The organism is Marinobacter sp. SS8-8 (genome assembly GCF_030540945.1).
Lineage (GTDB): Bacteria > Pseudomonadota > Gammaproteobacteria > Pseudomonadales > Oleiphilaceae > Marinobacter.
Window position 1 is genome coordinate 1 of sequence record NZ_JASSVN010000003.1, and the last position, 230186, is coordinate 230186.

At 59.1% G+C, this 230186-nt stretch carries 210 protein-coding genes, 1 tRNA gene, 2 other RNA genes, 3 pseudogenes and 2 riboswitches (1 of these 218 running past the window's edge); of the genes and pseudogenes, 102 read left to right on the top strand and 114 right to left on the bottom strand.

Features of this window, described 5'->3' with window-relative positions:
- Window positions 1-394 precede the first annotated feature (394 nt).
- The 3 genes from QPL96_RS03845 (at window position 395) to QPL96_RS03855 (ending at window position 3708) form a co-directional block, all read left to right on the top strand.
- Window positions 395-859: a DUF3015 domain-containing protein gene (locus QPL96_RS03845; RefSeq protein WP_303285691.1), complete on the top strand. Its 465-nt coding sequence runs from the start codon at window positions 395-397 to the stop codon at window positions 857-859.
- Between the two features lie 90 nt (window positions 860-949).
- Window positions 950-2815, top strand: a complete 1866-nt coding sequence (locus QPL96_RS03850; RefSeq protein WP_303285692.1) for a DUF4105 domain-containing protein — start codon at window positions 950-952, stop codon at window positions 2813-2815.
- Window positions 2785-3708: an alpha/beta hydrolase gene (locus QPL96_RS03855; RefSeq protein ID WP_303285693.1), complete on the top strand. Its 924-nt coding sequence runs from the start codon at window positions 2785-2787 to the stop codon at window positions 3706-3708. The genes QPL96_RS03850 and QPL96_RS03855 overlap by 31 nt, the downstream gene beginning before the upstream one ends.
- 31 nt (window positions 3709-3739) lie before the next feature.
- Here the strand turns inward: QPL96_RS03855 and pnp are convergent, their stop codons facing one another.
- From pnp to ftsH, 13 genes are all read right to left on the bottom strand, one after another.
- Window positions 3740-5875 carry a polyribonucleotide nucleotidyltransferase gene (pnp, locus tag QPL96_RS03860; RefSeq protein ID WP_303285695.1) on the bottom strand — a complete coding sequence of 712 codons (2136 nt, stop codon included), beginning with the start codon at window positions 5873-5875 and terminating at the stop codon, window positions 3740-3742.
- Window positions 5876-6273: 398 nt separating this feature from the next.
- Window positions 6274-6543: a 30S ribosomal protein S15 gene (gene rpsO, locus QPL96_RS03865; protein WP_303285696.1), complete on the bottom strand. Its 270-nt coding sequence runs from the start codon at window positions 6541-6543 to the stop codon at window positions 6274-6276.
- Window positions 6544-6620: 77 nt separating this feature from the next.
- Entirely contained in the window at window positions 6621-7562 is a 942-nt protein-coding gene (gene truB, locus QPL96_RS03870) for a tRNA pseudouridine(55) synthase TruB (RefSeq protein ID WP_303285697.1), read from the bottom strand.
- Window positions 7559-7984 carry a 30S ribosome-binding factor RbfA gene (gene rbfA, locus QPL96_RS03875; RefSeq protein ID WP_303285698.1) on the bottom strand — a complete coding sequence of 142 codons (426 nt, stop codon included), beginning with the start codon at window positions 7982-7984 and terminating at the stop codon, window positions 7559-7561. Before rbfA ends, truB begins: the two co-directional genes overlap by 4 nt.
- Before the next feature lie 25 nt (window positions 7985-8009).
- A complete protein-coding gene (gene infB, locus QPL96_RS03880) occupies window positions 8010-10556 on the bottom strand; it encodes a translation initiation factor IF-2 (RefSeq protein WP_303285700.1) in 2547 nt (848 codons plus the stop codon).
- 18 nt (window positions 10557-10574) lie between these two features.
- A complete protein-coding gene (gene nusA, locus QPL96_RS03885; protein ID WP_303285702.1) occupies window positions 10575-12068 on the bottom strand; it encodes a transcription termination factor NusA in 1494 nt (497 codons plus the stop codon).
- Between the two features lie 54 nt (window positions 12069-12122).
- On the bottom strand, window positions 12123-12584 hold the full coding sequence (gene rimP / locus QPL96_RS03890) for a ribosome maturation factor RimP (protein ID WP_303285703.1): 462 nt from the start codon (window positions 12582-12584) through the stop codon (window positions 12123-12125).
- Window positions 12585-12904: 320 nt separating this feature from the next.
- A tRNA-Leu gene (locus tag QPL96_RS03895) sits at window positions 12905-12989 on the bottom strand.
- Between the two features lie 7 nt (window positions 12990-12996).
- Window positions 12997-13377, bottom strand: a complete 381-nt coding sequence (gene secG, locus QPL96_RS03900) for a preprotein translocase subunit SecG (protein WP_117618408.1) — start codon at window positions 13375-13377, stop codon at window positions 12997-12999.
- 24 nt (window positions 13378-13401) lie between these two features.
- Complete coding sequence (gene tpiA / locus QPL96_RS03905) at window positions 13402-14160, bottom strand: triose-phosphate isomerase (protein ID WP_303285705.1); 759 nt, start codon at window positions 14158-14160, stop codon at window positions 13402-13404.
- A gap of 75 nt (window positions 14161-14235) precedes the next feature.
- The gene (gene glmM, locus QPL96_RS03910) at window positions 14236-15579 is read right to left on the bottom strand and encodes a phosphoglucosamine mutase (protein ID WP_303285706.1); all 1344 of its coding nucleotides are present in this window, start codon (window positions 15577-15579) and stop codon (window positions 14236-14238) included.
- A complete protein-coding gene (gene folP, locus QPL96_RS03915; RefSeq protein WP_303285707.1) occupies window positions 15579-16409 on the bottom strand; it encodes a dihydropteroate synthase in 831 nt (276 codons plus the stop codon). The genes glmM and folP overlap by 1 nt, the downstream gene beginning before the upstream one ends.
- 93 nt (window positions 16410-16502) lie before the next feature.
- Window positions 16503-18446: an ATP-dependent zinc metalloprotease FtsH gene (ftsH, locus tag QPL96_RS03920; protein WP_303285708.1), complete on the bottom strand. Its 1944-nt coding sequence runs from the start codon at window positions 18444-18446 to the stop codon at window positions 16503-16505.
- A gap of 382 nt (window positions 18447-18828) precedes the next feature.
- Between ftsH and yhbY the strand changes: the two genes are divergently transcribed.
- Window positions 18829-19140, top strand: coding sequence for a ribosome assembly RNA-binding protein YhbY (yhbY, locus tag QPL96_RS03925; protein WP_303285709.1), 312 nt, complete (start codon window positions 18829-18831; stop codon window positions 19138-19140).
- A gap of 130 nt (window positions 19141-19270) precedes the next feature.
- Here the strand turns inward: yhbY and greA are convergent, their stop codons facing one another.
- From greA to grpE, 7 genes are all read right to left on the bottom strand, one after another.
- Window positions 19271-19750, bottom strand: a complete 480-nt coding sequence (gene greA / locus QPL96_RS03930) for a transcription elongation factor GreA (RefSeq protein WP_303285711.1) — start codon at window positions 19748-19750, stop codon at window positions 19271-19273.
- 4 nt (window positions 19751-19754) lie between these two features.
- On the bottom strand, window positions 19755-22973 hold the full coding sequence (carB, locus tag QPL96_RS03935) for a carbamoyl-phosphate synthase large subunit (protein ID WP_303285712.1): 3219 nt from the start codon (window positions 22971-22973) through the stop codon (window positions 19755-19757).
- An 80-nt stretch (window positions 22974-23053) separates the two neighbouring features.
- A complete protein-coding gene (gene carA / locus QPL96_RS03940) occupies window positions 23054-24184 on the bottom strand; it encodes a glutamine-hydrolyzing carbamoyl-phosphate synthase small subunit (protein WP_303285713.1) in 1131 nt (376 codons plus the stop codon).
- Window positions 24185-24516: 332 nt separating this feature from the next.
- On the bottom strand, window positions 24517-25317 hold the full coding sequence (gene dapB / locus QPL96_RS03945; RefSeq protein WP_303285714.1) for a 4-hydroxy-tetrahydrodipicolinate reductase: 801 nt from the start codon (window positions 25315-25317) through the stop codon (window positions 24517-24519).
- 25 nt (window positions 25318-25342) lie between these two features.
- The gene (gene dnaJ / locus QPL96_RS03950) at window positions 25343-26467 is read right to left on the bottom strand and encodes a molecular chaperone DnaJ (protein ID WP_303285715.1); all 1125 of its coding nucleotides are present in this window, start codon (window positions 26465-26467) and stop codon (window positions 25343-25345) included.
- A 78-nt stretch (window positions 26468-26545) separates the two neighbouring features.
- Window positions 26546-28471, bottom strand: coding sequence for a molecular chaperone DnaK (gene dnaK, locus QPL96_RS03955; protein WP_303285716.1), 1926 nt, complete (start codon window positions 28469-28471; stop codon window positions 26546-26548).
- A gap of 90 nt (window positions 28472-28561) precedes the next feature.
- Window positions 28562-29161: a nucleotide exchange factor GrpE gene (gene grpE, locus QPL96_RS03960; RefSeq protein ID WP_303285718.1), complete on the bottom strand. Its 600-nt coding sequence runs from the start codon at window positions 29159-29161 to the stop codon at window positions 28562-28564.
- Window positions 29162-29416: 255 nt separating this feature from the next.
- Here grpE and recN point away from each other — a divergent pair, with 255 nt between their 5' ends.
- Complete coding sequence (gene recN / locus QPL96_RS03965) at window positions 29417-31096, top strand: DNA repair protein RecN (protein WP_303285719.1); 1680 nt, start codon at window positions 29417-29419, stop codon at window positions 31094-31096.
- A gap of 133 nt (window positions 31097-31229) precedes the next feature.
- Here the strand turns inward: recN and fur are convergent, their stop codons facing one another.
- The gene (fur, locus tag QPL96_RS03970) at window positions 31230-31640 is read right to left on the bottom strand and encodes a ferric iron uptake transcriptional regulator (RefSeq protein WP_303285720.1); all 411 of its coding nucleotides are present in this window, start codon (window positions 31638-31640) and stop codon (window positions 31230-31232) included.
- A gap of 122 nt (window positions 31641-31762) precedes the next feature.
- Between fur and QPL96_RS03975 the strand changes: the two genes are divergently transcribed.
- Window positions 31763-32089, top strand: coding sequence for an outer membrane protein assembly factor BamE (locus tag QPL96_RS03975; RefSeq protein ID WP_303285721.1), 327 nt, complete (start codon window positions 31763-31765; stop codon window positions 32087-32089).
- A 2-nt stretch (window positions 32090-32091) separates the two neighbouring features.
- On the opposite strand, the gene QPL96_RS03980 is transcribed toward QPL96_RS03975, so the two are convergent.
- From QPL96_RS03980 to QPL96_RS03990, 3 genes are all read right to left on the bottom strand, one after another.
- The gene (locus QPL96_RS03980; RefSeq protein WP_303285722.1) at window positions 32092-32373 is read right to left on the bottom strand and encodes an RnfH family protein; all 282 of its coding nucleotides are present in this window, start codon (window positions 32371-32373) and stop codon (window positions 32092-32094) included.
- Complete coding sequence (locus tag QPL96_RS03985) at window positions 32370-32816, bottom strand: type II toxin-antitoxin system RatA family toxin (protein ID WP_303285723.1); 447 nt, start codon at window positions 32814-32816, stop codon at window positions 32370-32372. The genes QPL96_RS03980 and QPL96_RS03985 overlap by 4 nt, the downstream gene beginning before the upstream one ends.
- A 72-nt stretch (window positions 32817-32888) precedes the next feature.
- Window positions 32889-34514: a sodium-dependent transporter gene (locus QPL96_RS03990; RefSeq protein ID WP_303285724.1), complete on the bottom strand. Its 1626-nt coding sequence runs from the start codon at window positions 34512-34514 to the stop codon at window positions 32889-32891.
- Between the two features lie 188 nt (window positions 34515-34702).
- On the opposite strand from QPL96_RS03990, the gene smpB reads away from it, so the two are divergent.
- The 3 genes from smpB (at window position 34703) to ssrA (ending at window position 37195) form a co-directional block, all read left to right on the top strand.
- Entirely contained in the window at window positions 34703-35182 is a 480-nt protein-coding gene (gene smpB, locus QPL96_RS03995; protein WP_303285725.1) for an SsrA-binding protein SmpB, read from the top strand.
- 140 nt (window positions 35183-35322) lie between these two features.
- Window positions 35323-36741, top strand: coding sequence for a wax ester/triacylglycerol synthase family O-acyltransferase (locus QPL96_RS04000; RefSeq protein ID WP_303285726.1), 1419 nt, complete (start codon window positions 35323-35325; stop codon window positions 36739-36741).
- Window positions 36742-36830: 89 nt separating this feature from the next.
- Window positions 36831-37195, top strand: a transfer-messenger RNA (tmRNA) gene (gene ssrA / locus QPL96_RS04005).
- Between the two features lie 165 nt (window positions 37196-37360).
- Here the strand turns inward: ssrA and QPL96_RS04010 are convergent.
- From QPL96_RS04010 to QPL96_RS04045, 8 genes and pseudogenes are all read right to left on the bottom strand, one after another.
- Window positions 37361-37972: pseudogene (locus QPL96_RS04010) on the bottom strand (IS256 family transposase); the annotation flags it as partial.
- Window positions 37971-38303 (bottom strand): hypothetical protein, encoded by a 333-nt coding sequence (locus tag QPL96_RS04015; protein ID WP_303285728.1) that lies wholly within the window; start codon window positions 38301-38303, stop codon window positions 37971-37973. The pseudogene QPL96_RS04010 and the gene QPL96_RS04015, both read right to left, overlap by 2 nt.
- A gap of 59 nt (window positions 38304-38362) precedes the next feature.
- Window positions 38363-38644 carry an ADP-ribosyl-(dinitrogen reductase) hydrolase gene (locus QPL96_RS04020; RefSeq protein WP_303285729.1) on the bottom strand — a complete coding sequence of 94 codons (282 nt, stop codon included), beginning with the start codon at window positions 38642-38644 and terminating at the stop codon, window positions 38363-38365.
- A 561-nt stretch (window positions 38645-39205) separates the two neighbouring features.
- Window positions 39206-39496 carry a type II toxin-antitoxin system RelE/ParE family toxin gene (locus QPL96_RS04025; RefSeq protein ID WP_303285730.1) on the bottom strand — a complete coding sequence of 97 codons (291 nt, stop codon included), beginning with the start codon at window positions 39494-39496 and terminating at the stop codon, window positions 39206-39208.
- Window positions 39484-39756 (bottom strand): CopG family ribbon-helix-helix protein, encoded by a 273-nt coding sequence (locus QPL96_RS04030; protein WP_303285732.1) that lies wholly within the window; start codon window positions 39754-39756, stop codon window positions 39484-39486. Before QPL96_RS04030 ends, QPL96_RS04025 begins: the two co-directional genes overlap by 13 nt.
- Window positions 39757-39990: 234 nt before the next feature.
- Window positions 39991-41262, bottom strand: coding sequence for a type II toxin-antitoxin system HipA family toxin (locus QPL96_RS04035; protein ID WP_303285733.1), 1272 nt, complete (start codon window positions 41260-41262; stop codon window positions 39991-39993).
- Window positions 41262-41651 (bottom strand): helix-turn-helix transcriptional regulator, encoded by a 390-nt coding sequence (locus QPL96_RS04040; RefSeq protein WP_303285734.1) that lies wholly within the window; start codon window positions 41649-41651, stop codon window positions 41262-41264. The genes QPL96_RS04035 and QPL96_RS04040 overlap by 1 nt, the downstream gene beginning before the upstream one ends.
- A gap of 423 nt (window positions 41652-42074) precedes the next feature.
- Entirely contained in the window at window positions 42075-43421 is a 1347-nt protein-coding gene (locus QPL96_RS04045) for a S41 family peptidase (RefSeq protein ID WP_303285736.1), read from the bottom strand.
- A 552-nt stretch (window positions 43422-43973) separates the two neighbouring features.
- On the opposite strand from QPL96_RS04045, the gene QPL96_RS04050 reads away from it, so the two are divergent.
- The gene (locus tag QPL96_RS04050; protein WP_303285738.1) at window positions 43974-44861 is read left to right on the top strand and encodes a chemotaxis protein; all 888 of its coding nucleotides are present in this window, start codon (window positions 43974-43976) and stop codon (window positions 44859-44861) included.
- Window positions 44862-44891: 30 nt separating this feature from the next.
- Here QPL96_RS04050 and QPL96_RS04055 read toward each other — a convergent pair whose 3' ends face one another.
- The 4 genes from QPL96_RS04055 to mqo form a co-directional block, all read right to left on the bottom strand.
- Window positions 44892-46562, bottom strand: a complete 1671-nt coding sequence (locus tag QPL96_RS04055) for an acetolactate synthase large subunit (protein ID WP_303286126.1) — start codon at window positions 46560-46562, stop codon at window positions 44892-44894.
- 47 nt (window positions 46563-46609) lie between these two features.
- Window positions 46610-48640 (bottom strand): hypothetical protein, encoded by a 2031-nt coding sequence (locus QPL96_RS04060; RefSeq protein WP_303285740.1) that lies wholly within the window; start codon window positions 48638-48640, stop codon window positions 46610-46612.
- Between the two features lie 52 nt (window positions 48641-48692).
- Window positions 48693-49925: an acetyl-CoA carboxylase biotin carboxylase subunit family protein gene (locus QPL96_RS04065; RefSeq protein ID WP_303285741.1), complete on the bottom strand. Its 1233-nt coding sequence runs from the start codon at window positions 49923-49925 to the stop codon at window positions 48693-48695.
- Window positions 49926-50082: 157 nt separating this feature from the next.
- Entirely contained in the window at window positions 50083-51564 is a 1482-nt protein-coding gene (gene mqo / locus QPL96_RS04070; protein WP_303285743.1) for a malate dehydrogenase (quinone), read from the bottom strand.
- 320 nt (window positions 51565-51884) lie between these two features.
- On the opposite strand from mqo, the gene nhaD reads away from it, so the two are divergent.
- Both nhaD and QPL96_RS04080 read left to right on the top strand, forming a co-directional pair.
- Entirely contained in the window at window positions 51885-53135 is a 1251-nt protein-coding gene (gene nhaD / locus QPL96_RS04075) for a sodium:proton antiporter NhaD (RefSeq protein ID WP_303285744.1), read from the top strand.
- A 9-nt stretch (window positions 53136-53144) separates the two neighbouring features.
- Entirely contained in the window at window positions 53145-54128 is a 984-nt protein-coding gene (locus tag QPL96_RS04080; RefSeq protein ID WP_303285745.1) for a calcium/sodium antiporter, read from the top strand.
- Window positions 54129-54206: 78 nt separating this feature from the next.
- On the opposite strand, the gene msrB is transcribed toward QPL96_RS04080, so the two are convergent.
- Window positions 54207-54632 (bottom strand): peptide-methionine (R)-S-oxide reductase MsrB, encoded by a 426-nt coding sequence (gene msrB, locus QPL96_RS04085; RefSeq protein WP_303285746.1) that lies wholly within the window; start codon window positions 54630-54632, stop codon window positions 54207-54209.
- A 10-nt stretch (window positions 54633-54642) separates the two neighbouring features.
- Window positions 54643-55296, bottom strand: a complete 654-nt coding sequence (gene msrA, locus QPL96_RS04090) for a peptide-methionine (S)-S-oxide reductase MsrA (protein WP_303285747.1) — start codon at window positions 55294-55296, stop codon at window positions 54643-54645.
- Between the two features lie 139 nt (window positions 55297-55435).
- Here msrA and QPL96_RS04095 point away from each other — a divergent pair, with 139 nt between their 5' ends.
- Entirely contained in the window at window positions 55436-56470 is a 1035-nt protein-coding gene (locus QPL96_RS04095) for a metallophosphoesterase (protein ID WP_303285748.1), read from the top strand.
- Here the strand turns inward: QPL96_RS04095 and QPL96_RS04100 are convergent.
- From QPL96_RS04100 to QPL96_RS04155, 12 genes are all read right to left on the bottom strand, one after another.
- The gene (locus QPL96_RS04100; RefSeq protein ID WP_303285749.1) at window positions 56426-56908 is read right to left on the bottom strand and encodes a CDP-archaeol synthase; all 483 of its coding nucleotides are present in this window, start codon (window positions 56906-56908) and stop codon (window positions 56426-56428) included. The genes QPL96_RS04095 and QPL96_RS04100 overlap by 45 nt on opposite strands.
- Window positions 56909-56948: 40 nt before the next feature.
- Complete coding sequence (locus QPL96_RS04105) at window positions 56949-58325, bottom strand: lyase family protein (RefSeq protein ID WP_303285750.1); 1377 nt, start codon at window positions 58323-58325, stop codon at window positions 56949-56951.
- Window positions 58326-58392: 67 nt separating this feature from the next.
- A complete protein-coding gene (locus QPL96_RS04110) occupies window positions 58393-58677 on the bottom strand; it encodes a hypothetical protein (protein WP_303285751.1) in 285 nt (94 codons plus the stop codon).
- A gap of 111 nt (window positions 58678-58788) precedes the next feature.
- Entirely contained in the window at window positions 58789-60549 is a 1761-nt protein-coding gene (locus tag QPL96_RS04115; protein ID WP_303285754.1) for a NahK/ErcS family hybrid sensor histidine kinase/response regulator, read from the bottom strand.
- Window positions 60533-61696 (bottom strand): alcohol dehydrogenase-like regulatory protein ErcA, encoded by a 1164-nt coding sequence (ercA, locus tag QPL96_RS04120; RefSeq protein WP_303285755.1) that lies wholly within the window; start codon window positions 61694-61696, stop codon window positions 60533-60535. The genes QPL96_RS04115 and ercA overlap by 17 nt, the downstream gene beginning before the upstream one ends.
- 44 nt (window positions 61697-61740) lie before the next feature.
- A complete protein-coding gene (locus tag QPL96_RS04125; RefSeq protein WP_303285756.1) occupies window positions 61741-63579 on the bottom strand; it encodes a prolyl oligopeptidase family serine peptidase in 1839 nt (612 codons plus the stop codon).
- Between the two features lie 52 nt (window positions 63580-63631).
- The gene (gene pqqE / locus QPL96_RS04130) at window positions 63632-64786 is read right to left on the bottom strand and encodes a pyrroloquinoline quinone biosynthesis protein PqqE (RefSeq protein WP_303285757.1); all 1155 of its coding nucleotides are present in this window, start codon (window positions 64784-64786) and stop codon (window positions 63632-63634) included.
- Window positions 64783-65058: a pyrroloquinoline quinone biosynthesis peptide chaperone PqqD gene (gene pqqD, locus QPL96_RS04135; protein ID WP_303285759.1), complete on the bottom strand. Its 276-nt coding sequence runs from the start codon at window positions 65056-65058 to the stop codon at window positions 64783-64785. Before pqqD ends, pqqE begins: the two co-directional genes overlap by 4 nt.
- Entirely contained in the window at window positions 65058-65813 is a 756-nt protein-coding gene (gene pqqC / locus QPL96_RS04140; protein ID WP_303285760.1) for a pyrroloquinoline-quinone synthase PqqC, read from the bottom strand. Before pqqC ends, pqqD begins: the two co-directional genes overlap by 1 nt.
- A complete protein-coding gene (pqqB, locus tag QPL96_RS04145; RefSeq protein ID WP_303285761.1) occupies window positions 65810-66739 on the bottom strand; it encodes a pyrroloquinoline quinone biosynthesis protein PqqB in 930 nt (309 codons plus the stop codon). Before pqqB ends, pqqC begins: the two co-directional genes overlap by 4 nt.
- Window positions 66740-66794: 55 nt before the next feature.
- Window positions 66795-66866 carry a pyrroloquinoline quinone precursor peptide PqqA gene (gene pqqA, locus QPL96_RS04150; RefSeq protein WP_007153157.1) on the bottom strand — a complete coding sequence of 24 codons (72 nt, stop codon included), beginning with the start codon at window positions 66864-66866 and terminating at the stop codon, window positions 66795-66797.
- A 268-nt stretch (window positions 66867-67134) separates the two neighbouring features.
- Window positions 67135-68655 carry an aldehyde dehydrogenase family protein gene (locus tag QPL96_RS04155; RefSeq protein ID WP_303285762.1) on the bottom strand — a complete coding sequence of 507 codons (1521 nt, stop codon included), beginning with the start codon at window positions 68653-68655 and terminating at the stop codon, window positions 67135-67137.
- A 373-nt stretch (window positions 68656-69028) separates the two neighbouring features.
- A riboswitch (guanidine-I (ykkC/yxkD leader) is annotated at window positions 69029-69135 on the top strand.
- Window positions 69136-69191: 56 nt separating this feature from the next.
- Between QPL96_RS04155 and QPL96_RS04160 the strand changes: the two genes are divergently transcribed.
- The 4 genes from QPL96_RS04160 to QPL96_RS04175 all read left to right on the top strand — a co-directional run bounded on the left by QPL96_RS04160 (window position 69192) and on the right by QPL96_RS04175 (window position 75331).
- Complete coding sequence (locus QPL96_RS04160) at window positions 69192-69917, top strand: urea amidolyase associated protein UAAP1 (protein WP_303285763.1); 726 nt, start codon at window positions 69192-69194, stop codon at window positions 69915-69917.
- A 12-nt stretch (window positions 69918-69929) separates the two neighbouring features.
- Window positions 69930-70568 (top strand): urea amidolyase associated protein UAAP2, encoded by a 639-nt coding sequence (locus QPL96_RS04165; RefSeq protein WP_303285765.1) that lies wholly within the window; start codon window positions 69930-69932, stop codon window positions 70566-70568.
- Window positions 70559-74194, top strand: a complete 3636-nt coding sequence (uca, locus tag QPL96_RS04170) for an urea carboxylase (RefSeq protein WP_303285766.1) — start codon at window positions 70559-70561, stop codon at window positions 74192-74194. The genes QPL96_RS04165 and uca overlap by 10 nt, the downstream gene beginning before the upstream one ends.
- 69 nt (window positions 74195-74263) lie before the next feature.
- On the top strand, window positions 74264-75331 hold the full coding sequence (locus tag QPL96_RS04175; RefSeq protein WP_303285767.1) for a putative urea ABC transporter substrate-binding protein: 1068 nt from the start codon (window positions 74264-74266) through the stop codon (window positions 75329-75331).
- A gap of 264 nt (window positions 75332-75595) precedes the next feature.
- Here QPL96_RS04175 and QPL96_RS04180 read toward each other — a convergent pair whose 3' ends face one another.
- On the bottom strand, window positions 75596-76495 hold the full coding sequence (locus QPL96_RS04180; protein WP_303285769.1) for a bifunctional transcriptional activator/DNA repair enzyme AdaA: 900 nt from the start codon (window positions 76493-76495) through the stop codon (window positions 75596-75598).
- 384 nt (window positions 76496-76879) lie between these two features.
- A riboswitch (guanidine-I (ykkC/yxkD leader) is annotated at window positions 76880-76993 on the top strand.
- Window positions 76994-77059: 66 nt separating this feature from the next.
- On the opposite strand from QPL96_RS04180, the gene QPL96_RS04185 reads away from it, so the two are divergent.
- Window positions 77060-77875 (top strand): ABC transporter permease, encoded by an 816-nt coding sequence (locus QPL96_RS04185; protein ID WP_303285771.1) that lies wholly within the window; start codon window positions 77060-77062, stop codon window positions 77873-77875.
- Window positions 77875-78660 carry an ABC transporter ATP-binding protein gene (locus tag QPL96_RS04190; protein WP_303285772.1) on the top strand — a complete coding sequence of 262 codons (786 nt, stop codon included), beginning with the start codon at window positions 77875-77877 and terminating at the stop codon, window positions 78658-78660. The genes QPL96_RS04185 and QPL96_RS04190 overlap by 1 nt, the downstream gene beginning before the upstream one ends.
- A gap of 72 nt (window positions 78661-78732) precedes the next feature.
- On the opposite strand, the gene QPL96_RS04195 is transcribed toward QPL96_RS04190, so the two are convergent.
- The 3 genes from QPL96_RS04195 to pedF all read right to left on the bottom strand — a co-directional run bounded on the left by QPL96_RS04195 (window position 78733) and on the right by pedF (window position 82169).
- Window positions 78733-80508, bottom strand: coding sequence for a PQQ-dependent methanol/ethanol family dehydrogenase (locus tag QPL96_RS04195; RefSeq protein WP_303285774.1), 1776 nt, complete (start codon window positions 80506-80508; stop codon window positions 78733-78735).
- A 200-nt stretch (window positions 80509-80708) separates the two neighbouring features.
- Window positions 80709-81665, bottom strand: coding sequence for an ABC transporter substrate-binding protein (locus QPL96_RS04200; RefSeq protein ID WP_303285775.1), 957 nt, complete (start codon window positions 81663-81665; stop codon window positions 80709-80711).
- Between the two features lie 75 nt (window positions 81666-81740).
- Window positions 81741-82169, bottom strand: coding sequence for a cytochrome c-550 PedF (gene pedF / locus QPL96_RS04205; protein WP_303285777.1), 429 nt, complete (start codon window positions 82167-82169; stop codon window positions 81741-81743).
- A gap of 265 nt (window positions 82170-82434) precedes the next feature.
- Between pedF and QPL96_RS04210 the strand changes: the two genes are divergently transcribed.
- From QPL96_RS04210 to QPL96_RS04225, 4 genes are all read left to right on the top strand, one after another.
- On the top strand, window positions 82435-83610 hold the full coding sequence (locus tag QPL96_RS04210; protein ID WP_303285778.1) for an ABC transporter substrate-binding protein: 1176 nt from the start codon (window positions 82435-82437) through the stop codon (window positions 83608-83610).
- A gap of 76 nt (window positions 83611-83686) precedes the next feature.
- Window positions 83687-84628, top strand: coding sequence for a YVTN family beta-propeller repeat protein (locus QPL96_RS04215; RefSeq protein WP_303286129.1), 942 nt, complete (start codon window positions 83687-83689; stop codon window positions 84626-84628).
- A 7-nt stretch (window positions 84629-84635) separates the two neighbouring features.
- Complete coding sequence (locus tag QPL96_RS04220) at window positions 84636-85358, top strand: ABC transporter ATP-binding protein (RefSeq protein ID WP_303285779.1); 723 nt, start codon at window positions 84636-84638, stop codon at window positions 85356-85358.
- Between the two features lie 2 nt (window positions 85359-85360).
- Window positions 85361-86164, top strand: coding sequence for an ABC transporter permease (locus QPL96_RS04225; RefSeq protein WP_303285780.1), 804 nt, complete (start codon window positions 85361-85363; stop codon window positions 86162-86164).
- 133 nt (window positions 86165-86297) lie between these two features.
- On the opposite strand, the gene QPL96_RS04230 is transcribed toward QPL96_RS04225, so the two are convergent.
- From QPL96_RS04230 to QPL96_RS04240, 3 genes are read right to left on the bottom strand one after another with little or no spacing between them, the layout of a single operon-like run.
- Window positions 86298-86969: an ATP-binding cassette domain-containing protein gene (locus QPL96_RS04230; RefSeq protein ID WP_303285781.1), complete on the bottom strand. Its 672-nt coding sequence runs from the start codon at window positions 86967-86969 to the stop codon at window positions 86298-86300.
- Window positions 86962-87738 (bottom strand): ABC transporter permease, encoded by a 777-nt coding sequence (locus QPL96_RS04235; RefSeq protein WP_303285782.1) that lies wholly within the window; start codon window positions 87736-87738, stop codon window positions 86962-86964. The genes QPL96_RS04230 and QPL96_RS04235 overlap by 8 nt, the downstream gene beginning before the upstream one ends.
- A complete protein-coding gene (locus QPL96_RS04240) occupies window positions 87735-88658 on the bottom strand; it encodes an ABC transporter substrate-binding protein (protein ID WP_303286131.1) in 924 nt (307 codons plus the stop codon). The genes QPL96_RS04235 and QPL96_RS04240 overlap by 4 nt, the downstream gene beginning before the upstream one ends.
- A gap of 367 nt (window positions 88659-89025) precedes the next feature.
- Here QPL96_RS04240 and QPL96_RS04245 point away from each other — a divergent pair, with 367 nt between their 5' ends.
- Complete coding sequence (locus QPL96_RS04245) at window positions 89026-89703, top strand: response regulator transcription factor (protein ID WP_303286133.1); 678 nt, start codon at window positions 89026-89028, stop codon at window positions 89701-89703.
- Window positions 89704-89752: 49 nt separating this feature from the next.
- Here the strand turns inward: QPL96_RS04245 and otnI are convergent, their stop codons facing one another.
- The 5 genes from otnI to QPL96_RS04270 form a co-directional block, all read right to left on the bottom strand.
- Entirely contained in the window at window positions 89753-90547 is a 795-nt protein-coding gene (otnI, locus tag QPL96_RS04250; RefSeq protein WP_303285783.1) for a 2-oxo-tetronate isomerase, read from the bottom strand.
- Window positions 90548-90688: 141 nt separating this feature from the next.
- Window positions 90689-92950, bottom strand: a complete 2262-nt coding sequence (locus tag QPL96_RS04255; RefSeq protein WP_303286135.1) for a PAS domain-containing hybrid sensor histidine kinase/response regulator — start codon at window positions 92948-92950, stop codon at window positions 90689-90691.
- Window positions 92928-94208, bottom strand: coding sequence for a nitric oxide-sensing protein NosP (nosP, locus tag QPL96_RS04260; protein WP_303285784.1), 1281 nt, complete (start codon window positions 94206-94208; stop codon window positions 92928-92930). The genes QPL96_RS04255 and nosP overlap by 23 nt, the downstream gene beginning before the upstream one ends.
- Before the next feature lie 127 nt (window positions 94209-94335).
- Window positions 94336-95448 carry a porin gene (locus tag QPL96_RS04265; protein ID WP_303285786.1) on the bottom strand — a complete coding sequence of 371 codons (1113 nt, stop codon included), beginning with the start codon at window positions 95446-95448 and terminating at the stop codon, window positions 94336-94338.
- A gap of 171 nt (window positions 95449-95619) precedes the next feature.
- Complete coding sequence (locus tag QPL96_RS04270) at window positions 95620-97065, bottom strand: WS/DGAT domain-containing protein (protein WP_303285787.1); 1446 nt, start codon at window positions 97063-97065, stop codon at window positions 95620-95622.
- A 363-nt stretch (window positions 97066-97428) separates the two neighbouring features.
- Here QPL96_RS04270 and QPL96_RS04275 point away from each other — a divergent pair, with 363 nt between their 5' ends.
- The gene (locus QPL96_RS04275) at window positions 97429-98352 is read left to right on the top strand and encodes an alpha/beta fold hydrolase (RefSeq protein ID WP_303285789.1); all 924 of its coding nucleotides are present in this window, start codon (window positions 97429-97431) and stop codon (window positions 98350-98352) included.
- Window positions 98353-98443: 91 nt separating this feature from the next.
- On the top strand, window positions 98444-99193 hold the full coding sequence (locus tag QPL96_RS04280) for a hypothetical protein (RefSeq protein ID WP_303285790.1): 750 nt from the start codon (window positions 98444-98446) through the stop codon (window positions 99191-99193).
- A gap of 21 nt (window positions 99194-99214) precedes the next feature.
- On the opposite strand, the gene QPL96_RS04285 is transcribed toward QPL96_RS04280, so the two are convergent.
- Window positions 99215-99493 carry a polyhydroxyalkanoic acid system family protein gene (locus QPL96_RS04285; protein WP_303285791.1) on the bottom strand — a complete coding sequence of 93 codons (279 nt, stop codon included), beginning with the start codon at window positions 99491-99493 and terminating at the stop codon, window positions 99215-99217.
- Between the two features lie 123 nt (window positions 99494-99616).
- Here QPL96_RS04285 and ubiE point away from each other — a divergent pair, with 123 nt between their 5' ends.
- From ubiE to QPL96_RS04330, 9 genes are all read left to right on the top strand, one after another.
- Complete coding sequence (gene ubiE, locus QPL96_RS04290; RefSeq protein WP_303285792.1) at window positions 99617-100408, top strand: bifunctional demethylmenaquinone methyltransferase/2-methoxy-6-polyprenyl-1,4-benzoquinol methylase UbiE; 792 nt, start codon at window positions 99617-99619, stop codon at window positions 100406-100408.
- A complete protein-coding gene (locus QPL96_RS04295; RefSeq protein WP_303285793.1) occupies window positions 100408-101049 on the top strand; it encodes an SCP2 domain-containing protein in 642 nt (213 codons plus the stop codon). The genes ubiE and QPL96_RS04295 overlap by 1 nt, the downstream gene beginning before the upstream one ends.
- Window positions 101046-102689 (top strand): ubiquinone biosynthesis regulatory protein kinase UbiB, encoded by a 1644-nt coding sequence (gene ubiB / locus QPL96_RS04300; RefSeq protein ID WP_303285795.1) that lies wholly within the window; start codon window positions 101046-101048, stop codon window positions 102687-102689. The genes QPL96_RS04295 and ubiB overlap by 4 nt, the downstream gene beginning before the upstream one ends.
- A gap of 27 nt (window positions 102690-102716) precedes the next feature.
- The gene (gene hisI / locus QPL96_RS04305; RefSeq protein ID WP_303285796.1) at window positions 102717-103133 is read left to right on the top strand and encodes a phosphoribosyl-AMP cyclohydrolase; all 417 of its coding nucleotides are present in this window, start codon (window positions 102717-102719) and stop codon (window positions 103131-103133) included.
- Window positions 103134-103145: 12 nt separating this feature from the next.
- Complete coding sequence (locus tag QPL96_RS04310) at window positions 103146-103475, top strand: phosphoribosyl-ATP diphosphatase (RefSeq protein ID WP_303285798.1); 330 nt, start codon at window positions 103146-103148, stop codon at window positions 103473-103475.
- Between the two features lie 89 nt (window positions 103476-103564).
- Window positions 103565-103798, top strand: a complete 234-nt coding sequence (gene tatA / locus QPL96_RS04315; protein ID WP_117618526.1) for a twin-arginine translocase TatA/TatE family subunit — start codon at window positions 103565-103567, stop codon at window positions 103796-103798.
- Window positions 103799-103809: 11 nt separating this feature from the next.
- Window positions 103810-104214, top strand: a complete 405-nt coding sequence (gene tatB / locus QPL96_RS04320) for a Sec-independent protein translocase protein TatB (RefSeq protein ID WP_303285800.1) — start codon at window positions 103810-103812, stop codon at window positions 104212-104214.
- Window positions 104211-104996, top strand: coding sequence for a twin-arginine translocase subunit TatC (tatC, locus tag QPL96_RS04325; protein WP_303285801.1), 786 nt, complete (start codon window positions 104211-104213; stop codon window positions 104994-104996). The genes tatB and tatC overlap by 4 nt, the downstream gene beginning before the upstream one ends.
- Window positions 104993-105712 carry a 16S rRNA (uracil(1498)-N(3))-methyltransferase gene (locus tag QPL96_RS04330; protein WP_303285803.1) on the top strand — a complete coding sequence of 240 codons (720 nt, stop codon included), beginning with the start codon at window positions 104993-104995 and terminating at the stop codon, window positions 105710-105712. The genes tatC and QPL96_RS04330 overlap by 4 nt, the downstream gene beginning before the upstream one ends.
- Before the next feature lie 6 nt (window positions 105713-105718).
- Here QPL96_RS04330 and QPL96_RS04335 read toward each other — a convergent pair whose 3' ends face one another.
- The 5 genes from QPL96_RS04335 to QPL96_RS04355 are packed head-to-tail and all read right to left on the bottom strand — an operon-like array spanning window position 105719 to window position 111112.
- Window positions 105719-106633 (bottom strand): DUF808 domain-containing protein, encoded by a 915-nt coding sequence (locus QPL96_RS04335; protein WP_303285804.1) that lies wholly within the window; start codon window positions 106631-106633, stop codon window positions 105719-105721.
- A 24-nt stretch (window positions 106634-106657) separates the two neighbouring features.
- The gene (locus QPL96_RS04340; protein WP_303285806.1) at window positions 106658-107881 is read right to left on the bottom strand and encodes a UbiH/UbiF/VisC/COQ6 family ubiquinone biosynthesis hydroxylase; all 1224 of its coding nucleotides are present in this window, start codon (window positions 107879-107881) and stop codon (window positions 106658-106660) included.
- Window positions 107874-109157, bottom strand: coding sequence for a 2-octaprenyl-6-methoxyphenyl hydroxylase (gene ubiH / locus QPL96_RS04345; RefSeq protein WP_303285808.1), 1284 nt, complete (start codon window positions 109155-109157; stop codon window positions 107874-107876). The genes QPL96_RS04340 and ubiH overlap by 8 nt, the downstream gene beginning before the upstream one ends.
- A 7-nt stretch (window positions 109158-109164) precedes the next feature.
- The gene (pepP, locus tag QPL96_RS04350; protein WP_303285809.1) at window positions 109165-110484 is read right to left on the bottom strand and encodes a Xaa-Pro aminopeptidase; all 1320 of its coding nucleotides are present in this window, start codon (window positions 110482-110484) and stop codon (window positions 109165-109167) included.
- A 28-nt stretch (window positions 110485-110512) separates the two neighbouring features.
- On the bottom strand, window positions 110513-111112 hold the full coding sequence (locus QPL96_RS04355) for a UPF0149 family protein (protein WP_303285811.1): 600 nt from the start codon (window positions 111110-111112) through the stop codon (window positions 110513-110515).
- A 348-nt stretch (window positions 111113-111460) separates the two neighbouring features.
- Between QPL96_RS04355 and QPL96_RS04360 the strand changes: the two genes are divergently transcribed.
- The 4 genes from QPL96_RS04360 to QPL96_RS04375 all read left to right on the top strand — a co-directional run bounded on the left by QPL96_RS04360 (window position 111461) and on the right by QPL96_RS04375 (window position 112848).
- Complete coding sequence (locus tag QPL96_RS04360) at window positions 111461-111667, top strand: TIGR02449 family protein (protein WP_303285812.1); 207 nt, start codon at window positions 111461-111463, stop codon at window positions 111665-111667.
- Window positions 111667-111963, top strand: a complete 297-nt coding sequence (locus QPL96_RS04365; RefSeq protein ID WP_303285813.1) for a cell division protein ZapA — start codon at window positions 111667-111669, stop codon at window positions 111961-111963. The genes QPL96_RS04360 and QPL96_RS04365 overlap by 1 nt, the downstream gene beginning before the upstream one ends.
- 63 nt (window positions 111964-112026) lie before the next feature.
- Window positions 112027-112208: non-coding RNA, 6S RNA (ssrS, locus tag QPL96_RS04370), on the top strand.
- A 4-nt stretch (window positions 112209-112212) separates the two neighbouring features.
- Complete coding sequence (locus tag QPL96_RS04375; protein ID WP_303285815.1) at window positions 112213-112848, top strand: 5-formyltetrahydrofolate cyclo-ligase; 636 nt, start codon at window positions 112213-112215, stop codon at window positions 112846-112848.
- On the opposite strand, the gene QPL96_RS04380 is transcribed toward QPL96_RS04375, so the two are convergent.
- Together QPL96_RS04380 and ilvA are read right to left on the bottom strand one after the other, a co-directional pair.
- On the bottom strand, window positions 112830-112991 hold the full coding sequence (locus QPL96_RS04380; protein WP_303285816.1) for a hypothetical protein: 162 nt from the start codon (window positions 112989-112991) through the stop codon (window positions 112830-112832). The two genes, QPL96_RS04375 and QPL96_RS04380, sit on opposite strands and share 19 nt — an antisense overlap.
- 267 nt (window positions 112992-113258) lie before the next feature.
- Window positions 113259-114794 carry a threonine ammonia-lyase, biosynthetic gene (ilvA, locus tag QPL96_RS04385; protein ID WP_303285818.1) on the bottom strand — a complete coding sequence of 512 codons (1536 nt, stop codon included), beginning with the start codon at window positions 114792-114794 and terminating at the stop codon, window positions 113259-113261.
- Between the two features lie 151 nt (window positions 114795-114945).
- Between ilvA and rpiA the strand changes: the two genes are divergently transcribed.
- Both rpiA and QPL96_RS04395 read left to right on the top strand, forming a co-directional pair.
- A complete protein-coding gene (rpiA, locus tag QPL96_RS04390; protein ID WP_303285819.1) occupies window positions 114946-115626 on the top strand; it encodes a ribose-5-phosphate isomerase RpiA in 681 nt (226 codons plus the stop codon).
- A 138-nt stretch (window positions 115627-115764) separates the two neighbouring features.
- Window positions 115765-116904, top strand: a complete 1140-nt coding sequence (locus QPL96_RS04395) for an acyl-CoA dehydrogenase family protein (protein ID WP_303285820.1) — start codon at window positions 115765-115767, stop codon at window positions 116902-116904.
- Window positions 116905-117026: 122 nt separating this feature from the next.
- On the opposite strand, the gene QPL96_RS04400 is transcribed toward QPL96_RS04395, so the two are convergent.
- Complete coding sequence (locus QPL96_RS04400; RefSeq protein WP_303285821.1) at window positions 117027-118082, bottom strand: hypothetical protein; 1056 nt, start codon at window positions 118080-118082, stop codon at window positions 117027-117029.
- Between the two features lie 87 nt (window positions 118083-118169).
- Window positions 118170-119579 (bottom strand): annotated as a pseudogene (gene tssI, locus QPL96_RS04405) (type VI secretion system tip protein TssI/VgrG); the annotation flags it as partial.
- A gap of 538 nt (window positions 119580-120117) precedes the next feature.
- On the opposite strand from tssI, the gene ppa reads away from it, so the two are divergent.
- Complete coding sequence (gene ppa / locus QPL96_RS04410) at window positions 120118-120645, top strand: inorganic diphosphatase (protein WP_303285822.1); 528 nt, start codon at window positions 120118-120120, stop codon at window positions 120643-120645.
- Between the two features lie 78 nt (window positions 120646-120723).
- Here ppa and QPL96_RS04415 read toward each other — a convergent pair whose 3' ends face one another.
- A complete protein-coding gene (locus tag QPL96_RS04415) occupies window positions 120724-121776 on the bottom strand; it encodes a DUF2333 family protein (RefSeq protein ID WP_303285823.1) in 1053 nt (350 codons plus the stop codon).
- Window positions 121777-122091: 315 nt separating this feature from the next.
- Between QPL96_RS04415 and QPL96_RS04420 the strand changes: the two genes are divergently transcribed.
- The 13 genes from QPL96_RS04420 (at window position 122092) to QPL96_RS04480 (ending at window position 138211) form a co-directional block, all read left to right on the top strand.
- Window positions 122092-123702, top strand: coding sequence for a diguanylate cyclase (locus QPL96_RS04420; RefSeq protein WP_303285825.1), 1611 nt, complete (start codon window positions 122092-122094; stop codon window positions 123700-123702).
- Between the two features lie 273 nt (window positions 123703-123975).
- Window positions 123976-124416 carry a type II 3-dehydroquinate dehydratase gene (gene aroQ / locus QPL96_RS04425; protein WP_303285826.1) on the top strand — a complete coding sequence of 147 codons (441 nt, stop codon included), beginning with the start codon at window positions 123976-123978 and terminating at the stop codon, window positions 124414-124416.
- A 27-nt stretch (window positions 124417-124443) separates the two neighbouring features.
- Window positions 124444-124905, top strand: a complete 462-nt coding sequence (gene accB / locus QPL96_RS04430) for an acetyl-CoA carboxylase biotin carboxyl carrier protein (RefSeq protein ID WP_303285828.1) — start codon at window positions 124444-124446, stop codon at window positions 124903-124905.
- A gap of 18 nt (window positions 124906-124923) precedes the next feature.
- A complete protein-coding gene (gene accC, locus QPL96_RS04435) occupies window positions 124924-126270 on the top strand; it encodes an acetyl-CoA carboxylase biotin carboxylase subunit (RefSeq protein WP_303285830.1) in 1347 nt (448 codons plus the stop codon).
- Between the two features lie 2 nt (window positions 126271-126272).
- A complete protein-coding gene (prmA, locus tag QPL96_RS04440; protein ID WP_303285831.1) occupies window positions 126273-127169 on the top strand; it encodes a 50S ribosomal protein L11 methyltransferase in 897 nt (298 codons plus the stop codon).
- 61 nt (window positions 127170-127230) lie between these two features.
- Window positions 127231-128466, top strand: coding sequence for a DUF3426 domain-containing protein (locus tag QPL96_RS04445; RefSeq protein ID WP_303285833.1), 1236 nt, complete (start codon window positions 127231-127233; stop codon window positions 128464-128466).
- A gap of 227 nt (window positions 128467-128693) precedes the next feature.
- The gene (dusB, locus tag QPL96_RS04450) at window positions 128694-129689 is read left to right on the top strand and encodes a tRNA dihydrouridine synthase DusB (RefSeq protein WP_303286136.1); all 996 of its coding nucleotides are present in this window, start codon (window positions 128694-128696) and stop codon (window positions 129687-129689) included.
- Window positions 129686-130003, top strand: coding sequence for a DNA-binding transcriptional regulator Fis (fis, locus tag QPL96_RS04455; RefSeq protein ID WP_303285834.1), 318 nt, complete (start codon window positions 129686-129688; stop codon window positions 130001-130003). The genes dusB and fis overlap by 4 nt, the downstream gene beginning before the upstream one ends.
- A gap of 84 nt (window positions 130004-130087) precedes the next feature.
- Entirely contained in the window at window positions 130088-131668 is a 1581-nt protein-coding gene (gene purH / locus QPL96_RS04460) for a bifunctional phosphoribosylaminoimidazolecarboxamide formyltransferase/IMP cyclohydrolase (protein WP_303285836.1), read from the top strand.
- 122 nt (window positions 131669-131790) lie between these two features.
- Entirely contained in the window at window positions 131791-133077 is a 1287-nt protein-coding gene (gene purD, locus QPL96_RS04465) for a phosphoribosylamine--glycine ligase (protein ID WP_303285838.1), read from the top strand.
- Window positions 133078-133262: 185 nt separating this feature from the next.
- On the top strand, window positions 133263-135404 hold the full coding sequence (locus tag QPL96_RS04470) for a TonB-dependent receptor (RefSeq protein WP_303285839.1): 2142 nt from the start codon (window positions 133263-133265) through the stop codon (window positions 135402-135404).
- Window positions 135405-135588: 184 nt separating this feature from the next.
- On the top strand, window positions 135589-136527 hold the full coding sequence (locus QPL96_RS04475; RefSeq protein ID WP_303285840.1) for an alpha/beta fold hydrolase: 939 nt from the start codon (window positions 135589-135591) through the stop codon (window positions 136525-136527).
- 109 nt (window positions 136528-136636) lie between these two features.
- Window positions 136637-138211: a cation:proton antiporter family protein gene (locus tag QPL96_RS04480; RefSeq protein ID WP_303285842.1), complete on the top strand. Its 1575-nt coding sequence runs from the start codon at window positions 136637-136639 to the stop codon at window positions 138209-138211.
- Between the two features lie 2 nt (window positions 138212-138213).
- Here QPL96_RS04480 and senA read toward each other — a convergent pair whose 3' ends face one another.
- Window positions 138214-139605: a selenoneine synthase SenA gene (gene senA / locus QPL96_RS04485; protein WP_303285844.1), complete on the bottom strand. Its 1392-nt coding sequence runs from the start codon at window positions 139603-139605 to the stop codon at window positions 138214-138216.
- 381 nt (window positions 139606-139986) lie between these two features.
- Here senA and QPL96_RS04490 point away from each other — a divergent pair, with 381 nt between their 5' ends.
- Both QPL96_RS04490 and QPL96_RS04495 read left to right on the top strand, forming a co-directional pair.
- Entirely contained in the window at window positions 139987-141363 is a 1377-nt protein-coding gene (locus tag QPL96_RS04490) for a sigma-54 dependent transcriptional regulator (RefSeq protein ID WP_303285845.1), read from the top strand.
- 12 nt (window positions 141364-141375) lie between these two features.
- Complete coding sequence (locus QPL96_RS04495) at window positions 141376-142449, top strand: transporter (protein ID WP_303285846.1); 1074 nt, start codon at window positions 141376-141378, stop codon at window positions 142447-142449.
- A gap of 21 nt (window positions 142450-142470) precedes the next feature.
- Here the strand turns inward: QPL96_RS04495 and QPL96_RS04500 are convergent, their stop codons facing one another.
- The 5 genes from QPL96_RS04500 to QPL96_RS04520 form a co-directional block, all read right to left on the bottom strand.
- Window positions 142471-142968 carry a hypothetical protein gene (locus tag QPL96_RS04500; protein WP_303285847.1) on the bottom strand — a complete coding sequence of 166 codons (498 nt, stop codon included), beginning with the start codon at window positions 142966-142968 and terminating at the stop codon, window positions 142471-142473.
- Window positions 142968-143660 (bottom strand): C39 family peptidase, encoded by a 693-nt coding sequence (locus QPL96_RS04505; RefSeq protein WP_303285848.1) that lies wholly within the window; start codon window positions 143658-143660, stop codon window positions 142968-142970. Before QPL96_RS04505 ends, QPL96_RS04500 begins: the two co-directional genes overlap by 1 nt.
- Before the next feature lie 12 nt (window positions 143661-143672).
- Window positions 143673-144023 (bottom strand): hypothetical protein, encoded by a 351-nt coding sequence (locus QPL96_RS04510; RefSeq protein ID WP_303285850.1) that lies wholly within the window; start codon window positions 144021-144023, stop codon window positions 143673-143675.
- Between the two features lie 59 nt (window positions 144024-144082).
- The gene (locus QPL96_RS04515; protein WP_303285852.1) at window positions 144083-145045 is read right to left on the bottom strand and encodes a hypothetical protein; all 963 of its coding nucleotides are present in this window, start codon (window positions 145043-145045) and stop codon (window positions 144083-144085) included.
- A gap of 375 nt (window positions 145046-145420) precedes the next feature.
- Complete coding sequence (locus QPL96_RS04520) at window positions 145421-147013, bottom strand: isocitrate lyase (protein ID WP_303285853.1); 1593 nt, start codon at window positions 147011-147013, stop codon at window positions 145421-145423.
- Window positions 147014-147293: 280 nt separating this feature from the next.
- On the opposite strand from QPL96_RS04520, the gene QPL96_RS04525 reads away from it, so the two are divergent.
- The 3 genes from QPL96_RS04525 to QPL96_RS04535 are packed head-to-tail and all read left to right on the top strand — an operon-like array spanning window position 147294 to window position 149537.
- Complete coding sequence (locus QPL96_RS04525) at window positions 147294-148787, top strand: DUF1538 domain-containing protein (protein WP_303285854.1); 1494 nt, start codon at window positions 147294-147296, stop codon at window positions 148785-148787.
- Complete coding sequence (locus QPL96_RS04530; RefSeq protein WP_303285855.1) at window positions 148784-149161, top strand: transcriptional regulator; 378 nt, start codon at window positions 148784-148786, stop codon at window positions 149159-149161. Before QPL96_RS04525 ends, QPL96_RS04530 begins: the two co-directional genes overlap by 4 nt.
- Entirely contained in the window at window positions 149148-149537 is a 390-nt protein-coding gene (locus tag QPL96_RS04535) for a CBS domain-containing protein (RefSeq protein ID WP_303285856.1), read from the top strand. The genes QPL96_RS04530 and QPL96_RS04535 overlap by 14 nt, the downstream gene beginning before the upstream one ends.
- A 7-nt stretch (window positions 149538-149544) precedes the next feature.
- Here QPL96_RS04535 and QPL96_RS04540 read toward each other — a convergent pair whose 3' ends face one another.
- Window positions 149545-151491: an ion channel DMI1 gene (locus tag QPL96_RS04540; protein ID WP_303285857.1), complete on the bottom strand. Its 1947-nt coding sequence runs from the start codon at window positions 151489-151491 to the stop codon at window positions 149545-149547.
- A 71-nt stretch (window positions 151492-151562) separates the two neighbouring features.
- Window positions 151563-153314, bottom strand: coding sequence for a C4-dicarboxylic acid transporter DauA (dauA, locus tag QPL96_RS04545; protein ID WP_303285859.1), 1752 nt, complete (start codon window positions 153312-153314; stop codon window positions 151563-151565).
- Between the two features lie 112 nt (window positions 153315-153426).
- On the opposite strand from dauA, the gene QPL96_RS04550 reads away from it, so the two are divergent.
- Both QPL96_RS04550 and QPL96_RS04555 read left to right on the top strand, forming a co-directional pair.
- The gene (locus QPL96_RS04550) at window positions 153427-153606 is read left to right on the top strand and encodes a CopG family transcriptional regulator (RefSeq protein WP_303285861.1); all 180 of its coding nucleotides are present in this window, start codon (window positions 153427-153429) and stop codon (window positions 153604-153606) included.
- A gap of 25 nt (window positions 153607-153631) precedes the next feature.
- Window positions 153632-154636, top strand: coding sequence for a ChaN family lipoprotein (locus tag QPL96_RS04555; protein WP_303285863.1), 1005 nt, complete (start codon window positions 153632-153634; stop codon window positions 154634-154636).
- Window positions 154637-154650: 14 nt separating this feature from the next.
- Here QPL96_RS04555 and QPL96_RS04560 read toward each other — a convergent pair whose 3' ends face one another.
- Together QPL96_RS04560 and QPL96_RS04565 are read right to left on the bottom strand one after the other, a co-directional pair.
- On the bottom strand, window positions 154651-154788 hold the full coding sequence (locus QPL96_RS04560) for a hypothetical protein (RefSeq protein ID WP_303285865.1): 138 nt from the start codon (window positions 154786-154788) through the stop codon (window positions 154651-154653).
- 56 nt (window positions 154789-154844) lie between these two features.
- Entirely contained in the window at window positions 154845-155912 is a 1068-nt protein-coding gene (locus tag QPL96_RS04565) for a beta-N-acetylglucosaminidase domain-containing protein (RefSeq protein WP_303285866.1), read from the bottom strand.
- Window positions 155913-156036: 124 nt separating this feature from the next.
- On the opposite strand from QPL96_RS04565, the gene QPL96_RS04570 reads away from it, so the two are divergent.
- The 6 genes from QPL96_RS04570 to QPL96_RS04595 all read left to right on the top strand — a co-directional run bounded on the left by QPL96_RS04570 (window position 156037) and on the right by QPL96_RS04595 (window position 162333).
- Complete coding sequence (locus tag QPL96_RS04570) at window positions 156037-156495, top strand: ATPase (protein WP_303285867.1); 459 nt, start codon at window positions 156037-156039, stop codon at window positions 156493-156495.
- A gap of 148 nt (window positions 156496-156643) precedes the next feature.
- On the top strand, window positions 156644-157720 hold the full coding sequence (locus tag QPL96_RS04575; RefSeq protein WP_303285868.1) for a TRAP transporter substrate-binding protein: 1077 nt from the start codon (window positions 156644-156646) through the stop codon (window positions 157718-157720).
- Window positions 157721-157813: 93 nt separating this feature from the next.
- Window positions 157814-158359: a TRAP transporter small permease subunit gene (locus tag QPL96_RS04580; RefSeq protein WP_303285869.1), complete on the top strand. Its 546-nt coding sequence runs from the start codon at window positions 157814-157816 to the stop codon at window positions 158357-158359.
- A complete protein-coding gene (locus tag QPL96_RS04585; protein WP_303285871.1) occupies window positions 158356-159651 on the top strand; it encodes a TRAP transporter large permease subunit in 1296 nt (431 codons plus the stop codon). The genes QPL96_RS04580 and QPL96_RS04585 overlap by 4 nt, the downstream gene beginning before the upstream one ends.
- Window positions 159652-159895: 244 nt before the next feature.
- The gene (locus tag QPL96_RS04590; RefSeq protein ID WP_303285872.1) at window positions 159896-161209 is read left to right on the top strand and encodes a cyclopropane-fatty-acyl-phospholipid synthase family protein; all 1314 of its coding nucleotides are present in this window, start codon (window positions 159896-159898) and stop codon (window positions 161207-161209) included.
- Window positions 161209-162333, top strand: a complete 1125-nt coding sequence (locus QPL96_RS04595) for an NAD(P)/FAD-dependent oxidoreductase (protein WP_303285873.1) — start codon at window positions 161209-161211, stop codon at window positions 162331-162333. Before QPL96_RS04590 ends, QPL96_RS04595 begins: the two co-directional genes overlap by 1 nt.
- Before the next feature lie 93 nt (window positions 162334-162426).
- On the opposite strand, the gene QPL96_RS04600 is transcribed toward QPL96_RS04595, so the two are convergent.
- From QPL96_RS04600 to QPL96_RS04610, 3 genes are all read right to left on the bottom strand, one after another.
- Window positions 162427-162900 (bottom strand): Dps family protein, encoded by a 474-nt coding sequence (locus tag QPL96_RS04600; RefSeq protein WP_303285874.1) that lies wholly within the window; start codon window positions 162898-162900, stop codon window positions 162427-162429.
- Window positions 162901-163023: 123 nt separating this feature from the next.
- On the bottom strand, window positions 163024-163239 hold the full coding sequence (locus QPL96_RS04605; protein WP_303285875.1) for a hypothetical protein: 216 nt from the start codon (window positions 163237-163239) through the stop codon (window positions 163024-163026).
- Window positions 163230-163391: a hypothetical protein gene (locus QPL96_RS04610; RefSeq protein WP_303285876.1), complete on the bottom strand. Its 162-nt coding sequence runs from the start codon at window positions 163389-163391 to the stop codon at window positions 163230-163232. Before QPL96_RS04610 ends, QPL96_RS04605 begins: the two co-directional genes overlap by 10 nt.
- A 56-nt stretch (window positions 163392-163447) precedes the next feature.
- On the opposite strand from QPL96_RS04610, the pseudogene QPL96_RS04615 reads away from it, so the two are divergent.
- Window positions 163448-163666 (top strand): annotated as a pseudogene (locus QPL96_RS04615) (lysine transporter LysE); the annotation flags it as partial.
- Here the strand turns inward: QPL96_RS04615 and QPL96_RS04620 are convergent.
- Complete coding sequence (locus QPL96_RS04620; protein WP_303285877.1) at window positions 163611-163775, bottom strand: hypothetical protein; 165 nt, start codon at window positions 163773-163775, stop codon at window positions 163611-163613. The pseudogene QPL96_RS04615 and the gene QPL96_RS04620 sit on opposite strands and share 56 nt — an antisense overlap.
- A 442-nt stretch (window positions 163776-164217) precedes the next feature.
- Here QPL96_RS04620 and QPL96_RS04625 point away from each other — a divergent pair, with 442 nt between their 5' ends.
- Window positions 164218-165006, top strand: a complete 789-nt coding sequence (locus QPL96_RS04625) for a secretin N-terminal domain-containing protein (protein WP_303285878.1) — start codon at window positions 164218-164220, stop codon at window positions 165004-165006.
- A 2-nt stretch (window positions 165007-165008) separates the two neighbouring features.
- Here the strand turns inward: QPL96_RS04625 and QPL96_RS04630 are convergent, their stop codons facing one another.
- Window positions 165009-165515 carry a DnaJ domain-containing protein gene (locus QPL96_RS04630; RefSeq protein ID WP_303285879.1) on the bottom strand — a complete coding sequence of 169 codons (507 nt, stop codon included), beginning with the start codon at window positions 165513-165515 and terminating at the stop codon, window positions 165009-165011.
- Window positions 165516-165997: 482 nt separating this feature from the next.
- On the opposite strand from QPL96_RS04630, the gene QPL96_RS04635 reads away from it, so the two are divergent.
- The 4 genes from QPL96_RS04635 to QPL96_RS04650 all read left to right on the top strand — a co-directional run bounded on the left by QPL96_RS04635 (window position 165998) and on the right by QPL96_RS04650 (window position 170538).
- Window positions 165998-168529, top strand: coding sequence for a mechanosensitive ion channel domain-containing protein (locus QPL96_RS04635; RefSeq protein ID WP_303285881.1), 2532 nt, complete (start codon window positions 165998-166000; stop codon window positions 168527-168529).
- Between the two features lie 224 nt (window positions 168530-168753).
- Window positions 168754-169503 carry a hypothetical protein gene (locus QPL96_RS04640; protein ID WP_303285882.1) on the top strand — a complete coding sequence of 250 codons (750 nt, stop codon included), beginning with the start codon at window positions 168754-168756 and terminating at the stop codon, window positions 169501-169503.
- A gap of 17 nt (window positions 169504-169520) precedes the next feature.
- The gene (locus QPL96_RS04645; RefSeq protein ID WP_303285883.1) at window positions 169521-170006 is read left to right on the top strand and encodes a hypothetical protein; all 486 of its coding nucleotides are present in this window, start codon (window positions 169521-169523) and stop codon (window positions 170004-170006) included.
- A gap of 250 nt (window positions 170007-170256) precedes the next feature.
- Window positions 170257-170538, top strand: a complete 282-nt coding sequence (locus QPL96_RS04650) for a hypothetical protein (protein WP_303286149.1) — start codon at window positions 170257-170259, stop codon at window positions 170536-170538.
- Here QPL96_RS04650 and QPL96_RS04655 read toward each other — a convergent pair.
- Window positions 170535-170759, bottom strand: a complete 225-nt coding sequence (locus QPL96_RS04655) for a hypothetical protein (RefSeq protein ID WP_303285884.1) — start codon at window positions 170757-170759, stop codon at window positions 170535-170537. The two genes, QPL96_RS04650 and QPL96_RS04655, sit on opposite strands and share 4 nt — an antisense overlap.
- Window positions 170760-171053: 294 nt before the next feature.
- On the opposite strand from QPL96_RS04655, the gene QPL96_RS04660 reads away from it, so the two are divergent.
- From QPL96_RS04660 to QPL96_RS04675, 4 genes are all read left to right on the top strand, one after another.
- On the top strand, window positions 171054-171470 hold the full coding sequence (locus QPL96_RS04660) for a hypothetical protein (RefSeq protein ID WP_303285886.1): 417 nt from the start codon (window positions 171054-171056) through the stop codon (window positions 171468-171470).
- A gap of 239 nt (window positions 171471-171709) precedes the next feature.
- Window positions 171710-172690: a malate dehydrogenase gene (locus tag QPL96_RS04665; RefSeq protein ID WP_303285888.1), complete on the top strand. Its 981-nt coding sequence runs from the start codon at window positions 171710-171712 to the stop codon at window positions 172688-172690.
- Window positions 172691-173097: 407 nt separating this feature from the next.
- Window positions 173098-174195, top strand: coding sequence for an efflux RND transporter periplasmic adaptor subunit (locus QPL96_RS04670; protein ID WP_303285889.1), 1098 nt, complete (start codon window positions 173098-173100; stop codon window positions 174193-174195).
- Window positions 174195-177290, top strand: coding sequence for an efflux RND transporter permease subunit (locus QPL96_RS04675; RefSeq protein WP_303285891.1), 3096 nt, complete (start codon window positions 174195-174197; stop codon window positions 177288-177290). The genes QPL96_RS04670 and QPL96_RS04675 overlap by 1 nt, the downstream gene beginning before the upstream one ends.
- A gap of 49 nt (window positions 177291-177339) precedes the next feature.
- Here QPL96_RS04675 and QPL96_RS04680 read toward each other — a convergent pair whose 3' ends face one another.
- The 9 genes from QPL96_RS04680 to QPL96_RS04720 form a co-directional block, all read right to left on the bottom strand.
- Window positions 177340-178344: a helix-turn-helix domain-containing protein gene (locus tag QPL96_RS04680; RefSeq protein ID WP_303285893.1), complete on the bottom strand. Its 1005-nt coding sequence runs from the start codon at window positions 178342-178344 to the stop codon at window positions 177340-177342.
- A gap of 113 nt (window positions 178345-178457) precedes the next feature.
- On the bottom strand, window positions 178458-180125 hold the full coding sequence (locus QPL96_RS04685) for a bifunctional diguanylate cyclase/phosphodiesterase (protein ID WP_303285894.1): 1668 nt from the start codon (window positions 180123-180125) through the stop codon (window positions 178458-178460).
- Between the two features lie 258 nt (window positions 180126-180383).
- The gene (locus QPL96_RS04690) at window positions 180384-182714 is read right to left on the bottom strand and encodes a cation-translocating P-type ATPase (protein WP_303285896.1); all 2331 of its coding nucleotides are present in this window, start codon (window positions 182712-182714) and stop codon (window positions 180384-180386) included.
- A 76-nt stretch (window positions 182715-182790) separates the two neighbouring features.
- Window positions 182791-183414 (bottom strand): hypothetical protein, encoded by a 624-nt coding sequence (locus QPL96_RS04695; RefSeq protein WP_303285899.1) that lies wholly within the window; start codon window positions 183412-183414, stop codon window positions 182791-182793.
- A gap of 122 nt (window positions 183415-183536) precedes the next feature.
- Window positions 183537-183947, bottom strand: a complete 411-nt coding sequence (locus QPL96_RS04700) for a diacylglycerol kinase (protein WP_303285901.1) — start codon at window positions 183945-183947, stop codon at window positions 183537-183539.
- 111 nt (window positions 183948-184058) lie between these two features.
- Window positions 184059-184409, bottom strand: coding sequence for a P-II family nitrogen regulator (locus QPL96_RS04705; protein WP_303285903.1), 351 nt, complete (start codon window positions 184407-184409; stop codon window positions 184059-184061).
- Window positions 184376-187468 (bottom strand): efflux RND transporter permease subunit, encoded by a 3093-nt coding sequence (locus tag QPL96_RS04710; RefSeq protein ID WP_303285904.1) that lies wholly within the window; start codon window positions 187466-187468, stop codon window positions 184376-184378. Before QPL96_RS04710 ends, QPL96_RS04705 begins: the two co-directional genes overlap by 34 nt.
- Before the next feature lie 12 nt (window positions 187469-187480).
- Window positions 187481-188617 (bottom strand): efflux RND transporter periplasmic adaptor subunit, encoded by a 1137-nt coding sequence (locus QPL96_RS04715; RefSeq protein ID WP_303285905.1) that lies wholly within the window; start codon window positions 188615-188617, stop codon window positions 187481-187483.
- 32 nt (window positions 188618-188649) lie between these two features.
- Window positions 188650-189942, bottom strand: a complete 1293-nt coding sequence (locus QPL96_RS04720; RefSeq protein WP_303285906.1) for a TolC family protein — start codon at window positions 189940-189942, stop codon at window positions 188650-188652.
- Window positions 189943-190335: 393 nt separating this feature from the next.
- Here QPL96_RS04720 and QPL96_RS04725 point away from each other — a divergent pair, with 393 nt between their 5' ends.
- The 4 genes from QPL96_RS04725 (at window position 190336) to QPL96_RS04740 (ending at window position 194292) form a co-directional block, all read left to right on the top strand.
- The gene (locus tag QPL96_RS04725) at window positions 190336-190650 is read left to right on the top strand and encodes a DUF3301 domain-containing protein (protein WP_303285908.1); all 315 of its coding nucleotides are present in this window, start codon (window positions 190336-190338) and stop codon (window positions 190648-190650) included.
- 139 nt (window positions 190651-190789) lie between these two features.
- Window positions 190790-191716 carry a triacylglycerol lipase gene (locus QPL96_RS04730; RefSeq protein WP_303285909.1) on the top strand — a complete coding sequence of 309 codons (927 nt, stop codon included), beginning with the start codon at window positions 190790-190792 and terminating at the stop codon, window positions 191714-191716.
- Window positions 191717-191723: 7 nt separating this feature from the next.
- Window positions 191724-192818 (top strand): lipase secretion chaperone, encoded by a 1095-nt coding sequence (locus QPL96_RS04735; protein WP_303285911.1) that lies wholly within the window; start codon window positions 191724-191726, stop codon window positions 192816-192818.
- Between the two features lie 79 nt (window positions 192819-192897).
- A complete protein-coding gene (locus QPL96_RS04740; protein ID WP_303285912.1) occupies window positions 192898-194292 on the top strand; it encodes a sensor histidine kinase KdpD in 1395 nt (464 codons plus the stop codon).
- Here QPL96_RS04740 and QPL96_RS04745 read toward each other — a convergent pair.
- Window positions 194225-194884: a response regulator transcription factor gene (locus tag QPL96_RS04745; RefSeq protein ID WP_303285913.1), complete on the bottom strand. Its 660-nt coding sequence runs from the start codon at window positions 194882-194884 to the stop codon at window positions 194225-194227. The two genes, QPL96_RS04740 and QPL96_RS04745, sit on opposite strands and share 68 nt — an antisense overlap.
- Window positions 194885-195093: 209 nt before the next feature.
- Here QPL96_RS04745 and QPL96_RS04750 point away from each other — a divergent pair, with 209 nt between their 5' ends.
- The 3 genes from QPL96_RS04750 (at window position 195094) to QPL96_RS04760 (ending at window position 198718) form a co-directional block, all read left to right on the top strand.
- Window positions 195094-196416 (top strand): substrate-binding domain-containing protein, encoded by a 1323-nt coding sequence (locus QPL96_RS04750; RefSeq protein ID WP_303285915.1) that lies wholly within the window; start codon window positions 195094-195096, stop codon window positions 196414-196416.
- 125 nt (window positions 196417-196541) lie between these two features.
- Entirely contained in the window at window positions 196542-197837 is a 1296-nt protein-coding gene (locus QPL96_RS04755) for a pyridoxal phosphate-dependent aminotransferase (RefSeq protein ID WP_303285916.1), read from the top strand.
- Window positions 197838-197893: 56 nt separating this feature from the next.
- The gene (locus QPL96_RS04760) at window positions 197894-198718 is read left to right on the top strand and encodes an inositol monophosphatase family protein (protein ID WP_303285919.1); all 825 of its coding nucleotides are present in this window, start codon (window positions 197894-197896) and stop codon (window positions 198716-198718) included.
- 203 nt (window positions 198719-198921) lie between these two features.
- Here the strand turns inward: QPL96_RS04760 and slmA are convergent, their stop codons facing one another.
- The 9 genes from slmA to lptD form a co-directional block, all read right to left on the bottom strand.
- Complete coding sequence (slmA, locus tag QPL96_RS04765; protein ID WP_303285921.1) at window positions 198922-199509, bottom strand: nucleoid occlusion factor SlmA; 588 nt, start codon at window positions 199507-199509, stop codon at window positions 198922-198924.
- A gap of 72 nt (window positions 199510-199581) precedes the next feature.
- The gene (locus QPL96_RS04770; protein ID WP_303285922.1) at window positions 199582-200391 is read right to left on the bottom strand and encodes a thiazole synthase; all 810 of its coding nucleotides are present in this window, start codon (window positions 200389-200391) and stop codon (window positions 199582-199584) included.
- 79 nt (window positions 200392-200470) lie between these two features.
- Entirely contained in the window at window positions 200471-200671 is a 201-nt protein-coding gene (gene thiS, locus QPL96_RS04775; protein ID WP_303285923.1) for a sulfur carrier protein ThiS, read from the bottom strand.
- Between the two features lie 24 nt (window positions 200672-200695).
- A complete protein-coding gene (locus tag QPL96_RS04780) occupies window positions 200696-201055 on the bottom strand; it encodes a DUF423 domain-containing protein (RefSeq protein ID WP_303286137.1) in 360 nt (119 codons plus the stop codon).
- Between the two features lie 43 nt (window positions 201056-201098).
- Entirely contained in the window at window positions 201099-201899 is an 801-nt protein-coding gene (locus QPL96_RS04785; RefSeq protein ID WP_303285924.1) for a symmetrical bis(5'-nucleosyl)-tetraphosphatase, read from the bottom strand.
- Window positions 201892-202722 (bottom strand): 16S rRNA (adenine(1518)-N(6)/adenine(1519)-N(6))-dimethyltransferase RsmA, encoded by an 831-nt coding sequence (rsmA, locus tag QPL96_RS04790; protein ID WP_303285925.1) that lies wholly within the window; start codon window positions 202720-202722, stop codon window positions 201892-201894. Before rsmA ends, QPL96_RS04785 begins: the two co-directional genes overlap by 8 nt.
- Window positions 202719-203729 (bottom strand): 4-hydroxythreonine-4-phosphate dehydrogenase PdxA, encoded by a 1011-nt coding sequence (gene pdxA / locus QPL96_RS04795; RefSeq protein ID WP_303285927.1) that lies wholly within the window; start codon window positions 203727-203729, stop codon window positions 202719-202721. The genes rsmA and pdxA overlap by 4 nt, the downstream gene beginning before the upstream one ends.
- Window positions 203729-205069, bottom strand: coding sequence for a peptidylprolyl isomerase (locus QPL96_RS04800; protein ID WP_303285929.1), 1341 nt, complete (start codon window positions 205067-205069; stop codon window positions 203729-203731). Before QPL96_RS04800 ends, pdxA begins: the two co-directional genes overlap by 1 nt.
- 76 nt (window positions 205070-205145) lie before the next feature.
- Window positions 205146-207467, bottom strand: coding sequence for an LPS-assembly protein LptD (lptD, locus tag QPL96_RS04805; RefSeq protein ID WP_303286139.1), 2322 nt, complete (start codon window positions 207465-207467; stop codon window positions 205146-205148).
- A gap of 246 nt (window positions 207468-207713) precedes the next feature.
- Here lptD and QPL96_RS04810 point away from each other — a divergent pair, with 246 nt between their 5' ends.
- The 9 genes from QPL96_RS04810 (at window position 207714) to trpC (ending at window position 216111) form a co-directional block, all read left to right on the top strand.
- The gene (locus QPL96_RS04810; RefSeq protein WP_303285931.1) at window positions 207714-208754 is read left to right on the top strand and encodes an aminoglycoside phosphotransferase family protein; all 1041 of its coding nucleotides are present in this window, start codon (window positions 207714-207716) and stop codon (window positions 208752-208754) included.
- Window positions 208751-209449 carry an N-acetylmuramate alpha-1-phosphate uridylyltransferase MurU gene (gene murU, locus QPL96_RS04815; RefSeq protein WP_303285933.1) on the top strand — a complete coding sequence of 233 codons (699 nt, stop codon included), beginning with the start codon at window positions 208751-208753 and terminating at the stop codon, window positions 209447-209449. Before QPL96_RS04810 ends, murU begins: the two co-directional genes overlap by 4 nt.
- Window positions 209436-210194, top strand: coding sequence for a DnaJ domain-containing protein (locus QPL96_RS04820; protein ID WP_303285935.1), 759 nt, complete (start codon window positions 209436-209438; stop codon window positions 210192-210194). Before murU ends, QPL96_RS04820 begins: the two co-directional genes overlap by 14 nt.
- Before the next feature lie 197 nt (window positions 210195-210391).
- The gene (gene rpe, locus QPL96_RS04825) at window positions 210392-211078 is read left to right on the top strand and encodes a ribulose-phosphate 3-epimerase (RefSeq protein ID WP_303285936.1); all 687 of its coding nucleotides are present in this window, start codon (window positions 210392-210394) and stop codon (window positions 211076-211078) included.
- On the top strand, window positions 211075-211764 hold the full coding sequence (locus QPL96_RS04830; protein WP_303285937.1) for a phosphoglycolate phosphatase: 690 nt from the start codon (window positions 211075-211077) through the stop codon (window positions 211762-211764). The genes rpe and QPL96_RS04830 overlap by 4 nt, the downstream gene beginning before the upstream one ends.
- 233 nt (window positions 211765-211997) lie before the next feature.
- Window positions 211998-213485 (top strand): anthranilate synthase component I, encoded by a 1488-nt coding sequence (gene trpE, locus QPL96_RS04835; RefSeq protein WP_303285939.1) that lies wholly within the window; start codon window positions 211998-212000, stop codon window positions 213483-213485.
- A 16-nt stretch (window positions 213486-213501) separates the two neighbouring features.
- Window positions 213502-214083: an aminodeoxychorismate/anthranilate synthase component II gene (locus tag QPL96_RS04840; protein ID WP_303285941.1), complete on the top strand. Its 582-nt coding sequence runs from the start codon at window positions 213502-213504 to the stop codon at window positions 214081-214083.
- A gap of 11 nt (window positions 214084-214094) precedes the next feature.
- Complete coding sequence (trpD, locus tag QPL96_RS04845) at window positions 214095-215123, top strand: anthranilate phosphoribosyltransferase (RefSeq protein ID WP_303285942.1); 1029 nt, start codon at window positions 214095-214097, stop codon at window positions 215121-215123.
- Window positions 215124-215289: 166 nt separating this feature from the next.
- Window positions 215290-216111 carry an indole-3-glycerol phosphate synthase TrpC gene (gene trpC / locus QPL96_RS04850; RefSeq protein WP_303285944.1) on the top strand — a complete coding sequence of 274 codons (822 nt, stop codon included), beginning with the start codon at window positions 215290-215292 and terminating at the stop codon, window positions 216109-216111.
- Between the two features lie 148 nt (window positions 216112-216259).
- Here the strand turns inward: trpC and QPL96_RS04855 are convergent, their stop codons facing one another.
- From QPL96_RS04855 to QPL96_RS04865, 3 genes are all read right to left on the bottom strand, one after another.
- The gene (locus tag QPL96_RS04855; protein ID WP_303285946.1) at window positions 216260-216877 is read right to left on the bottom strand and encodes a DUF4202 domain-containing protein; all 618 of its coding nucleotides are present in this window, start codon (window positions 216875-216877) and stop codon (window positions 216260-216262) included.
- Between the two features lie 36 nt (window positions 216878-216913).
- Window positions 216914-217531 (bottom strand): glutathione S-transferase family protein, encoded by a 618-nt coding sequence (locus QPL96_RS04860; protein WP_303285947.1) that lies wholly within the window; start codon window positions 217529-217531, stop codon window positions 216914-216916.
- A gap of 279 nt (window positions 217532-217810) precedes the next feature.
- The gene (locus tag QPL96_RS04865) at window positions 217811-218785 is read right to left on the bottom strand and encodes an META domain-containing protein (RefSeq protein WP_303285949.1); all 975 of its coding nucleotides are present in this window, start codon (window positions 218783-218785) and stop codon (window positions 217811-217813) included.
- Window positions 218786-218923: 138 nt separating this feature from the next.
- On the opposite strand from QPL96_RS04865, the gene QPL96_RS04870 reads away from it, so the two are divergent.
- The 5 genes from QPL96_RS04870 (at window position 218924) to modC (ending at window position 223434) form a co-directional block, all read left to right on the top strand.
- On the top strand, window positions 218924-219670 hold the full coding sequence (locus tag QPL96_RS04870; protein WP_303285950.1) for a glutathione S-transferase family protein: 747 nt from the start codon (window positions 218924-218926) through the stop codon (window positions 219668-219670).
- A gap of 242 nt (window positions 219671-219912) precedes the next feature.
- On the top strand, window positions 219913-220854 hold the full coding sequence (locus tag QPL96_RS04875) for an alpha/beta fold hydrolase (RefSeq protein ID WP_303285951.1): 942 nt from the start codon (window positions 219913-219915) through the stop codon (window positions 220852-220854).
- A 62-nt stretch (window positions 220855-220916) separates the two neighbouring features.
- Window positions 220917-221675 (top strand): molybdate ABC transporter substrate-binding protein, encoded by a 759-nt coding sequence (gene modA / locus QPL96_RS04880; RefSeq protein WP_303286141.1) that lies wholly within the window; start codon window positions 220917-220919, stop codon window positions 221673-221675.
- On the top strand, window positions 221675-222355 hold the full coding sequence (gene modB / locus QPL96_RS04885) for a molybdate ABC transporter permease subunit (RefSeq protein WP_303285952.1): 681 nt from the start codon (window positions 221675-221677) through the stop codon (window positions 222353-222355). Before modA ends, modB begins: the two co-directional genes overlap by 1 nt.
- Complete coding sequence (modC, locus tag QPL96_RS04890; protein ID WP_303285953.1) at window positions 222352-223434, top strand: molybdenum ABC transporter ATP-binding protein; 1083 nt, start codon at window positions 222352-222354, stop codon at window positions 223432-223434. Before modB ends, modC begins: the two co-directional genes overlap by 4 nt.
- A 60-nt stretch (window positions 223435-223494) precedes the next feature.
- On the opposite strand, the gene crp is transcribed toward modC, so the two are convergent.
- Window positions 223495-224136, bottom strand: a complete 642-nt coding sequence (gene crp / locus QPL96_RS04895; RefSeq protein ID WP_007153756.1) for a cAMP-activated global transcriptional regulator CRP — start codon at window positions 224134-224136, stop codon at window positions 223495-223497.
- Window positions 224137-224400: 264 nt separating this feature from the next.
- Between crp and QPL96_RS04900 the strand changes: the two genes are divergently transcribed.
- From QPL96_RS04900 to QPL96_RS04910, 3 genes are all read left to right on the top strand, one after another.
- A complete protein-coding gene (locus QPL96_RS04900) occupies window positions 224401-224823 on the top strand; it encodes an OsmC family protein (protein WP_303285955.1) in 423 nt (140 codons plus the stop codon).
- A 264-nt stretch (window positions 224824-225087) separates the two neighbouring features.
- Entirely contained in the window at window positions 225088-225882 is a 795-nt protein-coding gene (gene speD / locus QPL96_RS04905) for an adenosylmethionine decarboxylase (protein WP_303285956.1), read from the top strand.
- A gap of 135 nt (window positions 225883-226017) precedes the next feature.
- Window positions 226018-226863: a pirin family protein gene (locus QPL96_RS04910; RefSeq protein WP_303285957.1), complete on the top strand. Its 846-nt coding sequence runs from the start codon at window positions 226018-226020 to the stop codon at window positions 226861-226863.
- 13 nt (window positions 226864-226876) lie between these two features.
- Here QPL96_RS04910 and QPL96_RS04915 read toward each other — a convergent pair whose 3' ends face one another.
- Both QPL96_RS04915 and QPL96_RS04920 read right to left on the bottom strand, forming a co-directional pair.
- Window positions 226877-227743: a phosphoribulokinase gene (locus QPL96_RS04915; RefSeq protein WP_303285959.1), complete on the bottom strand. Its 867-nt coding sequence runs from the start codon at window positions 227741-227743 to the stop codon at window positions 226877-226879.
- A gap of 18 nt (window positions 227744-227761) precedes the next feature.
- On the bottom strand, window positions 227762-230186 hold the 3' portion of the coding sequence (locus QPL96_RS04920; RefSeq protein ID WP_303285960.1) for a DUF1631 family protein. 1340 nt of this gene lie beyond the right edge of the window; 2425 of the gene's 3765 nt are visible here — the last part of the coding sequence; its start codon lies beyond the right edge, outside the window; it ends in the stop codon at window positions 227762-227764.

The window sequence follows — 230186 nt, forward strand, 5'->3', positions numbered from 1 at the left end:
CCACTTGCCTGGGGCATATCTTCAATCCCTGAAGGTATGGTGATGTCCTGTTTCCGGCAACCTTGTGCCAACCACATCCCTGGTTGAGCTACCGATTAACAACTGCGGGAAAAGTACCAGCGCTGGCTCAGAAAATCCAGTCCTAGGGGCGTTAAATGACCCAGACAAGCCAAAAAGTAAACATGAACGTGTGATCACTTTTCTCCTGTTTTTCAGGCCAAATCAGATACTCACCAATCTTTAAACTTGCACGGGCTGGATATCAACTATACTCAAACCAACGGTCAACCTGTCTCCACAAGACCAGCCAGGGCCGTTTTCGCAATGCTGCCCTGCGTCAGAGGCAGCATTGTGTATTGCGACGACAGCTATAAACCACACAAAGGAGTGGATAATGAAAAAACTGATCGCAGGTGCAATTCTTCTGGGTGCCTCCTCCGTGGCCTTTGCCCAACCGGGCTGCGGTGTCGGTGCCATGATCTGGAAAGGACAGTCCGGCATTGCCCCCCATGTACTGGCCGCAACCACCAACGCAACCTTTGGTAACCAGACCTTTGGCATGACCACAGGCACACTCGGCTGTCAGACCAACCAGGCTGTCCAGTCCATGGCCATGTACATGGACAGCAACATCGACAAGGTCGCCCGGGACATGTCTCGCGGTGGTGGCGAAAACCTGGATACCCTGGCCGTCCTGCTGGGCGTAGACGAGGTTGACCGTGACACCTTCCGGAAGGTGCTGCAGGACAACTTCGCCACCATTTTCCCGAGCTCTGACACCACCTCCGGCGAAGCTGTCGATGCCATCGTCGCCCTGCTGGAAAAGAGTGAGTCGCTCAGCAAGTACGTGACGGCCTGATCCGGATCTATTAAAAGGATGTTCGTGCGCCAGGGACGGCGCATCGCTCCACCCTCTACGACCGTTCAACCCCGGATACAGCACACACCCATGGGCAACATGCTTCGCATTGGGCCAGCTCTGATCTGGCTCGCAGTCAGCCTGCCAATCCAGGCGAAAACACCTGAAAGCAAACCCGACCTTCATCTTGACCCGGCCTGGCTGACGCTTGTTCACTATCAGCCCGACGCTTTTGGCGACGGCTACACCAGCCAGGCAGACGATCCGGCATTCTTTCTGAGCGATGGCGGCAAGTACTCACCAAAGGCGGAGCTGAAGGCAACCCTTGAAGCCATCCAGAGGCCCGGTGAAGGCGATGAGCACGCCCGCTGCCAGTTCCCTGCACGGGAAACCTGGCTCCGGGAAAAACTGGACCTGTCGTTACCGGATATTGATTGCCCGGGTTATCAGGAATGGTCGGAAACCCTGAACACAGAGACGGTCACCCTGGTGTTCGCCGCCTCTTACCTGAACAGCCCCTCTTCCATGTTCGGTCACACCTTCCTGCGCCTGGACCCACCCCAGGACGACGACGAAACCAACCTGCTGTTGGCCAACACGATTTCTTATGCCGCTGACGCTGCCGCTCACGACAGCGAACTCCTGTTTGCCTACAAGGGTATTTTTGGTGGCTACCCCGGCATTACTACGATCCAGCCCTACTACGAAAAAATCCGCTTGTATTCCGACATCGAACACCGGGACCTGTGGGAATACAAACTGAACCTCACCCAGGACGAAGTGGACATGATGGTCGCCCACGCCTGGGAGATTCGGAACCGGAATTTCGATTACTACTTCTTTGACGAAAATTGCGCCTATCGCCTGCTGGCTCTGATTGATATCGCCCGACCGGGCACAGACCTTCTGGGCGAAGTGAACACGCACGCAATCCCCTCGGACACGGTGCGCTGGGTGGTGGACAAAAACCTGGTCAGCGACGTGTATTACCGGCCTTCGGCCGCCACGTCGGTGGCTTATAGCCTCGCCACCCTGCCCAATGACCATCAGACACTCGCGGCGGCTATCGCCAATGGCTATGTTGACGCAAATGCCGAAGAAGTAGCCTCCCTGCCGCCGGAGCAGCGGGCCCATGTCCTGGATGCCACCTACGATTATGTTCGCTACAAGAGTGAAGCCGACAGCTGGCCCCGCGAAATCGCCGCACCCCTGTCTCACGACTTGTTGCGAGAGCGCAGCCGTATCCGCGATGTGCCGCCCCCACCGGAGCCTGTTGAGCCCCTGGTAAGGGATGACCAGGGCCACGACACCTTCCGCCTGAGTGTTGGCACCGGCCAGCAGGCACACCGGGAGTTCACTCAGCTCACGTTAAGGCCCGCCTATCATGATCTGCTGGACCCGCCCGCCGGCTACCGCACCGGAGCCCAGCTGCAATTCCTGAGACTGGACGCCCGACTTTATACCGACAACAATGAGCTCCAGCTGGAACAGCTCACCGGCGTGGAAATCCGCTCGCTGAGCCCCCGAAACGCCTTCTTTTCGCCGCTTTCCTGGCAGGTGGGTTTTGGTGCCCGGCGTACCGACACAGGCAACAACCGGGTATTGACCCCATACCTTGAGGGCGGCGCCGGCGGAAGCTGGCGCCTCGGCCACCAGACCCAGGCCTTTGCCATCGCCACCGCCGACCTGGAAATCGACGACGACCTGCGCCGTGGTTACGATGCCGCCCCGGGCGCCGATGTCGGGCTGCTGCACCAGAACAACCGCTTCAGCGTGCTTGCCGGTGCCAAAACCAAGGCCTGGATCCTCAGCAGCCAGCATCGCCAGGACCAGCTGTACGCCAAAGCCAACTGGCACTTCGGCCATGAATTCAGCCTGTTTGCCGAGTTCAGCCGTGAAGACCACTTCGACAGGTACCAAAGCACATGGCAAACCGGACTCCACGCTTACTTCTGACCGCCAGCACGGCCCGGTTTATCGGGCTTTGGGTGGCAATTCTTATGTTGTCGGGTTGCAGCAGCCTCTTCTTTTATCCGGACCGGGCCACCTACATCACCCCGGACCGTCTGAACCTCAGCTACCAGGACATCTATCTCGACACCGCCGACGGCGAAACCCTGCACGGCTGGTGGCTGCCCGCGGAAGCGCCCGAGAACGATGCCAAGGGAACCGTCTACTTCCTCCATGGCAACGCCCAGAACATTAGCAGCCACATCCTCAACGTGGCCTGGCTGCCCCAGGAAGGCTACAACGTCTTCACCATCGACTACCGGGGCTATGGCAAATCCACCGGCGACCCGGACATCGAAGGCGCCCTCCACGACGCCGAAACCGGCCTGCGCTGGCTGACTAAAAGACCTGACGTGGGCGACCGACCAGTTTACATCCTCGGCCAAAGCCTTGGCGGCGCACTGGGCATAGCCCTCGCCGGCGAATGGACCCGGCGCGAGGAGCAACCCCGGCTGAACGGCGTGATCCTCGACGGCACGTTTTCAGGGTTCCGCAAAATCGCCCGGGAAAAACTCGACGCCTTCTGGCTCACCTGGCCGTTCCAGATTCCGCTGAGCTGGACCATTCCTGCCGACTACGAAGGCATTGACCGGATGGCGAGCATCAGCCCGGTTCCGGTCATGATCATCCACAGCGTTCGGGATGGAGTCATTCCTTTTCGCCACGGTGAAGCGCTTTATGAGGCTGCAGAGGAACCGAAAGAGTTTTTGCAGACGGATACGCCTCATGGGGCGACGTTTGTGATTCCGGCTTACAGGAAGGCGGTGCTTGTGAATATGGGGTCAGATGAAAGCGTTCATCTGACCCCGACGGGGCAACATAAAAAAGGGGTCAGATGAACGCTTTCATCTGACCCCGTCTTCATGGTGATCAGGCAGAGAAATCGGTCGGCTGGTCGCCTTCCTTGATTTCCTTCATGGACAGCTTGACCCGACCACGATTGTCGACATCCAGCACCTTCACCAGAACTTCCTGACCTTCGCTCAGCTCGTCAGTCACATTCTCGATGCGGCGATCAGAAATCTGGGAAATGTGCACCAGACCATCCTTGCCAGGCAGGATATTGACGAAGGCACCGAAGTCCACAATGCGCTCAACACGGCCCTTGTAGATTGCGCCAACCTCGATCTCCGCAGTGATTTCCTTCACCCGGTTCACCGCCGCCTGGGCTGCTTCCTGGTTATCCGCGTAGATCTTCACGTTACCGTCGTCATCCAGATCAATGGAAGCACCGGTTTCGTCACAGATGGAGCGAATCATGGAACCGCCCTTACCGATAACGTCACGGATCTTCTCCGGATTGATCTTGATGGTGGTGATGCTCGGCGCACGGGAAGACAGCTCGGCGCGGGGAGCGGAGATAACCTTGTTCATCTCGCCCAGAATGTGCAGGCGCGCTGCAAGCGCCTGCTCAAGAGCAAGCTCCATGATTTCGTCGGTGATGCCGTTGATCTTGATATCCATCTGCAAGGCAGTCACGCCGTCCTGAGTACCAGCAACCTTGAAGTCCATGTCGCCCAGGTGATCTTCGTCACCCAGGATGTCGGTCAGAATCGCAAACTTGTCGCCTTCCTTGACCAGACCCATGGCAATACCGGCAACCGGTGCCTTGATCGGCACACCCGCATCCATCAGCGCCAGGCTGGAACCACAGACCGAAGCCATGGAGCTGGAACCGTTGGATTCAGTGATCTCGGAAACCGCACGGATTGCATACGGGAACTCTTCCAGAGTTGGCATAACCGCCAAAACACCACGCTTGGCCAGGCGACCATGACCAACCTCACGACGGCCCGGGGTGCCAACACGGCCTGCTTCACCAACCGAATAGGGAGGAAAGTTGTAGTGGAACAGGAACGGGTCTTTACGCTCGCCTTCCAGGGCATCAATGATCTGCACATCGCGGGACGTACCCAGCGTAGTGGTCACGATGGCCTGGGTCTCGCCACGGGTAAACAGGGCGGAACCGTGAACGCTGGGCAGAACACCCACTTCGATTTCGATCGGACGGACGGTTTTGTTGTCACGGCCATCGATGCGGGGCTTGCCCTCGAGAACCTGATGACGAACGATGGCTTTCTCCACCTTGCCAAAATACTTTTTAACTTCATCCGCGGAAGGCTGACCTTCCTCGTCGCCAGCCAGTTTTTCGACCAGTGCCGTCTTGATTTCGCCCAGACGCGCGTAGCGCTCCATCTTGTCGCGAATACCGTAAGCTTCCTCGATGGCTGCGGAGGCCTCGGCCTTGATGGCATTCAGCAGCTCCGTGTTCTCGGCCGCTGGCTGCCAGTCCCAGCGCGGCTTGCCGATTTCAGCGGCAAATTCCTTGATTGCGGCTACGGCCACCTGCATTTCCTGATGGGCGTACAGAACACCACCCAACATCTGGTCTTCAGTCAGGCCTTTGGCTTCAGACTCAACCATCAGAACCGCGTCTTCAGTACCGGCCACCACCATGTCCAGCAGGGAAGTTTGCAACTCTTCGAACGTCGGGTTCAGGAAGTAGCCACGCTCGTTGGTGTAACCAACGCGGGACGCGCCGATTGGGCCATCGAACGGGATGCCGGAGATAGACAGCGCCGCCGAGGCGGCCAGCATCGCGGCAATATCCGGGTCCTGGTTCTTGCTAGAGGACATAACCGTGGTAATCACCTGAACTTCGTTCATGAAGCCGTTCGGGAACAGCGGACGAATCGGGCGGTCGATCAGGCGGGACGTCAGGGTTTCCTTCTCGGAAGGACGACCTTCGCGCTTGAAGAACCCACCGGGGATTTTGCCCACGGCGTAGGTCTTCTCGAAGTAGTTCACAGTCAGCGGGAAAAACGGCTGGCCAGGCTTGGCTTCTTTGGCGCCGACAACAGTACCGAGCACTGAAATATCATCAACGGTTACCAGTACCGAACCGGTGGCCTGGCGGGCAATACGGCCGGTTTCCAGAGTGACGGTCTTGCCGCCAAGCTCAAACGATTTCTTGAAAGGTTTCAGATCCACAAAAAACTCCTGCATTAATTCTTCATATAGATTGGATAGATCGCGAAGACGGGGTCGAAAGCTTCGAATAAGGGGTCAGATGAAAGCTTTCATCTGACCCCGGGTTCATACCCCGAATTCACGCTGTTCTGCAGATGATGTGATGTGATCCGAAGGGCAACCCGTCTGAAAGCTAACAGGCTGTTGCAAAACCCCGGTCTGTCGGGCGGCAATTCCATAGGCCGCCGGGCCCGGGTTTTTTCAACAACCTGCTATCAATTTCGGCTTTCCATTACGACAAGGAATCCTTCGGTGCCACGGACAATACAACTGCAGTGCGAGACAAGCACAACCAGCAAGCCCCGCAAAGGACCTGCTGGTTGAAGACTGCCACCGGCGTTACCGGCCCAGCCCTCAGGTCGTAAAGACCCGGATCAGCGACGCAGACCCAGACGCTGGATAAGCTCCAGGTAACGGTCAGCGTTCTTGCGCTTGAGGTAGTCCAGCAGCTTACGGCGCTGGTTCACCATCCGGATCAGGCCACGGCGGGAATGGTGATCCTGCTTGTTGGCCTTGAAGTGATCCTGCAGCTTGTTGATGTTGGCGCTCAGCAGTGCAACCTGAACTTCAGGGGAACCGGTATCGCCATCACCTTGCTGAAAATCATTAACGATCTGTGCTTTCTCATTGGCAGAAAGTGCCATAACTCACCTCATTGTTGCGATGCTTTCAGATCCGGCCGAACCGCGCATCTCTACAGCCCGGCTAAACAGCGTTGCGCCTACGGCTTGCCGCTGCTCTTCACCAGTCGGCGGGGGACCAGACTGGTCTCCTCACCTTCCGGGAATGCTTCCGCCAGCCCGACAAAACCCTCATTGCGGCACTCTCTTGCATAGAGGCGCACGAAGCCTTCATGGGCGTGACCCGGTATTCTAACCGGTTGTCCGTTCAATATCGATACCAGCGCCGGCCCCGCCAGATGGTGCTCCGGGAACATGGACAACGCGGCATCCGGAGCGACCAGAAGGCCGTCCAGGCTTTCACCACGCTCTCGCATGGCCTCCAGGTCTTTGGCCACATGGGCATTGGCCAGGGTGAACCCCGAAGCCATGGTACGGCGCAGGGCCGATACATGGGCGCCACAACCGAGGGCTTCGCCAATATCCTCAACCAGTGAGCGAATGTACGTACCCTTGGTGCAACTGACGGCGATGTCCAGCTCATTCTCACGAATGTCCAGAAGTGTCAGTTCGTAGAGGGTGACTGGCCGCGCCGGTCGCTCCACTTCAATGCCTTCCCGGGCGTATTCGTAGAGCGGGCGCCCCTTGTGTTTAAGCGCCGAATACATGGAGGGGACCTGCAGGATGTCGCCCCGGAACCTGTCCAGAACCGGCTCCAGCGCCTCAGGGGAAAGACCTGCCGGCACCGGCTTCTCGGCAACGATGGTCCCTTCACTGTCGCCGGTTTCGGTGCTGATCCCGAGCCGTGCGGTGGCAACGTAGGCTTTGTCGCTGTCCAGCATCATCTGGGAGAACTTGGTAGCCTCACCGAAACACAGCGGCAACACGCCGGTGGCCAGCGGGTCCAGCGCACCGGTGTGGCCCGCCTTGGCCGCACCGAACAGGCGTTTGACCTGCTGCAGAATGCCATTGGAGGTGACACCCTGCGGCTTGTCGATCACCAAAATACCGTTGACGTCACGGCCCTTGCGTCTGCGACTCAAGCGTTAGACTCCGCATCGTCCTTGCCTTCACCTTCATCACGGTCCACGGCGGGCTTGTCACCAACCGCTTCGCGAATGAGGTTGTCCATCTTGCGGCTATAGCCCTGCAAAGCATCAAAATGGAACCGGAGCTGCGGTACGACCCGCAGCTTCATGGCACGCCCCACTTGTCCGCGAAGAAAGCCCGACGCCTTGTTGAGAACAGCGATAGACTCTTTTACTTCCGGAGAGGCCTCCGTCAGCTCTTCGGTGGAAAGCAGGGATACATAGATATCGGCGTAGCCAAGGTCACGGCTGACCTTGACTGCATTTACCGTAACCATGCCCACCCGCGGGTCTTTGACTTCCCGCTGGATGAGCTGGGCCAGTTCCCGTTGCATCTGATCACCAATGCGATCAATCCGGCTGAACTCTCTCGGCATCAGGCTCCCCTTAACCTCAGGCGCATCATGCGCCGGTGGACTCAAGCTTGCGCTCGACCCGGACGCGATCAAATACTTCGATCTGGTCACCGACTTTCACGTCGTAACCCTTAACGCCGATACCACACTCCAAGCCATTACGGACTTCAGGAACGTCGTCCTTGAAGCGGCGCAGGGATTCCAGTTCACCCTCGAAGATAACCACGTTGTCCCGAAGAACCCGGATCGGCTTGTTACGGTAGACCGTACCTTCGGTCACCATGCAGCCGGCCACCTGGCCAAACTTCGGCGAGCGGAAGACGTCGCGAACATCGGCAATGCCGACAATGTCTTCACGGAATTCCGGTGCCAGCATGCCCGTCAGGGCGGCCTTCACATCATCAATCAGGTTGTAGATGATGCTGTAGTAGCGCAGATCCAGACCTTCCTGCTCAACCAGGCGTTTGGCCGCTGTGTCGGCACGAACGTTGAAGCCAAAGATAACGGCGCTGGTTGCCATGGCCAGGCTGACGTCGGTCTCGGCAATACCACCTACGCCGGAGGACACAATCTTGACCTGGACCTCATCGTTACCAAGGTCCTGCAAGGCCTTGGTAATGGCTTCCAGAGATCCACGAACATCGGTCTTGAGCACCACATTGAGGGTCTTGACCTCGTCCTTGCCCATATTCTCGAACAGGTTTTCGAGCTTCGCCGCCTGCTGGCGCTGGAGACGCTGCTCCCGCTCGCGGGTCTGGCGGAACTCGGCCAGCTCCCTGGCCTTCTTCTCGTCGGCAACTGCGAAGAATTCGTCACCGGCATCTGGTGTTCCGTTCAGACCGAGGATTTCGACCGGGATGGAGGGGCCAGCTTCCCTGACCTGCTTGCCGGCTTCATCGGTCATGGCCCGGACCTTACCAAAGTAGCCACCGGCCACAACCATGTCACCCTGGCGCAGGGTACCGTTCTGAACCAGCACGGTTGCAACGGAGCCGCGTCCACGCTCAAGACTGGACTCGACCACAACCCCTTTGGCCGGGGCGTCCGTTACCGCCTGCAGCTCCAGAACTTCGGCCTGCAGCAGCAGAGCTTCCAACAGATCGTCGATGCCCGCACCGGTATGAGCGGAGACCGGTACAAACTGGACATCACCGCCCCAGTCTTCCGGAATCACTTCCATACCGGCCAACTCGGTTTTGATGCGATCCGGATCGGCTTCTTCCTTATCCATCTTGTTCATCGCGACCACGAGGGGCACACCGGCTGAACGGGCATGCTGGACGGCTTCCCTGGTCTGGGGCATCACACCGTCATCGGCTGCAACCACCAGGACCACGATATCGGTGCACTGGGCACCACGGGCACGCATCGCCGTAAATGCAGCGTGGCCCGGCGTATCCAGGAAGGACACCATGCCGTGATCCGTTTCGACGTGGTAAGCACCAATGTGCTGGGTAATACCACCGGATTCGCCGGAGGCCACCTTGGTACGACGGATGTAGTCCAGCAGTGACGTTTTGCCATGGTCAACGTGACCCATCACACTCACAACCGGAGCGCGCTTGCTCTTCTCGCCGCCCTCAAAGGAGAATTCGCTCAGAACCTCCTCTTCAAACGCGTCATCGCTGACTGTCCTGGGTGTGTGTCCCAGTTCTTCAGTCACCAGAACGGCCGTTTCCTGGTCCAGTGCCTGATTGATGGTGGCCATAACGCCCATACCCATCAGGGTCTTGATGACATCAGCCGACTTGACCGCCATGCGTTGGGCAAGGTCGCCTACGCTGATCGTTTCCGGAATCTCTACTTCTCTGACCATTGGTTTGGTCGGCCTCTCGAAGCCATGACGCTTCTCTTTGGGTTTCTTTTTCGCACGCAGCGGCTTACGCAATGTGGTATCTTCCTCGTCTTCGGAGATAACCAGTGGCTCTTCCACCGGGCGAGCACGAGGACCGCGATGGCCAGCCTGCTTTTTCTTGGGCTTGCCTTCTTCGATCTCGTCGCTGCGTTCGCGAACCTTTTCTTTCTTTTTCTTTGGCTTGCGATCCTTGCCCTCGCCCTCAGGCGGTGGCAAGGGAATATCGTCCGGAGCGGGAACCGGCGCCGGCTCTGCTGCTTTCTTCGGCTCTGCCTTCTCGGCCGGTTCCTGCTGCGCAGTCCCTTCCGGTGTCGCTGCCTCAGCCGGGGGCGACTTCTCAGCCTCCGCCGGTGGCACCTGCTCGGCAGTTGCCTTTGGCGCGTCTTCCACCGGCGGCTGCTCTGCCATCAGCTCTTCGGGTTTAGGTGCCTCAGCTTCAGGCTGCAGCTCAGCCCGCTTGATGTACGTGCGGCGCTTGCGAACCTCAACATTGACGGTTTTTGCCTTGCCCGCCTTGAGCGTCGTGGTGGTCTTGCGCTTCAGGGTAATCTTGCGCGGCTCGGCACCGGCCTCACCGTGGGTCTTCCTCAAATAGGTCAGCAACTGCTGCTTCTCATCGCTGGAGACAGAATCACTTTCGGAGCGGGCCTTCAGGCCAGCCTCCACAATCTGCTTCAGCAAACGATCCACGGGAGCGCCTACATCTTCGGCCAGTTGTTTTACCGTTACTTCAGCCATACTGGTCCTCCTCCCGAATTAAGCCTGGTCTTCAAACCAGGGGGCACGTGCGGTCATGATAAGCTGACCCGCACGCTCTTCATCCATACCTTCAATCTCGAGCAGGTCGTCTACCGACTGCTCTGCCAGATCTTCCATGGTGCGCACACCCATGCCAGCCAGCCTGAACGCCAGGCTGCGGTCCATGCCGTCCATACCAAGAAGATCCTCCGCCGGCTCGGCACCCTCAAGCGCCTCCTCGCTTGCCAGGGCCTGGTTCAGCAGGACGTCCTTGGCACGGCGGCGCAGCTCGGCGACAGTCTCTTCATCAAAACCTTCAATCGACAGCATCTCTTCCATTGGCACATAGGCCACCTCTTCGATCGAGGTAAAGCCTTCCTCAATCAGCACACCGGCGAACTCTTCATCAATATCCAGGTTGCCAGTGAAATGCTCTACAAGTCGATTGTACTCCTGCTCCTGACGCTCACCGGCTTCCTCTTCGGTCATCACGTTCAGGGTCCAGCCTGTCAGTTCGGTCGCCAGGCGAACATTCTGGCCGTTCCGGCCAATCGCCTGGGCCAGATTGTCTTCCGCCACCGCCACTTCCATGGTGTGCCGGTCCTCGTCCATTACGATGGACGCAACCTCCGCCGGGGCCATGGCATTAATCACCAGCTGGGCCGGGTTATCGTCCCAGAGTACGATGTCGACACGCTCACCACCGAGCTCGTTGGAAACGGCCTGAACGCGGGAACCGCGCATACCAACACAGGCGCCAACCGGATCAATGCGGCGATCATTGGTTTTTACTGCGATCTTGGCCCGGGAGCCAGGGTCCCGGGCGGCACCACGGATCTCGATCAGCTCTTCCGCGATTTCCGGAACCTCAATGCGGAACAACTCGATCAGCATCTGCGCTGCGGTACGGCTCAGGATCAGTTGGGGGCCGCGATGGTCGGTACGGATCTCCAGAAGCAGGGAGCGCACCCTGTCGCCCATACGGAAGGTTTCCCGGGGGATCAGGTGCTCCCGGGGCAACAGCGCCTCGGCGTTGCTGCCCAGATCGACAATTACATTGTCACGAGTCACTTTTTTGACCGTACCAGACACCAGCTCACCAACACGGTCACGGTAGCTGTCGACAATTTTCATGCGCTCAGCTTCACGGACCTTCTGGAAGATAATCTGCTTGGCAGCCTGGGCGCCGATCCGACCAAACGCCTCGGACTCAATTTTCTCTTCATGAATATCGCCCGGCTTCAGCGCCTTGTCGATTTCCTCGGCTTCCTGCAACGTGAGTTCTGTACCCAGTGCAGGAACCGCATCGTTGTCCACAACCAGCCAACGACGGAAGGTTTCATATTCTCCGGTTTTCCGGTCGATCGAAACCCGGATATCCGCCTCTTCGTCATCAAAGCGTTTTTTCGCCGCGGTGGCCAGTGCCAGCTCGATCGCTTCGAAAATCACATCCTTCTCGACACCTTTCTCGTTCGAGACGGATTCAACCACCAGCAAGATCTCTTTACTCATTGGATTGCCCTGCCCTCAACATAAACTGTGCGTCCACTGACTTTTTAATATCGTTCATTCGAATACCGGTACGATGTGGGCCTTTTCGATGCCGTCAAAAGGCAACAGATATTCGTGGTCATCAACAACAACCACCACATCATCCCCTTCGATGCCCTTGATCAGCCCCTGGAACTTCCGGCGCCCTTCAAATGCCATCCGGAGACGAATCTGAACCTGGTGGCCGGCAAAGGCTTCGTATTGCTCCAGACGAAACAGCGGGCGATCCATCCCCGGGGATGAAACCTCCAGTGTGTATTCGGTCTGGATGGGATCCTCCACATCCATCACACCGCTGATCTGGCGACTGACTTTTTCACAGTCCCCGATTCCGATACCGTTCGCGGCATCGTCAATAAATACTCTCAGCAGGGATTGATGACCCTGTGAGCGGAATTCAATGCCCCAGAACTCATACCCCAGACCCTCAATGACAGGCCGAAGAATGTCTTCCAGTTGTTTAAGCTTGGCTGACAAGTTACGCCTTCTCCGTTATCAGATTTTACCGGCCCCGGAAACAAAAAAAGGGCTGTTTTATCAGCCCTTTTTATGCACCAGGGCCCTTTGCGCCAGGCCCCTTAATCAAAAAGCCCCGAATAATGGGGCCTTTTGTTGCAAGAACTCGCAGGAAGCAAACCGATGTACCGCTTCCTGCTGACAGACACCTGGCCTGCCAGAAACCCGCCAGCACCACGCGGCAGGTCCCAATCTCCGCCGGAGTATAGAGACGCCAGGCAGAGTGGTCAAGGACTGACCAAAAAAACGGCCTGGAGAGTCCAAGCCGCTTTTCTTCTATATGGTGCCCGGGGCCGGACTCGAACCGGCACAGCTTTCGCCACTACCCCCTCAAGATAGCGTGTCTACCAGTTTCACCACCCGGGCAACATTCTTACTCGAGCTCAGGGAGACCAGACTCCCCGCCCCCGGTTTCGCTGGAGGAAGCCTTACCATTTCCAGCGGCACTGTCAGCCGGTGCGGTGGCAGCGGATTCCTCGACTACAGGAATACCTGCTTCCCCGGCCAACTCGGCGCGCTGCTTGGCAAAGACCGCCAGCGAGAAACTTGTTACAAAAAATACGATAGCGAGCAGGGTCGTAAAGCGGGTCAGAAAACTGCCACTACCCTGGCTGCCGAACACTGTCTGAGAGGCGCCCCCACCAAAGGCAGCCCCTGCGTCAGCCCCCTTGCCCTGCTGGATCAGCACCAGACCCACCAGCGCCACCGCGATCACCACGTGCACAACAACAACCAGTGTCTCTAACCAATCCATAACGACTCTCGCGAACCTTTAACTTTAGGCACCTGCCGGAACCGCCCGGCAAATACTTACAAATTCTTCTGCTACCAGAGACGCTCCGCCGATCAAACCACCGTCAATGTCCGGCCCGGCAAAAAGCGCGGCTGCATTATCCGCTTTTACGCTGCCTCCGTAAAGCAGCGATATCTCTTCCGCCGGGGCACCCATCCCTGCCAGCACTTTCCGGATCGACGCATGCATGGCCTGGGCATCCTGCGCGCTGGCTGTTTTGCCGGTACCAATAGCCCATACGGGCTCGTAAGCAACGATAACACGCGACCACTGATCCGGTGTCACTGCCGCCAGCCCTTTCCGGACCTGACCTGCAACAACCGACTCCGCCTCGCCAGCCTCCCGCTGTTCAAGGGTTTCACCGACACAGACGATGGCGTCAAGATCATTGCCAATGAGGCGCTCAACTTTTGCGGCCACCATGTCGTCGGTTTCAGCGAAGATCTGTCGACGCTCAGAGTGGCCCACCAGACCGTAACGGCAACCCTGATCTTTTGCCATCCCAGCGGAAATCTCACCGGTATAGGCTCCGGATTCCCACTGCCCAACGCTCTGAATACCCAATGCCAATGCATCACCGGCCAGGCAGGCCGCATCTCCGATATAAATTGCGGGAGGAATGATAACAACCTCAACACCATTATCAATAGACTCGACCTGGGATCGCACATAGCCTACCAGCGCTTGGGCCAGGTCTCTTGACCCGTTCATTTTCCAGTTTCCGGCTACGATCTTACGGCGCATAACAGTTCCCGGACGTGAGGGAGGGCGAACTATACAGCACTCCCTCCCGGCAGACAACCGCCTGAAAACACAAAATTAAGCGGCAGAATTCTCCACCACTCTCGCCAGTTCCTCAACAACCCGCAGGATATCCTCTGCGTCCTGCCCTTCGGCCATAACCCGGATCAACGGCTCAGTTCCAGAGGCCCTGAGCAGGATTCGCCCGGAGCGGCCCAGATCAGATTCGGCCTTTTGCACCGCAGCAACAATGTCGTCCCGGCTGAACGGATCGAAACGCTGGCTGACACGCACGTTAATCATCTTCTGAGGCAGCTTGCTCATGCCCAGACGGATGTCGGAAAGCGTCTTCCCCGACTTTCTGACCGCCAGCAGAGTCTGCAACGCCGAGACAATCCCATCTCCGGTACTCGTGCAGTCACGAATAACCATATGACCCGAGCCTTCACCGCCGAGTACCCAGTTGTTGGCCACCAGACGCTCCATTACGTAGCGATCACCGACATTGGCGCGCTCGAATTCGATGCCAATCTCATTCAGTGCCAGCTCGACACCAAGATTAGTCATCAGGGTGCCGACAACCCCGCCTTTCAGGCAGCCCTCCGCAAAGCGCTGGGAGGCAATCACGTAGAGAAGTTCATCGCCATCCACTTCGGAGCCGTCGCGGTCCACCATCAGCACCCGGTCACCGTCGCCGTCAAAAGCGATGCCAAGATCCGCCCCCTTTTCAACAACAGCTGCCTTCAGCGCTTCCAGATGGGTAGAGCCGACGTTCAGATTGATATTCAGGCCATCGGGGTCGGCGCCAATCACTGACACCCTGGCGCCAAGCTCACTGAATACCTTAGGGGCAACGTGATACGTGGCACCGTGGGCGCAGTCCAGCACGATTTTCATGCCATCCAGGGTGAATTCGTTCGGCACGGTACTTTTGCAGAATTCCACATACCGGCCCGGGGCATCGTCCACCCGGAAGGCCTTGCCAAGTTCCGCCGGCTCACACACCTGAATCGGCATGTCCAGCCAACGCTCGATTTCCGCTTCCAGGGCGTCATCGAGCTTGGTGCCGTCAGCCGAGAAAAACTTGATGCCATTGTCGTGATGGGGGTTATGGGATGCACTGATCACGATACCGGCCGAGGCCCGGAATGTACGGGTGAGATAGGCGATGGCCGGTGTCGGCATCGGGCCAAGCAGTTTTACATCAACACCGGCGGCTGAAAGCCCGGCCTCCAGGGCGGATTCAAACATGTAGCCGGAGAGGCGGGTGTCCTTGCCAATCAAGACACTGTTGCGATGACCATCGCGCTTGAACGCCTGACCTGCGGCCCAGCCCAACTTGAGCATGAACTCCGGGGTAATCGGAAACTCACCGACACGGCCGCGGATGCCGTCGGTGCCAAAATATTTTCTTTCGGACATTAACCTGCCTCCTTCACTGCCGTCACCACACGGACGGCGTCCACAGTTTCCCTGACATCGTGCACGCGAATTATGCTGGCACCTTTCATGGCGGATATTGTCGCGGCCGCGAGACTCGCGGGCAACCTTTCATTCACATCCCGTCCGGTGATATGGCCGAGCATGGACTTCCGGGAAACCCCAATCAGCAGCGGGTGCCCGAGGATATGCATCTGCTCAAGGGAAGCCAGCAGTTGCAGGTTGTGCTCGAGACTCTTGCCAAAGCCGAAGCCCGGGTCGAGCAGAATATTCTCCGGACGAACGCCGGCCATTTCGGCTACACGCACTCGCGCCGAGAGAAACGAACTCACCTCCCGGCGGACATTCCGGTACTCCGGACAATCCTGCATGGTGTCCGGCTCGCCCTGAATATGCATGATACACACGGGTATGGCAGCCCGGGCGACCACCTCCGCCGCGCCTTCCCGCTGAAGTCCACGCACATCGTTAATCAGGCCTGCCCCGAGTTTCGCTGCTTCCGCCATTACCTCCGGCGCACTGGTGTCCACCGAGACTACGGCATCCAGCTCGCGGGCAACCGCTTCAACCACCGGGCAGACCCGATCCAGCTCTTCCTGCACCGACACTGGCGCCGCCCCCGGACGGGTCGACTCACCACCGATATCGATAAATGTCGCACCATCGGCCAGCATTTGCCTGGCCCGCCGGAGAGCCACGCCAGGCCGGTTGAACCTCCCTCCATCGGAGAAGGAATCCGGCGTTACGTTTAAAATCCCCATTACGTGACAGCGGGACATATCCAGCTCCCGCCCGGCAAAATACATTTTCATGGCAAACCTTTTTCAGACCGGCAAAACAAACGCCGCCCGGATTCCGGGCGGCGTAGGGAGTTACAGCGTTTCCTGGCCGGCAGGCCGGAAGAGTCAGTGCTCTCCGGCAGGCCGGCCGACACCCGGATGACGACTGTCGCCGGATACTTTAGGCTCAGGCGCCACTTCAGGCTCATCGGCTTTCACGCCACCGGCAGGACCACTGTCTCCCCAACCTTTCGGCGGACGAGGCGTTCGGCCTTCCATAATGTCGTCGATCTGGTGACGATCAATGGTTTCGTACTTGATCAGCGCATCGGCCATCATGTCCAGCTTGTCACGGTTATCGATCAGGATCTTCCTGGCCTTCTCGTAGCAGGTGTCGATGATATTCCGGACTTCTTCGTCAATCCGCTGGGCGGTTTCCGGCGAGTACACTGTCTGGGCCTGGCCGGCAGAGCGGCCAAGGAACGGCTCTTCACTGTCGGTATCGTACTGAAGCGGCCCAAGCTTTTCGGACAGCCCCCAGCGGGTCACCATGTTGCGGGCCAGGCTGGTCGCCCGCTCGATGTCATTGGACGCACCGGTGGTAACGCCATCAAACCCAAGGGTCAGCTCTTCGGCAACACGGCCACCGAAAAGACTGCAGATCGAGCTGATCAGGAAACGCTTGCTGTGGCTGTACTTATCCTCTTCAGGGAGGAACATGGTCACACCCAGCGCACGGCCGCGAGGAATAATGCTGACCTTGTAAACCGGGTCATGTTCCGGCATCAGCCGGCCGACAATGGCATGGCCAGACTCATGGTAAGCCGTGTTCCGCTTTTCCTTCTCGCTCATGACCATGGACTTACGCTCGGCGCCCATCATGATCTTGTCCTTGGCCAGCTCGAACTCTTCCATGGACACCAGGCGCTGGTTACGACGCGCCGCAAACAGGGCGGCTTCGTTCACCAGGTTGGCCAGGTCAGCACCGGAGAATCCGGGTGTGCCACGGGCGATCAGAGCCGGCTCTACACCATCCGCCAGGGGCACCTTCTTCATGTGCACCTTGAGGATCTGCTCGCGGCCGATGATGTCCGGCAGGCCAACGACCACCTGACGGTCGAAACGGCCCGGGCGCAACAGCGCAGGGTCCAGAACGTCGGGGCGGTTGGTGGCGGCGATGACAATAACGCCTTCGTTGCCTTCAAAGCCATCCATCTCAACCAGCAACTGGTTCAGGGTCTGCTCGCGCTCATCATGACCACCCCCCATACCGGCGCCACGATGGCGGCCGACGGCGTCGATCTCGTCGATAAAGATGATGCACGGGCTCTGCTTCTTGGCCTGCTCAAACATGTCGCGAACCCGGGATGCACCCACGCCCACAAACATTTCCACGAAGTCGGAACCGGAGATGGAAAAGAACGGCACCTTGGCTTCACCAGCAATGGCTTTGGCGAGCAGGGTCTTACCGGTACCCGGCTGACCCACCATCAGAACACCTTTGGGAATGCTGCCGCCAAGACGCTGGAATTTGCTGGGATCCCGCAGGAAGTCCACCAGTTCTTTGACGTCTTCCTTGGCCTCATCAACACCGGCCACGTCACCGAAGGTCGTCTTGATCTGATCTTCACTCATCAGACGGGCCTTGCTCTTGCCGAAGGACATGGGGCCTTTGCCGCCGCCACCTCCCTGCATCTGCCGCATGAAAAAGACAAACAGCGCGATGATGATCAGTATCGGGAACGCGGCCACCAGCAACTGTGTCCACAGGCTCTGGCGCTCAGGCTGTTTACCAATAACCTCAACGTTGTTCGCGAGAAGATCGTCCATCAGCTTGTTATCAGACACCTGGGGACGGATTGTCTGGAACTGGGAGCCGTCGCCACGGGTACCCTGAACCTCCAGCCCATCGATTGTGACCTGACTGACCTGCCCTTGCTGGACCATCTCCACAAACTGGGAATAATTGACTTGTTGGCCGGTGGTGGTGGGAGAAAAATTCTGAAACACCATCAGCAGCACGGCGGCTATAATTAGCCAGAGAACCAGATTTTTTGCCATATCGTTCAAGGATCATCACCTGTGAATTGAAGGGTTGGCCTTTCGAAAGCACCCTTTTCAGACACCTTACACCAATTGTACGCCCGTCCACCAGAAACGGCCCATCCGTATCGGCCGCAGACGTACAGATCTTCGTACCAGCGGTAGCCTTACCCTAATAGTGGGCGCCAACTCTGAAATTACAACAGCAACACCCGCCCGCAACCCGACTTCCCGGCGCTTTTGACCCGGTAGCCACCCGATTGTTCCTTATCCTACCCACGACCGCTTCGCCACATGTTAACGACCGTTTTTACGACCGGACGATCTGATACAATCCCCCGAGTATACGTTCAAGTTGGCGCCTCTGCTGCTGACCTTTTGTTAATTACACCGATAAAGAGATTACATCATGAGTCTTTCACCGGAACAGCGCCGGGAATACCGGGCCATAGCCCACAACCTGAAACCTGTCATTATTGTTGGTGACAAAGGCCTGTCCGGGGGACTCCAGGAAGAACTGGAGCGCGCCTTGAACGATCACGAGCTGATCAAGATCAAGGTGGCAAACCAGGATCGCGAAGCAAGGCAGGAAGCCGTCGCGGCACTTTGCGAGAGTTCCGGCGCCGAGCTGGTCCAGACCATCGGCAAAATCGCCGTGATCCTGCGCCGCGCGAAGAAACCCAACCCCAAGCTGTCCAACCTGCTGCGTCACAAGCACTGATCCGGCGCCAGGGAAAGCAGAAACAAAAAGTCGGCCGGGAAAATCCGAGCCGGCTTTTTCGGGCGTAAGCGTGAACATGGGGTCAGATGAAAGCTTTCATCTGACCCCGACTCCACACCGCATCGGTTGATCAGACGTACTCAACTTCCTCGATCTCGTATTCCACGGTACCAGACGGCACGCGAATCGCGACCACATCCCCCTCACTCTTGCCAACAAGGGCCCGGGCGATGGGTGAGGAAATCGACAACTTCCCTGCCTTGATGTCGGCTTCGTCGTCACCAACGATCTTGTAGATGACCTGCTCATCCGTGTCCATGTTGAGCAGATGGACAGTGGTGCCAAAAATCACCTTTCCGGTGTTCTCTATGGTGGTGATATCAATTACCTGAGCGCCCGACAGCTTGCCCTCGATTTCCTGGATACGGCCCTCGATAAAGCTTTGCTGCTCCCGGGCGGCATGGTATTCCGCGTTTTCTTTCAGGTCGCCGTGCTCCCGGGCGTCGGCAATGGCCGCAATCACCCGGGGACGATCTTCGGACTTCAGCTTCTGAAGTTCCTGGCGGAGGCGACTCTCCCCCTCCTTTGTCATCGGTACTCTGTCAGCCATAGTCTCATTTTCCTGCATGAAGATCCTGGAGGCGGCGTACAGTGCGCTCCGGGCCAAACTTGATGGCCCGGCAAAAGGCTTCGCCCCCCGCCAGTGTCGTTGTATAGGTTACCTTGGCCTGCAACGCCGACTGGCGGATCTGGGCCGAGTCGGAAATCGCCTTGCGACCTTCGGTGGTATTGATGATCAGTTGAACCTGGCCGTTCTTGATGGCATCCACAATGTGCGGACGACCTTCACGGACCTTGTTCACCCGATCAACCTCGATTCCGGCCTCTTTCAGGGCTTTGGCGGTACCGGTAGTAGCAATCACCTTGAAACCGGCCTCAACCAGGTCACGGGCAACTTTCGCGGCACCGGGCTTGTCCACGTCGCGCACCGACATGAACGCAGTTCCCTTGGCCGGCAAGCGCTCACCGATTGCGAGGGCGGCCTTGGCAAAGGCCTCATCAAAGCTGTCACCCAGGCCCATGACCTCACCGGTGGACTTCATTTCCGGCCCGAGGATCGGGTCCACCGCCGGAAACTTGTTGAAGGGGAACACAGACTCTTTCACCGCGTAGTAACGCGGAATGATTTCCTGGGTGAACTCCAGTTCTTTAAGGGTCTTGCCAGCCATCACCCGGGCCGCCACCTTGGCCAGGGACACACCGATGGCCTTTGACACGAACGGCACGGTCCGGGACGCGCGCGGGTTCACCTCGATCACGTAGATCTCACCGTCCTGCCAGGCCAGCTGCACGTTCATCAGCCCCACCACATCCAGCTCAATGGCCATTTTCCTGACCGCATCGCGCATCTCGTCCTGAACCTGCTGGGACAGGGTGTACGGCGGCAGCGAACAGGCGGAATCGCCGGAGTGAACGCCAGCCTGCTCGATGTGCTGCATGATGCCGCCGATGACCACGTCCTTGCCGTCGGAGATGGCGTCGATGTCCACCTCGATGGCGGCATTCAGAAAGTGGTCCAGCAGCACCGGGCTGTCGTTGGAGACCAGCACGGCGTTGCGCATGTAGCGCACCAGCTCTTCCTCATCGTAGACGATCTCCATGGCCCGGCCGCCCAGAACATAGGACGGACGCACCACCAGCGGGTAGCCGATTTCCCGCGCCGCCAGGATGCCTTCCTCGTGGCTGCGCACGGTGGCGTTTTCCGGCTGCTTCAGGCCCAGGCGGGTGATCATCTGCTGGAATCGCTCCCGGTCTTCGGCGCGGTCGATGGCATCCGGGCTGGTACCGATGATGGGCACGCCGGCCGCCTCCAGGCCACGGGCCAGCTTCAGCGGAGTCTGGCCGCCGTACTGGACGATCACGCCCCTGGGCTTTTCAACGTGGATGATTTCCAGCACGTCTTCCAGGGTGATCGGCTCGAAGTACAACCGGTCGGAGGTGTCGTAATCGGTGGACACGGTCTCCGGGTTGCAGTTGATCATGATGGTTTCATAGCCGTCTTCACGCATGGCCAGGGCCGCGTGCACACAGCAGTAGTCGAACTCGATGCCCTGACCGATCCGGTTGGGGCCGCCACCGATCACCACGATCTTTTCGCGATCACTGGCGTCCGCCTCACACTCTTCCTCATAGGTGGAATACATGTAGGCGGTGTCGGAGGCGAACTCGGCGGCGCAGGTGTCCACCCGCTTGTACACCGGGCGGATGTCCAGCTCGTGGCGCAGCTTGCGCAGGCTCACCTCGGAGATACCCAGCAGCTTGGCCAGGCGAGCATCGGAGAAGCCCTTGCGCTTGAGGCGGAACAGGGTGGCCTGGTCGATGTCGGCCTTGCCGGCACTCTTCAGCGCCTGCTCTTCCAGGATCAGGTCTTCAATCTGCACCAGGTACCAGGGGTCGACATGGGTGTGGGCAAAGACATCGTCCACGCTCATGCCGGCCCGGAAGGCGTCGCCGATGTACCAGACCCGCTCTGCGCCGGGAACGTTCAGTTCACGGGTCAGCGTTTCGCGGGCGTTTTCTGATTCCAGCTCCTCCAGCTTCTCGTCAAACCCATCGGCACCCACTTCCAGACCGCGCAGGGCTTTCTGAAGAGACTCCTGGAAGGTGCGGCCGATGGCCATGACCTCCCCCACGGATTTCATCTGGGTGGTCAGGCGGGCGTCGGCCTGGGGAAACTTCTCGAAGGTGAACCGGGGAATCTTGGTGACCACGTAGTCGATGGACGGCTCAAACGAGGCCGGGGTGACGCCGCCGGTGATTTCGTTGCGCAGCTCGTCCAGGGTATAGCCCACCGCCAGCTTGGCGGCGACCTTGGCAATCGGGAAGCCGGTAGCCTTGGAGGCCAGGGCGGAGGATCGCGACACCCGGGGGTTCATCTCGATCACCACCATGCGTCCGGTGTCCGGGTTGATACCGAACTGGACGTTGGAGCCGCCGGTTTCCACACCGATCTCACGCAGCACCGCCAGGGAGGCGTTACGCATGATCTGGTATTCCTTGTCGGTGAGGGTCTGGGCCGGGGCCACGGTGATGGAGTCGCCGGTGTGGACACCCATGGCGTCGAAGTTCTCGATGGCGCAGACAATGATGCAGTTGTCGTTCCTGTCACGGACAACTTCCATCTCGTACTCTTTCCAGCCGATCAGGGATTCGTCGATCAGCAGTTCGTTGGTCGGCGACAGGTCCAGGCCCCGGGTACAGATTTCCTCGAATTCGTCACGGTTGTAGGCAATGCCGCCGCCGGAGCCGCCCATGGTGAAGGACGGGCGAATGATGCACGGGAAGCCAATGTCATCGGCCACTTTCCAGGCTTCGTCCATGGAATGGGCGATGGTGGCCCGGGGGCACTCCAGGCCGATCTTCTTCATGGCCTTGTCGAAGCGGTCGCGGTCTTCGGCTTTATCAATGGTGTCGGCGTTGGCGCCGATCATTTCCACGCCGTGCTTTTCCAGGATGCCATGGCGTTCCAGATCCAGCGCGCAGTTCAGTGCGGTCTGGCCACCCATGGTGGGCAGCAGGGCGTCCGGCTGCTCTTTCTCGATGATCTTTTCAACGGTCTTCCAGGTGATCGGCTCGATGTAGGTGGCATCGGCCATCACCGGGTCGGTCATGATGGTGGCCGGGTTGGAGTTGACCAGGATAACCCGGTAACCCTCTTCGCGCAGCGCCTTGCAGGCCTGGGCTCCGGAGTAGTCAAACTCGCAGGCCTGCCCGATCACAATGGGGCCCGCGCCCAGGATCAGGATGCTTTGGATGTCGGTACGTTTTGGCATGTCTTGGTAAACCTGTCAGCAACTTTTGAATTCTGGCAGCGCAACACGCGGCGCCCGTGAGTTTTCCGGGGCAATCAGCCTCAGGCTGATCGCCCCTCCATCAGGCGGATAAACTCGTCAAACAGCGGCGCCACGTCATGGGGACCGGGGCTGGCTTCCGGGTGACCCTGGAAGCTGTAGGCCGGCTTGTCGGTCCGGCGGATGCCCTGCAAGGTGCCGTCAAACAGGGACTTGTGAGTCGCCTCGACATTGGCCGGCAGTGTTGCCTCATCCACGGCAAACCCGTGGTTCTGGCTGGTAATCATCACTGTACCTTTGGCAATATCCTGCACCGGATGGTTGGCGCCGTGGTGGCCGTGGCCCATTTTCATGGTTTTGGCACCACTGGCCAGGGCCAGCAGTTGATGACCCAGGCAGATACCGAAGACCGGGATCTCGGTTTCCAGCACTTCCTTGATGGCGGTGATGGCGTAATCGCAGGGCTCCGGGTCACCGGGGCCGTTGGACAGGAACACTCCGTCCGGATCCATCGCCAGCACTTCGGACGCCGGAGTCTGGGCCGGCACCACGGTGATGTCGCAACCACGGGACGCGAGCATGCGCAGGATGTTCAGCTTCACACCGTAATCCCAGGCAACCACCTTGAACCGGGACTCTTTCCGCTCACCGTAACCCTCGCCCAGGGTCCACTCGGTCTCGTTCCAGGACCAGATCTTGTCGGAGGTAACTTCTTTGGCCAGATCCATGCCCTTGAGGCCGGGGAAGGCCTTGGCCAGCTCCAGCGCTCGCTCGGCACTGGCGTTTTTGCCCGCAACGATGGCGCCGTTCTGGGAGCCTTTGTCCCGGAGGATACGGGTCAGACGGCGGGTATCAATGTCGGCGATTCCAACAATGTTGTTGCTTCGCAGGTAGTCGTCCAGGGTCCCCTTGCTGCGCCAGCTGCTGGCCAGCAGAGGCAGATCGCGGATGATCAGGCCGGCGGCCTGGATGCGGCCTGACTCAACGTCTTCTTCGTTCACACCGGTGTTGCCGATATGCGGGTAAGTCAGGGTAACGATCTGGCGGGAGTAGGACGGATCGGTCAGGATTTCCTGGTAGCCGGTCATGGCGGTGTTGAACACCACTTCACCGCTGGTTTCTCCGTCGGCGCCAATGGCGCTGCCGTAGAACAGGCTTCCGTCTGCGAGTGCAAGGATTGCTGGTGTGCTCAAGGCTTGTATCCTCATCGAGTGGCGTATCGGTTCGTCACGAACAGGAACGCAAGCGCAAATTCAGGTTGCAAAAAAGCGAGACGGAGTCTTAACTCGGTCCCGCTTTTTCAGAAACTTTGTGCAAAGGTACGCTTGGTGCAGTCAAACCGCGTTATTGTAAAAAATATGGCGGTTTGTGTCCATCTGAAATCCTTCCCCCGAATCACCGGCAGAGGACCAGTTATCTTTTCCGGGAAACGCTACGAGCACATCCATGTGCGCTTGGCGCAGGCTATCCATGGCCTCAGACATTCCCGAAAAAGATAACTGGCCGGCTGCCTCGGAGTTAGCTGTTATTTCAGCGCCAGCACATCCTGCATGTCATAAAGCCCTGCAGGCTTATCCTTCAGCCACAACGCCGCCCGCATCGCCCCTTTGGCAAAGGTCATCCGGCTACTGGCCTTGTGGGTCACCTCAATACGCTCACCCTCAGTGGCGAACAAAACGGTGTGATCACCGACTACATCACCGGCGCGAATGGTCTCAAAACCAATTTCCTTGCGGGTGCGCTCACCAGTGAAACCCTCGCGACCGTAGACGGCGCATTCTTTAAGGTCGCGTCCGAGCGCATCAGCGACGACTTCGCCCATGCGCAGGGCGGTGCCGGAGGGCGCGTCTTTCTTGTGGCGGTGATGAGCCTCGATGATTTCGACGTCATAGTCGTCACCCAGGGTCGCAGCGGCGGTGCGCAGCAGGTTTAGGACGACATTAACGCCGACACTCATATTGGGCGCGAACACCACCGGCGTGGATTCGGCGGCCAGGGCCAGTTGTCGCTTTTCGGCATCAGACAGGCCGGTGGTGCCGATTACGAGCCTCTTGCCGTTGTCCCTGCAGAACTCGGCGTTTTCCAGGGTCAGGTCCGGGAAGGTGAAGTCGATGAGCACATCGAAATCGTTCTTCACATCGATCAGGCTGCCAGCCATTTTCACGCCGGTTTTACCGATGCCGGTCATTTCTCCGGCATCGGCGCCGATCAGGCTGCTGCCCGGCTCGACGACGGCGGCACCCAGCTCAAGGCCTTCAATGCCGTCAACGGCTTCGATCAGGACTTTTCCCATGCGCCCGGCGGCGCCGATGATCGCTACCCTCATGCTCGCGTTCCTTTTTTGTCAGCCGTCAGAATTTCATTTCGTCGAAGAAGCTTTTCACACCCTCAAACCAGGACGTTTTCTTCGGGCCATGCTCCGTGCCATTGCCACTATCCAGGGTTGCCTGGAATTCTTCCAGCAGTTCTTTCTGGCGCCTGGTCAGGTTCACCGGCGTTTCCACAATCACCCGGCACAGCAAGTCGCCTGCAGGGCCACCACGGACCGGGCTAACACCCTTGTTGCGCAAGCGGAAAAGTTTGCCGGTCTGGGTTTCGGGCGGAATCTTGAGCTTTACGCGGCCATCCAGGGTCGGCACTTCCAGCTCGCCGCCGAGGGCCGCATCCACGATGCTGATGGGAACTTCACAGTAAAGGTTACGACCATCACGGGTGAACAGGGAGTGCTCGCGCACGGCGACCTGTACGTACAGGTCGCCGGGAGGTCCGCCATCAACCCCCATTTCGCCTTCACCGGAAAGGCGGATACGGTCGCCGGTATCCACGCCCGGCGGCACTTTAACAGAGAGAGTCTTTTCTTCCTGAACCCTGCCCTGGCCACGGCAGGCCTGGCAGGGGTTCTTGATAACCTGGCCAGAACCACGGCAGGTGGGGCACGCCTGCTGCACGGTAAAGAACCCCTGCTGCATACGCACCTGCCCCATACCTTTACAGGTACCGCAGGTTTCCGGGCGGGAGCCTTTTTCGGCGCCACTGCCGTCACACACGTCACACTCGCGATGCCCCGGAATCTTGATCTGGACGGTTTTGCCTTTGACGGCTTCTTCCAGGTCCAGCTCCAGGGTGTAACGCAGATCGGCACCACGGGTGTTACGGCTACGGCCACCACCACCAAAGATATCGCCGAATACGTCACCAAAGATGTCGGAGAAGCTGGCTCCGCCACCTCCGAATCCACCGCCTGCCTGACCGTCCACACCGGCGTGACCGAACTGGTCGTACGCCGCTCGCCTGGACTGGTCCGCCAGTATTTCGTAGGCTTCGCTGGCCTCCTTGAACTTGTTCTCGGCTTCGCTGTCGCCCGGGTTACGGTCGGGGTGGTACTTCATGGCGAGCTTTCGGTAGGCTCGCTTGACTTCCTTCTCGTCCGCATCCCGGGAAATCCCGAGAATTTCGTAATAATCGCGCTTGGCCATGCTTTTAAAACCCTGTTTTTAAACGCGGAAAACGCGGGGGCGCCCCCGCGTTTTCCAACTACCTGATGTACTTCAGATTTATCGTTTGTCGTCGTCTTTCACTTCTTCAAACTCAGCGTCCACAGCGTCATCAGCCTGCTTTGCCTGGGCATCTTCCTGCCCGCCAGCCTGCTGTGCCTGCTCGGCCTGATCTGCGTACATCTTCTGGGCCAGCTCGGAAGAAACTTCAGTCAGCTTCTGGGTCTTGGCCTCGATGTCTTCCTTGCTGGAACCCTCCAGAGCTTCTTCCAGCTCTTTGATGGAAGCCTCGATTGACTCTTTCTCGCTGTCGCTGACTTTGTCACCCGCATCTTTCAGGGTCTTGCGAACGGCATGCACCATGGCGTCACCCTGATTGCGAACCCGGACCAGCTCTTCGAACTTACGATCTTCCTCGGCGTTGGCCTCGGCGTCACGCACCATCTTCTCGATTTCATCATCGTTCAGGCCGGAAGAGGCCTTGATCACGATGGACTGCTCCTTGCCGGTCGCCTTGTCCTTCGCGGACACGTTCAGGATACCGTTGGCATCAATATCAAAGGTGACTTCGATCTGCGGCACACCACGCGGTGCCGGCGGAATGTCGGCCAGGTCGAAACGGCCCAGGGATTTGTTCTGGGCAGCCTGCTTGCGCTCGCCCTGAACCACGTGGATGGTCACCGCAGTCTGGTTATCATCCGCGGTGGAGAAAGTCTGCGACTTCTTGGTCGGAATCGTCGTGTTCTTCTCGATCAGCGGAGTCGCCACGCCACCCATGGTTTCGATGCCCAGGGTCAGCGGGGTTACGTCCAGCAGCAGAACGTCTTTCACGTCACCGGACAGTACGGCTGCCTGAATGGCAGCACCCATGGCCACGGCCTCGTCCGGATTGACGTCCTTGCGAGCCTCTTTGCCGAAGAACTCTTTTACCTTCTCCTGCACCAGCGGCATACGGGTCTGACCACCGACCAGGATAACCTCGTCGATCTCGGCGGCCTTCATGCCGGCATCCTGCAGAGCCACTTTACAGGGCTCAAGGCTGCGCTGAACCAGATCTTCCACCAGGGATTCCAGCTTGGCGCGGGTCAGTTTCACGTTCATGTGCTTGGGACCAGACGCATCTGCGGTGATGTACGGCAGGTTTACGTCTGTCTGCTGGCTGCTGGAAAGCTCAATCTTCGCCTTCTCCCCAGCTTCCTTCAGGCGCTGCATCGCCAGGGAGTCACCACGCAGGTCGATGCCACTGTCTTTCTTGAACTGATCTGCCAGGAATTCGATGATTTTCAGGTCGAAGTCCTCACCACCGAGGAAGGTGTCCCCGTTGGTGGCCAGTACTTCGAACTGGTGCTCGCCGTCCACGTCCGCGATCTCGATGATGGACAGATCAAAGGTACCACCGCCCAGGTCGTAAACTGCGACGGTACGATCACCGCTCTTCCTGTCCAGGCCATAAGCCAGGGCAGCTGCGGTCGGCTCGTTGATAATGCGCTTTACTTCCAGACCGGCAATCTTGCCCGCGTCTTTGGTGGCCTGGCGCTGGCTGTCGTTGAAGTAAGCCGGAACGGTAATCACCGCCTCGGTGACTTTCTCGCCCAGGTAGTCTTCCGCCGTCTTCTTCATCTTCTTCAGAACTTCCGCAGACACCTGCGGCGGCGCCATTTTCTGGCCTTTCACTTCAACCCAGGCGTCGCCATTGTCCGCCTTGGTAATCTTGTAGGGCACCATCTTGATGTCTTTCTGAACCACATCGTCTTCAAAACGACGACCGATCAGGCGCTTGATGGCGTAAAGGGTGTTGTTCGGATTGGTAACCGCCTGGCGCTTGGCTGACTGGCCAACCAGGGTCTCTCCATCGTCCGTGTAGGCAATGATGGACGGGGTGGTGCGATCACCCTCGGCGTTTTCAATAACCTTGACCTTGTTACCATCCATGATGGCCACACAGGAGTTGGTCGTTCCCAGATCGATACCGATAATCTTGCTCATTGAGTCGCTCCAATTCTTCTGAAGGCTTTCCCGGAGGCCCGGCCTCCGGTGTCGCTATTTAATGGCTATATTGGCGCTTTGATCGGCTTTTCAAGCCTGCTCATCAATTTTTGGTGCATCTTCTGCTTTGGCAACGACCACCATGGCTGGACGTACCACACGACCATTCAACAGATACCCTTTCTGCACCACGGCCACCACACTGTTGGGCTCGGCGTCCGGGGCCGGCACCATGGACATGGCCTCATGTTGCCGGGGGTCGAACGGCTCACCCACCGGGTTAACCTGTTCAACGTTGAATTTTTTCAGGCTGGCCATGAACAGGCTCAGCGTCATTTCCACGCCCTCCCGAATGGAAGCCACCAGCTTGCCGGACTCTTCCTGGCCTTCGGTGCTCTCAAGCGCCTTTTCCAGGCTGTCTGCAACCGGCAACAGCTCCTTGACGAATTTCTCCAGGGCAAACTTGTGGGCTTTCTCCACATCGATCTCGGCACGACGACGCACGTTCTGCATCTCGGCCTGGGAACGCAGCATCTGCTCCTGGAACTGCTGAACCTGAGCCTTCAGTGCATCCACCTCGGACGTTTCGCCTCCGGTGGCATCCCCTTCGGTCGTCTGGGCTTCCTCTTTGGCAGCCTCGAGGGCTTCGTTCAGTTCCTCGTGCTCGTTGCGGTTCTCGTCAGTGCTCATGGCTACTCCTGCTTGGTCTCCAGCGGCCCCCTTTCGGTGGCCGGTTGAACATGGGCTCCGGCCGCAGTGCGCCGGGAAAATGTCGTTGCGAACGGATATGGGGCCCCACTTCCAGGTTTCAACCACCGGCGCCAGGATTCCTGAAGAAAATGCCGTCGCAGGTTTGCAAATTACATAAATCCTGTATATATTCCCAGTTACTGTATGCATCAACAGTGTTTAGCCGGTTTTCAGAAAGTCGCGGAGGTTATCTGCATGCTTACCCAGCTCACGGTTTCCAACTACGCCATCGCCGAACGGGTGGAACTCCAGTTCAGTAAAGGCATGACTGCACTTACCGGCGAGACCGGTGCCGGCAAATCCATCGTGCTGGACGCCCTGGGCCTGGCCATGGGCGGCCGTGCCGATGCCGGCGCAGTCCGTCACGGGGCCAAGCGCGCAGACATCACAGCCACATTTGATGTATCCGCCATCCCCGAGGCAACCGAGTGGCTCGCAGAGCATGAGCTGGATGATGAAAATGACTGCATACTTCGCCGCGTTATCAGCAAAGACGGCCGTTCCCGCGCCTACATCAACGGCCAGCCCTGCCCCCTGAATCACCTCAAGGACCTTGGCGGCGTACTGATGGACATCCACAGCCAGCACCAGCACCAGTCTCTGCTGCGCAAGGAAACACACCGCAAACTGGTGGATGAGTTCGCCGGCGCCGAGGCCCTGGCCACGGATACCCGGGAGGCATGGAGAACCTGGAACCAGACCCGCCAGCGTCTGAGCGAACGGCGGCAGAACGCTGACGAGGCGGAGGCGAAACTGCAACTGCTGCGTTACCAGGTGGAAGAACTGGGCCGCCTGGCCCTTGAAACTGGCGAACAGGAACGCCTGGAACAGGAACAGGCACAACTGAGCCAGGCCGATACGGTTCTGCACAACAGCCACCAGGCGGCCCTGCTGTGCACAGAAGATGAAACCAGCGCTGCCAGCCTGGTCCGCCAGGCCCTGCAGCAGCTGGAACAGCTTCCGGTAGACGTACCAGCACTGGCCGACACCATCCAGATGCTGAACGAGGCCCAGATCCAGATCGGCGAAGCCGGCGACAACCTGCGCCACTTTGTCGAGGATTACGAGGCTGATCCTGCCAGACTGGCGGAAGTGGAGGAACGGCTAAGCGCCATCTACCAGATGGCACGGAAGCACCGGATTACCCCGGAAGCGTTGCCGGAGCTGCACCAGCGCCTAAGTGCCGAATTGGCCGAACTGGAAGGGGGGGAGGGCAGACTGGAACAGCTGGAAGCGGAATTGGCCAGCCAGCGCAGCCGGTTCGACGAGCTGGCCGGCCAACTGTCGGAGGCACGCGCCAAAGCCAGCGCCGAGCTTGACCAGCGCGTAGCCGCAGAGCTCGGCCAGCTGAGCATGCCCAACATGCAGTTCATCACCCACCTGAACCGCAACACCGACGCAGAACCTGCGGCCCACGGGCTGGAAGACGTTGAATTTGTGGTCAGCGCGAACCCCGGCCAGCCTGCCCGGCCTCTGGCCAAGGTTGCCTCCGGTGGCGAGCTGTCGCGGATCAGTCTCGCGATTCAGGTGGTGGTTGCCCAGACCTCAACCACACCCACCCTGGTCTTTGACGAAGTGGATGTCGGTATCGGCGGCGGCACCGCCGAAGTGGTTGGCCGACTGCTTCGCACCCTGGGAGGAAACGGCCAGGTGCTTTGTGTCACTCATCTGCCACAAGTGGCGGCCCAGTGCCACCAGCACCTGTTCGTCAGTAAATTTACCGAACAGGACGCCACCTTCTCGAAAATCGAGACGCTGGACGATCAGGGCAGAATCGGCGAAGTGGCGAGAATGCTGGGTGGCGTGGACATGACCGACCATACAATCGCTCATGCCAGGGAAATGTTTTCAAAGGGGCAGGCAACTCACCACTGAGCCAAAGAACCGAACCTCTACCCCTCTCGATCCTGAGAGCTGTTGGGGCGGGCTTAAGCACCGCCCCTTTTTTCTACCTGGCGCTTCCTTCTACCTGGCGCTTCCTTCTACCTGGCGCTTCCGCGGGCCGGAATCAGGATTTGATCGGCTTGACGTAAAGGATCAGGCTATGGTCCACGATTTCATAGCCACGCTCTTTCGCGATTGTCTTCTGGCGCTCCTCAATCACTTCATCGAAGAACTCGATAACCTCACCGGTCTGAGTACAGACCATATGATCGTGGTGATCATCACCGGCCATTTCAAAAACGGCATGGCCGCCTTCAAAGTTGTGGCGCAGCACCAGGCCGGCCGCCTCAAACTGCGTCAGCACCCGGTAGACCGTTGCCAGCCCCACATCATCCCCCTGCTCCAGAAGCTTCTTGTAGACATCCTCGGCACTGAGATGATGCTCTTCGGCCGTCTCCAGTATGTTGAAGATTTTCACTCTCGGCAGAGTCACTTTCAGACCGACTTTTCGTAGTTCGGCGTTTTCAGATGACATGTTACTATTCACTCTTTGGTGTGCCTCACGGCTTCCGGTATGATGAAGCCGCCATTAAACGGTTTACCCGTGTCACACCTGCCTCGGGCAGGCGATTTCAAGATAGAGGATTTCCCCCGGCGATGCAAAAGCTCACAGCTCTCATTCTCACTCTCTTTCTATCCGGTTGTGCTTTCCCGGGCGTTTACAAGATCAACGTCCAACAGGGAAACATCGTAACCGATGATGAGCTTTCGCAACTGGCTGAGGGCATGTCCCGCAGCCAGGTGCATGCAGTTATGGGGACACCACTCATGCTGAACCCGGTTGATCTCTCCCGGGAATACTATGTGTATACGTTTCAGCGGGAAGGTGGCGATATCACAGAGCAGCGAATCATCGTTTATTACGAAGGCGATCAATACGCCCATTACGAAGCACAATTGCTCGAAGAAACGCCGGCTTACTGAGGTCAGGCTTTCTTCTTCGCCCGATTCAGGCGCGCCTGTTTCGGGTCGATCCTGAGCGGTCGGTAGAGCTCCACCCGATCTCCCTCACGGAGTTCATGGGCCGACGGGTTCTTGATGACCTTTCCGAACACACCCATGTCAGTGGCATCCACATCAATTTCCGGGAAAATATCAGCAATACCTGAGAGTTTCGCCGCCTCCAGCGCGGTCGCCCCCTCAGGAACCGTCACTGGAATAATTTCCTGTTTGTCCGGGCGGGCATAGGCCACTTCCACCTGAATCATGCACCTTCCTTTCGATAGAGATCATCCGCACGGCGGCAGAACGCATCCACCATGGTGTTGGCGGCCTGACTGAACACCGGCCCGAAGGTGATTCGGGACAGGGAACCGGAAAATTCAAACTCCAGGGAAAGAATCACCTTGCAGGCGTTGTTGTTCAGCGATTTGAAGCGCCAGCGACCGGTCAGATTCCGAAACGGACCCTCCACCAGGTTCATCTCTATTGCGTCAGGCAGTAACAACTGATTCCGGGTGGTCAAGGTATGCCGTATGCCCCCCCTGGCAATTTCCAGGGACGCGGTAATCTGCTCCGGATTCTGCTCATGAATCTCGGCGCCCGCGCACCAGGGAAGGAATTCAGGGTAACGGACAACGTCGTTTACCAGGTGGAACATGCGCTCGGCCGAGTGCATTACCAAAGCTGTTTTGTCGATCAGATGGGGCATTGGAACCGATTGTCCTGCTTGTAAACATGCTGTGAAATGATGGCGGACTTCTGAGAAGGAAGAGAGTCTCAATCACACGCTATGATAAAGGATATCGTCCTCTTTTGGGGTTTTTTCCCCCGACTTTCCTTTCTTGTCATTTTCCGCCGGCGGCGACTGTTCAACTGTGGGCACGGTTTCATTGCCTACGGCTCCGCCCCCGGACGACTCCGCGGGCCCCCGGGCTTGCGCAGGCGCCTCCAAGGGCAATGCCCGGTCACGGGACAGCAGCGTAACAGGCGACTCACACCACACAGCGGTGCTGCCGTTGTCACAGAGATTCGACAGCGAAAACGCCGTGTACTGAACGCCAATCCAGGCAACCACCAGTGGCGACACCAACCGCATCACCCATAACCAGATACCGGCGAACAACGTCGGAGTCGAGCCCAGCATCGTGATGGACAGATGCCGGGTCAGGCCCCAGCCGGCAAACAGCGCAATCAGAATGGCGGCCAGAGGAATCAACAAGCCACCGGTCACCAGCTCCAGCCATCGGAAAATGATGGCGCCGCCAACACGCTCCTGCGCCCACACATTAAACGACAACAGCGATGCCAGCCCCGCCAGCCATACCGCCAGGCCGATCAGCACCAAAGACAACCCCCGCGGTGCCCCCGTCCATTCACGGAACCAGCCAACGATGGGTTCAAGCAGGTTCAGCGATGTGGCCCAGACAATCAGCACCACCACAAGAAACACCGTGGCAATCACGAACTGGCTTGCCGGCAGCTGGGCCAGTGTCACGGGCATGGAAACGAATAACAGGCTGAACCCACGTTCGCCATCAAAACGGTTGCCGTCTGTAGCCATGGCAAAGATCATCAGGCCGGCAATGATCGCCACCAGGGTATCCATCAGAACAGCGGCAAGAACCGAACGCTTGAGGCGGGTATGGGGCGTAGTGTAGGAACCAAGAATTGCCCATACCCCCATACCCAGCCCCAGCGTAAAGAACGCATGAAACAAAGCCGCTTTCAGACTTCCCCAACTGAGGTCTTCCGGGTGCATGGCCAGAATCTGGCCGACGGCACCATCAAGCCGTCCGTACCAGACCGCCAGAGCGAATAACACCAGCATCAGCACCAGAGTTCCCGGCACCACCACACGCAGCGTCCGTTCAAGGCCTTTGACAACCCCCTGCGCCGATACCCAGATCACCAGCAGCAGGAAAAAGATATGCCAGCCCATGAACATCCGGTACTCGTGGGGGTCGGAAACCAGCCCGGCCAGGATCGCCGCTGCCTCAGCGTCACCCGCCCCGGAGAACCGCCCCAGCGCGCCAAAGAAGACATAAGCCAGAGCGATGGAACCGAATACTGCTGTAAACGACAACACCAGGAAGGCCGCAAGAATGCTGAGCCGGCCCACCGCCATCCAGGCGCGGGAACGTTTGACACTGCGAATCAGGCCGTCCATCGCCAGCACAATACCGTGGCGGGCATAACGACCAATGGCGGCCTCCGTGACCATCAGCGGCAGGGTAACCAATAGCAGGCAGGCCAGGTAGAGCAGGATGAACAGGCCGCCACCGTGCATACTGGCCAGGTAGGGAAACTGCCACAGATTGGCCAGACCAACGGTTGAACCCACCGCAGCCCAGAAAAAAGTTGATTTTCGGGTAAAGGACCCGACATGTGTCTGATACGGCGTAGGCATCCGCGCCCCTGTGACCCCTAAATAAGTCTGGGACAGTATTGTAGCCGAAGGATCCGGCCGCGCACGAACGGGTAAACGCGGTGTCGCCGATTTCGTGACCGGTCCGGCACTCGTGGGCTACAATGCGCCTTTTTCCGGCTGCACTAACGCCGGCCCGTTCATTTCTCCGCCCCCGGATTCATTGATTCATGAGCAAGAAAAAACCCGGAACGCCGAGCAGTACCATTGCGCTGAACAAGAAGGCGAAGCATGAGTACCACATCGAGGACCGCTTCGAGGCAGGTCTCGCCCTGCTGGGCTGGGAAGTGAAATCCCTGCGCGCCGGCAAGGCCCAGTTGGTGGACGCCTATGTACTCCTCAAGGACGGCGAAGCCTGGTTGCTCGGCTCTCACATTACGCCGCTGATTGCAGCGTCTACTCACGTTATTGCAGACCCGACCCGCACCCGCAAACTCCTGCTGCACGCCAAGGAAATTGCCAAGATCGTCGGCAAGGTAAACCAGGCCGGTTACACCTGTATTCCGCTGGCACTCTACTGGAAAAACAACCGGGTAAAGTGCGAGATTGCCCTGGTAAAAGGCAAGAAACAGTTCGACAAGCGCGCCACCGAGAAAGAGCGGGACTGGAACCGCCAGAAACAGCGCATCCTGCGCGATACCAAGCTCTGATTACCGCCCCGCACAGAATACCAAATAGCTGACACCGGTCACGGCCTGCACTGGCCGGTGTGTCGCATACTCACCCTCTTTGCTCAGGTTGCCAACAGGCCTATACTCGGGAGTCCCGGTGCATGGCAAAGGGAGAGCTTATGTCACCTAAACAACTGCCCATGTCCGCCGTTGATCGCGCGTGGCTGCGCATGGATACTCCGGAAAACCCCATGATGATCTGCGGGGTTCTGGCCCTGGACCGCCCGGTCTCCGTCAACCGCCTGAAACGAATGCTCGAAGAGCGCTTCCTGTGCTTCGAGCGATTCCGCCAACGAGTGCTGGACCACAGCGACCGGGCCTATTGGCAGGATGATCCACTGTTTCACCTCGACAACCACCTGCATCAGATTGCCCTGCCGGGCAAGGCCGACAAGGCCGAGCTCCAGAAACTGGCCAGCGATCTGAACAGCACGTCCCTGGATTTCCGCCGCCCGCTCTGGCAGATGCACTACATCGACAACTACGAGGGCGGCAGTGCCCTGATAATCCGAATTCACCACTGCATTGCTGACGGCATCTCCCTGGTGCGGGTGATGCTTTCACTCACCGACAAAACACCGGAGCCAAAACTCAAGCGGGTTGCCAGCAAACCAGAGGCCAGACACAAACCAGTCTCCACCGCTCAGCACACCCTGCACAGACTGGTGGACAGCGCCCAAGCGGCAACGGACCAGGCCAGGCTGTTCATTCAATCCGTACGCGCAGAACCCAACTACCCGATCAAACTGGCCGCCACCGCCGGCGGGGTTGCCATGGACCTGCTCAAACTTGGCCTGGCACCCTTCGAGCCCAAAACCGGCCTGAAAAGCCCGCTTTCCGGCCGCAAGCATGTCTCCTGGGGCGAGCCCCTGGATCTTGCAGAAGTGAAGGCTTGCGCCAAAGCCCTCGGCGGCACCATCAACGACGCCCTGCTCTGCGCCACCACGGGCGCACTGCAACGACATTTTGCCGCCCACAAAGAAACCATTCCGGAGTGTGGCATCCGGGTAGCCGTGCCTTTCAACCTGCGGCCTCTCGACCAGCCTATAGGGACCCTCGGCAACCAGTTCGGAATGGTGCTGGTAACACTGCCTGTGGAGGTGCAGGATCCGATCATGTGTTTCCGGCAGGTGCAGGAGAACATGAACCGGCTAAAGCGCTCCTACCAGGCTCAGGTGACCTACAGCCTCCTTGATTTGTTCGGCCGTGGCCCCGATATTCTGGAACGCCGGGCCCTGGACCTACTCAGCAACAAGGCCTCTGCGGTACTCACCAATGTGCCGGGGCCCAAGGATGCCCTGTACCTGGCCGGCAGCAAGTTGACCCAGCCCATGTTCTGGGTCCCCCAGACCGGCAGCATCGGCATTGGCATAAGTATTTTCAGCTATGCCGGCACCGTACAGTTCGGCATTACCGTGGACAAGGCGATCCACGCTGACCCGCAGGCGGTGATGGACTACTTCCGCGAAAGCTTCGAGGCCCTGAGCCATGCGGCCCTGGCCGGCAGACGCGGTGGCCAGGAACGCTGGGTCAGCTAGGCCGGTAGGTACATCTACCGGCCCGGCGGCCAAAACTGCAACAAACAACCCTTGAAGTCCGGCGAACCGGACATATATAGTAGGCATAAGGGGACGACATGGCTTCGACGCTGGTGGCGATCCCTTGAGTGCATGTCGAGATGGCAGCGAATCTCGTTAATCCAAAGCTGCAACGCAATAGTCGCAAACGACGAAAACTACGCACTAGCAGCGTAAGCTGCTAGTCGTCCTGACCGGGTCGCCCGTAGCCCGGAAGCAACATCTCAGGACGTCATCGCTTACGGGATGCTCCGCTATCCAGAGTTCACTGGCTAGCGGCTAAGATTTAAAGAACTCGGTTCCTGCACCCTGGCTCTCGGGTCGCTTGAACTTAAATCAATAGAGAGACGCTAAACATGTAGACCTCAAGGCTGAGTGCTGGCGGACGCGGGTTCAATTCCCGCCGTCTCCACCAATCAAGAGGTTCAGGAGATCCAGCAAAATCTCTCGAACCACCTCTAAGCCCCGGAAACGGGGCTTTTTTGTGTCCACTAGATCCAAAATCACCCCCTGGCATCCACCTCCACTTGCGGGCAACATTGCGGGTAACGAGTTATTGTCAAATCTGGTGTATGAGGCTTCAGGCAGCGTTCCTGTCAGATTGATCATCCACCCGTTCTCCATCCCGAAACTGTACATTGTTCACGACCAGCCTCAATCGGTCGAACCCCTTGATCCGCTTCCAGCGTTTCTGGGCGGATTGGAGCAGTTTGAACACCATCGATAACGTGGTGTCGCGGTTGCCGCAGGACCGGCTTCGCTTGGTTCTCAGCCGTACTGTGGCGAAGGTGGATTCGATCAGGTTGGTGGTCCGCAAGTGAATCCAGTGAATCGCCGGAAAATCGTAGAAGGCCAGCAACTCGTCACGGTCCTTCTCCAGGTTTTCCATGGCTTTTGGGTATTTGTCCCGGAACCGCCGCAGGGTACTGTCAAAAGCCTTGTGAGCGCTGTCACGGGTCTCTGCTAAATAGATCTCATGCAGTGCTGACTTCAACTTCGGCTGTACCGATTTGGGCAATTTATCCAGCACGTTAGCCGTCTTGTGGACCCAGCACCGTTGGTGGCGGGTGTCCGGAAACACCTTGCTCAGGGCGTTCCAGGAGCCCAAAGCACCGTCACCGACGGCCAGCTTGGGGGCGTGTTCCAGGCCCCTTTCTCGCAAGCCAGTAAGCAGCTCTCGCCAACTGGCTTCAAGCAACTTTGCCATTGGACTCATCAGGATCATCACCAAGTTCACGGAATTCGGCTGCTCTCTCCCGCAGAATTCGCTTTTTCTCTGCATCGGCAAACCGCTTTAACACCTGGCGAATCAGGGGCTGATATCCAATGCCATTGATCTCCGCGATCATCTTGAAGTCTTCAATCAGGGGTTTCTGGAGCCGGATAGAGATAGGCTGCAGCCCAGCCGCCTCGTTCAAGGCTGCGTCGTCCACGTTCTTGGCTACGCGGACATACTCTTCATCCCGGCCCAGTCTTCCGTCTTCCCAGGCTTCTGGTGTGCTTTCAATCTTCTTCTTGCTCATGCTCTTCCTCCCGTCGCGTTCATTCTTCTGTTTTCTGTCACTACGACTGTTGCGATGGGTTACCCGAATTTCCGGTAAATTCCATCTTCTGTCTGGTTCGGTTCGTACGATGTCTTAATAATGATGTCATCACCCTTAAGCATAAACGCCACCTTCAGGCGCCGCCCGTAGTCTGTCTCAGCAATAAACCACTGGGTTGGTGGGTCGGTCTTGTGCTCTTCCCTGATGTCCTCCAACAGGTTACCTTCCCGGTTGGCGAAACATTGCTGGACCTCCTCAAGGCTGACACCGTGCTTCTGTGCCAGCTTCTGCTTCACTGCAGATGAACATTTCAGCGCCATCGTATCCCTCACTGAATTTGTATATACAAAGTATATACTGAAGATTGACCAAAACCAACCGGGCCAGGTGTCAACAAAGTGTCCACGGTATTGTGTTTTTGTGTGGTTTCCTGTGGGGCTTGGTTTTCGGAACTGTTGTAAGCGGCTGCCAGAACCTGCGCATATTCGGTGAATAACGCATCATAGTGCCAACGAGCCAGTGAAGGATTCCGTTTGATTGCGTGCTGAGAGGGGGCGTCGGGTCAGAGCGATCAGAGGTCGCTTTTCAGCGTTCGATCAGATACAAAATGGGGGCCGTTGAGAGAAGCGCAAACCTATGTCTGCTGCCTGGGTGATGTGGTGGTCGGCTTCTACAGCCTCGCCGTTGGCAGTGTCGATCCGGAAGCCGCACCGTCGAGAGTAATGAAGGGGCTGGCACGTCATCCGGTGCCGGTCATGATCCCGGCCCGCGTCGTGTTGCCCCGCACCCGGCCGTTGGTATCGAGGATCGCGTGGACGCTGTCCCACAGTTCGCGGGGTCGCTGCTCAACTTCAACCAGGAAGCCTTCGTGCTTTCTAGTCTTAGTATCCGGCTTCTTTTTGATGTCGCACGGCAAGAAGGGTTGCCGTTTCGCCATCAAAGCGATACAAAGCGATATAGCCGCTACTTCCGACATCAATCAACCACTCCCGAAACACTGAGCCCATATCTTCAACAGGACGTCCTGCCTCCGGCTGGTGTGCGAGTATTTTTACGCCCGCCCGTATTGTTTTGATGGCACGTCGGGCCGCATCTCCATCTTTCATGGCAAGGAAGCGATAGAGTCGCTGTACGTCAGCGATAGCTGGCGGTGACCAAATCAAACGTGGCACCTAGGAAGCTCCGCATCTTCACCCGCTTCAAGCTTCTCCAGCCAAGCGTCAGCTTCTTCAAGCGTCAGGTGCAGCCCGTTTTCCTGGTACGCTTCCCAAGCTCGTAGTGCATCCTGTTTGAAAGATTCCCGCTTTTCTTCACGCTCAACATAATCACGGATCGCTTCGCGCATAATCCAGTGCGATGAACGATGTCGCACTTCAGCCAAGTGCTGGATACGGTTTTTCAGATCGTCGTCAAGTTTTACTGATGTTGCCATTTTGCCACCTCAGTATTAAAAGGTACTACCTTTTAATACTGTACCATAAAATCTCTTACTGACCACCGAGTAAAGAAAACCCTCGATTGTATGATGTCAGGAGGTTCGAACAATGCCCGGAATCTTATCCGTGGTCATTCGAACCTGTCCGGCGCCTGTTAGCGCCCACTGGTACAGCTTGCGCATCCCCACCACCAGGCTACCCGCCGAAGTTATTTAGGCTTGGGGAATCACTTACTTATTTATTCGAAAGTCCTCTTGTAAATTACCCCAATGATCCTTTAGCTTCAGCTTATGCGCTTCATTCATTGGAAGGTCTTTGATTGCGTCTGGCCAAAGGTTTCTAGCCCTCTCAATTACATCATCCAGGTGAGGTTTAATTGCTCTCCATGGGATCTCGGCACGACCAGCCCAAGACTGGAAGTTTGCCAGGGAAACATCGTGCCACTCTTTGGTCTTGCCTAAATTTAGTGCGAAATGCCTTTCATCATCGATATATACGCTAGTTGTAACAATATCGTATGCAAGTGAAAGCCTTGGAGTGATTTGATCGGAATAAATCAAACTCCAATTCTTGAGGTGCGCATCGCCATTAGCGAGAAGAATGTTAACCAGCAATCGCCTGGCAAACTGTTGCGCATCAGCCAAACCATCACCAGAAAACCCGTAGATAATTCGGGCGATTTGCTCGTAGTTTGCCGAGTTGTATTTTTCATGTGGATATTTAACCAGCACCTGAGCAAAGTCTTCCATGTGGATACGCACATCACCGTCGCGATCAAAGCGTTTAATTGCGAAGGCCAGCTTTTCATTGGGCAAATTTATTTGCGGAAGATTATCCAGTTTATTCAATTCAACCAGCTTGATTTCGGGAATGTCTATCCCAACCAGTGCCGCAAGCTTCATTGCGGTATATTCGTTCAACGGCACATCTTTATGCTTGGTGGAAGGTGTTTTTATAATCCAATCGCCCAAGACATCGCCTTTGGAAAGGTTGTAGCGTCCGTCCTTTTCCTTCATGGAAAATTTCATCTGAACCCCGGCCAACGAAAATTTGTTTTCCGGTGATACTTTATCAAATTTTATTGCTCGAGCTTTTCCGTGAGCGTTAAGAACAGTTTCTGGCACATCTTCTGGCTCCATTGGTTCAGCCACCAAGGCACCAGGCAGATCCGCTCCTAAATATGAGAGAATATGGAATTCGTTGTCGATATGAACTTTAAGCCCTTGTGTTATCAACTCCCTCAGCGATCCCTCCGGAAGCAAATTGGACAATGTGGGATGTAGCCTTTGGTTTCTCGCCCATGGTTCCGCCATTAATTTTCCAGCACGAGGAAACGCTGGGTGAGTAATCAAACTAAAGGTAGGGCGGTTTATATCGCTCTTAAATTCTTCGGCAAAGCTCAGTACATTTCTGCCGCCTTGAAAGCCAGCCAAATAGCCAACCAGCCTGCCGTGCAAACTCAACCTGAGCACATTTATCTCATCTGCACGGCTATCGCTCATTAATCACCCCCCAGTAAGCCCTGCCATGGATCGTCCGAAAGACTTTTTTTTATGTCTTCTTTTGCCGATCTTGACGATTTTTCCACCAGGGCCACATGCTCTTTATTTGGCTCTAAACTCTCCTGTTCTAGCACCGCCATAACAGCCCTGAGCTTTTCCCTGGGGATGAGCATGAGCTCGCTATTCAAGCCCTTCGCTAACAACTCCAAGGTATCGAGCCTAGGGTTTCCTTTGGATTCCAGACGCTGATACTGCTGGCGAGACACGCCTATACGCAACATCATGTCGTTCTGCTTGAGGCCAAGCGCCAGTCGCCGTCGTTTTATCTGTTGAAGTATGGAGCTCATATTGGTAATCACATATGTTGCTTTTACAGTAACATGCAACATATTAGTTTCTTTTTTGCTCGAAGGCAACTCATGCATTGCTTTTAGACGGTTTGATAAAGCCTGAATGAAAAAGCAACATGAATATTGCTTTTTGGTTGTTGTGCTCTCGTTATTGACCCATCAGGCACCCAGCCAACGACTTGTGGCCTGCCTCCACTGGGCACCTACACGGAAGACACAGAACGAATCTGCTGTTTACCCTTCCGGCTGCTGGTGGGTAGCCAATGCCGTTGATACTGAAGATTGACCAATACCAACCGGGTCAGGTGGCAACAAAGTGTCCACTGCATTGTGTTTTTGTCTGGTTTCCTGTGGGGCGGGGTTTCCGGAAACTCCTGTTTTTCCGGGAATTGTGGTTTTCTGTATTGCTTTGAGAGGGTGCGGCATCGGGTTCAATTCCCGCCCGCAAACAAAGCACCTCCATCACGCCCCGACCAGTTTGAGCACCCGCTCCAGCATCGGATCTTTACCTTCCTCGCGGCCTTTTCGTCCAAGGTAATGCAGACGGATATGGGGCGGGATGCCGACACCCTCATAGAGCTGGCCATCGTAAGCCAGGTAGATTTCGTTGGATAAGGTCAGGTGCCAGCCATTTGGCAGGTGACGCTCGAGGGTGTCGGAGAGAATGCCCTGGGTGGGCTCACCAATCAGCGTGAGCCGGGGGTGCTGCAGTAGCGAGAGCAGGAAAATTTCTGCGGCACTGGCGGTCAGTTCGCTGGTCAGCACAAACAGGTTGCCACGGTAGGTCTGGCTGGCAGGGACCACGTAAACAGGCTGCTTGCCGGTGAACCCATTGCCGTGGCGGGCGGACTTTGTAAATGCCAGCCGCTTGCGATCCGTTAAGTAGGCGGCAAGCCGCAGCGCCACGCCATCATAGCCCCCACCGTTACTGCGGAGATCCACGACCAGGTTAGGGAGCTCGCCAACATCGGCCAGTACCTTCTGCATCACGCCGTCAACGGCCTTCAGGTCAGCCGCTGGCTCGCCGGTCTTGCCGCCCTGGCCGGCCATAGCCCGGATATTCAGGTAGCCGATGGCATCATTCAGGCGCCCCCACTCCACCAGCCGGTTGCCGCCATGGCTAACATCATTGGCGAGATAGTCCTGATGGATGACGTCGTGCAGCCATTCCTTCAGATCGCCCAGATAGCTGGCGAGTTCCCGGTCATCGCTGGCGTCTTCCAGTTCCCGTGTCAGCCGCTGGTAGAGAGCGGGGTGAGCACCGGCATTGTAGTGACCCCAGGGTGTGTGCAGACGAATATGGCCGTCCTTCAGAGGCCGCAGCATGGCTGCCATGGTCGCAAACAGGGTTTCCCGTGAGCTGTCCGCGTTAATCTGCGGACGATAAGTGTGGTAAGCCTGGTCCCAGGCCACGCCTTTGAGTTCAAACGAGGCATACTGTTCGTGAAAGGTTCGCCAAAAGATTTCGAAGTTGTATTCCGGATCCTTTGCGTCATGCTTGCGGGTTGCAGCGGCATTCGCAGGCAATGCTTTCAGTCGACGAAAGCGGATGCGTGCCACACCGCTGACGCGATGGGCACTGAACGCCTGTCCGCCAGGGGATATCTGCAAGTCTTCGTAATAGTGATTAAGTTCCTCGAGGGTGCCCGAGTAAAGCTTCCGGCAACTGATGGCGGTTTCTTCAAAAAGGGTGTACCCATCGCTTTCTATCCGCAATATCTTGCCGTAACCCTGGGAACGCCAGACACCCTGAAGGTTTTCGAAAACAGGGACGGAAAGGGAATGGCTGCGCCGCTGGCCAGGTTTCATAGAGCACTCCAGGTCCGTTTGTGCGACGCCTGGCGGCATGGGCCATGCGTCCTATGGATCCTTATACATACAGAGTAGCCAGTTCAGGGCCAAATGGTAAGTGAGCATCAACACAACGAGGCCGGCGGGCTTCCACTCCAAAACAGATTGTATATTCTGTAAATACCTTGATGATAATGAGCGTGGTGGGCACTTGAGGCATACCCACACAAGCTGAGCAGTTCATGACCATGAACGTAGTGCAATTCCAGCCGGGGCTGTCGATACCCGAGTTTCACAAACTCCAGGAAACCGGGACAGCGTGTCGGCGGGTACGTTACCGGGGGAACTGCCTGGTTCCTACTGGCCAACCTGCCCCGGTGAGCTGGTGCGCAGGGATTCTGTCACCATTTGAAACAAACCTCCTGAATCCCGTTTCAGCCTAAAGCTGCTACTATTGCTACAGACTTCTAGTCTCTGGGCTGCGCAGCCTTCGGCAAGCGCCACACTGAACCACCTCCCTGAAAAAGCTCCTGCCGCCGGGGGCTTTTGTATTTGAAAGGATCCGGCTTTATGTCCAGCAAAGCGAAACAGCCCCAGAAACTTCTGCTGTTCCGGCTTTCCGGCGAACGTCTGTTTGGAATCGGAACCCTGAAGATCCGCGAAATTCTGCCTTTCATGCGGCTGACCAAACTGCCTCACAGCCATCATGCGGTGATCGGCACTGCCACCTTCCGGGGTTCCGCCGTTCCAGTGATTGATATGGCAGCCGCGGTGGGCTATCCGCCGCTGAACCGGGAGGAGCAGCAAAAGGCCTCCATTATTGTCACGGATATCCAGCGCCAGGAGATCGGTTTCCTGGTGCGCAGCGTTCAGCAGATTATCGAAACCAACTGGAAATCGGTGATGCCGCCGCCCAGGGCCCTGGGCAGCAAGGCCTTTATCACCGGCCTGCTGGACCTGGACGGCGACATCATTCAACTGCTGGACGTGGAATTGCTGCTGGCGAAGGTGTATCCGGAATCACTGGACACCCAGGATGTGATGCTGACGGATGTTCAGAGCGAGACTCTCAAATCCCTGAACATCCTCATGGTGGACGATTCCCAGGTGGCCCGTAAGCAGCTCTCGGATGTGCTGGACAGCAAGGACATCCCCTATCAGGTGACGTCCAATGGCGATGATGCCCTGCAGATCCTGCTGCGGGACCACGAACTGGGACGGCCCACGGACATTCTGGTGAGCGATATCGAGATGCCGGGGCTGGATGGTTATGAGCTGGCGTTCAATGTCCGGGACAATTCAGCCCTGAAGCAACCCTATATCATCCTGCACACGTCATTGAACAGTGAGATGAGCCTGAGTTATGCCAATCAGGTTGGCGCCAACGAGGCGCTGACCAAGTTCGATGCAGAGGAGCTGCTTCAGGCGATGTTGCGGGGAGCGGAGCGGGCCCGGTGAGCCCTGAACTCCGCAATAAAACTCAACCACTTACAGCCTGCAGGTCATCTCCGCCAACTCCTCGTCAAAGACCCGGCGGTTTTCGCTGTAATCCACCGGTACTTCCACCAGGTGAACGCCGCCTGCCGCAAGGGCGCCTTCCAGCGTGGGCCGCAGCGCTTCTGTCCGGGTTATGCGATGCCCTTCAGCACCGTAGGATTGGGCGTAGGTGACAAAGTCCGGATTTCCGTAGTCCAGACCAAACCCGGTGAAGCCTTCCTGCTCCTGCTTCCATTTGATCATGCCGTAGGCGCCGTCATTGATGATCAGCACCACCAGATTGAGCTTGAGGCGCACGGCGGTTTCCAGCTCCTGGCTGTTCATCATGAATCCGCCATCTCCGCAAATGGCCATTACCTTGAGGTCCGGATACAGCATGGAGGCCATCATGCCGCTGGGCAGGCCGGCGCCCATGGAGGCCAGGGCGTTATCGAGCAAAACGGTGTTGTTGTCGTAGGCGGGATAATTGCGGGCAAACCAGAGTTTGTACATGCCATTGTCCAGCGCAATGATGCCATTGTCAGGCATTACCTGCCGCACATCATGCACAATCCTCTGGGGAATCACCGGGAAGCGACCGTCCTCGGCCCGCGCCTGCACGTGGGCATCCACCGCCCGCTTTATTTCCATCAGGGAGGTGAAATCGTGATTGGCACACTGGCCACAATTCCCGGCCATGTATTCCACGCTGTTGGCGATATCGCCCACCACCTCATGATGAGGGAAATAGACAGGGTCCACATCGGCGCCGCTGAAATTCACATGAATCACTTTTTTGCCACCAGGGGTCATGAAAAACGGCGGTTTTTCCACCACATCATGGCCCACATTGATCACCAGATCGGCGCGGTCGATGGCGCAATGCACAAAATCGCCGGCAGAGAGCGCGGCATTGCCGAGATAACGGGGATGCCGCTCATCAATCACACCTTTACCCATTTGCGTGGTAAAGAACGGGATGCGGGTTGCATTCACCAGGTGAAGCAGTGCCTCGGACACTCGCTTCCGGTTGGCACCGGCGCCGATCATGATCACCGGGTGCCGGGCCTCGCGCAGCATGTCGCAGGCCATCTCCAGGCTCTTCTTGCTGGCGGAGGGCCGGCGGGCATCGCTGGGCAGGAAAATGTGGGTATCGGGTGCCGGCTTCTCGGCGGCGATATCTTCCGGCAACTCAAGATGCACGGCTCCCGGGCGCTCTTCCGAGGCCAGCCGAAAGGCCTCCCGCACCTTGGCGGGTATGGTATTGGCGTTGCTGATCTGCCGGGTATATTTGGTCAGCGGCCGCATCAGGTCCACCACATCCAGAATCTGGAACAGGCCCTGCTTCGACGACTTGATCGGCTTCTGGCCGGAGATCATCATCATCGGCATGGCGCCCAACTGCGCGTAGGCCGCGGCGGTAACGAGATTGGTGGCACCCGGCCCAAGCGTAGAGAGGCAGACACCGACCCGGCCCGTCAGCCGCCCGTAGGTGGCCGCCATAAAACCGGCCGCCTGTTCATGGCGATTGAGCACCAGTTGGATACTGGAGGTCCTCAGGGCTTCGAGGAACGCAAGGTTTTCCTCACCAGGCACCGCGAAAATGTATTTGACGCCTTCATTTTCCAGCGCCCGGATAAACAGCTCGGCTCCGTTACGGGCCGGATGTTGCTCGTTGACCATGCACTTCCTCTCGATCATAAGTTCCAGGCGATCAGCAGATTTCGGGATCATTCGGTTCTGGGTGGCTCCGCCTGGAGGGCATGGGCATCCGCGGGCACCCGGTCTGCACCCCAACTGCGATACACGCCCTCTATTACGCGGCGAAGCTCATCATCGCTCACTCCTGCCGGCTCACCCCGTTCCAGGGGATCGTAGTGAAAGATGTAAAGCCGTGAAGTGAACATTTCAAAGGGCAGTGACGATTCACCGAAGCGCTCGCCGCAACCGGAGGTACTCACCTGCACTCCGTCGCCCCAGTTCTGACCGCTGTCGTTGTTGGGGTTGAAGAAATATACCCGCATCTCGCCTTCCGGGTCCAGCGCCACCCGAAGAACGGTAATGGCGTGCCAGCCAATGAACCGGGCGGCACTGTCGGTAACCGCAATGCCCGCTGGCTGCGGGTGTATCAGCGGCTGATTGCCATTGTAGTAGGGGTGGTAACTGGCGTAAAAATGCCGGATAAACCCCTCCAGGTCAGTGAGCTTGCCGGTTGCCACATCCACATTGATGGCAAACCCGCGCCCGGCGGACCAGCCGTGGAATTCAGGGTTCACCCATTTATGGGGATCGCCTTCACGGCCGACGCATAACCGGCCCATCTCAGCGTAGATCCGGTCCAGGTGTGGCACCACCACAAGAGAGACCGGATCAAGGTCCAGAGTTACTGCCGAAGCCACACCGCCCGCACTTCGGGCAGAGGACACCGGCTGCCCCTCAAAATGCATGACGATTTCATTGTCCCGGGCTGCCCAGGCGACCATCTGCAACAGATAATCCGGATCATTATAGGCCCACATGGACAGGGCACGGGCAGACTGGCAGGTAGGGTTATTACCCTGCCCCACGCCCAGAGGCTGCCCCAGCATGTTCAGCACGCCCTGTATCAGCCAGGCGGCGGGCTGGGGCTGGTAGCCATAGGCAAACTGCAGGCGCTCCCGGGCCTCGGGGCAAACCGACAGCCGCACCTGGCGCCAGAGCGCCGGCGCCACCGGAGGCTGGTACAGAATACCCCGCTCCAGAAGCAGGGCCAGGCCGTAAAGGCCCTGAGCTGTCTCGGGAAAAATGGATTCCTCAACCAGGGTGTGTACCAGTTCACTGTAGCAAAGCAGGCAGTCCCGCCCGGTGCTTGAAAGCCCCAGAGCATCACTGAGCAGCGAATTCTGATCTTCGAGAATAAAGCGAACAAAACAGGCGTGGTAAGGCGACACCAGGCCGGTATCGTGCATGGATCGGGCAAAACCGGTGGCTTCGTTCTGCAACGCAGCGCTGTCCATGGATTCCAGCCGTTGCTGGTATACCGCCGTGCCCGGGTCCTCGCTACAGGCCCGTGTCGGCCCGTACAGGCTGGAAATCAGCCGGTCGGCACCGCGGCCGGCACTGCCCAGGTCAGCATCCGGATCTGCCCGGCAGATTGCGATCTGGGTGATCATCCGGCGCACGTCACTCACACGGATCGGCCGTTGCTCGAGAATGCGCCAGATCTCCTCAATCAGACTATCGATGACGTGTTCATAGCCGATATGACTGGCCACATACTGAACCAGGGACTGGCTGATCAGCGCCAGTTTACCCTGCTCCCGCTCCGCCTCGCCGGTCATCCCGAACAGCAGTCCCAGATTGATAGCCAACACCTGGGTCAGGTAATGATGGGCCTGCTCCGCCGAAACGCTCGGATGCAGGTAGCTGCCCCGGGCCACCAATAACAGACGGAGCTCACTGAAGGCTTCAATTACCACGGTGTCGGCATTCTGACTCTGCAGAGAGGAGGTGGTGAGCGAAGGTAGAAGGGTGGCGGGATCAGCCCAGTCGGTCCCGTCAAACACACCAGCTTCTTCAAGCCGCTGTGCTCGCGCTTCGATGGCCTGACACCCCCCTGGCTGTAAAAGTACACGCCGGGCAACATCAAACAGTCTGGGAAGTTTGCCTGCCTTTGCAAAAGACCGGCTCCCTTCCAACGCCACAATGGACTCATCCAGTTTTTGCACCAGCTTGTCAAAGTTGACCACTGGTGTGGGACTGGCCGGTTGATTTCCACTCAAACGAAATTCCTCAGGGCCTGCATCAAACCCTTTGCATTAATGCATGCCTCGATTATACATAGAAATCGAGTTCTTCCTGATGTTTGAGCAGATCCCGCATGACGTAGGGGTCTTCACCGAAGAAATAGACCAGCCCCCAGTGGGTACCGAACGCGGTGCGCTTGGTGACGGTCTCCTCCAGCGGCGGTGTCAGTTCATGAGATTCAAAGTACTCGTGATTCTCGGTTTCTTCCGGGATCTCGAGGCGGCTGACCACTCGGCGGCGCGGGTAAACACCGAAGCAACCGGCGTACCCCTTGGCGTCCACCACCTCGCGCGGGAAGAACGCCTTGATTTCCTCTTCGGTGGTTTTCGGATCGAACGCCAGAATCAAGCCCTGGTAGGCGTTGAAACCGTAGGCACGTTCAAGCAGCTCAAATACCTTGAAGCCCGGCGGACGATAGGCCACCTCGCCAAAGTACATGGTCCGGTCGCTGGTCACGAAGTACTCCGGGTGAATAAACCCGAACTCAATATCGAAGGTCTTGATGAGCTTCTCGATTTCACTCCGGATCTGCTCCCGATACTTCTCAAGATCCGGTGTCGCGGGAACAAACACGGAATAACCCAGGGTCACATACTCAGAGATATTGAGGAAGGCAATCTTGCCGTTGTGAATCCAAGCCTCGACCGCAAACTCCCAGCCATCCAGATGTGACTCCATCAGCACCGGAAACTCTTCTTCCGGAAGGGTATCGACCTCGTCCGGGGTACGGATGACCCGGTGGCCCAGGCATCCAGCCTTGTCAAACGCCTTGAGGTGGATCGGGTCATTGGGGTCGCCGTCCAGCTTCAGCAGGGTCTGGTTCACTCGCTTAAGGAACCGAATAACGTCGCCCTTGTCGTGCGCCTCCTCAAAAATACCCACCCGGATACCACCGAGCTGGGCACGGCGCTTCATCAGGGCCTTGTCTCGCAACAGCATGGCCTGGCCAAACAAACGAGGTTTGTCCATCAACACCGAGTTGATGGCACCGGCCCATTCTACCGTCTCCTCAAATAACGGGATGGCGACATTCACGCCCATCTCCTTGAGGGTCTGCGCAATCTCCACAGAGCGGTCGTTCAGGCGCTCAAAATTCCAGGGCACATAGGGAATATCGTGCTCTTCGCAGTAGGCTTCAGCCCAGTCCGGTGCCACGACAACATACCGACGGTCGAACTTGTCGGCCGCTTCAACCGCATTCAGGCTCCAGCCTAACAGCGCGATGTACCCTTTCTCAGGATTGTAGTTTTGCTCGGTCATAAGCTCACTCCTTTACTCAGGGTTTACCTTATAACCCTACGCGGACAGCACAAAATCGCAAATTTTGTGACTCACTTAACCCAAAAAAGCACTGTGGCTGCCTGGAGCGAATCCAGTAATCACAGTGCTTTCCGGTTTCTTAGATTGTTTGGGAATATCAGCCCAGTTTCAGGATAGACAGGGTCCGCTCCCGCACGTTCGTCAGCAACGCTTCGTCGTTCACCAGGGAGTGGCCGTAGGACGGCACCAGTTCTTTCATGCGCTCCTGCCACTGCGGAGTCCTGATCTTCTCCGGGAAGCAACGCTCAATAACGCTGATCATCGCATTGGCCGCCGTGGATGCCCCGGGTGAAGCACCCAGCAACGCCGCCAGGGTTCCGTCCTTGGCCGCCACTATTTTGGTGCCGAACTCCAGCTTACCGCCACCATTGTCAAGCTGCTTGATAATCTGCACCCGCTGGCCGGCCATCCGAAGCTGCCAGTCTTCCTCTCTCGCATCCGGAAAGAAATTGCGCAGCGATTCAACCCGGTCCGGGTGCGACTGGAACACTTCGCCAATGAGGTAGCGGGTAAGGTCCATATTGCTCTTGCTGACCGATAGCATTGGCTTCAGATTGGTGGGTTTCAACGAACCGAACAGATCAAGGACCGAGCCCTGCTTGAGAAACCGGGTGGTAAAGCCCGCAAACGGTCCGAACAGCAATACCGGCTCACCGTTGATGATGCGGGCATCCAGGTGTGGCACGGACATCGGGAGAGCCCCGATCGGTGCCTTGCCGTAGACCTTGGAGTGGTGCTGCTCAACGATGTCCGGCTTGCGACAAACCAGCCACTGGCCACTGACCGGAAAACCGCCGTAGCCACGGGCTTCATCAATACCGGATTTCTGCAGCAGCGGCAGTGCACCACCACCGGCACCCAGGAACACAAAGCCTGCTTCCAGCTTGATCAGTTCTCCGGTTTTCTGGTTTTTGACGCGCACTTTCCAGCGGCCGTTATCACGCTGGTCGATGTAGTGCACCGGGCAGGCGGTCATCAGCTCGAAGTTCGGCTGGGTTTCCAGCCACTTGACCATGTTGCGGGTGAGTGAGCCGAAATCCACGTCCGAGCCGTGCCTGATCCGGGTGGCAGCCACACGCTGCATCGGGTCCCGGTTCTTGACCACCAGGGGCATCCACTCTTCCAGATCCTTCCGGGACTCAGTGTATTCCATTTCACGGAACTGGTGGTGAGCGCTCAGACGCTCGAACCAGTGTTTCAGGAAGGCAACGTCTTTCTCACCCCAGACAAAGTTCTGGTGCGGCGTGCGGTTAATAAAGCGGGTGGGCTCGGGCAGAATGCCTTGCTCAACCAGATACGACCAGAGCTGCAGCGACACCTCGAACTGGGCATTAATCTGCAGGGCGCGCTCGATAGCCACATCGCCATCGTCGGTTTCGGGCGTATGGTTGAGCTGGCAGTAGCCGGCGTGGCCGGTGCCTGCGTTGTTCCATCCGTCCGTGCTTTCATGGGCAACGTGGTCGAGACGCTCCACCATGACGATGTCCAGGGACGGATCCAGCTGCCTGAGCATCATGCCGAGAGTGGCGCTCATGACGCCACCGCCGACCAGCACTACGTCTGCCTGTCTAACGGCCATTGGTTTTCACCCTAGCTAGTGTCGAGCTTTTTGCCCCCCCACGATCAGCAAGAAGGCCTGTCAGAAGCCGGCCGGGCGCAAGGTAGGCATCGCCGCCGTCTGCCACCGGTCTGAATGAACGAGCGATTATCCCGATTTTCGCCGGAATAATAAATTGCGATTGCTAATCGATGCGCTTCTCCAACTACCGCCGATGGTTCAGATGCTCTGTGTTCCAGGTACGAACAGTGGCTTGCGACGGTTCAAAGGTCTAAAATCCGGCCGCGCAATCTGTCTGGCCGGCTCCGGCCTTTATTCTGAAAACCAGAACGGGATTTTCCATGTCTGCCCTCGAAACGATTCTGATTGTTTTCGCAGTTCTGGCGCTGTTGGGCGTCATCTTTGAAGAAGCCATTCACATCAATAAGGCCAAGGTTACGCTGTTCTTTGGCACCATGAGCTGGGTGGTTCTGTTTCTGTTCAGCGATAACGCCGAAGAGACCTCAGCCATCTCAGCAGGACTCTCAGAGAGCATTGCCGAGATCGCGGGGCTCTGGCTGTTTCTAGTTGCAGCCATGACGTTCGTCGCTTACCTGAACAAGAAGGGTATGATCGAAAACGTGATTTACCTGATCATGCCTAAGCAGGTGAGCGAACGGCGGCTACTGTTCCTGACCGGCCTTTTCTGCTTCATTTTCTCCTCTTTGGCAGACAATATCACCGCCACTTTAGTCTCATGCTCACTGATTCTTTCCCTGGATCTTGAGCTGAAAAAGCGAATCCAGTTCGTCACCCTGGTGGTTTTTGCAGTCAACTCCGGAGGCGTATCACTGATCACCGGAGACGTCACTACGTTGATGATTTTCCTGGCGGACAAGGTGGAAATACTGACCTTGCTGACTCTGGCCATCCCGGCCTCGATCACGGTTTTCATCCTAGCCCTGTTCCTTTCGCGAGGACTGACAGGAACGGTCACACTTCGCGCCAACACCACTCCGGTGCGGCCCGTAGACGCCATCATCGGCGGCCTGTTTTTGTTAACAATCCTGTGTACCATTGCCGGCAACGCCCTGTTCAGCATCCCGCCGGTTCTAACCTTCCTGTTCGGCCTCTCAATCATGTTCCTGGTGTCCCGGCTCATGAGCGACGACTCCGATCTGGACCCGATTCTGGAATACATCCGTATCATTGAGTTCGAGACCCTGCTGTTCTTCCTGGGAATCCTGTTGCTGGTGGGCATGCTCAAGGAGATTCATGCGCTCGATTCCCTGGTGGCCATATACGACGTTCTGCCACCACTGTACGCCAACTACCTGATGGGCATTTTCTCGGCGGTTATCGATAACGTACCGCTGACTGCAGCATTGCTGAAGGCGGGCATTAACATGAGCCCCGGCGAGTGGATGGGGCTAACCTACGCGGTCGGCGTGGGTGGCTCATTACTGGTGATCGGTTCGGCCGCCGGGATTGTTGCCATGAGCAAGATTCCGGGGCTGACCTTTGCGGCCTATATGCGGTATCTTGCACAGCTTCTCGCAGCTTACACCCTAGGCTATTCCGGGGTTTATATGCTTGGACGTTTCATCAACTGAGGTTTTTCTATGCTAATGGCATTGGGCACTGTCATCGCCGGCCTGATTCTGCTGGTCTGGAGTGCTGACAAGTTCGTGGAGGGCGCTGCGGCGACCGCCAGGCACCTGGGTATGCCAACCCTGCTGATCGGCATGGTGATCATCGGTTTTGGAACTTCAGCCCCGGAACTGGCGGTTTCCGCCATGGCCGCCGCGGACGGCAATCCCGGTCTGGCCCTGGGAAATGGTTACGGCTCCAACATTACCAACATCGCCCTGATCGTCGGCCTGACGGCGATTATCGCACCGATTGAGGTACACTCTCAGGTCATTCGCAAGGAGTTGCCCTTGCTGGTTGTGCTGACGCTGATTGCCGGCGCCCAATTGCTCAACGGCGAACTGTCACGGCTGGACGGCTGGGTATTACTGGCAGTGTTTGCGGCGGTAATGGGCTGGTCCATCTATCAGGGCATGAAAGGCAAGGCCAACCCGCTGGCAGGTGAGATCGATACCGAAATCGTCGCCCACCCCATGCCCCTGAAGACAGCGGTCATCTGGCTGATTATCGGCCTGATCCTGCTGGTCGTCAGCTCCCGCCTGCTGGTGTGGGGCGCGGTGTTTATCGCCCAAAGCCTGGGCGTCAGCGATCTGGTGATCGGCCTGACCATCGTTGCCATCGGCACCTCCCTGCCGGAACTCGCCTCGGCCCTCGCTGCGGTAAAAAAGAACGAACACGATCTGATCCTTGGCAACATCCTGGGCTCGGGCATTTTCAACACCCTGGCCGTCGTGGGTCTGGCTGCCGTGATCCAGCCGCTGTCTGTTGACCCGGAAGTCCTTTACCGGGACTGGACATTAATGCTGGCGTTAACCGTGGGCCTGTTTCTGATGGGCTCTGGCCTGGCCGGCCGGCGCAAACAGATCAGCCGGGTTGACGGCACCATCCTGGTGCTGGTTTATGTCGCGTACACCGGTTACCTGCTCTCCACTGTGGTCACCGCCGGAACCACCTGAGCGGCCCGGCCTTCGGCGGCACGGTTTCGGTCGGGGAGACATAGAATTGGGGATTCCAAGCCCCCGCTTTCCCCATTGTCAGGCGTCTTCCTGAAACACCATGGCAACCGAGTTCAGGCAGTAGCGCTGCCCGGTCGGCGGCGGACCGTCCGGGAAAACGTGCCCCAGATGACTGTCGCACCGTGGACACCGGATTTCGGTGCGCCTCATGCCCAGGCTGGTGTCTTCGATATAGCGGATGTGCTCGGGATCGAAGGGCTGAAAGAAACTCGGCCAGCCGGTTCCTGAATCAAACTTGGAGCTGGAACCGAACAGCGGCAGGTCACAGAGCCGACAGTGGTAGACACCGGCTTTTTTGTTGTCCAGCAATGTGCCGCAGAACGGGTGCTCGGTACCCTGCTCCAGCAGTACCCGTTTTTCATCAGGCGACAGGTCCGCGGCTTTTTCCTCAACCTGTGCTTTGGTCAGCGGTGCCAGGTCATAACCTGCAGCGGAAACTCCCATGCGCGCCTCCTCAGGCCATGTTGCCTGTGTCCTTGTCCGTGTAGTCAGGTTTCAGGCGGTCCCCAAAACTGTCCACCAGTTTTTCCATTTTAGGTGCGGCGACGGCCATGATGTAGGGCTGGTACGGGTTCCGGGTGGCAAAGTTCTGGTGATAATCCTCCGCCGGGTAAAAGGCTTCCAGCGGTTCCAGCGTGGTCACAATCGGGTCCGGATAGACGCCGGCCTGATTGAGCTGGTGGATATAGGCCTCGGCTACCCGTCTCTGTTCCGGTGTTTCGTAGAAAACGGCAGAACGGTACTGAGTGCCACGGTCATTGCCCTGGCGGTTGAGCTGGGTCGGGTCATGAGCCACGGAGAAAAACACTTTGAGCAGTTCACCAAAACCGACTTTTGCCGGATCATAGTGAACATCCACTGCCTCGGCGTGTCCGGTGGTACCGGTGCACACTGCCTCGTAATTGGCTGAGCTGGAATGCCCGCCGGCATAACCGGACTGCACGCTGGTTACGCCATCGATGGCCAGGAATACCGCCTCGACGCACCAGAAACAACCGCCAGCCAAAACGACTCGCTGCTCACCCTCTGCCGTTGGCAGATCCTGCCCGGGATCCGGGAAACGGCTTCGGGGTACCTTCAGACCTGAAATACTGCACGATGTCGTCATGGAGACCTCTGCGTTTGGGTTTGCCTGCCTTTAGGCACCGATTGTGGCTGGAAAACGGCCGATTTGCCAACCATAATGACCACAGGGTTTGCCACTTTGCACATCGGCCATGCCCGGCTCGGCATACTAAGGAAGAAAAATGACGGCAAGGGCTCGCACGCTGGAAAACCAGGACGAACTCCTGGAATACCGCCTGAGCCTGAGACTTGGCCCCGTTCATGCCCGCCAGAGACTCGGCATAGAACGGGAAGCCGAAGCGAAGGTTTTCGGGCAGGATCACAGCTCCTTCCATCTGGAAAACTGGGCCACAGCGCCGGGCTTTATCCGTAGCTGCCTGAAGTTGGCGGGGCTGTGGAAGCGTGGCCAGAACAACAGCCGGCGCCTCAACACCGTGCACAATCGATTCCACCTGCCAAACCTGCCAGCCGCCTTTGAAGGTTACCGCATTCTGCATCTGACGGATCTGCATGTGGACATGGACGAGGCCAACCTGCAGGCCGTTCTGCGCGAGATCGAGCCCCTGGACTACGATCTGTGTGTGCTGACCGGTGACTACCGAAAGCTCACCTGGGGGCCCATTGAGGGCGCCCTCGACGGCATGTCCCGGCTGCGTGATGGCATCAAAGGCGAGGCTTACGCCGTGCTCGGCAACCACGACAGTATCCGCATGGTGCCGGCCCTGGAAGACATGGGCTATAAGCTCCTGATGAACGAAATGGCTCTGCTCGGGTGTGAGGACCAGGCCTTATATCTTGCGGGCGTGGACGATGCCCATTTTTTCAAGGTGCACAACCTGCACCGGGCCGGCGACAACATCCCGGCTGGGGGAACCAGCATTCTGCTCAGTCACACCCCGGAGATATGGCGCGAAGCCGCCCACGCCGGTTATGACGTATTTCTGTGCGGCCATACCCACGGCGGCCAGATCTGCCTGCCCGGCGGCATTCCCGTCACCCTCGATTCTGATTGCCCGCGCAGCCTTGGCCGCGGTTACTGGCGGATGAATGGCATGCAGGGTTACACCTCACCCGGTGCAGGCACTTCGGTGGTGAATGTCCGCTTGAACTGCCCTCCGGAGGTCACCATCCATACCCTGACGCGGGGGCCGGATTCATTCGTGGACGGGCGGTTAATGAGGGTGCCGGCGAATGCCGATGCGATAGAGCAACGGTGAAGCGAAGATGTTCGACAGGGTAAAGAGCACCACCACACCAATAACCACCCAGCCACTGACAGGCAACCACCACATTGCCAGCAGCATGGGCAATAGCGCTTCAGGGATCTGATCCAGGCCAACTGCCCTGGCACTCGACGCCAGGTCCCGCCGGCGCTTGATGAAGCTGCTCAGCATGTCACCAATGAGCCCGAAAACACCAAACACCACCCCGAAAATGAATCCCAACCCGGTGATCAGTGAAAACAGCCCGCAGGCGAGGGCCCCAGACACTACACCCCGCCAGGTCTTGCTCTTACCCAGGATGGGGCGGCCGTCTTTCCACAGGCGGCCACCATCAACCGGCGCCGACCAAATGCCCTTGAGCAGGCCGGCCGCAACGACCGGTGCCCCATTGGCAAGCACCAGCATGACAAACAGCTCCAGGGATATCAGCAAGCGCGTAGGCTCCCTCTGGTACAGTCGGTCATATAACCGGTCAGGCGATGCCGCCCCGGGTCAGCTTCAGCGGATCCATGAGTTCTTCAAGCCTGTCGCGGCTCAGACCGCTGCGCTCCTCGGCAACATCGATCACCGGTCGCCCGGTGCGGTAGGCCTCCTTCGCAATATCCGCCGCCAGGCTGTAACCGATTTCCGGGTTCAGCGCGGTTACCAGCACCGGGTTCCGTCCCACTCCGGCATTCAGGTTGTCAGCGTTGACTGTGAAATCCCGGATCGCCTTGTTCGCCAGCATAATTGACGCATTGGTAAGCAGATCCGTCATATCCAGCAGGTTACCAGCGACCAGGGGCAGCATCACGTTGAGCTGGAAGTTTCCGGACTGTCCGGCAATGGCCACCGCGCTGTCCAGGCCCATGACCTGGGCTCCGACCATGGCCACCGATTCCGGAATCACCGGGTTCACCTTGCCTGGCATAATGCTGCTGCCCGGCTGCAGGGCCGGAAGGCTGATTTCGGCCAGGCCATGAATCGGCCCGCTGTTCATCCAGCGCAGGTCGTTGGCGATCTTGGTGAGCACGATCGCCACACCGCGCAGTTGGGCAGAAAGCGCCACTGGACCATCCACCGCACTCTGGCCGGTAAACTTGTGTTCCAGTGAGGTGAAAGCGTAGCCGGTATTGGCACGCAGGAACTTGATGAACTGGCCGGAAAATTCCGGTAACGCGTTGATCCCGGTGCCTACCGCGGTACCACCCTGAGGCACTGCCAACAGTTCGTCCGCTGCCGCTTCCACCCGTTTCTCTGCGGCCAGAAGCTGTTCCCGCCAGGTCCTCAGTTCCTGGCCCAGGGTAACCGGCATGGCGTCCATTAGGTGCGTTCGTCCGGTTTTTACCTGGCTCGAGAAGGCCGCCTCCCGTTCATAGATCACACCACGCAGGTGCGACAGTGCCGGCAGAAGTTTTTCCTTTACAGCAGCGACTGTGCTGACGTGAATGGCCGTTGGGATCACATCATTGGAGCTCTGGCTCATGTTGACGTGGTCATTCGGATGCACCTGGTGACCGGCTTTGCGGGCAATGGTAGCAATCACCTCATTCACATTCATGTTAGTGCTGGTCCCCGAGCCGGTCTGGTACCGGTCGACCGGAAACTGATCCGCGTACTCCCCGTTCACCAGGCCCTGGCAAGCCTCTGCAATCGCGTCCCGAAGATTATTATCGAGAAGCCCGAGACTGGTGTTCGCCTCCGCTGCCGCACGCTTGATCTGCGCCACTGCGGCAATGAATGCCCGGGGCATCGGTTGGCCACTGACCGGGAAATTCTCGACCGCACGCTGGGTTTGCGCGCCCCAGAGCGCCTCCGTTGGAACCTGGACGTCTCCGAGACTGTCAGTTTCCGTTCTGTATTCGCTCATGCTCCCTCCTGTCCGTCCGTTTGCACTTTGGACCCTCCAGCGTTTAGGTAACACTGTCGGCTGTGTCTCAGCCGCCGCCCTGGGATCTCAGCCGAACATGGTCGCAAATGCCTGTTACCTGTTCAAAATTCAGGATCAGGGTATGAACGGTATTGGTGTAGGTATCGTGCAGGTGAAACTTGTACCGGTGCTGCTTTTCACCCTGCAGGAAACCATCGTATTCACGCACCAGTTCCCGAACATCACCCCCGGAATCCTGGCTCCAGGTGGCATTGAACGGACCCAGGACGGCACCGCCGGCCAGGCATATGGTGACTTCATGGTTGGTAAGGCTGTTTTCCGGAACACTCATGGCCAATCTCCCTTCAGGTCTGCCTTTGGTAAGTGTAGACCGGCGGATCATTCTTTGTGCGGCCATGCCCTTACTTTGTGCAGCAATTGCCTGGCCAGACACGGGAGATTCTCAGGCAGGGGCAAGCAGGCTGGCCACCAGTGCCCGGAGACGGTTGGGCTTGACCGGTTTGTTCAGGACCGGCAGGCATTGGGCACGCAGCAGCCTGCGGGTGTCGTCACTGCGGTCTGCGGTGATGATGGCGGCAGGGATGTCCCTGCCGAGGTAGCGGCGAACACCGTGAACGGCGTCATAACCGGTCCGTTCGTTGTCCAGATGATAATCGGCGAGGATGATGGCCGGAATCCGGCCAGTGTGCTCCAGCATTTCCAGTGCCTGAGCCTCGCTGCCGGCGGTGATCACCTCACAGCCCCAGCGTTCCAGCAGTAACTGCATGCTCTCAAGGACCGCCGGCTCATTGTCGATGACCAGAATGGAGAGTCCGTCAAAGCCACCGGAAAAACCCCTGGGCACACCCGCACGGGGCATTTCCCGCAGGGCTTGCGCCGGCTCCAGCGGCAGAGTCAGCACAAACCGGGAGCCGCGGCCGGGCCTGGAAGACACGCCAATGTCATAACCCAGAATCCGGACCATACGCTCAACAATGGCAAGCCCCAGGCCCACGCCCTGGCGGCCACCCGTGCCCTGGGGCAGTAACTGGTGAAATTCCGTGAAGATATCCCGGAGTTTGTCTTTTGCTATGCCCACCCCAGTGTCCCAGACCTCGATCCGCAACTGGTCACCCCGTGCTCTCAGGGCCATCACAACACCTCCCTTGCGGGTGTAACGCAAGGCATTGCTGAGCAGGTTACGGAGAATGCGCGTCAGCATGCGCTGGTCGGTTTTGACCACGACCGGGATGGTCCGAATCCGGAAGGCCAGTCCTTTATTGGCGGCGACCGCCTCAAACTCCTCAGCCAGCGACCTGGCCAGGGCGGCCGCGTCGGTATACACCAGATCCGGTTTCATGGCCTGCTGGTCGAGTTTCGAGATGTCCAGCAAATCCGCCAGCAGGTCTTCAGCGCCTTCAAGCGCCCGGTGCACCTGATGCACCATCCGGGTTTCCTGCTCCGGCAAACTGCTCTCCTGAAGCGCAGACACCATCAACCGGGCGGCGTTCAGTGGTTGCAACAGGTCATGGCTGGCCGCTGCCAGGTATTTGTCCTTGCCACGGTTGGCTTCCCTGGCCACTTCCATGGCCACCACCAGTTCCCGCTCCACTTTCTCCCGCTCCTCGATCTGGTAGCGCAGGCCAACGTTGGCGTTCTGAAGCGCCTCGGTGCGTTCTTCCACGCGGCGCTCAAGGGTCGCGTTCAGCTGTTCCAGTTTTTGCCGTGCCAACACCCGCTCGGTGATGTCGGCCACGAAGGCCTCCACCACTTCCGGGCCGAGATCCGGCCGCCGCAACAGGGTGACAGCCACATGGACCGGCTTGCGGTCCGCCCGCTGGAAGCGTGTCTCCCGGGCGCTCAGACGGCCTTCATTCAAAAGTTCCTGGCGAATGGCATCGAACTCACTGGCACTGCAGAACAGCTGTTCCCGCAGCCGGATTACCTTGGCTGCCAGGGCTTCGGCACTTTCATAACCGCAAATCCGCGCCATGGCGGGGTTGCAGGCCAGGAAGCCACCCCGCAGGTTGGCCTGGAAGATGCCGTGCAGGGCGTTCTCGAACAGCCACTTGTAGCGGTTGCGCTCCCGCTCCAGCTCCTCAATCCGCTCCTGCAATGCCGGGTAGTAGTTCTTGCGGACCGACTGGCTGCCCAGTCCAAGAAGGTCGCCAACTCCGTAGCCACTGTCGTGTTCGTCGTCCTGGAGGTCAGAGCGCTTCTTCATAGACAACCTGAACGTCCCTGAGCGACGACTTGCGGGGATTGGTGAGAATGCAGGGATCCTGAAGGGCAAAGCCGGACAGATGGGGAATATCCGAAACGCTGACTCCCAACTGGGCCAGGCGTGCTTCCAGCCCCACTTTGCGTTTCAGCTCAACGATTCGCTGCATCAGCCGTTTCTTGATCTCCGGCTTGCACATTCCCCGGGTATCGATATCCATGGCCTCGGCCACCCGGCGAAAACGGTCCTCCGCAGACTGGAAGTTGTAGGCCACCACATGCTCCAGCAACAGCGCATTGCAGAGCCCGTGGGGCAGATCCAGGAATCCGCCGAGGCTGTGGGACATGGCATGCACCGCCCCCAGAATTGCGTTGGAAAACGCCAGCCCGGCCTGCATGGAGGCCAGCATGATCTGTTCCCTGAGGTAAGGATTGGCGATATTTTCCACCAGGGGTTCCAGGTTCCGGTTAATCAGCCGGATGGCTTCCAGGGCATGGGTGTCGGTCAATGGTCCGCTGCCGGTAGACACGAACGCCTCAATGGCGTGCACCAGGGCATCCACGCCGGTACAGGCGGTCAGGTAGGCGTCCATGGTTTCCGTGACCTCCGGATCAATCAGGGACACATCCGGCACCACCGCTTTGCTGATGATGGAAAACTTGAACCGCCGGTTCGGGTCGGAAATGATCGCGAACTGGGAAACATCCGCCGAGGTGCCCGCGGTGGTCGGGATCAGGATCAGGGGCGGCGACGGGTTCGTGATGGTGTCCACGCCCTCGAATTCCAGAATATTGCGGCCGTGGGTGGCAACAATACCGATGCCCTTGGCGCAGTCCATGGGGCTGCCGCCGCCGATGGCAACGATGACATCGCATTCACAGGACTTGTACAGCTCGGCACCGGTCATCACCTCGTCCACCTTGGGGTTAGGCGACACGCCGGTATAAACGGTGGAGCGGATACCCGCATCGGTCAGCAGGGTTACGATCTCGTTGACCCAGCCCACGGCAGCCACACCCGGATCAGACACCAGGAACACATGCCGGGCACCGAAGTTACTGGCGAAGTTGGCCACCGACTTCCGGGAGCCGGCGCCAAAAACAATTTCCGGTGATACAAACTTTCGCAGAGCGGAGATGTCATGGCTCATCAGACTGCACTCGACCACTTGTTGTTATAGGAGTGGCCGAGAGTTTAACTCAAGTTCTCCGTCCGTTCATGGCTCTTGCGGCTATGCTTCCGATAAAAGCAGAACAACCATTCCAGCATGCCCGCCTGGTTCGCCTGGTGTCGGAAACCGTGGCCCTCCTGCTCAAACCAGTGCAATTCCGGTGTGCGTCCTGCGGCCTTCATGGCATCAACCATGGCGCGGGTCTGTTCAGGCACCACCACTTTATCCTGCCCGCCCTGGAAAAAGATCATGGGCGCGGCAATACGATCAGCGTGATACAGCGGTGTTCGTTCGCACCAGCGCTCGGGGTAATCCTCCGGCGCGCCCAGCAACCAGTCCAGGTACCCGGATTCGAAACGGTGGGTCATGGCCCTCAGCCGCAGCGGGTCGGTTACCCCGAACATGCTGGCGCCAGCGGTGAAACGCCGGCTCCGGATCATGGCCATCAGGGCCGTGTAACCACCGGAGCTGCGCCCCTGGATAAACACCCGGCGGCCGTCCACCAGGCCGGAAGACGCCAGGTAATCCGCGGCCCGCTCCATATCCTCAACATCTGCCTCACCCCAGCGCCCTTCAAGGGCCAACCTGAATCTACGGCCAAAACCACTGCTGCCGCGATAGTTCATTTCGGCAACCGCAAACCCGCGCTGGCACCAGTACTGAACCTGGGGATTGAATACCGGATAAGCAGCGGAGGTCGGGCCACCATGGGCCATGAGAATCAGCGGAGGCAACGCCGGAGAAACCCGTTTCGGTGTGTAGAGGAAACCATGGACCGGCTGTTCGCCGTGCTCAAGCGCCGGCACTTCAATATCCAGCGGCAGCGCAGGCCTTGAACCCGGCAGGGGGTTCTCCCCACCCGCCAGAATCCTGGCCTGCCCGGTTTGCCGTTCGATCCGCAGGACAGCATCCAGGTGGGTTGCAGATCGGGCAATACAATACAGGTAACCGCCGGAGGCCCGGAGGAAACGAAAATCGCTGTAGTCCCGGGCCGCCCGAAAAGCGTTACTTCCATCCGGTGACAGTAACCACAGCTCTCCCGACCCGCTGCGATACTGCACCCGCGCCCAGCCACCATTGGCAAGCGGACAGTGGTGGCATTCCCCCAGTTGCCAGGGGGCGTTAGCATGGTCCAGCTCGGCAGACTGGCCGGAATACCAGAGGCCGTCACCGGCCAGGGTGTCGAGGTACCAAGGCTGCCACCAGCCGGCGTGATCAGATAGCACCCACAACCGGGTGCGATCAAAGACCGGTTGCTGAACGGAGGCTTCTGAGGGTGTCGGCCAGTGGCGGCACCTGCAGAGGCCACCCTCTCGCACTACGCCTGCTGTCCAGAGCCGGCTGCGAACCCAGGGCATGTCCGGCAGTTGCCAGCTTGTCCAGGCCAACATCCTGCCGTCGGCAGACAGCGCGGGCGCACTGTAGAAGTCCTGGCCGGAATGGAGAGTCCGAAGCTCTCCGCCCACAGAGACCGCCACCAGTTGCTGTTCGCCACCGGCCTCGCGAACGGCCAGCACCCTCTGCCGGGGCGCATCGGCGACCAGTCCGCCGTAGGCGGCACCGGGATCATCGGTAAGCAAGGAGCAGGTGCCGTCAGCCAGATCGATAAACCGGATCTGCTGATCCTCACCGACCACGAACACGCCGTTTTCGGAAACCGCCAGCGCGCCCCCGCCGTAACCATTCACCCGGCTACGGATACCCAACCAGTCCGGGCCAAGGCGAGCGGGCCCCTGTGCGGACAGATACCAGAGATTAGCGTTGCCTTCGGCCGGGTCGGTCTGTAACCAGAAAACACCGGCCGAAGAAACCGCGAGCTCGCCTCTTTGGGTATGGGCCGCGCAGGCCTCATAGGCGCTCATAGGGGTATTGTCAGGCGCTGACCTTGCGGGTGTGGATGCACAGGAGGGGCTCTCAGCCCCGGAAGAAGAGCCGGGAGTTGTCCGCATTTCGATACGTGAGTCCAGTAAGACCGGCCGTGGCGTGATCGGCGGCTTTCCTCGCTGCCAGGATTCGATCATGATACGACGATTTACTGCAAACCGGATCGGCGTTATCGGCATTGCCGGTTAAAAGCCAGGCCTGGCAGCGGCAACCTCCGAAGTCTTGTTCCTTCTCATCACAGGAGCGACAGGGCTCTGGCATCCAGCTGTCACCCCGATAGTGATTGAAGCCCGGGCTGTCGTACCAGATGCTTTGGAGATCCTGGTCCCGGACATTGGGGAAGTCGATGGGCAGCAGGCGGGCGCTGTGGCACGGCAGCGCAGTGCCGTCCGGGGCTATGGTCAGGAACAGGCTGCCCCAGCCGTTCATGCAGGCTTTTGGGCGCTCTTCATAGTAGTCCGGAGTAACGAAGATCAGCTTCAAGGCTGAACCGGAAGCCTCCAGACCTTTACGGTAGAGATTCACGTCCTGCTCCGCCTGCACCAGTTGCGTTTTCGAGGGCATCAGCCCTTCCCGGTTCTCAAAGGCCCAGCCGTAATACTGACAGGTCGCCAGCTCAACGTAGTCCGCCCCCAGCCGCTCACACAGGGCCATGATGTCGTTCATCTGATGGATGTTGTGGCGGTGGATCACGAAGTTGAGCACCATCGGGTAGCCCGCCGCCTTGACCGCCCGGGCCATGGCCAGCTTCTGGTCAAAGGCCTTTCGGGAACCGGCCACGGCGTTGTTCAGCTCGGGATCGGAGGCCTGGAAACTGACCTGGATATGATCCAGTCCGGCCTCGGCAAAGGCCGCCACCTTGGCGTCGGTCAGCCCCAGGCCTGAGGTAATGAGGTTGGTGTAGTAACCCAGCTGTCGCGCCTCGGCGATCAGCTCCGGCAGGTCCTGGCGCACCAGGGGCTCACCGCCGGAAAAACCCAGTTGGGCGGCGCCCATGGCCCGGCCCTGGCGTAGCACACTCACCCACTCGTCCGTGCTTAGCTCCCGTTCGGTCTGGGCAAAGTCCAGCGGGTTGGAGCAGTAGGGGCACTGCAGCGGGCAGCGATAGGTCAGCTCCGCCAGCAGCCAGAGGGGCGGCCCCGCCTTATGGGGGTTGGCGGGTGTGGATGCATGCGATGGGCTCATGACAGGTCGATCCAGTGGTGTTGCAGCGCATCCTGCAGAAAATCACTCACGTCCTTGCCGAGCGGTCCGGCATCCGGGAATTGCTGCTCCAGGGTGGCAACAATGTCAGCCACACTGCGCTGGCCGTCCACCTCGTTGAGAATTGCACCGGCGCTGCCGTTCAGCTTCACCATACCTTCCGGATACAGCAGAACGTAACCTTCCTGGGCGGGTTCCCACTGGAAGCGGAAGCCCCGGCGAAAACGCGGCACCTGGTGCAGGGCAACCCCCATTACAGCCCCCGGTGCCAGACCTGCTGGTCGGTCACTGTATGGTAGGGCGGCGTACGGTGGCTGTAAGCCATGGTCATGGCGTCCAGCATGGTCCACAGGATATCCAGCTTGAACTGCAGAATTTCCAGGGCCCGGGTCTGCTCGGCACCGGTGGTGAAGTGGTCCAGGGTGATGGTCAGGCCGTGTTCTACGTCCCGACGGGCTTCCGACAGCCGTTTGCGGAAATAGCGGTAGCCGCTCTCTTCAATCCAGGGATAGTGACCCGGCCAACTGTCCAGCCGGGACTGGTGGATCTCCGGCGCGAACAGCTCGGTCAGCGAGGAGCAGGCCGCCTCCTGCCAGGTGGCCCGGCGGGCAAAGTTCAGGTAGGCATCCACTGCAAACCGGACACCGGGCAGCACATGGCGCTGGTCAGTCACTTCTTCCCGGGTGAGCCCCACCGCTTCGGCCAGGGACAGCCAGGCCTCGATACCCCCCGCATCGCCGTCGTGGCCGTCGTGGTCCAGGATCCGCTGCAGCCAGAGCCGGCGCACGCCGGCGTCCGGGCAGTTGGCCATGATTGCAGCGTCCTTCTGGGGAATCCTGATCTGGTAGTAATACCGGTTGGCCACCCAGCCACGAATCTGTTCCGGCGTGCATTGTCCGCCATACATGGCTTTATGGTACGGGTGATGGATATGGTAATACTGCCCCTTGTCCCGGAGGGCCTGTTCAAAATCCGTGCGGTTCATGGCGGTGTTGGCTTTGGCGTTCATGGCGGCCCCGACAGGTCGATGTGCATTCCATCCCAGGACACCTCGATGCCGTGGCGGGTCAGCTCCGCCCGCTCCGGGGAGTCCTCGTTCAGGATCGGGTTGGTATTGTTGATGTGTATCAGGATCTTGCGTTGGGCCGGCATGGCGTCCAGCACCTCGATCATGCCACCCGGGCCGCTCTGGGCCAGATGCCCCATGGCCTGTCCGGTCTTGGTACCCACTTCCTGGCGGATCATCTCGTCGTCGTGCCAGACGGTGCCGTCCACCAGCAGCACATCGGCTTTTTTCATCCAGTCCAGGATGCGCGGGTCCGGTTCTCCGAGGCCCGGCGCATAAAGCACTTTCTGCCCGGTGCGGGTGTCCTCAAGAAAAATACCGATGTTATCCCCCGGGTGCGGGTTATCCCGGCGCGGTGAATACGGCGGCGCGTTGCTCAGCAGCGGAATGGCCGTCAGTTCGATGGACGGTGCGCAGGGAATCGTAAACGGCGACTGTTCAGAGGCCTCCACCCGGCGCCAGTTCAGGCCGCCATTCCAGTGCCTGAGCATGGTAAACAGGGGAAAACCGGCGCTGAGATCCTCGTGCACCTGCTCGGTACACCAGACGTCCATGGGCAGCCCCTCGCGAAGCGATAGCAGACCGGTGGTGTGATCCACCTGGCTGTCCATCAACAGAATAGCATCGATGCCGGTGTCCCGAAGCGCCCTGGCCGGCTGCATGGCATCAAGGGAGGCCAGTTGGGCGCGAACGTCCGGGGAGGCGTTAAACAGGATCCAGTGCTCGCCGTCTTCACTGACGGCAATGGAAGACTGGGTGCGGGCACGGGCGTTCAGGGTCCCCTGACGGAAGCCGTCGCAGTTGACGCAGTTGCAGTTCCACTGGGGAAAACCACCGCCAGCGGCAGAGCCAAGGACGTGGATGAGCATGATTGGAAACTCCGGAAGTAAAACGGCCAGCCACTCAGGCTGGCCGCTTCAGCACTCAGCGGTTGGCGAAGTACATGGTGACTTCGAAACCGATCCGCAGATCCTCATAGGCTGGTTTGGTCCACATAATGCTTACCCCTGTTGTCGTAATTGTTAGCGCACTGCGGGTGAATCAACGACATTGCCGATAACCCACCTCTCATCCTAGTTGACGGGGACAGGAGATCAATATGGTACTTTGGCACTGTTTTGGGGCCTCCCCAAGTTGTAATAAGTCCGCGGTCGGCTTAGAACAAAAAAAGGCCCTGGGAAGGGCCAAAGACGTCAAGGTGCACATCCGGTGTGCCGACTCACAGGCGGGCCGGTGCGGAGAGGCCCGCCTGCCGCTCAGAGAATCAGAAAAAACCCAGTGGGCTGATGTCGTAGCTGACCAGCAGGTTCTTGGTCTGCTGGTAGTGGTCCAGCGCCATCTTGTGGTTTTCACGACCAACACCGGACTTCTTGTAACCACCGAAGGCGGCGTGGGCCGGGTATTGGTGGTAGCAGTTGGTCCACACACGGCCGGCCTCGATGGCGCGGCCCAGGCGGTAGGCACGGTTGATGTCGCGGGTCCACAGGCCGGCACCCAGACCAAACTCGGTGTCGTTGGCGATGGCCAGGGCTTCTTCCTCATCCTTGAAGGTGGTTACACCCACCACCGGGCCGAAGATTTCTTCCTGGAACACACGCATGTCATTCTTGCCTTTCAGCAGCGTGGGCTGGACATAGAAGCCGTTGTTGTACTGGCCTTCCATTTCCTCACGGCCACCACCGGTCAGCACTTCCGCACCTTCCTGCTTGCCGATTTCCAGGTAAGACATGATCTTGTCGAACTGCTCCTTGCTGGCCTGGGCACCCACCTGAACATCGGTATCCAGCGGGTTGCCACGCTTGATGGCCTTGGTGCGCTCAATAACTTTGGCCATGAATTCGTCGTACATGTCTTCCTGAATCAGGGCACGGGAGGGACAGGTGCAAACTTCACCCTGGTTGAAGAATGCCAGCACCAGGCCTTCCACACACTTGTCGATAAATTCCGGCTCGGCCTGCATCACGTCGGAGAAGTAGATGTTGGGGGACTTGCCACCCAGCTCGACGGTAGAGGGGATGATGTTCTCGGCGGCACACTTGAGGATGTGCGAGCCCACCGGCGTGGAGCCGGTGAAGGCAATCTTGGCGATGCGCTTGCTGGTGGCCAGGGCCTGGCCGGCCTCAATGCCGTAACCGTTGACGATATTAACCACGCCCGGTGGCAGCAGGTCGCCAATCAGTTCCATCAGCACCAGGATGCTGGCCGGGGTCTGCTCAGCCGGCTTCATCACGGTACAGTTACCCGCCGCCAGGCAAGGCGCCAGCTTCCACACTGCCATCAGCAGCGGAAAATTCCAGGGAATAATCTGGCCCACAACACCCAGCGGCTCGTGGTAATGATAGGCCACGGTGTTGTTATCGATAGCACTGGAGGTGTCCTCCTGGGCGCGGATACAGCCGGCGAAATAACGGAAGTGGTCCACGGCCAGGGGCAAGTCGGCGTTGATGGTTTCACGCACTGCCTTGCCGTTATCCCAGGTTTCGGCAACCGCCAGCATCTCGATATTCTGCTCAATGCGGTCGGCAATTTTCAGCAAAATGTTGGAGCGCTCGGTGGTAGAGGTCTTGCCCCAGGCCGGTGCGGCCTTGTGTGCCGCGTCCAGGGCAAGATCAATGTCTTCGGCGCCGGAGCGGGGAATCTCACAGATAAGGTCGCCGGTGATCGGTGTGATGTTCTCGAAATACTGACCTTTAACCGGGGCAACCCACTCGCCACCGATGAAGTTCTCGTAACGGGATTTGAAGGAAACGACGGAGCCATCCTTTCCTGGTTGTGCGTAGATCATGGTGTCGACCTCTTGTTGTGTGTGTCGCAAGGCAACGCGGCCTTTCGCGTTTACCCATTCAATGTAGACGCCAAACCCGGAAAGGTGAATGGTGCGATGGAGGCGAAAAACTCCTCCCTTGGTAGTAGATGACCGGAACGCCATGCCAACAGCGACCTGAGGCGCGATACACCCGTCAGAAACCCGTACTGCAGATGCGCCCACCGATGCACAAAAACAGTGCGAATGCCCAAACAGGAAGCAGCCTATGTTGAGCTCAAAAATCCAACCTTATTGAAAACAGAAAGTTACTGATTGGCACGGACTCTGCAAATGATCCATTACGCAGCGAAACGTCGGTTGCTGAAACCACAATCAAAGCGCCACAATCTGACCAATGGTCAACTAGGGTTCCGGTCTGCCAATAACGAATGCAGACGACTGGTCCGAGAGTTGACGACCTTTTCCAAGGTTACACGGCGGGACAAAAGCCCGGGAGGATCGCTCAGTTACTGACGCCTCTCGCTTTTTAATTGCCTAACCAGGAGGAAAAGGCCATGTTGCAAACCGCAACCCCCCTCTACGACGATCTGATTCCCGGCGGATCCCACTGGTCTTTCATCATGCGTCGCGGCCACGTGCTGCGCCTGATCGATGAAACCGGTGGCGCCAACGTCGGCATGTTGATGTACAACCCCGAGAACCCGCTCGAGCGCTACAACATGCCCGATACCCTGAAGAACCAGCACACCTTCTTGCTCACCAAGGGCCATGTCCTGCTTTCGGATATGGGTCGGGTGTTCGCCTCCATCATCCGCGACGACCTGGGCTGGCACGACACCGTCAGCGGCACCTGCAACGCGGATCTTGTGGAGCGGCGCTGGGGCAGGAAGACCTACCAGGAAGCTCACAACCACTGCCATCGCAACGGTTTCACCAGCTTTCTGAACGAACTGGCCAAGTATGGCCTGGGCAAGAAAGACCTGACCGCCAACCTGAACTGGTTCAGCAAGGTGAAAACCGATGACGACGGCAACATGGCCTTTGCCGAAAACCACTCCCACGCCGGCGCCACTGTCGACCTGCGTTTCGAGATGGACACCATCGTGGTGCTGCACACCTGCCCGCACCCGATGAATCCAGCCACCGAGTACCCCAGCCATCCCGTGCGTTACCAGCTCTTCAGGGCGGCACCGGTCACCGATGCCGATCCCTGCAAGACGTCGTCACCGGAGGCCACCCGGGCCTTTGCCAATAACGCCCTGTACCACCTGTTCCAGTAACGGAGGCCGGAGATGATCAAGCATAGTGCATTAAAACCTGAAAACGCCGCCTTCTGCGAAACCGTACCGGCGGGCGAGTATTTCCTGAAAGTAGTGAAGGCCGGCGAGACCGTCCGCATCCTGGACCTGGAAGGCAACCAGGCCGCCGACACCCTGTTCTACAACGCCCACAACCCGACCGAGCGTTACAGCGCCGTCGACACCATCCGCGAGCAGGGCAAGGTTTACCTGACCGCCGGCTCCAAACTGATGTCCTCGGAAAACAACGTGATGCTGGAGATCACCGCCGACACCTGCGGCCGCCACGACACCCTGGGCGGCGCCTGCGCGGCGGAGAGCAACACCACCCGTTATGCCCTTGAGAAAAAATGCATGCACGCCTGCCGGGACAGCTGGTTGGTAGCCGTCACCGAGCACGAAGATCTGGGCATGACCAAGCGGGACATCACCCACAACATCAATTTCTTTATGAACGTTCCTGTCACCGCCGACGGGGGTCTGACCTTTGCCGACGGCATTTCCGATGCCGGCAAGTACGTGGAACTGGAAGCCCGGATGGACGTGCTGGTGATGATTTCCAACTGCCCACAGCTCAACAACCCCTGCAACGGCTGGAATCCGACGCCCATCGAGGTGCTGGTATGGAGCTGAGCGGCGCCCTCTACAACCCCGACAAAGTCCTGATCGCCAACCGCGGCGCCATCGCCTGTCGGGTGATCCGCACCCTTAGGGCCATGGGCATCATTTCGGTAGCGGTCTACACCGAAGCGGATGCAGACTCCCTGCACGTGCGCCAGGCGGATGAGGCTTACTCGCTGGGTGAAGGCTCGGCGGCAGCGACTTATCTGGACCAGGACAAGCTGTTTGAGGTTATCCGTAAGAGCGGTGCCGGTGCCGTTCATCCGGGTTACGGTTTCCTGAGCGAGAACGCCGATTTTGCCCGGCGCTGTGACGCCGAAGGTGTGGTGTTCCTCGGCCCGACACCAGAGCAGATGGAACAGTTCGGCCTCAAGCATACCGCCCGGGCTCTGGCAGAGACCGCAGGCGTACCGCTGTTGCCCGGTACGGGATTGCTGACGGATCTCAATGAAGCCCTGAAGGCGGCGGAGGCCATCGGCTACCCGGTGATGCTGAAAAGCACCGCCGGCGGTGGCGGCATTGGTATGTCCCGCTGCTACAGCACCGAGGATCTGAGCAAGAGTTTTGAGTCGGTTCAGCGCCTGAGCCAGAACAACTTCAGCAACAGCGGTGTGTTCCTGGAAAAATTCGTGGAACACGCCCGTCATATCGAGGTGCAGTTGTTTGGCGACGGCAAAGGCCAGGTGCTTGCCCTGGGCGAGCGTGACTGCTCGGCCCAGCGCCGCAACCAGAAAGTGATCGAGGAAGCCCCGGCCCCGGGACTGACCGACGACGTTCGTAACTGTATGCACGCCACCGCCCGCCAGTTGGGCGAAAGCATCGCCTACCGCAGTGCCGGCACCGTGGAATTCATCTACGACCCGGACACCAGGGAGTTCTATTTCCTGGAAGTGAATACCCGCTTGCAGGTGGAGCACGGTGTGACCGAGCAAGTGTACAGTGTCGATCTGGTGCGCTGGATGGTGGAGCTGGGCGCCGGCACCCTGGCGGACCTGGCAGAACTGGGCGGCAGCCTCACCGCCTCCGGCCACGCCATTCAGGCCCGGATCTACGCCGAAGATCCCAACAAGGACTTTCAACCTGGTGCCGGGTTGCTCACCAACGTGGCCTGGCCCAACGACGATGGTCTGCGGATTGATACCTGGATTCAGCCGGGCACGGAAGTGTCCCCGCTTTATGACCCCATGCTCGCCAAGGTGATCGTGCATGAGGCCGATCGCGAGTCGGCTCGCCAGCGGCTGATGCAGGCCCTGGATAGCAGCCAGCTCTATGGCATCGAGACCAATCTCAAATACGTGCGCCAGGTTCTGGACGACCGGCGCTTTACCGAGGGCAGGCTGTTTACCCGCACCCTGAATGAATTCGATTACCAGCCTGCCACTGTGGATGTGCTCAGCGGGGGCACCCTGACCACCATTCAGGACTACCCCGGGCGCATCGGCTACTGGGAGATCGGCGTGCCACCCTCGGGGCCATTCGACAGCTACTCTTTCCGACTCGGCAATCGCCTGCTGGGCAACCCGGAAGGGGCATCGGGACTGGAAGTCACCCTGAAGGGGCCTGTACTGACCTTCAACCGCGCCACTCAGATCGCCCTGACGGGCGCCCAACTGGACGCCACGCTGGATGATGAGCCCGTGGCTTTCTGGCAGGTAATCGACGTGCCCGCCGGCGCTACCCTGAAGCTGGGCGCCACCACGGCGGACGGCGCCCGGGCCTACGTGTTGTTCCGCGGAGGACTGGACTGCCCGGAGTACCTGACCTCCTGCAGCACCTTTACGCTCGGCCAGTTCGGCGGCCACTGTGGCCGTGCCCTGCGGGCCGGCGATGTGCTGGCCTTGCCGGATTCCGAGCCAACCGGCATGACCGCCCTGCCTGCCGAACTTAAACCAACCATCGGCAAAACCTGGAAACTGCACGTCACCTATGGGCCCCACGGCGCGCCGGACTATTTTACCGACGAAGACATCAACACCTTCTTCGCCAGCGATTGGGAGATCCACTACAACTCCAGCCGCACGGGCGTGCGCCTGATTGGCCCGAAACCGCAGTGGGCCCGCAGCGATGGCGGCGAGGCGGGCATGCACCCATCCAACATCCACGACAACGCCTACGCCGTAGGTACGGTGGATTTCACCGGAGACATGCCCGTGATCCTGGGTCCGGATGGTCCCAGCCTGGGCGGCTTTGTCTGCCCGGTGACGGTGATCAGCGCCGACCTCTGGAAACTGGGCCAGCTCAAGGCCGGCGACAAGGTGCGGTTTGTACCGGTCAGCCAGGATCAGGCCGTGGCCCTGCGGGAAGCGCTGGATGAGTCCGTAGCCTCGCTGACTGCGGCCACCGCCCATATCACCCCCATTCAACCGGAGACTCCGATCCTTGATGCGTTGACGCCCGAGGAACACGAAACCGGCGTGGTCTACCGGGCCGCCGGCGACAACTACGTGCTGGTCGAATACGGCCCCATGGAGCTGGATATCCGCCTGCGTTTCCGTGCCCACGCACTGATGCTGTGGCTGCGTGAGCAGAGTCACGACTCCATTCTGGAGCTGACCCCCGGCATCCGCTCCCTACAAGTGCACTACGACAGCCAGAAACTGAACCAGCGTACTCTGCTGGATCTGCTGATCGGCGCGGAAAAGGAACTGGAAAAACAGCCCGAGTGGGATGTGCCCGCGCGCATCGTATACCTTCCCTTGTCCTGGGACGATGAAGCCTGCCAGACCGCCATTGCCAAATACATGCAGTCGGTCCGCGAGGACGCGCCCTGGTGCCCGAGCAACCTGGAATTCATTCGCCGTATCAACGGGCTGGACAGCATCGACGAGGTGAAAAAAACGGTGTTCGATGCCAGCTACCTGGTGATGGGCCTGGGCGACGTGTATCTCGGCGCGCCGGTGGCCACACCCCTGGACCCGCGCCACCGGCTGGTGACCACCAAGTACAACCCGGCCCGGACCTGGACCGCAGAGAATTCCGTCGGCATCGGCGGCGCCTACCTGTGCATCTATGGCATGGAGGGCCCGGGCGGCTATCAGTTTGTCGGTCGCACCCTTCAGATGTGGAACCGGTACCGCACCACTGACCTGTTTGAGCCCGGCAAACCCTGGCTGCTGCGTTTCTTCGATCAGGTGCGCTTCTACGAAGTCAGTGCCGAAGAACTGCAACAGATCCGACGGGACTTCCCCAATGGCGACTATCCGATCAAGGTCGAGGAAACCCGTTTCAACCTGAAGGACTACGAGCAGTTTCTGGCCGACAACAACGACGAGATCCAGACCTTCACCGGCAAGCGCAAACAGGCCTTCGACGAGGAACTGCAGCGCTGGATCGAATCCGGCCAGATCAATTTCAGCTCCGAGGCCCCTATCCAGGACACTGGCGAGGACGATATTGCCAACCTGCCAGCCGGCCAGCACGCCGTGGAAAGCCACGTGGCCGGCAACCTGTGGGAGTGCCTGGTCCAGCCCGGCGACACCATCGACGCCCAGCGACCGGTGGCAGTGATTGAATCCATGAAGATGGAAATTGAACTTCTCAGCCCAGTGGCGGGCCGTGTGGTGGACGTGCGCCGGGAAGCCGGCCAGGCGGTATCACCCGGGACGCCGGTGGTGATCGTGGAAGAGACAAACGAGTAATACCAGTAACCATCACAACCTGAAAAAGACCAAACCTGCACACACGGGCAAGACCCGAGGAGAGACACCATGAAAACAACTGACCTGAGCAAACGCCTGGCCGCCGGCGTGTTGACCGCTTCCCTGTCCATGGGGGCTCTCGCTGAGGAAAAGGACTCCTTCAGCATTGCCTGGACCATCTACGCCGGCTGGGTGCCCTGGCAGTATGCCGAAGACTACGGAATCATGAAGAAGTGGGCGGACAAGTACGATATCGAGGTGGATATCGTGCAGGTGAACGACTACATCGAATCCATCAACCAGTACACCGCCGGTCAGTTTGACGGCGTGGTGGCCACCAGCATGGACGGCCTCTCCATCCCGGCGGCCTCAGGCGTGGACACCACCGCCCTGATCGTGGGTGACTATTCCAACGGCAACGATGGTCTGGTGTCGAAGGACACCAAGTCGATTGAGGACCTTGAAGGCGAAACCGTGCACCTGGTGGAGTTGTCCGTTTCCCACTATCTCCTGGTCCGTGCGTTGAACACGGTTGGGCTGGAGGAGCGCGATATCAGCGTGGTGAACATTTCCGATGCCGACCTGGTATCCGCCTTCCAGACCGACGATGTTCGTCATGTCGCCACCTGGAACCCGCTACTGGCGGAGGTGGCAGCCTACCCGGGCGCCACCAAATTGTTCGATTCCAGCCAGATTCCTGGTCACATCAAGGACCTGACTCTGGTGAACTCAGAGACTCTGGAAGATAACCCGAAACTGGGCAAAGCCCTTGTCGGCGCCTGGTATGAAACCATGAGCATTCTGGCTTCAGATTCTGCGGAGGGCGAGGAGGCCCGGGCATTCCTTGGCGAGCTGTCTGGCACAGATCGGGCCGGGTATGAGGCGCAACTGGCTGGCATGAAGATGTTCTGGGAACCGCAGATGTCGGTAGCCTTCATCAATAGCGATGAAACCCGTGAAGCCATGGACAGCGTTCGCCAGTTCTCCTTCGACAAGGGCCTGCTTGGCCAGGGCGCCATGAGCCCGGATTTCGTGGGCATCGAGTTTCCGGATGGTTCAATCATGGGCGACGAAGCCAACGTGAAACTGCGCTTTAACGACAGCTATATGCAGATGGCTGCCGACGGCGAAATCTGAATAAGCCGCATCGTTATCGTTGAACAAACGGGCACGAACATTCGTGCCCGTTTTTGTTTAAACGTCGCGGGTGGGTTGGTGTGGGAACGCCATGCCAAAACACGCTCCTTGCGGCACACCCCTGTGACGCTTGGGCTCCGCCATCCATGGCTCCGCACAGTTTTGGCAAGGCGTTCCCACACCAACTGGCCAATGACCGGAAGTACCGGCAGTTGTTCGAGATTCTGTTGAAAAAACCGAACCCACCGACGGCAATTCTGGGTGTTACTCGGCCGTAACTGAACGTTCCTTCTGAAGTAACCGCTGTTTGCGGTTGAGGCCCCAACGGTAGCCGCCGAGGGAGCCGTCGCTTCGCAATACCCGGTGGCAGGGGATCAGCACGGCGATACGGTTGCGACCGCAGGCGGAGGCCACAGCGCGAACCGCTTTGGGTTCTCCAAGGCGCCTTGCCAGTTCTGTGTAGCTCACCACTTCGCCTTCCCGAACGCTTAACAACAGCTTCCAGACTCTTGTCTGGAAGGCAGTGCCACGAATATCGAGAGGCACGTCAGGGCGCGGTTTGTCTTTGCAAAGGTGTTCATCCAAAGCCCCCATCCAGCTGTCCAGTTCCGGAGACTCACTGGCCTTTGAGTTGACGAGGCGGGCTTTCGGGAATTCCTTCTGCAGTTGCTCATGCAAGGTCTCTTCATCCTCGCCAAATTCGGCAAAGCACACACCCTTGTCGGTGGCGGCCATCATCAGCAGGCCAAGTGCAGTTTGCCGGCAGGCATAGGCGATCATTTCACCTTCGCCGCCTTTCCCATAACGCGACGGCGGCATACCGAGCTGTCGCTCCGGCGCGCCATACACTCGGCTAACCGAGCCAAAGCCAGCATTGTAGATGGCATCGGTGACGGCTTGGCCAGTTCGCAGCGCCTGTTTGAACGCACGCATCCGGAGGGCATCCTGATAGGCCTTTGGCGATAACCCGAAGGTCTCCTTGAATAACCGTTGAAGATGGGAGGCAGACAGCCCGGCAATCTCAGCAAGATCGGCCAGCCTGAGCGGTTCATCGGGACGGCCTTCGATGTATCTGGCCAGGGCCACCATCCGGTCGGCAACCGGGGTTGCGGCTTCGGGTTCTCCCGAAGCAGGGGGCAGCGGATGGCGCTGTGATCTGGGCATGGTTCAGGTCCTGTTTATCCGTCTCTCCACTCGCCCACACTATGCCGTTATCCATCGGTCGCTGCCATCCGTTTCTTGCTGCCCTGGGGGGGCAGAACAGCTATCAGATAACGGTCGGCCTCCCAGGACGACCCGTGGACCTGGTAGCTCGCCCATTCAGGCTGGCCCCTGCTGGAGCGGGCAGGCTCATGACAGTGCACCTCCAACCGCCCTGCACCATATTGGCGCACACTTGCTGCCAGATTCACCCCCGCCTCCCCCGTTATTGCCCGCTTGATGGATCTGGCACGCCATCTGCACTGTTGAGCGCAGACGGTTTTCAAAACCCCGATCCGTTCACAGCACTGTTCACAACATCTCAGGCAGAGCGGCGATCACGAAAGACAAATGGGTGACTAGGGTTCCGGTCCAGGCAGGCACGCAACAGCTACCCGGATGGCTGGTCCGAGAGTTACCGACCTCTGGGAGGTTACACGGCGGGACAAAAGCCCGGGAGACTGAATCGCGAGGGATGCTATTGCCCGCGATAACCTTGCCGTGTTGTGTGACCAGAGGAGACAACCTATGCGACTGATCAACCGCCATCCCGGACGGGCCTCGGCCACCCTGCTGGGCCTGCTGCCCTTCCTACTGATCATGCTGATTTACAGCCTGGCCTCCCAGGAGCGCCTGGCTGAAAACCCCAACGACAAACTGCTGCCTGGCCTGGAACAGATGACCGCTGCGGTTGACCGCATGGCCTTCAAGCCGGACCGCCGCAGTGGCGACTACCTGATGTGGCAGGACACCACCGCCAGCCTGGAACGGCTGGCGGTCGGCGTCGGCATCGCCGCGTCGCTGGCCCTGGTGGTGGGCATTCTCAATGGTGTTCTGCCTCTGGCCAGAGCCAACCTCGCCCCGCTGGTTTCGGCGCTTTCGATGGTGCCGCCTCTGGCCATACTGCCCATACTTTTTATCGTGTTCGGCCTTGGAGAACTCTCGAAAGTCATGCTGATTGTCATCGGCACCGCGCCGATCATGATGCGGGATGTGGCGCAGCGGGTTCGGGAGCTGCCGGGCGAACAGCGGATCAAGATCCAGACCCTGGGCGCGAATTCCTGGCAGGTGATCACCCGGATGGCCCTGCCTCAGGTATTGCCCCGCCTGATCGACGCCGTGCGCCTGAGCCTTGGCCCGGCCTGGCTGTTCCTGATCGCGGCGGAGGCGATTGCGTCTACCGAAGGCCTCGGTTACCGGATCTTCCTGGTGCGGCGCTATCTGGCCATGGATGTGATCCTGCCCTATGTCATCTGGATCACTATTCTCGCCATTGTTATTGATCAGTGTCTGCGCTTAACCAATCGCAGGCTGTTCCCTTGGTATAACGCAGGAGGCCACTGATGAGCCTTATTACTGTCCGGAATCTTTGGAAGGAGTATGGCGACCAGGTGGTCCTGGAAAATCTCAACCTGACCGTTAAACAAGGCGAGTTCTGCACTCTCGTAGGCGCGTCCGGCTGCGGTAAGTCCACTTTCCTGAAGATGCTGCTGGGTCAGGAAACTTCAAGTCGTGGCGAGCTGCTGCTGGAGGGTGAGGCCTTTCCCGGTGAGCCGGACCGGAACCGGGGTATCGTGTTCCAGCGCTACTCGGTGTTCCCGCACCTGACCGTTCGCCAGAACGTACTGTTGGGTCTGGAGCTGGAGCGGAAGCCCTGGCTGGGCAAGCTTTTTGGCAGCGCCCGGCGTGAGGCTCTTGAATGCGTGGATGCCATGCTGGAATCCGTAGGCCTGACGCCCTCGGCAGACAAATGGCCTCACCAACTCTCTGGCGGCATGCAACAGCGGCTGGCCATTGCCCAGTCCCTGGTTATGCGCCCTCGCGTGCTGCTGCTGGATGAGCCCTTCGGTGCCCTGGACCCCGGTATTCGCGGGGATATGCACGACCTGCTGCTGAGGTTGTGGCGGGAGACCGGCACCACCATTTTCATGGTCACCCACGATCTTCAGGAAGGCTTCTATCTGGGCACTCGCCTGCTGGTGTTCGACAAAATCCGCAACGACCCCCACGATCCCCAGGCGTTTGGTGCCACGATTACCTATGATCTTCCGATCGGCCAGACTGACCGCAAACTGTTTGACGACATCAACGAATCCGTTAGCGAAACCGCTCGGCATCAGGCGGCCTGACCGTGTGAACATAAAAGAGGCCGCCCGTGGGCAGCCTCTTTCAGACCGGCAGAACACCGGCGCTTTCGAGGATCAGTTGCTGGCAACGCGATCCTTTGGCAGCTTGAAGGTCCAGACCATACCGCCCTGGTTGAAGTGCTTCACCACCCTGGCAACTTCACCGCCCCACAGCGGAACGGCACCGCCCCAGCCGGAGGCCACGGAGACATACTGCTCGCCGTCCATGGTCCAGGTCACCGGGGTACCGACCACACCGGAGCCGGTATTGAATTTATACAGCTCCTCGCCAGTCCTGGCATCAAAGGCCTTCAGATAGCCCTCCGGGGTGCCGGTGAAGACCAGGTTGCCCGCGGTCGTCATGACACCCCCCCACAGAGGCGCGGTGTTCTGATAACGCCACACTTCCTTGCCGGTTTTCGGATCCATGGCGCGCAGTACGCCGATGTAATCATCATTCGCCGGTTTGATGGTGAAGCCGGCACCCAGGAACGCCGCACCCTTTTTGTAAGAGACAGGTTCGTTCCAGATGTCCATGGACCACTCGTTGGACGGCACATAGAACAGGCCGGTGTCCTGGCTGTAGGCCATGGGCATCCAGTTCTTGCCGCCCAGGAACGCGGGCTGTGCAACCACGACTTCACCCTTGGTTCCTTCCGTGGCGGAAGGATCGCCGGGCCGTCCTCCCTCTTTGAAGATCGGGCGACCGGTCTTCGGATCGAGGCCTTCCGCCCAGGTGATCTTGTCGACAAACGGGAAGCCACGGATGAAATCGCCGTTCTCACGGTTCAACACGTAGAAGAACCCGTTACGATCCGCGGTTGCCGCCGCTTTCACGGTTTTGCCGTTTTCCTGGTAGTCGAAGGAGATCAGCTCGTTGACACCGTCATAGTCCCAGCCGTCATGGGGCGTGGTCTGGAAGTGCCACTTGATACTGCCGTCATCCGGATTGATCGCCAGACGGGAAGACGAGAACAGGTTGTCACCCGGGCGCAGGTGCGAGTTCCAGGGAGCCGGGTTGCCGGTGCCGAAGAACAGGGAGTCGGTGTCCGGATCGTAGGTGCCGCCCAGCCAGGTGGCCGCGCCGCCGTTTTTCCACATATCGCCCGGCCAGGTTACGCCAGCCTTGCCGCCGGAAATACCGTTCTCGATGGCCTTGCCATCCTTGTAGACATAGCCCATGTGACCTTCAACGGTCGGGCGAGTCCAGAGTAAATCACCGGTATTCGGGTCATAGGCTTCCACCTTGCCGACAATACCGAACTCACCGCCGGAAACACCGGTGATCAGTTTGCCCTTAACCACGATGGGAGCGGCGGTAATGGCGTAGCCGGCCTGGTAATCCGCCACCTTCTTGATCCACATCGGCTTGCCGGTGTCCTTGTTCAGGGCAACGAGTTTGGCATCCAGGGTGCCGAAGATAACCTTGTCGCCATACAGGGCGACACCCCGGTTAACCACATCACAACAGGGCATGATGCCATCCGGCAGGCGGGCGTCGTACTGCCAGATTTCCTCGCCGGTCCTGGCGTCGATGGCGTAGACACGGGAATAGGAGGCGGTTACGTACATCACGCCGTCCTTGATCATCGGCTGCGATTCCTGGCCGCGCATTTTCTCGCTGCCGAACGAGAAGGCCCATACTGGCTGCAAATACTGGATGTTGCTGGTGTTCAGATCGTCCAGGGTGCTGAAGCGCTGGCCCTGGGTGCCCATCCCGTAACTGACAATGTCGCCCGGCGTTTTGTGATCATTCATGATGTCTTCGTCGGTGACCGCGTAGGCCCCGTACGACACCGCCAGCGCCAGGGTGCTGGCGGCAATGCGAATCCCGAACTTGTTCGATCTCATGGTTGCGCTCTCCAAGTCTCTTGTTTTCGGTTCTTTTGTGTTCGTTTCAGGTCAGGGCGAACCGGGAACTTTTCCCGCCTCTGGTACGATTCTTCGCCTTGGCGGGTAAACCAGCAATTACCCCCCGGAACAGGTTTTCTCATCACTTGGTCGTACTACCTGAAAGAAACCGCCCGCCGGGGAGTTGACAGGCTGCAAGATCAGAGTTCACCCTCGGCCCGGGCGATGGCCTGCCGGTCCAGAAACTCCCGGTAGTAATCGGGCACGCTGTAGCGCAGTTGCTGGCTGGCAAACAGTTCGTTCAGCTCGCCACTCTTGACCAGCTTGTCGACAATGGCTTCCAGGGCATACCCCAACTGCCGGTGGGTGTGTTTGATGGCCATACCCACATCCCACGCCTGCTTGCCTATGCCGGGAAAACCATTACCCGCGGCTTTGAAACCAGCGTTTTCGGGTCTGGCCAGCTCATGATCGATTTCAGCCCGCATGCCCATCACGGCGCTGATCTCGCCCTCTCGCATGGCGCTGAACGCATCACGCACCTTGGGGTAATGCCGGACCTGCTCACGCATTCGCCCGCGCAGTCCGGAGGAAAGGTAGAAGTCCGGAAGGGTATCGATCTCAACGCCGATCGGGTGATACTGGAAAACAGCGATGGTTTCCACCGAATCCAGTTTTTCCGGGTTGAAGGCGACCTGCCAGGTTTCCCGCTGGTAGGGACCGAACAGAACCACCTGTTCGTTGATGTATTCACCCGTGGAATCCTGCATGTAGGCATACTCCTTATCGTAAGGAACCCGCAGCATGACATCGGCCAGCCGTTGTTTGGCCAGGTAATGACCCTTCCAGACATTGTTCCGCAGGTCGTCCCCCAGATTTTCATCCGGAGTGATCCAGTGCACTTTGAATTCGACCCCCATTGCTCCGGCAATTCGTCGCCCGAGCTCGACATCAATCCCTCTGGGCTCGCCATCAACTTCATAGGAATAGGGGGGGAAGTTTTCGTAGACGCCCACTTTCAGGTAGCCGGACTCAAGGATAATGTCGTAGGTTCTCTGCGCCGGCCGGTTCAGGAGCTTGTCGCCGTCGTCAACCTCCTGGGCCAGGGCAATCTGTGTGAGAAGCAGCACAGCAAGAATTCCAGACAGTAGTTTCATTGTTATCTCCCAACGACAACAGGCCGGCGCAGGGCCGGCCTGGGTTCAGGCATGGATAAGACGGAGGCGGCGCCATTACTCCGGCTTCGGCAGCGATTCCAGATAGCTGCGAATGGCCCACATGGCGTTCTGGTCGAGGCTTTTCTTCCAGGAGGGCATTCCCCGGGCAGTTCCGTTACGAACACGGCCAATAAAGTACTCGTCATCCCATTCGGTGAGCTCGCGAAGATCCGGTGTCAGGCCACCCGACATGGCGCGGATACCATGGCAGCCGGCGCAGTTGCCTGCGTAGGCACTCTCGCCGATTTCAACGGCCTGGGCATTGAACTCGCCGTATTCATTGCCCTCACGGAACGGATTCTCGGTCCTTACTTCGTCACCGAGTTCCGGCAGGTTGCCTGTATCCACTTCCTGTGGTGTGACATTGCCATGTGCAAAGACCAGACCCGCCAGGCCAAGCATGGCCGAGGCCATCAATGCTTTCAGTGAAAAGGACGTTGCCATTGGTGCTACCTCTGTTATTGGATTCCCCATGGTTGGCGATTGGATTTGTCGGGAGCCAACTCGCTGACTTTCAGTCTAGGAACCCCCGCGCCCGATCCGAATGCCACTTTGGCGTTTTTGACGTAGTTCCTTGGTAGTAGGCGGCAGGTGTCTGCCCGGAAAACTCCTCCTTTGGTACTGTCTGATTCCTACTTTCAGAATATTCCCGCCCGCACTTACCTGCCCTAAGCTCACAGGCAAGACGACAAAAACATGGGGTATCTTCATGCCGTTTCGCCACCTGGCAGTTCTGACAGGGTTGCTGGCCGCCAGCCTCATGTCCCCGGGCGTGTCGGCAGAGCCTCTCGACATAAAAATTGGTTACATCCAGTGGGTTCCAGACCAGGGACCGGTGCTCTCGAACGTGATCCCCGAGCCAGAAGACGCGGGTCTGCGGGGCGCCGAGCTGGCCATTGGCGACAACAGCACCACCGGCAAGTTCCTGGGCCAGAGCTATTCGCTCTGGAGTGAAGTGGCCGATTCCGAAGAAACTGCCGTTGCAGCCTTTGGTGCCATGCGCCAGAACGGCATTGAGCTGTTTGTGGTGAATGCGCCGGCCCAAACCCTGAACACCATCGTGGGAAAAGCCGGTGACAACACACTGATTTTCAATGCCGGTGCCAGCGACGATGCCCTGCGCACCGCTCAGTGCCACGTCAACCTCCTGCACACCATTCCTTCCTACGCCATGCTGACCGACGCCCTGGGCCAGTGGCTGAGCCAGCGACGCTGGAAAGAAGTATTCCTGATTACCGGCCCCACCGGGGCCGACAAAGGCTGGGCGGATGCCTTCCGCCGCTCCGCCAGACGCTTTGGCCTGGAGATTGTTGAAGACAAGCCCTGGACCTTTGACGCCGACCTTCGCCGCACCGCCTCCAGGGAACTGCCGCTGTTTACCCGGGGCGATGACTACGATGCCGTGGTAGTGGCGGATGTGCGGGGTGATTTCGGTGAATACGTGCCGTTTAACACCTGGTTGCCAAGACCGGTGGTGGGCACCCAGGGCATGATGCCGGTGACCTGGCACCGGGTGGTGGAAAGCTGGGGGGCCGCGCAGTTGCAGAATCGGTTCAGGGAACTCGCCGGCCGTGACATGAACAGCGAGGATTATGCCGCCTGGGCCGCCGTTCGCTCCATTGGCACAGCGGTAACGGATCTTGACAGTGCGAACCCCGCCGAGATCCGCAACTTCCTGTTCAGCGACAACTTCCAACTGGCTGCCTTCAAAGGCCGAAAGCTCACCTATCGTGACTGGAACGGCCAGCTACGCCAGCCAATCCCGCTGGTGCACCCCCGCGGACTGGTAGCACGAGCCCCGTTCGAGAGTTTCCTGCACCCAACCACCACCATGGACACGCTCGGCTTCGACAAGCCCGAGAGCGAGTGCCGAATCAACGGCTGACCGCTTTGGCGGCCTCCCGAAAACAAGAAGGAGTTACACCGTGACATCCCTGTTCCGACACACCGCCCTGGCCGCCATGATCGCCCTCTCGACACCGGCAGCACTGGCCAGCCTGGCCTACGTATCCAATGAAAAGGACAACACCCTCTCGGTCATTGATACCGAGTCCATGGAAGTCGTCGACACCATCAGGGTGGGCGCCCGGCCCCGGGGCATCCTCCTGTCCAGGGACTACACCAGGCTGTACATCTGCGCCAGCGACGACGACACCGTGCAGGTGCTGGACCTGGCAACCCGCAAGATCATCGATACCCTGCCTTCCGGAGAGGATCCCGAGCAGATCGCCCTACATCCAAACAACAGGCACCTTTACATTGCCAACGAAGACGACGCCATCGTCACTGTCCTGGACGTCAACTCCAAAGAGATCCTGGCCCAGATTGATGTAGGCGTGGAACCGGAAGGCATGGCGGTGAGCCCGGACGGCAAGTGGGCGGTCAACACCTCCGAAACCACCAGCATGCTGCACTGGATCAACACCGAGACCTTCGAGATCGAAAAGAACATCGTGGTGGGCCAGCGCCCCCGCCACGTGGAGTTCAGCAGGGACAGCAAGATTGCCTGGGCCTCGGCAGAGATTGGCGGCACCGTGCATATTATCGATGTCGACAACCTGAAACAGATCCATGAGCTATCCTTCAGGGTGCCTGGGGTTAACCAGGACCGGGTGCAGCCGGTGGGCATCGAACTGACCTCCGATGGCAAATACGCCTTCGTCGCCCTCGGCCCTGCCAACCATGTGGCCGTGGTGGATGCCAGGACCTATGAAGTACTGGACTACCTGCTGGTGGGCAGCCGGGTATGGCAACTGGATCTGGACAAGGACGAGAAGCACCTTTACACCACCAACGGTGTCTCAGGTGACGTGTCGGTGATCGACGTGGAGGACCTGAAGGTGATCAAATCCATCAAGGTGGGCCGCTACCCCTGGGGCGTGGTGATCGATCCGACTTCATGACGAACTCATGACTATAGAAGCCCGCAACCTCAGCTTTCGCTACGGCGACAAGCCGGTGCTCAAAGAGGTCAGCTTCGCGCTGACCTCGGGCCGTTTCCATGCCCTGCTCGGGCCCAACGGCGCTGGCAAGTCCACCCTGTTCGGCCTTTTGACCCGACTACTGGCGTTGCAGCAGGGGGATATCCTGCTGGCCGGCCAGTCCCTGAAAAAGCAGCCGGCCGAGGCCATGCGCAAGATCGGGGTGGTGTTCCAGCAGAACGCCCTGGACCTGGACCTGACCGTGCGCCAGAACCTGCAGTACCACGCCGCCTTGCACGGACTGTCCCGCAAGGAAGCCCGGGCGCGGGGCGACCGGGAACTGGCGCGCTTCGGGTTGCTGGACCGGGCCAACGATGCCGTCCGCCAGCTCAATGGCGGTCACCGCCGGCGGGTGGAGATTGCCCGGGCGCTACTCCATGAACCCTCTCTTCTGTTGCTGGATGAACCGACCGTGGGTCTGGACGTGGCCAGCCGCAAGGCACTGAATGAGCACGTGCGCACCCTTTGTGACGAGGACGGCCTGACCGTGCTCTGGGCCACGCACCTGATTGAGGAGGTTCGCGAGGACGACCGGGTGCTGATCCTGCACCAGGGCCAGTTGCTGGCCGACGGTACCGGACACGCCATCTGCCGGGCCCAAGGCACCCGGGATCTGGCGGAAACCTTCCATTCCCTGACCGGAGCCGGATAACCATGAAAGCTGCCCATTACTGGCACTGTTTTGTCGGCATACAGACTCGCGAGTGGCTGCGGTTCTGGCAGCAGCGCACCCGGTTTGCCAGTGCCCTGGTGCGCCCGCTGCTGTGGCTGGTGGTGTTTGCCGCGGGCTTCCGGGCGGTACTGGGGATTTCCATCATCCCGCCCTACCAGACCTACATCACCTACCAGACCTACATCGCCCCCGGCCTGTGCGGCATGATCATCCTGTTCAACAGCATGCAGGGGGCGTTATCCATGGTGTATGACCGGGAGCTGGGCAGCATGCGGGTGTTGCTGATGAGCCCGCTGCCCCGGCCATTTTTGCTGGTGACCAAGCTGCTGGCGATGGGGGTGGTGTCGGTCGGGCAGGTTTATGTGTTCCTGCTGCTGGCACTGCTGGTGGACGTGGAGCCGCCGTTGTGGGGGTATCTTGCGGTGTTGCCGGCGCTGGTGCTGGCCAGTCTTATGCTGGGGGCCATGGGGTTACTGATTGCCACCTGGATCAAGCAGTTGGAAAACTTTGCCGGGGTGATGAATTTTGTCATTTTCCCGATGTTCTTCCTGTCATCGGCCCTGTATCCGCTCTGGCGGATGAATGAGGCCAGCCCCTGGCTGTACTGGATCAGCCAGTTCAACCCGTTTACCCATGCGGTGGAGGCGATCCGCTTCTCGCTGTACCTGGAGTGGAATCCGATGGCTTATGGGATTACGGCGGGTGTCACTATCATTCTTGCGCTACTGGCTACAGCAGGTTTTCGCCCGCAACGCACGAAAATTCTGGACGGAAAACCCTCATAGTGTCTGGGGCAGCTGTCGGCCAGGGCTTTCCAAAACTGTGCGGAGCCAGGGATGGCGAAGCCCAAGCGTCACATGGATGTGCCGCAAGGAGCGTGTTTTGGAAAGCCCTGGCCGACAGCTGACTTGCACTGATTCAGGAGCCAGTTGGATCGAGGCTGCGAAGCTTCCCAAGAACCCCATCAACCAATCCTGGCTCACCCACTGCATCATCCCACTGCAACCGCGCCGGTTTGCCGTCCAGGTACCAAAGTCGGTTTGCCAATATCTCGGCGTCACCACCATCGTGGGTAACACAGATCATCGCCATTTCCGGGTGAGCATCCAGAATGCCGGCGATCAGTGTTTTCAGCTCGCCCGCCATTACCGGGTCCAGTGACGCAAAGGGTTCGTCCAGTAACAGCAAGTCCGGCATCACCGCCAGGCAACGTGCCAGGGCAGCCCTCCTGGCCATGCCAAGAGAAAGCTGATCCGGCAAGTAGTGACCGTAACCGGAGAGACCAACCTGGCTTAGCAAATTTTCGGCTTCCTGCCCGGTTGCACCGACCAGACGGAGGTTGGTATTCAGGGTTCGCCACGGCAGCAGGCGGTGTTCCTGGAACAGGTAACCCACCCTGAGCCTGTCGCGTCCGATGACCGCATCGTCCGGTATCGATCTGTCGAGGCCCGCAATGGCGTTCAGCAACGTGGTCTTGCCAATACCGGAAGGCCCCAGCAGACAGATGCGGTCACCTCGTTCTATGGTGGCGAACACTTCGCCCAGCACAGGCTGGTCGAAATCCCGGCCGGCGATTCTGAGTTCAAGCATGGGCAGCCCCCGGCTGGCGCCAACGGCTTGAACGGCGTTCCAGGGGCTGGAGGATGGCCAGCTCGATGAGCTGAACCACGGCAATAAACGCAAGGCTGTAGGCAAGGATGGCGGCAACGTCGAAGACCTGGAAGGCCATGTACAGCTGGAAGCCAACGCCGCTGGAACGGCCGAGCAGTTCGACCACCAGGACGATTTTCCAGATCAGGGCCAGGCCACCGCGGGTGGCGGCCATCAGGTAGGGAAACAGTTGCGGCACCCAGACTTCGCGAAATCGCTGCCAGCGGGTGAAGTTGTAGACGGTGGCCATTTCTTCAAGGCGATAATCCAGACTGCGAGCCCCTTCCCGGACGGTGACGGCGACGTTGGGGACCTTGTTGATGACTACGGCCATCACGGCGGCCACTTCCACCAGGCCGAACCAGACGTACATCAGGATGATGGTGACCAGCGCTGGCAGGTTCAGCATCAACACCAGCAGGGGATCGAACAGGGCGTTGGTGGTTCGTGACCGGCCCATCACGATGCCGATGGCGGTGCCAAGAAGCATGGCGAGAACAAAGGCCACCAGGACACGCCCAAGGGTCGCACCCAGATGGTGCCAGAGTTCGCCGGAGGTGGACTCCCTTATCAGGGTGTCGAGCACATCCAGGGGCGTGGGCAGGAGTGGAGACTGGATAAACCAGGCAATCCATGCCCAGAGCAGGACAAACGAAGGCAGAACCACCCAGTAACTCCAGGCCGGCGGGCGGCCGGAGCGGGTGTTCACGGTTGTCTCCGGTAGAACAGCTCCGACGGCATCAGGTTGCCTGGGTCCGCCCCGGTGAGCGCCAGCAACCGATATAGGTCAGTAATTCGCTGGTCCGTGAGAGGCGCGGGCGTGCCGGCGACAAAACCTTTGCGCAGTGCCGTGAAAACGCCCTCTTGCGGGCTGCCCATCAGGGGCCGCAACCGCTGCCAGTGGGATTTGTCCGCCGCCAGTTCGGCTTTTGCCTGCTGCAGGGACCCGGCGAAGCGATCCAGCAACGGCCCCTGGTTTTCAGCCCAGCCCGCCGGGAACACATAGCCCAAAACCGGGAGGTTCCGGTCCAGATTCATGGCGATGAGCAGGTCGGCCATACCGAACGCGGAGCGCCAGCCGCCCTCTCCCTTCAGGCGGGCCGAAAAATGCCAGTAGGTGACGATCGCATCCACCTGGCCGCGCTTCAGGGCCTGGCTCAGCAGGGGTGGGGCGGCGAACTGGACCTCGGTGGATTGTGCCAGGTTGATCCCTTGGAGCGCGGCCACGTTCTGCAACAGTATCCAGCCTTTGCTGTCCGGCCCGCCAGCCACGCCGATGCGTTTGCCGGCCAGGTCGGCCACCGAACCGATAGCAGAGTCGCCGGCAACCACAATGTCGCCAATCCGGGAAGAGAACGGCACATAGAGATAGGGCGTGCCGGCCTGGAACCGGGACTGCGCCCACAGCAGGTCGGCCACCGCGCCGTTCACCGACTGGCTGGTGACCGCCAGGTGGGAAGCCGGTAGATTGGCAACGAGCTTCAGCTTGAGCTGGTAGCCGTTCTCGCGGTCCAGCCCCCGGTGAAGGATATGGTCCAGTTCCCAGTGCGCGGTGCCAAACTGCAGGACACTGACAGACAGCACCGGCAGCTCTTCAGGGTCACCGTCACTGCCATGGGCGGGACTCATCAGTAAGGACAGAAGCAATAGCGCGGCGATGACCACCCGGACAAAACGGGCCGCAGTCGGAAAGGATTGAAGAACTGACTTTATTGTTGGCTGTTGATTCATCCCTCCACGATACGAACCCCGCAGCCGGGCAAGAATAGTACTTTGGTGCCTGTTTTTTGGTGCGATGGTCGCATTCAACCCGGGACGAAGATCGCGTGTAATGAAATCATCACAATAATAACCAGAGGATCGGCACCGACTCCGTCGATCCCCTGCACAGGAGGCCGCCATGTTGGACGAGCTCGATGCCACACTCTCTTCCGAAAACCGCTATCATGATGCGGAAGCCAACCCCGGCAATGACAACAAACAGGTAGAGACATCCATGGAGCCGGCTTACAAGATCCTGATTGCCGACGACCACCCGCTCTTCCGCGAAGCCATCAGCAGCGTGATTGCTTCCGGCTTTGCGGGCAGCGAGATCATCGAAACCGCTGATCTGGACAGTGCCCTGGAAATCACCCGTGAAAATGACGACCTGGACCTGATCCTGCTGGACCTGAACATGCCCGGCATGCACGGGTTGACCGGCCTGATCACGCTACGTAATGAAGCGCCCACTATTCCGGTGGTGATTGTCTCCGCGGAAGAAGACAAACAGGTGGTGTTGCAGGCCATAACCTACGGCGCCTGCGGGTTCATTACCAAGTCCTCTCCCCGGGCCCAGATGACCGAAGCCCTCCAGCAGATCCTGAACGGCAATGTGTATCTGCCCTCCGACATCATCCGCACCGGCAAGGAAAGCAGTAACCGCCGCAGCCGGCATGAAGACAACCCGATATCGCCGGAACTGCTGAACTCCCTCACCCGCCGGCAGTTGCTGGTGCTGGAACGCATGTCCAAGGGAGAGTCCAACAAGCAGATCGCCTACAACCTGAACATCGCCGAAACCACGGTGAAGGCCCATGTCTCGGCCATTCTGCGCAAGCTTGGCGTGCATAACCGGGTTCAGGCGATTCTTTCCGCCAGTGATGTCGATTTCAGTCAGTATCTGAAGCGCTGACCAATAAGCGGTGACTAGCAGAATCTGCGCTATACATTGAGCAGGCGGATCAGTTCCGGCTCGACCATGACCGCATCCACGCCAGGCCCGCCCGGGTATCGGCAGCCGGCCGGTACTCACAGCCAACCCAGTCCCGGTAGCCAAGAGCCTCCAATCGCGAAAGAACATTGGGATAACAAACTTCTCCGGTATCCGGTTCATGGCGCTCGGGAACACCCGCGATTTGCACGTGACCAATATGATGAAACTGCCGTTCCAGATGGCGAATAAGGTCGCCCTCCATGATCTGGCAGTGATAGATATCAAACTGGAGACGCAAATTATCGGCACCGACGGCCTTGATCACCGCCATGGCTTCCGCCTGCCGCGACAGGAAATAACCCGGCATATCACGATGGTTGATCGGCTCGATGAGCAGGTCCAGTCCTGCTTTTGCCGCCTCCCGGGTGGCAAAACGGAGGTTTTCCAGATAGGTGGCTCGATGCGCTTCCAGAGTGTCGCGGTCCGCACCCTGGGGAGTCAGGCCAGCCATGGCGTGGATACGCGGGCAGTTCAGGACATCGGCATATCGCACTGCCTCGTACACCGATTGGCGAAAGTCCGCCTCCCGGCCCGGCAAACTCGCCAGCCCCCGCTCTCCAGCCTCCCAATCGCCCGGAGGCAGATTGAACAGCACCTGCTCAAGCTGTGCGTCTTTCAGCAGGTGGGCAAGCTCTTCCGGGGCATAGGCGTACGGGAACAGGTATTCAACCCCGTTAAAGCCAGCGTCGGCTGCCGCCCTGAAGCGGTCAGGAAAATCATGCTCCTGAAAAAGCATGCTGAGGTTCGCGGCCAGTCTGATCATGATCAATCCTCGTTTTCTGCTCAGTCGCGCGGCAAACGCGCCTCGATGGTAACGCTTTGCTCGGGCGGATCAAAATGGGGTCAGATCAAAATGGGGTCAGATGAACTTTTCATCTGACCCCATTTTGATCTGACCCCATTTTCAGTTTCCCAGCAGATGACTCAGCGCACTGCGCAGCTTCAGGGGCTTCACCGGCTTGTTCATCAGCAAATGACCCAGCTCCCGGATGTGCTGTTTGAGCTCGTTGGTATAGTTGGCGGTAATCATCACCACCGGCGCCGGACAACGGCGCAGGCCGTTAATCTCCGCCACCGCGTCCACGCCGTTCTCATCGTTGTCCAGGTGGTAGTCCGCCAGGATCAGGTCCACCGGGCTACTTGCCGGATCGAGCTGGCGCTCCAGATCTTCCAGGGATACCGCCGTGACCACCTGGCAGTCCCAGCCTTCAAGCAGGGTTTTCATGCCCTGACAGATGGACTGGTCATTGTCGATCACCCAGATCCGGGCGCCACCCAGACCGCTGTCGAGCGATACCGTGCGGTTCTGATCCGGCTCTGGTCGCGTAGGCGGCAGTCGGCCAAGGGGAACCTTGACGCTGAACACCGAACCCTTGCCTTCGATGGACGCTACCGTCACCTCATGACCGAGCATCCGGGAGATCTTGTCCACGATGGCCAAGCCAAGACCCAGCCCCTTGTCGGGCTGTGAGCCTGCTGGCCGGATGCGTTTGAATTCCTGGAAAATCTCGGTGAGCTTATCGTCCGGGATACCCGGGCCGGTATCCCAGACCTGCAGCAGGATATGATCCCTGCGCCGGCGGCAGCCCAGGAGAATTCGGCCATTACCGGTGTAACGAATGGCGTTGGTCAGAAAATTCCTGAGAATCCGTGCCAACAGCTGGGAATCGGATTCCACGGTGGCGGAGCTGGCAACAAAATCCAGCCGCAGGCCCTCGGCCATGGCCATTTGCCGGAATTCCCGGGCGATGTTGTTTAGCAGATCCCGGAGATCAAAGGCTGTCACATCCGGCGTGATGACGCCAGCATCCAACTTGGAAATGTCCACGAGCGTACCCAGAAGGTTTTCAACGTCGTCCAGCGATGTACTCACTGAACGTACCAATCCTTCGGCCTTGGGCCCGAATGACTGCTCCAGCAGCGCACTGGTAAACAGTCGGGCGGCGTTCAGGGGCTGCAGTAAATCGTGGCTGACCGCGGCCAGGAACTTGGTTTTAGAGAGATTGGCCCGCTCCGCCTCCAGTTTGGCATCGCGAAGCCGGGCCTCCACCGCCGACCGCTCAGTGATTTCCTGGCGCAACTGGCTGTTCAGACCGGTCAGAGCGGCGGTGCGTTCTTTCACCCGACGCTCCAGGTTGTCGTAAGCCTGCTCCAGGGCCAGCGCAGTCTTGCGGCGGTCGGTAATATCCCGGATCAACACAAAGAAGCCGATGATATCGCCCTGCTCGTCGAAATTGGGCACATAGGAGCGGAGCATGTAGCGCACCTCGTCCTGTTCTCCGGCTTCTTCGAATTCAAAGGTCACGTTGTGGCCGTCCATAACCTCCAGAATGTGGGGCAGCAGGCGCTGATACAACGTTGGCGTATGCACATGATCCAGGCGCTTGCCCAGGGGTGACTCGCCTGCCCGGCCATACCAGGCTTCATAGACCTTGTTGCAGAACTGGATGGTCATATCAGCGCCAACGTAGGCAATCAGTGCTGGCACATGGTCGGTGACCACGCGGATCCAGCGCTCGCTTTCCTCCAGCGCCTTGATCCGCCGTGCCATCTCACTGTTCTTGACGTCGGTGATGTCGGAGTACAGCACCACCAGCCCGCCTTCCCGGGTGGGTCTCTCGGTCATCTGAACCCAGCGACCGTTGGAGAGCAAAAACACCACGCCTTCGGAATCCGGATGACCGTGTTCTTCGACAACCAGTCCGGAAGCGACAGCCTGTTCCTTGACTTCGTTGATGCTTGTGCCCGCCTCAGGCACCTCGACACCGGCCTGGCGCCAATAGCTTCGGAACCGGCTGTTGCTCTGGATCAGGCGGTGCTGGTTATCAAACAGGACAAACCCATCGGCGATGCTTTCGATGGCATCACTGAGGCGTTGGCGGGTGGTTTCGGCTTCTTCCCGGGCCCGATTCAGGGCCTTGTTGCTGCCCTTCAGTTCCTCCATGGCCTGGTTCAGCGCCTCGGTGCGTTCCCGCACCTGCTCGGCAAGCACAACCGAGTGCTCGAAGGCCGCATAGGGCTCCGGCTTGTGGGCTAAACCGGACTCAACCCGAACGATCAGGGCGTCACGAATCCGCCCGAGGCGCCCATTCTCTGCCTCAAGCTCGGCGATTCGCCGGTCCCGTTCATCCTCGACGGGAAGGTCAGTCTTGCCCGGAACGGACATCAGGCTGGCCAATGACCACCCCCGTAAAGGTCTGGTTGATGTGCATGCCATCAAACTGCTCGCCATAGGTGTTGAAGCCGATCACCTTGTGATGGCGCAGGAATTCCGAGACCGCCTCCACTTCCCCGGTCAGCTCCGCTTCAAGTCGCCGCAGGAAGCAATCACAGCCAATGGTCACCAGCGGCGGTCCCACCACTCGCTCGGAGGCCTCAATCTGGGTGCGCACACTGTCCAGCAGGGATTCCGGCTCCATGGCGGTCATCACGATGCCGGTTTCCACCGCACAGTAGAAGGTCAGGCTCTTGTCCGGATTCACCCGCTGCACCGAGCGGACAAAGTAATGCCCGCCGATCTTCACCCCCATGGGCCGAAGGGCGAAAACCTTGCGGTCCAGGGCATCGACCTCCACACCCACGGCTCGGGCGTAGGCATCGGCGGCAGGCTCGGCATTGAGTTCGTAAACGGTCCGGCTTTCCGCGCAGGCATGGGTAACAACCAGTTTCTCACTGCGCTCAACCATGTGGTGAGTGGAAAATACGCGGAAATCCAGGGGGGTGTTCACCAGCAAAACGGTGGCGGCACCGGTGTGGAACTGGCCATCATAAAACACATGGGTGTTGGCCAGGCGCTCATCGTCGCCGGCAGAACCGCCGAACTGGGGAATGGTGCCCAACGCGGCATTGAGGGTGGCCAGAACCAGTTCTTCCCGGCTGGAAAGACCGTCGAGAAGGGTTATCGCAAAGGTATTGCCCTTGACCGGCGCCAGCTTCGCGTCTCGACACGTGGACAACAGTCCGTCGATCACGCCCTGGGCGTCCTGCAAGGTAAACCGATCCAGCTCCCGGATCAGCGCGCAGTCAATGGCAAAGTAGCGATTGTCGAAGCCAATGGCGGCAATACATCCCCGGCCATAGCCCTCCGGCGTGATCTCGCCGGCGGAGGTACACCCACACACACGCACGTTCTGAAAGGCATGCTTGAAGGCGCTGCCAAGACGGCTAAGATCGTATTCCGCGGAACAGAAAAACAGCACACAACCCAGGTGTTCGTGGTTGAGCTGACTGGCAAGATTGGTGGCGGCCAGTATCGGATCGCGAACACTGGAGCTCGCCACCCGGACCGCGGGCAGGGTCGTCGCTGGCTTCATAAACGCGGATCCCGGAAACGGATGACTTTCCACCGATTCTACGGCATCCGCAAACGCAGCCAATGCGACTTCAGTGCTTTTAATGGGTGCGCCAAAATATTCGTAAGCCATTGATTAAAATGCCTCCTGAATCAATGCCTGGTGGCGCTGCCGGTTTCCGCAGGGGCAAACCGGCACTTTAGTCTTAGCAACCCACCGCCGGAAAGGCGCTCCTGCCACCCCGGCGGCTGGCGACGCCTTAAAACATGACGATGGCGCCGAGGGCGATGGTGTCGACCTCAGTGGTTGTTACACCCGTGGTGCGGTTGTTGTCTTCATACATGTTGTACTCGGCAACCAGCTTGAAGTTACTGTTGACGTCATGAAAGAAGCCAAGGGTCGTGCTTTCCGTTTCCAGGTTCAGGATTTCCGCATCTGTCTCGCCATACGACAGGACAACACGGTTGGCTCCGAATGCGTAGGAGCCCTGAACCAGGAAGCCATCCGCATTGTCTTCGGTCACCGCGCCATTACCGATCAGGACAGGGTTGTCACCTTTGGAAGTGAAGCCGGAGGCTGCCAGGGTGAGCCCCGCAACCGATGCCTTCAAGCCGTAGCCAAGGCCGGTGCTGTCAACGGTGGTAGCGCCGTTTTCAGCCGACTGGTAACGGCCGTTCACCCAGCCGGTGAGGGCTATGTCCTTGAGGTTGGCGTTGTAGGTGATTTCGGACTCAAAACGGGGCGCTGAGTTCTCGTCGTTAGCACCGGTAACCGTATCGGCCGGATCCAGGACACCGGCTGCCACCTTGAAGCCACTCATATCCGGCGAGCGATAGGTAATCTGGGCGGAGGGTGTCGGATACGGATAGCCGGCGCGAATGTTGCCGAAGGAAACACCGCCCTCCAGGCCCGGTGACCCGACCCCCATCAGGATCTCGTCCAGGAAGATATTTGAACGAGCGTACAGGCCAAAGTCCTTGCCGATCAGTACCTGGCCGAAATCACCGTCTACGGTAGCGTAGAACTGCCGCACATCAATCTGCGTATCCGTCGCCGTGCCAGCATCTGCGCCCAGGCTGTCATTGATGGTGGTCCAGAACGAAGACCGCCCGCCAAGGGTCAGGTCACCCATGTCCTTGCTGAAGTTGAAGCCGATGGTGTTGGGCAGAAAGCCCATCTTGACGCGTGAATCGCGGACATCGTTCAGTTTGTCGTCACGGTTTACGTAGAAGGCATTGAAGTAACCGTCAACGGAAAAGCTGTTGCCGTCCTGGTTGTACAGCTCAATGGCGGCATTGACGCCGGCGCTGGCCCCCATGGCCGCTGCCATGGCAATGGCTAACCCTGACTTTCTGAAGTTGTTGTTTTTCATAGTTCCCCCGGTTGTTTTGGAAATCTGGGATCGGAGCTCTGGTTTACCCGGACACTCCAGGCACGGTCTGTCGCCTGAATTCCATGGTCGGTTATGCGGGAGGGGAGGGAAATGCGCCCAGAGAGCAGGTTTTCTGCTCATTTGGGAGGCACTTGAAATGAAACTTTGGGATTAGTACTTGTCGGAAAAACCGTCAGGAAAGCCGCCGGAGAGGCCACCGGGAAACTGTGCCAGCTCCCGCAGGCAATCGTTGAGGAAATCCTCTGGATCCGCCATCACTGCCTCGTCGGCGACCACGCCGAACTGCACCTGTCCAGCGTAGCTGACAATGCTGATGCCCAGGCCGATGTTTCCGGCCTGGGGTACCCAGAACATCTGCTCATTAATCCGGCAACCGGCAATGTAACGGGCCTCTGCGGTACCGGGCACGTTGGAAACCACCGCACTGGCCTTGCGGTAGAACACGTCAGCAACCGGCTGCCGCCAGGGCTCAGGAATCACCGTGGCACTGGCCGCCAGCCCCCAGGCAATGCCGGGTTGCCAGCTCTTTTTGAGCCTGCGGGTTTCATGTTTGATGCGATAGAGGCGCTCCAGCGGGCTTTCGCCATCCACCGGCAGAGGCACAAACACGGTGCCGAAATAGTTTCCCAGGGCGCCGGGCGCCGGCTGCAATTCTTCCGGCAGCCGGCTGCGGATATCAACAGGGACCGCGGCGTGGAGAATCGCCTCGTCCAGATCTTCGCCTTCAATACCCAGGCGGGTCCGGACTGCCGCTGCCACACAGCTGAGCAACACGTCATTAATGGTGACATTGGTGGCCCTGGCAATAGCACGAAAACGATCCAGCGGCACCGGATCGGACCAGCGGCAGTGCCGGCGCCCCAACAGCGGCCGCCTGAGATCCGTCACCGTATCTTCCGGCTCCACCAGGAATTCCGAGAACTCGTGCGCCAGCCTCAGACTCTTCCGGGCCACCCGCTCCAGCAGTCGGCCTGTGCCCTGCCATTGATTCCCACTGGCATCATCCGGCCCGGGGCCGCCACCGGACCCCTCCGAAGACCGCTCTGTTGCCACCAACGGTTCCAGCCAGGCCTTCGCCGCCGAGGTCCAGCGTGCCAATTCGGCGGTTTCCGCCGCGCCGTAAATAGCCGGATGCTGCTGGGGCGATGGCGGACACAGGCGATCAAAGATTCCCAACAGCGACAGGCCATCGGCATAGCAATGGTGAATGCGCAGCAACAGCACGGCGCCGCCCTCGGCATTCGGGGCCAGCCAGAATTTCCAGAGCGGGCGGTACATGGGCAGCGGCTGGTTCAGCCGGGCCGATACCCATTCCTGGAGCGTCTCCGGCGCAAAGCGGTCCACCACCACGTCGAGATGATGCCGGGTATCGAACATCGGATCCGGCTCCCACCACCAGGCCGGCGGGCGCTTGACCGGCAGGTACCGGAAACGCTCCCAGGCCATCCAGTAAACCCTGAGAAATTCCCGGAAGCGTGGCGCCGTGAGGCCATCCACCCGCAGCATCACGGTGATGGTCATGGGGTTTTCCGGGCGCTCCAGGGCCAGCCAGGCCGAATCCGCAGGTAGCAGAAGGTGCGTTTGCTCGTGACTCAAACCCGAACGTCCCCGGAAGAATGGTGATGGCAAGTAAAAACCGAACCCCGCATTGTGCCAGACAAGCCCCGCAGGCTCCATAGGTGGCACAGGTTCTCACTGTTACAAAAAATTACACGCGAGTAACTGTTCCGCCCTATACTGGTTATAAGCCTTAATGCAATGGTTATTAAACACCCGAACCAGTCATCGGTTGGCTGTGGGAGACCGTAAAACCGGTAACCAGCGCCAATAACTCGTTGGCCCGGTCGGGGTATAGCGGGTACCGGCACAAGAGTCAGGCACAGCAAGCGTCAGACACAAGAGTTACCAGCACACTCAAATTCCAATAACAGGCCATTGCCGTGCTGGGGGAGAGCAGTCATGAAAGCGAGCCATGTTCGCAAGCTGATAAAACCGATAGAAAGCGCCTACTCGGAAATGTTTTCGGGGCAGGTCTACCGCGTTGGCAAGGGCGCTGTTTCCGTACGCAACCACAGCGGCGAGGCGGAACAGACCGTCGTCGGCGTACACGGTTTTCTGGAAAATCACTGTTACTTCACCCAGGCTTACGAAGCGCCCACCACCGAACTCATCCTGCTTACCTGCAGCAACTACCATATCCCGGTCAACGGCATTACCCCGGAAGCCCCGGACTGGGAGGTGCCCATCAGGCATCTGGAAGGCACCATCGAGTACGATGCCTGCATTCTGAACCAGGCCCTGTCTAACCTGCCCAGCACCCGGAATGTTCGGGTGCACGGCCATTCACGGGGCGGGGCGGTGATTCTGGAGGCCATCCGGCAATGGCCGGAGCTTTTTGAAGATATGGAAGTGGTACTGGAAGCGCCGGTATTGCCCCAGGGCAGACTTCATGCGCTGGTCACCACCCTTCTGGAACCCGTCAGCCACGGCATGTGGCCCTGGCTGATCCGCCTGATCAACAGCGCGCCCTCTTCGGCCTACGGACAGACCTTCTTCGGCAAGATGAATCCGCGGAAGAAGCTGCTGCTGGGTAAACTGTTCTCCGCCACCAAAGACCATCTGACCATCGTTCGCAACATCGAGAACATCATGGACTGGATGGCGCGCACCGACACCAGCATCTATAACCACGTCCGCCACGGCACCTTCCTGATTCCAGCGGTGGACCGCATTCTTGATCGCTCCTCCATGCTGGCCAGTGCCCGCCAGAGCCCGACCACCATGAGAATCGTGGAAACCGAAGCTCCGAGCCATTTTATTACACTCGACAGCAAGGAATGGGTACCTGGCTTTGAAACCCTGCCAGCGGCCGCCCAGGGGTAGCGCCCTGCCCGACGTTACTGCAAGACCTGAGCAGCTCCGCTAAACTACGCCACATCCCCCTTTATCATCAGGTTCAGTGGAGTCAGCCCCCATGTATCGTGAGCGCCTTGTCGCGACCGAAGTCCGCTCTGAAAGCGCTCGCCGGCTGCGGCTGCGGCTGCTGGACTATCACGATTTCCGCCAGTCCAAAGCGGCACATCCGTTGCTCGAAAGTAGCTCCCGGGTGGCCGGCTGGCAGGCAGAGCGCCTGAAAGCGACCCACCTCGACCTCTACCAGCACCCCGGTTACTATCACGGCCTGGAGTTTCTGCTGACCGATCTTTATGCGCCGGCCTGGGTAACCCGACGGGATGACAATATCGACCGGGTATTTCCCAGGATGGTGAAGTGGTTGCCGGATAACCTGCTGGACACCTTTGCCGGCCTGGTCGAGCTGAACCTGATCACCCAGCAACTGGACCTGGAGCTGGCAGAGCTTTGCCACCAACAAGGAACACCGGCCGACTCGCTGACCATCGAGCGCTACTGCATCGCCTACCGGGCCAGCGAACGGCTGGATCAAAGAAAAAAGCAGATTACCCTGGTGGCGGACGTCGGCCAGCAACTTGACCATTACGTCCGCAACCGCACCTTGGGCTGGTTGCTGTCCATGAGCCGCGCCCCGGCGGAAATGGCCGATCTCACCGATCTGCACAGCTTTCTGCACCGGGGCTACTCGGCGTTCCGGAAAATGACTGATGTGAAGTTACTGATCAACCGGCTGGTTACCCGGGAGCAGCAGGTAATGCGTAACATCTTAGCTGGTCACCCGGAGCCTTTCAGCCTGCCGGGCGACCTGTAACAGCCTCGGCAAGCCTTCTCCTCAGGCCTTGATGATCTGGTCAAGCTGGGAATGAATTTCCCGCTCGATCCGCGACTTGAAGGGCCGCAGCATCATGCCCAGCTCCAGGTGGATATGCAGATCCGTCGGGGTAATGTTCAGGTGCCCCTTGACGCCACTGCGCCTGAATTTCAGATGGTCGCCCTCCCACTGATAATGCACGTCGAACTGGCTGGACAGATCCTGTGCCAGGGCTTCGGCAGCCTGCCGTGCGTGTTCTTTATCCAGGTCGTGCGGGCGGTGTACGTCAATAACAGACATGAATCAGTTTTCTCTTAACTTTGGGCGGATTTACAGTTTAGGGTGCGATTAAACTCACCGCCACCCTTGTAGCAACCCCGTCAACGGTTAGAATACGGGTTCAAATTCTGACAGGACACCCCCATGAGCGAGCAGCAAACGCCAGCCAGCCGGGCTGGACACAGCAACGGCCAGGACGAGGTCACCCACTTCGGCTTCCGCAATGTGCCCAAGAGCCAGAAGGCGAGCCAGGTGGCCGAGGTGTTCCACAGCGTGGCCGGCAAGTACGACCTCATGAACGACCTGATGTCCATGGGGATCCACCGGCTCTGGAAACGCTTCACCATCGAGCTTTCCGGCGTGCGGCCGGGCCACCAGGTACTGGACATCGCTGGCGGCACCGGCGATCTGACCATGAAATTCTCGGACCTGGTGGGCCCCTCCGGGAAGGTTGTGCTGGCCGACATCAACGCCTCCATGCTGCAGGTCGGGCGCAGCCGGCTGACGGACCGGGGATACGCCGGCAACATCGAGTATGTCCAGGCCGATGCCGAGCACCTGCCGTTCCCGGACAACCACTTCAACGCGGTGTCCATCGCGTTCGGGCTGCGTAACGTTACCGACAAGGACCAGGCTCTGCGGGACATGACCCGGGTTCTCAGGCCGGGCGGCAAGCTGATGATCCTGGAGTTTTCCAAGCCCACCAATCCGCTACTGAGCAAGGCTTACGATACCTACTCGTTCTCCGCACTGCCGCTGATGGGCCAGCTTATCGCCGGTGACAGCGAAAGCTACAAGTACCTGGCCGAGTCCATCCGCATGCATCCGGACCAGGAAACGCTGAAGGGCATGATGGAAGACGCCGGCCTGGTGAACTGCAAGTACTACAACATGACCGGCGGCATTGTCGCCCTGCACGTGGGAATCAAGCCCTGATGTTTCCTGGCCCCACCCTGCTCTCTGCCATCACAGCCATCCTGGAACTCGCCCTGAACCGGGCACTGGAACTGGATCCGGCGGGGCATCGTGCACTGATGGAGGCACTGGCGGGCCCGGTGCAGTTCAACATCACCGATCCGGTATCCCTGAGCTACACCCTGGACCGGGCCGGAGACAGGGTCCGGGTTGGCAGCCAGCCGGCGGAACGACCGGCCCTGGAGATCACCGGCAAACCCATCGCCTTTGCGGCACTGGCCACCGGTGATGATCGCGTCTTCGCCGATGGCCGCCTTGAAGTGACCGGCGACACCGCGCTGGCCCACCAGCTTCAGCATGCCCTGAACCAGCTTGAACCGGACTGGGAAGCCGCCATGGCGAGACATGTCGGCGATGTGCCCGCACACTTTCTCGGCAAGCGCATTCGCGGCGCGATCCGCTGGAGCCGGCAGGCGTTTCATTCCCTCAATGCCAACATCGAAGAGTATGTGCATGAGGAGAGCCGCACCCTGCCAGGGCGAAGGGAACTGGAAGCGGCGTTCGAGGATATCGACGAACTGAACCTGCGCACCGAGCGGCTGGAGGCCCGGCTCAACCTTATGGAAAATCGCGGCACCACTGACGAACCGGAGAGCCTGTGACCCGCCTGCAACGCCTGTTCCGAATTGCCTGGGTATTCTGTCGTTACCGGCTGGACACGTTCCTGCCCCTTTCCGAGCTGCCGGCACCGCTGAAGGTGTTCTTCCTGCTGGCGCCCTGGCACCTGTTCCCCCAACCCAGGCTGAGCCGCGGAGACCGCTTGCGCCTGGCACTGGAGGAACTGGGGCCGGTATTCGTCAAGTTTGGCCAGATACTCTCCACACGGCGAGACCTGCTACCGGATGACATGGCCGAATCCCTGAAAACCCTACAGGACCGCGTGCCGCCGTTTCCCAGCGACCAAGCCCGGGGCATTATCGAAACCTCCCTGGGCGCCCCGGTAGCGGACCTGTTTGCCCAATTCAGCCCGGACCCGATGGCCTCGGCGTCCGTGGCCCAGGTACATGCCGCGACATTGCGTAACGGCCAGAAGGTCGTGGTCAAGGTATTGCGCCCCGGCATCGAAAAAGTCATTCGCCAGGATCTGGCCCTGATGTACCTGATGGCCGGGCTACTGGAAAAATACTGGTCCGAAGGCAAACGCCTGCATCCGGTGGAGGTAGTGGAAGATTACGACTCCACCATCCACGATGAGCTGGACCTGCAGCGGGAAGCCGCCAATGCCAGCCAACTGCGCCGGAATTTCGAGAATTCCTCACTGATTTATATTCCATTCATTGACTGGGACTACACCCGCAAAACCGTGCTGGTGATGGAACGCGTTCACGGCATTCCCATCGCCGATACCGCCGCCCTCAAGGCGGCCGGTGCGGATATGAAAGTTCTCGCGGAAAAAGGCGTGGAGATCTTCTTTACCCAGGTGTTCCGGGACAGCTTCTTCCACGCCGACATGCACCCCGGCAATATTTTCGTGGATGTCTCCAATCCGGCCGATCCCCGTTACATCGCCATCGATTTTGGCATTGTCGGTACCCTGGCACCGGATGACCAGAGCTACCTGGCCCGCAACCTGCTGGCCTTTTTCCGCCGCGATTACCGCCAGGTGGCGCAGTTGCACATTCAGTCCGGCTGGGTACCACCGGACACCCGGGTTAACGAGTTTGAGGCTGCCATCCGCACCGTTTGCGAGCCCATCTTCGAAAAGCCCCTGAAAGACATTTCGTTCGGTCACTTCCTGCTGCGCCTGTTCCAGACCGCAAGGCGGTTCAACATGGAAGTTCAACCGCAACTGGTGCTGTTGCAGAAAACCCTGCTGAACGTCGAGGGCCTGGGCCGCCAGCTCTATCCGGAGCTGGACCTCTGGAGCACGGCCCAGCCGTTCCTGGAAACCTGGATGCGCAAGCGCACTGGACCATCCGCACTGATCAGGTCATTGCAATCGCACTTGCCGTCCTGGCTCGAGCAGTCGCCGGAGATGCCTCAACTGGTGCACGACGCGCTGCTGCAACTGCGACATGCCGGCCCCACAGAGCAGCAGAATCGGGCTACACTGGAACTGCTCCGGGAACAGCAGCTCCGTACCGAGCGGCGCTGGCGCAGAACCGCTGTAGCCGCACTACTGGTTGCCGGAGCACTGGCCGGCACCCAACCCGAGTCGCGGCTGTGGGTTGAAGCGCTGCCCGCCTGGGGATGGGCACTGTTCGCCATTGCCGGCGGGCTGGTGCTCCGGGGCGGCCGATAACCGATAGAGATTTCAGGATTCACAAATATGCAAGATCGCTCCAATAACGTCGAGACTCCTGACTGGCTGGATACTGTCCGCTGGACACCGGAAGGCCTGGTGCCAGCCATTGCCCAGGACGCCGAAACCGGCGATATCCTGATGATGGCCTGGATGAACCGTGAATCCCTGAGGCTGACCGCCGAAGAGGGCCATGCAGTGTACTGGTCCCGCTCCCGGGGCCAACTCTGGCGCAAGGGCGAAACGTCCGGCCATGAACAGCTGATCCGGGATATCCGACTGGACTGCGACGAGGATGTCATTCTGCTGAAGGTGGAACAAAAAGGTGGCATCGCCTGCCATACCGGCAGACGCAGCTGCTTTTACCGGTCCCTGAAAGACGGCCAATGGGTCAGCGCTGACCCGGTGATCAAAGACCCGGACGCCATTTACGGCAGCAACTGAGGAGCACGGACAGTGAGCGACATACTGGAAAACCTGGCCAGGGTTCTGGAAGCCCGGAAGGAAGCGGACCCGGAAACGTCCTACGTGGCCAGTCTCCATGCCAAGGGTCTGAACAAGATCCTGGAAAAGGTAGGAGAGGAATGCACGGAGACCCTGTTGGCGGCTAAGGACGCAGAACATTCCGGTGAAACCCGGGATGTGGTCTATGAAACCGCAGACCTGTGGTTCCATAGCCTGGTGATGCTGTCCAGCTTCGGGCTCAGCCCAAAGGATGTCCTGGACGAACTGGCCAGCCGGTTCGACCTGTCAGGGCTCGACGAAAAAGCGTCACGGGACAGGTGACCGGCAATACCCCCAACGGGGGTTTCCGGGAACCGGTTCTGGTAACGTACAATAGCATGGAACGGAAACATTAAAACGAGGACCCCGTAATGGGTATCAGCATCTGGCAATTACTTATCGTACTCGGCATTGTCATTCTGTTATTCGGAACCAAGAAACTGCGCAACATCGGCAGCGACCTGGGTGGCGCCATTCGCGGCTTCAAGAAGTCCATGAGCGACGAGGACTCCAAGACCGAGAATCCGGACTCCCTGGAAGGCAAGACCGAAGAGCAGCCGCAACCGGCGGCTGAAGACAAGCCCCGGGACAAATCCCACAGCTGAGACCTGGCTGAATGTTCGATATCGGCTTTCTTGAGCTAGTGGTCAGTGGCATCATTGCGCTGTTGGTGCTTGGCCCCGAACGGCTGCCCTCGGCTGCCCGCGCCGCCGGGCGCTGGGTAGGCGCTGCCCGGCGCATGGTCAGCCAGTTCACCTCGGAACTGGACCGGCAGCTAAAAGCCGACGAACTCCGTGAAGAACTTCGCAAGGCCGGGGATGTTGGCCTGGACGACGTGCAGAAAACCGTGCGCAACGCCCTGGACGAAGCCAAAAAATACGAGCACATGATCCTGCCTGAGAGCGAGACCAAAAAGCCAGCGCCAGCCCCCGAGACCCCCCGGGTAGCCGGTGACACCAGGGACAGCAACGCCACCGATCAGCCAGACACCCCGCAAAGCCCGCCGGATAACCGTTCATGAATGCAAAGCCAGACGGCAGTCAGATGCCTCCGGAACACCAGGAAATGCCCCTGGTTGAGCACTTGCTGGAACTTCGCAACCGCCTGCTGAAAATGGTTCTGGCGGTGATCATCTGCTTTGCAGCGATTTACCCGTTCGCCAATGAACTGTACCTGTGGCTATCCGAGCCCATTCGTTCGTTGCTGCCGGTCGGCCAGACCATGATCGCAACTGACGTCACCTCGCCCTTCTTCGCCCCCCTGAAGCTGGCGCTGGTGCTGTCGGTGTTTGCCGCCATTCCCATTATTCTTTACCAGCTCTGGAGCTTTGTGGCTCCCGGGCTTTATGCCCATGAGAAACGTCTGGCCTTCCCGCTGCTGTTTACCTCGGTGCTGCTGTTTTACCTGGGTGCCGCTTTCGCCTATTACGTGGTGTTCCCCCTGGTGTTCAGTTTCTTCACCGCCATCGGCCCGGAAGGCATTGTTGAACTGCCCGACATCAGCAGCTACCTGAATTTCGTGCTGAAAATGTTCTTCGCCTTCGGTGTGGCCTTCGAGATTCCCATCGCCACCGTCCTGCTGATTCTGACCGGCGCCACCACAGCGGATGACCTGGCCGCGAAGCGACCCTATGTTGTTGTTGGCTGCTTCATCATCGGCATGCTGCTGACCCCGCCGGATATCATCTCCCAGACCCTTTTGGCCGTGCCTATGTGGATCCTGTTCGAGATTGGCATCCTGTTTGGCCGTCTGGCGAGACGCGAAGTGGCGGAACCAGAAGCCGACGAGCCTGCCGGCGAATGAACCTGGCGTTACTGTTCGACGACGACTTCGTCGGCCCTGACCGGGTGATCCTGCGCGGACGCCGCCTCGCCCATCTGAAGTCCGTTATCAAGGTGGCTGCCGGTGACTCGGTGCCCGTTGGCCGGGCCGGTGGCAACATGGGGATCGGCGAGGTTCTGAGACTCACGGATACCGAAGCCGAACTCCGGGTGACACTGGATCACACGCCGCCGCCCCCCCTTCCTCTCACGCTGATCCTGGCCATGCCCCGGCCAAAGATGTTCCGGCGGATACTGCAAACCTGCGCTACCCTGGGCGTAAAGGACATCTGGCTGATCAACAGCTACAAGGTGGAAAAAAGCTTCTGGCAAACCCCCTGGCTGTCTGAAGAGCAGGTGAGGGGAAACCTCACCCTGGGGCTGGAACAGGCAAAAGACACCCGAATGCCCCGGGTGCAGATCCGCAAGCTGTTCAAGCCCTTCGTGGAGGATGAATTGCCGGCGCTGCTGAAAGGCCGGCAGGCCCTGGTGGCTCACCCCGGAACCAGCACACCCTGCCCGGTTCACCTGAACCAGGCAACTGCCCTGTGCGTTGGCCCGGAAGGTGGCTTTACCGCTTATGAAGTGGGCAAACTGGAAGAGGCCGGCTGCCAGGGTATCCATCTTGGCCCCCGGATTCTGCGCGTGGAAACCGCTGTAACGGTTCTGGTCAGCAGGCTGTTTGACGCCTGCCTGTAGGGCCGGTCAGGCTGGCCGTGCCTGCCACCATCGGACCAGGGGTGTAATCACCGCCACCAGAACCGCCCCGGCCAGAACACCGAAAAGACCGTTCGCAACGGTGGGAATCAGTGCCCCGGCCATGCCGCCAAAGCCCTCGGCAAAATGATGAATGGCATCGTAAACCGGCGTAAAACCATGGATGAGAATACCACCGCCCACCAGGAACATGGCCAGAGTGCCGAGCACCGACAGTGTTTTCATCAGATACGGCGCCAGCCACAGTATCCCCTCACCCAGCCACTGTAAGATCGGGTTGTCTTTCTGGCTGAGGTACAGCCCTCCGTCGTCCAGCTTGACGATACCCGCCACCAGGCCATAAACGGCGACTGTGATTATGATGGCAACCACCGCCAGCACCATGAACTGCATGCCAATGGTCTGGGTGGATACGGTGCCCAAAGTGATGGCAATAATCTCGGCGGAGAGAATAAAATCGGTCCGGATGGCGCCCTTGATTTTGTCCTTCTCCACCGCGCGAAGGTCCACGCCAGGGTTCTTCAGGGCCTCGTGCAGTTCCGTCTTGCGCTTCTGATCCTCGTCCCGGTGCAGGAACTTGTGCACCAGCTTTTCAAAGCCCTCGAAACACAGGAACGCACCCCCAAGCATCAGCAGCGGCGTGACCAGCCAGGGCATGAAGAAGCTGATTGCCAGGGCCGCAGGCACCAGTACCGCCTTGTTGATCATGGAGCCCCGGGCCACGGCCCACACCACCGGCAGTTCCCGGGCCGGTTTTACCCCGGTCACCTGCTGGGCATTCAGCGCCAGGTCGTCACCCAGAACACCCGCCGTTTTTTTCGTTGCGGCTTTGGTCATCAGGGCAACATCGTCCAGCACCGTGGCGATGTCATCAATCAGTATGAGTAAACTGCTTCCTGCCATTGAGCATTCCTTTGTTGATGCGTATCAGGTAGTTAGCCCCATGGCCTCGGCGGCGATCCGGTTCTTGACCGGCCCCAGCTGATTGAGCCAGCGCATGCCGGTGTTCCGTAGCCAGCGCACCGGCAGTTCGTCGCGGCCAAACAGCTGCCTGAATGCTTCCATCGTGGCCATCATGGTGAGATTTTCACCTTTCCGGCGACGCTGATAGCGCTCCAGGACCAGGGCGTTGGCCGGGTCCAGGCCGGACTGCCGGGCCCGCGAGAGTTCATCCAGCAGGGCGCGGACATCACCATAACCGAGATTGGCGCCCTGCCCGGCCAGCGGGTGGATGGTATGGGCGGCGTCCCCCACCAGGACGAAACCGGGGGCAATGTAGTTCTTGGCGTGGCGTTGGCGAAGCGGGAAGGCAAACCGGCTGGAAACCGCTTCAACTACCCCCAGCTCACGCTCAATGGCCCGCTCAAGCTCGGCAGCGAATTCGCTGTCGCCTAGCGCCATCAGCCGACGGGCCTCCTCGGTGTCCTGGGACCAGACAATGGAACAGAAATGCTCATCTCCGGATTCGGTCAGCAGGGGCAGGAACGCCAGTGGCCCGGTCAGTGAAAACCGCTGCCAGGCGGTAAACCGGTGGCTCTGGCTGGTACGCACCGTGCACACGATAGCCTGCTGGTCGTAGTCCCATTCCCGGGTTGGCAGGCCCACCCACTGACGCAAGCGGGAGTTAGCGCCGTCGCAGCCCACCACCAGATGGGCAGCCAGCGTGCGGCCATCCTCAAGTTCCACACGACAACCGCCGGAAACCCGCTGGCAGCCGGTCATGGTCGCACCGTCGATCAGCTCAGCAGGGCTTTCGACCAGGGCTGAAAACAGGGCCCGCACGATGCTTCGGTTCTCGATGATGGTACCAAGGGCCCGAGCCTGGAGTTCGGCCGCATCGAATTCTATGCGGCCAGTACCGTCGCCATCCCAGACGGTCATGGTCTGATACGGGCAATGGCGGCCAGCAGTGATTGCGGACCACACTCCGAGTTGCTCCAGCAACTTCTGGCTGGCAACCGAAATGGCACTGACCCGGGGTTCAAAATCCGCCACGGTTTTCGCCGGATCCGGCGCCTGAACCAGTGCCTTGTGCCCAGCCCCCTCAACCAGGCCCACATGCCAGCCCTGGCGGGACAGGCCAAGGGCGAGGGCCGAGCCAATCATGCCGCCACCGACCACCAGGATATCGAAGGTTTTTGTCTCACTCATGGCGTGTCACTTCCCGGTTTACATTACCTGGCCGGTCGATCACGGCTCGCCGGCCGCCGAGGCCCATGGCCTTGCGGGCAAACCAGCGCTTTGCACCGGGCAGAAGATCAAGCCCCACCAGCCCCGCATCCCGGGCGGCGGTGATCGGCGGCATCGACTGCCCGAACACCCGCACCAGTGAATCCGAGAACCGGACCGTCTGCTGCCAGTCCTGCCGATGCAGCGACTGATACCGCCTGAGCACATCCAGGTCGCCAATAGATTTGCCCTGCTCTGCCGCCAGCCGGAACTGTTCCACCAGTGTCATCAGGCCCCGCAAGGCCAGGTTGAAGCCCTGCCCCGCCACCGGGTGAAGCGCATGGGCCGCGTTGCCCACCAGAGCGACCCCGGGGCGGATGGGCTCGTCTACCGTGGTCAGCGCCAGTGGATAGTGATGGCAGGTGCCGATGTGGGTAAATCGCCCCAGGCGCCAGCCGAACCGTTCCTGGAGCCGACGGCATTTGTCCTCACCCGGAAACTCCAGAACCTCCGCCAGCGCCTCGTCGGTCAGCGTCCATACCAGCGCAGATTGATGGCCGGCACGGGATGGGGAGCCGTGGGGCAACAACGCCATGGGGCCGGCATCGGTGAATCGCTCAAAGGCAGAAAAGCCATGACTGTCACCGGTGGAGACGTTGGCGATCAGGGCATTCTGGCCATAGCTATGTCGAGTGACCCTGAAACCAAGTTTCTCCCGCAACCCGGAGCGGCCACCATCCGCGACCACCAGGCACCGGGCAGTCAGCTCACAGGCGCCCTTGTCACCGGAGGTCAGCTGCACCCGGACGCCCCCAGGCATCGGCGTCATATCCGTCACGTCCGCTGGCGCCCGCCACTGAACCCCGGTTTCCAGCAACTCACGCATCAGGCACAGGCCCATCCAGCGATTGTCTACCACGTAACCCAGTGCGTCCTGACCGTGCTCGGCGGCATGCAACCGGGTGGCGCCGAAATGCCCCCGGTCGGAAACATAGATATGCCGGATCGGCGTGGCCTGCCCGGCGAGCCGATGCCAGAGCCCGAGCTCTTCGAAGATCAGCCGTGAACCCCACCCCAGCGCCGTGGAACGAGCATCGTAGCTGGGCTGATAACTTTCCGGCAGGGCCCCGGGCGAGAGCGGGAATGCCTCGACCACCGTCACACGGAGTGACGGCACCGCCCGGGCCAGCGCCAGCGCCAGCGTTGCCCCGGCGAGGCCGCCGCCGGCAATGATCAGATCGGTATCGGGCTTGGTCACAAGGTTGTCAGTCCGCCATCAGGGCTTCAATGTCGGCGATGGTTTTGGGAGCCGCATCGGTCAGGACGCGGCAACCGCCTTTGGTTACCACCACGTCGTCTTCAATACGGATTCCAATGCCTCGCCACTTCTCATCCACATTGGTATTGTCCGGGGCAATGTAGAGCCCGGGCTCAACCGTCAGCACCATCCCGGGCTCCAACTGGCGCCAGGCATCGCCCACCTTGTAATCCCCCACATCATGCACATCCATTCCCAGCCAATGGCCGGTGCGGTGCATGAAGAAGGGTTTGTAGGCCTCGTTGGCGATGGCGTCTTCCAGCGTACCGGACAACAGCCCCAGATCTATCAGCCCCTGGGTCAGCACCTCCAGCGCCGCCTCATGGGGCCGGTTCCAGTGGTTTTCCGGAGACACAGCCGCAATGGCCTGGTACTGGGCCGCCAGGACCACCTCATACAGGGCTCGCTGCTCATTGCTGAATTTTCCGCTGACCGGGAAAGTCCGGGTAATGTCCGAGGCGTAGCACTGGTACTCGCAGCCGGCATCGATCAACACCAGGTCGCCTTCTTTCAGCGGCGCGCTGTTCTCGATGTAGTGGAGGATGCAGCCGTTGGCTCCGCCGCCGACAATCGAAGGGTAAGCCGTTGATCGGGCGCCGTGTTCCATAAAAGTGTGGATCAGTTCGGCTTCCAGATTGTATTCGAAGCCGCCTTTTCGGGCCCGTTTCATGGCCCGGCAATGGGCCTCGGCGCTGATCTCGCCCGCCCTGGCCATGACCCTGATCTCATTGGCACTCTTATAGAGCCGCAGATCGTGGAGCAGGTGTTCCAGAGCCACGAACTCGCCGGGCGGGTGGGCACCACTGCGGACCTTGCTGCGAATCGTCCTCACCCAGTCCATCACCCGGGCGTCGAAATGGTCGTCCTTGCCCAGCGGGTAGTAAACCCGGCTGCGGCCTTCGATCATGCCCGGCAGGATGTCATCAATGTCTGAAATCGGAAAGGCGTCGTCCAGGCCATAGTGCTCAATAGCCCCCTCCGGGCCCGCCAGAAAACCGTCCCAAAGCTCTTTTTCCGGATGCCGCTCCTTGCAGAACAGGACCGACTCACCGTGTTCCCGCCCCGGGATCAGAACCAGCACCGCCTCTGGCTCACCAAAACCGGACAGGTAATGAAAATCGCTGTCCTGGCGAAACGGATGCAGCACGTCCCGGTTGCGAACACGCTCCGGCGCCGCCGGAACAATGGCAATGCTGTCCGGCGCCATGCGCTCCATCAGCCTGCGACGGCGCCCGGCAAACTCCTTCAGAGGTATCATGGGGGTCATACACTCTCCTGTCGTCGTTTTAGCCTGCTCAGTGCAGGGTCGGCGATTCAGACGCCGGCTTCTCCGGGGCATTGAACTCGGTAAACACCGCCAGCGCCCCCAGCCGGACGTATTCGGTGATCTCCAGCAACTGCTGCTCGCTTTCGTCGCCCGCTTCTTCCTCGTCGGAAAGCTGGCTGATCGCCACCATATCCTCAATCAGCTCGCGAATCTCATCCGGAGCCTGCCCCAAAGCCTCCCCGGCAGCGAGTGCCATTCCTTCCAGAAACCCCCGCACCCAGGCGACCAGCGCCTCAAGTCGCTGTTCAATGGCGTAATCATCGTCAGGCAATAAAGGATGGAAACTCATGTCGGCCGATTTCAAGAGCCCCAGAGCCTGATCGTAGGCCTTATTCATGAACGGAGCGAGGTCGCCGGACTCCTCGGCAGCACTCTGGGGCAATCCCATGTGCTCGCACACCATCGCCAGCCAGTCCAGTTCTTCTATACGTGACCCGGCAGCCAGTCGACCGCACAGGGCGCCATGCAATTCGGAGGGATGGCTGAACGCCTTGTGGGCGGTAAAGACATTGGCCCAGCGCTCAAATTCAGCGGCGCGGGCGGCGCCGGAAATGTCGGTTTCTGCCATGGAACAGGCGAATCCTGTGTTGATGAATTAGGGGTCTATCCTAGCATTCAGGCGATGCCAAGGCACTTCCTGTTGATTGTCATCCGGGGAGCGAACAACGTGTTATGGAATTCAGGCACACAGCCCGCACAGACGACCAAAAGCCCGAGCCAGCGATACCGTTACAGGACCCGGTGATACCCCCTGGGGAACACGCCTGAACCCGGCTGCAGACGCTTCAATTCGCAGAAGCAGCCGATCAGTGATTTGCATCACGCAGGCGCTGCAATGACAACCCTGTAAATTGACCGACTTAGCGTCCACACTTATAGTTAGTGGCAATTACCTTAAACCACTGCTGGGCGAGCCATGGAACAGTCCGAAGTAAGGGCATTAGCGGACAAGCTGGACAGGCTGATTGAGCGCTGCCAGAAACTGGAGCGGGACAACGTCACTTTGCGGGAACTGCAGGATGACTGGAACCGGGAACGGGCCCAACTGATGCAGAAGAACGATCACGCGAAGCACAAGATCGAAGCCATGATCGGCCGCCTTAGGGCCCTGGAGCATCACTGATGGCACAGCAATCCACCACGGTTGAGGTGAAGATCCTCGACAAAGAATACTTGGTCGCCTGTCCTGAGGAAGAACAGGACGCACTGATCAGGGCCGCCAGGCACCTGGATAGCAATATGCGGAAAATCCGCGCAGGCGGCAAAGTATTCGGCACTGAGCGCATTGCTGTCATGGCGGCGCTGAATATTACCCATGAATTGCTTGAACGCGACACCATGTCCGACGCCACCAGCACACTGCTCAGAGCCATGGACAACAAACTCGACGGCGCCCTCGGTGACGGCCCGGGCCATTAAAATCCGCACAGAATGCACGACAGGTGTTGCAATCGGCCCCGACCCTACCCGTATAATGGGATCAACTTCCTGGGCTGTTCGCGATGGTCGGATACGTCCTCGAGCCGATGCGCATTACCCAGGTGGCTACTTCAGGGCATTGTGAGCACGTCCCCGTCAGGGGAAAGCCTAATATGTCACAGCGGCCACCGACCTTGAACTCTGGGTTCAAGGGCCACATCCGATAACGGCAGCCCGGGAAGCTTTGTTTTGAGCCAGTTTATCGCCCCCCAACCGTTTGAAGACCATCCGGACACTCTTTCGCGCAGTGAACTCCGCAAACGTCTTCGGCAGCACCGGCGCGCGCTTAGTTTCGAGCAGCAGCAACAAGCCGCCGAGTACCTGGCCATGAACCTGCTGAAGAACCTTGACCTGCACCGCGCCCGCCATATTGCCATCTACCTGCCCAACGACGGCGAAATTGATCCCCACGTCTATCTGGACATCGCCCGGCGCAAGGGTATCCGCTTCTACCTGCCGGTATTGCATCCGATTCACGAAGGCAGGCTGGCCTTCAGCCCGTATTACGATGGTGTAGAGCTGACCGCCAACCGCTTTGGCATCCCTGAGCCAGCGTTCAGCAAAGGCCTGCGGCGCCCGGCCTGGGCACTGGATGCCGTACTGTTTCCATTAGTGGGTTTTGATGAACAGGGCGGAAGACTGGGAATGGGCGGCGGCTTCTACGACAGAACGTTTGCCTTCAGCCGTATACGACCAAGACTGGCACCGAAACTGATTGGCCTGGCCCACGATTTTCAGAAGGTAAGAAAGCTGCCGGTAGAGCCCTGGGATGTCCCCCTGCACAGCGTGGTGACCGATAAGCGGCGTTACCGGTTCAAAGGCTGACTCATGACCTGAACAGAGCCAACAAGATTGGAGGCTCGTGCGCCTTTGTCTTCCGAGGCGTGGATGGATGTGAAACCAGTAATCACAAGGCCGACGGCAAAAATCAGCACAATGGCTTTGATGATGTCAGGCTTACCGCCCATGGCTTCAGTTCCTCAAAATACAGTTTTGAAAATGTCGGGAAATCAGCAAGCTATTCTTGACTTCAAGAATCAGAAGAAAGACTAACATCTATCTCCGGTTTTACAATTTTTCACAGATTAAACTTCCGTAAGCTTTCTCAGAGCTTACGAAACGGTTGGGGACACCCTTTCTGAAACTGTGCGGAGCCAAAGCAACACATGGATGTGCCGCCAGGAGCGTGTTTCTGAAAGGGTGTCCCCAATCGGTTCCCGCACTGAATTCACGAGCTAGGAGGACCGGGTGTTACCCTGCCCCAGAAACAGCTGATAAGCCTCATTATCCGTCATGCTCTCATAGCGGAAGCCGACCTTATCGAGCATTTTCTCGAAGTCCTGCACCTCGCCATCCTCAACTTGGGCTCCCAACAAAACCCGGCTGTAGGCCGCACCGTGATTACGGTAATGGAACATGGAAATATTCCAGCGGGTACCCAGTGACATCAGGAACTTGAGCAACGCACCGGGGCGCTCCGGGAACTCGAACTGGAAAACCTTTTCGTTGGTAATGCTCGGCGCGTGGCCGCCCACCATATGGCGAATGTGCTGCTTGGCCAGATCGCTGTCGGTCAGATCAGCCACCGAATAACCGGTCTCACGGAGGTCCTGAACCAGCTCCTCGCGGCCGTGCCCTCCTGCCGCAATCTGAATGCCCACGAAAATCGTGGCATTGGTGGCATCGGCATAGCGATAGTTGAACTCGGTAATGCTGCGTTTGTGCAGGGCATTGATAAAGGTCTTGAAGGCGCCCGGTTTTTCCGGGATGGTGACGGCCAGGATCGCCTCGCGCTTCTCACCCACTTCCGTGCGCTCGGAAATATAGCGCAGTCGATCAAAGTTCATGTTGGCACCGCTGAGGGTGGCAATCAGGTTTTCGCCCTCAATCCGCTCCCGCTCGATGTACTTCTTGATGCCCGCCACGCCCAACGCACCAGCTGGCTCGGCAATGGACCGGGTATCTTCAAATACATCCTTGATGGCGGCGCAGATTTCATCGGTGGATACGGTAATCACCTCGTCCACGTGGTCCTTGCAGATCTCCCAGGGATACTTGCCGATCTGCTTGACGGCCACGCCATCGGCGAAAATGCCAACTTCATCCAGCACTACGCGTTTGCCGGCCTTCATGGCGGCCTGCAGGCAGTTGGAATCCTCCGGCTCGACGCCAATTACTTTGACCTCGGGGCGCAGATACTTGATGTAGGCCGCCATGCCAGCAATCAGGCCGCCGCCACCGACACAGATAAAGATCGCGTGGATCGGCTTGCTGAACTGCCACATGATTTCCATGGCCACAGTGCCCTGGCCGGCGATCACATCAGGATCGTCATAGGGCGGAATGTAGGTGTAGCCGTGCTTCCGGATCAGCTCCTGGGCATGGGCAGCGGCGTCATCAAAGGCATCGCCCTTCAGCACCACCCTGGCACCGTGGTCCCGCACTGAGCGCACCTTAATCTCCGGCGTGGTCTGGGGCATGACTATCACCGCCTTGATGCCAAGCTTTTTCGCCGCCAGAGCCACACCCTGGGCGTGATTGCCAGCCGAGGCACAGATCACGCCCCTGGCCTTCTGCTCTTCGGAAAGCTGGGCGATCCGGTTATAGGCGCCGCGAATCTTGAAGGAGAACACCGGCTGAAGGTCTTCACGCTTGAGCAGAATATTATTGCCAAAGCGCTGGGACAGACTACGGGCTTCAGTCAGGGGTGTTTCGATGGCCACGTCATAGACGCGCGCATCGAGAATCTTCTTGATGTAGCGTTGCGGCATAGCAGTTCCGGCTTTTGGTTGGTGTGTGATTGGTGGCTGGCTGATAAAAGCCCACAGTGTAGAAAGTTTGCACGGCAGCCGTCTATAAGCAGAGGGCTCTTAAGCGCTATAATGCGCACAAAGCCAACCTGATTTGCAGCCGGAGCCTCCGATGACCCAGGACGAACTGAAAAAAGCCGTCGCCAAAGCCGCCATTGATTACATCGTCCCCCGCCTTGATAGCGAGAGCGTGATCGGTGTTGGCACCGGCAGCACGGCGAGCTTCTTCATCGACATGCTCGCGGAACTGAAAACCGAATTCGACGGCGCCGTTGCCAGCTCCGAAGCGACCGCCGAGCGCCTGAAAAGCCACGGCATCCCGGTCTATGATCTCAACAGCGCCGGCGATCTGGAGTTCTACGTGGATGGCGCCGATGAAACCAACGAGCGCCTGGAACTGATCAAGGGCGGCGGTGCCGCACTGACCCGGGAGAAGATCGTGGCAGCGGTTGCCAAAACCTTCATCTGCATTGCCGACGATTCCAAGATGGTGGGCGTTCTGGGCCAGTTCCCGCTGCCGGTGGAAGTCATTCCCATGGCCCGCAGCCATGTTGGCCGGGAAATCGTCAACCTGGGGGGCGATCCGGTTTACCGTGAAGGCGTGACTACCGACAACGGCAACATCATTATCGATATTCACAACCTGGACATCTCCCGCCCGATCCAGGTCGAGGAAAGGCTCAACAACATCGTAGGTGTAGTGACCAATGGCTTGTTCGCTCGCCGTCCGGCCGATTTGCTGTTGCTTGGCACCAAAGACGGGGTAAAGAGCATTCCTCGTAAGGGCGCCTGAGCCACTTACCTGTCGCAAAACAAAGCTGGCCTTTCGGGCCAGCTTTTTTATTGCCCAGACCCCCTAAAACCAAGCGCTTGCTTGGTACCAGAAATTAGGCGACACTCCTCCCATTGATTCCGATCAGGGAGCTATACCGTGTCCGATTACTTCAACGAAACTCACCAACAGGTTCGCGCCACCGCCCGCAAGTTCATCCAAACCCACGTATTGCCGCACATCGACGACTGGGAAGAAGCGGGTGAGTTTCCCCGGGATCTCTACAAGAAGGCCGGGGATGCAGGTTTGTTGGGCATAGGCTTTCCCGAAGCATTGGGCGGGATCGGAGAAGGCGACATCTATCTGAAAGTGGCTGTTTCCGAAGAACTGATGCGCTCCACCTCCGGCGGCCTGGTTGCCGGGCTCGGCTCGCTGGATATCGGACTGCCGCCGGTGGCCAAATGGGCAAGAAAGGACATTCGTGAGCAGATCGTGCCGCCCGTGCTGCGGGGCGAAAAGATAGCCGCACTGGCCGTTACCGAACCCGGCGGCGGGTCCGATGTCGCCAACCTGAAAACCCGGGCGGTCCGGGACTGCGACCATTACATCGTCAACGGTAGCAAGACCTTCATCACCAGCGGCATGCGTGCAGATCACTACACCGTTGCCGTGCGCACCGGGGGCGAAGGTCATGCCGGTATCAGTCTGTTACTGATCGACCGGGACACGCCCGGATTCTCCACCGGCAAGAAACTGCGAAAAATGGGCTGGTGGGCCAGCGACACCGCCGAACTTTTCTTCGAGGATTGTCGTGTCCCGGCCGACCGCCTGATCGGCGCCGAAAACTCCGGCTTCATCGCCATCATGAGCAACTTCCTGTTCGAGCGTCTCAGCCTGGCCATCATGGCCTACATGACCGCCCAGCTCGCCTACGAGGCGGCACTGGAGTACACCCAACAAAGAAAGGCGTTTGGTCGCAACATTGCCGGCTTTCAGGTAACCCGCCACAAGCTGGTGGACATGGCCACCCAGATCGACGTGGCCCGGGAATACACCTACCGCTGCGCGGCCCTGATGCAGGCGGGCAAGAATCCCATCAAGGAAGTGGCCATGGCCAAGAACTTCTCGGTGGATGTGTGCGAAAAGGTCACCCGGGAAGCGGTGCAGCTGTTCGGTGGCATGGGGTATATGCGGGAAACCGTCGTCGAGCGCCTGTACCGCGACGCCAAGATTCTCTCCATCGGCGGCGGCACGACAGAGATCATGAAGGAGCTTATTGCCAAGCAGATCAAGCTATGAGGCAGAAAGAACAGATCAAGCGCCGCCCAAGACAACCTCCGCAGACTATTCCCAACATCCCGGCAAAAGGCGCGGTCCAAAAGACCGCGTTCAATTCTTGCCGTACGATGCATTCCGTTGCCCTACTGTTTCACATCCAGCATGCCGTAAGGCCGCTCCTTCACGCCCTTGAGCAGGCCTACGATCACGTCCGTGCCACTCATCGGCGCCATTTCCGGGTAGTCCTTCATCTCGATGGCGCCTTCGATTTCCAGGTGGCCGTAACGAAAGCTATTCACCTTGCCATCAGTGGCCACCCAGCGGAACTCCCGTTCGGTCTCGCTGTACTTGCCGTCGCTGATAAACAGCCGGCCCTTGCGGCCCGCCACTTTCATGCTGCTTGAGGCCAGGAAGGCCAACATGCCGCTGGCTTCGCTCAGCACGTCTTTCAGCCTCTGTTTGCTGGTGTAGGTCCCCGCTTTCAACAAAAATTGCGAGCGCTGACCGTTGTAGAATTTCATGCTGTACCCCTCCCGTTCCGGGGTCACCGTGTTCACCACCACGAATTCCCGGTCCAGGCACACCCCTGCTTTTTTGTGGGGCCAGGGGTGGTACTCAACAGCCGCTGCGCGCTCCTGCATCCGGGCCAGCCGCTTCCGGTAGATGGCTTTATAATCAGGTTCGTCACGCGATACCAATCCAAGCGCCCCTTGCCCTTGAATAGCAATGGCCTGCTCTACCTCTGGGAAGTCCTTCAGGAAGAAAGTTTCAAACTTGTGGCTTCGATTTGGCTTTTCACGCATGCCTGGAATTTTTCTTCTGTCAGCGTAAAAAACCAGGGTCTTAAGGCTACTCTCCAGACTCTCGTGCACGTAGCCGGTTTCCACAATCTCCTTTTGGCGTTCAGCTTCCACACGGGCCTGCCATTTCTCAACACGGTGCTCGCCATGGTAGGCGGTGTCGTGGACCTGTTCCTCCGGCGGATACACCGAGGTCACGATCTGCTCATCGTTGTATCCGCTGCGAATCAGTTTCATGTCCGCCGGCAGCTCCAGTTGATAGCGGCCCGCGCAGTGTTCCGTGAATTTGAATTCCGGGACCTCTGCTTCATTGACGTCCGTTTTACTCATGGCCATTCCTTGTATGGTTTGTGTCAGTAATAGCAGCCCTGCCAGGGCATTGCGGATAACCGGTGTCATTCAGCCTCCCAGTTTGCTGTGAATGTCGGGCAGCAGCGTTTGCAGTTCACCCACCACCAGATCCCGCACATCCGGGCAGTTGAAAAACGTTTGGTGCTCCTCCGTGGCCGGCAGGGAATAAGGTGGCGTATTGGTCGCGTGGTAAGTCCGCCCGGTTATGATCGGCTGGTCCGGATCACCGTCCAGGAAGCTGACAATCACCTCGTGACCGACGCGAGGCAAGGCCATGAATCCGTATTGCCCGCCAGCCCAGCCCTGGCTTACCCGTAACCAGGCACTGCTGTGCTCATCGTCCGTGCCGTAACGGTCCCAGGGAAACCATACCTTTACCCTTCCGTGATCATCGCAATAAATCTCCTCCCCGACCGGCCCCGTCACCCTGGCTATTTGAGGGCCGTCCATTACCGGGCGGCAGTTGTCGTTCCGCGGACACCAGTTCACGGTCGCAGGCACCGCCGTGAAACGATTTCCGTAGGTTGTTGGCTCGCCGCCGGCTTCTTCCTCCAGCGCCTGCGGCTGGACACCGTGATGCGTCACCCCCGTCAGTAACCATTCAATGTTGGATGCCTCATCAAAATGGTCTTCCAGAGGAACGCATGCGCCGGCCGTGAAATCGGCCCGATTGCTCTCACCGCTGGCGGTACTCACATTTCGTCGGAGGCCATCAAGCCGGGCCCGGGCGAACGGTTCGCCGCTGGCATCCTGCTTGTACCGCCCCGGGTAGTCGTAGTGTTCGTAGTCCGGTCGCTGATGCTTAAGGCCCGACGCCATGCCCATATGGTCAAGCCCATAGGCGGGGTTACGGAAGGTGTAGTCTTTCATGACAACTCCGGCAACACCGACCCGCTCGGTGGTGTCAAACCGGGTTATGCGGCTTTGCCGGCTGCTACCGCCAGCCATGGCATTGTAGGGGGCTTTGTCCAGCTTCAGTGAGTCCCGGTGATGATCGGCAATAACAAACTCAGAGCTCTCCGGCCCGTGTTCGATACGGAAATGCCAGCCTTCCTCGGCGGCCAACCGCTGCAGGAAAGCAAGATCGGACTCGCGGTATTGCACGCAGTATTCCCGTTCTTCCGGTGTTCGAACCAAATTGAAACGTGTGCCTGTCACTCCGTATTCATCCAGCAACACCCGCACTATCGCTTCGGTATCCTTATGCTGAAATATCCGGCTGTTCCGGCCTAAACCGAGGCGCCACAGGGTGGGCCTGATCACCATTTGGTAGCGGGTTCGGTGGTGGCCCACAGCACCACGACAAAACTCTGCCACTACCCCCCTGAACTGCCGCAGCAACCGACCATCCTGATAGATTCGAAGGATCATCTCTTGTTGCAGCACCTCCGCCGGCGCAACCTGGCTGGCTTTGCTGAACGCTGTCAGGTTGAGAGTAAACACGTCGGAAAGTGCCTCAACAACCTCGAACTCGTACACACGGAAAGTATCGTCGGGTAGGTCCCCAACACCCACGGTGAATTGCAAGCCTGTGGAATCCAGCATTAACAACGTCCTTTGTCAGTAGGATCAATACTCGATCAGTGAGTATCAGGAGAAAAAAGGGATAAGTGGGAACGGCGTCGAGTAATTACGGGAGTTCGCCTAGGGGATGGAGGAATACCCGGGCTCCGGTTCTCCTCGTGCTCGCTACGATAACAACTCTGGTAAAGCTGAAAGCCCTCACGGGCCAAGGCGAGGAATCTGTGGTGGGAAATGCCTCCGGGGCGAGACGGAGAGCCGCCGAAGTGAGAAGTGCCCGGAACCCCCTCAAATCTTATTGAGAGCCCGCTTTCATGCCGCGCCAGACACGCAGAGAGATCAACTGTCCAACCCTTCCTTTGTGGCGTCATCTTCTCATTATCCCTTGAGAGTGGATTAACGTTCCTTGCTTTCCGTTTCCGGAAATTACCAGAGTCAGAATACGGCAACAATATGGCGCATAACGTTACAGTCCAACGTTTGGTTTCGATCCTCACCATTGTCCCGTATAATTGCGTCCACTTTTCCAATGCAGTCAAACGCACCTCAGGAAGGATCGCACATGCAATTCGACAACATCCCCGCAGGCAAGAACCCGCCTGAAGATATTTACGTTGCTATCGAAATCCCGGCCAACAGCTCCCCGGTGAAGTACGAACTGGACAAAGACATGGGCGCCCTGCTGGTGGACCGCTTCATGGCCACCCCGATGTTCTACCCGGCCAACTACGGTTTCATCCCGCACACCCTGGCCGACGACGGCGACCCCCTGGACGTGCTGGTAGTAACCCCTTACCCGGTTCAGGCAGGCTCCGTGATCCGCTGCCGCCCGGTTGGCGTGCTGAACATGGAAGACGAAGCCGGTGGTGACGCCAAGCTGGTTGCCGTGCCTCACGACAAACTGACCACCACTTACCACAACGTTCGGGAAATCACCGATCTGCCCGAACTGCTGCGCGATCAGATCAAGCACTTCTTCGAGAACTACAAGACCCTTGAGCCGGGCAAGTGGGTCAAGGTTCAGGGCTGGGACAACGCCGAAGCTGCCAGAAAAGCCATCGTCGATTCCGTGAACGCCTACAAGGGCTGACCCGGTAATTCCAGGCATAGAAAAACCGGGCGCGATGCCCGGTTTGTCTATGCCTGCCCACCCGGGGCAGGTGGCCGGTCACCCCCGGGAAAGCAGATCCCGCATATCACTGATTGCCGCGCTGGCCCGGGAGAGATAGGCCGCCATGGTCAGTGAGTGATTGGCGAGTACGCCAAAACCGCTGCCGTTCAGTACCACCGGGCTCCACATTGGACCCTGGGCACCTTCCAGCTCAATGATCACCTGTTTCACGCTGGACATGGCATTTTTATCCTGCAGCACCTTCCGGAAGTCCACTTCAATGGCCCGGAAGATATGCAACAGCGCCCAGGAACTTCCCCGGGCTTCGTAGAGAACATCATCAATCTGGGTCCAGGGCGTCTTCACATCAATGCCCCTTGCTTCTTCCTGCAGCGGGTTATCCATATCCATATTGGCCACTGCATCAGATACCGAGGCCTTGCCAACACTCTCGCCCAATGTTCTTGAGAGGCTGCCGATTCTGGTTTCAAGGTCCGCCAACCAGTTTGCCAGATTATCCGCCCGGGCATAGAACTGGGCGCGGGACTGCTCCGGGCTGGACAACCGGTTGAGGTAGCGCTTCAGGGCTGCGATGCCGCGACGGTATTCCGCTTCGGTGGACGGGATGGCCCAGCTTCCGCTGTCAAAATTAAACTGCGGCTCCGCGATGGTCAGGTCCGGGTCCTCCGCGGACTGGCTCTGGGAGCGGGCAATATCCCGGCGCATGGCCCGGGACAGGTCCCGGAGCTGCACCAGCACGCCAAACTCCCAACTGGGCATGTTGTCCAGCCAAACGCCCGGCGGGAATATATCGTTGGAAATATAGCCGCCGGGCTTTTCAAGCAGGGTTTCGGCGATCCGGATCATGGTTACCGTGGTCGCGAAACCTGTCACCGGTTCACGCCCCATGGAACTGGCTACTGAGCGGGTATGCTCACGAACCGAAAACGCGTCGGGCTCGCTGCTCCAGTACATGCCAAGGACGACCGACACCAGGAGGTACACCACCAGCAACGCCAGAATGAGCTTGCCAATAACACCGCTGCCCCCGGCAGAATTCCGAACATCGTCTTTCCTGTCCCTGAAGTACTGTCTGATTTTGCCTGGCATATGACTTTTAATCCCCTGTCTGTTGATTGTCAGCGGCAAACGGCCGGCCAGGATGGTAACCCATGGCTCCGTCGATACCCAGCGTACAGAGTACCGAGTATTCCGCCGGGGTTTCCACTCCTGTGGGAGCATGGTCTGGCCGGGTGATGGCCTGGCCGGGTGATTGTGACCTGCAGCGCAGAGTTGACAAACATTTACAGTGCGCAACCTACGCCGACAACATTAAACACTATAGACTCTGCAAAAGGACTAAGGTTGAAAATTGTCCGCACCGGGGAAGGACGACCAATAACGAAAAAAACAGGCCGGAGCAACATGAACGACGAAAGCCAGAAAGAAAAACTCAGGCAGCATTTCGCACGCCGGGTAACAACCCAGGCCCGGGTTGTTCTGGATACCTGGCAAAAGATTCACGAAGACGGCGAGAAGGCCGCGGCTCATCGCGGGGAGTTCGCCACCGCCACAGGCAAACTGGTCCGTTACGCACAGCGTTTCGAAATGGTCAGCCACGCTGACGCCGGCCAGGCCATTCTGGAGCTGATCAACCACTGGGAGGCCGGCTCCGCGCTGGACGAGACCCTGGAACGGAAACTCCAGGATGCCATCGAGGCCCTCTCCCAAAGCACGCTGCGCCGAACAGACCGCAACAACCCCGAAATGCCTCACCAGTTCCGTCGCACCCCGGTTTACATTGCCCTCGGCAATCAGGAGATGGCAGGCCGCCTCATCCGTCAGCTGGAGTTTTTCGGCTTCCGGGCCTCAGCCTTTGCCAGCCCCGAAGATCTGACCGAAGCCTGCGCACTCCACAAGCCGGAAACCATTCTGGTGGATGTCAATTTTGGCGGCACGCCCAATGCGGGTATCGCCACCATTGAACATCTTCAGGAACGTCACGACACACCCATCCCGATCATTTTCGTGAGCGACGAAGACGGCTCCATTGAGACCCGGCTGCAGGCTTCCCGCTGTGGCGGCGAGGAATTCTTCTATCCGGCGGTTGATCCCGGCCAACTGATCGAGAAGATCGAAACCTACACCCATGGCAATACAGTAGAGCCCTATAAGGTACTGGTACTGGACGACTCCCGGGCCCAGGCCAAATACATGGAAACGGTGCTGAAAAAAGCGGGGATGACCGCCCGCATCATCACCGACCCGATGCAGATTATTCATGGCCTGGAGGAATTTTCTCCGGAGATCATCATTCTGGATATGTACATGCCAGGCTGCACCGGAATGGAAATCGCCCGGGTGATCCGTCAGCAGGACCGCTTTCACAGCGTACCCATCATTTACCTGTCGGCGGAAGAAGATGTCAGCAAGCAACTCCACGCAATGAGCCTGGGCGGTGACGACTTCCTCACCAAACCGATCGACTCCAAGCACCTGATTGCGACCATTCATAACCGCGGACGGCGCGCGCGTTCGCTGCTGGCACTGATGATTCGTGACAGCCTGACCGGGCTGTTCAACCACACCCACAGCCTGCACCTGCTGGATCAGGAAATCGTCCGGGCGCGGCAGAAAGGCCAGCCTCTGTGCTTTGCCATGATCGACATCGACTATTTCAAGAAGGTGAACGACACCTTTGGCCACCCGATTGGGGACCGGGTGCTGCGGAGCCTGTCGATGTTCCTCAAGCAGCGCCTGCGTAAAACCGACCACATTGGCCGCTATGGCGGAGAGGAATTTGCCATCATCCTGCCCAACACCCGCCCAAGCGATGCGCGGAATGTGCTCAACGAAATCCGAGAACGCTTCTCGGAACTGCATCAACCGGCGGGGGACAGGGAGTTCAATGTCACCTTCAGCTGCGGCATCGCAGCCTGGAATCAAGAGACATCCCAGGCCCTGTGCGAGCGCGCGGACCGGGCGCTCTACACCTCCAAGGAACACGGCCGCAACTGCGTTACCCTGGAGGATTGACCATCCTGCCCCGCCGGGCATGCTTCAGGCCTTGCCCGGCGCCTGTCATTTATGAAACCAACGTCGTATAGAAGTTCTCGCCATCGTTGACGACAATGATTATCGTCAACGGAAAGAGCCCGTTTCGCTTCATTTGCCGTCTTTATTACGACCAATGGACAACAGGGAAGATTGTCAAAAAGTGTTGATCTGAGGGAAACAAGCACGCACCATTGAGGGAACTTGCCGTTAATTTCGGCGATTCTGTTAAAAGACATCAAGGCAGACAGAACCATGTCGACAATTCTGGTGCTCCATGGCCCCAACCTCAACATGCTCGGCACCCGAGAGCCAGAGGTCTATGGTTACGAGACACTGGCCGATATTGACGACCGGTTGCGCTCGCTGGCGGCAGAGAAAGGTCATCACCTGCTGCATCTGCAGTCAAACGCCGAATACGAACTGATTGAGCGGGTTCACGAAGCCCGGGCAGAAGGCGTGGATTTCATCATCATCAATCCGGCTGCTTTCACCCATACCAGCATTGCCCTCAGGGACGCCATACTGGCTTCGGGGATCCCATTCATCGAAGTGCATCTTTCCAATGTGCATGCACGGGAACCCTTCCGGCATCACTCCTATTTCTCGGATATCGCCGACGGCGTTATCTGTGGGCTGGGCAGCCAGGGGTACGACCTCGCACTTCAGGCCGCCCTGAAACGCATTCACCGATAGACCTGACAAAACGGGACTGGACTGACTATGGACATTCGCAAAATCAAGAAACTGATCGAGCTGCTTGAGGAATCTGATGTCGAGGAGCTGGAGATTCATGAGGCCGACGATTCGGTGCGCATATCTCGCCGCCGCGAGCCGGCCGCCGGCACCCACTACATGAGCCATTACCCGGCCCCTGCGCCCCAGGCAGCACCCGCTCCGGCGGCGCCTGCACCGGCCGCGGAAGACCCCCCTGCGCCAGCAGTTCCGGCCGGCCACACCCTGAAATCCCCGATGGTGGGCACGTTCTACCGTTCCCCGTCTCCGACCACCAAGGCGTTTGTGGAAGTCGGTCAGACCGTCAATGTGGGTGATGTGGTCTGCATCGTGGAAGCCATGAAGATGATGAACCAGATCGAGGCCGACAAGAGCGGAACCATCACGGAGATCCTGGTCGAGAATGGCCAGCCGGTAGAGTTTGACCAGCCCCTGGTCGTCATTTCCTGAACACGGTGATAGCTACTCATGGCCATGTTAGAGAAAGTTCTGATCGCAAACCGGGGTGAAATTGCCCTCCGGATTCTGCGCGCCTGCAAGGAACTGGGCATCAAGACCGTGGCAGTGCACTCCCAGGTCGACCGTGATCTGATGCACGTACGCCTGGCAGACGAATCCGTCTGTATTGGCCCCAACAGTCCGACCGACAGCTACCTGAACATCCCGACGATCATCAGTGCGGCAGAAGTCACCGACTCCGTGGGCATCCACCCCGGCTATGGTTTTCTTGCCGAGAACGCCGATTTCGCCGAACAGGTCGAGAAAAGCGGATTCCATTTTATCGGACCGAAAGCCGAAACCATTCGCCTCATGGGCAACAAGGTGTCTGCCATCAACGCCATGATCAAGGCGGGCGTTCCGACCGTGCCGGGATCAGACGGCCCGCTCGACGACGACGAAGAGCGGACACTCCGCATTGCCCGGGAAATCGGCTACCCAGTGATGATCAAGGCCGCGTCCGGCGGCGGTGGTCGCGGCATGCAGGTGGTTCACTCGGAAGCGGCCCTGCTCAAAGGCGTCCAGATTACCCAGAGCGAGGCCAAGAATGCCTTTGGCGATCCGACGGTGTACCTGGAAAAATTCCTGGAAACACCCCGGCATGTAGAGGTTCAGGTGCTGGCCGACATGCACGGCAACTGCATTCATCTGGGCGACCGTGACTGCTCCATGCAGCGCCGGAACCAGAAAGTCATAGAGGAAGCGCCGGCCCCGAACGTCAATCCGGAATCCCGGGAGCGTACCCTCAAGGCCTGCACCGATGCCTGCAAGGAAATTGGCTACGTTGGCGCCGGCACCTTTGAGTTCCTGTACCAGGACGGCGAGTTTTATTTCATCGAAATGAACACCCGGGTTCAGGTTGAGCATCCGGTCTCCGAAATGGTGACGGGCGTGGACATTGTCCGCGAACAGCTGCGTATTGCCAGCGGTCTGCCGCTGCAGTACACCCAGGATGATATCCGCATTTCCGGGCACGCCATCGAATGCCGGATCAACGCGGAAGACCCGAAAACCTTCGTGCCAAGCCCGGGCAAGGTCACACACTTCCATGCGCCTGGCGGTAACGGTGTGCGGGTTGATTCGCACATGTACAGTGGCTACACGGTGCCGCCGTTCTACGACTCCCTGATCGCCAAACTGATCACCTGGGGTGATGATCGCGAGATCGCACGGCGGCGCATGAAGAACGCGCTGGACGAACTGCTGGTCGAGGGCATCAAGACCAACCAGCCCCTGCATCGGAAGCTGGTACGCGATGGTGGCTTCAAACAGGTAGACTTCACCATCCACTACCTCGAGAAACTGATGCGGGATTAATCATGCCCTGGATACAACTCCAGATCCCGGCCGATCCGGACAACGCGGACCAACTGGAGGACCTGCTCATGGAGATGGGCTGTGGCGCCGTCTCCATGGAGGATGCCGCCGATCAGCCCCTGTACGAGCCGGACCCCGGTACCACACCACTGTGGAGTCAGACCACCGTCACCGGCCTGTTTGACTCCGACCGGGACATCGAGCAACTGTGCGCTGATGTTCGCAATGCCTGGCACCAGCAAACCCAGCAGGCCCTCCCGGAAATCGAAGTGACACTGGTTGAAGACAAGGACTGGGAACGGGCCTGGATGGACGATTTCCAGCCCCTGAAATTCGGTGAACGGCTCTGGATTGTTCCCAGCTGGCACGAGGCGCCGGACCCAGATGCGGCCAATCTGATGCTGGACCCCGGCCTCGCCTTTGGGACCGGCACCCACCCGACGACTGCCCTCTGCCTGGAGTGGCTGGACGGGCAGGATGTGCAGGGCAAGCAGGTCATCGATTATGGCTGCGGTTCGGGCATTCTTGGCCTGGCTGCCCTGTTGCTGGGCGCAAACCTTGTCATTGGTGTCGATACCGACCCCCAGGCCCTTGAGGCCAGCCGGGAAAACGCTCGCCGGAATGGCGTCGACGACAGCAAGCTGGCCCTTTATCTGCCGGAGGACGAGCCCGACAAGCAGGCGGACGTCATGCTGGCGAACATCCTGGCCCAGCCATTGATCGGCCTCGCCCCCCACCTTGCCTCCCGGACCAGACCCGGCGGGGATCTGGTACTGTCCGGCATCCTGTCCAATCAGGTCCGGGAGGTGGTGGCGGCCTACGAGCCCTGGTTCGTTATGGATGAACCCGAACAGAGGGAAGAATGGATACGCCTCACAGGGCGGCGCAACGACAGATGACGAATACGGTCTTAACGACTAAACTCCGACACTCGTAGCCCAGTCGCTTTCAGGAAGAAGCATGACCCAGAGCAGCCTGCAGACACAGTGCCCGAACTGCCAGACCCGTTTCCGGGTAACCGACGAACAGCTTGGCATTGCCAAGGGCAAGGTGCGCTGCGGGAACTGCATGGGCGTGTTCAATGCCATTGAACACCAGATTATCCCGGGCAGCGGCAAGAAACCACGAACATCCCCGGAGCCTGCGAATCCGGCAGGCGGCCCGTCATCGCCGGACACCGACGCTTCCGGCACCAGCGAAGAGGATTTCGTGTTTGCCGACAACCCGGAGGAGGATGCCACGGAAGGCCGCTATGCCGGCACTAAACTGACCTTCTCCGATGACGAGCTCAGTGACAGCTTCCGCAGTTTCGACGAGCGCGAAGCGACGGACTACAAGGATGCCGACACCGACACCTCGAACGAAGACGTGGATGAAAGCTGGGCCGAAGCCATTCTGCAGGATGACGAGCCGGCGTCCCGGGCACCTTCGGCTCCCACTCGCGCTGAACCGGAATCAGCCCCGGAGCCCGAAACCAGGCCGGAACCCGGACCAGAGCTGAGCCTTGAGGAAGAGCCGGTATTCGAACACACACAGCCACGGTCTTCGACCGGCTCCAGTCCCGCCAGGGACAGTGATCCTTCCGATGAGTTTGCTGGCGAGTCCGGTTTTTACCTTGATGAGCCAGATCGCCCGGGGGATTCATTCCATGCCGAACCACCCTTCAGGGACCTCCGGAGAGATCCCGTTGGCGTTGACTCCGGCAGGGGTAGTCGCATCCGGACCCTGGTCTGGAGTCTGATTGTTCTGGGGTTGGTGGGGGTTCTGGTCGCCCAGGTGACCTGGTTCCAGTTTGATCGCCTGTCGGCCATCCCGGAGCTGCGACCGTTTTACGAGAAGGGCTGCGAACTGGCAGGCTGCGAGCTCAAACCGCTGATTAACGTCGATGCCATCCAGAGCCGGAAGCTGGTGGTAAGGACCGACCCGGATAACCGCTCCCAACTGGTTGTTGACGCCGTGATCATCAATCGCGCCGACTTCGAACAGCCGTTCCCGGTCATTGCCCTGACCTTCTCCAACCTGAACGGCGATGTGGTTGCCCAAAGCGTGTTCACGCCCGAAGAATACCTCGCCGGGGAAGGCAAAGAACTGGACGCCATGCCTACTGATACGCCCGTGCGAATCGCCATCAGCATCCGGGATCCTGGCCGCGATGCCGTGAACTACAACATTCTGTTTCGCCCCAACTCACCCTGATACAGCAGGCAAGCATTTACCCGGCAGGCATTGCCGGCGACCATTGCACAGAACAAAAGTCAACCAGAAAGAGCGAAAAATAGTCAGTTTTTTCAGCCTCCAGCCCCTTCAATCAGAATGCCCCCGGCGGTATCATTAGCGCCCTTCGGATGATGGATCGGTTATTAATTGAACAATTGCTCAGATCCGACCTTGCTTAACCCGCTGTGACACGGACTCAGATCATGCTGCCAACGGCAAAAATCGGGCCGTACACCTTGCCCAGCCCATTGATTGTTGCGCCCATGGCTGGCGTAACAGACCGCCCGTTCCGGCAGTTGTGCCGGAGACTCGGTGCCGGCCTGGCCGTGTCGGAAATGGTTATAGCGGACAGCAAGCTCTGGCATACGCGCAAGTCCAGGACACGCCTGAACCACGAAGGCGAACCAGGGCCCCGCTCGGTGCAGATTGCCGGCGGTGATCCACAAATGCTGGCCGACGCCGCGCAACAGAACGCCCAGTTCGGGGCCCAGATCATCGACATCAACATGGGTTGTCCGGCCAAGAAGGTCTGTAACAAGGCGGCGGGTTCGGCACTGATGAAGGATGAAGCGCTGGTCCGCGATATTTTTGAGGCGGTGGTCAACGCAGTCGATGTTCCCGTAACCCTGAAAATGCGTACCGGCTGGGACCGGGACAATCGCAATGCGCTGATTGTTGCCCGGATGGCCGAGGACGCCGGCATACAGGCCGTGGCCATCCATGGCCGTACCCGTGCGGACAAATACGAGGGAAATGCGGAGTACGACACCATCGCCGAGGTAAAATCCCGCATTGGCATTCCGGTGTTTGCCAACGGTGACATAAACTCTCCGGAAAAAGCGCGGGACGTGCTCCGACACACCGGAGCCGATGGCTTGCTGATCGGCCGCGCGGCCCAGGGCAGCCCCTGGATCTTCCGGGAGATTCAGCAGTTCCTGGAAACCGGGCGCCACATGCCCGCCCCGGAGCTGGATGAGGTTGAGAACATCCTGACCGGGCATCTTCAGGAGCTGCACACCTTCTACGGCGAGACCATGGGTGTGCGCATTGCCAGAAAACATGTGGGCTGGTATCTGCAGTCCCACGACCCGGGTAAACAGTTCCGTAAAGGCTTCAACGCCATTAATGATGCGCTGGAGCAAAGAGACACCATTCAACGGTATTTTGCAGACTTACGAAATGGAGAGGTATTCGCAGCATGAGCGCTGAGACTTTGGCAAACGACAACCTGAGCACCCCGGCCAACGATGACACCCATCAGTTGCAGACCCTGAGCAGCGGCGGCAACAGCGTCACCCTCCGTGACAGCGTTGAGGTTGCCCTGAAAAACTACTTCGCCCAGCTGGATGGCGCTCCGGTCACCGAGGTCTATCAGTTGGTCCTTTCCGAAGTGGAAGCCCCGCTGCTGGAACAGGTGATGAAGTACACCCGCAACAACCAGACCAAGGCGTCCACCATGCTTGGGCTGAATCGCGGAACCCTGCGCAAGAAGCTGAAACAGTACGGTCTGCTATAATCCAGACACCCTGACTTACAGAGGGCCTCCCGGACATCCTTCGCGAGGCCCTTATTCGTTCATCTCCAGCGAAGAAAGTGACCCATGGCACATCAGGCTAACACCTCCGTCCGTCGCGCACTGATCAGCGTGAGTGATAAAACCGGCATCGTCGATTTCGGACGTGCCCTGACCGAACGCGGCGTAGAGCTGCTCTCCACCGGTGGCACCTACCGCCTCCTGAAAGAAAACAGCATCCCGGTAACGGAAGTCTCCGACTACACCGGTTTCCCTGAGATGATGGATGGCCGGGTAAAAACCCTGCACCCGAAGATCCACGGCGGCATCCTTGGCCGGCGGGGCACCGACGATGTCGTTATGTCCGAGCATGGCATCAGCCCCATCGATATGGTGGTGGTCAATCTTTACCCCTTCGAGGAAACTGTGGCCAACCCGGATTGTGACCTGCCAACCGCCATTGAAAACATTGATATCGGTGGCCCGACCATGGTTCGTGCTGCCGCCAAGAACCACAACGACGTCGCCATTGTGGTGAACGTGTCCGATTACGGCCGGGTTCTGAAAGAGCTGGATGCCAACGACGGCCAACTGAGCTACAGCACCCGGTTCGATCTGGCGGTCAAGGCGTTCGAACATACCGCCGGTTACGATGGCGCCATCGCCAACTATCTGGGCGGCCGCACGCCAGACAACGACAACGCTGACTTCCCCCGCACCTTCAACGTTCAATATGTGAAAGTGCAGGACATGCGCTATGGCGAAAACCCGCACCAGCGCGCGGCTTTCTACACCGAGCGCAAGCCGAGGGAAGCCTGCGTGGCCACGGCCAGGCAGTTGCAGGGCAAAGAGCTGAGCTACAACAACGTGGCAGACACCGATGCCGCCCTGGAATGCGTGAAACCCTTCGCCGACCCGGCCTGCGTGATCGTCAAGCACGCCAATCCCTGCGGTGTCGCCATTGGTGCCGACATCCGTCAGGCCTATGATCTGGCCTTTGCTACCGACCCTACTTCCGCCTTCGGCGGCATCATTGCTTTCAACCGGGAGCTGGACGCCCTAACCGCCAAAGCCATCATCGACCGGCAGTTTGTAGAGGTGATTATCGCCCCCACCATCGCACCCGAAGCCGTGGAACTGGTGTCTGCCAAGAAAAACGTGCGTCTGCTGGCCTGTGGCGAGTTTGATGGCGACCGCGCACCCGCCATGGACCTCAAGCGCGTGACCGGCGGTCTGCTGGTGCAGGACCGGGACCTGGGCATGGTGGCTATGGAAGACGTCAAGGTGGTCACCGAGCGCCAGCCCTCCGAGCAGGAGCTCAATGACCTGCTGTTTGCCTGGGAAGTGGCCAAGTACGTCAAATCCAACGCCATTGTCTACGCCAAGGCCGGACGCACCATTGGCGTCGGCGCCGGCCAGATGAGCCGGGTCTACAGTGCCAGGATCGCCGGCATCAAGGCCGCCGATGAAGGCCTGGAAGTGAAAGGCTCCGTCATGGCCTCCGATGCTTTCTTCCCGTTCCGGGACGGCATTGACGCCGCCGCCGCCGCAGGCATTACTGCTGTTATCCAGCCCGGTGGCTCCATGCGCGATCAGGAAGTGATTGCTGCGGCCAACGAGCACGGCATTGCCATGGTCTTCACCGGCATGCGCCATTTCAGGCATTAATACCTGAACATGGGGTCAGAACCACAGTTCTGACCCCGATCCGACTCGTGAACATAGGAAAGTGGGGTCAGAAGAAAGCCTTCTTCTGACCCCGGGTTAACCGGCTTCAAGGTAGAAAACTCATGAATATTCTTGTGATCGGCAACGGCGGACGTGAACACGCCCTTGCGTGGAAAGCCGCACAATCCCCGAAAGCGGATCGTGTTTTCGTGGCACCCGGAAACGCCGGCACTGCCCGGGAAGCCGGTCTGGAAAATGTTGATATCGACGTGATGGACCTGGACGGCCTGGCCAACTTCGCGGCGGCCAACAATGTCGGGCTTACCATCGTCGGCCCCGAAGCTCCGCTGGTGGCCGGTATCGTGGATAAATTCGAGCAGCGGGGGCTGCGGGTCTTCGGCCCGAGCGCAGGTGCTGCCCAGCTGGAAGGCTCGAAAGCCTTCACCAAGGATTTTCTGGCGCGCCACGGCATCCCGACCGCAGGCTACGGCAAATTCACCGATGTCGATGAGGCCCTGGCCTATGTGCGCGAGCAGGGCGCGCCGATTGTGGTCAAGGCCGATGGCCTGGCCGCCGGTAAAGGCGTGATTGTTGCCATGACCCTGGCCGAAGCCGAAGACGCTATCCGGGACATGCTGGCGGGTAATGCCTTTGGCGATGCCGGCAGCCGCGTGGTCATTGAGGAATTCCTCGAAGGCGAGGAAGCCAGCTTTATTGTGATGGTGGACGGCGAACATGTGCTGGCCATGGCCACCTCCCAGGATCACAAGCGGGTTGGCGACGGTGACACCGGCCCCAATACCGGAGGTATGGGCGCCTATTCGCCGGCGCCGGTGGTGACCGCCGATGTTCACCAGCGCATCATGGACGAGGTGATTTATCCGACGGTGCACGGCATGGCGGCCGAGGGTCACCCCTACAAAGGCTTTCTCTATGCCGGATTGATGATCGATACCAGCGGTGCTCCAAAAGTCATTGAGTTCAACTGCCGCTTTGGCGACCCGGAAACCCAGCCGATCATGCTGCGGATGAAGTCCGATCTGGTGGAGCTGTGCGATGCCGCCATCAATGGCAGGCTCGACCAGCACTCCTCCGAGTGGGACAACCGCGCCTCGGTCGGTGTCGTTCTGGCGGCCGGCGGCTACCCGGGCAGCTACAGCAAGGGTGACGTTATCTCCGGCCTGCCCGACACCGACACTGACGGTGAAAAGGTCTTCCACGCCGGAACCCGGCTCAATGGGGATCGGGTAGTCACCAATGGCGGGCGGGTACTCTGTGCCACGGCTCTGGGCAGTACCGTCACCGAAGCACAGAAGCGCGCGTATGAGCTGGCCTCCCGGATCCGGTGGGATGGGGTGTTCTATCGCAGGGACATCGGCCACCGCGCCATCGGCCGCGAGGCCAACTGAGCCGGGCTGCCCGGTCCGGTCATATTTACAATCCCCGGCCTGGCCGGGGATTGCTTCTCCTGGCCCCGCATCATAAGCATCGGCTATTGACTTTATAGTTACAGAACCGTAAAGTTCCAGTCGCACTGAATAGCAATGATTGTCACTTACATTTCCAAAAACGAATGGTAATGGAGATTAACCGCATGTTTAAACCTTCCCGCTTATCACTGGCCGTGGCGCTCAGCCTTGCCTCGGGCGCCGGCTGGGCCGCCGGCGATGATCAGCCCCAGATGCTTGAACCCATGGAAATCATTGGCGATGCATCCGCAGCCCAGACCTTGCCGGGATCGGGCTACGTCGTTGGTGAGCAGCAGTTGAAAACCGAAGTTGAGACCGACATCAACCAGGTGCTGAAAACCGTCCCGGGCGTCTATGTGCGGGAAGAAGAAGGCCTGGGCCTGCGCCCCAATATCGGCATCCGCGGCGCCACGGCCGAGCGCAGCAGTAATATTACCCTGATGGAAGATGGCATTCTGATCGCACCGGCGCCCTACTCCAATCCGGCCGCCTATTATTTTCCGACACTGAAGCGCATGTCCTCGCTGGAAGTACTCAAGGGTGCCCCGCTGCTGCGCTATGGCCCACAAACCACCGGTGGTGTCATCAACCTGATTTCCACACCCATTCCCGATCAGCGGCAGGGCTATGTTGAGACAGTCACCAACGACCGCGGCTCCACCGACGTTCACGCAACCTATGGTGACACGGCCGGCGACTGGGGCTACCTGCTTGAGACCGTCCAGCGCTCCGCGAAAGGCTTCAAGGAGATTGACCGCAGCGGCCGCGATACCGGCTTTGATATCGAGGACTACGTCGGCAAGCTGCGCTGGCAGGGAGAGCGCCAGAGCGTGACCGCCAAGCTGCAATACTCCGAGGAAACCTCCAACTCCAGTTACCTCGGCCTGACCGATGCGGACTTCAGCCAGGATCCGAACCGGCGTTACGGGCTGTCCAGCATCGACCAGATGAACAACACCCACTCCGGCATCAGCCTGACTCACCAGTTCGAGTGGAGCGACACCGTGAGCAGCAGCACGACCCTCTACCGCAACGACTTCAAGCGGAACTGGTTCAAGCTCAGTGGCGGCGGAAACATCATCGACGCGGCAAACGGCGGCGACGCCAATGCCCAGGGTATTCTGGACGGCACAGTTGACGCCAGCGGCCTGGATTACAAAAACAACGCCAGGGACTACCTGTCCCAGGGCGTGCAGGTAAACTTTGATGTCGACATGGGCAGCCACCAGTTTGATTTCGGCGCCCGCGCCCACGAAGATGAAATGGATCGCTTCCAGCCGGTCGATGTTTATGACCAGGTCAACGGCTCTCTGGTGTTCCAGAACACGGTCGCCCCCACGGGCAGCAATAATCGCTTTGAGACCGGCGAAGCCCTGAGCTTCTGGGCCCTCGACACCTGGCAGGCGACGGACAAGCTCAGCGTTAACCTCGCCCTGCGCTACGAGGATGTACAGACCAGCCGCACCCAATACGCGGATCCCGGCCGCACAACCGTCGACAGCACCCGCGCCAATGACAGTGCTGAACTCCTGCCCGGCGCTTCCTTTACCTATGACCTGTCCCAAAGCTGGCAGGTTCTGGGTGGCGTGCACCGGGGTTTCTCCCCTCTCGGAGGTGGTGCCAAGGCAAACGAAGATCCGGAAACCAGCAAGAACTGGGAGGCCGGCCTCCGGTACTTTGGCAATGCGTTCTTCGCGGAAATGATCGGCTTCTACAGCAACTTCTCCAACAAGGCCGAAAACTGTTCCGTGGGCTCGCCGTGCAGCAATGGCGCCACCTCTGGCAGTTTTGTAACCGGCGAGGCTGAAATTTCCGGTGTTGAGTTCCAGCTCCAGACCGGCACCCGGGCAGGCGAGTTCTACCTTCCGGTCAGCCTTACCTACACCTTTACCCAGGCGGAAATCAGCAAGGACAATGCCGCTTCGGGCCTGAAAAAAGGCGATCAGCTCAAGGACGTACCTGAAAACCAGATGAGCTTCCGGACAGGCATGGAACACCCGAGTGGCTGGGACAACTACCTTGTGGCCACCTACGTCGATGAGATGTGTGTCAGCGCGGGATGCAACAACACCGCCACGAAACTGGACGAGACCGAGTCCCTGTTCCTGGTCGATTTCATCAGCCGCTACGCACTGACCGCCAGTGCCGATGTCTTCCTGAAAGTGGACAACCTGTTCGATGAACAGCAAATTGTCTCACGTTGGCCCGATGGCGCCATGGCGAACCTGCCGCGTACCGCTTCACTGGGGTTAAGCGTTAATTTCTGACGAATGACCGGGTTGGCCTGGTTTCCGGGCGAACCCGCTGTGAATGGCCCACTGATGAGACCCGGCCCGTTGGCCGGGTCTTTTTTTATGCCGGGCAGGGGAAGCAATTCCCATTCTCCGGCCCGAGAGTAAGGTAGACTGCGGACACAAAGTTCCGACCACATCGCCCAAAGGAGTCCCTTCGATGCGCCGCCCGTCACCGGTATACCTGCTGATCATACTGGCCGCTTCCCTGCTGTTCAGTGCCTGCTCTCGTCAGGACATCTACCAGACCGCGATTGATTTTGAACGATCATCGGCGGGTCTGGAGGCGGCGAGCGTGGCAGTGGGCAACCTTGACATCGCCTATCTCAGGAACCAGGAAGTGAGCGCAGGCGACACCATCGTCATGATCCATGGCTTCGGGGCCAACAAGGACAACTGGACCCGTCTGGCCGGCCACCTGACCGACGACTTCAATGTCTATGCGATCGATCTGCCGGGGCATGGTGACAGCAGCAAGCCCCTCGACATCGGCTACCGCCTGGAAGATCAGGCCGGTTATGTCGCACGCATCCTCGACGCGCTGTCGGTTGATGAGGCACACGTCATGGGCAACTCCATGGGCGGGGCAATTGCCGCCCTCTATGCCGCCAATCATCCGGACAAGGTGAAATCAGTGGTACTGTTCAGCCCCGCCGGCATCCTGGAATACGAGAGCGAACTGGTGAAACTGGTCATGGAGGGCGACAACCCCCTCATCCCGAAACAGCCCGGCGACTTCAAGCGCCTGATGGACTTTGCCCTGGAGAAAGAACCCTTCATACCCTGGCCCATTCTGGGCGTGATGGAGGAGCGGGCCATCGCCAACCGGGAGGTCAACGAGGTCATTTTTGCCGCCATTCGCGATGCCGGTTTCGAGTCGGACTTCCGCAATGCCATCACCCGGATCAAGGCGCCGGTACTGGTCGTCTGGGGCAAGGAAGACCGGGTCATCAACTACCGTAACGGTGAGATCTTTGTGGCGGCGATACCCGATGCCTGGCTGGAGGTGATGGAGGGAATCGGCCACGCGCCGATGCTGGAAGCCCCCGAGGAGTCCGCACAACTGTTCCGGCAATTTATCGGGCCGCCGGCGGAGTAAACCGGATTTCCGCAAAAGTCATGGAATTCCGCCCTCAGCGACTACAAGGGCATGGGAAAACAGGGTAGCCTAGCAAGCATTATGCCCCTGACCTCTGAACTGACCACTCATGCCTGAAGCAATCTGGATAACTTTTGCCTTTGGTCTTGGCCTTCTGGTCAAGCTTGTGGGGCTCCCCCCTCTCGTCGGTTACCTGGCCGCGGGTTTTGTTCTGAGCGGCATTGCCGAAACAACCGGCGTCGTGATCGAAGAGACCGACGTCCTTGAGCGAATTGCGCACCTGGGTGTATTGCTTCTGCTGTTCACGGTGGGGCTCAAGCTGAAACTCCGGTCCGTGGTCAGCCCGGAGGTGATTGGTGGAAGCCTGCTGCATTTCGGGATCACCTGCGCCATCTTTACGCCGGGCCTCTATCTGCTGATGGAACTGTCCTGGAAGACCGCCTTTCTGCTGGCCATCGCGCTCTCGTTCTCATCTACCGTACTGGCCGCCAAGGTCCTGGAATCCAAGCGGGAGCTGCGAGCCTTTCACGGCCGAGTGGCCATTGGCATCCTGATCATGCAGGATCTTATCGCCCTGGTCGTGATGAGCGTGGCCGCCGGGCAGACGCCCTCGCAATGGGCACTGATTATCTTTGGCCTGCCCCTGCTACGCCCTGTGCTGTTCCGCCTGCTGGATGCCAGCGGCCACGACGAACTGCTGGTCCTGCTCGGGCTCTTGCTGGCACTTGTCATTGGCGGGCTGGGCTTCGAATCCGTTGGCCTGAGCTCGGAGCTGGGGGCACTGGTGTTCGGTGCCATGCTGGCGAATCATCCGCGATCCCAGGAACTCTCCAAGTCGCTCTGGAGTGTAAAAGAGGTTTTTCTGGTGGGGTTCTTCCTGCAGATTGGCATTGGCGGCCTGCCCGATGGGGAGGCCCTCCTGTTCGCGGTCATCGCTGGCCTGGTGCTGCCGCTCAAAGGCATCCTGTTCTTTTTCCTGCTACTGGCGTTCCGGTTGCGGGCCCGCAGCGGCTTCCTGAGTTCGCTGGCCCTGACCAACTACAGCGAGTTCGGGCTGATTGTCGCGAGTGTTGCGCTACCCGAATGGCTGGTTCCGCTGGCGATTTCGGTGTCGCTCTCGTTTGTCTTTTCCGCGCCACTCAACCGCTTCTCCCACACGCTTTACGAGCGTTTCGCCCATGGCCTCAGCCGTTTTGAGGGCAGCAAACACCATCCGGATGAACAGCCCCTGTCGCTGGGCGATACGCGGGTACTGATCATGGGGATGGGGCGAACGGGCACCGCCGCCTATGACTGGCTGAGTGAGGATCAGCCGAAACTGATGGGCCTGGATTCCGACCCGGCAAAAGTCACCCAGCATCAGAAGGAAGGACGTAACGTGGTCTTCGCAGACGCCGAGGATGCTTCTTTCTGGAACGGTCTGCACATGCCCGCCGTCGAATCGGTGATCCTCGCCATGGGCGACATCGAGGGCAAACTGATTGCTGCGCGCACGCTCAGAACGATGGGTTTCAAGGGCTTTATCGTGGCTCACACCATGTACCAGGATGAAGCAAGACAGATTCAGGAAGCCGGCGCCGACGAGGCCTACCTGACCATGAGCGAGACCGGTGTCGCCCTGGCCAGCCACCTGATGGACAGGACACCCGCGAAACCCTCCCTGATTGTCGGCAAATCCGTGTAGCCTCAACACCCAGGGCGGCCACGTGGCGACTCCTCGTCAAGCGCGCAGGTGCGAAACCCGGTATAGACGTCGTTGCGTACCGGCAGGTAAGCCTGGCGATAGGTGCCGCGAATCAGGCAGGAGGAGGTGGCGCAACCGCCCCCGCGGGTCACCTTGTGATCACCGAACTGCAGGGTCGACATGAACGGGTACATATCCACCCTGAAGCCGTCGTAGGGGAAGAACTGGCTGCTGGTCCACTGCCAGACCGTGCCCGTCATCTGGCGGCAGCCAAAGGGGCTGTCGCCGGCCGGGAAATCAAACACCGGATTCTGTGCCATGGCACGGCCATTCAAATCAGCGCGTTGCTCATCCGGCGCCGTGTTGCCCCAGGGAAAACGCCGGAACGGCTTGCCCGGGCGATTACCAAGGGCGGCCACCTCCCATTCAAACTCCGTGGGCAAACGACGCCCCGCCCACCGGCACCAGGCTTCAGCCTCCCAGAACGTCACATGGGTAACCGGTGCATCCGGGTTCAGGGGCTGCCAGCGATCAAACACCCGCTCCTGCCACTGGCCATCGTGCCAGCGCCAGTACAGCGGGTGGCGGGGAACACGAAGCAGGGGTTCGTCACTGCCATGAACCAGGGCAACATCGGATTCGGTCTGCAGCCATTTCCGCCCGCCGAAGGACCAGAGTTCGGGCCGCCGGTAGCCGCCATCCTCAACAAACTCCAGGAACCGGCGATTACTGACCAGACACTTTGAAATGGCAAACGGGTCCAGTTTTACAGTAAACCGGGGCTTCTCATTATCGAAGGCAAAATCCTCCCGGGCGTAGCGCTCCGAATCACCGGGCATGCCGATTAACCATTCCCCCGCAGGAATCAAGGCATCGCCATCATGCTGAACACCCGGCGCTGGCCGGTACAGATCCGTTCCCGGAGGTGCCGGATAGCCAACGGTCTGCCGGCACCAGATCAGTGACTCAACATGCATGTTCTGGTGATAGACCGCGTAGCGGTAAAGGTACAGCGCCTGGTCGGTCAGGGGCTGCGCCTTTATTCGCTCAGCCACCTGATCGTAAACAGTGTTGAAGTATTCAAGGGTTTTCTCGCGCCCGGGAAACAGGTCCCGGTTCCAGCGGTCGCGGTGCTCAACATGGAAGGAATCCCAGAGATCGTCCATGGACGGGTCGAAACTGGGCGTGCCATCGAGCAGGTTGAACACGAACACCTCGTAGAAAAAAGCGGCATGGCCCATTTCCCACAGCGGCGGATTCACGCCCGGATGCCAGGGGACATCCAGCAGCTTCTCGGGCACAGAGCACACCAGGCTTTCCGTGCGTTTCCGTGTCCACTGAAGCTGATCCAGCAGTTCCGCCCTGGCCTGATCAGTGCGATCAATCGTCGTCATGTTTCGCCTCACTCATCTCAGCCTCCTCAAGTATCTGCATATCAGTATCCCAGCCGGTCAACAACACCTCCGTTAACATATCACTGGCACTCGCTGTGGCACCCCCAGGCTTTGCTCGCGCGCTCACCCGGTTTCCAGACGGTGTCGGCAGACTTTACAGAAAACACGCTGTGACAAAACCCCCTGTTTCTAACCCCCTGAAACAATGACTAGTGTTTAAACTGGCATACAACCTGAATGTCCGCCAGCAGGAGTTTCGCCTGTTTCCCCCAAGCCGTATGCGGTCACAGGACAGTGACCGGATCGAGCAGTTCCGGTATTACCAGCATTTACTGAACGTTATGCAGTTCGTTTTCCCGGCAAGTTCTCAGGAGAATCGCCATGCAGGAAAAACGACCGCTCGTTTGGTTGTCAGCGGTGTATCCGGTTTTTTCAGCCAGCGAGTCCTTGTTCAGGGACTGGCGGCTGATTCACGTCCCCCTGGCAGGCGCGTCGTTCACGGGCACAACACCTGACTCGGGCACCAGGGTCGGCGTGTTTGACCTTGGTTCACTGACGGAGGATCAACTGGCTCGCCTGCCCGAATGGCTGGACGCCCTCCCGGTCCGGCACTGGGTCGCCGCGCTGGAGGCTCACCAGATCCACAACCCCGATATCTGTGCGCTGATAAATCGCTATTGCAAGGACTACCACACACTGCCACTTCAGTCAGACCGGCTCAATGCCATCCTCGGCCATCTGTGGGGCATGTCGGAACTACAGGAAAAGGCCTCACAGGCGAAATCCGGTAGCTATCACGAATATGCCCTCGAGGGTGAGTCTCCGGCGATCCAGAAGGTCAGGGTGTTGTTGCAGAAATTTGCCCGCACCGAAGAACCCGTACTTATCTATGGCGAGAACGGAACCGGCAAGGAAGCGGCTGCCAGCTTTATTCATGACCACTCGCCGCGCAGAAACAGGCCACTGGTTGTCGTGAACTGCGCCGCTTTACCTCGCGCTCTCACCCAGAACGAACTCTTCGGCCACGAAAAGGGCGCGTTCACCCATGCCATGAGTGCTCAGAAAGGCAGAATTGAAGCGGCCAATGGCGGCACTCTGCTGCTTGTTGGTGTGGATGAACTCTGCCCCGAACAGCAATCGGCGATTTTGCGTTTCCTTCAGGAAGGCCAGATAGAGCGCCTGGGTTCCAGTCACCCCATCAGCGTCGATACCCGGCTCATCACCACCAGTACAAAACCGCTCGAACAACTGGTGAAAACCGGTGTTTTCCGAAGTGACGTGTTTTACCGGCTTGGAAGCCTGCACGTGCTTATGCCACCGCTGCGGGAGCGGAAGGAAGACATCCCCATGCTGGCCAACCGGATACTCTCGGCCACACCCTCGGCAGAGGGTCCTCGGCACCTCAGTGACACCGCCATTATCTGCCTTGCCGAACACCCCTGGCCAGGCAATCTCAGGGAACTGCAAAACCGGTTGCGTCAGGCCCTGTTGCTCGGTGACCGCCCCCGAATCGAAGCGGAGGATATGGGCTTTGCCGTTCTTCCCTCAGAAAACCAACATCGGAGCCAGGAACTGTCCCTCGACGCTTTCCGGTCCCGGGCGGATCGCCAGGCAATCTCGGTAAGTCTCGCACTTGCACACAACAATGTATCGGCAGCCGCAAGACTGCTGAACATTTCAAGGGTTTCGTTATACCGGCTGATGGACAAACACCAGTTCCCCCACGGTACTCACACCCGGCCACCAAAGAATAACTAGAGGAGATTCCCCATGAATAAGAAAACTCGCTGGATCATCCCGGTACTTACCCTGGCAGCTCCCTTGCTTGCCTCGGCCGCACAAGCCGACAGGGATAGCACGCCGGCATCCACTGGCATGTCTGGCCACACAGAGCCAAACGACAACTCGGCTACCGACATTGCATCAATAACTGCTGACCGGGGCATTGTCACCCGCCCGGGCCGCTTCACGATCGAGCCCTCCTTCTCCCATGCGTACAGCAACTCAACAGCGGTCGCGGTGGAAGGTTATACGGTGATACCTGCCCTGCTCATCGGGCTGATCAATATTTCGGAAATCCAGCGTGATATTTTCGTCGGCGCGACGTCACTCAAGTACGGCTTCACCAGCAAGCTCGAAGCGGCGATCCGTATCCCCTATCTCAGCATCAACGAGGACCTGAGGGAGCGGGAGGTTTTCCAGGGCACACCAGTGGATACTCTGCGCGAGTCCTCAGGCGAAGGTCTGGGTGATGTTGAACTCTCGGTTCGTTACCAGCTAACCGATGGCCTGGACGGCTGGCCCTACGTTATTGGCGCAATGCGAGTGAAAGCGCCAACCGGAGAAGGCCCCTACGACGTTGATCAAAGAGTCATCCTGGATAACCAGGGCAACCCGATTGGTATTGAACTGGAGGATCGGCCGACCGGCACCGGTTTCTGGGCCTTCGAACCAGGTCTCTCATTCATCTACCCGTCGGACCCGGCCGTGCTATTTGGAAACCTGAGTTACGTCTGGACCCTAAAAGAAGAGCAGGGCTTCGAAAATGGAGGCACAGTCGACCCCGGCGACATAGTGCGTTTCGGCTTCGGAATGGGGTTTGCCTTTAACGAGCGCACGTCCTTCAGCCTGGGCTATGACCACTCGGTCATCCGGAAAACAACGTTCGAGAGGAATAACAATCTGTTTGCAGCCAACTTCGACCGTATACAGATCGGGTCACTGTCGTTCGGCTTATCCCAGCGTCTGACGCGCGCCACAAGCCTGAGCCTGACGGTGAGTATAGGAGTTACGGAAAATGCGCCCAACAGCGAAATTACTCTGAAGCTTCCTATCAGTCTCTAGGCGGACAAGCTGAATAGCCGGTCAGCGGCCAAGCAACTGCACCAACTGATCACTGAGCCGTGCCGGGAACTGATTCCCGGCACCGACATTCTTCAGCTCGATGTTCAGTTGATGCATATTCTGTATCACAGTACTATCAAGGCTGTTCTGAACGATGGTCATCCAGCCGTTGGGCCCCGCCATATTACTGGATACTCGAGCACCGCCAATACGGTTCGCACTGACAACCTCGAGCACTGTATCCATTTGACTGTCCACCAAACCGCCGTTGACGTTCTGGTTCAGATTGGGAATGGTTAACCGATTGATCACCAGGGTATCACCGTTTATTCCGACAATCTGCTCCAGACCAATGCTGATTTCCAGGCTGTCCATCAGGAAGCCGCCCCGGTATTCAGCCAGCTCCAGATCGCTCAGGGGCTCAACGCCAAGCGTCAGTTCCGCCCGGACAGACGGCGACAGGGTTGCAAATGAAAGAACCAATAACGCTATAGCCGGCATCCGGACCATCATGATCATCACCACTCCCTTGAGGATGGCCAGTAGGGCAGTGTGTGCCCTAGAGAAGGACCTTCCAGACCGTTCTGTGTCGGTGCCCTTGCTACTTGAGGCCAATGTCCATCGCCGAGAAAGCCCTCTCGCCCTTGCTTAAGATGGCTGCGGATAACAAAGGCGGTGCCATTCCAGTACTCGCTGAATTGTGCGTAGGAATAAACCTTCAGCCCCCGGGCCGGATCCCCCACCAGAACCTCATCATCACTGATCCCCTTGATCAGAACAAAATGCCGGAAGCCATCGATGTTCAACAACACAATCGTGGGTAGGCGCACCTTCTCCCTGAGGCCGGCCAACGGCATGCGGAAGCCATCGGCCTGGTACCCCCTGGACTCCAGATAGAGCTTCATATCGAGCATAGAGAAGCCATCCTGGCGCACTTTTTTTTCATCTGCCAACGCAAGCATTTCGATGAAGACATCGTGCTCTGTGACCTGGTCTTCGTAGTGAAAGGACAACAACGAAGCAACAGCCGCGGAGCCGCAACTGAAGTCGTATTGCTGGCGTATGACGCTGCCAAACCGGCGGTTCTCGAAACTCTCTACCTTTAGCCAGAAATCACCACCAATACCCGGCACCGTGACCGCGCCGGCGAAGGCAGTGGACCATAGCAGCCCGGCACTCGCGCAGATCGCAACAAGAACCTTTTTGGCCATGGCCCACCTCCGTCAGCGATTAATCAGTATATTGATTTGGGTACTGTCCTGAATGACCACCTGGTTACCGGTGTTCTGGATAACCGTGGCAACCCCGCTCATGTTACCGAACGCGTTGTCGGAAATACTGTTATTTCCGGTGAAAACATTTCCGGACAGCAGGTTGTCGGAGACATTCGCATTCTGCTGGTTATTGTTAACCTGCAATTGCATCGAAACGCCCTGGCGACCACTTGCATCCGCCAACTGATCAGCCGACAACGGCGTGACCCCCATCCACTCCTCGGCGGATACAAATCCCGTTGCCCCGAACATTAACGCCAGCAAGGCAGACTTCAGTTTCCATCTGATCACGCGCCCCATGACAGTTCTCCCGGAATTACCGGGCCGCACCCGCTACAGGCAGGCGCGACCTGGATTCCTTATTGGGTGCCGCCACCGCCACCGGTGGACAGATTGGACATTACACTGACATTAGCCTGTGTAACGCTGCCATTACCTGCGTTCTGGGCAAATGCCCCGACACCGGTGTAGTTCGCCGAACCGCCAGAGATTTCGTTGCTGTTGCGAACTATGGTGTAGGAGCCGTCAGCGTTGGCACTACCGTATGTGGTTGCGGTGCCTGATACAGTACCGTTCAGCTCGGCGTTGTTCAGGAACACATCCAGATCAAGGGCCAGGGAGTTATCGGAACTGTCATTGCCACTGTCAGACACGGTGGTATTCCCGCTATCGGCAATGTTGGTTGAGTTGTCGGAGCTGTCATTTCCACTATCGGCAACGTTGGTAGAGTTATCCGAGTTATCGGAGTTATCGGAGTTATCGGAGTTATCCGAATTATCGTTGCCACTATCAGCGATCTTGAACGAATCGTTCACGCTGGTGCTGTTGTCGGAGCTATCCGAGTTATCCGAATTGTCCGAGTTATCCGAATTGTCCGAGTTATCGGAGTTATCGGAGTTATCGGAGGCGTCCGAATTATCTGTATTGCCACTGTCCGCGATCTTGAACGCATCGTTCACATTGGTACTGTTATCCGAACTGTCGGAATTGTCGGAGTTATCCGAATTGTCGGAGCTGTCTGAATTGTCAGACATGTCGTTTCCACTATCGGCAATCTTGAACGAGTCGGCCACGTTGGTGCTGTTGTCCGAGTTGTCCGAGTTGTCCGAGTTGTCCGAGTTGTCCGAGTTGTCCGAATTGTCGGTGTTGGTGGAGTTGTCATTACCGGAGTCGGTATTGCCGGATTGGTCATTGTTGGCCGTGGAGGTATTATCCGCGTTGGTATTCGGATCCCCGTCACCCCCCAGGTCCGCATAGGCAAAACCGGAAATACCCAGACTCATTGCGATGGCAGCTGCTAGCAAACTTTTTTTGGTATTCATGATGTCGCTTCCTTTTCGATTATTGGCTTTTAAGGGATCCGACCCAACCCGCTAGCCGTCGGGTAAGCCAAGGTCCAGACCCACAGACAAACTGGAGCGATTCTCGTGCCAGAATTAAACAACAATACCTAAACCAATATTTCTAAAGGCTTTTTATGTTTATTGCGTAAACGGACGGGGCTTGGCGAGGGTGAAGAACTGTTTCAGGGGTGAAACAGGCACGGTCCGTAAAATACATCGAAACGGAGGTTTATGCCGTTATTTCAGACACATACACCGAAACGACAGTGTCAAAAAAACAAAACCCCGCAACGGGCGGGGTTTTGGGTTTGAAGCGAACATTCAAGCCCGCTTCAGCAACACCTGAACCTTTGATTAACCGAACTGGTTCATGGTGTTGTCTTTACCACCGGCTTTCAGGGCCGCTTCACCGGCGAAGAATTCCTTGTGGTCGTCACCGATATTGGAACCGGCCATATCCTGGTGCTTGACGGTGGCGATGCCCTGACGGATTTCCTTGCGCTGAACACCGGCAACGTAGGCCAGCATGCCTTCGTCACCGAAGTAACCCTTGGCCAGGTTGTCGGTAGACAGGGCCGCGGTGTGGTAAGTCGGCAGAGTGATCAGGTGATGGAAAATACCCGCTTCACGTGAACCGTCACGCTGGAAGTTACGGCACCATTCGTCAGCCAGCTGACCCAGCTCGGTGTTGTCGTACTCTTCGCTCATCAGCTTCGGACGGTCGTAAGCAGAAACGTCCTTGCCTTCTTCCTTCCAGGCGTCGAATACCTGCTGACGGAAGTTCAGGGTCCAGTTGAAGGACGGGCTGTTGTTGTACACCAGCTTGGCGTCGGGCACCACTTCCTTGATGCGGTTAACCATGGCCGCGATCTGGCCAACGTGCGGCTTCTCGGTTTCGATCCACAGCAGGTCAGCACCGTTCTGCAGGCTGGTGATGCAGTCCAGCACAACACGGTCTTCGCCGGTACCCGGCTTGAACTGAAACAGGCCGGAAGGCAGACGCTTCGGCCGAACCAGCTGGCCGTTCTGCTTGATCACAACGTCGCCGTTGTTGATGTCTTCGGCCTTCTCGATCACGTCGCCGTCGATGAAGCTGTTGTACTGGTCACCCAGGTCGCCCGGCTCGTTGGTCACGGCGATTTTCTGGGTCAGGCCCGCGCCCAGGGAGTCGGTACGGGCAACGATGACACCGTCGTCCACGCCCAGCTCAAGGAACGCCAGACGCACGGCGTTGATCTTGGACAGGAAGTCTGCATGCGGCACGGTGACCTTGCCGTCCTGGTGGCCACACTGCTTTTCATCGGAAACCTGGTTCTCGATCTGGATGCAGCAGGCACCGGCTTCGATCATCTGCTTGGCCAGCAGGTAGGTCGCTTCGGCGTTACCGAAACCGGCGTCGATGTCGGCAATGATCGGCACAACGTGCGTTTCGTGGTTGTCGATCTGCTTGATCAGCTCGTCGGCCTTGGCGTTGTCGCCTGCTTTCTCGGCGTCTTCCAGGGCACGGAACAGGTGGTTCAGTTCCCAGGCATCAGCCTGACGCAGGAAGGTGTACAGCTCTTCAATCAGGCCGGATACGGCGGTCTTCTCATGCATGGACTGGTCAGGCAGCGGACCAAACTCGGAACGCAGGGCGGCAACCATCCAGCCAGACAGGTACAGGTAACGACGTTTGGTGGTACCGAAGTGCTTCTTGATGGACAGCATCTTCTGCTGGCCGATGAAGCCGTGCCAGCAGCCCAGTGACTGGGTGTACTGGGAGGTGTCCTTGTCGTAATTTGCCATGTCTTCGCGCATGATCCTGGCGGTGTACCTGGCGATGTCCAGGCCAGTCTTGAACCTGTTCTGGGCGCGCATGCGAGCGGCGTGCTTCGGGTTGATGGCGTTCCAGGTCGGGTGCTGCTTCAACAGGGAAGCAATCTGGTCAACGTCTTGTGCGTAGGGCATGATCTCAATCCTTTCTACGTTGGTTTTCTAAGTCGATGCGGAGAAGCGTACTGCAACGTTCGAAGCCAACAACCTGCTCACTTTTTGAGCGAAGCGCTGACGTTGATGGTTACTTTAGTGGTTTCAAATTTATAATTGAAATTTATATGATCTATTTTCGGCATTTTTTTGGCGAATACTAAAAAGACCCCCGGCTTTGAGTTGAATCAACACCAGAATCGAGACTATTGTTACCAATACCAACGAGAGCCTCCCGGCCAAAACCCACCAGGCGCAAACCGTGTTCTATCTGCGAGCTTTCAGTCATTCCCTTGTGCATGCTCTGAGGAACCTGTGCCCGATCATTGCCGTCGTTCTCTTCTTCCAGCTCGCGATTCTCCGGCAGATGCCGGAGAATATACTCGGGATGACGGTGGGATTGCTGATCGTGGCGGTGGGGGTTGCCCTGTTCCTCCAGGGGCTTGAATTAAGCATTTTCCCGGTCGGCAAGAGTCTCTCCAATCAGTTCGCCCGCAAGGGCTCGGTGCCCGTTCTGCTGTCGTTCGGTTTCGCGATGGGTTTCTCGGCTGTGGTGGCAGAGCCCGCGCTGATTGCCGTGGCCCAGCAGGCCGAGGAAATCAGCGCGGGCAAGATCAAGGCCCTGACCCTGAGAATCCTGGTCGCCGTCTCCGTCGGACTGGTGGTTGCCGTCGGTGTGTTCAGAACCATCTTTGGTTATCCGCTGCACTGGTTCATGATCACTGGCTATATCACAGTTGTCATCATCACCTGGTTTGCGCCTCCGGAGATTGTCGGCCTTGCCTACGATTCCGGCGGCGTGACCACCAACATCGTTACCGTTCCCCTCATTGCAGCCCTGGGCATTGGCCTTGCCACCTCCATCCGGGGCCGAAATCCGCTAATGGACGGGTTCGGACTGGTTGCCCTCGCTGTCATGGTCCCCATGATCACCGTTCAGTTGTATGGAATCGTTGTGTATTCCGGGGAAACCGCGGATCCATCCGTTTTGCCGGCCCTGGTTGACAATGCACATGTGGAGGACACCCCGGTTCTGCTCATGATGTTGCTGGATCTGGCTGAAATGATCCGGGATGTACTCCCGATCATTATCACCATTCTGTTCTTCCAATACCTGGTCTTACGCCGGGGGCTAACCAATCCGCGCAGGATTCTGTCCGGATTTGCACTGGTTGTCCTGGGGCTCTATGCCTTTGTTGTCGGCCTGAAGCTTGGCCTTTTTCCGATTGGCACCAGCATGGCCGAGCAGTTGATGAGCATGGAGGGTTTCATGTTCGTTTACCTCTTTGCGTTCATGATCGGTTTTGCCACGACAATGGCAGAACCTGCCCTGATCGCTATCGGACACCAGGCAGAACAGGCGGCAGCCGGAACCATCAATGGCAACGCCATCAGGATCATCGTGGCGGTCGGGGTGGCTGTGGGCATAACCGTCGGGGTACACCGGATTATCAGTGGCGACTCGATTCACCAATACATCATCGGCGGCTATATTCTGGTCATCTTTCTGACCACGCTGGCACCGAGGTACATCATCCCATTGGCCTATGATCTCGGTGGCGTCACCACCTCTGAGGTAACGGTGCCCCTGGTGACCGCACTGGGCATCGGCCTGGCGAGCAGCATAGAGGGCCGCAACGTACTGATCGACGGGTTTGGCCTGATTGCCTTCGCGTCCATCTTTCCAATTGTTACGGTGATGAGCTATGCCATCATTGTTGAAATGCTTGCAAAGCAGAGGAAAACAGAGCCATGAAATTTTCCGTACTGGTTGCCATTGTTCCCGAGGATCAGGAACAGGATTGTGTTGATGCGTCGAGAGAGCTGGGCGCCGGGGGCATAACGGTGCTTTCGGGCCGGGGCATCAGTAACACCGCCAGGAAAACGTTCTTCGGGCTGACCTACGACGGCAGCCAGAGCGTTTTGCTGATGGTACTGGAGAAGAGCCTTTCACTTGATATTCTGAAAGCCCTCCAGAAAATTCTCATGCCCGACCACAACGATTCACAGGGGCTTGTGTTTACCCTGCCCCTGGAACACCTCGGAGGGATCGATATGTCACAGGTCGAGAAATTCGAACAACACCTGAAATGTTCACTGTATCCGGAGAACAACAATGAAACTGGTTAAAGACGTGATGGTTCGGGACATTATCACCATTACTCCGTTTGCCACCATCCGTGAGGCGCTGTTGATGATGAAGCAGCATTCGGTGAAATCACTGGTGGTGGAGAAACAGGGCGAACACGATGCCTGGGGATTGATCACCTATACCAACGTACTCAAAACCGTGGTCGCCGAAGACGGCGATATCGACCTTCTGAACGTTTACGACGCCTGCGCCAGGCCCGTGATCAGCGTGGGTGAGAGCCTGAACGTCCGGCATGCGGCAAGTCTGATGAGCAAATACCGCGTCAAGCGCCTTCTGGTACTGGCGGACAACGACCTCAAAGGTTTTGTGGTCATGGATGACATTATGGCCGCCCTGCTCGAAAGCATCGACTGAGAAGCACTCAGGTCAGGCACAGCACCACCAGCCGGTCACCGGGCTGTAACTCCAGATAGTCCTTGCGGGGCGGATTCAGTTGCAAGTGGCGTCCACGTTCATTGGCCTTCTGCCGAAAGACGCCCAGGGCCAGCTCACCTTCTGCCGCCACGGTCTTTTCCAGAACCTGGAACGTAGCGCTGGCGGGCAACGGGTAATCCGCGGGATCCCGGAAGTGGATCTCGGCCCCGCCGACGGTGAACAGTTCATCCAGCACCACCCGGAGCTCGCGCCTCAAGGCCACCTGGGCAAGGACGTGACTCAGAATCATGGGGCTGATCAGCATTTCACTCTGGTGCCCGTACAACAGGTGCCGGTTGTCCGGATCGCTCAGCTCCATAATCAGCTGGGGGCGCTTTGTGGATTCGGCCAGAATGTCCTCCAGTTGAAGGTAGCCAACCATGGCCCGGGCATCGGCTTCTTCTCCTGACGCCAGTCGGTCGCTGCTCAGCAGGATAACGGTATCGTAACTCGCCGGCCCGATCCGGCGCAGTTCGCCCTCCACCATGTAATCGCCCTCGATATGGCGACAAGCCACCCGTTCAGCGTTATCAACATACTGGGCAATGGCCTGCTCCCGTTCGGTTTTTGGCACCACGGAAACCAGATTAATTTCAAAATGACGGTGCCCGTAACTGATGAACTCAGCCACCAGGCTCGGTACTCGCCGGTTCCAGCCCAACACCAGAACACGGTGGTTTATCTGGTCGGCAGGCCGGTCTACCCTCACCGCCGGACCTCTCACAAGCTCCGGCAAGGTTGCCTTTTTTGGATCCGGTTCGGTCTCGGAGTAGTCCCGGGCCATGATCACCACCCGGTCTTCTGCATTGATCCGCGAGTCCGAAGGCGCCAGCAGGCACACATCCCAACCCGAGCCCCGGTGCTTCAACAAGCCCAGCACGATGACCTCAGGCCGGGCCGCGGCCAACTCGCCAAGTGTCATTCCTGCCAATGATTCCCCACCCCGGAGGTAGATTTCATTCCCATCGCCGGCGGTGAGCAACTCGTTGTAAACCTCTGACAACCCCGGATGCAGGATGTTCTGAACCATCAACCGGCTGATGGTGGCATCGCCGGCCACAACTTCCACTGCTCCTGGATAGGCCCGCTCAACCACTGGAAGCTTGCGGACGTCCTGGATCTCAGCCACCACAAACGGTAGAGGCAAGTGCAGCTGCCGTGCCTGAGCGGAAATGGAAAGCAGCGCCTTGACAGTTTCCACATCCGAAGTCACCAGGCTGCCGGCTTCATGGACTGCACTAGGCACAATAACTGCTGCCGCGTCCAGGCAGGCCACCCTGTGCAAGGCATCTGGCTGGATCGCCGATCCGGAGCGCAGGATGATCTGGCGTGCCCTGCGCCCGATACCGGGCTCACTCCGCAGTTCATGAACCTGGGCCGCCGAGGCGTCCTCCGACAACACCACCAGGTTCAGCTTCTGAGCATCGTGCTTTTCCAGGAACCGTCGCATCCGGCCGCTGGAGCCCAGCAATTCCGAGAGTAGCGGCAGAGTCTGGCTGGTCCAGCCCAGCACCACCACATGGTTCTTAAGGGTCACCGGAGTGAGCCCCCGCTCAAGGTCTGCCATTTTGGCAATCAACCATCGGGTCAGGATGGCCACCAGCGTACCCATGAACACCACATAGCCACTGATGGTCAGCAGGGTTGAGACAAACCGCTGCCAGGTACCCACATCGTCACCCAGGTAACCGGGATCGGTCAGCCTCAGGAACGCCCACCAGATGGCCGAGCCCGGGTCCGCATATTCCCCGCCCTGAGGCACCACCAGCAGGCCGCCGACAAGCGAGATCAGGCCAATAAAAACACCGACCACCAGAAGCTGGAATCCGGCTCCTTTCACCAGTTGGCGTTCCACAAGGAATTTCAGACGGTCGATCAGCCGGAAAGGCAGCATGGCATTCCTCTTGTCCAGAGCATTTTCAATGCCTAAGGGTAAACTATCCGGGAACTTTAAGAATCAACGTCTTATCCGGAGGGCTGATCAGATTCAGAAGCGGGATTACTGATCAGACGCAACGCTTCTTCCAGGGAGGAAGTATAGCAGCTGACGCCGGACACCGGCGTCACACCCGCGCGAGCCAGGGTTCTCAACGGCTGAAACTGAAGATCGGCAATGACAATCCGCGTGCCGTCCTGTTCGCAAGTGTCAATCAGCTTGTTCAGGGCAGACAGGCCCCCGGCATCAAGAATAGTGACGCCGTCCATATACAGGATAAACCCGCGGGCTTCCCGGGACAGTTCCGCCAGTTCTCCAAAAATCCTGTCGGCAGCAGCAAAGAACAGTGGCCCGTTGATTTTGAACACCTGCCAGCCATCAGGCAAGCCAGGGTCAGCAATCCGTCTGTTCAGCGTGATGTCCGTCACCTTGGTCATCTGGGCCATTTCACGCATGAAGAGAACCGCCGCCAGTAAAACTCCGGCGGTAATCGCAATGACCATATCGAGCACAACGGTGAGAAAGAAGCAGGTCAGGAAAACAAGGATGTCGCTGCGCGGCGCTGTTTTCAGAAGATGCACGGATTTGGGCGCCTCACTCATGTTCCAGGCCACCATCACCAGCAGCGCTGCCATGGCCGGCATGGGCAGATAAGCCAGAAGACCGGCAAGCGATACCAGCGCCAGCAGCACGACTAGCGCATGAACCATGGCGGAAACCGGTGATTCCGCACCCGCCCGGTAATTGGCGGCGGAGCGCGCAATGGCAGCGGTGGCGGTGATACCACCGAAAAAAGGCGTGATGATGTTGCCAATGCCCTGCCCCATCAACTCACTGTTGGCACTGTGGCGCTTACCGGTCATGCCATCGAGCACCACCGCACACAGCAGGGATTCGATGGCACCGAGCATGGCGATGGCGAAGGCCGCCGGCAGTAGTTCCCGGACCAGGGTCCAGGACAGTCCGATGGGTTCCCCGGAGGCCCCCATTTGCCGCCACGGCCAGGCAAACTCGGGCAAAAAGGGCGGAATGCCCGCCCCCATACTGCCATCCGGCAACAGGTAGCTGAACCTTGAGCCGATGGTTTCGATAGGTGCGCCGTTGGCATTGAACCACAGGGCAAGCAAGCTACCGACAATAACAGCCGGGAGATGCGGCGGCACAGGGGTTTTCAGTCTCGGCCAGAGCAGCATCACCGCAAGGGTTACGCCGGCCACCAGGGTACTCATCCCATCCAGTTCCGGCAGCGCACCGGCCAGCACCGACAGCTTATCCCAGTAGTATTCAGGCATATCGCCAACCGGCAGGCCAAAAAAGTCCCGGATCTGAAGCGTGGCGATCACTACCGCAATGCCACCAGTAAACCCCAGGGTTACCGATTCGGGAATGTATTCAATAAACCGACCTAGCCGCATCAGGGCCATAGTGATCAGCAACACCCCCGACATCAGGGTTGCCAACAGCAAGCCACCCAGCCCATAGGTCTGGGCAATCGGGTATAAAATAACCACAAAGGCAGCGGTGGGGCCGGAAATACTGAAACGACTACCTCCGGTCAGTGCAATCACAAAGCCGGCAATGATGGCCGTGTAAAGCCCATACTGGGGCGCAACGCCACTGGCGATGGCCAGAGCCATGGCCAGTGGGATGGCAATGACCCCCACCGTGACACCGGCCATAAGATCACGCAGCAACCGGTAGCCGCTGTAACGTTCGTCCAGACAGGATTCGCGAAGGGCGTGGGCCAGCCGGAGGGAAAACAGGTGCGCGCGGTGGGGCATGAAAGACTCATTTATTGCAACACGACGGGTGACATTATATGCTCACTGAATCTACATTCAATGTTAATGTAATTAACATATGACAGGTATTTCACAGAGAGATGAGCACCCGATGGAAAACCGCACTGCGCGCCTGACATTATTGATCGACCCGGAAAAAAAGGTCGCCTTTGAAGAACTCTGCAAGCAGGAGGATGTAACGCCCTCCCAAAAAGTCCGTCAGTTTATCCGGGAATACGTGGAGGAAAGGCTGGGACCAGACTGGCGCGAAGGTCGCAAAGACAGATCCTGATGAACGCCGGAGCCTATTGATTGCCATGAAACCTCTCGCGCCGGCCCTGTTACTCTCTACCCTGTTTGTACTCAACGGATGCACTGCCATGTCCCGCTTCAGCAGCCCGAAAGCTCTGACCATGCCGCAAACCCAGTACGACGCCCGGATCGTTGAGCCGGAAAGCGGCGCCGCCCTCACTCCGGAGCAACTGGCCCGGCGCCTCGCTGAAACGGATGTCGTGATCCTAGGCGAATATCACGGGCACCATGGCTCGCATTTGCTGCAATCCCGGCTTCAGACCGCGCTCTATCGGCAGCAACCCAGGCAGATCCTGTCCATGGAGCAGTTCAATCTGGACCATCAGCCCGAACTGGACCGGTACCTGCGGGGTGAAACCGGGGAAACAGAAATGATTGAGGATGCCGCCGCCTGGGACAATTACCGGGGTTCCTACCGACCCGTGGTGGAATTTGCGCGCCAGCAGAATCTGCCGGTCATCGCTGCGAATGCGCCTGCGGATGTTGTTCGCTGTGTCGGCCGCAAGGGGCCTTCCTATCTCGATCAGGTTTCCGGGAGTATCCGGCAGGCACTGCCCTCCGATCCATTCACGGACACCCCCGCTTACCGTGAGAAGTTTGCCGCGGCCATTGGCGCGAGCCACCAGGCCGGCAGCACCCTAAACGAACGCATGGAGAACACCTACAAAGCCCAGTTGCTCCGGGATAACACCATGGCGGCACGCCTTCTCGAGGCCAGGGCCACATTTCCAGGACATCAGGTGCTGCACCTGACCGGCACTTTCCATAGTGAAGGCGGGCTGGGAACCGTGGCATTACTGAAACAGCGGGCCCCGGAGCTTTCCGTTGCCGTTATCAGCCCGGTGTTCTGGCCGCCAACGAACAACAGGCCACCCCTGGAACAGAATCGGTCAAAAGGGGATTTCCTCTACTTTATCCGGCCACTGCCCGACGAATTCAAGGACCCGGAGCGCGAACGCGAAGCCATGACGGCCCGTTTCCAGCGCTCCGCCAGCAAAACCTGCGACTGACGAAACGACCGCTGCTATTGGCCTGAAAGTCCTGGCTCGCGGCCAGGCACCTCCCGGAACACGGACAGGTCCTGATCACCGAACAGGACAAACCGGACAAGACGCACGGAGCCGAGCGATGGCAGGGTACCGGCCACCGCTTTCATCGCCACGGTGGCGGCATTGGCCGGCGGATACCCGAACACACCGGTGGAAATAGCGGGCAGGCTTACTGGGTTGCCACCATCTCATCGGTCACCCGATACTCACCCGCCAGCCAGCGCAGAATCTCATTGGCGGCAGGGTGATCAAAAGCGTCGTAGGTGTGCTGGAGGCTCTGTCGCTTTTCATCACTGATCCGGCCCAGGCCGGCATCCTGCAGTGCCAGCAAATCAGCGTGGATCTGCGCCGCCAGTTCCCTCCCAAGCACTTCCCGGGCGACATGGCGAAACGCCTGACCATACTGGTAAGAAGGCCCCAGACGGTAGGACTCCGCGAGCGTGATCGCCGGGATGGCAGTCAGGGTTGGTTGCAGGGCCGGATTGATACCATGGCCGGCCAGGTGGGCCGCGTTGGCTGCCGGTCTTCCGGTGAAGGCACGCAGGTGTAGATGTTGCGACATCCGGTCGCCATCATTGACCGGGTAATTGTCCCAAAGCACCGGCTTGCGCCCGAGCAGATCCCCGACCCGTTTCAGGTGCCCGGGAGAAATTTCCCGGGAACAGACCTCCTCGCCGGTCCAGAATATATTGACTGAATGGTCCAGCTTGCGGCCCAGGGTTTCCAGGTAATCCACCGGGCGCTCCCCGAACACCCGGTCCAGTACCGGATCGTCGGAATAGTAACTGGGGCAGACACTCAGATGCTTGATGGTTGTGTGCTCGCGAATCCAGTGCACGATCTCCACCTGGGTGACGGCAAGATCCGGTGTATCCGCCCGCATGTCGTCAAACAGGATGGCCAACTCATCAATACCGATTCGTTCCAGCAAAGACAGCTTTCCGGAAAGAGCCGCACGGGCATCGCCATCAAACCGGTTGAATATTTCGAACGGGCTCAGGCCCACCCCGAAACGCATACCCTCGTGCCCGCAGAACCGCGAGAACTCCGCCAGCTCCGAGGCCATGGCCGGCGGGTGCGGCTGCCGCCATTTGCGACGCAGGAAGGCATCGGCTTTCGGGGCATACAGATAAAACCCGTAACCATGGGGTGACAGGGTGTGGACCAGTTGCCGGCGCTCCTGCCAGGTCCACATGGGGCCGTAGAATCCCTCAATAACTCCCAGAGTCGTTGTCATGGCTATACTTCACTCCAGCGGGTTCCCGGGGCTTCGAATCCTGTCGCCCCCAAATAGCAATTTTGACTAGACTGATCAATATTGCCAACTACTGACACGATCATTCTCTGCCAGGAGCATTCCGATGGAAATAAAAAAATTCGAGGATCTGATTGACTGGACTCGCCAATTGCACGGGTATCTTTCCCGGTGTCTGCATGAATCAGCGAGCCTGAACAAGGACGAGCGGGCCAGCGCCCTGCTCGATTACCTGGCCAGTCACGAAACCCTGCTTGAAAAAGCCGTGGGCGAATTTGAGAAACAGGCCGATCAGAAGGCAATGAAAACCCGCCTCTACGACTACCTGAACCATAAACCGATCAAGGCCGGCCAGGCTTCCGATACCCATTATGCCGACATGACATTCAGGGACATCGCGCGCGAAATCTTTCAGTTTCACGACCAGGTGATGGACCTCTACAATTCTCTGATCGGAAAGGCTGAGATTCCCGAGGCCAAGTCACTGCTGGAGGATCTGCTGGCTCTGGAGGAGCACGAAGCCATGCGCCTCGCCAGCCAGATCAGCCGGATGGAAGATATCTGATCCGCGTTACGACAAAGGTCGTACGACCGGCGGTTTTTGATTTCGTTTGTTAACGATAATTGCTAACGTCAACTAGCATCCAGAGTGGTCTTGCCCCAAAAAGGGCGAAACGCTCGACTCACAAAAACGATAAGAGGATAGAAGAGCAATGAAGATCCGTTCTGTTCTTTCCGCGGCTGTGCTGGCTGTGGCAACAACCTTTGCCGCCACGCAGGCGCTCGCCCAGGAAACCTTCACCCTCCGCCTCGCAGAAACCTGGGGGCCAAACTTCCCGATTTTCGGTGATACCACCAAGCGCATGGCCAAACTGGCCGAAGAGATGTCCGATGGCCGCCTGCGCATCCGCATCGATTCCGCCAACAAGCACAAGGCACCGTTCGGCGTGTTTGACATGGTCAAGGCCGGCCAGTACGACATGGGTCATTCAGCGTCCTACTACTGGAAAGGCAAGGTGCCGGAAACCCTGTTTTTCACCAGCATGCCATTCGGCATGACCGCCATCGAACAGTACGCCTGGTTCTATCAGGGCGATGGTATGGAACTGATGCAGGAAGTGTACAGCCCGCACAACCTGCTGTCGTTCCCGGGCGGTAATACCGGTGTTCAGATGGGTGGCTGGTTCCGCAAGGAAATCAAGTCGCTGAAAGATCTTCAAGGCCTGAAGATGCGGATTCCGGGCTTTGCCGGCGAGGTGTTTGCCGAAGTCGGTGTCAGCCCGACCAACATTCCGCCGGGCGAGCTGTACACCGCCCTGGAACGCAACACCATTGATGCGGTTGAGTGGGTAGGTCCGGCCCTGGATCTGCGCCTTGGTTTCCAGCAGATTGCCGACTACTATTACACCGGCTGGCATGAACCTGCGACCGAGCTGCAATTCCTGGTTAACCAGAATACCTGGAATAAGCTGCCGGCCGACCTCCAGGCAATTCTGAAGACTGCCATGCGCGTGTCGGCCTATGATATGCTCGTCCAATCCCAGCACGCCAACGCTGAAGCCTGGGCAAACATCAAGGGAGAGCACCCGAACGTCCAGATCAAGCAGTTCCCCACGGACGTATTTCAGGCCATGTACAACGCCAATAAAAAGCTGCTCAAGGAAGCGGCCGCTGGCAGCAAGCAGGCAGCGCGTATTATCGAATCCCAGGACGCGTACCTGAAAAAAACCCGCGCCTACACGGACATTTCCACGCGGGCCTACCTCAACACCATGGCTGAAGTCGAGTAAGATATCGACTGTTACGGAGCCGGGATCGCTCTCAGAGTGGTCCCGGTTTTGTCGTTTATAGCAATCGCCAATCCGGTTGGCGGAGGATCTGTAATGCGCTGGATTATCAAACTGGACGAAGGCCTGGCCCGCCTATCCAATCTCTGCGGCTGGGTGGCCTGTGTGGCCATGATACTGATGGCCGCCAACGTATTTTACGACGTCGTGGCCCGCTACGCGTTTAACGAAGTGTCCATCGGTATGCAGGAGATGGAGTGGCACCTGTACTCGGTGGTGTTCCTGCTGGGCATTCCCTACGCCCTGCGCACCGACGGCCATGTCCGGGTGGATATTTTCTACACCAATTGGAGCAATAAAGCCAAAGCCTGGGTAAACTTGGTGGGCGCTTTCATATTTGTGATTCCGTTTGCCTACCTGATCGGCATCTACGGGTACCATTATGCCCTTGACTCCTACAGCATGGGTGAGGGCAGCGGCGACCCCGGCGGCCTCCCCTATCGCTGGATCATCAAATCAGTCATTCCGGTCACGGCATTTTTTATCGCTGCCGCCGGTCTCAACATGGCAACCTTTGCCCTGCGCGTCATGTCGGGTGAAAAATCCTACGAAGTGGAGCATAGCGCGGGAGGCCTGGCATGATCGGTCTAATCATGTTCGGAGCAGCCCTTATCCTGTTAATGCTGGGCTTCCCGGTAGCCTTTACCTTTGGTGGTGTAGCGCTGTTTTTCGGGGTCTTCTCCGAGGGTATGGACCTATTCGCTTTCATGCCATTCCGGATCATGAGCGTCATGCAGAACAAGGTCCTCATGGCGGTTCCCCTGTTTATTTTCATGGGCGTAGTGCTGCAGCGTACCCGGCTGGCGGAGCAACTGCTGACCTCCATGGGTCGCCTGTTCGGTGGCCTGCCTGGCGGCCTGGCCATTTCCACGATTCTCGTTGGGGCCTTGTTGGCGGCGTCCACCGGCGTGGTCGGCGCCAGCGTGGTGGCCATGGGCCTGATTTCCCTGCCGGTCATGCTTGCGCACAAGTATGACAAGCGTCTGAGCACCGGCACCATCTGTGCCTCGGGTACTCTGGGGCAGATCGTGCCGCCGTCGATCATCCTGATCATCCTCGGCGATGTCCTTGGGCTGCCGGTGGGTGATCTGTTCAAGGCCGCGGTCTGGCCCGGCGTCGTGCTGGTGGGACTCTATATTACCTATATCCTGATTCTTACTCGCCTGAAGCCAGAGATGGCACCGGCCATGCCCGATACCCCTGGGGTCAGCCGCAAAAAAGAAGTCCTGAACGCCCTGTTGGCCATCATCCCGCCTCTGGCGTTGATTGTGGTCGTCCTTGGTTCCATTTTCGCCGGCATTGCAACACCGACCGAATCCTCGGCCCTTGGCGGCGTGGGCGCGGTGGTCCTGGCCGTCCTTTACCGGCAGTTTTCTTTCCAGATGGTCTGGGACGCGTCCAAGGACACGGTGAAGGTCACCGCCATGGTGTTCGCGATCCTGATTGGTGCCACTGCCTTTTCCATGGTGTTCAGCTACACCGGCGGTGATTATCTGCTGGAAGACTGGCTGCACATGCTGCCGGGTGGCGAGTGGGGCTTCATCATCCTGGCCATGCTGGTGATCCTGATCCTCGGTTTCTTCATCGACTTCGTGGAGATTTCGTTCATCATCGTGCCGATCCTGGCGCCGGTGGCCGAAGCCATGGGCATCAACATGCTGTGGTTTGCGATCCTGGTCGCCATGAACCTTCAGACGAGCTTCCTGACCCCGCCGTTCGGATTCTCTCTGTTCTACCTGAAAGGCGTGGCTCCACCGGAAGTCCGGACCATCGATATCTACCGGGGCATTGTGCCCTTTATCCTGATCCAGATACTGGTGCTGGCGCTGATCGTGGTATTCCCCGAATGGTTTGGCATGAGCGCCTCTTACTGACCACGTACTGACCACGCCAGAATACCGGGCCCCGGGGCCCGGTATTCCTTGCCGGCGCGGACCAGGGCGTTGCGGCTGAGCTACGCTCCTGATAGTTTTCCTCTGTAAGGTACCCACCTGACAAAATCCGACAGTTTTCTATACTGAACGGACAACCGTCGGTTCCCGGGCAGCTTGGGAACCACTGGCGCAAAGCGTCAACGAATGACATTGATGTTGAGGCTATCAAGGGAGAGCGGAGTCCATGAACCAGAGTACTGCCCAGAAAACCCGTGAAAACGGACAAGAATCCAGACCCCACGTTCTGACCCTGCCACTGGAGGACACCCGCGCTGACCGGTCGCCCCATACCTACGAGCGCTGGCTGATCGCCAAGCTCATGCGCATGGCAGGTTCTCCGCCGGTCCGGTTCCGGCTCTGGAATGGCGATGTCATTGAACCGGAGGGGCAATGTTGGAAGTTTACCCTGCACCTGACCGACCCCAAGGCCCTGTATGCCCTGGTCACCAACCCCAACCTGGCCTTTGGCGATCTGTACAGCGCCGGACGGCTGGAAGTGGAAGGCGATTTGCCAGACCTGATGGAGGCCCTTTACCGGGCCGTTCATCAGGCCCGCCGGAAATGGCCGAAATGGCTGGAGGCCCTGTGGCGCAATCACACCCCGCGATCCGCCGGCATCTCCGAAGCCAGGGAAAACATCCATCACCATTACGATCTCGGTAACGAGTTCTACCGGCTCTGGCTGGACAACGCCGAAATGCAGTACACCTGCGCCTATTACGAAACCCCGGACCTGAGCCTGGAACAGGCCCAACTGGCAAAGCTGGAACACGTCTGCCGCAAGCTCCGGCTCAAACCCGGCATGACCGTTGTCGAGGCCGGCTGCGGCTGGGGCGGGCTGGCCCGCTACATGGCCCGTAATTACGGGGTGAAAGTCCACTCCTACAACATTTCCCGGGAACAACTGGACTACGCCCGAAAAGAGGCCCACAAACAGGGGCTGGATCATCTGGTCGAGTACGTTGAGGACGACTACCGCAACATCAGCGGCCAGTACGATGCCTTTGTGTCCATCGGCATGCTTGAGCATGTGGGCAAGGAAAACTACGAGTCCCTGTCCGAGTTGATTAAACGGAGCCTCAAACCCGACGGCATTGCCCTGCTCCACAGCATCGGTCGTAATCGCCCGATGCTGATGAACGCCTGGATCGAGAAACGAATCTTCCCGGGCGCCTATCCACCGAGCATCGGTGAATTCATGCAGATCTGCGAACACGGCGATTTCTCGGTACTGGATGTGGAAAATCTGCGCCTGCACTATGCCCAGACCCTCAGCCACTGGATGGAGCGCTTCAACGAGAACGAAGACAAGGTAACCGCCATGTACGACGACCATTTCACCCGGGCCTGGCGCATGTACCTGGCCGGCTCCATGGCCGCCTTCCGGGCCGGCTCCCTGCAGCTGTTCCAGGTTATCTTCACCCACGGTGACAATAACCGGCTGCCACAAAGCCGGCAGGATCTCTACAACTTTCCCGCGGCACCCGAGGAGGCCTGATGGACTACTATGATCTGATCATCGTCGGTGCCGGCCCCGCAGGCTCCACCCTGGCCAGTGCCCTGGGGAACAGCGGCAAACGAATACTGATCATCGACAAACAGGATTTTCCCAGAGACAAAACCTGTGCGGGCTGGGTAACGCCCGCAGTGATGAAAACCCTGAATATCGACCCGCAAGACTATGGGACCAGCCGAACCCTGCAGCCAATCCGGCGCTTCCGCATTGGCATGATGGGGCAAGCCGCCGTGGAAAACGATCACGGCGACGTGGTCAGTTATGGCATCCGCCGGTTCGAGTTTGACCAGTACCTGCTCAGCCGTGCTACCTGCCCGAAGCAGCTTGCCACGCCCGTCAAATCGATTGTCCGAAGGGAGGGGAACTGGGTCATTAACGACACCTGGGAAACGCCCCTGGTGGTGGGTGCGGGCGGCCACTTCTGCCCGGTGGCGCGGCTGCTTGGCGAGGGGCCCGGCAGCCATGAGACCGTGGTTGCCGCCAAGGAAGTTGAATTCGAGATGACATCGGAGCAGGCGTCGGTCTGCCAGGCCCGGGGCGACACACCGGAACTCTGGTTCTGCCGGGACCTCAAGGGCTACGCCTGGGTCTTCCGCAAAGGCAATTACCTGAATATTGGCCTGGGCCGGGAAGACAACCACAAACTGACCGGCCACCTGCAGGCATTCGTGGAGGAGATGAAGTCAGCCGGACGTATCCCGGCGGATCTGCCCGGGCACTTCAAGGGCCACGCCTATCTGCTGTATGCCCATGCCGAACGGCCATTGGTGGATGATGGCATGTTGCTGATCGGTGACTCGGCCGGTCTTGCCTATACCCAGAGCGGTGAAGGCATACGGCCAGCGATCGAATCAGCCCTGATGGCAGCGGATGTGATTCGCCATGCCCCTGACTCTTCCGCCTCTTCGCTGCAGGTATACGGCGAGGCCATTGCAGAACGCTTTGGCAACCGTGCCGCCGACACGGAGCAAGGCTGGCAGGTGCCGGACTGGGTCAAGATGCCCCTGGCCAGCACCCTGATGCGGTCACACTGGTTTACCCGGAAGGTGGTGACGGAGAAGTGGTTCCTGCATCAGGAAGTGCCGCCACTTCAGGCTGCCATCTGACACTGCCGGAAATAACCCCGGGAGCACCGTTACCGGTAAAGAGCTTAAAAATGGCGGCCTGGTGAAAGCCGCCATCAATCCTGGAACTCCGGTTCAGTGGCCGAGGTAGCTGCGGTACATCCAGACCGTCTTTTCCTGCTGGGATATGTAGTCACTCATCAGCGCCACCGTGCCTTCGTCTTCTGCTTCGCCTGCGAGGTTGAGCAGTGCACGTTGCTTGCCAATCAGCTTGGCAAAACTGTCTACGATGTTCTCCATGGCGTCCTTACCATCGGAAACATCCTTGCGCTCGGGCACCTCGGAGCGTTCGATGTAGGTGCTGTAGGCATGGGCAGGACGATGGCCAAGAGTGAGCACCCGCTCGGCAATCTCGTCGATTTTCAACAGCAGATCGTCGTAGAGCTCTTCAAATTTCACATGCAGCTCGAAAAAGTTGTCACCCTTGATGTTCCAGTGGTACCCGCGCACGTTCATGTAAAAAATCTGGTAATTGGATAGCAGCTCGTTGAGCGAGTCTGCAAGTTTTGCGGTCTTCTCGGTATCCAGACCAATAAAGTTCTTACCCATAGCGTGTCTCCTTGACAGCGAATGAAAAATTGACCCGTTAATCGTAAGCCAGATCACTGAAATTTGTGAAGTTTAGTTCGCCAATACCCCCGATAGTACTGTTTTATCCATACTGGAGCCGGTTCAGATTCCCGGCCCGCAATCAGTGCAGCCTTCCTCCGGCGCCGGGCCGAACATCTCCGCGCCCATGAACAGACCACTGCCGTGCTCACCATATACCCTGAGTAGCCCGCAATTCTTTCCGATAACGCGGCTCCGGCCCTGGTCTTCAAAGGACACCTCACCGACCGCAAAGCGGCCGTGACAGCGTTCATCCACCTGATTGATGGTCAGCCCCACGGTGGCAATCTGTGGATCGGTGAAGACGACGGCCAGCGGCGTCCGGTCGCCGCCAGCAGGTAATCGAACATCTCGGCTTTTTCGCCGCCAGTGCCATCGGAAAGAGTAATGGCAACACCATCATCAACCCGCTCCACTTTTCGTTTGTTCATAACAACAGTCTCCTGAGGGGCATTCCCAGAGCCCGGGAACCGAAGAAGGTTCGGTCGGATATGGCCTTTATATGGCGCTGGCAACCGGGCTCTGGTTCGCCATGGTAGCCGTTTTCTTCACCCTGCCGAAGGTACGCAGGAGCTTCAATCGCATTGGCCACTGGCTGGACCGGTTAATGGGTGGCGTACTGCTTGTGCTGGCCGGCCAGCTACTGTTGTCTACAGTGAGCGGATCAGAGCCTCCGTCTGGGCCCACCCCAGGCACGGATCGGTAATCGAACAGCCGTAACGCAAGTCCTCACCATCGTTCTGACGGCCCGATTCCAGGAAGCTCTCCAGCATCAAGCCGCAAATATGGCGGTTGCCGGCCCGGCGCTGAGCCATCACCTCCCGGCTGATATCCAGCTGGCACTCCGGTTGCGGACACTCCCAGGTGGTGGTGTGGATGGCTGGCCGATCTCATGGCATCTGTTGCAACGGCAATACCGCCATCGGTGCCGTTCTTGAAGCCGGTCGGCATCGGCAGAGCAACTTCCTGTCGATGCAGAGCCAAAGACTCCGCTGTCTCGTCTGTCAGTTCGGTGTTCAAGGGCATGTTCATGTCAGTGTTCCCGTTTTCCTGCGTCAGAATCAAAAAGCCCCGGCTGGGCTACCAGTCGGGGCTTTTTGATTCCGGTGGCAGCCTGGCGCCGAAAACTTGCAGAACATTCAATTGACAGATCGCGTGCGTCGTCTTCATGCTTTTCAAGCTATACCCCCCGGTTTTCAACTTGGCAACCCGTGTGCCGGAATTTGTCAGTTCCGGCAGTACGGTTGGGAGCGAGCAATGACCGCACATTCTGGACGATACCCGCTATACCTCTTGCTGGCCGCACTCCTCGGCTTGTGTTCAGGCCGCGCCGTGGCCCAGGCGGAGACCCGGGACTACCAGCTCAACAACCGGTCCGCGGAGGATGTGGCGGCACAGGTTCGCCAGCTTTACCAGGGTTCTTCCGTCGCTGTCACCGCTCGGGGGGCACAACTGGTGGTTCGCGGCGAGCCAGAGCTGCTGGATGAAATAGGAAGGCTCGTTGAGACCCTTGATGTCGCGCCGGTTCAGCTCCGGATTACCGTTCGCTCCAGAACCGATACAGGGGGCAAGCGGTCGGGAGCCGGTATTTCTGCGTCCGGGGACCGGGTGGAACTTTCGGCACAGCGGCGCGTGACCAGTACCGGCAGCACCCAGGAGAGAACGCTGGTTATGCAGGATGGCCAGTCCGCCCATATCACTTCAGGCCAGATCCGGACAATTCCGGTCGCCGTCCGGGGTGGCCGGAATCCGGCCGCCTTCCTTGAGCAGGTTGAAACCCGAAGCGGGTTTCTGGTCAGCCCGCAGGTAATTTCCAATCAGGCGGTTGAGCTGAGCATTGTTTCGTTCGAGGAGGACCCGGCGAGTCTGGACGGCTATGAAACCGAAGCCGTGGTCACCACCCGACGGGTCGAGCCAGGGCAGTGGGTGTCACTGGGCAGCACAGCAACCAGCTCGGCCGGGGAACGCAGCGGAATCACCTATCAGGTGAACAGCAGCCGCTCCGACAACCGGAGCTTTGAGGTCAGGGTCGACCTTCTGCCCTGACCTCAGGCTTTGCGTTTGCCCAGCAGAACCTGCTTGGCTTCGTTGAGTTTGGCGGCGAGGTAATCGTTACCCCCCCGGTCAGGGTGAAGCTTTTGCATCAGCCGGCGATGGGCCATCACGATGTCCTCTTCAGAACAGCCGGCTTTCACTCCGAGGACGTCACGGGCTTCGCGCACCGACATCTGGCCACTCAGCTCACTGGCCGGATCCGACTGCCGGTTTTCCTGCCCGGCGCCCCCACCCTGCCGCTTGTCCGCAAACATCCAGTTTAGGGCTGGGGCGTATTTCAGCAACGCCGGCAGCTTGCGCAACAGTGGAATAACGGCAGCCACTGCGGCGGTCAGCACTTGGATGCGACCCGTCAGAACCATAAAAAACAGAAGGGCACCACCCACCACCAGGACAACTTTCCAGGTAGCGGCCTTTTTCTTCTCGGCGGACAACGCGCCCCACTGCTTCAGAATCACAAACACGGCGGCTGCCAACGCGATTCCCAGAATCCACTGCATGGTTGATCCTTACCTTGAGTACGGTCGTAATTCTGTCACTGTATCCTGTCGCATTACCAGCGCCTCTGCTCTGGAAACCGGCAAACCGGGGTGGCCGTCTGTTTGTGCGGGTCCGACCAACCGGACATCGCCCCGGGTTCGCGTCCGATCTCGTGCTCTTGCTAAAGATCAAATATACTGCCCTGGACGCTGCGTTTTTGACGCACTGTTATCCCCACGGATTTGGGTTTGTTCTTTTATTTTTATGGCTTGCGACAAAAAGCACCCTTTTCCGCTGGAGACTTCCTTCCGGATCACCTTATTTTCTTATTTAATATCAGTGCTCTATGTTTGCGAATGAGCGCTGGTAAGTGAGAATGCTGATGACCAAGAAACGAACTCAGCATGGAACTGCGATGCGTTATCGCGCTGTTTCCGCGTACCTGATTTTAGCGTTGACTCTGTCATGTTTTGCACCGGGGGCAGACAGCGCAGAGCCCGGGATGTCTGAGCTTTCCCCCATCGAGGTTCCGAACGCTCCAGAAACGCCCGCACCGGTGGCGATTGAGGAGTTGTCAGATTCCCGGTCGGGTATACAGGCAGAGATCCGTTCGCTGGAGGAAGCACTGACACAGCGACAACAGGCGCTGGAGGATACACGGGAACGACTTGCCTTTGCCGAAACCTGGCGGAAGCGACTGGATGCTGAGCACCAGGGGCTGCAACGGCGGCTTCAAACCGCCGGTCTGGACCTGACCGAAGATTATGCCAACCTGCTTCGCCGCCGGTTGGACCGGCTGGAACGGCAGCACCTGGCCGACAACCTGACGACAACCATCAAAAGTCAGTTGGAGGCGGCACGCATGGAGCAGTTCCGGCTGGAGGAGTTCGATGCCCTCCTGCAGCCATCAGCTATAGCCAATGATCGCCTGGCTCAGCGCCGGGCGGACCTTCTGGCGAAACTCGGTACAGCCGTAACGGCCCATCTTGAAGTGCTGAATGACTACTTTGTGTCGGTCAATGCCACCCAGGAGCTCATTATCGCCTATCAGTCCCTGTTGCGGCAGCGACTGTTCTGGCTGCCCAGCACCGACCCCATACGGGTTCAGTCTTTCTCAGAGCTGGCTGCCGCCGTTGCGTGGTTGCTGAGCCCCACCCGGTGGTACGAGCTATTGCAGTCAACGCCGAAGGCATTGCGGACCCATCCGGTTCCGTTGGTGATATTGGCATTACTTCTGGCGGCGCTTGTGACCACCAGAGCCAGGACCCGGCGCGCGCTGGAAGCAACAGGGGAGACTATTGGCAACGTCGCCCGGGATCACGCCCGCCATACCTTTGCGGGCCTGGGTTACTCCATCGCCCTGGCTCTGATGGGCACGGTTGCGCTGGCGTTTCTGGCGCTACTGGTCTCGCAGGGGGGAGAGTTTGGCGCGGCGCTGTCCACTGGGCTCCGGAACGCCGCATTTCTGTTTTTTCTGCTCAGCATGGTTTACCAGGTTTCCCGTTCCGGCGGGCTTGGCGAACGCCACTTCAAGTGGCGTGCCGACACCCTCAAGGCCATCCGCCGTGGTATGCCCAGGCTGATGTTTGTTATGGTGCCAGCGGCAATGCTGACACCCTTGACCGAGGCCGCCATCGGAGAGTCGTTCCGGGACAGCCTGGGACGTGTCATCTTCGCACTGGCGTCCATTGCGCTGTCGTTGTTCGCCCACCGGGTTCTGAAACCCCGTCTGGCGCGAGAAGTTGAGGGCAGGGCGCCCCTGATGCCGCGGCTGATCTATCTGGCTGTTGTCGCCACACCACTCGTTCTCATGGCGTTTTCGCTCTATGGCTACCATTACACGGCAGTCCAGCTTGAGGGCACCCTGTTTTTAACCACCTGCTGGGTGGCCATCGTCGCCCTGCTTTACTACCTGGCCCTGAGAGCACTTTCAGTGCGGGAGCGGCGAATGGCGCTTGAGCGACTGAGAGAGAAACGCGCCGCCCAGCAGGAACTGGCGGCGGCAAGAGAAGCCGCCGATGCATCCGGAGAGGGGCTGCCGACGACGCTGGACATGCCGGAGATGGACCTGCAGGCCATCAGCAGCCAGAGCAAGGCGTTGTTGCGGATACTTGCCGGGGCGCTGACCGCCGTCGGCCTCTGGCTGCTTTGGGCCAATGTCTTTCCCGCCTTTCGGTTCCTGAATGAAATCACGCTCTGGACCGTTGCGCCACTGACCGAAGGGGGCCAGGCCCTGGTGGTAACATTGGAAGATCTGTTGCTATCGCTATTGTTCGGTTTGGCAACGATTCTGGCGGCCCGTAACTTGCCGGGCACCCTGGAAGTGGCCTTGCTCAGCCGAATGAAGCTCGCGCCGGGCACTGGCTATGCCATCACGACGCTGGTCACCTATGTGATCATCATCGTTGGCGTTGTGGTGACCTTCGGCGCCCTTGGCGCCCAGTGGTCCAAGCTCCAGTGGCTGGTCGCCGCGCTGGGCGTGGGGCTCGGTTTCGGATTACAGGAAATCGTTGCCAATTTTGTCTCAGGCATCATTATCCTGTTCGAACGGCCCATTCGTGTGGGTGATACTGTGACCGTGGGTGGAACAACCGGCACCGTTGCGCGCATCCGTATCCGGGCAACCACGCTGATCGACTGGGACCGGAAAGAGCAGATTGTTCCCAACAAGACCTTTGTGACCCAGGACCTCACCAACTGGACACTGTCGGATTCCATTACCCGTGTCATCGTGCGGGTGGGCGTGGCCTACGGTTCGGATATCGACACGGTCCAAAGCCTGCTCAACGATGTCGCCACGGCCAACAGCAGGGTGGTCAAAGACCCGCCTCCGTCGGTGTTCTGCGTAGCACTGGCGGACAGCAGCATCAACTTTGAAATGAGAGTGTTCGTGAAATCCATGCTCGACATCATGCCGCTATCTCATGAGGTGTATGCTGCCATCACCCGGACATTGCGCGAGGCGGGGATTCAGATTCCATTCCCGCAGCGGGATATCCACATAATAACCGACACCCAGAGCACAGACTCGTGACACGCCTGTATTGGAAGTACCGGTTTTCCCGGAAAAATAGATGCCCCGGTTTTCCGGCGAATTATGGACAGATGCCGGCGTGACCGGCAAAGTGAATACCCGTTGCCTCCAGCAACGGGTGATCCTGGCAAAGACAATGAAAACACCGGGTTGGCGCAGCGCAAAGCGCTGGCAATCAGCGAAGAAAAGCCCAAATCAGGAAGGGCCTGAAGGAGAAGTTGGGAATGGAATTAACCGCACATCGTACGTTCTATGATTGCCCGGTGAGCGAGAAACTGCTTTACACATCGTTTCTGCTGCTTATCGGTATTGGTTATCTGATGGCGCTAACCTACCTGTATACCAGCCATGAAGGGCATGACGGCGAACCGGGCTTGTCCATGCAGGACATTGTCGACAACTACTATGGGAACCGCAGTGGAACGCGACTGGAGGCAGCGATCCGTGGCCCGATGGCCGGGTACATCCAGCAACTCGAGGATCGCGACCAGATCGTAGCCTGGTTGAAGGATGAAGGATCCGAGAAAAGGTATGATGCCGATATACGTCCTATCCTGGAAAAAAGCTGTCTGCAATGCCACAGCCCCGCCTCAGGATTGAATGTGCCAGATTTGTCCACCTATAAGGGTATCAGGCAGGTGGCGGAGGTAGATACCGGCGAATCCCTGCATACACTGATGAAGCTATCACATATCCACTTGTTCGGCATCGGTCTCGTCGCGCTGGGAATCGGAATCATTTTTCGTCTCTCCGCTTTGGCTGAGTGGCTCAAGACGACGCTGATGGTTTCGCCCTTCGTGGCAATCTTCGCCGATATCCTGGCCTGGTTTCTTACCAAGTGGGACCCGTTCTACGCTTACACCGTGGTGGCATCTGGTGTGCTGCTCGGGCTGGCGTGGGGGGCACAAATCCTGATCTCACTGTATCAGCTCTGGTTCCTGCGGGCGCCGGAAGCAAACAACTCTGTCAACTAAAGCTAGGAGAACAAGGTATGCACATATACTCGGTGAAAACATTCTGGGCAGCTGTATTTTTGGTGATCGGCCTGAGCAGTCTTAGCAGCATAACCGCAGCGGCAGATGCCCCGGAGAATTTCCAGGTGATCGATGGTGTGGCAATCTATCTGGGCGTGATACCACCGCAGATTGTCCAGGGCCACCCCAGCGAGCATCCGGAAGCCAGTATGCATGGCGGTTTACCGGCCAAAGGCCACCGCGATCACGTGGTCGTGGCCCTGTTTGACAATGCCACCGGGAAGCGCATTGAGGATGCACAGGTGACCGGCGGCGTAATGGAGATCGGCCAGGGCAGCAAGAAGAAAAAGTTCGACCCCATGCCCATTGCCGATAGCGTAACCTATGGAAATTACTTCAATATTCCAGATAATGAGGTATACCACATCAATTTGCAGATTATTCGCCCCGGTGTACAGGGTGTCCTGGAGGCACAATTTACACATCGACACTTCGGTAAGTGAAGTACCTGGCCCCATGCCGCAGGTTCATAAAACCGACCGGGGTGGGGCTACTGAGGCTGGTGGATCAGGCGATTGAGGCGGGTCTTCGGGGCGAGCAGGTGTTACCGCTTGATTCGTGACAGCCAGGGTAGATTTTTCGCCCAAGGATTGATACTTTCCGATCATATTTTGGGTGCTTCACCACGGAACCGGTGATCGATTCATCGATAACCCCCCAAAATAAAACATCCGATCTTCAAGGACCGAAGACATGCCCCAGGCCAATGGACTGCAGTTCACCGCCCGCATTGGCGGACGTCCCCGGGATTTCTTCGCGGTGGTTGGCCTTGAGCTGACCGAATCGCTGTCGAGCCTGTTCCATGGCCGGCTGGATCTGGCCTTTCTCGAGCGTCTGTCGGCCGAAGAAGGCTGGCACTACCGCTACAAGGGCGAAGGCAGCAACGAACTGAGACTCGAAGACGAAGCGGACAAAGAACAGGTTTACATTCATGCCCAGAAAGACCTGGACCTGCTGACCGGGAACAACCGCTAACGCTGGACGAGTATATAGAGGCACTGGAGCAAACCGGTAGTGCCATCACACTGACTCAAAATGGCCAGGCGGAAGGGGAGCCCCGGGGTTTCTACCTGAACTGCCACGGCCTGCCGGCGAATGCCCTCAATCGCCCCATCAGTCAACTGCCCCAGCATAAGGTCTCCCTTGCGTGCTGGCGCGTTCAGCCGGAAACCGGCTGGACGCCATGGACTAAACATCCAGAAACCTGGGTTCGGTCCATGGCTCCGGTTCTGGATACGTTGCAAGTGGCACAGTTAACTACCTGTCACCCTTGCCGCTACCTACTGGTCTGCCTCCCGTTGACCACAGTCATATCGTCGCGGACGTTCGTAATGAATACCTGGAGCTGGGTGCCTTCACGCCTAATGTGCTTAGTTGGCAAGTAACCATCGGTGGTCCTATGGTCATGCTTGTTATTACTTGTGTGGTTTTTCCCATCACGATCTTTTTTGGGGGATTGGTCTGGGGTGAGGGGGCTCACAGATGCAGTTATGTCTTTTTGGGATGCTGTTTTGTTTGGTATTCCTTACGGTATGGGTTTCACTCTGTTCGGCCTTTTAATAGCCTTATTACCCCGGTTCTTCTCCTACTTCAAACTCCAAGGCGTCGTCCCCACCCGCTTCAATCGCCAGCGCCGGGAGGTGTGCCTGGTGCCGTCGGATTCCGACGACCCAGTGTTCCTTCTCTGGGAGGACATCCAGGCCTGGGTCATCCAGGCCCAGGGGGCAACCCAATACGGGGTGCAGCGCTGGTCCGAACCACTACCGGAATCGGAGCGCGCCCAACCCAGCGATACCCTGAAGCGCCTGAGCCGGAAGGTTCGCGAGAAACAACAAGCCCGTCCCGGACGGCTGCCGCATGAGGTTTTTGCGGAGGTTTATGGGTTCAACCTCAGGGCTGGAATGTAGGTGCTGATTTATGGGCTTACAGCAAAGATACCAACATCACTCACAATGTTATCTGGAAATATCTACACGCTATTTTAAAATTGCTATTCTACCAATGACTTGCGTAATCCATATACGCCGCGTAGTTTGAGTGACTGATGTCCGGATACAAAGTTTTGGATTAGTATGATAAAATCGCGCCGGTTTTAACCCTAAAATCACTTATTTATCGTCCTTTCTTATCTCAGAGGATTATTACCATGAAACAACCCGTACGCGTTGCCGTTACCGGTGCAGCCGGTCAGATCTGTTATTCTCTACTTTTTAGAATCGCCTCGGGCGAGATGCTGGGTAACGATCAGCCGGTCATCCTGCAATTATTAGAAATAACGCCGGCGCTTAAGGTGCTGGAAGCGGTTAAAATGGAGCTCAACGATTGCGCCTTTCCTTTGCTTCAGGAAGTCGTCTGCACCGACGACCCCGCGGTTGCCTTCAAAGACGCTGATTACGGTTTGATGGTCGGCGCCAAACCGCGCGGCCCCGGCATGGAACGTGCTGACTTGTTAAAAGACAATGGTAAAATTTTCAGTACCCTGGGTAAAATCATCAACGATGTTGCCAGTGCCAACATGAAAATTTGCGTCGTTGGCAACCCGGCAAACACTAACGCCTATATCCTGATGAAAAATGCGCCTAACCTCAATCCTCGTAACATTACCGCGTTGACACGCCTCGACCACAATCGCGCCATTTATCAGCTTGCGGCAAAAACCGGCAAAGCCATGAGCGGGATAAGGAAAATGACGATATGGGGCAATCACTCGACCACTCAGGTTCCCGACATCACACACACCACAGTCGACAACGCAGCGGCCACTGACATGGTCGATTCGGACTGGGTTAATAATGAATTTATGCCCAAGGTCGCCAAGCGCGGCGCCGAGGTAATCGCAGCACGTGGATCTTCTTCTGCGGCTTCTGCCGCTAACGGCGTAGTTGATCACATGCGCAGCTGGGTACTGGGTACCGAAGAAGGCGACTGGGTTTCTATGGCGGTTTATTCGGACGGTTCTTATGGTATTGAAGCAGGCTTGATTTATTCCTACCCGGTTACCTGCCAAAATGGCGACTGGAAAATAGTGACTGGCCTTGAAAATAGCGAGTTTATCAACAAGCAAATGAAGGCGTCTGAAAAAGAGCTTCAGGAAGAGCGTGATACCTGCTCCGACTTGTTCGCCTGAACATTTCGCAGAAAAAACTAAAAACGGGGCCTTCAGCGCCCCGTTTTTGTTTACCCATTTTCTCTACTATAGCGTTTGAGCTTTTTTATCAGCCCGAATTATTCATAAAAAAAGGCGAGCCTTGCCTATCGACTGCGGAATTGAGTGCTTATTCGGACGGTTTATGAAGCTTGCCGGGACGCCATAAGGAATCCTGGCGAGAAATACTTACAACCCGGTGACAATGGCGACCTGAATTTTGTAGGATGCTATGCTTTGTCAAACATCAATGATTCATGTATTCAATCAGTCCGTCGTCGCGCAATGGCTCGGCAATGGATCGACAAGGGAACGGAGATCGCCAGCCTCCCCTTATTCACCGATGCATGAATCGCAACGACCGGACTCAGATTTCCAGGACCTGAACTATGCGCACTGCTTCCCGCTTTCTGATCGTCATCATTTTTCTCGGCGTGGTGCTCGGAGGCATCTTTGGCTACAAGTTCTATCAGTTTGGCCAGATGCAAGAGCAGATGTCCCAGCCGCAGCCGCCCGCTCAGATCTCCGCAACCAAGGCACAGACCGAAAGCTGGACACCCGCCATCAAGGCCGTGGGCAGCATTGAGGCGGTTAACGGCATTGAAGTTGCCAACGAGGTGCCCGGTGTTGTTGAGACCATCAATTTCGAGTCCGGTGATGTGGTTGAACGGGGTGACATACTGATCCGCATCGATGCTGCCATCGACGAGGCGGCCCTGCGCACACGTCGCGCCGAGGCACAGCTGGCGGAGCAGGAGTTCAAGCGGGTTTCCGACCTGCTTCCCAGGCGCGCCGTGTCCCAGTCCCAGTACGATGAATCCAAGGCCAACTTCGATGCCGCCCGGGCCCGGGTTAACGAAGCCGAGGCCCAGCTCAGCAAGAAAATCATCCGCGCTCCGTTCGATGGCACCCTCGGCATCCGGATGGTCGACCAGGGCGAATACATTGCCACCGGCACCCCTATTGTCGAGATCAACATGCTTGATCCGATCTATGTGGATTACACGCTGTCCGAGAAAAACCTGCCAAACGCGAAACCGGGGTATACGGTGGTCGTCAAAGTGGCGGCGGTGCCCGGGCAGGATTTCGAGGGCGCGGTCAGCGCCATTAACACGTCGGTCAACCCGGAGACCCGGACCGTTCGCGTTCGCGCCACCCTGGATAATCCCGAGGGCCTGCTGCGCCCGGGCATGTTTGCAACGGTCCTGACCCGGCAACCGGGAGACAATGACGTCGTAACCGTGCCGCGGACCGCAATCTCCTACAACACCTACGGCGACTTTGTGTTCGTTGTTGAGGAAAACGATGAGGGTAATCAGGTGGTCAGCCGACGCACCGTCACCACCGGTGAGACCCGGAACACCCGCGTCGCCGTGCTTTCCGGCCTGGAAGCGGGTGAGACCGTTGTCGCCAAGGGGCTGCTGCGGCTGCGCGCCGGGCAAAAGGTCACCATTCAGGATGAAGAGCAGCAGGAGGCACCTGAGTAATGCGCTTCACTGACATTTTTATCCACCGCCCGGTACTGGCGACGGTGGTCAGCCTGCTGATTCTGCTCCTTGGCGCAAGGGCCGCCATGGAAATGGAGATTCGACAGTACCCGGAACTCGAGAGCACCACTGTGACGGTGACAACCGCCTATCCGGGTGCCAGCTCAGATCTGATCAAGGGCTTTATCACCACCCCCCTGCAACAGGCGATCGCCGAAGCCAGTGGTATCGACTACCTGACCTCCACCAGCTCCCAGGGCGTCTCCACCATCGAAGCCAAGATGGTGCTGAACTATGACGCCAACGCGGCCCTGGCGGAGATTCAGGCCAAGGTCGCCAGCCAGCGCAATGTGCTGCCTTCCGAAGCCGAGGACCCGGTGATCACCTCTACCACCGGCGATTCCACGGCGCTGATGTACATTGCCTTCTACAGTACCGAGCTGGCCGTGCCCCAGATCACCGATTACCTGACCCGGGTTGTCCAGCCCCGGCTTCAGGCGCTCTCCGGTGTCGGCAAAGCCGAGTTGCTGGGCCGGAAATTCGCCCTTCGGGTCTGGCTGGACCCCGAACGCCTGGCCGCGGTGGATATGACACCCCCGGAAGTGGTGGCCAGGCTGCGCGCCAACAACTATCAGGCCGCCGTCGGTAACACCAAAGGCACCTACACCGAGATCAGCATGACCAGCGACACCGATGTCGCCGATCCGGACCAGTTCCGGAATCTGGTCGTCAAACAGGCGAATGGCACCCAGATCCGGCTGCGGGATATTGCTCGCGTCGAGCTCGGTTCCGAAACCTATGATCAACTGGCCCTGTATAAGGGGCAGCCAGCCACCTACGTGGCCATTGAGCTGGCCCCCGGCGCCAACCCCCTGACCGTCGCCGGCCTGGTGAAGGGCGAGCTGCCCGATATCGAGAGCCAGTTGCCCTCCGGCCTGGAGGTGCGGCTGGCCTATGACGCCTCTGACTTTATTGAGGACTCCATCAATGAGGTGATCCAGACGCTGCTGGAGGCCATGGTTATCGTTCTGGTGGTGGTATTCCTGTGCCTTGGCTCGGTACGCGCGTCCATCGTGCCGTCCGTCGCCGTGCCACTGTCACTGGTTGGTGGCGCCTTCATCATGCTGATGTTCGGCTTTTCCCTGAACCTGCTCACCCTGCTGTCCCTGGTGCTGGCCATCGGCCTGGTAGTGGATGACGCCATCATCATGGTTGAGAACGTGCATCGCCACATCGAGCAGGGCGAATCCCGCTTTGAGGCGGCAATCAAAGGCGCGCGGGAGATGGCGGTGCCAATCATTGCCATGACCACAACGCTGGTGGCGGTTTATGCCCCCATTGGCTTTATGGGTGGTCTGGTCGGTTCACTCTTCACGGAGTTCGCCTTCACCCTGGCCGGCACCGTTGTCATTTCAGGTATTGTCGCCCTGACACTCTCCCCCATGCTGTCAGGGAAGGTGTTGAAGTCTCACGGCAACGCCGGGAAATTCGAAGGCCTTGTCGAGCGCACCTTCAACGGCCTGGCGGCGGGTTACAAGTCTGCCCTGAGCTCGCTGATGCAGACCAGGTCGGTGGTGGTGTTCTTTGCAGTTGTGGTACTTGTGTCCATCTACTTCATGGTAGCGATGAGTCAGAACGAACTGGCACCCACCGAGGATCAGGGCATCCTGTTCTACCAGGGCCTCGGGCCCCAGACCTCAACCCTCGATTACCTGCTCGAGCATGGTAATGAAGTTCAGGCGCGCATGTCTGCGGTTCCGGGCTACAACGAAGACTTCATGATCATCGGCATCACTGGCCCGAACGCGGTATTCGGCGGCTTCAAGATGGCGCCCTGGAGCGAACGGAACATCAGCCAGTTCGAAGCCCAGCCGCTGCTGGACGCCGAGCTGAAGAAGGTCACCGGTCTGCAGACCGCCGTATTCCCGCGGCCGTCCCTGCCCGGCTCTGGTGGCGGGCTGCCCTTCCAGTTCGTGATCACCACGGGCAGCAGTTACGAGCAACTGGACCAGGTGGCCGACGAAATGCTGGGTAAGGCCATGGCCAGCGGCAACTTCATGTTCCTGCAGAAGTCCATCAACTTCGACCGCCCGATTACCCGCATCAATGTGGACCGGGACCGGGTTGCGGATCTGGGTCTGTCGATGCAGGACGTTGGCCAGAGCCTGTCGAGCATGCTGGGAGGCGGTTACATCAACCGGTTCAGTATGGAAGGGCGCTCTTACCAGGTGATTCCGCAGGTTGACCAGCGGTTCCGTCTGGACGCCCAGGCGCTCAATGAGTACTACATCCGTGCCGACAACGGAGAGCTGGTGCCACTGGGGAGCGTCGTGAGCTTCAGCCAGGAGGTTGAGCCGTCAAACCGGACCCAGTTCAACCAGCAAAACTCGCTGACCCTCCAGGGTGTGGTCATGCCCGGCGTTGCCGCCGGTACCGCCATGGATTTCATGGAACAGACAGCGGAAGAGGCTTTCCCTCAGGGCTTCACGTATGACTACACCGGCCAGAGCCGCCAGCTTGCTACCCAGGGCAGCGCCCTGATGGTGACCTTCTTCCTGTCGCTGCTGGTGATCTACCTGGTTCTGGCGGCCCAGTTCGAGAGCTGGCGCGATCCGTTCATCATTCTGGTCTCGGTACCCATGTCGGTCGCCGGCGCCATGGCATTCATCGTGCTCGGCTTCGCCACCATGAACATCTACACCCAGGTCGGGCTGATCACGCTGATCGGCGTGGTGTCCAAGAACGGCATCCTGATTGTCGAGTTTGCCAATCAGCTGCAGAAGGAACGTGGACTGAACAAGTTTGATGCCGTGGTGGAAGCCGCCGCGATCCGTCTGCGGCCGATCATCATGACATCCCTGGCGCTGATCTTTGCCATGGTGCCCCTGTTGATTGCGATCGGCCCGGGGGCGGAAAGCCGCTTTGCCATTGGCCTGACCATCAGCGCTGGCCTCGGTATCGGCACGCTGTTTACCATCTTCGTACTGCCCGCGTTCTATATCCTGCTGGGGCGTGACCATCATGGTTCGGGAGCCGACGAGTACTCGGACACACCCGGTGGTGACGATAACGGCAAGCCGGCAAAGGCTCACTAAATCCGGCAACCGGAAAAAAGCCCGGCTCACTGAACAGTGGCCGGGCTTTTTATTGCCGTTCCGGAATTCTGTCCAGCGCCAGGGCCGGGGCAGAGACTGGCTTCCGGTGCCGGAGGCTGCGACGCCACTGCACGGTCTCACTGGGCAGCTCTCCAAAATGCTCCCGATAGAGGGCCGCGAACCGGCCAAGGTGAGAGAAGCCCTCATCAGCTGCATACCAGGAAATGTGGGGCACCTCACACTGGCAGTCCACCAGCCTGCGCCGCACCCTGATCAACCGGTTGCGCTGGTAAAACCGGTAGGGCGTCGTCCCGGTTTCCCGCTTCATCAGGTAGTAGAGGTTTCGCTCGCTGACGCCGGAATGGCTGGCCAGCTCCCGCAGGTTGAAGTCCCAGGCAGGTTCCTGCCGGATTTTTTCGATCATCCGGACTATCCGGCGATCAAGTCCGGGGCGTCCGCGAGGTGACGCGCCCTCATTGCTCGCCGTCGCCGCCAGTTGTCGGAAGAGGTCATCGGTCAGCTCTCTTGCGTGAGCGTCGTCCCTGAAAAAGGGCGAGTTAAGCAGATACGCCGTGATCAGATCCTGGCAGTCGGCAAGGCGTTTGCCGCCTTCGTCTCTGATCAGGCTGTCCGGAATTCCGGCTGCCGGCCGGAGGATCATGACCCGGCCATTCCGGGGCAGGCGCAGTCTGAACCGGTCTGAGGATCGGGCGGCCATTAAATGCAGCATGGGCTGCCACGGCTTGTCCTGCCGAGAGATCGCCGGATCGCCGGCCCGCGGCAGCAGAAGCACCGGACCTGGCGCGCTCCGGCCGGTGATCTCCATGTCCTGGCTGGCATGGATACAAACCACCCTGCCCAGGCCGGACGTCAGCGCCGACAGGGCTCCGGCCGTGCCACCGCCTGTGCCCAGGCGGCACTCCACACCATCCCAGCCGGAGAGCGCTCGCAGGGCAACAAGCCACTCTCGGGGAGACGCCCGGTTGAGTCGCAGATAGGCATCAAGTTCTTGATCAGGTGCTTTAAGTTCTTGATCAGCTGCTTTGTTTGGCATAGGGTCCGGTAGGAAATTGGTTTTTACCCACTATCAGGGCAACCCGGGCGTTTCCAGTAGCCGGATGTTGCAAAACACCCTGAAGCCGGCGCTTTTTTTGCCTGTTATTGATGTTAATCAACCAGTGCGCTACCCAACGCCTGCCAGGGCACCGGTCTGGCCATCAGGAATCCCTGCCCCCGGTGACATTTCAGTTCACGCAACCGGCTGTGCTGATCTTCATTCTCGATGCCCTCTGCAACCACCTCCAGGCCGAGCGCCTCGGCAATCCCCAGAATCGCCGCGACAATCCGCGAATCCCCGGACTGGCCGCCGAGCCGCCAGGTGAACTGCCGGTCAATCTTGAGCACCTGAACCGGCAGGGTATGAAGGTAGGCCAGTGACGAGTAACCGGTTCCGAAATCGTCAATCGCCACACCCACTCCCTGCTGGCCGAATTCCCGCAACCGGTCCAGGCACTGCCGGGAAAGGTTCATCAGGTGGGTTTCGGTAATCTCGATTTCCGGCGACCAGCCTATCTGCCGGATGCGGCAGAAGAGCGGATCGAGCAGCCCCTCCAGACGCGAATCGGTGATCTGTCGGGCAGAGATATTGATCGCCAGCCGAAGGCCCCGGGGCAGCACACCCGGAGAGTCCGGGAGGTCGGCGAGGATGCAGCGAACCAAATGCCCCGTGAGCTCGTGTATATGGCCACGCTGTTCGGCAACAGGGACAAACTCGGCGGGTGAGACAACACCGAACCGCGGATGCCGCCAGCGCAACAGCGCCTCCAGACCCGCGATGCGACCACTGTCAAGCCGGTACTGGGGCTGATAGACAACACTGAATTCTTCCGGGGCGGTTTTCAGGGAAGCCATCAGGGCCTCCGACAGGCGCTGTTCATGCCGTCCCTGCTCCGTGTCCACTTCGCTGTAGAGACGATAACAGGCCCGGCCAGCGAGCTTTGCCGTGTACATGGCCCTGTCGGCGTTCTGCAGCAGCTCGCTGCCGGTGTTACCGTGCTCCGGATAAACCGCTGCGCCAACGGAAGCTGAAAGAAAATACTCACGATGATCAATCACCATCGGGGCCTGGAAAATATGGATCATGCGCTGACACACACCCTCCAGATCGTCCCCGGACTGCAACTCTATAATGGCCGAAAACTCATCACCCGACAGCCTCGCCACCACGTCCCCCCTTCTCAGAACGCTCTGGATACAGTGGGCGGCGTGCTGCAGCACGCGATCACCGCATTCGTGGCCGTGGAGATCATTAACCGATTTGAAGAAATCGAGATCCACGAACAGCACGGCGAACCGGCGACTGTCACGGGCGCGCTGGGCCACACGGGCCTTGAGGAACTCCTGGAACAGGGCGCGGTTCGGCAGCTCGGTGAGGGGGTCGTAGTAAGCCAGCGAGGCCAGACGCTCGTCGCCCGCCGCCACATCGCCAACATCCGTGAACACACCGGCCCAGAATCGACGATTTCCCCGCTCCACGGGATAGATTGTCAGCCACTGGGGATAGGTCTCGCCGTTCTTTCGGCGGTTCCAGATCAGTCCCTCCCAGCGACCGTGTCGCTCAAGACTTTCCCACATAGCCTGATAGAACTCGGGCGATTGCAGGCCCGAACTCAGTAACGAAGGCGACTGCCCGAGAACTTCATCTGCCTGGTATCCGGTGACAGCGCGAAACATCCTATTGACGTAGGCGATTCGTGGTTCTGTCGTGGACAGCATGATCGCCCTGGGATGGTTATCCACCAGCGTCCTGAAATCCTGTTGTTGTACTACCTGCATCCGCCGCTTTCTCCTTTCAGCGAACCCTGAACCCGATCCTGACAGTTCAGGCACCAGCTTAAGCTGTATATGTCGCCACCATAGCCACATATTGCAAAAACAGCGGAGTTCAGACCAAAGAACGAGAAAAACTGAGGATTCATTCAATTATTGCAATAACCGGTAACCGGATATCCAAGCGCCCGGGTGCGGTTGATAAACAGACAGATATCGCGACTCAGCCATCAATCATGGTGCCATGCTCTCTTCCCCCAACCGTCACACAGCTCGTTCCGGGTAACCCAGCAGGCGCAGGGCGTTGAACACCACCACCAGCGTCGAGCCCTCATGGACGATGACCGCCGGGCCGATACCCGCTAGGCCAGTAAGTGTTGCAGGGATCAACAGCGCCACGATTCCGAGCGAAAGCCATAAGTTCTGGCGAATGATGTGCCGGGCGGCGCGTGACAGGCCCACGGCGAACGGCAGCTTTGACAGGTCGTCAGCCATCAGGGCGACATCCGCTGTCTCCAGTGCCACGTCGGTACCGGCACCGCCCATGGCGATACCCACCGTGGCGCGCGCCAGCGCCGGCGCGTCGTTGACACCGTCGCCGATCATGGCCACCTGACCTTCGCGCCGCAGCAATTCATCGACCGCTGCAACCTTGTCCTCGGGTAACAGGCTGGCACGCACTTCGTCCAGGCCGACAGCCTGGCCGATGGCCTGACCTACCCGTTCGTTGTCGCCGGTCAGCATGATGGTCTTGCGGATACCCAGGCGGTGCAGTCGCGCCAACATCTCAGCCACACCCTCCCGCGGCGTGTCGGCCAGGGCCAACACGCCCAGAAAACGATCACCGGCCTGAACCACCATGGTGGTCTTACCCTCGGCCTCCAGGCGGCTAACCGTGTCGCGCACCGAGCCAGGAATCGCCACGCCGTCAAACAACTTAAGGTTGCCGATACTGACGGTCTTGCCGTCAAGTTGCGCGCGCACGCCCTTGCCAGTCACGGACTCCACGTCACCGGCCTCTGCCCAGTGCAGGCCCCGCGCCTGCGCGGCGGCGACGATAGCCAGGGCCAGGGGATGACCGCTACGGCTCTCCACCGCCGTCGCGGTCGCGAGCAGCATGGCTTCATCGCCTTCGAAGGCCACCACGTCAGTCACCGCCGGTTCGCCGCGGGTGACAGTGCCGGTCTTGTCGAAAGCGATGGCACGCAGGGTGCCGAGATTCTCCAGGTGCGCGCCGCCCTTGATCAGCACCCCACCGCGCGCTGCGCGCGCCACCCCCGACAGCACCGCCGCCGGCGTAGCGATAGCCAGCGCGCAGGGCGAGGCCGCCACCAGCACCGCCATGGCGCGGTAAAAGGATTCGGCGAACGGAAAACCGAACAACGGCGGTACGGCAATAAGCAAGGCCGCACCGACCAGCACCACGGGTACAAAGATGCGTTCGAAACGCTCGGTGAAGCGCTGGGTCGGCGAGCGCTGGGCGCCCGCTTCGGCGACCAGCTTCACCATACGGCTCAGGGTGCTTTCGCGGGCCAGGCGGGTGACCCGAATCTCCAGGGTCGCCTCACCGTTGACGGTGCCGGCAAACACCGCATCGCCCGCCTGCTTGTCCACGGGCATGGATTCACCGGTAATGGGTGCCTGGTCGACGGCGGAGACGCCGGCCAGCACTTCGCCGTCGGCGGGGATGCGCTGGCCGGGCTTGACGATGACCCGCTCCTCGCGCGCCAGCGCCTCCACCGGCACTTCCTCCTCGCCGCCGTCGCGGCGCACAAGCGCCGTTTTCGGCGCCATCTCCGCCAGCGCCTCGATGGCGCGGCGTGCTCGGCCCATGGCGGTATGTTCCAGTGCATGGCCCAGGCTGAACAGAAACAACAGCAATGCGCCCTCTGCCCAGGCGCCAAGCGCGGCGGCACCGGCGGCGGCGATGATCATCAGGGTGTCGATATCAAAACGGCCCTGGCGCAGACTCTGCCAGGCATCACGCAGCGCGAAGAAGCCGCCTGTGATATAGGCACCGACGAACAGAGCCAAGGACAGTGCGGCGGGTGCCGCCGTAAATTCCAGCAACCAGCCGACGAGCAGTAACAACCCGGCAGCCAGGCTCAGAAGCAGCTCGCGGTGCTCGGCCCACCAACCCGGTGCCTGACCTTTTTCAATCACGCCATAACCCAACGCCCGTATACGTTCCCGCACGGCATCGAGCGAGGTCTTTTCGGTATCGAACTCCAGACGCAGCCGCTCCGCACCGTAACTGACGCTCGCCTCCAGCACGCCGTCCATGCGCTCCAGGGCATGTTCAATCACGGTCGCGCAGGTGGGGCAATCCATGCCGTCTATGCGCAGGCTTTCATGATGATAACGCTTGCCGATCCGGACGCCGGCCGCCTGCACCAGGCTGCGCACCTGACTGACGCTGAACTGCTCGAGATCATAGTGCAGGCACAGGCGCGCCGCACCGTCTTCGTCAACCACATGCGCTTTCGCCAGCCCCTCGGCTTCGAGCAATTCAGTCAGGCGCCCGACACAGGCGTCCCGCTCATCCGGGGCCTCGGGCAAGGCCAGGTCCAAATCCAGGGTCAATTTCTCATTCATATGAACCTCCGGTGCATTCCACCTGCCTCCGTAAGCTGTCGAACGATTGGCCGGTAGCAGATAAACCAAGCGGCCATCAGCGATCCGCCCGGGTTATTAACCGCAGCTCTACCCGTCCGTCTGATCGGCGCGTGAGCGTGAGATCGACAGCTTCCCCGGCGCGCACGAAGCGGTGTTGCTCCGCCTCGGGTGCAGCCGTAATGACCTCTTGGGTGTACCCGGCGGCAGCGAAGCCCTGGGTGTAATACTTCAACACCGCCTCGAATGACGCGCGTCCGCTATAGCGCGCCTCCAGTGTTTTTGCGTCGCGTGCGAAATAGGTGCGCACCAGCCCGGGAAAACGTGGCACCGGGCCGATATCGACGCCGCTGACATCATTGGCCGGAAGCGCCTCGCTTTCTCCCGGCAGCCAACGGTCAAGCTGCTGCTTCACACCCGGCGCCCACTGTTCCACCTCCTTCTTGAGTCCCGGCGCCGACTGTTCGAACTGGGTGATGGCGCCGCCGGCCAGACGTTTGCCCGCCTCGCTCATCGCCGGCGCCTCGGCCCACAGCCAGGACAATAGCGCCATGCCGGCCCAGAACAAAAGTGCGACGAAACCGAGCGCCACCGCGACGAATATCAGCCAGGTGCGGGTGCGAATCGTACACAACCTCGATACGGCCCGCTCCAACGGGATGAATTTGTTCAAATCCTTCATACGTCACACCCCAAAAAGATAACCATGAAACGCCACGCCAACAGTCACGGAAAGCTCCGGACATTGCCCCAAACAACCATAGCGGCGCACCTTTGAATTCTTCCTGCCGCGGTTATCGGGCGTCACCGGCGTATGATTGCCGAAAACAAGTCGGTCCCGGTAAGCAGCTCATACAAGACAATAGTGAGGACAACATACCAGATAAAAATAGCGATAAACGTGGCGCCGGCCGCCATATCCTTGATTTGTTTAATCCTCAGGTCATGGTCCGCTTGTACGTAATCGCACAGGGACTCAATGGCGGTATTAAGCACCTCCGCGACCAGCATCAGGCCGGTCACGGCGAGCACGAACAGAAAATGAAACAGCGTCTCGAACAGCCCAGCCAGCGCAAGAAACATCACTGACAGGACCAGCTTGTAGCGCACACTGAAGTCCTTGAGCACTGCGTTCGAGACGCCCGAGAGGGCGATGCGTATCTTGCGCACGGGATGGTACCCCGTGCCGGCACGGCGCGAATAGGGTTCGCTCATACTGCTTTACCCTCTAAACATGCGGCTTTCACTCACCCGGCCGGAGCGCCTGGCCGCGACCAGGACAAAACCTGGCGCCGGGAGACGCTTCCGCGCCACGGCACCGGCCTTTCAGTGGTCGTCGATGGGCAGCGCCGCCTGGATCTCGCTGATGTAGATCCAGCCCGCCCTGGATTGACCGGTCCTGGCGTTGTCCCGAATGAGGCGCACCGCCTCGGTGGCGCTGCTCTCGTCCTCGCAGACCAGCTCCAGCTTGACCTCGGTGATGATCTCCGCGCCCAGCTCGATGGAGTAGTTACGCTCCTGTTCGTCCAGCGCAGCGAGCATGCCCTTGACGTCAACCACCGACAGATTGGTGTAGCCCGCGCCCCTCAGGGCGCGAACTACGTCGGCGGCGCGATTGCGGTGAATGAAGGCCTTGATCTCTTTCATGGGTTTTTCTCCTTTCTGGATTCGAGCCATTCGTAGATGACCGGCAGTAGTACTAACGTTAGCAGGGTGGAGGTGATGAGCCCGCCCACCACCACGGAGGCCAGCGGCCGTTGGGTCTCAGCGCCCACTCCGGTGGAGAGCAGCATCGGGATCAGGCCGAGGATGGCCACGCTGGCCGTCATCAGCACCGGCCGCAGCCTCATCTCACAGCCGCGGCGCACCGCCTCGGCGACGCTCAGGCCCCTCTCGCGCAGCTCGTTGATGAAGCTCACCAGCACGATACCGTTCAGCATCGCCACACCGAACACGGCAATGAAACCGATGGCCGAGGGGACGGACAGATACTGGCCACTGATGAACAGCGCCACCAGGCCACCAATGGTCGCGAACGGTACGTTGGCGATGATGAGCGTGGCGTATTTCATCGAGTTGAAGGCGGTGTACAGCAACACGAAGATGAAAAAGATGGTCAATGGGACGATGATGGCCAGCCGCTTGAGAGCACGCTGCTGGTTCTCGAAGGCTCCACCCCACTCGATCCAGTAGCCGGGCGGTAGTTTCACCTGCTGCTCGATGGCGGCATTGGCATCTTTCACGAAGCCGTCCACGTCGCGGCCGCGCACGTCCATCTGAATCACCGCGTAGCGTTGTAATTGCTCGCGGCGCACGAAGGAATAGCCCTCCGCCGTGGTCACCTCGGCCACCTTGCCAAGCGGCACGATGGCACCGGCGGCCGTGCGTAACGGGATGTCACGGATGGCCTGTACCGAAGCCTTGGAGGCATCCGCGATACGCGCGGTGATGTCGAAGCGCTTGACGCCATCGATCAGTGTCGACACAGGCTGGTTACCGATGCCGGTGCGCACCACGGTGAGCACGTCGTCCGCATTGAGTCCATAGCGGGCCAATGCTTCCCGGTCCACCTTGATACGGATCTGCGGCTTGCCGAGGTTGGCTTCCAGCGCCAGATCGGCCACACCGGGCACCTTGGCGACGGCATTCTTGATCTCGTTACTCAAGCGGTCGAGTTCGCCCAGATCCTCACCGTAGAGTTTGGCGGCCAGGGTAGAGCGCACGCCGGAGATCAGTTCTTCCACCCGCATCTGGATAGGCTGGGTAAAGGCGATGACGGAAGTGGGCACGGTTTTCTCCAGTTCCTCGCGCATGGCCTCGGCCAGTTCCTCGACCGAACGTTCCCGCTCTTCCTTGGGCTTGAGCCCGGTGTAGATCTCCATGTAGTTCACGTCCGCGGTCTCACCCTTCTCGGCGCGGCCGATCATGGCGATGGTGGTTTCGACTTCCGGAAACTCGCCCAACGTCTTTTCGATCTTCTTGGAGATCTCGATGGATTGTTCCAGGGAGGTGGAAGGGATCGAGGTCACCCGCCACATGATGGAGCCCTCCTGCAACTGCGGCATGAACTCCTTGCCCAACAGCGGGAACAGCGCCAGGCTTGCGACCAGCAGCACTATGGCACTGACCACCACGGTCTTCTTGTTGGCCAGCGACCAGGCCAACAGCGGCAGGTAGCCACGCTTGACCCAACGCACCAGCAACGTGTCGCGTTCCTCCTTGGGCTTGAGAATCAACGCCGCCAGCACCGGAATGATCGTGAGCGTCAACAGCAGCGAGCCGGCCATGGCAAAGCTGATGTTGAAAGCCATGGGCTTGAACAACTTGCCTTCCAACCCTTGCAGGCTGAACAGCGGCAGGAACACCACGATAATAATAATGATGGCGAACGTGATGGGATTGGCGACTTCACGCGCTGCTGTCAGCACCGCGGCGCTACGGTCGACCTTTTCGCCCTTCTCGCGCCATTCGGCCATGATGCGGAAGGCGTTTTCGGTCATCACCACCGCACCGTCCACCATCATGCCGATGCCGATCGCCAGCCCCGCCAACGACATCAGGTTGGCCGACAGCCCCATCTGCTCCATAAAAATGAAGGCAATCAGCATAGCCAGCGGCAGCGCCGCGATCACCACAATGGCCGAACGCAGCTCACCGAGGAACAGGAACAACACAATAGCCACCAGAATAGAGCCCTCGATCAGCGCCCGTTCGGCAGTCGAGACAGCCTTCTCCACCAGTTCGGTGCGCTCGTAGACAGGCTCGATCTTCACGTTATCAGGCAACGCCGACTGAGCGATGGCCACTTTTTTCTTGACCTCTTTAACCACGTCAGCAGCGTTGGTACCGATGCGCGCCAGCGTCATACCCAGCACCACCTCTTTACCGTCACGGGTCACGGCGCCGAAACGCAACGCCGGCGCCTGCTCGATCATGGCAATATTGCGCAAGTACACCGGGGTTCCGTCAACCACCTTGACCATGATATTGCCGATATCGCGCTCGTCGGCCACCAGTCCCAGCCCGCGCACCAGGTATTGCTCTGGACCGAGATTGACGTACTGCCCGCCCACCTGGCGGTTATTGGCCTCGATGACGGCCATCACCTCTTTATACCCTAAGCCGTACTTGATCAAACGCAAGGGGTCGATCACCACCTGGAACTGACGCTCCTGTCCGCCCCAGGACATCACGTCATCGACCCCCGGAGCGGTGCGCAGAATCAGCCGTACGGTCCAATCCTGGATAGTACGCAAATCCATATCGCTCAGCCCCCCATTCAACTTCTCATCGGCGCGTTCCACCGTATACCAGAACACCTGGCCCAGACCTGAGGTGTTCGGCCCCATCTCCGGGCGGCCATATTCCTGCGGCATTCGGTTGCTGACTTCCTGCAGCCGCTCCATCACCAGCCGACGGGCGAAATAAATGTCCATATTGTCTTCGAAGTACACCGATACATAGGACAAGCCAAACAGACTGACCGAACGGATTTGGGTCACGCCGGGCAGGCCCGCCATGCCGGACTCCACCGGAAAGGTCAGTAACTGCTCTACGTCCTCGGCGGCCAGACCAGGCGACTCAGTGTAAATATTGACCTGCACCGGCGTTACATCCGGAAACGCGTCGATGGGAATGGTGCTGACCGCCCGCCAGCCCAGAAAACCAACCACCAGAAAAAAAATGATTACCAGAAATTTATAGCGTAACGACGCTTCAACCAGTTTATTCAGCATGATGTAACATCCTTAGTGCCCGTCGCCTTCGCCCATCTGTGATTTAAGCGCCAGGGATTTCAATAAAAACGCACCCTTGACGACAATCTCATCACCCTCGGCCAGCCCGGCTTTGATTTCGGTCCAGCCCGCACGTGTCATCCCGGTCTCCACCGGCTGCGGATGAAGTTCATCGCCCTCAACTTTAAATACCGTGGGCGAGCCCTGCATCAGCAGCACGGATTCCTGTGGAACAGCGACACGTGCCTCGCTATCAGCGGTCTCAATCAACACGTCCGCGTAGTCACCCGGCGACAACTGGCCGGCCTCGTTGTTTACCTCGATACGTACCGCCTTTGTGCGGGTGCCCTCGTCAACGCGTTGATGCAGCTGCACCACCTTGCCGTCCAGCCAGCGTTCGCCATGCACCCTCACTTGCGCACGCGTGCCAACGGTCACCTTCACCGCCTGTTCCGGGCGTAGTTGCGCGTCCACCCAGAGCCGCGAGATATCACTCACCTCGAACAGCACCCGCCCCGGCTCGACCACCTCGCCGATCACGAAGTCGTCACTGATCACCGTGCCGACCTGGGGGCTGAGCAGCTCGAAGGAGCCGGTGGCGCGGGAGGCATCGCCGTCGGCCAGGAGGCGCTCGATCTGCACCTCGGTCATGCCGTACGCGCGCACCGTGGCGTACGCGCGCTGGCGCGCCACCTGGACGGCGACATAGCGCTTATCGGACACCACCTCACGGCCGAGCTTGCGCACGCGGCTCCACTCTCGATCAGCCTCGACGAGCGCACCTTGGGCCCCGGCCATCTCGACGCTGGAGAGTGTCACCAACGGTTGGTCCTTCTCGACCTGCTCACCGAGGCGCGCGCGGCGGGCGACCACCTGGGCACCAATACGCGGCGTCACCTGGGCAGACGCGTAGGCGTTCATGCGCACCTCACCCGGAGCGATGACGGCATCGGACAGCGTGCGCCGCGCGACCCTCTCGGCACGGATTCCCTGCGCCTCCCGCTCGGCCGCCGCCATCTTCAAGGCGCCTCCTTCCTCGTGGCCGCCTGCCTCTCCGGGGCCCTGCTCGGCCAGTGCGACAGAAACCGGCAAACCCAGACCCGCGAGCATCAGGCTTAACAACAGTGCCCGTGTGAACGTTATCTTCATGTTTTGTATCTCCAGAATTCGTGCGTGAAAGTTTAAGGTTCAGCGCGCATCGCGCCGCCAAGCCAGGCATCCACCTGGCCGCTGGCCACCAGCCAGTCAGCCCAGGCCCCCCACAGGCGACCCTGGACCTCCAGGGCATTCATGCGCGTATCAAGCGTCTGGTTGAGCTGTACCAGGTAGTCCGCCGTGCTCATCTCGCCGGACCGCCAGATACGCTCTAGCAGCGCCACCTGGCTACCGAGGCTGGCCTGGCCACTGGCTTGCCAGGCCAGCCAGGCGCCGCGGCTCAGTCGATAGCGCTCGGCGGCGGACAACAACTGCGCCCGCGCCCGGCGATAGACGTCCTGCAGGGACTGTTCAGCTCGCGTCTGTTCGGCATAGGCGGCCTTTACCTCGGCCCTGAAGCTATTGCGGACATACAAGGGAATGCTAAAGGTCAGACCAGTGAGGCCATAGGCATCGCCGTTGCCGTTGCGGAAGGCACGTTCCTGGCCGGCGCGCACGCCGATCGTCGGATCGGGCCGGCGCTCGCGGCTGCGCAAGGTGACGGTGGAGCGGGCGGCGGCGACCCGCGCCTGTTGGGCGCGTAATGCCGGCAGATTCTTGAGCAGCGTGTCCGCATCGACCGTTTGCAACACGGGCAGATCACCCGGTAACAGCGGCCAGTTCCGGCGCGGGTTGCCGGTGATGGCGATGAGGGCCTGCTCTGCGTCGGCCAGATCCGAGGCCATCTGGGACAACTGGAGCGTAGCCTGGGTGTGTGCGAGGCTGGCCAGGTCCAGCTCGACCTGATTGATGTCCCCGGCCTGGCGACGCTGTTCCGCCAAATCCAGAAACCGTCGCATCAGCTCCTGGCGTTGCTGCGCGAGTCGCTGAATGTCTGCGGCGGTGTGATAGCGCCCCAGTGCAGCGAGCAACTCGCCAGCCAGCTGTTGGCGCACGGCCGCATACTCCGTCCGCACGGTATCAAGCTCGGCATCCGCCACTGCGGTGCGCGCTCCGCGTTTGTCGGCCCAGTCGATGGCCTGGCTCAGGCCCAGGGTACCGGTACGGGTCTCGGCCTGCTCGGCATTTAGCTGCAGCTCCGGGTTGTAGAGAGGCCGGCCCGCGCCCCGGGCGCGGGCCTCAGCGGCTTCCACTGCGGCGCGCGCGGCCTGCACGCCGGGGTTCCGCTCCAGCGTCTCGCTAAGCAGTTGCCGCAGCACCGGCGAGGTCCGCAGGGTTGTAGGTTCATCTTGCGCTGTGGCCGTGCCAACAGCAGCAAATGACAAGAGTATGCTCAGCAGCCGGACCAGCACCGGCCACTGCATTCGCAGTGTATACATGTATTCGAAATCTCCATTCGACAGACCAAGGTTGTGCGCTCGCATACGCGCGAGGCGTTATAGCAACGGATCATAAGATGGCCGCTGCCCATGCAGCTACCAGTGCGGTCGTGGTGGTGCCGCCCAGCAATAGAACTGGCCAAGCATACTACGACAAGCCAGTCAAACCACCTTTCTTAAGTCAACGCAACTATACAACTGCCTGCCCTTAAAAAGCTTAAAAAGTCCTTAAAAAGCCCGGTTAATTACCTTCCGGTGCCGACATAAAAGCCGGCCCCCTCGAATGAGCGGAAATAGCCGGAAAACACGCAACGATTCCCCGAGCCGATGCGATAAGGTAGTCTGGCGATCAACACTCTGAATAATTGTGCACCGTGGAAGATCGCTGAAACCGTGACTCTTGGAACCCTGTTCTGGCTGTTTGTGGCCGGATTCGCTGTCTGGTACTGGTGGCGCGCCAAAGCCATCAAGGATTTCGTGCTTCAGGCCGCCCACCGCTACTGCAAGCGCATGGATGTCATGCTCCTGGACGACGCCGTATTCCTTCGGGGGCTCTGGTTCAAGCGCGATGACCAGGGCAGGCTCCGGGTATGGCGCAGGTTCCTGTTTGATTTCACCTCCACCGGTGAGGAGCGCTATACCGGCCGGATCATCATGCTCGGCCAGCGTATCCAGCACATGGAGCTGGAGCCTCACCGGTTTTCCTGAGCACTCAGCCATGCCCCGGTTTCATGCCCTCACCCAAATGGGCGATTCCCGCCCGCCCCCTTGGCCCGAATAATCGACAACGCATTGACGACCGTCGGCTTCATAACGCAGCCGTCAACAAAAACAACAGGAGTCAACCATGCGTATCCGATTTACCGCAGCAATCATGCTGGGGCTGGCCATGCTGTCCGCCTCGTTTCTCAGTCACGCCGGTTACACCCAGACCCGCTACCCCATCGTTCTGGTCCATGGCGTTACCGGCTTCAACACCATTGGTGGGCTGGTCAACTACTTCCACACCATTCCCTGGAACCTGGAACGCAGTGGCGCAAAGGTCTATACCGCCAGCGTTTCATTCGTCAACAGCAGTGAGCAACGGGGCCAGCAACTGGCCAACTATGTCAACAGCCTGGGCTATGCCAAGGTCAACCTGATGGCCCACAGTCAGGGTGCCCCCACTTCCCGGGTAACCGCCGCACTGATTCCCCAGCGGATTGCCTCGATCACCTCCATCGACGGCGTCAACAAAGGCTCCAAAGTGGCAGACGTGGTTCGCGGTATTCTTCCGCCCGGCAGCTACGTGGAGGGCGGGGCGGACGCCATTGCCAACGCCCTCGGCGGGCTGATCAACGCCCTGTCCGGCGCCAACAACCCACAAGACGGACTGGCCGCACTGGAGACCCTGACAACGCCCGGCACCACCAGCCTGAACGATGCGCTGGGGTGGAAAGGGGTTAACCGCAACGCCTGCGCCGGCACCAGCGAGGACGTGTGGATTAATGGCAACCGCATCAAATTCTTTTCCTGGACCGGCCGTGGCGTCTGGACCAACGTCTTTGACATCACCGACCCCTTCCTGGGCATTACTGCCCTGGTCTTCGGCAGCGAGCCGAACGACGGGCTGGTCGGCGTCTGTTCGACCATGATGGGTAACGTGATCGGCACCCAGTACGACATGAACCATGTGGACGCCATCAACCATCTGCTGGGCGCCCGGTCCCTGTGGACCAATCCGGTGACGCTCTACCGCACCCAAGCCAACCGCCTGAAAAACCGCGGGCTGTGAGGTGATCATGAAACAGCCCCTCATCGGTTACCGCCGATGGCTGTTTCCCGTTGCCCTGTCGGCCATTCTGGCCGGCAGTGGCCTCTGGTACGGCATAAACTATTACCCGCCTTTGCCAACAGCCGAAGCGCCGCTTTCCAGTGCGGAGCAAGCCGGGCCCGCGCTGCCTTCACCGGCGAGCCTTCCCGCAGCCGCGACAGCGGAGACCCGGGTTCCGCAGGCACGCAACACCACCCCCAGCTCGCTTGGCCCAGACCCCTTCGCGCCTTCCCTGGCCGGCACTGATATCGACGGAGCCCTGCAAGCGGACGCGAACGGTCAACTGGTCATCAACCTGCAGGTCCGTGACTTCTTCGACTATTTCCTCAGTACCGTTGGTGAGGTCTCACCGGAAACGGCCATCCGCCAGATTGAGCGGATGGCCCGGACGCATTTGCCAGAGCCCGCTTCCGGGCAGGCACTGGCACTGCTTGACCAGTACCTGGCTTACAAGCAGGCCTCCCTGACCGTGATGCAAGCGAGCCTGGACCCGGCCCGCCGGGAAGACCCAGCCTATCAGTTGGCAGCGCTGGGCGATGCCCTTGCACAGTTAAAGACACTCCGGCAATCCACCTTCGATGCCGACGTTCACCAGGCCTTCTTCGGGCTTGAGGAAGCCTACAGCGAATACACCCTGGCCACGCTGGCCATCCAGCAACGGGACGACCTGAGCGAGCAAGGCAAGCAGGCATTGGTTGAATGGCACCGGAACCAGCTGCCGACGACTCTGAAAACAACCGAACAAGACCTGCATGCCAGCACCCGCCAGCAACAGGCGCGGGTTGCCGCCATCAACTCCGCCAGTTCACCAGACGCTGCCGGCCAGCAGCTCAGGGAACTGGGCCTGGACCCAGACGGCGCAGAGAGCGTGGTGAAGTACCTCAAACACCGTGAGCGTTTTGATGAGCGCTTTGAAAGCTTTCAGGAGGCGCTGAGTCAGAACGGCTCATCCGGACTGGCCACGCAGGATCTCGCGAACCAAAGAGAAGAACTCTTGCTCCGGCATTTCCCGGACGAGCAGGACCGAACCTGGGCCCGCCTTAAAATGCTCGATAGCAGTTGACAGGAATGTGCTCAGGCTCGCGAAAGCGCGGGCCTGAGCCCGCTACAATCCGGGGACTGGCGCGCCATTGGATACGGTGATGAATACCGAGCAGCTCAGACACCAGCAGGCAACCGGTTTCCCGCGACTGCGCTTTGCACCTGATCTTGAACAGAGTTACCGGAAAACCCGCGCATCGCTGATCCGACAGCGGGCACGGCCCGTTTCCATCGCGGGCCTGATCCTGTTCCTGATCTACGCCGCCATGGATGTGCTGACCCTGCCCGCCGAGCTGGCCCGGGTCACCGTGTCCATCCGGCTGGCTATCACCTGCCCGGTTATCGCCATCGTGGCCTGGCTGGCTTTTCGCCCTGCGCCTTCAGACAGGACCTTTGAGCAACTCTATACACTGGCTTATTTCCTGGGCGGCCTCAGCGTAATTGCAATTATCGGCGTGGCCCGGCACATGGCATTTCCGCTGCCCTACGAGGGTATGATCCTGATTCTGATGTTCGGCTACTTTGCCATGGGGCTGCCGTTCATTAGCGCTTCCCTGGTCTCACTGGCCCTGGTTTTCAGCTATTTCATGACTGAGCTCTGGAGTGGGATGCCAGGCCCTGCCATCATGAGCAATCTGTTTTTCCTGATGACCGCCAACATCATCGGAATGGTGGGTGCCTGGACCAGCGAGTACCGTCACAGGGCCCATTTTCTCGACCGCCAGTTACTGGATCTGATGCACCAGGCGGCCAGGGACGAGAGTCGGCGTAAAACCGAACTCATCACCGCCGCCAGCCATGACCTGCGCCAACCCCTGAATGTGATCGACATAACACTGGAAAACCTCTCGCCGGGTTCCGGGGAGCCTGGCGAAAATCCGGTAATGACCCAGTTAAAAGACACCATCCGGCATCTTCGCCGCCTGCTCGGCACCGTGTTCGACAGCGCCAGACTGAACGAAGGGATGGTGCAGGCGGATATCCGGCAGACGCCGCTGGCACCGATTTTTCGTGACATGGATGATTTCCTGGCCGATTCCCTGGGCAGCCAGGCGGTGGAACTGCAGATCGACCACCACTCCGCTGATCTTCACGTTCTGGCCGATCCGTCCCTTCTGTTGCGGGTGCTCCAGAACCTGGTTTTTAATGCAGTGGAACACAGCGGGGGCAGTACCATTCGCCTTTTTGCGGAAGCCATAGACCAACAGGTGCGTCTGCAGGTCACGGACAACGGCGCGGGGCTGCCACCAGAACTGGAGGGAACCCTGTTTGCACCTTATGTCCGGGGGCAGGGTCCGACTGAACGGCCCGGCCTGGGTCTTGGCCTGACCATCGTTCGGGAATTCGTTGCCCTGATGCACGGAACCTGCGGCGTAGAGACAGAACCCGGCCGGGGCTCGGCGTTCTGGGTACTGCTGCCGGCCCCTGTCACAACCACCCCTGGGAGCGGGCAAGGTTCACGCACTCTGTCCGGTTATGAACGCCAAGCTGTGTGAAAATCGCCTTGAGATGGGTTTTCACGGTGTGCTCGGTGAGGTTGAGACTCTGGCAGATTCGCTTGTTGGGGAAGCCCTGGCCCAGCAGCAGGAGAACGTCCATCTGCCGCGGTGTTAGCGGCAGATCCGGCCCCGCTGACTCAAGACCACCCGGAAAGTAGCTGTCGCCACGGGTCACTGCACGAACCATGCTCACCAGGGCGGACCGCCCGGCAGACTTTGCAAGAAACCCACTTGCGCCCGCCGCTTGTGCTGCCCGCACTGTCGTTTCGTCTTCACTGCTGGAGATAATTACCACCGGGGGTGATGTCCGGTAACTGGCCAGTCGCGGCAGCAACGCCAGGCCCGTCTCACCCTGCAGCGCGATGTCCAGCAGGATCAGCTCGAAGCCATCCTGACGGGCCAGAAGGCTGGCGGCGGCCTCCACCGTTCTGACCGTGGTAACAGACCCTGCCAGCCCTTCCTGCTGGATAAGACCCGCCAACCCTTGAGAAAACAGGACATGATCATCCACCAGCAGCACTCTCGCCAGGGGAAGTGGCTGTGCAGGACGGGCAACGGATTGCTCCGGTTCTGATCTGATGGCATCCATGGATACGCCTCTCCCGGTGTGTTTATTTTTGTTACCGCGGACACAGCACTATAGGCCAGCCGAACCTTTCACTCCGCGGCCTGATTAACACTTTTACACGAACGCCCCCAATCGCCGGCATTGGGCATTCCGAATGAAATACAAATGTCACATTTCTGAAGCATCCTTATTGGCTCTCAACCACCTGTCTTGGAAAGGTTTTTCTTATAATGCCGAGATTCAAAAGGAAGATTGTCACAGTATCGGGACTCTTGCTGCCGGCCATTCTGGCGTTTCAGACCCAGGCCTATGAGCTGGAAATCCACGGCTCCAATACGGTAGGCGCGACCCTGGCCCCGATGCTGGTCAGAGGGTATCTGGAGGAACACAGTGGCAACCGGGTCACATCCATAGGTACCGGCGTGGAAAACGAGCAGGTCCTTCAAGCCCGGATGAACAACAACACGACGGAGGTGCTGGTCGCAGCCCATGGGTCAAGTACCGGTTTCAGGGCGCTGGCCGCCGGACAGGCCGACATCTGGGCCTCGTCCCGCCCGGTAAAGTCGGAAGAAGCACAGCAACTTCAGGCCCGGGCAGACCTCACGGCACTGGAGAGCGAACATGTCATCGCCATTGATGGCCTGGCCATTCTGGTACATCCCTCCAACCCCGTTAGCCAGATGAGCATTGACACCCTTGGCCGGGTATTCTCCGGTCAGATCCGCCGCTGGTCAGAGCTCGGCGGGCCGGACCGGCCAATCCACCTGTACGCGAGGGACCAGCGTTCCGGCACCTGGGATACCTTTAAAACCCTGGTTCTGGGCAAGCAATTCAAACTGGACGAAAAGGCAAAACGTTACGAATCCAACGATCAGCTCTCGGATGATGTCAGCCAGGATCCATCAGGGGTTGGTTTCTCCGGCCTCGCCTCGGTCCGCGACAGCAAGCTCCTGGCTATCTCCGAAGGCAATGCACCGGCACTCCGGCCCAATCAGCTGACCGTGGCAAGCGAGGACTACCCTCTGTCCCGACGGCTCTTCATGTACACAGCCGGTCGTGAAATACCACCTCTGGCGGCCGGACTGATCGAGTTCTCGCTCGGCCAAAAGGGCCAGGCTCTGGTGGCCGAGTCCGGATTCATTTCTCAGAACCCCATCGCCGTAAAGCCAGGATTTGACGATGCGACACCGGAGAGCTTTCGTCGCCTGACCAGCAACTACCAGCGTCTGACGGTCAATTTCCGCTTTTCCGAAGGCCGGACAAAGCTCGACAACAAAGCCCGAAGGGATCTGCAGCGGGTTCAGCAGTACCTGGTGCAACAGGGCCGGTCCGCCGACGACCTGCTACTGATCGGATTTGCCGACACCCAGAGCAACGAGTTGCGGGCCCAGATGATCTCTGAGCTTCGCGCCCTGTCGGTTCGCAAGGCTCTGCAGGAGGTGGATGTCGAAGATGTTGCCTACACCGGCTATGGTCAGTATATGCCCGTTGGCGGCAGTGGCAGCCCTCGCAATGGCCGCGTGGAGGTCTGGATCAAATCCCGACAACCATGACCGGTGATGGCGTCGCGACCAAAGTATGACCCAGAACTGTGGCAATCACCTATCCGCCCCGGCGTCACAGTTATGTTTGGGTTTTCTATACTAACGGTGTCATTTCCAACCAACAGACAGGGGCAATGGACATCCAAAACGACCACCGTTTCGCGATCAATCTGAATGTACGGGGCATCCAGCCCTCAGCCACCCTTCGCATCAACGAGCTGAGCAACCAGCTCAAGTCCGAAGGCAAGGACATCATCAAGCTCGGGCTGGGGCAATCGCCCTTCCCGGTTCCTGAACGCGTGGTGGAGGCGCTCAGAGCGCACGCCCACGAAAAGGACTACCTGCCGGTCAAGGGCCTGAGAGGCCTCCGAGAGGCCATCGCCGGTTACATTAACCGAAGTGAGCGCATGCGCTGTACCTGGGAAGACGTTCTCATCGGCCCGGGTTCGAAAGAGCTGCTGTTCATGCTGCAACTGGCCTATTACGGCGATTTGCTGATTCCGCGCCCGAGCTGGGTGTCCTATGCCCCGCAGGCGCGGATCATCGGCCGCTCGGTACACTGGCTGCCGACCCACGCCGAAAATAACTGGCAGCTGACCGCCGAGGAACTGGACATCGTCTGCCGCGACGACCCGTCCCGGCCCCGGATCCTGATCCTGAACTACCCGTCCAATCCGACTGGCTGCACCTACACCGACGACCAGCTGCTGGCCATTGCCAACATCGCCCGCAAATACCGGCTCATACTGCTCTCGGACGAGATCTACGGTGAGGTGCATTTCGAGGGCAGGCACAAATCCATCGCCCGCTACTACCCGGAAGGCACCATCATCAGTACCGGCCTGAGCAAGTGGGCCGGTGCCGGTGGCTGGCGTCTCGGTACCTTTATTTTCCCGCCGGAACTCCGTCCGCTGCAGGATGCCATGGCCATCATCGCCAGCGAAACCTACACCGCCACCAGTGCGCCCGTTCAGCACGCGGCCATCGCTGCGTTCAACGGCGGTGAAGATATTGATGAATACCTCAGGCAGTCCCGCCGGGTTCTGAAAGTGGTGGGCGAATACATGCACCGTCGCCTGAGCGAGATGGGCGCGGTCATCCAGAAGCCGGAGGGCGCCTTCTACCTGTTCCCCGACTTTTCCGGATTCCGGGACCAACTGGCCAGGAAAGATATCAAGACCAGTCAGGCTTTCTGCCAGGCCCTGCTGGAGAATACCGGCGTGGCCATTCTGCCCGCCAGCGATTTCGGCTTCGTACCGGATCACCTGGCGGCCCGTCTGGCCTTTGTGGATTTCGAGGGCGCCGAATCCCTGCAACTGGCGGGTGGCGACGACGCGGATCAGGAACTGGGCGACAACTTCGTCAAACAGGCCTGCCCGCGCCTGGTCAAGGCCATGGACAGGATGGAGCAGTGGCTGAACAGCCTCTGATCCTGCCGTGTTAGACTGGCGCCCTCATTCTCTTACGGGATATCCACGAGGGTGCCATGTCTGATTCTGCTTCCCTGCTCGAGATTACCGACTTTGCCGAAAACCTGTCTCGCGAGGCAGGCGAACTGATCCGCCGCGAGCGTGCAGGCAATGCCTTGCGTACCGACTACAAACACCAGACCGAACTGGTGACCCATGCCGATGTGATGGCCGATGAGTTCATCACCGGCGCTATCCGCAAGCGATTCCCTGGCCATCGCATCCTTTCCGAGGAAACCATGCCGGACCTGAGCCAGGCCGAGGAGCTTGAGACGCCGCTGTGGATAGTGGACCCCATCGACGGCACGGTGAACTACGCCTACGGCCATCCCCAGGTGGCGGTATCGATTGCCTATGCCGAAAAGGGCCGGGTACAGGCCGGGGTTGTGCACGCGCCGTTTTCCGGCGAAACCTTCCGGGCGACCCGTTCAGAAGGCGCCACCCTCAATCATCGTCCTATCCGCCACAGTGGCGCCACGGTTCCCCGGGACTCACTGTTCGCCACCGGTTTTCCGTATACCAAGGACAATCTCGAGCCACTGGTCAAACGCCTGGACGCGATGCTTCACCAGTGCCGGGATCTGCGCCGCATCGGTTCAGCGGCGCTGGACATCTGCTGGGTGGCCTGCGGACGCCTGGACATCTATTACGAAAACGTCAGCCCCTGGGACTTCGCCGCTGCCCGCCTGATCGCCCTGGAAGCCGGCGCCACAGCGGGTCATTTCAGCAAAGTGCCGGACGGTTACCCCGCCGACCTCTGGGGCCGGGACATCCTGATTTCGGCACCGGCGGTCTGGGAGCCGGTTCGCGGGATTCTTCGTGCGGCTTCCGGGTATGAGTGAGGTTTCGGAGCCAGCCTCTGTTGTGCAGCCTGCCGGCTTTAGAGGCAGGCATGGAATGGGAGCCTTCTTCCCGGAATGTCGGAGGCCAAGGATGGCCGGAAACAAGCGCACATGGATGTGCTCGTAGCGGTTCTGTGCAGGGCAATCCCACCAATCCCCTGCGCCACAAGCATCAGGCTACGAACCAGAAGCCAACTCGAAGCTTAGCCCCAAACACCTTCAGCAACCAACCCCCAACTCTCGTCGAAGTCGGTCGAAGGCAACCGCGAAAACGAGGACCGGACAAACCGTTGGATTCGGCCTTCCACGAACACCAGGACATAATCCGCCCCCCGGGCGGCACTGGTTCGGGGCCTCAGGCCCTGGCGGATTTCGCCTTCCTTGAGGGTCTGGCGCACCTGGGTTTCCAGGCGTTCGAAAAACTGCGACGCGCGTCTGCGCAGGGCGTCGTTCTCGCCCATCAGGGCATCGCCGGTCAGCACGCAGCACAGGCCCGGATTGCGTTCGGCGAACACCAGTACCAGATGCACCAGTTGTTGCAGGCGAACCCGCACATCCTCCTGCTCCTGGAGGATCACCTGGCAGCGTGAGAAAACCGCTTCTTCGGCAAACTCAATCAGCGCCTCGAACATTTTCCGCTTGCTCGGAAAATGACGGTACAGCGCCGCCTCGGTGACGCCCACGGACCGGGCAAGGCCGGCGGTGGTGATGCGGGCTCCCGGGTCGGTCTCCAGGAGTTCCACAAGGGCATGGAGAATCGCCTCGCGGCGACTGGGTTTCTGGTCAGTCATGGCAGGACAGCAGCGCTCTGATTTACGTTGTCGGGGCCGGATGAACGCTTCCACCTGACCCCAATTTCAGCCTTAAAAGAAAGTGCCATCAATCGGCGACGATGCGCTGGCATAGAGTTTCTTGGGCATCCGGCCCGCCAGGTAGGCTTCACGGCCGGCTTCAATAGCCAGGCGCATGGCGTTGGCCATTTTGATGGGGTCCGTGGCCTGGGCGATCGCTGTATTCATCAGCACCCCGTCGCAACCCAGCTCCATGGCAATGGTGGCGTCGGATGCAGTGCCGACGCCGGCGTCGACCAGCACGGGGACGCTGGCATTCTCGACAATCAGGCGGATGTTGTAGCGGTTCTGGATGCCAAGCCCGGAACCAATGGGCGCGCCCAGGGGCATGATTGCAATACACCCCATCTCTTCAAGGCGCTTGGCCAGCAATGGGTCGTCGGAGCAGTAGACCATCACCTTGAAGCCGTCCCGGATCAGTTCCTCGGCCGCCACCAGTGTTTCGGTCATGTTCGGGTAGAGGGTCTTCTCCTCGCCCAGCACTTCCAGTTTCACCAGGTCGTGACCATCGAGGAGTTCCCGGGCCAGCTTGCAGGTGCGCACCGCATCTTTGGCCGTATAGCAACCGGCGGTGTTGGGCAGGATGGTGTAGCGTTCCGGAGAAATCACATCCAGCAGGTTTGGCTCATCCGGGTTCTGGCCCAGGTTGGTCCGGCGAACGGCAACGGTGACAATTTCCGCACCACTGGCCTCAATGGCATGACCGGTTTCCATGAGGTCGCGGTATTTGCCGGTACCCACCAGCAATCGGGACTGGTAAACCCGGCCGGCGATTTCGAGGGATCTGTCTTCGGGAAGCTGGAGTTTGGATGTTTCTGTCATAGTGTTCCTGGGTATCTTGAATTCGGGACGACGGAAACCGTCGGTACCATTGGTTCAATCAGTGGCAAGCGCACTATCGTCAGCCGCCACCAATGGCGTGAACGACTTCCACACGGTCGCCATCGTTCAGGGTAAATTCCGGGTGCCGGCTCCGGGGGACGATGTCCTCATTAACCTCGACAGCCAGCCGTTTGCCGCCGAGGGCCATTTTATCGATCAGCGTGGCAATGGTTGCGCCTGCCGGCAACTCCATCGCATCGCCATTTACCTGAACCTGCATGTGTGCTGCACCTCTGTACATTTATCATTTGTTCCGGCGTAGCGCCGATATTACCAACAGCGCCCAACCAACCATAAAGCACACCCCGCCGAGCGGAGTGACCGGACCAATCCAGCGGATGCCGGTCAGAACCAGCAGGTAAAGGCTGCCACTGAACAGCAGGATTCCAGCCAGATAAAACCCCGCGGCCCAGCGCAGAAGTTTTCTGGACAGGCCCAGCCCGGACAACACCGCTACCAGGACCAGAGCAATGGAATGGTACATCTGATAGCTGACGGCGGTCTGGAAAACTTCAAGACCCCGCTCACTGACCAGGCCGCGCAGGCCATGGGCGCCAAAGGCACCGGCCATCACCGCCAGAAGTGCCAGAAAGCCGCCTGCGATCAGGGGGAACCCTAAAACGCGTCTTTCGCCCCCAGGTACGGGTTCAGCAGTCACAGTGGATCTTTTCCCCGGAATCCAGATTCATCATGGTCAGTGCGCCGCCCCAGACACAGCCGGTATCCAGGCCGATGAACCGATCAACTCCGGTGTTGCCTTCCAATGCGGCCCAGTGCCCGAATACCACACGCGTATCGTCACCACGAGGGTAACGGAACCAGGGGGCAAAGCCTTCCGGCGCACTATCCGCGGATTCCTTGGTGGTCAGCTCCAGTGTGCCGTCCCCGGCAATAAATCGCATGCGGGTGAAATAATTGGTGATAACCCGCCAGCGGTCCATACCCGCCAGGCCTTCATCCCAGCACTCCGGCTGATTGCCATACATGTGGGTGAAGTAGTCTTCCGCCCCATGGCCACGGATCACCTCTTCCACCTCACGGGCACAGCGCATGGCCTGGTCCACAGACCAGATATGGGGCAGACCGGCGTGAGCCATGACCAGGTTGCGGGCCGGATCGTGAATACAGAGAGACTGTTGCCGGAGCCAGTCCACGAGCCGGTCGTAATCCGGCGCTTCGAGGATGTCGGCCAGGGTGTCTTTACGACGGGTCTCATGGCCACCCAGAGCCACCGCCAGCAGATGCAGGTCGTGATTGCCGAGCACCACCTCCGCAGAGGCCCCCAGGCTTTCAATGTATCTCAGGGTTTCCAGTGAGGAAGGGCCCCGGTTGATCAGGTCCCCCGCCACCCACAGACGGTCCCGTGAGGGTGAGAAGTCCACCTTGGCCAGAACATCCCTCAGGCGGTCGTAACAGCCCTGAATATCGCCAATGGCGTAGTCAGTCATTACTTACCTCGCTTGCCGTTTTAGCCACGCCTTTCTCATTCACCAACAGATCGGCAATGGCCACGTAATCGGCCAGGCCCAGGTTTTCAGGGCGCAGGCCGTCGTTGATTCCCAGACTCTGCAGCTGTGCCACTGACACCATACCCCCGAGGGCCTTGCGCAGGGTTTTCCGGCGGGCGTTGAAGGCGGTCCGCACCACGGCCTGCAGGGTGGTCAGATCCCGGGCCGGGTGCGGCAGGGTCTCGTGAGGAACCAGACGGACAATGGCCGAATCCACTTTCGGTGCCGGCCGGAAAGCGCCGGGGCCGACGTCAAATAACGGCTGCACCTTGCAGAAATACTGGGTCATAATGCCCAGGCGCCCGTAATTGTTGTCCCCCGGCACCGCCGCCATCCGCTGCACCACCTCTTTCTGGAGCATGAAGTGCATGTCCTGCACGACACCTGCCTGCCCCAGCAGGTGAAAAATCAATGGCGTGGATATGTTGTACGGCAGGTTACCGATAATCCTCAGGGGCCGGTCAACCATCAGTTGGCTGAAATCAAACTTGAGCGCATCCGCCTCGTGGATCCGGAATTCCGGGTAGTTGAAGAATTTGGTGCGCAGTACCGGAATCAGGTCCCGGTCCAGCTCCACGACCTGGAGCCCTGGGTTCACCGCCAGGATTTCCTCGGTCAGGGCGCCCAGGCCAGGGCCGATTTCGATGATCGAGTCATCCGGCCCGGGGTTAATGGCGCGGATGATGCGCTCGATAACGCCCGGATCGTGCAGGAAGTTCTGGCCAAACCGCTTTCTGGCCTGGTGGCCGGCTTTGTTACTCACAAACGTGTCTCTAGACTGGAAGATTTGCGACAGCGGGCCATTTGCTCACCCACTTTGATGGCCGTATGCAGGCTGCCGGAATCGGCCCGGCCGGTGCCGGCCAGGTCCAGGGCCGTCCCGTGGTCCACGGAAGTGCGCACAATGGGCAGGCCCAGGGTAATATTCACGGCACGCCCGAAACCCTGGAATTTCAGCACCGGCAGCCCCTGATCATGATACATCGCCAGGACGGCATCGGCCTGGCCGAGCCAGTGTGGCGTGAACAGGGTATCGGCCGGAAGCGGCCCGGTCAGTGACATACCCTCACCCCGGAGCTTGTCCAGGGTTGGTTCGATAGTTTCAATTTCCTCACGGCCAAGATAACCACCCTCACCGGCATGGGGGTTCAGTCCGGCCACCAGAATCCGCGGTTTTTCGATCCCGAAGAACCGTTTCAGGTCGGCATCGAGAATCCGGGTAACCTGGGACAAACGCTCCGGGGTAATGGCTGCCGAAACGTTCTTGAGCGGTAAGTGGGTGGTTACCAGCGCCACACGCAGCTGCTCGGTGGCGAGCATCATCACCACCCGCCGGACCCCGCACAGTTCCTGCAGAAATTCGGTGTGGCCACTGAATGGGATACCGGCATCATTGATCACCCCTTTGTGAACCGGGGCCGTGACCATGCCATCAAAATCCCCGCCCAGACAGCCGTTACCGGCGATTTCCAGGGTTTTGAGCACATAGGCGCTGCTGGCAGGGTCCGGCCTTCCTGCCTGGTGACTGGCACAACCCTCCACGTGCAGCACGGACACATGGCCCGCCTCCATTCGGGGTGCCTCACCCGGGCGCCAGGGATGCAGCACAACCGGCAAATCCATTTGTTGCGCACGGGCTTCCAGCAGCGGCTGGCTTGCAACCACCACAATTCCGGCCATCCGGATCTCCAGCGCAAGCTGAAGGCACAGCTCCGGACCAATGCCGGCCGGCTCGCCGGCCGTCAGTGCCAGCACCATGGGGTCAGCCATCAGGAAACCGGCTCTTCTTCCGTGGGGGCATCATTGGCGTACTCACCCTTGAACTCGACGAAGGCCTCGCCGCGGATTTCCCGGAGCCAGTTCTGCAATTCGGTCTCGAACTTGCGGCGGTAGATTGCCTGGCGTGCCTCGGTCTCCCGCACTTCAGCACTGATGTCCTTCTGACGGCGCTCCTGAACCTGAAGGATGTGCCAGCCAAACTGGGACCGGAAAGGCCCGCGAAGCTCGCCGACATCAGCCTCAATCATGGCCTGCCCAAACGCCGGCACCATCTGGCCCGGGCTCACCCAGCCGAGATTGCCGCCGTCGGAGCCGGAGACCGGGTCATCGGAATACTCCTTAGCCAGGGAGCTGAAATCGGCGCCATTCTGAAGCTGTTGGTAGAGATCCCGGATCCTGGCTTCTGCCTGGCTGTCGGTTATCGCTTCGGACGGCCGAACCAGAATATGACGAACGCGATGCTGCTGAATGACCTGCTGCTGCTCACCGCCGCGTTTGCCCATCACCATCACCAGGTGAAAGCCACTGTTGTTTTCCAACACCGGCGATGGCTCTCCCACAGCCAGATCCGGCACCACCGGAGCGACCAGAGAGGGCAGTTGCCCCTCGGCCCGCCAGCCCATGTCACCACCTTCAAGGGCATTGCTGGCATCGGATTCCGCGACAGCAGCTTCGCGGAAATCGCGCCCTTGGGCAATCTCGCCGCGCAGACGCTCAGCCTTTTCCCGGGCGGCTGCCATTTCAGCGTCATCGGAGGGATTGTCAACGCTAATGAAAATATAGGCCAGCCGATATTCCGCACCGTTGTTTCCGCGGGCTTCCTGGCTCTCCAGATAGTTCTCGACCTCCCGGTCACTCACCCGGACCCGGTTACCCACCTGCCGCTGCTGCACCCGGCTGGTCAGCATTTCCTTGCGGATCTGCTCCCGGGCCTGGTTATAGGTAACCCCTTCCGCTTCCAGTTGCGCTTCAAACTCGGACAAAGCCATGCCGTTGCGCTCGGCAATATTGGCCATGGTTTCGTTCAGTTCGTTATCGCTGATGCGCATGCCGGCCCGTTCCGCCATCTGCATCTGAATCGAGTCGGTGATCAGTTGGTCAAGAACCCGTTCTTCCAGCAACTGTCTCCGCGGCAGTTCGGTACCCTGGGCCCTGAGCCGGCTGGCGATGGTGTTAATCCGGGCCTCCAGCTCGGTCTGGAGAATGACATCCTCATCCACGATGGCCACCACCTGATCCAGCAGTTTTCGCTCTGCCTGCACGGTCAGCGGTGCCAGAACGGCAAGAAGAACCAGTAACGCCTGAACACAATGGCGAAGAGTCGCCTTCATAATCACCTCTGCAAATAGAATATGAGCCTGCACGCCGTTACCGAACTCCCTGACCGGGGCTTAGTCCCGTTCCTGATCAGGGAGTTCCGTAACGGCGACGCTCCCTTTCGTCAAACCCGTAAATCGCCTCGGCAACCCTGGCCGAGGCACCACCACTGCCACCCAGTCCTTTCATCTGAATCTGAAACAGTATGCGCCCCTGAAGCTCCCGGTCGGCAGTCAGGTAATTCTGGTGAACCACCTGAATGCTCCAGCAGCAGTTGTTGTATTCAAGGCCGGCCAGGGACCCCACGGTCCGATTAAGATCCGAATCATAGACCCAGCGGCCGATCAGACTAACACGGTCCGTCACCGGGAAAACCGTCGCAATGTCTGCCTGTTCAATCTCGCCCCGACTGTAAGTGTGCCCCAGACTGGCGAGGTAGCGGTAATCACTGGAATGGAAAGTCAGTTGACTTCGGCCTTCCTCGGTATCACCGGTGTCGGGATCCCACAGACCAGATGACCGGATCTCCAGGGTATCAAGCGGGTTGAGCACCACCTCACCCGCCAACGGAGAGCGGCTCCGGGTTCCGCCCCCCTCACCAAACAGGGTTACCTTACGGTCGTCAAAATACTGCACCTGGCCGATACTGAACCTGGCCCGCTCGGCACCGGTTAGCAGGTCATTGAAACGGCTGGTCAGGGCCACGGTCAACTGGTTGGCGTCACCTACCCGATCACCGCCGGTAAAGCGATCCGGCTGAAACAGCTGGTCGAACCGGAAGGTCTGGAGGTCGGTGTCAAAGTCAGGAATGTCATTCTGATCCGCGTTCGCATCGGCCCATACGTAGTACAGCCGGGGCTCAAGGGTCTGGTTGTAGGGCACATCAAACAGACTGCCCTGACGGTCGAAATAAAGCCCATTATCCCACTCGGCAACCGGCACCGTGCGATCAAACGCGCCATCACCGAGATCGTAATCGTCAAGATCATAGCGGGTGTAATCCACGCTCACCGAGGGGCGGCTGAAGCCCCATAACGCCCGCACTGGCATAGCCAGTTCCGGCCGGGCACGGAACCGCTGACCGTTGGCCTGGTCCAGACCAGTCAGTCCTTCGTTATCACGGTAAAAAACGGTGTACTGACTCTCAAGATTCGCTTCCAGGATACCCACGCCCGCCTGTCCCGCGTAAATTATTTCAGGCAACTGGGCATAGGGCTTATCCGCATTGGCGATACTTTCACTGATGGTCTGGTAATCGTTAAGGTAGGCCTCAAAATACTGCTGGTCACTCCGGTAGGTGACCCCCCCCTTTCTTTGCAGGTGGGTTGCCTGGTTGATCTCCAGGTTACGGTTCAGGTCGCTGAAATAGTCCTGGTCACTCACTGCGGAAAAATCACCGTAGCCAGACCAGCCACCGCCGAACACCGCCCTCGTGGTGGCATCCAGAGCCCAGCGCTCACCGGATTCGCCGGGATTCTCGGCCGCAAACTCCGAATCGCTGCCAATGTAGCCCAATTGCAGCGTCGTCTCGCCCAGCGAACTGAGATAGCGGCCCTCGGCCTCGTTGAACAGGCCCCGGCCAGTCATGTACTGAGGCGTGAGCGTGGCGTCATAATGGGGCGCAAGATTCAGATAATAAGGTAGCGCGAGAAAACCTCCGCTACCGGCCGTGGAAGAACCGAACTGGGGATACAGAAAACCGGATTTCCGGCGGTCATCAATAGAAAAACTGGCCCAGGGCCAATAGAAAACCGGCACATCCAGAACTTCGAGGCGAACGTGCCGGGCAGTGCCAAAACCCTCCGCCCGATTCAGCCTGATATCCGAGGCGACAATGGCCCAGTCGTTCTGCCCCGGACCACAGGTGGTCAGTAACCCGTCTTCCATCACGACCTGTTGCTCGCTGAGCCGTGACAGACTGCCGGCCCGGCCACGCATTTCCGGCCCATGGAGCAGAAAAGTGGCGGTATTGACGTCGAGGCGTCCGGTCTCGACGTTGTAATTCGCGCTGTTACCGGTCAGCAGGAAGTCGCTGCCCCGGCTTACCAGAGGCCCCAGAACCGACACCGCCCCCTCGGCCTGGCGGTATCTTGCTTCCGTACCCGTTACCTGGAACTGGCCCTGTCGAATGCGGACATCGCCCTGGAGAAAGAGTTCCTGGTCTATCTCGTAGCGGGCATTCAGGCCACTGGCTTCCAGGGGCTGTTCCGCGTCAACGCCTCCGGCAAATGCACCGCCTGCGCCTTCACCATTGCCGGATGGCAGGTAGCCGCCGTCACAGAACGCGGGCAATGCCAACCGGGTCTTTTCCGGCAGCTCGGCCCTGGGGCGCCAGTCAATCTCCGCCGCCGAGGGGGCCGTTTCAGCATGGCCAGTGGCCCATCCGAGCCCCAGCGTGCCAGCCACCAGCAATAGGCCATACCGGTGCAGCTGCCGGTTTTCCGGCCTCTGCAGAGGGCGTTCTGGACATGGCACAGTAGCTGAATCCTGTTCCGGGTGAATGTGGGGACGGGCAACCTATACAGCGGGCTAGTTTACACGCGCCCTCCGGGGTTGTTAACGGAAACTCCGCTGCAAAACCGTTTTACCCTCTTTATACTCGTCTGCTAACTTTTGCTGTCAGCGACAACTTAATTTACAAGGATCGCAACCCGAGCCATGGACACCCGCCAGCAGTTGCTGACCGACTGGGTCAGACAGTTTCCAGGACTTGAACAGAGCAAACCCGAACCGGTTTCCAGCGACGCCAGTTTTCGCCGCTATTTCCGGGTCTGGCGGCGCGTGGGCCAGGATGAGCACACGCCTTTTATCGTGATGGATGCGCCGCCGGAACACGAGGATTGCGTGCCCTTTGTCGCCATTGCCCGACACTGGCACCGGCACGGCGTGGCGGTTCCGGACCTCGTGCAGGCCGATCTGAAACAGGGCTTTGCGCTGCTGGAGGATTTTGGCGACCAGCTGATGCTCGGGCAACTGAACAATGACTCTGCCGACCGGCTCTACCGGAATGCGATGGATGAGCTGATCCTGATTGCCCGGCAGACCTCGCCTGCCAACTATCCGCTGCCACCCTACGATGTCACGCTGCTTGAGCGGGAAATGGCCCTGTTCCCGGACTGGTTGCTGGAGCAGCAGTTGGGCATAACTCTCGAAAACAGCGACAAAGCCCTGCTGGACACCACATTTTCCATGCTCCGTGAAAGTGCGCTGGCCCAGCCGGAAGTTACCGTCCACCGGGACTATCACTCCCGCAACCTGCTGGTGCGCCCGGGCCAGGCCCGCCCCGGCGTCATCGACTTTCAGGATGCGGTGACCGGACCGGTGACCTATGATGTGGTCTCACTGCTCAAGGATTGCTATATCCAGTGGCCGGAAGATCGCATCTGCGACTGGCTGGAGGCATTTCGCCAAAACAGCCTTGAAGCCGGGCTACACCGGGCAGACCCGGAAACGTTCCGCCAGTGGTTTGAACTGATGGGCATGCAGCGCCACCTGAAGGCAGCCGGGATATTCGCACGGCTGTCCATCCGGGATGGCAAGCATGCCTACCTCAAGGACATTCCCCGCACGGTGCAGTACCTGATTGTGGCCAGCAGCCGCCAGCCGGCGCTGCGCCATTTTCACGAATGGCTCAGCGACCGGGTAATGCCCCTCATCGAGGCCAGTGTCGGCCCGGAACAGGAGCATTCACCTCAGTGAAAGCCATGATTCTCGCAGCTGGCAAAGGTGAACGCATGCGGCCGCTGACGCTGTCCACCCCCAAACCCCTGCTTTACGCCGGAGGTAAACCGCTGATTGTTCACCACCTTGAACACCTGCGCCGGGCGGGATTCCGCGAGGTGATCATCAATCATGCCTGGCTGGGCGACAAGATTGAAGAAACCCTGGGCACTGGCGAGCAGTTTGGCCTGTGCCTGCGTTACTCCCGGGAGGGTGAGCCCCTTGAAACCGCCGGAGGCATCGTCCGCGCACTTCCCCTGGTCACTGCGGGCGAATCCGACTGGTTTGTGGTAATTAATGGCGATATCTGGAGCGACTTCGAACTGACGAAACTCAAACCACCCGAGCAGTCAGACGCACTGCTGGTGGTCACCGACAATCCGCCACACCATCCGGGGGGCGACTTTTGCCTGACGCCACAGGGTGTATTGGCCGAATCCGGCCCTGACAGGTTGACCTTCACCGGCATCAGCCTGTTGCACCGCCGCCTGTTTGAGGGCCTGACGGATCAGGCCGGCAAGCTGGGGCCGGTCCTGCGCAAAGCCATGGGCGAAGGCCGCGTGAAGGGCCTCTACCATCCGGGCCAATGGGTGGATGTGGGAACTCCGGAACGACTGAGAGCGCTGGACCGGCAACTTCACAGCGGGGAGTCCGGAAACCATGGCAGGCAGTAACAGGCAGCCCGTGCTGCCGGCCCGAATGGAAGCCGAATTTTCCAGCCTGATGCGGGAACTCTCCGCGTGCGGCCATCAGGCAACCACCCTGATCGAGCGGGCCCGCTTACCCCGGTGGTGCCGGCGCCCGCTGTTCTTTTTCCTGGGCTACATTGCCAGGGCGGAAGGGCGGGTCACCGAAGCCGACATTGGCTACGCCGAATCGCTGATCAAAGCCATGAGACTGTCGGCGCGCCAGCGCCGGCGCGCCATCAACTGGTTTCAGCAGGGCAAGGCCGCCGGGCAACTACCCGTTATCCGGGGGCTTGCCCTGAGGCTGTCCCGACGCCTCTGGCCGGCACCGGCACTGAAAACCGCCATCTGCCTGTGTCACGCCAGCCAGCTCAGCGGCCGCCCCGGTAAACTGCGGCGCTACCGCTGCGAGGATGCCATCGACCAGATTGGTCTGCCCGTGGGTGTCAGCGACGACATTTTTGACAGCTACGCCAGCAAGGTCTGGGCTCGACACACAGAAAGCCAATCCAAGCCAATTAGTTACCAGCAGGCGTGCGAACTGCTGGGGGTCACCCGGCGGGATTCACTGAAGGTGATCAAACGGGCCTACCGCAAAAAAATATCCGAATGCCACCCGGATAAGTTGGCGCAACAGCAAGTCAGTACCCGCGAAAAAAGTCTGGCCAAGGAACAATTGTTGAATTATCAGCAGGCCTGGGAGCTGATAAAACGGCACCACGCCGCCAACTAACCATTATGTCACCGGGATTCCAGCCAGGCCGCAACGCGGCCGTCACAAAAAGCCACCAGATGGGTACCCACAAACCTCGATTCCACGCACAGATCCCGACCCTTTGACTGCGAAAACACGACTGAGCTGTTAAACTGGGAGACTGCGCGGCAGGGGCCGCTGGCCACGCCATTATCCATTGTTCTGAGAGAGCCGTCATGAACCCTTACCTGATTGCCCCATCCATCTTGTCCGCCGATTTTGCCCGGCTTGGCGAAGAAGTCGACAAGGTTCTGGCCGCCGGCGCCGATATCGTGCACTTCGATGTCATGGACAATCACTATGTGCCCAATCTCACCATCGGTCCCATGGTTTGCGAGGCGCTGCGCAAATACGGAGTAACCGCACCGATCGATGTCCACCTGATGGTCTCACCGGTGGACGACCTGATCCGCATGTTCATCGATGCCGGCGCCAGCTACATCACTTTCCATCCGGAAGCATCCAACCATATTGATCGTTCCCTGCAACTGATCCGCGAGGGTGGCTGCCAGGCTGGCCTGGTGTTCAATCCGGCCACGCCACTGCATTACATGGATCATGTGATGGATAAGCTGGACATGGTTCTGCTGATGTCGGTAAACCCCGGTTTCGGCGGCCAGAGGTTCATTCCCGGCACCCTCGATAAACTCCGTGAAGCCCGCAAGCGTATTGATGCCAGCAATTACAATATCCGGCTGGAAATCGACGGGGGCGTCAAAACCGACAACATCCGTGAAATCGCGGAGGCTGGCGCGGACACTTTCGTGGCCGGCTCCGCCGTCTTCAACACGGATGATTACAAGGCCACCATTGATGCCATGCGCGAAGAGCTGGAGCAGGCCCGCAGGGTGATCAGCCAATGAGTCTCGCGGGGCTGTTCGGTCCGCGCTGGCCCGGCGTTGCCCTGTTTGATCTGGACGGTACACTGGTGGACAGTGTGCCGGATCTGGCGGCGGCTGTCGATCAGATGCTGGAGCACCTGGGCCGTTCACCGGCCGGTATTGACCGGGTGCGGCAGTGGGTGGGCAACGGTGCCAGCGTTCTGGTGCGCCGGGCCCTGGCCGGCCAGGTGGAGTGGGAACCGGCGCGACCGAAAGACGATGCCCTGTTCAAGGATGCCCTGGCGATTTTCTATCACGCCTACGGCACCATCAATGGCCGGCACTCGGTGGTCTACGACGGCGTCGGGACCTGCCTGACGCACCTGAAGAATCAGGGCTGTCGCCTGGGTATCGTGACCAACAAGCCCGAGCAGTTTGTAGCACCACTGCTGGAGCAAATGGGACTGGATCACTGGTTCGAACTGAGCGTGGGCGGTGACACCCTGACAGTGAAGAAGCCCGACCCCGCCCCCCTGCTTCATGCCATGGAGACACTGGGCGGAACCCGGGGGACCACGGTGATGGTAGGCGACTCAGCGGCCGATATAAATGCAGCCCTGGCTGCGGGCATTCCCTGCGTGGCGGTCCGCTACGGATACAACTTCGGACCGGCAGTCGATACCCTGGGTGCCGACGCCGTTGTTGATTCCCTGGCCGAGCTTTTGTAATCTCACAAGGAACTGACATTGAACACTTCTTTACGGGAGATTCCTGCCGTGCAGGGACTGAATCTGACTGCAGCGCGAGGCATCCTGACCACCCGCGCAACACGATGGTGGCGATGGCGCACTGGCTGAGCAAGCCCGGCGGTTCACTGGCACCCGCCTGTCGAGACCGCAGCACCTGATGGAAGCACTTGGCTTTCGTCCACAATGCAGATCAGATTTCAGGAAACCGTACCATGACACCCGAGCAATTCTCTGAGCTCGCCAACGCCGGCTTTAACCGTATCCCCGTGTACCGCGAGGTGCTGGCCGACCTCGACACGCCTCTGAGCACTTATCTCAAACTCGCCAGCGGGCCCTGTTCCTACCTGTTCGAGTCCGTCCAGGGCGGCGAGAAATGGGGCCGTTACTCCATCATCGGCTTGCCCAGCCATGAAGTGCTGAAGGTGTTTGACCATCGGGTCGAGATCAGCCGCGGCGGCGAGATTGTCGAAGCCGAAGAGGTGGACGATCCGCTGGCCTTCGTGGAAGCCTACCAGAGGCGCTTTCACGCTCCGGATCTGGACGAGCTGCCCCGGTTTAACGGCGGCCTGGTGGGCTACTTCGGCTATGACACCGTGCGCTATATTGAAAAGCGCCTGCGCAAGAGTTGCCCGCCGGATCGTATCGGCACACCGGACATCCTGCTGATGGTATCCAATGAAATCGTGGTGTTCGACAACCTGCGCGGCAAGCTGCACCTGATTGTCCACGCCGATCCGGCTGTTGACGGGGCCTTTACCCAGGCCCAGGCCCGCATTGATGAACTGGAAAACCGCCTGCACCGGCAGACCGCCGATGCCCCCCGCACCCCGGAACATCTTCGTGGCAAAGCGGTAGACGAGAGCGACTTCATCTCCGGTTTCACCCAGGACAAATTCGAAGCCGCGGTGGACAGGATCAAGGGCTACGTGCTCGACGGTGACGTCATGCAGGCCGTTATCTCCCAGCGAATGTCGATCCCGTTCGAAGCGCCGCCCCTGAACCTGTACCGGTCGCTGCGGGTGCTGAACCCGTCACCGTACATGTATTTCCTGGATCTGGGAGACTTTCATATTGTCGGCTCATCCCCGGAGATCCTGGCCCGGGTGGAAGACGGGGAAGTCACCGTGCGCCCCATCGCCGGCACCCGCAGGCGCGGCGCCACCGATGCCGAGGACAAGGCGCTGGAGGCGGAACTGCTGGCCGACCCGAAGGAAATCGCCGAGCACCTGATGCTGATCGATCTGGGCCGCAACGACGCCGGCCGGGTTTCGGAAACCGGCACGGTTCGGCTCACCGACAAGATGATCGTGGAGCGCTATTCCCACGTGATGCACATTGTTTCCAACGTCACCGGCCGGCTGAAGGACAACACCAGTTGCCTGGACGTGCTGCGCGCCACCCTGCCCGCCGGTACCCTCAGTGGTGCGCCCAAGATCCGGGCCATGGAAATCATCGATGAGCTGGAGCCGGTCAAACGCGGCGTTTACGGCGGTGCCGTGGGCTATCTGTCGTTCAACGGCAACATGGATACGGCGATTGCCATCCGTACCGCCGTGATCAAGGACAACACCCTGCACATCCAGGCCGGTGCCGGCGTGGTGGCCGATTCGGTGCCCCGTCTTGAGTGGAAGGAAACCATGAACAAGGGCCGTGCCATTTTCCGCGCGGTGGCCATGACCTACAACGATTTCGACCACTGAGGCGGAGGAACGGATTATGCTGCTGATGATCGATAACTACGATTCCTTCACCTACAACGTGGTGCAGTATCTGGCGGAACTGGGCGCCGAAGTGCAGGTGTACCGCAACGATGAAATAACCGTTGAACAGATCGAAGCCCTGAATCCGGAGCGCCTGGTGATTTCCCCGGGCCCCTGCACCCCGAACGAGGCGGGCCTCTCCATGGAAGCCATCCGGCACTTTGCCGGCAAGCTGCCGATCCTGGGCATCTGCCTTGGCCACCAGGCCATTGGCCAGGTCTATGGCGGCGACATCATCCGCGCCGGACGCGTGATGCATGGCAAGGTATCCCCGGTGTTCCACAAGGATACCGGCGTGTTCCGTGGCCTGATCAACCCACTGCAGGCGACCCGTTACCACAGCCTGGTGATCGACAAGACCACCCTGCCCGACTGCCTGGACGTGACCGCCTGGACCCGCAACGACGACGGCTCCATTGAGGAAATCATGGGAGTGCGTCACAAGACATTGCCGATCGAGGGCGTGCAGTTCCACCCGGAGTCTATTATGACCGAACAGGGTCACGAACTGCTGCGCAACTTTCTGAGAACACACTAAGAGGCCGACACATGGACATGAAAGAAGCTCTCAACCGCATTGCCTCCAACCTGGACCTGTCCCGGGAGGAAATGAAGGACGTGATGCGCATCGTCATGAACGGCGAGGCCACGGACGCTCAGATCGGCGCGTTTCTCATGGGTTTGCGCCTGAAAAGCGAAACCATCGATGAAATCACCGGCGCCACCGAGGTGATGCGCGAGCTGGCCACCAGGGTCACCGTGAACGCGGAGCCGCTGGTAGACATTGTCGGCACCGGCGGCGACGGCGCCAACCTGCTCAACGTCTCCTCCGCCGCCTCCTTCGTGGTGGCGGCCGCTGGTGGCTTCGTGGCCAAGCACGGTAACCGCGGCGTCTCCTCCAAAAGCGGCAGTGCCGATCTGATCGAGAAGGCCGGCATAAACCTCGACATGAAACCGGAAGAAGTGGCGCGCTGCGTGGAGCAGATTGGGGTCGGTTTCATGTTCGCCCCGGCCCATCACGGGGCGATGAAGCACGCCATCGGCCCCCGCAAGGAGCTGGGCTGCCGGACCATTTTTAACATTCTCGGCCCGATGACCAATCCGGCGGGCGTGAAACGCCAACTGATCGGCGTGTTCACCCGGGAACTGTGCCGCCCCATGGCGGAGGTACTGCAACGATTGGGCGCGGAGCACATCATGGTGGTGCATTCCAAAGACGGGCTAGATGAAATCAGTCTGGCCAGCGCCACCCACGTGGCCGAGCTGAAAGACGGCAAGATCAGCGAATACGACATCACACCCGAGGATCTCGGCATCAAGAGCCAGTCGCTGGTGGGCCTGACTGTGGACACAGCCGACGATTCCCTGAAGCTGATCAAAGCCGCCTTCGGACGTGGCCACGACGAAATGGCTGAGAAAGCTCGTGACCTGATTGCCCTGAACGCTGGTGCTGCGATTTATGTAGCGGGCCTGGCGAAGACGCCGAAAGAAGGCGTGGATATGGCCCTGGACGCCATGGGCTCGGGCCTTGCCGCTGGCAAGATGTCGGAGCTGGCTGATTTTTCTCAGTGCTTTTGATCGGATGAGCCTGCCAGATTTCGGCAGGACGACCCGGTGGGGCAGGGCTTTCCAAAACACGCCCGTGAATACGTCCCTGTAGGGCTTGGCTGCAGCCATCCATGGCTGCAGACAGTTTTGGAAAGCCCTGCCCCACTGGCTCTCGCTAACTATTTGCAGGCCGCTAATGACTGAACGACATTTGGACAAGACACCGACGATCCTTCGAAAGATTGTTGATCGGAAGTGGGAAGAAATCGACGAGCGCAAACGAAAGGTCTCGATTGCAGATCTGAAGGCTAAAGCTGGTGATCAACCGGCAGCGAGAGGTTTTACCAATGCCCTGCGCAGTCGAATTGAACAGCGCACTCCCGCTGTTATCGCCGAGATCAAGAAAGCCTCACCGAGCAAGGGCATCCTACGGGATCTGTTCGAGCCGGCCGTTATTGCCGAGAGCTACGAGACCGGCGGCGCTGCCTGTCTGTCTGTGCTTACTGACCGCGACTTCTTCCAAGGTCATGAGGATTACCTGGTTGCCGCCCGCAATGCCTGCAGCCTGCCGGTGATCCGCAAGGACTTCATGGTCGCTCCCTACCAGGTCTATGAAAGCCGGGCCATAGGCGCCGACTGCATCCTCCTGATCGCTGCCTGCCTGACCAAAGACCAGATGCAGGAGCTGGAAGGTATTGCCCATGAGATCGGTCTGGATGTTCTGGCGGAAGTGCACGATGGCGCCGAGCTGGACGATGCCCTGACGCTGACGACACCCCTGGTGGGCATCAACAACCGCAATCTGCATACTTTCGACGTTTCTCTGGACACCACCTTTGACCTGCACGAGCGAATTTCACAGGATCGGCTGACTATTACCGAGAGTGGCATCATGACGCGCAACGACGTGGAGGCCATGACCAGCCGCGGAATTTACGGTTTCTTGGTGGGTGAGTCATTCATACGAGCCGAGGAGCCTGGCAGCAAATTGCGGGAATTGTTTTTCTGGGAAGACTAACCGAATAAGCCGATACGGGGTGGCAGCTAGGGCTGACCAAAATCGTGCGGAGCCATGGATGGCGGAGCCGAGCGTATAGGGAGGTATTTACAGCGTATTTTGGTCAGCCCTAGCTGCCACCCCGTGCACGGAATTTGGCAACAACAGGTCACTCCCCAGGCTCAGCCAAAGCCTCCTGCAGCAACCCCAATAAATGCGCGGGCATCCCCTCAGCCAGCCTGAGCGCCGCCTCTTGCCCCCGTGGCGACATCTTGCCCCAGGTCCGACGCACGATGCGTAGCCACTTCTCCCGGTCGTAGTCCGCTTTCTCCTCGTAGAAATCCGCGAAGTAACGCTCGAGGAACACCATGCAGGCAACGTCCTCAAGGAGCTGGGTGTCCTCATCCTGCCTGAGCTCCCGCTTGGTCAGAATGGTCTCCACCCGCTCACATTCTTCTGGCGGATAGCCGCAGCCCGCCATGATCTCCGCAGCCCGCCGACCATGCATCCGACCACACGCCTGGCGCCATTGATAGTAGGCTTTGCGGCCCTCCGGATAATTCTTGCGGGGCATTGTCCAGCGCTCAATGTGCTGGGCCCGGCAGGCGATCTGCATGCGCTCGGAAGGTTGGGGCTCAAGCTCGAACAGCCAGCGCGTCATATGCAGGCTGTAGGCATATTCCTTCGGCAGAAGGTCATCGCCAACACGCTCCGGGTTCGGGTCTGCCTGATTCGCCGTGTCGATAGCCTCCAGCGCGCATTGAAGGCTTGAATCCGTAGGGGTCATTATCTTCTCTCTTCCAGCAACAGGATGCGCCGGGCCTCAGGCCTGTGCCGAGGGGCGGGCTTTGATGCGATCATACCAGGCCTGCAAATTGGTCTGCTCCGGCTTGATGCGGATGCTCACTACCCGGGCGAAAGCCGCCGCGGTGAAGGCATTGATGTCCGCCGCGGTGAACCGGTCGCAGCAGATGTACTCTTTACCCTCCAACTGCTTATCGAGGAAATGCATGAACTTCTCCACATTCTTGCCGCATTCCTCACCCCATTCCTTGATCGGGTTCATCCGGTCCTTGAAGTAACCGGTGGTGTGCTGGAAACACATGCCGGTGGGCATGAAAAAGTAGTATTCGATCCAGCGCAGCCACTGTTCGAGTTGTGCTTTTTCCAACGGCGTGTCGCCCAGCAGGCGCGGCGTATCCGGATAACTTTCCTCGAAGTAGCGACAAATGGCCATGGTTTCAGCAATGCAGGTACCGTCGTCCAGTTCCATTACCGGCACCTTCTTCATCGGGTTCCGGGCGGCGTATTCCGGCGTCAGATTCTCGCCCTTCTGAAGGTCGATTTCGATGAAATCCGCCTTGTCGAGCAGGCCTTTTTCGGCCATGAACATGCGCACGCGGCGGGGATTGGGGGCAGTCTTGGTTTCGAAGATTTTCATTGTTATCGGCTCCGTTCCTGATGAATGGCGGCTTTGGCGCTTGAGAACGGGAAGACTGACCGGAAAGAGGAGTTGCGTCAAGCACCCGGTGCAACCGGGACAGCCAGTTTCAGACCTGCAACGCCAGTGAACGATGCAGTTAACTGATGTGATACACCAAGCCCCGATCTACATCGCGTTCTCTCCGGGGAACCAGGACTCAGAAAAGCTCAGCAACCTTCTTTCAGAAGGGACACGAGCCCTGAAGAGATCCGGGCGGATAGAGCAGATTATGGCCCGCTATGGGCTCACATGGTCAGACTGAAAAGCCCGAATCGTATCGCCTTCCTGCGTGGACAGGCGTAATTCCCCCTGTCGCCCGATTTTCGCTGAGGCGACGCTTGCCAGCAGATTGAGAAAACGGTCCTCCTGTCGCATCAGAGCCGGTGCGCACGCCATCCGGGTTATCGCCACCTGCCCGAAGGCAATCCCCTCATCGCCGAGCTTGTAGCTGCCCGTGTAGCGGTTACACGAGGAGCGGCCGGCAATCCGGTTATCCTCAAGAAACTTGATCGTGATTTGCGAGCGATCAATGATTCCGCTGCCCGCGAGATCCTCAACAACCCATTCAGCACCTCTGAACAGGCGTTGCGGATCGCCACCACAGCCATTGAACTCCCCGCCATTGACGGCGAGGCGCACCTGCGCCGGATACTGGGCGCCCGACATGCTGTCCTCACAGAGCTGCCGGGCAACGGTCAGGGTAATTGGAAGATCATCCAGCGTTGCAACAAATTCCCGGCCGTGCCGGTTGGCGGTCTGCAGTTCCACCGGAATGCGCCGGGTTCCGTCCTCTTCGTAGGGCCTCGTCAGCAAAAGCGCCTGACCCTCAATCGTCACATGCCAGAAAGGTTCGTTGCCCCTGGCCTCAAAAGGCATCTCCAGGCCACCCGGCGGCAGGCATTCGGGATAGGTCTGCCCCTGTATGGCCAGGGTTGCTCTCTCACCCTTGCTCCAGAAACGGGTCGTTTCATCTCCGGGAGCAACATACAGAGCACCGGATGCACTCTCCGCTGGCTTCAGCAAAATGCGCCGGTCAAGATAGTCTACGCTGATCAGATTGCTATCTTCGGTACCGGATACTGCGATCTCAAGCTGCCCGCAGGAGTAAACCCCGGAAACAGGCTTACTACCTTCGGGCAAGGAAGAGCAGGCAGTGGCGGCAAGTCCGGAGGCGGTGACGACAGACAGCATCAAAACTCGTCCTGAGCGCATGGTCAGTTCCCTTGAAGACATGGATACAGACGCACAGTGTAAAACCCAACAGTCGCGAAAGCCAATCAATCCCAAGGCAAGGCTTCTTATACAGAGCCGCCGGCATTATGCTAAAGGGCCGGATTCAGGAGACAACCCATGGCACTGAAACTCTACCAATTTGCCATTTCCCATTACTGCGAAAAAATCCGCTGGGCCCTGGATTACAAGGGGCTCAACCATGTAACCGTCAGCCTGCTGCCTGGCCAGCATGTAAAAACCGTACGGAAACTGACGGGCAAGGCGTCATCAGTTCCAGTGCTCGATCACGATGGGCAGATCGTTCAGGGCTCGGCGCGGATTCTGGACTATCTCGATGAGACCTTCCCTGAACCGTCGCTGACTCCGGATGATCCGGAATTGCGGACGCAGGCGCTGGCCTGGGAGCGCCGACTGGACGACGAAGCCGGGCCTGCCATTCGCTGTTACTACTACCACCACTTTCTCCAGCGGCCGAAAATCCTGGTGCCCATGCTGGCCGCCGGTACACCCTACTATAACCGGATACTGCTGAGCCTGACCTTCAGCCGGGTTGACGAAGTCATGCGCCAATGGATGAAGATCAACGAGAAAACCGCCGGGAAGTCCCGGCAGGTAATGGAGGGCCTGCTCAACGAACTGGCCGGGATATACAGCCAACAGCCGTTTCTGGCCGGTGACCGTTTTTCGCGGGCCGACCTGACCGCCGCAGCGCTGTTTTCCCCCCTGTTCCAGCCACCGGAATACCCGGTGCCCTGGCCCAAACCCGCGCGCATCCCGAAAGGCATCAAAGCCTGGCTGGACCAGTGGCGACCCCAACTCCAGACACTGGAGAAAATTTACGCGGGCCATCGGAAGCCACACTGACACCTGGGATGGGCTGTTCGGCACGGGTGTTGATGAGCACACCAGGGAGCGCCGGGAGTACGGCATTACCCGGCCGGCGCATGCCACTGGCCTGATTGCGCTCCGGACCCACGAATACGTGGACCTGTTCCGCGACATAGCCCCGCCCGGCGGATTATTGTCTCGCCTCACACATTTGTGGAAACCGCCGGAGTGGCAACGCCCGGCAACGGAAAAGAACAATAAGGAACCGGGCAGTCACCATGAACGAACATCCCCTGACGCTGAACGCACCTGATGGCCACACGATAACCGGGACCGTCTTTACCCCATCGGAGCCTGTCGCCATTCTCGTCATCAGCCACGGCATGGCCGAACACGGCGACCGATACAGACCACTGGCCCGCTGGCTCGGCGAGCACGGCGTGGCCGCTGTCACCTTCCATCATCGGGGCCATGGCCCGGCCTGCCCTTCCGGGGGCCTGGGGCACTATGCCGACCAACAGGGTTGGGCCAGCGTGGTTGCCGATCTGCACCGGGTGGTTCAATACAGCCATTTGCAGCTTCCTGGCCTGCCGCTGCATCTGCTGGGCCACAGCATGGGCTCTTTTATCGCCCAGAGCTACGCCCAGAAACATGGCGACACCCTGGACACCCTGATCCTCAGCGCCACCAACCGCATTGACCGAGGCCAACTGCTCGCGTCCCGGGCCCTGATCGGTCTGATCCGCCTTGTTCGCGGCAAACGGCACCGGAGCCGCCTGGTGGCCCGAATAACCTTTGAGCAGTTCAACCGCAAGTTCCGCCCGAACCGCAGCGGCTTTGACTGGCTGAGCCGGGACCGGGAACAGGTGGACCGGTATATTTCGGACCCCGTCTGCGGGTTCGACTGCACGGTCGGCCTCTGGTGGGACTTTATCGGCGGGATGTTGAGTATTTCGCCATCTGCCTGGCGCAAGGACCTGCCGGTGCACCTGTTCTCCGGCACAGCCGACGCAGTGGGTGAAATGGGGCGGGGTGTCCGGCGGCATTTTCAGTTGATCCGGGAAGCGGGACTGGAGAAAGTTACCCTGCGATTGTTCGAAGGCGGCCGACATGAGATGCTCAACGAGACCAACCGGGACGAGGTCTGGGATTACCTTCGGTCGCTGTGCCTGGCACCGGACTTACTGGCGAAAGCAGCGCACCCGGAAATGTCACCATAGACTCATGCCATCATTGATTGAACCTGTAAGGACGTTGTATGGGTTATCCTCTGGCCCGAGGTATGTTCCGTACCCTGGTGCCGCTCCTGTCTGGCGCCGCCATGACCGTCGCCGTCGCGGGCGAAGTCAGACTTGGCGTTGCTGCCAACTTCACCGACACCACCCGGGAACTGGTTGAACAGTTTGAAGCCGAAACCGGCCACAGGGTGTCCGCCAGCTTCGGCTCCACCGGCAAGCTGTACGCCCAGATCAGGAACGGCGCACCGTTCGACGTGTTCATGGCCGCGGACGCGCTCCGGCCGGCACTGGTTGAGGAAGATCAGGCCGGTGTCCCCGCTACCCGCTTCACCTATGCCCGGGGCGAGCTGGCGCTCTGGAGTCCGACGCCCAACGCCTTCGGGGATGCCGAGAACTACCTGTCTGAACAGCCCTTCGCCAGACTGGCCATTGCCAATCCGAAAACCGCTCCCTACGGCCTGGCGGCAAAGCAGGTTCTGGAACGCCTGGGCCATTGGGAGGCACTGCAGGCAAAACTGGTCCGCGGCGATTCCATCGCACAGGCCTTCCAGTTCGTTGTCAGTCGCAACGCCCAGGCCGGCTTTTTGGCCCTGTCTCAGGTAAAATCCTGGAAAGACGACGAAGGCACCCTGTGGCGCGTGCCCCAGACCTATTACCAGCCCATTGACCAGCAGGCCATCCTGTTGAACCGTGGCGCCGGCAAGGAGGCCGCCATGGCCTGGATGGACTTCCTGAAATCAGACACCGCCATCGCCATTATCCAGGGCCATGGTTACGAAACGGATTACGACACTGCCAACTGATGCTTGAAACCTACTGGGACCCGGTCTGGCTGACGCTCAGACTGGCCACGATGACGACTCTGCTGCTGCTGCTCATCGGCACACCCATTGCCTGGTGGCTGGCCCGGACCAGGCATTGGCTGCGCCAGCCTGTCGCTGCGGTGGTTGCCCTGCCCCTGGTGCTACCGCCAACCGTGCTCGGTTTCTACCTGTTGCTGGTCATGGGGCCGGAGGGCTGGATTGGCCAGATAACCCAATCCCTGGGTATCGGGCTGCTGCCATTCACCTTCGAGGGCCTGGTGGTGGCGTCGGTGATCTATTCCCTGCCATTTACCGTTCAACCCCTGCAGAACGCTTTCGAGGCCGTTGGTGATGGCTTCATGGAAGTCGCTGCCACACTCCGCGCGGCTCCCTGGGACCGCTTCCTGTTTGTCGCTGTGCCTCTCGCGCACAACGGCTTCCTGACCGCCGCCGTGCTGACCTTTGCCCATACCATCGGGGAATTCGGCGTGATCCTGATGATCGGGGGCAACATCCCCGGCGAAACCAAGGTGTTGTCGGTGGCCATCTACGACCATGTGGAATCCCTGGAATACACCGAGGCCCACTGGTTGTCTGCCGGCATGGTGGTGTTCTCGTTTGTGGTTCTGGTAACCCTCTATGCGCTCAACGGCAAAGCCCGCTCGGGAGCGATCAGATGACCGCGACCGACACGATCCGTGCCCGCTTCCAATGCACTTTCCCCGGCTTCAGCCTGGACGTTGACCTGACCCTGCCAGGCACCGGCATCACCGCCCTGTTCGGGCATTCCGGCTGCGGCAAAACCACCCTGCTTCGGTGTATGGCGGGCCTCCAGGGCGCCCGGGGAACCATGACCGTTCTCGGCGAGCCCTGGCAGACTGACGAGATAGCCCGACCGGTACATAAGCGCCCCCTGGCCTATGTGTTCCAGGACACCCACCTGTTCCCCCATCTGAACGTGCGAAAGAACCTGGAGTTCGGCTATTGGCGCATTCCCGCGCGGGAGCGACAGATCGGTTTCGACGATGCCGTTCGCTGGCTGGGTCTGGAATCGCACCTGAGCCGCATGCCCGCAGGCCTGTCCGGCGGAGAACGCCAGCGGGTCGCGATTGCCCGGGCGCTGCTCACCAGCCCGAGGCTGTTGCTGATGGACGAGCCATTGTCTGCCCTGGACCGTGCCAGCAAACAGGACATTCTCCCCTATCTCGAGCGGCTGCGCGACACCCTGGCGATTCCGATTGTCTACGTATCCCATTCCACTGCGGAAGTGGCCCGCCTGGCGGATCATATCGTGATGATGAAGGGGGGCCGGGTGGTGGCGCAGGGACCGCTGCGAGAAACCCTGGCCGGCACCGAAAACCCTTTCCGCCTGGAGGGTAACGCCGGGGTTCTGCTGGAAGGCCACATCATCGATCTGGACGAGCAATGGCATCTGGCCCTGTTCAGATTCGACGGCGGCCAGCTCTGGCTACGCCGGGATAACAGGCTGAAACCGGGAGACAGGGTCCGGGTGCAGGTTCTCGCCCGGGATATCAGCCTCGCGCTCACAGAGAATTCCGACCAGAGTATCCAGAACCTGGTTCCGGCAACCATTAACCGGGTCGATCCGGATGTGGCTCCCGGCATCAGCCTCGTGCGACTGTTGGCCGGCCCGACCCCGTTCCTCTCGCGACTGACCACCCGCTCGGTCGCCCAGCTTGGTCTGGAGCCAGGCAGGCAGGTGTGGATGCAGATAAAATCCGTTGCCCTGGTAGACTGACCCGACCGAAAAAACCGCTGGTTTCAGCGGCCTTTTCGGAACAGCGGGTACCAGCGAAGCTCAGCGGGTGCCGTAAACCACCATGGTCTTGCCCTTAACCCGGACCAGCCCCTGATCTTCGAGGGTTTTCAGGACCCGGCCGACCATCTCCCGGGAACAGCCAACAATGCGACCGATTTCCTGTCGGGTGATCTTGATCTGCATGCCATCGGGATGGGTCATGGCATCGGGTTCCTTGCACAGGTCGAGCAACGTCCTCGCCACACGGCCGGTGACATCCAGAAACGCCAGGTCGCCGACTTTGCGAGTGGTCTGGCGCAGCCGGGAGGCCATCTGCTCGCCAATGAAGTACAGTACCCGGGGATCCTGCTGGGCAATCTCCCGGAACTTGGTATAGCTGATTTCGGCCACTTCGCATTCGGTCTTGGCCTTCACCCAGGCACTGCGGGAATCCATGTTGTCGAACAACCCCATCTCACCGAAAAAATCACCGGCGTTAAGATAGGCCATGATCATCTCGCGGCCGTCGTCATCCTCGATGATGACGGTTACCGAGCCCTTGACGATGTAAAACAGGGAGTCACTCTTGTCCCCGGCGTAAATAATCGTACTCTTCGCGGGATAGCGCCGACGATGGCACTGCGACAGGAAGTAATCCAGATGCTTGGTTTTCTGCTCAACCGGCTTGACGATAGTGGCCATAATGCGAGTCGTGCCTCCTCAGATACTGGCGGGTTCCAGTGTTTGTTATTCACCCGGCTTTCCGTGCGGGTTCGTTCTTTTTTCCTGCAAATCTGCGCAACTTATAACAAGAAGGCCTGTTGCGGGCAACCGGAAAGAGTATACAACATGTATCCGGGCCCGGCTGCTCCCCCTCGCGGGTTGTGCTAGCATCCGGCCTCATATTATCGATATCGGCGCTGCGTGTAACACCAGCCAATTAAAACCACAATGGAGAAGCACCCCATGAAAGCAACCGTCGACTGGACCGGCAACGCCAGCTTCAAGGTCACCAGTGGCAGTGGCCACGGTGTTCAGCTCGATGGCCCGCCCGATCATGGTGGCCAGAATCTGGGCCCCCGCCCGATGGAGATGCTGCTGATGGGGCTGGGTGGCTGCTCGTCCTTCGATGTCATGAACATTCTCAGCAAAAGCCGGCAGGACGTGACGGCCTGCCATGCCCAGCTTGAAGCGGAGCGGGCCGATGCCGTACCAGCCGTGTTTACCCGGATTCACCTGCATTTCGTGGTCACCGGTAACCAGTTGAGGGAAAACCTGGTCAAGCGGGCCGTCAGCCTCTCGGCCGAGAAGTATTGCTCGGCGTCCATCATGCTCGAAAAAGCCGGCGTTGAAATTACCCACAGTTACGAAGTCCGCGAGGCGGAATAGTCCGGCAGGCGGAGCTCCGGGAATCCGGCCCAGACCCTCTACTTCCCATTTTTCGCAGGCCGGGTGCATGGGAAGTTACGGATGCTAAAATGTCATTGCAAATACTATTCAACGCCACTTGCGGTGTGCATAATACGCACCCTCTCCGCCGGTCTGCGCAAAAGGTGAACAACCCGGTCAGTAGTCGGTGGCGGCCTCGGCAGAGCATCTACATCTAACAGCAGCTCTGCAGTCATTCATCTCCACGATCCGGAGGGGCTGAGCATGGAATCGAAACTCCAGCTGCATGGTTTTAACAACCTGACCAAATCCCTGAGCTTCAACATCTACGACATCTGTTATGCGCAGACCGAAGATCAACGCAAGGCCTACATTGATTACATCGATGAGATGTACAACGCCGAGCGGCTGACCCAGATTCTGACAGACGTGGTCAAGATTGTCGGCGCCAACGTTCTGAACATCGCGCGGCAGGATTACGAGCCCCACGGCGCCTCTGTCACCATGCTGATTGCCGAGCATGAGCTCACCAGCGGCGAAGAGCCCGACAACGAAGAATCTCCGGGCCCGCTGCCGGATACCATCGTGGCGCATCTGGACAAGAGCCACGTCACCGTCCACACCTACCCGGAGAGCCACCCCCACGATGGCGTGAGCACCTTCCGGGCAGACATCGACGTGTCCACCTGCGGCCTGATTTCGCCGCTGAAGGTGCTGAACTACCTGATCCACAGCTTTGATTCCGATGTGGTCACCGTGGATTACCGGGTTCGCGGCTTCACCCGCGACGTGGACGGTACCAAGCACTACATTGATCATGACATCAACTCGATCCAGAACTATCTGACCGAAGATACCCAGAATGCGTATCAGATGATCGATGTGAATGTGTACCAGGAGAACCTGTTCCACACCAAGATGATGCTGAAGAATTTCAACCTCGATAACTATGTATTCGGTGTCAATGCCAGTGACCTTGGGCCACGGGAAGCCCAGTCCATTGAGGACCGCCTGCGGCGCGAAATGCTGGAGATTTTCTACTCCCGAAACGTGGAATAAGTATTCACCGGTGGCGTCCTGAACGGGCGCCACCGGTCCTTCAGTTTTTTTGATGTCACCCGCCAGATTTCTGCGTTTTATACTCGCCTCTCCTCCTGATTAAATTATCACCAGAGCACACGAGAGGAGGACACCATGACCCTGCGCTCCCTGAAACAGATTATTCCCGCACTGGAAACATCCGACGGTGCCGGTGTGCGTATCAAACGCTCCATTGGCCAGCGGCAGAATGTTCGCCTGGACCCCTTCCTGATGCTGGACGAGTTCGGCTCAGCCGAGGCGGCCGACTACATTGCCGGCTTTCCGTCTCACCCCCACCGCGGATTTGAGACCGTGACCTACATGATCGAGGGGCATATGCTGCACGAGGATCATCTCGGTAACCGTGGCAATCTGCACAATGGCGGCGTGCAGTGGATGACCGCAGGCCGTGGCATCATTCATTCGGAGATGCCCCAGCAGGAGGAAGGCGTGATGCGCGGCTTCCAGCTCTGGCTGAACCTGCCCGCCGCAGAAAAGATGACCGAGGCCGGTTACCATGACATCCAGCCCGAAGAGATCCCGGAGATCACCTTTGACGGTGGTACGGTGAAGCTGATCGCCGGGGCAATGGTGGTCGGTGGCCAATCCCATCGCGGAGCCATGCCCGACCGCAGCACCCAGCCAGTGTACGCGGACATTCACCTGGCTTCCGGCGCCAGCGTTACCCTGCCGGTTCCGGAGACTCACAACGGCATGCTTTACCTGTACGAGGGAGACGCCCGGCTCAGTGACGCCGACCTGCAGCGCAGTGCCGCCAACATCCTCGGTGACGGGGACGGGGTCCGTCTCCAAGCCGGAAACGCGGGTGCACGCCTGCTGCTGATTGCCGGCAAGCCCATCGGTGAGCCAGTGGTTCAGTATGGTCCGTTCGTGATGAACACCCGCGAAGAAATTGAGCGGGCGCTTCGTGATTACCGGGATGGCCGCCTGACCGCTTAACAGCCGCAGGCGCTCAGGCGAACGGCTTTCGGGCCATCAGCTGCTGGACCAGGGGCCTGACAATCAGGTCCATGGCCAGCGGCATTTTTGTGCCAGGAATCACCAGGGTGTCGTGGCGTGACAGGCTGCTGCCGGAAATCACCTGCAGCAGATACGGAAACTCAACGTCCGAAGGGTCCCGGAACCGGATCACCAGCATGCTCTCATCTTCGGTCGGTACGTCCCGGACCACGAAGGGATTGGAGGTATCCACCAGCGGAATGCGCTGGAAGTTGATGTGGGTGTGGGAAAACTGCGGCACGATGTCGTGAACGTAATCGTCCATGCGGTTGATGATAGTCTCCACAACCGCCTCCTGACTGTAGCCACGGTTATGGGTGTCCCGGTGGATCTTCTGGATCCACTCGAGATTGACGATGGGCACCACCCCGATCATCAGGTCCACATACTGGGCAATGTTGCAGGTTTCGCTGACCACCCCGCCATGCAAGCCTTCGTAAAACAGCAGGTCGGTGTCCGCGGGCAGTGGTCCCCAGGGGGTAAAGGTCCCCGGCTTGTGGCCAGATGCCACCAGTTTCCGGTCTTCGTCGTGAACATACTGCCGGTAACGACCATTACCGGTGTGACCATAATCGTAGAAAAGCGCTTCCAGCTTGTCGATGTGGTTAGCCGCCAGGGCGAAATGGTTACGCTCGCCAAACTGTCCCTTGGTCGCCAGCCGGGCCATCTGCTCCCGGTTGTAGCGGTGAAAGCTGTCACCGCTGACCATGGCCGCATTCAGCCCCTCACTGGCGAACATCCGGCTGAAAATCTGGCCGGTGGTGGTGGTCCCCGCCCCGGATGAACCGGTAACGGCGATAATCGGATGGCGTTTTGACATAGGGGCAGCGTGCCGGAATCAGGTGAGGCTGTCGAGCAAACGGGGCTTTTCGACCACAAAGCCCTGGGCGTAATCCACACCCAACTGGCGGAGCATATCCAGTACATCCCGCGATTCGACCTGGGAAGCGATCACCTCCCGTTTCATATAATGGGCCATATCCACCATAGAGCGTACCATCGCGCGGTCAGTTTCGCTGGTCGACAGCTGGCCGGTAAAGGCATTGTCGATCTTGATCAGATCCACCGGCAGTGAACGCATGAACTCGAAGGAACTGGGGCCACTGCCAAAGTTACCAAGGCAGAACCGGCATCCGAGTTCCTTCAGCTCCAGGATAAAGTCCGCCACCGACTGGACATCATTAATTGCAGAAGCCTCGGTGAGCTCGAACCAGAGTCGCTCGATAGGTGCCTCCTTCTCGCTCAGTTTTTCGTAAATAAACTCCAGCAGCGTCTGATCATTCAGGGAGTAGCCGGAAAGGTTGATACACACACCGCCAAAATGCCGGGGGTCTGGCGCCTGCTCCCTGAGCCAGTCCAGCATGTGGCCTACGACCCAGCGATCCACGGCCTGCATACGATCATAGCGCTCGGCCATACGGACAAAGTCCCGGCCGGTAATCAGGTTGCCCTCGTCATCGTACATGCTGATCAGCACTTCGTACTGGGCCGCCATGGACGCATTAGCGTGCAGGGGTATGATTTTCTGGCACCGCAACAGCATTCGCTCTTCGTTCAGATTACTGAGGCTGGCTACCTTGGCGGCAATCTGCTCCTGGCGGGCCTGATCTTCGGCGCCCAGCGCATATTCCGAAACCTTGCCATGGCCCTGCTGCCGGGACGCGGCCAACGCCTGTTCCGAGGCCCGTAACCAGCGTTCGGCACTCACCAGCGCCGGTAGCGTAGGCACCACACCGATACTGGCGGAAAGCCGGTAAACCCGTCCGCCGAAGGTAAACTCCGCTTCTTCGACAGCCTGAATAAGGTTTTCCGCCGCCTCGGTGGCACTTTCCGAGGGCACCAGCATGGCAAACTCGTTCCCTGCAAGCCGGGCTACGGGCATACCGTCGCCCACATGGCTGCGAAGAAGGTCAGCGACCCGTTTCAGGGTTTCATCACCGGCCTGGTAGCCCGCCGTGTCGTTAAGCAGACGGAAGCGGCGAAGATCCAGCCGCACCAGGGATCGCTCGTCTTCCCTTCTGGCCAGTTGCTGATCCAGCATGCGCTCGAATTCACGGCGGCCCAGAAGCTTGGTCAGCTCATCGTGGGTGGAGGCCCATGACAGCTGGTCATAAACCTTGCGCACCATCCGGTCGACACTCTCATCCACCAGGGGCCGCTCATACTGGCTGTCCGGCACAATGATGCCTTTGCGCATATGCCGGGCCAGAGCCTCAAGCTCCAGTTCCACCACCCGCATACCCTGGTGATTCACAAATACAAAACGACTGAATCCGCGGGCAATCCAGACCAGCCGGATATATTGCGGCTCCTCCGGTTTTTCCTGATCCCGGAGCCAGTCCCCTGTGCGCAGTTTCTGGGCACGGTTGATCCAGCGCTGCAGGCTGCGTTGTTCGCGGTCAGATAATTTCTTGGCATCGATCTGGTCCGGCTTTGCCGGCGGGATCTCGACCAGCTCGGGCGATTTATCCGGACGGCGAACCAGAAACTGCTTGAGCTCGTTCCGGATCTGGGAGGACGGCATGTGATTGCTGGAAATGGAGGCGAGACCATCCTGAATCACCCGCAACAGCTCTGGCAGATTGATGGCGCTGTCGGGATCGTCGGCAAACGAAAGCAGGGAATCGATCACTGCCAGGTAATCCTGCCACAACTGGCTGTCCGGGCCCTGGCGAATCCAGGTCAGCGAGAGCAAATCCCGCCAGCCGCCGTCCAGCAGGCTCAGCACAGCCTTTGGCACCTTGCGCCCACCCAGTTTCTGGTTCAGGACCTCGGTCACGGCTTTTTTTGATTCGGCAACCTTCTGGGCACCCTCTGCGGCGGCCGTCACCCGCTCGACATTTCTGCGATACACCAGATTCTGGCGGTCAATCAGGGTATCCAGTTCCTGAACGGTGTGCTCGAACACTCCGGTGTCCTGCTCGAAATCGGTGGTAATGCGGTGAACAAGCTCATCCACCCGCCGCTGGACCACAGGATTAAGCCGGCCACCCTTGACCCCCAGCTGGGCCAGACGATTCATTACACCACGAACGGGGCTTTCCTGGTCGTCGAAAAACGCGGGGTCCCGCATGACCACCTTGAGCACCGGCACTTCCAGTTGCCGCATACGCTGCTGGGCGTAGTCACTGAGCTTGGGGCTTTCCACCACGGAACGGAAAAACCGGTCAACCACGTCCAGTGTGCCCTGCTGCTCATCATCCAACCGGTTATCACCACTTTCCCGGATCTTCTCGACAACCCGTTCCCTGAGCGGCGCCACC

What these genes read in the sequence shown, in the direction of transcription:
- greA (WP_303285711.1), bottom strand. Translation starts at nt 19,750, where the DNA reads ATGGCTGACAGAGTACCGATGACAAAGGAGGGGGAGAGTCGCCTCCGC.
- ppa (WP_303285822.1), top strand. Translation starts at nt 120,118, where the DNA reads ATGCAATTCGACAACATCCCCGCAGGCAAGAACCCGCCTGAAGATATT.
- QPL96_RS04685 (WP_303285894.1), bottom strand. Translation starts at nt 180,125, where the DNA reads ATGCAGGTAGTACAACAACAGGATTTCAGGACGCTGGTGGATAACCAT.
- QPL96_RS04280 (WP_303285790.1), top strand. Translation starts at nt 98,444, where the DNA reads ATGTATCGTGAGCGCCTTGTCGCGACCGAAGTCCGCTCTGAAAGCGCT.
- QPL96_RS04520 (WP_303285853.1), bottom strand. Translation starts at nt 147,013, where the DNA reads ATGCCCTACGCACAAGACGTTGACCAGATTGCTTCCCTGTTGAAGCAG.
- QPL96_RS04365 (WP_303285813.1), top strand. Translation starts at nt 111,667, where the DNA reads ATGGCACAGCAATCCACCACGGTTGAGGTGAAGATCCTCGACAAAGAA.
- QPL96_RS04480 (WP_303285842.1), top strand. Translation starts at nt 136,637, where the DNA reads ATGCCTGAAGCAATCTGGATAACTTTTGCCTTTGGTCTTGGCCTTCTG.
- QPL96_RS04635 (WP_303285881.1), top strand. Translation starts at nt 165,998, where the DNA reads ATGTCTGAGCTTTCCCCCATCGAGGTTCCGAACGCTCCAGAAACGCCC.
- QPL96_RS04500 (WP_303285847.1), bottom strand. Translation starts at nt 142,968, where the DNA reads ATGATCATGATGGTCCGGATGCCGGCTATAGCGTTATTGGTTCTTTCA.
- accB (WP_303285828.1), top strand. Translation starts at nt 124,444, where the DNA reads ATGGACATTCGCAAAATCAAGAAACTGATCGAGCTGCTTGAGGAATCT.
- QPL96_RS04510 (WP_303285850.1), bottom strand. Translation starts at nt 144,023, where the DNA reads ATGGGGCGCGTGATCAGATGGAAACTGAAGTCTGCCTTGCTGGCGTTA.
- QPL96_RS04330 (WP_303285803.1), top strand. Translation starts at nt 104,993, where the DNA reads ATGAACCTGGCGTTACTGTTCGACGACGACTTCGTCGGCCCTGACCGG.
- slmA (WP_303285921.1), bottom strand. Translation starts at nt 199,509, where the DNA reads ATGACTGACCAGAAACCCAGTCGCCGCGAGGCGATTCTCCATGCCCTT.
- otnI (WP_303285783.1), bottom strand. Translation starts at nt 90,547, where the DNA reads ATGATCAGACTGGCCGCGAACCTCAGCATGCTTTTTCAGGAGCATGAT.
- QPL96_RS04555 (WP_303285863.1), top strand. Translation starts at nt 153,632, where the DNA reads ATGAAACCTCTCGCGCCGGCCCTGTTACTCTCTACCCTGTTTGTACTC.
- QPL96_RS04645 (WP_303285883.1), top strand. Translation starts at nt 169,521, where the DNA reads ATGCACATATACTCGGTGAAAACATTCTGGGCAGCTGTATTTTTGGTG.
- QPL96_RS04110 (WP_303285751.1), bottom strand. Translation starts at nt 58,677, where the DNA reads ATGAGTGTTCCGGAAAACAGCCTTACCAACCATGAAGTCACCATATGC.
- QPL96_RS04335 (WP_303285804.1), bottom strand. Translation starts at nt 106,633, where the DNA reads ATGGCAGGAAGCAGTTTACTCATACTGATTGATGACATCGCCACGGTG.
- modC (WP_303285953.1), top strand. Translation starts at nt 222,352, where the DNA reads ATGACCGCGACCGACACGATCCGTGCCCGCTTCCAATGCACTTTCCCC.
- QPL96_RS04595 (WP_303285873.1), top strand. Translation starts at nt 161,209, where the DNA reads ATGGACTACTATGATCTGATCATCGTCGGTGCCGGCCCCGCAGGCTCC.
- QPL96_RS04680 (WP_303285893.1), bottom strand. Translation starts at nt 178,344, where the DNA reads ATGCCAAACAAAGCAGCTGATCAAGAACTTAAAGCACCTGATCAAGAA.
- ercA (WP_303285755.1), bottom strand. Translation starts at nt 61,696, where the DNA reads ATGAGCCATGACATCTCCGCTCTGCGAAAGTTTGTATCACCGGAAATT.
- QPL96_RS04875 (WP_303285951.1), top strand. Translation starts at nt 219,913, where the DNA reads ATGAACGAACATCCCCTGACGCTGAACGCACCTGATGGCCACACGATA.
- QPL96_RS04590 (WP_303285872.1), top strand. Translation starts at nt 159,896, where the DNA reads ATGAACCAGAGTACTGCCCAGAAAACCCGTGAAAACGGACAAGAATCC.
- QPL96_RS04030 (WP_303285732.1), bottom strand. Translation starts at nt 39,756, where the DNA reads ATGGCAACATCAGTAAAACTTGACGACGATCTGAAAAACCGTATCCAG.
- prmA (WP_303285831.1), top strand. Translation starts at nt 126,273, where the DNA reads ATGCCCTGGATACAACTCCAGATCCCGGCCGATCCGGACAACGCGGAC.
- QPL96_RS03985 (WP_303285723.1), bottom strand. Translation starts at nt 32,816, where the DNA reads ATGCCCCATCTGATCGACAAAACAGCTTTGGTAATGCACTCGGCCGAG.
- QPL96_RS04360 (WP_303285812.1), top strand. Translation starts at nt 111,461, where the DNA reads ATGGAACAGTCCGAAGTAAGGGCATTAGCGGACAAGCTGGACAGGCTG.
- rpe (WP_303285936.1), top strand. Translation starts at nt 210,392, where the DNA reads ATGAACCCTTACCTGATTGCCCCATCCATCTTGTCCGCCGATTTTGCC.
- msrB (WP_303285746.1), bottom strand. Translation starts at nt 54,632, where the DNA reads ATGGGAGTTTCCGCTGCAGGTTATGACCTGGCACCGCTGACCAAAGCA.
- QPL96_RS04200 (WP_303285775.1), bottom strand. Translation starts at nt 81,665, where the DNA reads ATGAAACTACTGTCTGGAATTCTTGCTGTGCTGCTTCTCACACAGATT.
- QPL96_RS04865 (WP_303285949.1), bottom strand. Translation starts at nt 218,785, where the DNA reads ATGCGCTCAGGACGAGTTTTGATGCTGTCTGTCGTCACCGCCTCCGGA.
- QPL96_RS04470 (WP_303285839.1), top strand. Translation starts at nt 133,263, where the DNA reads ATGTTTAAACCTTCCCGCTTATCACTGGCCGTGGCGCTCAGCCTTGCC.
- uca (WP_303285766.1), top strand. Translation starts at nt 70,559, where the DNA reads ATGGAGCTGAGCGGCGCCCTCTACAACCCCGACAAAGTCCTGATCGCC.
- QPL96_RS04210 (WP_303285778.1), top strand. Translation starts at nt 82,435, where the DNA reads ATGCCGTTTCGCCACCTGGCAGTTCTGACAGGGTTGCTGGCCGCCAGC.
- pqqE (WP_303285757.1), bottom strand. Translation starts at nt 64,786, where the DNA reads ATGAGCCCATCGCATGCATCCACACCCGCCAACCCCCATAAGGCGGGG.
- dnaJ (WP_303285715.1), bottom strand. Translation starts at nt 26,467, where the DNA reads ATGGCCAAGCGCGATTATTACGAAATTCTCGGGATTTCCCGGGATGCG.
- carB (WP_303285712.1), bottom strand. Translation starts at nt 22,973, where the DNA reads ATGCCAAAACGTACCGACATCCAAAGCATCCTGATCCTGGGCGCGGGC.
- QPL96_RS04750 (WP_303285915.1), top strand. Translation starts at nt 195,094, where the DNA reads ATGCCGAGATTCAAAAGGAAGATTGTCACAGTATCGGGACTCTTGCTG.
- QPL96_RS04870 (WP_303285950.1), top strand. Translation starts at nt 218,924, where the DNA reads ATGGCACTGAAACTCTACCAATTTGCCATTTCCCATTACTGCGAAAAA.
- speD (WP_303285956.1), top strand. Translation starts at nt 225,088, where the DNA reads ATGGAATCGAAACTCCAGCTGCATGGTTTTAACAACCTGACCAAATCC.
- nosP (WP_303285784.1), bottom strand. Translation starts at nt 94,208, where the DNA reads ATGGCTTACGAATATTTTGGCGCACCCATTAAAAGCACTGAAGTCGCA.
- purD (WP_303285838.1), top strand. Translation starts at nt 131,791, where the DNA reads ATGAATATTCTTGTGATCGGCAACGGCGGACGTGAACACGCCCTTGCG.
- QPL96_RS03855 (WP_303285693.1), top strand. Translation starts at nt 2,785, where the DNA reads ATGGCAAACCGGACTCCACGCTTACTTCTGACCGCCAGCACGGCCCGG.
- nhaD (WP_303285744.1), top strand. Translation starts at nt 51,885, where the DNA reads ATGTCTGCCCTCGAAACGATTCTGATTGTTTTCGCAGTTCTGGCGCTG.
- QPL96_RS04190 (WP_303285772.1), top strand. Translation starts at nt 77,875, where the DNA reads ATGAGCCTTATTACTGTCCGGAATCTTTGGAAGGAGTATGGCGACCAG.
- trpE (WP_303285939.1), top strand. Translation starts at nt 211,998, where the DNA reads ATGACACCCGAGCAATTCTCTGAGCTCGCCAACGCCGGCTTTAACCGT.
- QPL96_RS04620 (WP_303285877.1), bottom strand. Translation starts at nt 163,775, where the DNA reads ATGGCTCAGCGCCGGGCCGGCAACCGCCATATTTGCGGCTTGATGCTG.
- QPL96_RS04550 (WP_303285861.1), top strand. Translation starts at nt 153,427, where the DNA reads ATGGAAAACCGCACTGCGCGCCTGACATTATTGATCGACCCGGAAAAA.
- QPL96_RS04570 (WP_303285867.1), top strand. Translation starts at nt 156,037, where the DNA reads ATGGAAATAAAAAAATTCGAGGATCTGATTGACTGGACTCGCCAATTG.
- QPL96_RS04000 (WP_303285726.1), top strand. Translation starts at nt 35,323, where the DNA reads ATGTCACCTAAACAACTGCCCATGTCCGCCGTTGATCGCGCGTGGCTG.
- infB (WP_303285700.1), bottom strand. Translation starts at nt 10,556, where the DNA reads ATGGCTGAAGTAACGGTAAAACAACTGGCCGAAGATGTAGGCGCTCCC.
- pqqC (WP_303285760.1), bottom strand. Translation starts at nt 65,813, where the DNA reads ATGAACGCCAAAGCCAACACCGCCATGAACCGCACGGATTTTGAACAG.
- QPL96_RS04400 (WP_303285821.1), bottom strand. Translation starts at nt 118,082, where the DNA reads ATGACACCGGTTATCCGCAATGCCCTGGCAGGGCTGCTATTACTGACA.
- pnp (WP_303285695.1), bottom strand. Translation starts at nt 5,875, where the DNA reads ATGCAGGAGTTTTTTGTGGATCTGAAACCTTTCAAGAAATCGTTTGAG.
- QPL96_RS04080 (WP_303285745.1), top strand. Translation starts at nt 53,145, where the DNA reads ATGCTAATGGCATTGGGCACTGTCATCGCCGGCCTGATTCTGCTGGTC.
- QPL96_RS04715 (WP_303285905.1), bottom strand. Translation starts at nt 188,617, where the DNA reads ATGAAGATAACGTTCACACGGGCACTGTTGTTAAGCCTGATGCTCGCG.
- QPL96_RS04285 (WP_303285791.1), bottom strand. Translation starts at nt 99,493, where the DNA reads ATGTCTGTTATTGACGTACACCGCCCGCACGACCTGGATAAAGAACAC.
- QPL96_RS04035 (WP_303285733.1), bottom strand. Translation starts at nt 41,262, where the DNA reads ATGAGCGATAGCCGTGCAGATGAGATAAATGTGCTCAGGTTGAGTTTG.
- smpB (WP_303285725.1), top strand. Translation starts at nt 34,703, where the DNA reads ATGAGCAAGAAAAAACCCGGAACGCCGAGCAGTACCATTGCGCTGAAC.
- QPL96_RS04690 (WP_303285896.1), bottom strand. Translation starts at nt 182,714, where the DNA reads ATGAATGAGAAATTGACCCTGGATTTGGACCTGGCCTTGCCCGAGGCC.
- QPL96_RS04530 (WP_303285855.1), top strand. Translation starts at nt 148,784, where the DNA reads ATGAAATTTTCCGTACTGGTTGCCATTGTTCCCGAGGATCAGGAACAG.
- aroQ (WP_303285826.1), top strand. Translation starts at nt 123,976, where the DNA reads ATGTCGACAATTCTGGTGCTCCATGGCCCCAACCTCAACATGCTCGGC.
- QPL96_RS04495 (WP_303285846.1), top strand. Translation starts at nt 141,376, where the DNA reads ATGAATAAGAAAACTCGCTGGATCATCCCGGTACTTACCCTGGCAGCT.
- QPL96_RS04095 (WP_303285748.1), top strand. Translation starts at nt 55,436, where the DNA reads ATGACGGCAAGGGCTCGCACGCTGGAAAACCAGGACGAACTCCTGGAA.
- yhbY (WP_303285709.1), top strand. Translation starts at nt 18,829, where the DNA reads ATGAGTCTTTCACCGGAACAGCGCCGGGAATACCGGGCCATAGCCCAC.
- dapB (WP_303285714.1), bottom strand. Translation starts at nt 25,317, where the DNA reads ATGAGGGTAGCGATCATCGGCGCCGCCGGGCGCATGGGAAAAGTCCTG.
- tpiA (WP_303285705.1), bottom strand. Translation starts at nt 14,160, where the DNA reads ATGCGCCGTAAGATCGTAGCCGGAAACTGGAAAATGAACGGGTCAAGA.
- QPL96_RS04155 (WP_303285762.1), bottom strand. Translation starts at nt 68,655, where the DNA reads ATGATCTACGCACAACCAGGAAAGGATGGCTCCGTCGTTTCCTTCAAA.
- glmM (WP_303285706.1), bottom strand. Translation starts at nt 15,579, where the DNA reads ATGTCCGAAAGAAAATATTTTGGCACCGACGGCATCCGCGGCCGTGTC.
- QPL96_RS04760 (WP_303285919.1), top strand. Translation starts at nt 197,894, where the DNA reads ATGTCTGATTCTGCTTCCCTGCTCGAGATTACCGACTTTGCCGAAAAC.
- QPL96_RS04475 (WP_303285840.1), top strand. Translation starts at nt 135,589, where the DNA reads ATGCGCCGCCCGTCACCGGTATACCTGCTGATCATACTGGCCGCTTCC.
- thiS (WP_303285923.1), bottom strand. Translation starts at nt 200,671, where the DNA reads ATGCAGGTTCAGGTAAATGGCGATGCGATGGAGTTGCCGGCAGGCGCA.
- folP (WP_303285707.1), bottom strand. Translation starts at nt 16,409, where the DNA reads ATGAAAATGTATTTTGCCGGGCGGGAGCTGGATATGTCCCGCTGTCAC.
- QPL96_RS04055 (WP_303286126.1), bottom strand. Translation starts at nt 46,562, where the DNA reads ATGGTCAACGAGCAACATCCGGCCCGTAACGGAGCCGAGCTGTTTATC.
- QPL96_RS03980 (WP_303285722.1), bottom strand. Translation starts at nt 32,373, where the DNA reads ATGATTCAGGTGGAAGTGGCCTATGCCCGCCCGGACAAACAGGAAATT.
- QPL96_RS04710 (WP_303285904.1), bottom strand. Translation starts at nt 187,468, where the DNA reads ATGCTGAATAAACTGGTTGAAGCGTCGTTACGCTATAAATTTCTGGTA.
- QPL96_RS04565 (WP_303285866.1), bottom strand. Translation starts at nt 155,912, where the DNA reads ATGACAACGACTCTGGGAGTTATTGAGGGATTCTACGGCCCCATGTGG.
- QPL96_RS04655 (WP_303285884.1), bottom strand. Translation starts at nt 170,759, where the DNA reads ATGTTTAGTCCATGGCGTCCAGCCGGTTTCCGGCTGAACGCGCCAGCA.
- QPL96_RS04275 (WP_303285789.1), top strand. Translation starts at nt 97,429, where the DNA reads ATGAAAGCGAGCCATGTTCGCAAGCTGATAAAACCGATAGAAAGCGCC.
- QPL96_RS04230 (WP_303285781.1), bottom strand. Translation starts at nt 86,969, where the DNA reads ATGCTTGAACTCAGAATCGCCGGCCGGGATTTCGACCAGCCTGTGCTG.
- QPL96_RS04505 (WP_303285848.1), bottom strand. Translation starts at nt 143,660, where the DNA reads ATGGCCAAAAAGGTTCTTGTTGCGATCTGCGCGAGTGCCGGGCTGCTA.
- QPL96_RS04755 (WP_303285916.1), top strand. Translation starts at nt 196,542, where the DNA reads ATGGACATCCAAAACGACCACCGTTTCGCGATCAATCTGAATGTACGG.
- trpC (WP_303285944.1), top strand. Translation starts at nt 215,290, where the DNA reads ATGACTGAACGACATTTGGACAAGACACCGACGATCCTTCGAAAGATT.
- rpiA (WP_303285819.1), top strand. Translation starts at nt 114,946, where the DNA reads ATGACCCAGGACGAACTGAAAAAAGCCGTCGCCAAAGCCGCCATTGAT.
- QPL96_RS04535 (WP_303285856.1), top strand. Translation starts at nt 149,148, where the DNA reads ATGAAACTGGTTAAAGACGTGATGGTTCGGGACATTATCACCATTACT.
- rpsO (WP_303285696.1), bottom strand. Translation starts at nt 6,543, where the DNA reads ATGGCACTTTCTGCCAATGAGAAAGCACAGATCGTTAATGATTTTCAG.
- QPL96_RS04185 (WP_303285771.1), top strand. Translation starts at nt 77,060, where the DNA reads ATGCGACTGATCAACCGCCATCCCGGACGGGCCTCGGCCACCCTGCTG.
- QPL96_RS04610 (WP_303285876.1), bottom strand. Translation starts at nt 163,391, where the DNA reads ATGAACAAACGAAAAGTGGAGCGGGTTGATGATGGTGTTGCCATTACT.
- QPL96_RS04640 (WP_303285882.1), top strand. Translation starts at nt 168,754, where the DNA reads ATGGAATTAACCGCACATCGTACGTTCTATGATTGCCCGGTGAGCGAG.
- QPL96_RS04040 (WP_303285734.1), bottom strand. Translation starts at nt 41,651, where the DNA reads ATGTTGCATGTTACTGTAAAAGCAACATATGTGATTACCAATATGAGC.
- QPL96_RS04165 (WP_303285765.1), top strand. Translation starts at nt 69,930, where the DNA reads ATGATCAAGCATAGTGCATTAAAACCTGAAAACGCCGCCTTCTGCGAA.
- modA (WP_303286141.1), top strand. Translation starts at nt 220,917, where the DNA reads ATGTTCCGTACCCTGGTGCCGCTCCTGTCTGGCGCCGCCATGACCGTC.
- QPL96_RS04255 (WP_303286135.1), bottom strand. Translation starts at nt 92,950, where the DNA reads ATGTCCGTTCCGGGCAAGACTGACCTTCCCGTCGAGGATGAACGGGAC.
- QPL96_RS04860 (WP_303285947.1), bottom strand. Translation starts at nt 217,531, where the DNA reads ATGAAAATCTTCGAAACCAAGACTGCCCCCAATCCCCGCCGCGTGCGC.
- QPL96_RS04160 (WP_303285763.1), top strand. Translation starts at nt 69,192, where the DNA reads ATGTTGCAAACCGCAACCCCCCTCTACGACGATCTGATTCCCGGCGGA.
- QPL96_RS04105 (WP_303285750.1), bottom strand. Translation starts at nt 58,325, where the DNA reads ATGAGCGAATACAGAACGGAAACTGACAGTCTCGGAGACGTCCAGGTT.
- QPL96_RS04585 (WP_303285871.1), top strand. Translation starts at nt 158,356, where the DNA reads ATGATCGGTCTAATCATGTTCGGAGCAGCCCTTATCCTGTTAATGCTG.
- tatC (WP_303285801.1), top strand. Translation starts at nt 104,211, where the DNA reads ATGAATGCAAAGCCAGACGGCAGTCAGATGCCTCCGGAACACCAGGAA.
- QPL96_RS04700 (WP_303285901.1), bottom strand. Translation starts at nt 183,947, where the DNA reads ATGAGCGAACCCTATTCGCGCCGTGCCGGCACGGGGTACCATCCCGTG.
- pepP (WP_303285809.1), bottom strand. Translation starts at nt 110,484, where the DNA reads ATGACCCCCATGATACCTCTGAAGGAGTTTGCCGGGCGCCGTCGCAGG.
- fur (WP_303285720.1), bottom strand. Translation starts at nt 31,640, where the DNA reads ATGTCATCTGAAAACGCCGAACTACGAAAAGTCGGTCTGAAAGTGACT.
- pedF (WP_303285777.1), bottom strand. Translation starts at nt 82,169, where the DNA reads ATGGCAACGTCCTTTTCACTGAAAGCATTGATGGCCTCGGCCATGCTT.
- QPL96_RS04445 (WP_303285833.1), top strand. Translation starts at nt 127,231, where the DNA reads ATGACCCAGAGCAGCCTGCAGACACAGTGCCCGAACTGCCAGACCCGT.
- tatB (WP_303285800.1), top strand. Translation starts at nt 103,810, where the DNA reads ATGTTCGATATCGGCTTTCTTGAGCTAGTGGTCAGTGGCATCATTGCG.
- QPL96_RS04515 (WP_303285852.1), bottom strand. Translation starts at nt 145,045, where the DNA reads ATGAATACCAAAAAAAGTTTGCTAGCAGCTGCCATCGCAATGAGTCTG.
- dnaK (WP_303285716.1), bottom strand. Translation starts at nt 28,471, where the DNA reads ATGAGCAAGATTATCGGTATCGATCTGGGAACGACCAACTCCTGTGTG.
- recN (WP_303285719.1), top strand. Translation starts at nt 29,417, where the DNA reads ATGCTTACCCAGCTCACGGTTTCCAACTACGCCATCGCCGAACGGGTG.
- QPL96_RS04045 (WP_303285736.1), bottom strand. Translation starts at nt 43,421, where the DNA reads ATGAAACCTGGCCAGCGGCGCAGCCATTCCCTTTCCGTCCCTGTTTTC.
- QPL96_RS04180 (WP_303285769.1), bottom strand. Translation starts at nt 76,495, where the DNA reads ATGCCCAGATCACAGCGCCATCCGCTGCCCCCTGCTTCGGGAGAACCC.
- QPL96_RS04125 (WP_303285756.1), bottom strand. Translation starts at nt 63,579, where the DNA reads ATGAGCGCCTATGAGGCCTGCGCGGCCCATACCCAAAGAGGCGAGCTC.
- QPL96_RS04420 (WP_303285825.1), top strand. Translation starts at nt 122,092, where the DNA reads ATGAACGACGAAAGCCAGAAAGAAAAACTCAGGCAGCATTTCGCACGC.
- QPL96_RS04745 (WP_303285913.1), bottom strand. Translation starts at nt 194,884, where the DNA reads ATGGATGCCATCAGATCAGAACCGGAGCAATCCGTTGCCCGTCCTGCA.
- QPL96_RS04840 (WP_303285941.1), top strand. Translation starts at nt 213,502, where the DNA reads ATGCTGCTGATGATCGATAACTACGATTCCTTCACCTACAACGTGGTG.
- QPL96_RS04660 (WP_303285886.1), top strand. Translation starts at nt 171,054, where the DNA reads ATGTCTTTTTGGGATGCTGTTTTGTTTGGTATTCCTTACGGTATGGGT.
- QPL96_RS04600 (WP_303285874.1), bottom strand. Translation starts at nt 162,900, where the DNA reads ATGGGTAAGAACTTTATTGGTCTGGATACCGAGAAGACCGCAAAACTT.
- QPL96_RS03850 (WP_303285692.1), top strand. Translation starts at nt 950, where the DNA reads ATGGGCAACATGCTTCGCATTGGGCCAGCTCTGATCTGGCTCGCAGTC.
- crp (WP_007153756.1), bottom strand. Translation starts at nt 224,136, where the DNA reads ATGGCCACTATCGTCAAGCCGGTTGAGCAGAAAACCAAGCATCTGGAT.
- nusA (WP_303285702.1), bottom strand. Translation starts at nt 12,068, where the DNA reads ATGAGTAAAGAGATCTTGCTGGTGGTTGAATCCGTCTCGAACGAGAAA.
- QPL96_RS04215 (WP_303286129.1), top strand. Translation starts at nt 83,687, where the DNA reads ATGATCGCCCTCTCGACACCGGCAGCACTGGCCAGCCTGGCCTACGTA.
- QPL96_RS04355 (WP_303285811.1), bottom strand. Translation starts at nt 111,112, where the DNA reads ATGGCAGAAACCGACATTTCCGGCGCCGCCCGCGCCGCTGAATTTGAG.
- QPL96_RS04820 (WP_303285935.1), top strand. Translation starts at nt 209,436, where the DNA reads ATGGCAGGCAGTAACAGGCAGCCCGTGCTGCCGGCCCGAATGGAAGCC.
- QPL96_RS04580 (WP_303285869.1), top strand. Translation starts at nt 157,814, where the DNA reads ATGCGCTGGATTATCAAACTGGACGAAGGCCTGGCCCGCCTATCCAAT.
- QPL96_RS04785 (WP_303285924.1), bottom strand. Translation starts at nt 201,899, where the DNA reads ATGACTGACTACGCCATTGGCGATATTCAGGGCTGTTACGACCGCCTG.
- QPL96_RS04220 (WP_303285779.1), top strand. Translation starts at nt 84,636, where the DNA reads ATGACTATAGAAGCCCGCAACCTCAGCTTTCGCTACGGCGACAAGCCG.
- ilvA (WP_303285818.1), bottom strand. Translation starts at nt 114,794, where the DNA reads ATGCCGCAACGCTACATCAAGAAGATTCTCGATGCGCGCGTCTATGAC.
- QPL96_RS04340 (WP_303285806.1), bottom strand. Translation starts at nt 107,881, where the DNA reads ATGAGTGAGACAAAAACCTTCGATATCCTGGTGGTCGGTGGCGGCATG.
- QPL96_RS04175 (WP_303285767.1), top strand. Translation starts at nt 74,264, where the DNA reads ATGAAAACAACTGACCTGAGCAAACGCCTGGCCGCCGGCGTGTTGACC.
- hisI (WP_303285796.1), top strand. Translation starts at nt 102,717, where the DNA reads ATGCAAGATCGCTCCAATAACGTCGAGACTCCTGACTGGCTGGATACT.
- QPL96_RS04195 (WP_303285774.1), bottom strand. Translation starts at nt 80,508, where the DNA reads ATGAGATCGAACAAGTTCGGGATTCGCATTGCCGCCAGCACCCTGGCG.
- QPL96_RS04730 (WP_303285909.1), top strand. Translation starts at nt 190,790, where the DNA reads ATGCGTATCCGATTTACCGCAGCAATCATGCTGGGGCTGGCCATGCTG.
- msrA (WP_303285747.1), bottom strand. Translation starts at nt 55,296, where the DNA reads ATGACGACATCGTGCAGTATTTCAGGTCTGAAGGTACCCCGAAGCCGT.
- modB (WP_303285952.1), top strand. Translation starts at nt 221,675, where the DNA reads ATGCTTGAAACCTACTGGGACCCGGTCTGGCTGACGCTCAGACTGGCC.
- QPL96_RS04695 (WP_303285899.1), bottom strand. Translation starts at nt 183,414, where the DNA reads ATGAAGGATTTGAACAAATTCATCCCGTTGGAGCGGGCCGTATCGAGG.
- QPL96_RS04770 (WP_303285922.1), bottom strand. Translation starts at nt 200,391, where the DNA reads ATGACAGAAACATCCAAACTCCAGCTTCCCGAAGACAGATCCCTCGAA.
- QPL96_RS04810 (WP_303285931.1), top strand. Translation starts at nt 207,714, where the DNA reads ATGGACACCCGCCAGCAGTTGCTGACCGACTGGGTCAGACAGTTTCCA.
- rbfA (WP_303285698.1), bottom strand. Translation starts at nt 7,984, where the DNA reads ATGCCGAGAGAGTTCAGCCGGATTGATCGCATTGGTGATCAGATGCAA.
- QPL96_RS04650 (WP_303286149.1), top strand. Translation starts at nt 170,257, where the DNA reads ATGCCCCAGGCCAATGGACTGCAGTTCACCGCCCGCATTGGCGGACGT.
- QPL96_RS04720 (WP_303285906.1), bottom strand. Translation starts at nt 189,942, where the DNA reads ATGTATACACTGCGAATGCAGTGGCCGGTGCTGGTCCGGCTGCTGAGC.
- QPL96_RS04705 (WP_303285903.1), bottom strand. Translation starts at nt 184,409, where the DNA reads ATGGCTCGAATCCAGAAAGGAGAAAAACCCATGAAAGAGATCAAGGCC.
- tatA (WP_117618526.1), top strand. Translation starts at nt 103,565, where the DNA reads ATGGGTATCAGCATCTGGCAATTACTTATCGTACTCGGCATTGTCATT.
- pqqD (WP_303285759.1), bottom strand. Translation starts at nt 65,058, where the DNA reads ATGGGGGTTGCCCTGCACCAGGTGCCGCGTTTTCGCCGGGGCTTCCGC.
- accC (WP_303285830.1), top strand. Translation starts at nt 124,924, where the DNA reads ATGGCCATGTTAGAGAAAGTTCTGATCGCAAACCGGGGTGAAATTGCC.
- grpE (WP_303285718.1), bottom strand. Translation starts at nt 29,161, where the DNA reads ATGAGCACTGACGAGAACCGCAACGAGCACGAGGAACTGAACGAAGCC.
- QPL96_RS04575 (WP_303285868.1), top strand. Translation starts at nt 156,644, where the DNA reads ATGAAGATCCGTTCTGTTCTTTCCGCGGCTGTGCTGGCTGTGGCAACA.
- QPL96_RS04915 (WP_303285959.1), bottom strand. Translation starts at nt 227,743, where the DNA reads ATGTCAAAACGCCATCCGATTATCGCCGTTACCGGTTCATCCGGGGCG.
- QPL96_RS03990 (WP_303285724.1), bottom strand. Translation starts at nt 34,514, where the DNA reads ATGCCTACGCCGTATCAGACACATGTCGGGTCCTTTACCCGAAAATCA.
- purH (WP_303285836.1), top strand. Translation starts at nt 130,088, where the DNA reads ATGGCACATCAGGCTAACACCTCCGTCCGTCGCGCACTGATCAGCGTG.
- QPL96_RS04625 (WP_303285878.1), top strand. Translation starts at nt 164,218, where the DNA reads ATGACCGCACATTCTGGACGATACCCGCTATACCTCTTGCTGGCCGCA.
- pdxA (WP_303285927.1), bottom strand. Translation starts at nt 203,729, where the DNA reads ATGGCTGACCCCATGGTGCTGGCACTGACGGCCGGCGAGCCGGCCGGC.
- QPL96_RS03845 (WP_303285691.1), top strand. Translation starts at nt 395, where the DNA reads ATGAAAAAACTGATCGCAGGTGCAATTCTTCTGGGTGCCTCCTCCGTG.
- QPL96_RS04670 (WP_303285889.1), top strand. Translation starts at nt 173,098, where the DNA reads ATGCGCACTGCTTCCCGCTTTCTGATCGTCATCATTTTTCTCGGCGTG.
- QPL96_RS04065 (WP_303285741.1), bottom strand. Translation starts at nt 49,925, where the DNA reads ATGACCGAGCAAAACTACAATCCTGAGAAAGGGTACATCGCGCTGTTA.
- pqqB (WP_303285761.1), bottom strand. Translation starts at nt 66,739, where the DNA reads ATGCTCATCCACGTCCTTGGCTCTGCCGCTGGCGGTGGTTTTCCCCAG.
- QPL96_RS04800 (WP_303285929.1), bottom strand. Translation starts at nt 205,069, where the DNA reads ATGAAGGCGACTCTTCGCCATTGTGTTCAGGCGTTACTGGTTCTTCTT.
- QPL96_RS04900 (WP_303285955.1), top strand. Translation starts at nt 224,401, where the DNA reads ATGAAAGCAACCGTCGACTGGACCGGCAACGCCAGCTTCAAGGTCACC.
- QPL96_RS04665 (WP_303285888.1), top strand. Translation starts at nt 171,710, where the DNA reads ATGAAACAACCCGTACGCGTTGCCGTTACCGGTGCAGCCGGTCAGATC.
- QPL96_RS04675 (WP_303285891.1), top strand. Translation starts at nt 174,195, where the DNA reads ATGCGCTTCACTGACATTTTTATCCACCGCCCGGTACTGGCGACGGTG.
- QPL96_RS04225 (WP_303285780.1), top strand. Translation starts at nt 85,361, where the DNA reads ATGAAAGCTGCCCATTACTGGCACTGTTTTGTCGGCATACAGACTCGC.
- QPL96_RS04240 (WP_303286131.1), bottom strand. Translation starts at nt 88,658, where the DNA reads ATGAGTCCCGCCCATGGCAGTGACGGTGACCCTGAAGAGCTGCCGGTG.
- senA (WP_303285844.1), bottom strand. Translation starts at nt 139,605, where the DNA reads ATGACGACGATTGATCGCACTGATCAGGCCAGGGCGGAACTGCTGGAT.
- QPL96_RS04540 (WP_303285857.1), bottom strand. Translation starts at nt 151,491, where the DNA reads ATGCTGCCTTTCCGGCTGATCGACCGTCTGAAATTCCTTGTGGAACGC.
- mqo (WP_303285743.1), bottom strand. Translation starts at nt 51,564, where the DNA reads ATGGCCGTTAGACAGGCAGACGTAGTGCTGGTCGGCGGTGGCGTCATG.
- QPL96_RS03975 (WP_303285721.1), top strand. Translation starts at nt 31,763, where the DNA reads ATGCAAAAGCTCACAGCTCTCATTCTCACTCTCTTTCTATCCGGTTGT.
- fis (WP_303285834.1), top strand. Translation starts at nt 129,686, where the DNA reads ATGAGCGCTGAGACTTTGGCAAACGACAACCTGAGCACCCCGGCCAAC.
- QPL96_RS04740 (WP_303285912.1), top strand. Translation starts at nt 192,898, where the DNA reads ATGAATACCGAGCAGCTCAGACACCAGCAGGCAACCGGTTTCCCGCGA.
- trpD (WP_303285942.1), top strand. Translation starts at nt 214,095, where the DNA reads ATGGACATGAAAGAAGCTCTCAACCGCATTGCCTCCAACCTGGACCTG.
- QPL96_RS04015 (WP_303285728.1), bottom strand. Translation starts at nt 38,303, where the DNA reads ATGAGCAAGAAGAAGATTGAAAGCACACCAGAAGCCTGGGAAGACGGA.
- QPL96_RS04265 (WP_303285786.1), bottom strand. Translation starts at nt 95,448, where the DNA reads ATGAAAAACAACAACTTCAGAAAGTCAGGGTTAGCCATTGCCATGGCA.
- QPL96_RS04855 (WP_303285946.1), bottom strand. Translation starts at nt 216,877, where the DNA reads ATGACCCCTACGGATTCAAGCCTTCAATGCGCGCTGGAGGCTATCGAC.
- ubiE (WP_303285792.1), top strand. Translation starts at nt 99,617, where the DNA reads ATGAGCGAGCAGCAAACGCCAGCCAGCCGGGCTGGACACAGCAACGGC.
- QPL96_RS04630 (WP_303285879.1), bottom strand. Translation starts at nt 165,515, where the DNA reads ATGCAGTGGATTCTGGGAATCGCGTTGGCAGCCGCCGTGTTTGTGATT.
- QPL96_RS04415 (WP_303285823.1), bottom strand. Translation starts at nt 121,776, where the DNA reads ATGCCAGGCAAAATCAGACAGTACTTCAGGGACAGGAAAGACGATGTT.
- QPL96_RS04245 (WP_303286133.1), top strand. Translation starts at nt 89,026, where the DNA reads ATGGAGCCGGCTTACAAGATCCTGATTGCCGACGACCACCCGCTCTTC.
- QPL96_RS04380 (WP_303285816.1), bottom strand. Translation starts at nt 112,991, where the DNA reads ATGGGCGGTAAGCCTGACATCATCAAAGCCATTGTGCTGATTTTTGCC.
- QPL96_RS04115 (WP_303285754.1), bottom strand. Translation starts at nt 60,549, where the DNA reads ATGAAGAAGCGCTCTGACCTCCAGGACGACGAACACGACAGTGGCTAC.
- QPL96_RS04910 (WP_303285957.1), top strand. Translation starts at nt 226,018, where the DNA reads ATGACCCTGCGCTCCCTGAAACAGATTATTCCCGCACTGGAAACATCC.
- QPL96_RS04020 (WP_303285729.1), bottom strand. Translation starts at nt 38,644, where the DNA reads ATGGCGCTGAAATGTTCATCTGCAGTGAAGCAGAAGCTGGCACAGAAG.
- QPL96_RS04490 (WP_303285845.1), top strand. Translation starts at nt 139,987, where the DNA reads ATGCAGGAAAAACGACCGCTCGTTTGGTTGTCAGCGGTGTATCCGGTT.
- QPL96_RS04295 (WP_303285793.1), top strand. Translation starts at nt 100,408, where the DNA reads ATGTTTCCTGGCCCCACCCTGCTCTCTGCCATCACAGCCATCCTGGAA.
- QPL96_RS04735 (WP_303285911.1), top strand. Translation starts at nt 191,724, where the DNA reads ATGAAACAGCCCCTCATCGGTTACCGCCGATGGCTGTTTCCCGTTGCC.
- dauA (WP_303285859.1), bottom strand. Translation starts at nt 153,314, where the DNA reads ATGCCCCACCGCGCGCACCTGTTTTCCCTCCGGCTGGCCCACGCCCTT.
- QPL96_RS04830 (WP_303285937.1), top strand. Translation starts at nt 211,075, where the DNA reads ATGAGTCTCGCGGGGCTGTTCGGTCCGCGCTGGCCCGGCGTTGCCCTG.
- QPL96_RS04050 (WP_303285738.1), top strand. Translation starts at nt 43,974, where the DNA reads ATGTCCAGCAAAGCGAAACAGCCCCAGAAACTTCTGCTGTTCCGGCTT.
- secG (WP_117618408.1), bottom strand. Translation starts at nt 13,377, where the DNA reads ATGGATTGGTTAGAGACACTGGTTGTTGTTGTGCACGTGGTGATCGCG.